Origin of the sequence: Bradyrhizobium sp. AZCC 2262, assembly GCF_036924535.1 — a bacterium.
In the GTDB taxonomy this organism is placed as follows: domain Bacteria; phylum Pseudomonadota; class Alphaproteobacteria; order Rhizobiales; family Xanthobacteraceae; genus Bradyrhizobium.
This window is the reverse complement of the sequence record NZ_JAZHRT010000001.1, coordinates 8,164,757-8,395,442: the sequence shown is the minus strand read 5'-3', so window position 1 is coordinate 8,395,442 and position 230,686 is coordinate 8,164,757. Positions and strand designations below refer to the sequence as shown.

The window sequence follows — 230,686 nt, the reverse complement described above, 5'->3', positions numbered from 1 at the left end:
GCGCCGTTCGGGCCGATCACGGTGGTGATGGAGCCCGCCGGCACCGAAAAACTGGTGCCGTTGAGGATCGTCATCTTGCCGTAGCCGCCGACGAGGCCTTGAACATCCAGAATGGCGTCGTTCATGGATCGATTCCTCAGTGGCCGAGATAGGCTTCGATGACGGCGGGGTTGACGCGGACTTCGGCCGGCGTGCCCATCGCCAGCAGCTTGCCTTCCGCCATCACCATGACGCGCGTGCACAGCGACATCACGAATTCCATGTTGTGCTCGATGACGACGAAGGTGGCGCGCTTCTCGCGGTTGATCGCCGCCAGCCGCTCCTTGAGATCGCCGAGCATGGTGAGGTTGACGCCGCCGGCGGGCTCGTCGAGCAGCACCAGCCGCGGCCCGCCCATGAACGCCATCGCGGCATCGAGCAGTTTTTGCTGGCCGTAGGACAGGCCGCCGGCGGCTTCGGTAGCAAGATGATCGAGCTTGAAGAAGCCGATCATCTGATCGGCCGCCGCCGATAATCCTGCGTCGGAGGGGCCGAACAGCCGCGACACCATGTTGCCCTGATGCTCCTGCCCCGCGAGGATCAGGTTCTCCCGCACCGACAGTTTTGGGAACACTTGCAGAAGCTGGAAGGTGCGGCTGACGCCTAAACGATTGAGCTCCGACGGCCGCAATCCGGTAACGACCTTGCCGTCAACCTTCACCTCGCCACCGGTCGGCGTGAGCTGGCCCAGGATGCAGTTGAAGAGCGTGGACTTGCCGCAACCGTTCGGGCCGATCAGCCCGAGGATTTCGCCTTCCTGCACGTCGAAGCTGACGCCATCGACGGCCTTGATGCCACCAAAACTCTTTTTGATATCGTTGACTTCGAGCACCGCGCTCATGATGCGGCCTCCAGCTTCGATTTCGCGACCGCGCGCAGCGCCGACGCCGCCTTGGTGCGGCGCTCGGCCAGATAGCGATCGAGGATGCCGAGGATACCGGTCGGCGAATAGATCAGGAGCAGCATCACGGCGACCGCGTAGAGCATCAAATAATAGCCCTGCGTGAAGCGCAGCCATTCCGGCAGCAGCACCGCAATCATGGCGCCGAGGAACGGTCCGAAAAAGAATCCGGAACCGCCGACGATGACCATCATCAACAGATCGAGCGAGAGCGAGAGGTTGAAGGGAACCGGATCGATATATTGCGTCAGCGGCGCATAGAGCGTGCCGGCGACGCCGCCGAGCGCCGATCCGATCGCGAACGCCATCAGGGTGTAGCGCCGCGTGTCGATGCCGAGCGACAGCGCCCGCACCGGATTTTCGCGCAACGCCACGAAGGCGCGGCCCCAGGGCGAGCGGATCAGCCACCACATCGCCAGCGAGACGAGCGCAAGCGAGCCGAGGCAGAAATAGTAGAACGGCAGCGGCCGATTGGTGGCGAAGCCCAGGACATTGGGCCGTGGAATGTTGGAGATGCCGTAGATGCCCTTGGTGAGCCAGTCCTCGTTGCGGAACACCAGGAAGGCGAGCGTCGAGAACGCCAGCGTCACGAACGCGAGATAGTGATGCTGCACGCGCAGCGCCGGATAGCCCAGAATCCAGCCGATGGCGAAGCACAGTATGATCGCAACGCCGAGCGCCGCAATCAGCGGCATGCCCTGCGTGGTCATGATCGCCGCCGCATAAGCGCCAATGCCGACGAATGCGCCCTGCGCCAGCGAAACCTGGCCGGCATAGCCGAGTGTCAGATTGAGCCCCATCGCGGCGATCGTCATCACCGCCCACTGGCTCAGGATGAACAGGCCGTAGCGGTTGAAGTTCATGGGCACAATGATCAGGGCCGCGATCACGGCGACGCCGAGTGCGATGCGTAGATATTTGCCCGTGGCGGTCATACCGTGCGTTCCTCGGGCCGGCCGAGCAGGCCTTGCGGACGGAACAGGATGATGACGATCAGGAGGATCAGCGGCACCGCGGCGCGGTACTGCGTCGACACATAGGCCGCGGACAGATTGTCGACGACGCCGATCAACAGCCCGCCGGCGATGGCACCGCGCACCTGATTGAAGCCGCCGACGATCGCCGCGATGAAGGCCGCCTGCCCGAGCACTTCGCCGGAGGAGAATTTCGCCAGATAGATCGGCGTGATCAGCAGCGAGGCCAACGCCACCAGAAACGCGTTGATCAGGAAGGTCAGCAGGATCATGCGCTCGACCGGCACGCCGATGATGCGGGCGACCGTCGGATTCTGCGCCGTCGCCTGCATCTGGTGGCCGATCGAGGTGCGGTTCAACAGCGCGGTCAGGCCGATCACCACCGCGATCGCGAGCGCGAGCACGCCGAGGCTCTGCAGCGAAACCACCCGGCCGAGGATCGAGACGTCACCGGCCGGCACGATGGACGGGAATGGCGACGCCTCCGCGCTGAAGAACTGCTTCACTGCTTCCTTCATGCCGATCGCCAGCGCCATGGTCGCAATCGCCAGCGGCAGCACGCCGTGCCGCAGCATCGGATCGACCAGCAGCAGCTTGAAGCCGAGCCCAAGCAGCAGCAGCGACAACAGGATACCGAGGATGATGGCGAGCCAGAACGGCGCGCCGGCATGCATCACCGCCAGCATCAGGAACGCGGGCAGCATGACGAATTCGCCCTGCGCGAAATTGATGGTTTGCGACGTCTGCCACAGCAGCGTGAAACCGACTGCGACAAGCGCATAGATCGCCCCGGTCGCAAGGCCCGCCACGAGAAGATCGAGCAGATTGGACATGTCCCTCACCGTCACATGCGGCCGATATCAGTGCCGTTTCGCGATGCCTGATCGCGACGGGGGCGCGTTCTTTCGCGCGCCGCCCGCGGCCGTAGCTCAGTTCAGTTTCGGCAGCACCTGCTTGACGACCTGCTTGCCGTCGACGATCTCGACCAGGAACCCCTGGCGGTCGATGTCGCCCTTCTCGTCGAAGGTCACATCCATCAGGATGCCGGGCTCGCTGGCGGCCTTGATGGTGAGGCCGTGCAGATTGTCGGCGAACGCCTTGGCGTCGACCTTGCCCATCTTCTCGGTGGTGGCCTTGATCATGTAGATCGCGAGATAGCCCTTCAGCCCGTTATGATCCGGCACGTAGTTGTACTTCTTGGCGAACTTCTCGCGGAACGCCTTGACCAGATCGATCGGCGCATCGGTGGTCAGGCCGACATGGCCGCGCGCGCCGTTCGCCGCGTCGCCTGCGAGTTCGACGACCTTCTGACCGACCAGCGTGGTCTCGCCCATCAGCGGCACTGATATCGCCTGGCGCTTCAGCTCTTTGAGCATCCGCGCGCTCTCTTCCTCGTTGACATAGACGAACACGGCGTCCGGTGCGGCCGCCTTGATCTTGCTGACGTCGGCAGCGAAATCGGCCTGTCCGGCTTCCGTGGAAATATCGGCGGCGACCTTGATGTTGTACTTGGCGAATTCCCTGGTGATGACGTCGCGACCGCCTTTGCCGAAATCGTTGTTGACCCAGACGATCGCGACCGATTTCGCCTTCAGCTCGTCGTTGATGTATTTGGCGACCTTCGGCATCGAGGATTGCTGGCCGAACGAGGTGCGGAACAGAACCTTGTTGCCGCCCTGCGTCAGTTCGGCGGCTTCGCCACCCATGATCTGCGTAATTCCAGCTTCGGCGGCGAGCGGCGAAGTGACCTTGACCGATCCGGAATAGCCGGGTCCGAGCAGGACATAGGGTTCGTTGTCGAGCGCCTTCTGCAGCTGCGCGCGTGCGACGCCTGGATTCGACTGCGAATCCGCATGCGTGACTTCCAGCTTGCGGCCGAGGATGCCGCCTTTGGCGTTGATTTCCTCGATCGCAAGATCGATGCCGTTTTTCCAGTTGTTGCCGACGGTAGCGCCGCCACCGGACAATTCGGCGACATCGGCGAGCTTGATCGGCGCTCCCTGCGCGAATGCGGCCACGGCCGACACGGTGGCAAGCAGGAGTCCTGCGAAAATCCCAGATCTCATTTCCATCCCCTCTTCTCGTTACAACAAGCGGCCTTGTAACCGGCCGCGTTCTTGATTTGAGCATGATCTTTTCGGAAAACCGGTACCCACTTTTCCGGATCATGCTTCTCAAGCTGCGTTCGCTTTAGCGTAGCGTTTGGCCATTACCGCGTCGAATGCATTTCCCATCTCGACGGCCGACGGCTTCAGTCCCGTAAACAGTTCGAATGCATCCGCTGCCTGATAGATCGCAAGCTCGCGCCCGGTCATGACCTCGGCGCCTTTTGCCTTGGCGGCATTCAGCAGCGGCGTCCATAGCGGCGTGTAGACCGCGTCCGCCACCCACATGCCCTTGTGCAGCAAGGCATCCGGGACAGGCGTGCCGCGGTTCGGCAGCATGCCGACCGGCGAGCCGTTGACGACCCCGGTGGCGCCGCGCATCGCGTCCTCGACGCTACCGGCAGCCCTCACTTCACCATGGCTCTTGAGCTGCGCGGCGAGCTGTTGGGCCTTGGCGCGATCGGTGTCGAAAATCCTGATCTCGCTCACGCCGGTCTCCGCCAGTGCGAAGGCGATTGCCCTGCCGACGCCGCCCGCGCCGATCACGGCGACGCGGCTCTGCGCGGGATCACGGACCAGTTCGGTAACCGCCCGACCAAACCCCGTGGTGTCCGTGTTGTATCCGATCAGCCTGCCACCCCTGACCACGACCGTGTTGACCGCGCCGATCGCGCGCGCCCCCGGCGACAATTCATCGAGCAGGGAAACCACCGCTTCCTTGTACGGAAAGGTGACGTTGACGCCCGCAAAGCCCAGACGGCGTACACCGTCGAGCAGCAACCGCAACTCTTCGCGGCCAGCGCCGGCGACTTCGATCAGCTGGTAGTGGCAATGCGCGCCGAGCGCTTCGGCGGCCCGCTCATGCATCGCCGGCGACGCCGAATGCGCGATCGGCGCGCCGATCAGGCCGGTGAGAAAACGGCGGTCGGCCGGAGCAGGAGGTCGGGCGGCAGGGCTCATGATCTCGTCAGCGAATAGCGGTTCGGGACAAGCCCCGATGCCGCCCGACGATAGCGTTTTGCCGACCTAACACAATTACCCATTTATGCCAGCTAGATAACATCATGTTATTTCCTGCGGCACGTTATTTCAGGCGGGGCTTGGCATCGGGATTTCGCCGCGCCGCCTTGTCCGGTCCCACCGCCCGCATTTCCGAGCGCAGGCATTCGATGAAATGCTCGATGTGCAGCGACAGCGGCGCGCCGCGTTTCACGGCAATGTACGTGTCGAAGCGGGTTGGCTCGACGATCCTGAGCAATTCGATGCCGGGATAACCGCCATGGGCGACGGTAAACTGGTCGATCACGGCAATGCCGAGACCAGCCTTGACCAGCGCGCACACGGTGGTGCCGAAGCGCGCGCGGATGGTGATGTCGTAGTCGAGTTTGTTGCGCGCGAAGATCCCCGACATGATCCGCCCGTAGGGATCGTTGGGATCGATGCCGATCAGGGGATAGCGGATGATCTCGGCGGCCGAGACCTGCTTGCATCCGGCAAGCTCATGCCCCGCCGGCACGATGCAGAACAATTCGCCCGACGCCAGCGGCAGGAAATCGAGGCCGGGATGCTCGAGCCGGTAGCTCATGGCGACGCAATCGCCACGGCCCAGCAGCAGATAATCGACGGCCTCCTCGATCTTGAGGATGTTGATGTCGATCCGCAATTCCGGATAGCGGCGCCGAACCCGCTCGATCGCGCGCGGCACCATCACCTGCGAGATGCTGGGCACCGAACCGATGCGCAGTTCGGACAGATCGCCGCGCCCAATCTTGGAGATGATCTCGGTGAGATCGTCCATCTTCTCGTAGACGCCGTTGATCTGCTCAAAAATGTTGCGGGCTTCCGGGGTCGGGAAATAGCGCCCGTTCTGGCGCTGGAAGAAGCGGACACCCAGGGATTTCTCGGTGTACTTCACCAGCCGGCTGATGCCGGGCGCTGACACATTGAGAAGCCTCGCCGCGCCGCCGATCGTGCCGGTCACCATCACGGCGCGAATCACCTCGACCTGGCGAAGCGTCATCATGTGCGAAGGCTCCGGAGATGAACTTGCGGGATACTATCATCTTCCATCGGCGCGCCGGGCTGCCGGCGCAAAATTCTCTGGCGGCCCGGAGATTGACGATCAGGCACGATCGCGCGATCCGGCAATCACATTCCTGGCGGCAGTGAGCGCGCGCTGCGCCCGCGCCTTCGCATCCATCGTCTTCGCAAGCTCGGTGGTCGGGACTTCGATACTGACCGTGATATCCGCCGGCAAAGCGCGCGTCAGCGAGACGAGATCGATGCCGCCCTCGCCCGGAAACATCCGCTCGTAGCGAGCGGCATGTATCATGACTTCCGTCGTGGTGGGCCGCTCGGCCGGGGCATCGCATATTTGCCAATAATGCAGCCGGTGCGCGGGAACGCGCGCGAGTTCGTCGATCGAACTCCTCGACCGGTCGAAATGCAGCGCATCCACCAGCACGCCGGCATTCGGCTGCCCTGCCTGCGCGACAATGCTGCTCGCGGTCGAAAGATCGGGAACGTAGGTCCATGGCATGAATTCGAGATCGGCGGTCAACCCATAAGCGGCCGCGGCCTCACAGAATGCCGCATAGCGTTCGCTGAACCGGCCGAGGTCGGGATCGTAGGCGGCGACCAGAACGTGCCTGGCGCCGAGCCGCGCGCCGGTCTCGAAAAAAGCGGAGAATGCGGCCATCTCGGTTTCCGGCCGGAGCGCAACCACTTCGAGGTCAGCTACGGTGATGCCCGTCGCATCCAGCCGGGCGAGCGTTTCCTTCAGGCCGGCATCGTCTTCCATCAGCGGATAGGCAATGCCGCCCTGCATGGCGGGCAGCAAGCGGAGCCCGACCTGCTGATAGCCGCAGACCGCGGCGACGTCGATCAACGCAGGGGGTGCGAGTTCGAGGACGGTCAGCGCGGCGAGGGAGAACGATGTCATGATGGTCTCGTCAAGCGCTGGTGGCGGGCGGCGCTGGACACCCTACTTGATCGGCGGGCGCGGCAATACGGCCTCGCCCGCTTCCATCCTGTAGACATGGTCGAGCGAATACCAGGGCGGGCGGACATCTGCCACGGCCGGACGCGGCTCGTCATGACGCATGAAATCGCCGATCAGCGCCTTGGTGACGCCAAATTGCACATCGCTGTCGATGTGCGGATCGGCAGGATCGTAGACCTGCGAGATCAAGACCTTGAATCCCGGCTTGAAGATCAGCGCATGCAGATGTGCCGGCCGGTAGGGATGCCGGTCCTGCACCTTCAACAGCCGTCCGACCACGCCATCGGTCGGGATCGGATAGCCGACCATCATCACGGAGCGAAAGGCGAAGCGACCATCGGCATCGGTCGTGAACTTACCCCGCAGGTTCATCTCCGCCTGTTCGGGGTCCTGGTTCTCGTAAAGGCCGACCGGCGAGGCGTGCCATACATCCACCTCCGCCCCGGCAACCGGATTGCCGGCATGGTCCTCGACACGTGCGGTGACAAAGAGGGTTGCCCCCGGCGTTTCGGACCGAACGATCGAGCCGCCGTTTTCGACACGCGGAGAGTTCAATCGCCAGAACGGCCCGAGCAGCGACTGCGCCGTTTCGGTGTTGCCCTGATCGCCATTGTTCAGAAGGCAGACCAGCGGGGAAACGCCGAGCGAGCCCGCCATCAGTACGACTTCGTTGTGCGTATCGGTCGATTGCCGGCCCATCTCGGCGAGAATCGCGGTGGCTTCGCGGAACTCCGCTTCGGTCAGCCCGACGTCACGGACGAAACCGTGCAGGTGCCTGACCAGCGATACCATGATCTCGCGCAACCGCGGATCGGACGTCCGCTCCATCACGGACGTCGCCGCAACCGTGACGTCCTGCTGACGCCCGATGATCATTCCACACTCCCGGCCGGCCGCGCCTACACGTCGAAGAACACGGTCTCTTTGTCGCCCTGCAGATGGATATCGAAACGATAGACCGCGTTGCCGCCCGGCTGGCGCGTCGCGATCAGCGTCGCGCGGCGATCGGCCGGCACCAGCGCCAGCACAGGATCGGCGGCATTGGCGGCCTCGCCGTCGAAATAGATCCGCGAATAATTGTGCAGCAGCATGCCGCGCGCGAACACGGCGAGCACGATATGCGGGGCCTGCGGCTTGCCATCGGGATCGGCGACCTGCCCCGGCTTGATGGTATCGAAGGCATAACCGCCCTTCGCATCGGTGCCGATGCGGCCGAACCCCTTGAACGTTGAATTCGGCAGCGCCCGCTTGTCCTGCGGGTCGGAGAAGCGCCCCTGCGCGTCCGCCTGCCAGATCTCCAGCATGCAATCCGGCACGACCGCGCCGTCACCGTCGAACACCTGGCCCTCGACGCGAATGCGTTCGCCTGACGTATCCGCTGTCACGAGATTATTGCTGAACGTGTCGTTCCAGTCGTATTTGCCGTTCGGCGTCAGGCCATAAGCGAAATACGGACCGACGGTTTGCGACGGGGTAACACCGTCCGGTTTGGCCTGTTGCACTTATTTGTTCTCCATCGGCGTGGCGTTGCGCCCGCGCAGCACAATGTTGAAGCGGTAGCAAAGCGCCCAATCCGGCTTGGTGTTTTCCAGATCGAACGACGAGATCATCCGGCTGCGCGCCTTATCGGTCACCGAATTGAAGATCGGATCGAACGGAAACAACGGATCGCCGGGGAAATACATCTGCGTCACCAGCCGCGAGACGAAGGAGTGACCAAACACCGAGAAGTGGATGTGGGCCGGCCGCCAGGCGTTGTGGTGATTGCCCCAGGGGTAAGCACCGGGCTTGATGGTGACGAAGCGGTAATAGCCTTGGGCGTCGGATTGGGCGCGGCCGGCGCCGGTGAAATTCGGATCGAGTGGTGCGGGATGCTGATCGACGACATGGACGTAACGGCCGCAGGCATTGGCCTGCCACAACTCAACCAGTGTGTTCGGCACGCCGCGGCCGTCTTCATCGAGCACATGCCCGTGCACGATGATGCGCTCGCCGATCGGCTCGCCCTTGCCTTGAACGGTGAGGTCGTGATCATTCTCGCGCACCGTCTCGTGGCCGTAGACCGGCCCGGTCAGTTCCGAGAGCGTATGCCGCATCGGAATCAGCGGCTTGGAGGGCGAGCGCTTGACCGTGCTCTTGTAGGCGGGGGACAGCCGCGGCGGATGCGCCGCGAGACTTTGCACCGGATAGACCAATGTCATGACGTATCCCTCCCTCGCACCGCGCTATCAGCGCAAAACCGCTTTGCGATTTTGTCGCTAAGCGTCGCCGCCAGATCATTATATGACATAACTAATTTGGGAAAGCGCTGTTTTCGCCCTCCCAATTAGTTGTTTTAATTAATCTTTTCGATCGCGACCGCAACGCCCTGGCCGACGCCGACGCACATGGTTGCCAAGGCAAGCTTCCCGCCCCGCTTCTCCATGCCGTGCACCGCCGTCAACGCCAGCCGCGCGCCGCTCATGCCGAGCGGATGGCCGAGCGCGATCGCGCCGCCATGCGGATTGACGAAGTCGGCGTCGTCCTTGACGCCCAGCTGCCGCAGACAGGCTATGCCCTGCGAGGCGAAGGCTTCATTGAGTTCGATCAAATCGAAGTCAGAGATCTTGATGCCGAGCCGCTCCATCAGCTTCTTGGTCGCCGGCACCGGGCCGATGCCCATGATGCGCGGCGGCACCGCGGCCGAGGCGAGACCAAGGATGCGCGCCCGCGGCGTCAGTCCATGCTTCTTCACGGCGGCTTCGGAGGCGAGGATCATCGCGGCTGCGCCGTCATTGACGCCCGACGCATTGCCTGCGGTCACCGTGCCGGGATTGCGCACGATCGGCTTCAATTTCGTCAGTCCCTCCAGCGTAGTCTCGGGACGCGGATGCTCGTCCTTGTCGACGATGACAGGCCCGGCCTTGCCGCCCGGCACCGACACCGGCGTGATTTCCTCGGCAAAATAACCGGAAGCGATCGCAGCGCCCGCGCGCTGCTGCGAGCGGATCGCCATCGCATCCTGGTCGGCGCGCGACACCTGGAATTCCTCGGCGACGTTCTCGCCGGTTTCGGGCATTGCATCGACGCCATACTGCGCCTTCATCAACGGATTGATGAAGCGCCAGCCTATGGTGGTGTCGTAGATCTCCGCCGAGCGCGCGAACGCCTCCGGCGCCTTGCCCATCACGAACGGCGCGCGCGTCATCGACTCGACGCCGCCGGCAATCGCGAAATCGATTTCGCCTGATCGAATCGCCCGTCCCGCGGCACCCACCGCATCGAGGCCGGAGGCGCAGAGGCGATTGAGCGTCTGGCCGGGAACCGATTCCGGGATGCCCGCGAGCAACAGCGCCATCCGCGCCACGTTGCGGTTGTCCTCGCCGGCCTGGTTGGCGCAGCCGAAAAACACCTCATCCACCTGAGACCAGTCGAGATTGGGATGTTTCGCCATCAGCGCCTTGATTGGGGTGGCGGCCAGATCGTCGGCGCGCACCTTGGCGAGCGAGCCGCCGAAACGGCCGATCGGGGTCCGGACGGCATCGCAAATGAATACATCACGCATAGAATCTCTCCCTGAATGCCGTGCTTTAGGCGTTGAGCCGCTGGAACTGTTGGCGAGTTTTAGGAGCGTGCCCGCGGCAGGTCAATTGAGGCTTGCCACTCCTGTTGTGCTCCGGCGGGATGCCCGTCATGCGGGCGTGATCAATTATGCGGCGTGGGGCGTGGAAAACTCTGACAATGGGGGTAAGGGAATAGGACCGGGCGGCGAAATTTTGTAGTTTGCGCCCCCTGGAGCCGTGGCCGGCTCCAGCTTCTCCCTTTGACGCGTTTTCTTCACGCGAACCGGTACCCACTTCACTTGAAAACGCTCTGATGACGATCCAGCAATCCATCCCCGCCCCCGCGCCCCCTGAGGCCACGCCGGCCGCCGACGCGAGTTCGCGCGTCACGCCGATGATGGAACAGTACCTCGAGATCAAGGCCGCCCATCCCGGCCTCTTGCTGTTCTACCGGATGGGAGACTTCTACGAGCTGTTCTTCGAGGACGCGGAGATCGCCTCCAGAACGCTCGGCATCGTGCTGACCAAGCGCGGCAAGCATCAGGGCATGGATATCCCGATGTGCGGCGTGCCGGTGGAGCGCTCCGAGGACTATCTCCATCGCCTGATCAATGCCGGCCATCGCGTTGCCGTCTGCGAGCAGACCGAAAATCCGGCCGCGGCGCGCGCGCGCGGCAACAAGAGCGTGGTGGCCCGCGGCGTGGTGCGGCTGGTGACGCCGGGCACGTTGACCGAAGACACGTTGCTCGATGCCCGCACCAACAATTACCTGCTGGCGATCGCGCGCGCCCGCGCCTCCGCCGGCGGCGACCGCATTGGCCTCGCCTGGATCGACATCTCGACCTCGGAGTTCATGGTCACGGAATGCTCGACCGCGGAACTCGCGGCGACGCTGGCGCGGATCAATCCGAACGAGGCCATCGTCACCGACGCGCTCTATGGCGATGCCGATCTCGGCCCGCTGCTGCGCGAATTGCCGTCAGTGACGCCTCTGACCCGCGACGTCTTCGATGGCGCCACCGCGGAACGGCGGCTGTGCGATTATTTCGCGGTCGCGACCATGGATGGCCTGTCCGCGATGTCGCGACTGGAGGCGACCGCCGCGGCTGCCGCCGTCACCTATATCGACCGCACGCAGGTCGGCAAACGGCCGCCGCTGTCGCCGCCGTCGCGCGAGGCCGCCGGCACCACGATGGCAATCGACCCCGCCACCCGCGCCAATCTCGAATTGACCCGGACGCTATCAGGCGAACGGCGCGGATCGCTGCTCGATGCGATCGATTGCACGGTCACCGCCGCCGGTTCGCGGCTATTGGCGCAGCGTCTTGCCGCACCGCTAACCGACAGCGCGGGAATCGCGCGGCGGCTGGACGCGATTGCAGCTTTTGTCGCCGACAGCGCCGCGCGTGACGACGTCAGAACCACGCTGCGCGCCGCGCCCGACATGTCACGCGCCTTGGCACGATTGTCGGTCGGGCGCGGCGGGCCGCGCGATCTTGCGGGCTTGCGCGACGGCATCCTTGCCGCCGACCAGGCGCTGGCGCGGCTCGCGCAACTGGAAGTCCCGCCGCCGGAAATCATCGCGGTGATGGAGGCGCTGCGCAGCCCCTCGCGCGACCTCGCCCGCGAATTCGAACGCGCGCTCGCCGAGCAACTGCCGCTGATCAAGCGCGACGGCGGTTTTGTGCGCGAAGGCTATGAGGCGGCACTCGACGAGACCCGCAGCCTCCGCGACGCATCGCGCCTCGTCGTCGCCGCCATGCAGGCGCGCTACGCCGAAGACACCGGCATCAAGGCACTCAAGATCCGCCACAACAACGTGCTCGGCTATTTTGTCGAGGTCACCGCGCAGCACGGCGACAAACTTATGGCGCCGCCCTTGAACGCGACCTTCATTCACCGCCAGACGCTGGCCGGACAGGTTCGCTTCACCACCTCCGAACTCGGCGAGATCGAAGCCAAGATCGCCAATGCCGGCGACCGCGCGCTGAATCTGGAACTGGAAATTTTTGAGCGGCTCTGCGCCATGGCGCTCGCCGCCAGCGACGACCTGCGCGCCGCGGCGCATGCATTTGCATTGCTCGATGTCGCGACCGCGCTGGCGAAGCTCGCCGTCGACGACAATTATGTGCGGCCCGAAGTCGATGGCTCGCTCGGCTTCGCCGTCGAGGGCGGCCGGCATCCCGTGGTCGAACAGGCGCTGAAGCGCGACGGCCAGCCGTTCATTGCCAACGCCTGCGACCTCTCACCGGGGCCCGCGCAGAAGTCCGGCCAGATCTGGTTGATCACCGGCCCCAACATGGCCGGCAAATCGACCTTCCTGCGCCAGAATGCGCTGATCGCGCTGATGGCGCAGATCGGTTCCTACGTGCCGGCGTCACGCGCGCGGATCGGCGTGGTCGACCGGCTGTTCTCACGCGTCGGCGCGGCGGATGATCTCGCGCGGGGACGATCGACCTTCATGGTCGAGATGGTCGAGACCGCCGTCATCCTCAACCAGGCCAGCGAGCGCTCGCTCGTCATCCTCGATGAAATCGGCCGAGGCACCGCGACCTTCGACGGCCTGTCGATCGCATGGGCCGCGATCGAGCATCTACACGAAGCCAACCGCTGCCGCGCGCTGTTCGCCACGCACTATCATGAGCTGACCGCGCTTTCCGCCAAACTGCCGCGGATGTTCAACGCCACCGTACGCGTCAAGGAGTGGCAGGGCGACGTCGTGTTCCTGCACGAGGTGCTACCCGGTTCGGCCGACCGCTCCTACGGCATCCAGGTCGCGAAACTCGCTGGTCTCCCGCCCGCCGTGATCGCGCGCGCCAAATCGGTGCTGGCGAAGCTCGAGGCGCAGGACCGCGGCCAGACCGCGCGTGCGCTCGCCGACGATCTGCCGCTGTTCGCCGTGCCCTCCCGCGCCGCCGCCGAGCCCGTGCCGCCGAGCGAGGCGGAGCAAGTGATGGCAGCCGTGAAGGCGCTGCATCCCGACGAGATGTCGCCGCGCGAGGCGCTGGAGGCGTTGTATGCGCTGAAGGCGAAGTTGCCGAAGGGGTGAGGAGACTGTAGCCCGGATGAGCGCAAGCGATATCCGGGGCCGGTGCCAGCGCCGCCCCGTATGTCGCTGCGCTCATGCGGGCTACGAAGCGGGCTCTCACCCGGCGAAGGGCTGGATCAATTTCAGCGTCGCCGCCAAGCGGATGCTGCGCTTGCCTGCCAGCGCAGTCGCCTCGATCTCTGCACCCTCGGCGCTACAGCGGCCAGAGAAGCCGATGCCTACCTCATGACCGCCGAACAGCGGATGCTCGTCCTTTGCCGGGGTGTGCTCCTGATTGACGAACTCGCCCTTCCAGCGGCCGTTCGAGGAGGTGTAGGCGCCGAGATAATAGAAGAACGCGTCGCCGCCCAGGATGCGTCCGTCTTTCAGCAGCATCACGCCGGTTTGCCCGCCGGCGATGCCGTCCAGCATCCGGATGTCGATCGAGTAAAGCCCGCTGACGATGCCACCTTCGCCGACCAGCCCCGGCGGCGGAACATCGTCATTGCCGAGCGGCGTCATGACCGCGCGGAATACCGAGCCGGCATCTTCGAAGACGGAGCCTGCGAAGTGCCAGATGTCGCCCTGCGGCTTGCCGCGTATGTTGATCGTGACTGCGTCGGCACTGACCAGGTTTCTCCGGTGCGGCGATGGGCTGTGGCGCCGGGTCCTCAGCCTGGCAATGATCTCGCCGTCCACATTGTCGTAGGTGCCGAAATGGGCGAAGGCCGTATTGCCGCCGAGCATTGTTCCGGCATGGGCGTACAGCACGCTGCGGCCGGTGCCGCCGCTGATGTCGTATTCGACCTTGTACAATCCCTCCACCGCGCGCCCCATTCTGTGCACTGCCAGCTTAGCGGGTCTCATCGCGGTCGGTAACCATCAAACTTGCGGCTCGGCGCCTGCGACCTTCCTGCGCCCGAGCCACCACAGGCCCAGGTTCCAGCCGATGCAGGTCGCCAGCGCGAGGCTGAGCCCGATCGCCGAACCGAACTGCAACGCCGCCACATGCAGCACCGCGATCGCGATGCCGAGGCCGATCAGGCCCCAGGCGCTGTTGGCGAGCACGGCGGCGGTCGGCCGGCCACCGATGCGCGGATGCAGGATCAGCATCATGGAGGTGAACACGATCGGGAACAGCGCGATGATGCCGCTGACCTTCGGGCCGACCCAGCTCGACGTCGTGACCACCGTTGCCACCAGCATCGCAACCAGCGATGCCCGCAGCGGGATGTCGTACCAGCGGCGACGGATCGGCGGCATTTTGGCGTGGCGATAGCGGGCGAGCAGCGGGACGCAGATGGCGTAAGCGACGACATTGGCGATCAGCCCGCCGGCCAGCGACCACTGCACCGAGCGGATGACCGTGGCGAGCACCAGCCATACGGCAACCGCCGTGAGGCAACTGAGCAGCGCGCCATGGCGCTGCGCCAGCACGACATAGGTCAGCCCGAGAAAGATCGTCGCGGCGTTGATCGGCAGGCTCGCCAGCGCGCCTTCGGCGATGAAGGCGGCGTCATGATCGAGCGCGAGGAACACATAGGACGGCCCCGCCGAGATCGGCAACGTCGCGATCAGCGCGCCGATCACGGGCCCCGAGCGTTCAGTGACAACGGAAGCCGTCACCACGAACGCCGCGGCGAACGCCATGCGCAGGGCGAGCGTGAGGACGAAGGCGAGTTCGGGGGACATTATTCGTCGTCCCTGCGAACGCAGGGACCCATACGCCGCGGCTTCTCGATTTTGGGGGGTGTGGGCTGATACTTCCCGCACCCATGGACTTCGGTGGCTATGGGCCCCTGCGCCCGTGCGCAATTGCGCACCAGGCAGGGACGACACCGAATTTGGGCGCTCACACCCGCTTCATCGACACCGAAACTTTCGGGCCGTTCTTGATGGTCTGGTAGACCACACAATAGCGTTCGGTGAGTTTCAGCAGCAGGTCCAGCTTGTCCTGTGGCGCGTCGGTTCCGACCTCGAAACGCAGGCGGATTTCCTCAAAACCGACCGGGGCTTCCTTGTCGACGCCGAGCGTGCCGCGAAAATCGAGGTCGCCTTCGGCGATGACATTGCCGGTCTTCAGGGGAATTTCGACGGCGGTGGCCACCGACTTCAACGTCACGCCGGCGCAGGCGACGAGGGCTTCCAGCAGCATGTCGCCGGAGCAGAGCTCGAGACCGGAGCCGCCGGTGGCGGGGTGGAGGCCAGCTATCGCCAGCGCGCGGCCGGTCTCGACCTTGCAGGCAATGCCTTCATTGTCGATCGAGCCTTTGGCTTTGAGGGTAATGACCGCGGCGGAGGGATCGGACTTGTAGCGTTCCTTGATCGGAGCCTGCATCGCGTGAAGTTCGGCGGCGTCCATCTTCGTCTCCCGGTTGTTCTTTTTGCCAAGCCGGATTTAGTGCGAAATCGCGCCGCTGTCACCACCACATCGCCTCGCCGGCCACGGTTTTTGGGTCGGCATCGGGCACATTGCGGTCGAGCGAGCGATCGAGTGAGGTCAGCACATGACGTTTAAAATTTTCGAACAATGGTGAGGCACGGTCGCGCGGCCGTGTCAGGTTGATCCTGATCGCCTCGAACAGCCGGCCCGGCCGCGGCCTCATCACCAGCACGCGGTCCGCCAGCACCACGGCCTCGTCGACGTCGTGCGTCACCAGAACGAGGGTCGGCCGCGTGTCGTTCCAGAGATCGAGCAGATGATCCTGCAGGTCGCGCCGCGTGAAGGCGTCGAGCGCGGAGAACGGCTCGTCGAGCAGCAGCACTTCCGGCTGCGGCACCAGGGCGCGGGCAATCGCCACCCGCTGCGCCTGCCCGCCGGAGAGTTCGCGCGGCCAGGCTTTGGCCTTGTCGGCAAGGCCGACCCGCGCTAACGCGCGCGCCACCTTCGCGCGCTGGGCATCGGCCGGCAGCTCCGTCAGGCCGAAGCCGATATTGTCGGCGACGCTGAGCCAGGGCAGCAATCGCGGCTCCTGGAAGATGATGCCGATCTTGGCGTGCGGCGCCGTGATCGTAACGTCGTCCAGCGTCACCATACCTGACGTGGCGCGGTCGAGGCCGGCGATGGCGCGCAGCAGCGTCGACTTTCCGCAGCCGGACCCGCCGATGATGGCGACGATTTCGCCGGGCTTGATCTCGGCGGAAAAGCGCTCCAGCGCGTGAACGCCGTTGGGATAGGTTTTGCCGACGCGATCGAGCGCGAGCATCAGGCGGCTCCGCTCTGGCGGCCGAACGCATCCTGCCAGCGCAGCAAGGGCGCGGTGGCGATTTCGATCAGCCAGTCGGTGGTCTTGCCGAGGATCGCAAAGATCACGATCGCCGCCACGATCTGCGCTGGCTTGCCGAGCTGCTGGCCGTCGATCAGGAGATAGCCGAGCCCTTCGGAGGCCCCCATGAATTCGGCGGCGACGACGAACATCCAGCCCAGGCCAAGCCCCACACGCAACGCGACGACATAGGCCGGCAGCACCGCGGGCAGCAGGATGCGGCGGATCATCGCCGGACCGGAGAGGCGGAAAATGCGGCCGACCTCGACGATCTTGCGATCGACGGAAAGGATCGCGCCCATCACCCCGAGATAGACCGGGAAGAACACGCCGACCGCGATCAGCGCGATCTTGGACGTTTCGAAAATGCCGAGCCACAGGATGAACAGCGGCACCCAGGCGATCGAGGGAATCGCGCGCAGCGCCTGCACGGTCGGGTCGAGCAACTGCCGCGCCAGGCCCCAATAGCCGGAGATTGCGCCAAAAATGGTTCCGGCGGCGACGCCAAGGCCGAAGCCGGCGGCAACGCGCGTCACCGTCGCGGTGACATGGCGCGTGAGCTCGCCGCTTCGCGCCAGTTCCATCACAGTGGCAAAAATCTTCGTCGGCGGCGGCACCAGCCGGCCGTTGGAATAGCCGAGCCCGACCACGACTTCCCAGAGGATCGTGAGCCCGACCGGCAGCAACAGCCCGAGCGCCGGCCGTGCGTAGCGGCGTAGCCTCGCAGGAGATTGCTGCGAGGCAATCGCATCGGTCCGTTCCAGCGCGGGGAGTTCGACGGTCATGGCCATAGCAAGAACGCTTCTCGCGCGGGATTGCAAGGTGGAGGGTCGATCACGTCTCTATCCATCGTCGTCCCTGCGAACGCAGGGACCCATAGCCACCGGCCTTGGTAACGAAGGAAGGTGATTGTCGTCGAGAACTACAATGACGGCCGCGGCGTATGGGTCCCTGCGAACGCAGGGACGACACCGATACTTGCCTCAATTCGTCGGCAGCGGGACCTGATCGTCGATCAGTGCGTCCAGCGTCGCCTTCACGTCGACCTTGGCGTCGACGACGCCGGCCTGCTGCAAAGCGAGGCCCGCGGCGAGGATGGATTCGCGCTGCGGGGCGCCAAGCCGGCTGTGGGTCAGCTCGGTGCGCTCCTTGAGCTGCTTGTCGACGACCGCTTCCGGCAGCTTCGTCACGCCGATGAAGGTCTTCTTCAGGTCGTCGTAATTGGCCAGCGAATATTTGCGCGCTTCCTCGTACACCGCGAGCACGCGGCGGACGGCGTCCGGATAATCCTTCAGAAACTGCTCGCGCACATTGAGGATGCCCCAGGTGTTGGCGTCGGCCTTGCGGAAGAACAGCTTTGCGCCCTCCTCGACTTCGGCCTGCGCCATCATCGGATCGAGACCGGCCCAGGCATCGACATCGCCGCGGATCAGCGCGGTCTTGCCGTCGGCATGCTGCAGCAGCACCGGGGTGATGTCCTTTTCCGTCAGACCGGCGCCGAGCAGCGCGCGCACCAGGAAGATGTGCGGATCGGTGCCGCGCGTCACTGCAACGCGCTTGCCCTTGAGATCGGCAACGGACGCGATCTTGGAATCCTTGGCTGCCACCAGCGCGGTCCATTCGGGGCGCGAATAGACGTAGACCGACTTGATCGGGTTGCCGTTGATCCTGGCGACCAGCGCCGCCGAGCCCGCGGTCGATCCGAAATCGATCGAGCCGGCGTTGAGGAATTCGAGCGCCTTGTTGGAACCGGCCGACTGCACCCAGACCACGCTGATGCCGTCCTTGGCGAATTCCTTCTCCAGCAATCCCTTCTGCTTGAGGACCATCGACACGGGATTGTAGGTCGCCCAGTCGATGCGAATCTCCTTGAGCGCGTCGGCGGCAAAAGCCGCGCCGGGCAGCAAGGTCGAGACCGCGATGATTGCAGCCAGTGCGCGCCGTGAAATCCTGGGCATGGTCCCTCCCTTGATGCCGTAAGAAACATAATTATTTTCAATAAGTTATTCGGCAACGCAACAAGAAAATACGTGCCGGCAGCGGGCCGTGGTGAGCACGGCTTTACCCAAACGGATCGAAATCCAGCATAGAACTGCTGTTGCCCCACAATCATCAGTGACAGCCCCCGCGCCGTCCGATATCGGGATAGATCATGGATAGCGTCGTGACCGAGGACCGCTCCGGAGCGGATGAACGTTTCGATACCGCGCGGATCACCGCGGCAGTCGATGCGCTGGCCGAAAAACATGCCGGCCGCGAGGACGTGTTTCGCTCGGCGCTGGCCCAACTCCTGAAGGCCGAGATGATCGCGGCGCGCGCGACCGCGCAGGACGTGCTGCTGAAGGATCGCCACGGCCGCCGCTGCGCGGAGCGGCTGTGCTTCATGCAGGACGAAATCATCCGCATTCTCTACTCCGCGGCCACACGCCATCTCTATCGCTCGCACGTACCCTCCGGCGCCGAGCGCATGGCGGTGGTGGCCACCGGCGGTTACGGCCGCGGCCTGATGGCGCCGGAATCCGATATCGATCTGCTGTTTATTCTGCCCTACAAGCAGACCGCCTGGGGCGAGCAGGTCGCGGAAGCCATTCTCTATTGCCTGTGGGACATGGGGTTGAAGGTCGGCCACGCCACGCGCTCGGTCGACGAATGTATCCGCCAGGCGCGCGGCGACATGACGATCCGCACCGCGATCCTGGAGACGCGGTTTCTGACCGGCGACCAGCCGCTCTATGACGAACTGGTCGCGCGCTTCGACAAGGACGTCGTGCAGGGCACCGCTTCCGAATTCGTCACCGCCAAGCTTGCCGAGCGCGAGGAACGCCACCGTCGCGCCGGGCAATCGCGCTATCTGGTCGAGCCCAACGTCAAGGACGGCAAGGGGGGCTTGCGCGACCTGCACACCCTGTTCTGGATCGCCAAATACGTCTACCGCGTGCGCGAGACCGACGAGCTGGTCGAGCGCGGCGTGTTCGACGCGCAGGAATACCGCACCTTTCGCCGCTGCGCCGACTTCCTGTGGTCGGTCCGTTGCAATTTGCATTTCGTCTCCGGGCGCGCCGAAGAGCGGCTGTCGTTCGACATGCAGCGCGAGATCGCGGTGAGGCTCGGCTACACCTCGCATCCCGGCATGCAGGATGTCGAACGCTTCATGAAGCACTACTTCCTGGTCGCCAAGGACGTCGGCGATCTGACCGCGATCCTGTGCGCCAAGCTGGAAGACGAGCAGGCCAAGCCTGCACCGGTGCTGAGCCGCATGGTGGCGCGGCTGCGGCCGGGCATCAAGCGGCGACGGGTGCCCGACAGCGACGACTTCATCATCGACAACAACCGCATCAATCTCGCCGCGCCCGACGTCTTCAAGCACGACCCGGTCAATTTGATCCGGATCTTCCAGCTCGCGCAGAAGCACAACCTCGCCTTCCAGCCCGACGCGATGCGCACGGTGACGCGCTCGCTGAAACTGGTGAACTCCCAGCTTCGTGAAAATCCGGAAGCCAACCGGCTGTTCATGGAGATCCTGACGTCCGATAACGCGGAGACCGTGCTGCGGCGCATGAACGAGACCGGCGTGCTCGGTCACTTCATCCGCGCCTTCGGCAAGATCGTGTCGATGATGCAGTTCAACATGTACCACCATTATACGGTGGACGAGCATCTGATCCGCTGCATCGGCCACCTGCAGGAGATCGAGCGCGGCGGCAATGACGAGTTCACGGTCGCGAGCGACCTGTTCCGCAAGATCCGCCCCGAGCATCGCGCGGTGATCTACATCACCACGCTGCTGCACGACGTCGCCAAGGGCCGGCCGGAGGATCACTCGATCGCGGGCGCCAGGGTGGCGCGGCGGCTGTGCCCGCGGCTCGGCTTCAACGCCGCCGATACCGAGCTGGTGGCGTGGCTGATCGAAGAGCACCTCACAATGTCGACGGTGGCGCAGTCGCGCGACCTCTCCGACCGCAAGACGATCGAGAATTTTGCCGCCGTCGTGCAATCCGTCGAGCAGATGAAGCTGTTGACCATCCTGACCACCGCCGACATCCGGGGCGTCGGGCCCGGCGTGTGGAACGGCTGGAAGGCGCAGTTGCTGCGCACGCTGTATTACGAGACCGAGCCGGTCCTGACCGGCGGCTTCTCGGAAGTGAACCGCGCGCAGCGCATCGCCGTGGCGCAATCCGAATTCCGCGCCGCCTTCACCGAATGGCCGGACGCTGAACTCAACGCCTATATCGGGCGGCACTATCCCGCCTACTGGCTCAAGGTCGACCTGCAACGCAAGATTCGCCAGGCGCGTTTCATCCGCGCCAGCGAACAGGCCGGGCATCAGCTCGCGATCAATGTCGGCTTCGACGAGGCACGCGCCGTCACCGAACTGACGATACTGGCGACCGACCATCCGTGGCTGCTGTCGATCATTGCGGGCGCCTGCGCCTCCGCCGGCGCCAACATCGTCGACGCGCAGATCTACACGACCACCGACGGCCGCGCGCTCGATACCATCGCCATCTCCAGGGAGTACGATCGCGACGAGGACGAGGGACGCCGCGCCACCCGCATCGGCGAGATGATCGAGCAGGTGCTCGAAGGCAAGCTGCGGCTGCCCGAAGTGGTGGCCCGCAAGGCCGCCAACCGCGGCAAGGTGCGCGCTTTCGTGGTCGAGCCGGAGGTCACCATCAACAACCAGTGGTCGGACCGCTACACCGTGATCGAGGTCTCCGGCCTCGACCGTCCGGGCCTTTTGTATCAACTGACGACCGCGATCTCGAAGCTCAACCTCAACATTGCCTCCGCCCATGTCGCGACCTTCGGCGAACGCGCCCGCGACGTGTTCTACGTGACAGATTTGCTCGGCGCCCAGATCAACGCGCCAACCCGGCAGGCTGCGATCAAGAGCGCACTGATTCATCTGCTTGCCAGCGAAGACGACGTCGCGCAGCCGGCGGCGTGATACGCCAATCCTGTGGGATGGGTGGAGCAAAGCGATAGCTGCCTCGTCGCGGGGATGGATGGATTGCTTCGCTGCGCTCGCAGCGACGAAAAAATAGCGACACATATACAACTGTCATCCCCGCGCAGGCGGGGATCCAGTACGCCGCGGCCTATCAGTTCAATCAGTGACGTCTCTGGAATACTGGATCACCCGCCTGCGCGGGTGACGACGACTGAACTTGCGTTGGCGGCGATGGGTTTCGCCTCGCTCTACCCATCCTACATCGACCAGCGCGATCCTCACGACGGCCTTACGAATCCTTGCCCGCGTCCGGCTTGGCGGGGATGGCGATGGTCGGCCGTGCCACCGGATGATGCCTGCGATAGCGCAGCGCATCGATCAGCAGCGAGAGAATGGACGACCGCTGATGGCGCGTCGGGTAAGGCAGGTGGTCGTCCGACAACGGTCCGCGTGTTACGTCGTCGTCGTCGCAGAACTTCGGTGCGAAGGCGAGGAAGGCGCCGCCGAGATCCGAATGATGGAATGGGTTTCGTGGTGGGCGTCGCATCGGTCGTCAACCTTATGCAGGAGACGCGCGAGCTCGTTGCGATAGAGCCTCGCCCAGCTGCCATTCAAGCTGGTGAGGAATTCGAGCTCGCGGCCTGTGAGTATCGACATAGGAAACGCCGGGATGCGGAAGCAGGAGACATCGGGCCAATTTGCGCGAGGCCGTTACATCTTCTGCATTCCGGCGAAGTGCCTGCCGCTGTAGGGGCCGACATAAAGCCCGGTCTGCAGGCATTGCGATTTTGCGTCGCCGCACATTTGCGAGCGGTCCGGCCGTGTGCTGGAATTGTGAATGCAGGAGGCGGCATAGGCGCTGCAGGTATGCGGGATCGCGGCCCGCCGCATCGCCATCCGGTAGCGATAGGAGCGGCCGCCGTCGGATGACTGGCAACATTTGCCGTTCATCTTGCTGGCTGACGCCGTCGTAAATCCAGACGGCAGCACGATGGCGGAAATGGCGAGCGACAGGACGATGGCTAGCGACTTCATGGCAGACTTCCTCTTCACGGCTTTATCTCCTCGATTGACTAACCAAACAGACCCGCAATCGGCGCGACGCCGATGCTGTCGGGAAACACGGTGCTTGCGAGCGCAGGCTCGTCGACTCTCAGATGATCGCGGAGCAGGCCCTTGAGCACGGCGCGCAGATCGGTCGTGGGTTTGAGGTCGCGTTCCTCATAGAGCTGGGCTTGCTTCAGTCCCGGCCAGTCGGCGACCACGCGCCCGCCCCGCAAGGCGCCGCCGGCGAGAAACGCCACCGTGCCGGTGCCGTGGTCGGTTCCGTTGGTGCCGTTGATGCGCGCGGTGCGTCCGAACTCGGTGATGACGGCGACCACTGTCTCGCGCCAGGCGTCACCCATGTTGGTCTCGATGGCCGCCAGCGCGCCGTCGAGCGCCCCCAAGAGATTGGCGAGCTGACCGGACGCCGCACCCTCGTTGATGTGGGTGTCCCAGCCGATGAAGCCGACCGCACCGACCCGCGGGCCGTCGGGCTTGGCGAGAAAGCGGGCCGCGGTACCGGCGGCTTCCGCAAAATAGGCCCGCACCCCGGCGATGCCGGGAGCCGCAAGCGCAGCACCGTCGACCATGGCGGCATCCGATGGTCCGGTGGCGCCAAGCGCCGCCAGACGCACCCTTGCCTCGAGCGCGACGGCCAGTTTCGGGTCGGTATGCTTGTAGAGATCAAGCAGCCGGGCCTGGGTGTCCTCGTTGGCCGGCAACAATTTTTGCGGCACCCATGACAGCACCGGCGCGCGGCCGCGGACCACCAGCGGCGTCACGGAGCCCACGCCAAGGACGCGGCTGCCGCGCGGATCGACCCGGCCATCCGACGCCAACTCGGCCAGCGCGCGGTTGAGCCAGCCGGTGTCGACGGCGCCGGGCCGCGCGATGCCGCTTTCGAGAACGTCCTGGCCGTCGAAATGCGAGCGCTCGCGATAGGGCGTTGCGATCGCATGCACGATGGTCGCTTGCTGCGCCTTGTAGAGCCGGTGCAGGTTCGGCATCGCGGGATTGAGCGCGAAGAAGCCGTCGAGCGGCAGCGCCGGCGGCTTGCCGTCGAGCACGAGCGCGCGGTCGCCGCGCAGGGCGATCCAGTCGGGATCGCCGACGGGGGCGACCGCACCGAGACCATCGAGCGCGCCCCGGAGCACAATGACGAGCATGCGCGGATCACGACCCTCGGCGCGTGCAAGCCTCGGCATCTGGCTCCACGCGAACAGGCTGCCGGCGCCGATCAGCGCCTCGCGGCGAGTTGGCAGATGGTGGCGAAAATTCATGCTCACCTCCTCTGGAATTCGGTCGACATGAACAACAGCACGAGTGCCTGCTGACGGCTCTCGGCGCGGCCGACCGCCTGCTTCACCTCCGGCGACACCTGTGACCCGAGCACGGTCTCGATGACCTCCCGGGGATCGGTCCTGCCTGCGATGCGCTCGGCGAAATTATTGGCGACGTCGAGCCGCCGTCCCATGCCGTCGATCCAGGACGCTTCATCGTCCGGGAAACCCTTGGGCGACGGCGGACGCCACAGCGGTTCGCCGAGCAGGACCTGTCCATCCGTGTACCGCGTGGGGTCGGCCTGCGTGAGCCCGGTCGCGCGCACCATGCCGGCCACCCACTCGCCGGGCCGCTTGAGTTTGGCCGGCGGTTGCGTCCACGCTTCGTCGGACGAGACCATCACCTTGGTGACCTGCTTGAGATCGCCGCCGGTATCGAGAAAGGCCTTCGCCATCCGCTCCACCAGCGCAGGCGGCGGCGTATCGGCCACGAAATGGCGGGCCAGCTTGGTTGCCACATGCGAAGCCGTCGCAGGATTGGCGGCGAGATCGCGCAGCACGGCGCGTCCCTGCTCCACCGTTTCGTCCTCGTAGGACTTTCCCAATACCTTCTGCGCGCCGGGCTCGTGCAGGCGGGGATTGAAGGTGAATTCGCCGCCATGCTCGGGATTGTCGCCGGGCGGCACCAGCGTCCATCCGGTGAGAATGTTGGCGAAGCCGATGACGTCATCCTGGGTATAGCCGGTCCGCACGCCCAGCGTATGCAGCTCCAGAATCTCGCGCGCGAGATTTTCGTTCAGCCCGCGGGTGCGGTTGATTCCGGCTGTCGAGTTCGCGCCCATCGAGACCGTCTGGTCGAGATAGAACAGCATCGCCGGATGGCCCTCGGTGGCCAGCAACAGGTCGGTGAAGCGGCCGAGCACGTGAGGACGGATCGCCTCGCGCTCATAGGCGCCGGACATGCTGCGGATCTTGTCGGCCGAGACGCAGAAATGATTGGACCAGAACCAGACCAGACGCTCGACAAAACCGATCTCGGCGCCGAGCGCGGCCGCGACGCGAATCCGCGCCTCTTCGAGATAGATCGGCCGCCCCGGATCGGGGACGGCTTCGGCGGCCATCTTTGCCGCTATCTCGCCCGTACCCTGACCCTGCGCGGCGCCTTCCGTCATCGCGGACGCCTCCTCCATCTGCTGGCGTTTCGCGTCCTGTTCTTTCTTGGCGACGATCGCCTTGGCTTGCCGCTTCGCAAACGCGTCGGTCACCGCGCGAAAGGCCTTGGCGCTCGAAGGCAGATTGGCGGCAGCGAGTTCGCTGATCGCGGGACGATCGAGTTCGGCGATCAACGCGCCGCGCGGGTCGGCCTCGATCGCCGCGATCGATCCCGGACGCGGCCCCATCCCGAACCGATGGAGGGCCAGCGCCGCTTCAGCCTTTGCAGAACGGCTCATGGCGATACCCGAGGATGCGACATCCTGTAGTGCTACGAGTCGTAACATTTAGGCGACTGCGGTGCAAGCACCGATTGAGAGCCGTAAGGCCGCCGGATTGACCTTCCGCATGGTCAATGTTACGCATTGTAGCATATCGCCACTGATGACGCTTCCGAAGGTCCAACGACCCCTCCTTTGCGTCCGCCGCCTATCGCTCTCGCCAGGCCGGAAAGGGATACCCGAATGAAGCGTCTGCATCGGCTACTCGCGGCATTGTCGATTCTCTATCTCGTGACTCTCGGCCTCGCCACCGCCGCCCTCGCGTACGCCGTCGCGCCGGTGGGCGACCCGGAAGCACTCGGCTTCTCGTCATCGCGGCTGGCGCGGATCGCTGCCTGGCAGCAGTCGCAGGTCGATGCCGGCGCCTTCTCGGGCGCGGTTGCGGCGATCGCGCGCAACGGCAAGGTCGCGTATCTGCGGGCAGTCGGCTTTCGCGACCGCGCAAAGACGATCCCGCTTCAGAGCGATGCGATCTTCTGGATCGCCTCGATGACCAAGCCGGTCACCAGTGTCGCCGCGATGATGCTGGTCGAGGAGGGCAAGCTCGATCTTGCTGCTCCGGTCTCCCAGTATCTTCCCGAGTTCAAGGGCACGACAGTTGCTGTCGAGACCAGGGACGCGGCGACCGGCAAGACCGACATCACATACGAGCCTGAGAAGCGTCCGATGATCGTCGAGGATCTGCTGCGCCATACCGCCGGGATGATCCATGGCGTCGGTAACGCGAAGGTGGACCAACTGTACCACAAGCACCTCTACGACAAGGCCGGCGTCTTTCACCGCGACAGGACTCTTGCCGACGTCGTTTCCGAACTGGCCAAGCTCCCACTTGCTCATCAACCGGGCGAGGTCTGGGACTACGGTCACTCGGTCGATGTGCTCGGGCGTGTCATGGAAGTTGTTTCCGGTCAACCGCTCGATCAATTTCTCGAGGCACGCCTGTTCAAGCCGCTGGGCATGATCGATACCGGCTTTTACGTGCCTGAAGCCAAGCTGTCCCGCCTGGTCGATCCGCCCGCAGATAACTGGATCGGTCCGCCCGACAGCGTGTTGGCGGATGTCACCAAGCCCACCAAACTGTTCTCGGGTGGGGGTGGACTGGTGTCGACGGCCGCCGATTATCTGCGGTTCTGCCAGATGCTGCTCAACGGCGGCGAACTCGACGGCGTCCGCATCCTCTCGCCCGCAACTATCAGGCGAATGACGACGAACGCGCTGCCATCCGGCATCCGCTTCGCCGGCTATGCCAGCGGTGGCGTCGGCCCGCTCGCGGGCTCGACCTGGGGCCTCGGCTTTGCCGTGCGCAGCGATGCCGCGTGGAGTTTGGTGCCCGGATCAGTTGGCAGCTTTAGCTGGATGGGCGCATCCGGTACCTATTTCTGGGTGGACCCGACAGAGCAGCTTGTTGTCGTGCAGATGATCCATGCGTCCGGCGGGAGCGGTCCTTTCCAGCGCCCGCTTCGCAACCTCACCTACGGAGCCTTCCGCGTTCCTGACCATGGCGTCCCGGACGCTGCCGCAGCCCCGGTGAGGATCGACTCGGACACGCTCGCGGCTTACGCGGGAATCTATCGGCTCGGATCGTCCAGCTCACGCGACATGCAGGTACCCCGCGAGTTCGGCGGCCTTGGCGTCGACATCGCCATCGAACGTGGCCTCGTCAAGGTGGTGTCGCCGATCCGGGGCATGCCCGCCGCCAAGGCCGGCATCATGGCAGGTGACATCATCACACATCTCGACGACGTGGCGATCCAAGGCATTTCCCTCAATCAGGCGATCGAGAAGATGCGCGGGCCGGTCAACACCAGGGTTCGCGTGAGGGTCGTACGCAAGGGGCAGGACGCACCGATCGAGGTGTCGCTCGTCCGCGTCCAGATCCGACTACAAGGAGCTGCCGATCTTCAAGTCGTCAACAAGGATGGCAAGCTCCTGATCGAGGCAAGCGGAGACCTGCCGGTCCTCGATTTTGAGAAAGGTGCAGCGACCCCGGTCGTCCCGATGTCGAGCAACGAATTCTTCGTGGATGGCGGCGACCACACCCGCCTTGCCTTTCTGCGCGACGGGGCAGGACCGATGCGGCTGGTGCTCAATCCAGGGCCCTGGCAGATCACGGGTCAGCGGATCAACTGACGGGACACGAAGAGGAGGCGCGAAGGTCCACCAACGACCTCGCCTCATCAGGTCGCATCCATTCGAATTTGGCTGCGCGCGAATGAAGTCCGCGCCCTGCACTAATACTGCGGACCCAGCGCAATTCGTCCGATCGTGCCGTCCTTGACCAGGCCGATCCGCCACTCCGCCGAACCATTGGCGAACTGGACGATATAGATGTCGCTGCCGAGCCCTGAGACGCCCCGGAACGACATCGCGCGCAAGGCACCGAGCCTCGAGATAATGGCCTGGTTGAAGGGAAGCTGCTGGCGCGTCTGCGCCGCGACTTCGGACGTCATGCGATCGTAGTCCGGCTCGCCGCGGCCAACGGCCTCGATATATCCGCGCAGCTTCGCTTCACTGCCGGTCAGCGGAACGGTGCGTGGCAGCACTGCGCCGCCCGGCCGGCCGTTCGCCTCGACCGTGTGAAAGCGCGTTTGCTGTCCCGGCAGCACGATCTCCAGACACCTCCCCGCTGCATCGGCGATCACCCATGGACTGTCGACATAGGTCGTGACCGGAAACGTCATTTCCTCGCCGATCGTACCGGAGGCCGCACGTTTGCCCTCCGCGTCCAGCTTGAAGAGCTGAAGATCGCTCCCGCTGCCATTGTAGATCAGCACCTTGATCGGCGCGGTTTCGGCCGTGGCTCTGAGGCCCGCTTCCTCCGAACAGGCGAGGACGCCACCAGGCTTGTTGTTGCCATCCGGCCGGAAGATGACATCGTCGGCCTTGCCATCCTCCGACAGCAGGATGCGGAATTCAGCGACGCCATTGGCGAACTTCACGCCATAGATGTCGTAGCCACCCGGGCCGACGCCGCGGAAGAAGATCGATTCCACCGCGCCGAACGCCTTGAACATGGCCTGCAGCTCGGACGCCTGGCGACGGATCTTGGTCGTCAACGACGCGCTCATGCGCTCGTAATTGGGCGCTCCGCGCTGCATATCATCGATCCCACGCAGGATTGCCTCCTTGCTGCCCGGCAGCGGGGTTTGATCCCTGAATCGATCCGGCGCTGCGGCGATCCGACGCGAAAAGTCTTCCTCGATCACCTTTGCCCTGGCCGCGGCGACCCGCGGCGCCAATCGGGCACCGTACACCGGCTCGTGCAGCAGAACCTGGGTCACCTTGGCCTGACCATCACGCAGGAAAACAACCAGATCATCGTGGCTGCTGGCAAAGGCATCGATGCCGCGCGCCACGATCTCGAATTTCGGCCGACCGGTCTCCTGCGCAGAGAGCCGTTCACCCTCGCGAGTAATGGTGAGCACGCGGCCAAGCCCCAGATGGTAGGAGCCGCAATATGAATCCAGCGGGCCCGCATCGGCCTCGACGTTCTGCGGCGACAATTCGGCGACCCTGATGGCGCTGATGTCATGGCCATTCTGGCTCAGCACCGGACCAGCCTGTCGACGCTCACCGCCGACCGCCACGAGAATCGGGCCGGCCGGCGCCGGATAGGAATAGGTGCCATCGCCCGCCGCAGCCAGGCGGAGCTTTCGCTGTCCGCTGACCTGGCCGAACAACTCGTCGCCCTCCCGGGAGACGGTAAAGATCGACGCGCGGCCCAATGAATAGAAGGAGACCGACTGTGGCTTGTGCACGGCCGTCGCAGGTGCTGCCGAATGCTCTTGCGACGGCGGAGATATCGGCGCGGTGCGATAGGCGATCGAACCGGCAGAAACGATGACGACCGGCAGGATGACGGCCGCGGTCCCGATGCGTTTTCCCCAGCCCAGCTTCGCGGGGGCCGCGGTTGCAGCGAGAATGCGCTCTACCCGGCTGCGCACCGTGCAGGCCCTCGCCATTTCGATTCCCGCCGGCGCCCGCCGAACGTGCTGCACGAGGTCGAGCAGGATCTCGGCGTAGGACAGCCTGTCCTCGACCACTTCGAGCGCTCTTGCATCACTGATGATTTCGGCCAGTTCGGCCAGCCTGGTGTGGTGCCACCACGCGAACGGGCTGAACCAGAACACCGAACGATTGAGCGCGGCGAGCAGCAGCAGATAGAAATCACGGTTGGCGACGTGAGCCCCCTCATGGGCGAGCACGGCTTGGCGCTTGCGCACATCCCAATCGAAGCATTGCGGCGGAAGCAGAATGGTCGAGCCGAAGGTGACGGGCCCGGCGATCACGCTGCTCACGCGCACGCTCCAGTCGGCGGTCCAGGGCGCGCGCATCGGCTTGGCGGCACGGGTCAGCCGCCAGGTCAGATAAAGGCCGACCGCCAGCCTCGACAACAAAAGGCCGGCAACGAGCGCATAAACGAGGGTGGCCAGCGCCAGCCAATTCAGCGCCTGCACGGGCGCTGGGCGAGCGGCGGCGGTCATGCCCTGCTCGGCCGGAAGCATGTCGCGCAGCGGCTCCGCTGACGGACCACTCGATGGACCAGCAGACCACAGATGTTCGGCTGCCGGCACCGGCAAGGCATCCACAGGGACGGTCACCGTGGTCCAATGCATCAACAGCGGCATCGACAGCGACGCCAGCAGCACCATGGCCCAGGAGGTCATGTGCATGTGCGGATTTCGCACCCGAAAGAGATTCAAGCCGATCCACACGACGCCTCCGAGCAACAGGGAGCGCAGCGCCGACTCCGCCAGAATCGCCAGCATTATCTCCTCCTTCCCTTCGCCTCTGTCTTGGTCTCGGTCTTGATCTCAGTTTTTGTCTTGGCCTTCGCAACCTGATCGGCCAGCGTGCGCAGCTGGCGCTGGTCGAGCATCGCCGTGTCCACCATGCCGACCAGGACCTCTTCGACGGAGCCGTTGCAGAACCAGTCGACGATGCGCTGGACGGCTTTCGCCGCGACCCGCGCGCGCGGCTCGGCGGCCTGATAGACATAGGTTCGCCCATCCACGGTGTGCGTGGTGTAGCCCTTGTCTTCCAGTCGTCGCAGCACGGTGCGGACGGTGGATTCTTTCAACGGGCGTGAAAGCCGCTCGCGGACGGCCTCGGCCGTGACAGGACCATTGGCCCAAACCAGTTGCATGACCTCGCGTTCGAGGTCGCCCAGTTCGGGCAGGCTGTCATCCATGGTGCTACCTTGCGATCTCGGGCCTCAATGCTACAGAACGTCGCACACGTGGGCGGAATCCGCAACTTCTATTCACCGGGGAATGGCCGCGCCTCGCGGGGCCGGCGGGCGGAGACTCACGCCCTCATGCGACAGCAGCCGGCGTTTTCGCGCGACCTCGCCGCCATATTTGACCGGCGAACCGTCGGCGCCGATCCAAACGACCACAGCAAACGCGCTATCGCGAGTCTGATTGCTCTGTTTGAAGATCAGCCCAACCGTGATGCTCGAGAGCCGCCAGACCCGCCACCACGAAGGCAAGATAATTTGCCCGCGAAACCAGAAGGCCGAGATCGAATAGTTCGAGCAGAGCTTGCCATGGGTCCCCTGCCGGCACAGCGATTGCTCGCTTGCCGCCATCGATCACGGAAGGTTGGAAGCTGCGGTCGGATCTCCGGCGCTTGGCTTCGGATCCGATGTCATCAGAGCAAAGGATCAAGTGCAGGCGGTCTTTCGGCATATCAATCCCCAAATTTGCGGGCGACGAGCGCTGGGTTACGGGCTTGACAACTGCAACGAGATGTTTGCGTCCGACGAGACGTCCGGTTGAAGGTTGCGCAAAAACCTTTCCCGCGGGCAATTCCGGAAAGCTTTAGCGCCATCGGGTTACCCAACAGAGTTCATCATTGAAACCAGACGGACTATTGAACGAAGGTTGATCCACGCATTACGTTCGGCTGGCACGATCATACCTAGGTTTGGGATCGCGGCAGGTGATCGGCATGTCGCACTCCCGGACGCATCACCGGAATATCCTCGGGCGTCCAAAAGCTGCTAGTATGCGGCCTGTTGGGAGGGCGACGTTGTCGCCGCTGATGACAGAGATCACCTAGCGACGCAGCGGGGCCTGGAGTGGCCGAGCGATGCTGCCGATGATGCGTAACCAGACCATGAAATCCTGGCGCTCGGCCGAGCAATGGCTGCTGGGCAGCATGGTGCTGGCATTGGCCGCGGCAGCTTTCATCTGGCTTGTTCTCGGTCCCGCGCCGGCGGCCCCCGCTCACTTGACTGCCGTCGTATTGCTCATCGCCTCGCTTCTAGCCTCCCTGATCATGATGCGCCGGGTGGGCACGACCCGCAGGCAGATGGAAGCCGTGCTGCACGGGCGGGCACGAGCCGAACAACACGCGATAGAGGCGCAGCGTCACAGCGAAGCGCAATGGAAGGAGGTATTCGAACACAACCCGGTGATGTATTTCATGGTCGACGCCGCCGGCACCGTGCTGTCCGTCAACACATTCGGTGCCGCGCAACTCGGCTACTCCGTCAGCGAATTGCTCGGGCAATCCGTGCTGAAAGTCTTTCCTGCCGAAGAGCAACATGCGGCCCAGAGCAACGTTGCCATATGCCTGGAAAACATCGGCCAAACCCACAGTTGGGAGATCTGCAAGGTTCGCAAGGACGGTTCGTCGCTTTGGGTTCGCGAAAACGCCAAGGCCGTGCGGCGGGTCGACAATCAATTGATCGTGCTGATCGCATGCGAGGACGTCACCGAGCGCAAGCAGGCTGAAAATGCCCTGCGACAGAGTGAAATGTATCTGGCCGAAGCTCAGCGATTGAGCCGCACCGGCAGCTTCGGCTGGCGCGTCGCCAGCGGCGAACTCATCTGGTCGGAAGAAACATTCAGAATGTTTGGTTACGACAAGGCCCCCTCCATCAGGCACGCCACAGTCTTTCAGCGCGTTCATCCAGACGATCGTGCGCGCGTGGAACAGACCATCGACCGCGCGTCCCGCGACGGAAAGGACTTCGCGCACGGATATCGATTGCTGATGCCCGACGGCTCGGTCAAACACGTCCATGCCACCGCGCATGCGGTAACGGATGCGTCGGGCGAGATCGAATTTGTCGGGGCGGTGACCGACGTCACCTCGCGCAGGCGCGCCGAAGCGGAACTGCATGAGGCGCAGGCGAACCTCGCGCACGTCACCCGCGTGACTGCGCTGGGCGAGCTCGCCGCGTCGATCGCCCATGAAGTGAACCAGCCGCTCGCCGCCGTCGTCACCAACGCCGCCGCATGCCTGCGCTGGCTCGACCGCGAGCCTGCCAACCTGAAAGAAGCGCGCAGCGTCGCGCAATCGATCGTCAAGGACGGCAATCGGGCGGGTGAAGTGATCCAGCGCGTCCGTGCGCTCGCCAACAAGACGGCCGATCAGAAAGCGCCGCTTGACATCAACGAGGTCGTCAACGAGGTCATCGGCCTCGCGCAGCATGAGCTGTCCAGCCACCGGGTGGCGCTGCGGCTGGAGCTGGCCCCCACCCTCCCCCTGGTCCTCGCCGACCGGATCCAGCTGCAGCAGGTCATCCTCAACCTCGTCATCAACGCGATTGAAGCGATGCAGCCGGTCAAGGACCGGCCGCGCGAACTGGTGATCCGGACGCGACAGGACGAGGCAAGCCAGGTTCTGGTCACGGTGAGCGACTGCGGTGTCGGCGTCGCCGCCGAGAATGCCGATCGGCTGTTCGACGCCTTCTTCACCACCAAATCCAGCGGCATGGGCATGGGCCTGTCGATTTGCCGCTCGATCGTCAACGCCCACGGCGGACGGCTGTCGGCCTCCGGCAATGCCGGCCCCGGTGCGACGTTTCAGTTCACCTTGCCATTGCATCGGGAGGACAGCACGTGACCGGCCGCCCAGCATCACGTGACACCCTCACAAGCGCCGAGGAACCGGTCGTCTTCGTTGTCGACGACGACGCATCGATGCGTGAAGCACTGAGCAATCTTTTCCGGTCGGTGGGCTTGCGGGTCGAAGTGTTCGGTTCGGCCCACGAATTTCTGCAGAGCACGCTTCCGAACGTTGCCAGCTGCCTGATCCTCGACATCAGGCTGCCGCGCCTGAGCGGCCTCGACTTTCAGGCCGAACTGGCGAAGGCCGATATTCGCATTCCGATCATCTTCATGACGGGCCACGGCGATATCCCGATGACGGTCAGGGCGATGAAGGCCGGCGCCGTCGACTTCCTGACCAAGCCATTCCGCGACCAGGACATGCTGGATGCCGTCACCACGGCAATCGAACGCGACCGGATCAGCCGCGATGAAGCCAGGGTCCTCTCGGGCCTCCATGCGCGGTTCGCGACCCTGACCCCGCGGGAACGGGAGGTGATGGCTCTGGTCACCGCCGGGCGCATGAACAAGCAGATTGCCGCCGAAATCGGCATTGCCGAGATCACCGTGAAGATACACCGCGGGCACATCATGCGAAAAATGGCCGCGAAATCGCTGCCCGATCTGGTGAGGATGGCCGAGATGCTCGGGATCGGGCCCGCGTCCGGCGGGCCGCAAACCTAAGTATGATTCTCCGACTCTGATTTCGGACGCACTCTGCAGCCGCGGCTGTGCAGCAAGGGACACCCTGTGGTCGTCTCCAGGAAGGACCGCTGTGTCCAACCCACCGGTAATTTCAGTCATCGACGATGATGGTTCCGTTCGCGCCGCGACCCACAACCTCGTGAGATCGTTTGGCTACACCGTCCATACATTCGCGTCGGCCGAGGAGTTTTTGCGATCGTCCCATCTGGGTGACACATCGTGCGTGATCGCGGATGTCAGAATGCCGACCATGAGCGGGCTCGAGTTGCAGGCCCACTTGCTTGCCCGGGGACACCGCCTGCCGTTCATTTTCGTCACCGCCTTCTCGGTCGAGAGCGATCGCGCGCGAGCGCTGAAGGCCGGGGCGACCTGCTACCTGACCAAGCCCTTCGACGGCGAAGCCTTGATCGCGTGCCTCGATGCCGCCCTGAAGGGAAAGGGCGTGGCAACGGGCAAATGACCCCAATGGGTCGGCCCCCATGTGTTGCGGACCGGCCATACGTAAGGATGATCCCGCCAACCATCTAGACAGGTTGATAGCGGCCGGGGACGGGCGCAAGACTCCGGGCATCGTCGCGCCCCTCGAGTTAGCGAGGGCCGAGAAAATGCAGCACACAATTTGATCGGTACCGGCAATCCCTCAGAAGGAGGTCGCCATGCGTACAGAACCACGGTGTTCCCAGTGCGACAGTGAAGATCCCAAAATTATTTCGCTGAATCCTGCGCGTGAATACTACTGCGGACGGCTTTGCCTCTATCGAGGCCAGGAGAACTTCATTCGCTGGATGCGGCGAGCGAACGCGGAGGCTGCGTCGTCATGACGAATTGCTGCGGAAATCCTGAATGCAAGCGGCCCTTCGGGCTGGTCCGGCGCAGTTGGTACTTCGAGCAGTTTTGCTCGGCGAAGTGCCGCGAGATCTACAGGCGGCAGCAGGAGCGCAACCGGGCCTATTGGAGATGGCTCTACAAATGTCCTGAACCGTCGGTCGCGGAAAGAAACTGATCCAGCCAAGGGGGTGGAACGGATACCCAAGGAGCGACCATGACGACAGTACATGCGATGATGGTGGGCGCGATACTGGCCTGGGCACCCACGATTCTTGTGTTCATCTATATCGTGCGGGACATGCGAAACACACGAGGCCTCGACTAGCGCATTACCGATTAAACTTGTGACGGGTCCTCAAGCACACCTCCCCGCTGCTTGATTGACCCGTCCCCTTTTTGAATCGGAGCGCCCTCGTGCTGCAACAGCCAGCGCTTGCGCTCCAGTCCGCCGCCATACTTCACCAGCGAACCGTTGGCGCCGATCAGGCGGTGACAGGGCACGACCACGCTGATCGGGTTGGAGCCGTTGGCGTGGCCGACGGCGCGGACGGCTTTGGGCATCCGAAGCTTCGCGGCGAGCGCGCCGTAGCTCAGCGTCGTGCCGGCCGGGATCTTCGGCAGCGCGTTCCAGACCTTTTGCTGGAATGGCGTACCGGCGACGCGCCATTCGATCGCGGCGAGGCGGTCGAGATCGCCCTTGAAATAGCCGGTCAGTGCGCCGCGCAGCTCGCGCGGCGCCCGCGCATTCTTGAGCTCCACCGCGTCATAATGCAGGCGCAGCAACTGCTTCATGCGCGGCTCGTAATCCTCCCAGTCCAGCGCGCGGAGCAGGCCGTCCGCATCGGTGACCAATAGCGCCGTCCCGATTGGCGTCGGCAGGCGGTCGAGGTTGAAGCTCTCCGGCATCGTCAGTCCCTTAAAAATATCCGCAAGCGTCCCGCACTTTTCACCTGCCGCGTGCTAGCGTCCACCCGAATTCCGCAGCCGGTTGGGCGACCGCAACATGATCTTCATTGCCAATTTTCTGGTCGCGGTGGTGGCTGCGCTGCATATCTATTTTCTCATTCTCGAAATGTTTCTCTGGACCAAGCCGCTGGGTCTGAAGACTTTCCGCAACTCCATCGAGAAAGCGACGGAATCGGCGGTGCTGGCCGCCAACCAGGGCTTGTATAACGGCTTCCTGGCCGCGGGACTCGTCTGGGGCCTGCTCCATCCCAATGCGGCCTTCGCGTTCCAGATCAAGGTTTTCTTTTTGCTGTGCGTGATCGTGGCCGGCGTTTACGGCGCGGCGACTGTGAGCCGACGGATACTTTATGTGCAGGCGGTGCCTGCGACACTCGCACTGATCCTGCTCTGGCTGGCGTAGGAAATTCGTCTACCCGGCGCTGCCTTGCATTGCAGAATCCGTTCCGCCAAACTCCCGGGCAACGATGACGACTGGCCATCCGAACCGATGGTCTGACACGATCGTCGAGCGATATATGGGAGGTCTCTTTATGAGAAGCGGCATGTTCCACTGGCTCGCAGGCGCAGCCGTTGCGATCGCGGTGTCGGCCTTGCCCGCCAACGCGCTGAAGAAATACGATCCCGGTGCGAGCGATACCGAAATCAAGATCGGTCAGACGGTTCCTTTCTCCGGACCGGCCTCGGCCTATGCCGGCATCGGCAAGACGCAGGCCGCCTATTTCAAGATGATCAACGAGCAGGGCGGCATCAACGGCCGCAAACTAAACCTGATTCAGTATGACGACGCCTACTCACCGCCGAAGGCCGTCGAGCAGGTGCGCAAGCTGGTCGAGGGTGACGAGGTTCTGTTCACGTTCCAGATCATCGGCACGCCGTCGAACGCCGCCGTTCAGAAATATCTCAATGCCAAGAAGGTGCCGCAGCTATTGGCCGCGACCGGCGCATCGAAATTCACCGATCCCAAGAACTTTCCCTGGACGATGGGCTTCAATCCCAACTACCAGTCCGAAGGGCGCATCTATGGGCAGTACATTCTGAAGAACCACCCTACCGCCAAGATCGGCATCCTCTATCAGAACGACGATCTCGGCCGCGATTATATCACTGGCCTGAAGGAAGCCCTCGGCGGCAAGGCCGCGACAATGATCGTCGCCGAAGCCTCCTACGAACTAACCGATCCGACCATCGACTCGCAGATCGTCCGGCTGAAGGCCGCAGGCGCCGATCTGCTCTACGACGCCTCGACGCCTAAATTTGCCGCGCAGGCGATCAAGAAGGCTGCCGACCTCGGCTGGAAGCCGGTCCACATCCTGGACATCAATGCGAGCCCGATCTCCGCCACGCTCAAGCCCGCTGGCCTCGAGAATTCCAAGGACATCATTTCTACCGCCTACGGCAAGGATCCGGGCGATCCGCAGTGGAAGGACGATGCCGGCATGAAGGCCTATTTCGCCTTCATGGACAAATATTATCCTGAAGGCGACAAGCAAAACACGGTCAACATTTACGGATATTCCACTGCGGAACTGCTGGTGCATATCCTGCGACAATGCGGCGACGATCTCACCCGCGAAAACATCATGAAGCAGGCGACCAGCCTGAAGAACGCCACCGGCAGCCTGTCGCTGCCCGGCATGGTCACCAACACCTCGCCGACCGACTACCGCATCAACAAGCAGATGCAGATGATGAAGTTCAACGGCGAACGCTGGGAGCTGTTCGGCCCGATCATCGAGGATGCCGGACCGGCCGGTTAAACAGAGCTATCGATCGGCAGAACCGGCGTCGTGCTCCCGGATGACGCCGGTTTTTCGTTTTGATGCCGGCTTGGCTCCTATTTCCCGACCTGCATCATTGCGAGGCGGATTCTCGTGCTGGATTCTTTTTGTGCATAGGGAACCTGCTACCTTCGCAGCGATCTGCCCTGGAAACCATCCGACTTAGCTACGTCTTGCATTGCAATATGGCTTCCGCCACTATTGTGGCAGCAATGACGTCTGTTGGCCCAACGAAGCCGCGGCAAGGTCATCAGCTCAATCATAAACACATGAGGAACGCAGCATAATGAAGACAAGTATTTTCCATCTGGTCACCGGCACGGCGCTCGCGCTTGCGCTGTCGGTCTCGACGGCTTCCGCGCAGAAAAAATACGATACCGGCGCGAGCGACACCGAGATCAAGATCGGCCAGACCAATCCATTCTCCGGACCGGCTTCCGCCTATGCCACCATCGGCAAGACGCAAGCCGCCTATATGAAGATGATCAACGATAAGGGCGGCGTGAACGGCCGCAAGATCAACCTGATCCAGTATGACGATGCCTATTCGCCGCCGAAAGCGGTCGAACAGGTTCGCAAGCTGGTCGAGAGCGACGAAGTGCTGCTCACCTTCCAGCTCCTCGGCACGCCTTCGAACGCCGCGGTACAGAAGTATCTCAATTCCAAGAAGGTGCCGCAGCTGTTCGCCGCGACCGGCGCGTCGAAGTTCACCGATCCGAAGAACTTCCCCTGGACGATGGGCTTCAACCCCAACTACTTCGTCGAGGGCCGCATCTACGGCCAGTACATCATCAAGGAACATCCGAACGCCAAGATCGGCGTGCTCTATCAGAACGACGACCTCGGCAAGGACTATTTGAATGGCATCAAGGCGGGCCTCGGCGACAAGGCCGCGAAGATGATCGTGGCGGAAGCCTCCTACGAAGTATCCGATCCGACCATCGATTCACAGATCCTCAAGATCAAGGACGCCGGCGCGGACCTGTTCTTCTCGGCGACGACGCCCAAGCAGGCGGCGCAGGCGATCAAGAAGATCTACGAACTGAACTGGAAGCCGGTGCACATCCTCGACATCAACGCCACCTCGGTCGGCGCCGTGATGAAGCCGGCGGGGCTTGAAGCCTCCAAGGGCGTGATCAGCGTCAACTACGGCAAGGATCCGCTCGATCCGACCTGGAAGGACGATGCCGGCATGAAGAAGTATTTCGAATTCATGGCGAAGTACTATCCCGACGGCGACAAGGATTCGAGCTTCAACTCCTACGGCTACTCGACGTCTGAGCTGATGGTCTACGTCCTCGAAAAATGCGGCGATAACCTCACCCGCGAGAACGTCATGAAGGTAGCCACCAGCCTGAAGAACGTTCAACTAGACTTGGCGCTGCCGGGCATCCTCGCCAACACCGCGCCGGACGACTATCGCGTCAACAAGCAGTTGCAGATGATGAGGTTCAACGGCGAGCGTTGGGAAATGTTCGGCCCGATCCTCGAGGACGCCGGCCCGGCGGGCTAGTCGCGTCGACCCAATCGAAACGATCGGCGGACGAAGCGATCGGCGGCCCCTCGGGGCCGCCGATTTTTTTCGGGCGTCGTAGATTCCATGGGGCGGTGAGCGTGCCCTTTCCGGTAGGTTTGGGTTTCCACACTCGAACCATCGGAGAGCCAGATGCAAGCATCGACCGTAGACACGCCCACCGCCGGGCATTGTGGCACGATTTTCGTTGCGATTGAACTGAGCCAGAAGAGCTGGCTGGTAACGCTGCACAGTCCGGACAAAGGCAAGATGTCGCGTCACAAGCTGGAGGGCGGCGATCATGCTGCGCTGCTGGCGCTGATCGGTCAGGTTCGGGAGCGGGCGGCCCGGGCGCTGGGAGCCGTTCCGGCGGTGGTGAGCTGCTACGAAGCGGGCTACGACGGGTTCTGGCTGCATCGGCTTCTGCTGGCTGCCGGGATCACGAACTACGTGTTTGACCCTGCGAGCATAGCGGTGGATCAGCGGGCACGGCGGGTGAAGACCGACCGGATCGATGGCGAGAAGATGCTACGGACGCTGATGGCGTATCTGCGCGGTGAGCCGCAGGTGGTGCGGATCGTGCGGGCACCTGCGCCGGAGCAAGAGGACGCCCGCCGCACCAGCCGTGAACGCGGCCGGCTGATCAAGGAGCAAACCGCGCACACCACCCGGATCAAGGCGCTGCTGCGATTGTTGGGCATGGCGGTGGGGAACCCGCGCCGGCGTGACTGGCTGAGCTGGCTTTCGGCGCAGCGGGATTGGCAGGGCCAGGCGGTGCCGCCACGGATGCTGGCGGAGATCAGGCACGAGCACGCACGGCTGATGCTGGTGCGCGAACGGCTCGAGGAACTCGCACAGGCGTCGGCTCAAGCGGATCCGGCACCTGCGGCGGCGCAGATGACCGAGCGCAGCGAACTGTTGCTCCGGCTCAAATGCCTCGGTCCGGCGTTCGCGACGACGCTGACCAGCGAGGTGTTCTACAAGGACTTTCGTAATCGGCGTGAGGTCGCGAGCTATTTCGGGCTGACGCCCAGTCCATGGCAGAGCGGCGGGACCGACCGCGACCAGGGCATCAGCAAGGCGGGCAATCCACGCGCCCGCTGCGCCGCGATCGAACTGGCCTGGCTGTGGCTGCGGCATCAGCCGGAGAGTGCGCTCACCCGATGGTTCCGCAGCCGCACCCACAACAATGCCAGCAAGCGCAACAAGCGCATCGCCATCGTGGCCTTGGCGCGCAAGCTGATGGTGGCGCTCTGGCGCTACCTCACAACCGGCATGGTTCCCGAAGGAGCCGTGCTCAAGGCCGCGAAGGCGTAAACGTTTCAAGCAACGCGTCAGCGTCGCGGCGTCGGCCGCGGTCAGCGCGGAATGGATGATGACCGTGCCACCCTTGGGCCAAATCAACAGGCCGCTTCGTAGATGGGTCTCATCCTCATGGCTTCCTCGCCGCATGCATGCGGAATGTGGGTACCGGGCTGCAAAACGCCCGACCGGATATGAGGTGATGCAGTGAGATGCTGCATAAATCGCCGGAAGCCAGTTCCTGAGCGCACCGACCGCGGCGGCACGCTGCGCTACGCATGGCTCCGCGCGCCGCCGCTCCACCGAATGCAAAAAATCACATCCAAGCCCCGGTCGGGATGCTTGACTCAAAAGCCCTCATATGAGGGTGGGCAAGGTGTGTTTCGCGCCTGCCAGACCTCATCCTGAGGAGCCGCGCAGCGGCGTCTCGAAGGATGAATGGCACCAGCGGGGCCACATGGTTCGAGACGGCGCTAGAGCGCCTCCTCACCATGAGGGTCTAACCACTAGCGCGCGTCTGCTGTCACTTCGGTATCTCGCCAAACGTCTTGCCGACCGGAAGCACCGCGTGCCGGATCAGGCGGGAATCCTCGACGGCGGCCTGGCGGTGCTTGACCGCTTCGCGGTAGACGGGATCGCGGATCATCTCGGCGAACGCGGCCACGCTTGGATATTCGGCGATGAAGCAGTGATCCCAGCGCTCGTCTTGCGGCCCGATCAGCATCAGCTCGAACCTGCCCTGCCAGACGATGCGGCCGCCGAGCCGTTCGAACACCGGGCCGCTTTCGCGCCCATAGGCCGCGTAGGCTTCCGCGCCGGTCGCCTTGCGGCCGTCGGGATAGGCGGCCTGTGCGCGCAGCCGGACCAGATTGAGCATGTGGATGGGACCCGGCCGGTCATTGGCCTTGAATTGCGCGAACACTTCCTTGGTGGGATCGATGTGGCCCATGCAGATTTCCCCTGAGAATGCTGTGGTTTGCATCCATCCTAATATGGGCCCGCCGCACCTCCTAATCCCGCATTAACCTTTCCGTAACCGTCCCTTAAACAGCCCCCGCTAGCCTGCACCGGGACGGGTGTGAACGGCGTTTGTCATGGCGTGGGGACGGAAAAAGAGCGGCGGACGCAAGGAACCGCTGTTTGGGCTTCCTGCAGCGCTCGCCGACCTGCGCCTCTCTCCCGACGATCGCATTCCGGCCGCCATTGACGACGACAAACCGAAGAAACCAGTGCCCAGGCGCAAGGACGAAGACGACGACGTTGACGATCCGCCGCCGCGCGAGCGCAAGCCGCGCGCGGCCAAGGGCGGCGCCAAGCGGCGCGCGAAATCGCGCGGCCGGATCAAGATCGGCCGGCTGGTCTATTGGGGCGCAGTGCTCGGCCTGTGGGCGGCGATCGCCATCATCGGCGTCGTGGTCTGGGTCGGCGCGCATCTGCCAGCGATCCAGTCGCTGGAAATTCCAAAGCGGCCGCCAACCATCCAGATCGTCGGCGTCGACGGCAGCCTGCTGGCCTCGCGCGGCGAAATGGCCGGCACCAATGTCGCGCTGAAGGACCTGCCGCCCTATCTGCCGAAGGCGTTCATCGCCATCGAGGACCGCCGCTTCTATTCGCATTACGGCGTCGATCCCGTCGGCATCGCGCGCGCGGCGGTCACCAACCTCCTGCATCGGGGCGTCTCGCAGGGCGGCTCGACGCTGACGCAGCAGCTCGCCAAAAACCTGTTCCTGACCCAGGAACGCACCATGGCGCGCAAGCTGCAGGAAGTGGAACTTGCGCTGTGGCTGGAACGCAAGCACTCCAAGAACGAAATTCTCGAGCTCTACCTCAACCGCGTCTATTTCGGCTCCGGCGCCTATGGCGTCGAGGCGGCTGCGCAGCGCTATTTCGGCAAATCCGCCAAGCACGTCACGGTCGCGGAGGCCGCGATGCTGGCCGGCCTCGTCAAGTCGCCGTCGCGGCTGGCGCCGAACCGCAACCCGGAAGGCGCGGAAGCGCGCGCCCAGATCGTGCTTGCCGCGATGGCGGACGCCAAATTCATCAGCGCCGCCCAGGCCAAGGCCTCGATCGGACATCCCTCCTACAATGTGAAGCCGGCCGGCGCCGGCACGGTCAATTACGTCGCCGACTGGATCGGCGAGGTGCTCGACGATCTCGTCGGCCAGATCGACCAGAGCATCGTGGTCGAGACCACGATCGATCCGAAACTGCAGAGCACAGCCGAAGCTGCCATTATCGACGAGCTGGCGGCGAAGAGCGTAAAATTCAACGTCACGCAGGGCGCACTGGTGGCGATGACGCCCGAGGGCGCGGTGCGCGCCATGGTGGGCGGGCGTAACTATGCCGACAGCCAGTATAACCGCGCGGTAACGGCCAAGCGCCAGCCCGGCTCGGCGTTCAAACCGTTCATCTTTCTGACCGCGATCGAAGGCGGCCTGACGCCGGAAACGATCCGCCAGGATGCGCCGCTCGATCTCAAGGGCTGGAAACCTGAGAACTACACCCATGAATATTTCGGCGCGGTGACGCTGACACAGGCACTGGCGATGTCGCTCAACACGGTCGCGGTGCGGCTCGGGCTCGAGGTCGGACCGAAGAACGTGGTGCGGACCGCGCACCGGCTCGGGATTTCATCGAAACTCGATGCCAATCCCTCGATCGCGCTCGGCACCTCGGAAGTATCCGTGATCGAACTGGTCGGCGCCTATGCGCCGTTTGCCAATGGCGGGCTCGGCATCTCCCCGCATGTCGTGACCAAGATCCGCACCAATGAAGGCAAGGTGCTGTATGCGCGGCAGCCCGACCAGCTCAGCCCAGTGATCGAGCCGCAGCACGTCGCGATGATGAACAGGATGATGCAGGAGACGCTGCTCTCGGGCACCGCGCGCAAGGCGGAGATTCCGGGCTGGATGGCCGCCGGCAAGACCGGCACCAGCCAGGATTTCCGCGACGCCTGGTTCATCGGCTACACGGCGAACCTCGTCACCGGCGTCTGGCTCGGCAATGACGACAATTCGCCGACCAAGAAGGCAACCGGCGGCGGTCTGCCGGTGGAAGTGTGGACCCGCTTCATGCGCACGGCGCATCAGGGCGTTCCGGTGGCGAGCCTGCCGAACTCGCAACGCGGCGGCTTCATGTCGAACCTGTTCCAGACCGCGTCGCAGGCCAGCGCCGCGCCGAGCCAGCCGGCGCCAGTCCCGCAGGGCGGCGGATATCGGCCGCCGCCGGCACGAACGTCGGCGCCGCCACCGAATCCGTCGGCGCGACCGGAAGCAGCCGCGGGACTGGATGGCTGGCTGGTGGACCGGCTGATCGGGCGATAAAGCGCTGTTGCCCCGTGGCTTTTAGATGGGCAGCGAATGGCTAGCTGGCAAAGACGACCCGCGTTTCCACTGAAACGCGCCGGTACAAATCCTCGACGTCGTCGTTCACGAGCCGGATGCATCCGGACGCGACCAGATGGCCGATGGTCTTGGGCGAATTGGTGCCGTGAATGAGCAGCCCGGGCTTGTCCAGCAACAGCGCGCGTGCGCCGAGGAGACTGCCGGGACGGCCGGCCGCCGCGAGCAACGCGTCAGCGTCCTTTGTGTTCGCACCCGAAGCCCGCCAGTCAGGCCATTCAAGCTTGTTCATGACGCGAGCGAGGCTGCCGCCCTTCAGGCACTCTTGTGCAACTCCGATCCCGTAACGGCGTGCGGAATTGTTGGCATCGATCAGATAGAGAAAGCGGTTTTCCCGATCGACCACGATCGAACCGGGAACGACGGTGGTGCGGTAGAACACCACCTGCCGCTGCAGCGCAAACGGCAGGACCTCGCCCGAAGAGCCGCCATCGACGCCCGGCTTCAGGTCCGCCATCACGGCATCTTCGCGCTCGCGTTGCGCCTTGGGCGACGGCGCCTTCACGCTGGCTGCGACGATGCCGGGCCCTTTGGTTGCGACGAAGCCGTAGACCACGGCCGACAGCGCGACGACGGCAGCGACTGCGCAGGCGCCGATGGCGTAGGGCTTCCAGTTCCTGCCTGTCGACAAGGTTTCGCTGATGGCCGCCGCGGTGCTGGCCTCCTCGGCCGCGATTTCATCCTCGATCCGCTGCACGGCGTCCTCAAGCGCGGCGGTATGCGATGCGGCGGCCTCCCGTGTGATGTGGGATCGGGCGATCAGGCTGAAGGCGTCCTTGTAAATCTGGTCGCGCGCGACCGCGTCCTTGCCTGCAACCGCTTTCATCAGCAGCGAATAATAATCCACGGTCATGATCTGACCCCTGAATATCTACCTCACGGGAGGCGCGTATTGAATTCCGCCCTGGGTCCAGAGCGCATTCAATCCGCGCGGGATGCTGAGCCTGGACTGCGTTCCCACGTTCCTTTCATAGATCTCTCCGTAATTGCCGACCGCGCGGACGGCACGCGCGGCCCAATCCTTTGCAAGGCCCAACTGCTCGCCAAACTCACCTTCGGTCCCAACCAGCCGCCTTATGTTGGGGTTGGGAGATTTCACCGCATCGTCGATCGTCGCCGTCTTGACGCCCAGTTCCTCGGCATTGATCAATGAATAGAGCGTCCACTTGATCAGGTTGAACCACTGGTCGTCGCCTTGCCGCACCGCCGGCCCGAGCGGCTCCTTCGAAATGACTTCCGGCAGGATAAGATGGCTGTCGGGCGCCGTCAGCTTGAGACGCTCGGCGTAGAGCTGCGAAACATCGCTTGTCAGCACGTCGCATTTGCGATCGTCATAGGCCTTCAGGCTTTCCTCCGCAGTGCCGAGGGACAGAACCTTCAGTGCCATGTCGTTGGCCCGGAAATAGTCCGTCAAATTCAGTTCACTGGTGGTGCCGGTCTGGGTGCAAACCGTCTTGCCGGCAAGCTGCAGGGCGGTATCGATCCCGGCCTCCCGGCGCAACAGAAAGCCTTGGCCATCATAATAGGCGACGCCGGCGAATATCAGGCCGAGCGAACTTTCCCGTGACATCGTCCACGTCGAGTTGCGCGACAATAGATCGATCTGGCTCGACTGCAGCGCCGCGAAGCGGGTGACCGCATCGAGCGGCAAGAACGTCACCTTGGCGGGATCGCCGAAAATCGCTGCCGCCACGGCGCGGCAGAAATCGACGTCGAAGCCGGTCCACGCGTTCTTGTCGTCCATGCTGGAAAAGCCCAGTAGCCCCTGGCTGACGCCGCAATTGAGCGTGCCGCGTTCCTTGACCGCCTTCAGCGTCTGCGCGCCGGCTGGAAGGCCCCCAGCGAGAACGAAGGCCAGTAATGCGAAGAGCGGGAGAATCACAGGCCGTTTCTTGAAATCAGGCATTTGGATCTCGCGATCGGCGGCGGCTTCGGCGCCCTTCAGCCGAAGGGACGTCCGCAGGCTAACATAACTGGAAGGGTTACCAATGCCTGGCCGGCTGGTGGGTGGGCTGCGGGTGCCGAACCCCGCAAACCAGCCTGTCGTCCCTGCTCTGTGGTCCCCCTGCGAAATGCCGGACCCATACGGGCGCGGCCCAAGACGACGGGATTGGTTGTCTTCGCGAAACGAGCAGCGTTGGTTATGCGTCCCCGCGTTCGCAGGGACGACAAAATGACCTATTCCTCGACCCCGTAACGATGCAGGTCGTTGCCGTGGGTGTCGAGCCAGCGCTTGGCGCGTTCGACATGGTCGCAGATGCGGCCAACGACGCGCCAGAACCGCGGCGAATGGTTCATCTCGACGAGATGGGCCACTTCATGGGCGGCGAGATAGTCCAGCACATAGGGCGGCGCGAGGATCAATCGCCAGGAATACGACAGCGATCCGGCCGAGGTGCATGATCCCCAGCGGCTCGACTGGTCGCGGATCGACACCCGCCTGACCCGCACGCCGAGATCCGCCGCATAGGCGAGCGATGCCTTGTGCAGATCTTTCCGCGCTTCGCGCTTGAGAAAATCGTGGACGCGCCGGTCCATATGCTCGAAACCGCCGGCCACGCACAGAATCTTCTCGCCGCTGTCGCGGGTTTCGGTCCACACCGTGCCGCGCGCCCCCGCGCGATGCACGATCCGGTGCGGCACACCGCGCAGCGGTATGACAGTGCCGGCCTGAAACGGCGCGGCCTTCGGCAAACGGCCGAGACGCGCCGCGATCCAGCCGCCGTGAAGCTGTGCAAAGTCCTTGGCTTCCATCAGAGTGCCGCGCGGCGGCATCGTCAGGATGGCTTCGCGATCGGTTGGGTGAATGCGCAAGGTGTAGCGCCGCGCGCGGCGGTGCCGGCGCAGCCTGATCGCAAAGACTTGCGAGCCGTGCTTGACCAAAAGAGTCGCGGGTTCGGCGGGCCGCCGATAAAGGAGGGCGCGAGTAGCCATGTCTTGGAGTCCGGGGAGCAGGAGTTCGCCCGGATTCTGCCATATCCGCCGCCAAGGGAATCTCATCTAAATCGCCCGGCGCAAAAACAAATCATTTGCCCAATATACAGGGGCTGAAGGCCATTTGGCCTCTACCGGCAGGGGTTGGAACCCAAAATTTTGGCTGGAACCAGGGGTCAAAAACAGCCCCAAGGAGTGAGTCTGAACTCACCCCTTGATTCGGCCGAAAACTGGAATGTTTGAATCTATTCAGCAACTTATGGCGGCATCAAAATCGATGCCGCCTGGGCACTATTCGGCTGCACGGACCAATGTTGGCTTGGTTTTGGCCGCTGACATCTTGGTATTGGCCGACGTCATCATGAAATCGGAGATGCGCGGCACGATTTCGGAACGGAATCGCGATCCGTTGAACACGCCGTAGTGCCCAACGCCCTTTTGCACGTAATGCACGCGGCGATGATCGGGAATATTCGGGCACAATGCATGCGTTGCTTCGGTTTGACCAAGCCCGGAGATGTCGTCCTTCTCACCTTCCACCGTCATCAGCGCCACGCGCCGGATTTGCGACGGATCGACCGGCTTGCCGCGATGGGTCATCTCACCCTTGGGCAGCGCGTGCTTGACGAAGACGAGGTCGACGGTCTGCAGGTAATACTCGGCCGTCAGATCCATCACCGCGAGATACTCGTCATAGAATTCGCGGTGCTTGTCGACCATGTCGCCGTCGCCCTTCACCAGATTGTTGAACAGGGCCTTGTGCGCGTCGGTATGGCGATCGAGGTTCATGGTGATGAAGCCCGAGAGCTGCAAAAAGCCCGGATAGACGTCGCGCATCACGCCCGGATGCGGGAATGGCACCTTGGTGATGACGTGGTTGCGGAACCACTCGATGCCGCGCTCGGCTGCGAGGTTGTTCACGGAAGTGGGATTGCGGCGGGTATCGATCGGGCCGCCCATCAGGGTCATCGACAGCGGTACGAAGGGATCGCGCGCCGCTTCCATCACGGACACCGCCGCCACCACGGGCACCGAAGGCTGGCACACCGCGATCACATGCATGTTGCCGCCGAGCACGTGCAGCATCTCGATGACGTAATCGACATAGTCATCGAGATCGAATCGGCCCTCGGTGAGAGGGACCATGCGCGCGTCCGACCAGTCGGTGATGTAGACTTCATGCGTCGGCAGGAACGCCTCGACCGTACCGCGCAAAAGCGTCGCGTAGTGGCCGGACATCGGCGCCACGATCAGGACGCGCGGATGGGGGCTGCGCAGCGGCCGGGTCAGCTTGCGATCGAAATGCAGCAGGCGGCAGAACGGCTTTTCCCAGATCGAGCGGACTTCGACCGGTGTGCGGACGCCGTTGACTTCGGTGGTGTCGAGGCCCCATTCGGGCTTGCCGTAACGGCGGGTGGTGCGTTCGAACAATTCGCAAGCTGCGGCGATCGATTTGCCGAATTGCGTGTGCGACCAGGGATTCAGCGGATTTTGAAACAGGATCTTGGTCGCGTCAGTCACGGCGCGCGCCGGGTTGAGCGACGCGTGGCCCAGTTCGTACATCCAGTACATCGGCGTCGTAAGCGCCGGACTGCCTTCTGCCACCAGTGGCGGTGCGCCACCAAACTCACCAATCGGCATTTTACTTCTGACCTCTGTTTGCGCCGCAGCATAGTGCAGAATGCGTAATAATGCGTCAATGCACCAAGGGGTTATGTCCACCTGTCAAAAGGCCAAAAACCCCGGGAAACCACGGGAAACTGTGACTTATTCGCCACCCCCGAGCAAAGAACCGTGGTGTTTGGCGCTGCGCAAAAGGGCAAGGAAGATCGCAAAGGAGGCAGCGAACAGCACCGCGTTGATGCCCAGCGACCAGACCATCAGGTCGGCCCTGAACACGTGATTGATGAGAAGCGCGCGCATGCCCTCGAACACATAGGTCGGCGGCAGCGTCCAGGCGATGGCTTGCAGCCAGGCAGGCAGCACCGCGACCGGATAATAGATGCAGGCCAGCGGCATCAGGCCGAACATAAGCGTCCAGACAATGCTTTCGGCCCCTAACCCGTTGCGCAGCACCAGACCCGAAACAAAGATTCCGACCGACCAGCTGGTGAAGATCAGGTTGCAGAAGAACGCGATCAGCGGCAGCCCGATCGCGAAGAAATTGAAATCGAAGAAGAACAGCGCCAGCAGCGTCATCGGGATCACGCCGATCGCAAGCCGGATCAGGCTCATGATCATCAGCGAGATCAGAAACTCGATCGGCTTCAACGGGCTCATCATCAGGTTGCCGAGGTTGCGCGCCCACATTTCTTCGAGGAACGAGATCGAGAAGCCGAGCTGGCCGCGGAACAGGATGTCCCACAGGATCACCGCGCCGATCAGCGTGCCGCCGGCGCGCGCAAAGAAGCCGTCGTTCTGAGAGATGTAACTCTGCAGAAAGCCCCAGGTGATGATCTGCAACGCCGGCCAATAGATCAGCTCCAATAGGCGCGGCCACGACGACATCAGGAGATACCAGTAGCGCAGCACCATCGCCTGGATACGGTGCCAGGAAATGGCGCGATGGGCTGTGATCTCGCTCACGACGATGTCCCCTCCGCTACCCGTCCGCGCGCGACATCGAGGAACACTTCTTCCAGCGTATTCCGGTTGTAGCGCGCCATGATCTGGTCGGGACTGTCGTCATCCTCGATGCGGCCGCGCTTCATGATGATGACGCGGTCGCACAGCCGCTCCACTTCCAGCATGTTGTGCGACGCCAGCAGGATGGTGGCGTCATGGGTTTTGCGGTAGTCCTGCAAATGCTGCCGCACCCAGTCGGCGGTGTCGGGGTCGAGGGAAGCCGTCGGCTCGTCGAGCAGCAACAATTCAGGCTGGTTGATCAGCGCCTTCGCCAGCGCGACGCGGGTCTTCTGTCCGGCCGAGAGTTTGCCGTTGGCGCGATCGAGGAAATCCCTGAGATCGAGGTCGGAGGCGAGCTGTTCGATGCGCGCGGCGAGATCCTTCACCGCATAGAGCCGGCCGAAGATGGTGAGGTTCTGCCGCACCGTGAGCCGCATCGGCATGTCGACATAGGGGCTCTCGAAATTCATCCGGCCGAGCACCTCGGCGCTTTGCTCCGGCATCGCATGGCCAAGCACCTGGACGCGCCCCGAGGTCGGCAGCACCAGCCCCATGATCATCGCGATCGTCGTGGTCTTGCCGGCGCCATTGCCGCCGAGCAGGCCGGTGATGCTGCCGCGCGCGATCCGGAACGACACGCCATCCACCGCGCGGGTGGTCTTGTAGAGTTTTATGAGATGCGCGACGTCGATCGCGGCGGAGCTTTCCGGCCCGGCCGCGGCAGACTGTGCCGGCGCTGTCTCACTATGGTCCATGACTGCCCGTTCATTGAGCCATCAGAGCGTCGAGTGCAAGGGAAGCCGTCATGTCCGGGCATAGGCGAGCGGCAGCGACGCCGTCCTTCCGGACGGCTATGCCCAGGCATCACGGAGGGAGCGAAATTGACCGCGCGAATTTGTGATCGCAGGCCCGCGCGGCTAAACTCCAGGCATGACCGACGTCGACGCCTCCGATTTCCGCCTTCCGCAACGCTATGTTCGTCTCGATACGATCCTCCGGCTGCGCTGGCTAGCTGCGCTCGGCCAGCTCACCGCGATCTTCATCGTGGCGCATGGGCTGGAATTCGAGTTTCCCGTCATTGCCTGCGTCGCCATCGTCGGCATTTCGGCGCTGCTCAATCTCGCGCTGCAGATTGCCTTCGACCCGATGCAGCGGCTGGAGCCGGTCTATGCGGCGGCGCTGCTCGCGCTCAACATCGTCGAATTGGCCGCGCTGCTGTTCCTGACCGGGGGATTGCAGAACCCGTTCTCGTTCCTGTTCCTGGCCCCGGTCCTGATCTCGGCGACGGTGCTGCCGATCCGGATGACGGTCGGGCTCGGCCTGCTTGCGGTCGCCTGCGCCTCGGCGCTGGTGTTCTTCCACCTGCCGCTCCCGTGGGACAGCGAAGACCCGCTGGTGCTGCCGCCGATCTATCTGTTCGGGGTCTGGCTCTCGATCGTGCTCGCGATCGGCGTCACCAGCCTCTATGCGTTCCAGGCGACCGAGGAGGCGCGAAAACTTTCCGATGCGCTGGCTGCGACCGAGCTGGTGCTGACGCGCGAGCAGCATTTGACCCAGCTCGATGGCCTCGCCGCCGCCGCCGCGCATGAACTCGGCACGCCGCTGTCGACGATCTTCCTGATTTCGCGGGAGCTGGAAAAGACGGTCGACGGCGACGACCCATTGGCGTCCGATCTGAAAACCCTGCGCGAGCAGGCGCAGCGCTGCCGCGACATCCTCGCCAAGATCACCCAGCTTTCCTCCTCCGGCGCGCCGTTCGACCTCATGCCGCTGTCGACGCTGATCGAGGAGGCGGTGGCGCCGCATCGCGATTTCGACGTCGCAATCAAGGTGCGGCTAGCTGTCGCAGCCACGCGGGAACCGGTCGGTGCGCGGAACCCGGCCATCCTGTACGGCGTCGGCAACATCCTGGAAAATGCCGTCGACTTCGCGCGGACGACGGTGGAGGTGAACGCCTGGTGGAACGCCGATACGGTCGAAATCATCATTTCGGACGACGGCCCGGGCATTGCGCCCGACATGCTGAAACGGATCGGGGAACCCTATTTATCAAGGCGTCGCAGCGCCGATGAGGCCCACCGCGAACGCGCCGGCCTCGGCCTTGGCGTGTTCATCGCCCGCACGCTGCTGGAACGGACCGGCGCCAAGGTCTCGTTCTCCAACCGGACCTTTCCCGATCACGGCGCCGTGGTGCAGATCGCCTGGCCGCGCGCTCGTTTCGAGGCTGAGGAAAGCGCTGCCGGCCCAGCGGATTAACCGAAAGCGAGCCGATCGACTTTGTGGGGCCTTGGCAGTGCAAAATTGCCGCGCCATATGCTTTATATGATGCTCTGCACCCGCAACCCGGGGGAACCCGATCTTGAACGCCATCGCCGAACTGAACGATCTCGCCGACCGCTCGCTGCTGATCGTCGAGGACGACAAGCCGTTTCTCGAGCGCCTGTCGCGCGCGATGGAAACCCGCGGCTTCGCGGTGACATCCTGCGACACCGTGACCGACGGGCTGGCCCAGATCAACAAGGCCGCGCCGGCCTTCGCCGTGGTGGACCTGCGGCTTGGCGACGGCAACGGGCTCGACGTGGTGTCGGCGCTGAAGCGCAAGCGCCCCGACGCGCGCACCATCGTGCTGACCGGCTACGGCAACATCGCAACCGCGGTTACGGCGGTGAAGATGGGCGCGGTGGATTATCTCTCGAAGCCTGCCGATGCCGACGACGTGGTCGCGGCGCTGCTCGCCAGCGGCACCGAGAAATCCGAATTACCATCGAATCCGATGTCGGCGGATCGCGTGCGCTGGGAACACATCCAGCGCATCTACGAGATGTGCAACCGCAACGTCTCCGAAACCGCGCGACGGCTGAACATGCACCGCCGCACATTGCAGCGGATTCTCGCCAAGCGCGCGCCGCGGTAATTATTAATTTGTGACGATCTCTGTCCTCGTCATGCCCGGGCATGACGAGGAACTAAAACTCCCCGTGGCCCTGCGGATCGATCAGCCGGTTGATCCGCTGCGCGGCGGCCATCGCAAAACGCACCGTCATGGATTTGCGCGTTGCCGCCGGCAGACGATGCTCGGGGGCCTCGCAATGCAAATGGGCGCCGTAGGCGTCGGCGATGATCAGGCCGGTATCTTGCGGGAATATCTCGCAGGGCAGATCCTGCGTGAAGGCGAAGAACAGCCGGTCGCAATGCATCCGGTAGTCCTGCCACTTCTGGTCGGCGCGCAGATCTTCCACCGATGACTTGATCTCGACGATCCAGATCTCGCCCTTCTCGTTCAGCGCCACCAGATCGGCGCGCCGGCCTGAGGGCAGCGGCAGTTCGCTGATGCAGGAAAACCCCAGCGCGCGAAGCAGCCGCGCGGTGCCGCGCGCGATCGCGAGCGCCGTCTCCGACTGGCGGCGGTCCAATGGAGGCACGAGGCTGATCTGGCGGGCGGGCGATTCCATGATCGTGAACCCTATCCGATTTCACGGCGACCACCCAGCAGCGATGCCAAGTCCGGCATAAAGCCGGCCACAAATTTGTCCGCAACCCGCCCTTTTTGGACCTCAGCGCACCGTGAAGCCGGGGAAACCCTGGCTTGAGGGACAAAATACTGGAGGAGATCCAACGATGCCACGCATCGCTAGCCCCGTTTTTGCCCTTGCCCTCACTGCCCTGTCGCTGTCCGCCGGACTGTCATCGGCCGTTGCAAAGCCCGCCGTCGAAGTCGCGTTCGTGCTCGACACCACGGGCTCGATGGGGGGCCTGCTCGAAGGCGCCAAGCGCAAGATCTGGTCGATCGCGACCGCGATCGTCGATTCCAACCCCGACGCCGACATCCGCATGGGCCTCGTCGCCTATCGCGACATCGGCGACGACTACGTCACCAAGAAGGTCGAACTCACCACCGACATCCAGGATCTCTATGCCAACCTTCTGGAATTGAAGGCGCGCGGCGGCGGCGACTGGCCGGAGAGCGTCAACGAGGCGCTCGACGTTGGCGTCAACAAGCTGCAATGGACCCGCGGCGGCGATACCAGGCGGATCGTGTTCCTGGTCGGCGATGCGCCGCCGCACATGGATTACGCGCAGGACACCAAATATCCGATCACGCTGTCGGTGGCGAGGCAGAAGGACATCATCGTCAACGCCGTGCTGGCCGGCGATGCCCGCGATACCGAGCGGGTGTGGCGCGACATCGCCCAGAACGGCAACGGCCGCTTCATTCCGATCCCGCAGGACGGCGGCCAGGTCGTCATCATCGAAACGCCTTATGACGAGGACATCATCATCCTGCAGCGCGAGATCAACGGCACCGTAATCCCCTACGGGCCGCGCGCGATGCAGAAGCGCACCGAGGGCAAGACCAAGCAATTGTCCGAGGTCGCCGCCGCCGCGCCGGCGCAGGCCTCGGAGATGGCGAGCTATCTCAACAAGCGTTCGAAGGCGACGTCCGAAGCCGTCACCGGCGCTGGCGACCTCGTCGCCGACGTCGCAGCCGGCCGCAGCAGCTTTTCCACCATCAAGGACGAAGACCTGCCGGATAATCTGCGCGCGATGAAGCCCGAGCAGCGCGCCGATGAGGTCAACAAGCAGATGAACCAGCGCAAGGCGCTCAACGAAAAACTGTCAGCGCTGGTGGCGAAGCGCGACAAATACGTCGCCGACCAGCGCGCCAAGGCGCCGCCGAAAGCATCGTCGTTCGACCGTGTGGTCGAGGATACGCTGAAGGCGCAGATCAAGCGGTAGGTAGGCGCGCTTTCTCCGCGAGTCGTCCCCGCGAAAGCGGGGACCCATAACCACTGGTGTTTGTTGTTGCGTCCGGCTGGAGCTACAGCCTTCGCCTAACACACGCCCGGGGTTATGGGTCCCGGCTCGCGCTTCGCTTGGCCGGGACGACGAGAGTTTGTTGCCGGAACGCCCGATCCGCTCAGGCGTGCCGGCCGATGGCGAGCTGGTAGATCGTCATGATCACTTCGAACAGGATCAGGAGCACGATAATCACTTCGAGCCGCAATGAGCGCCGCGTATCGATGATATCGGTCAACACCTGCGCGCTCTCGGCGATCACGGCGAGCTTGCGGTTCAGCGATTCCGCGCGCTCCTTGAGCTCGTATTCGTCCTCCAGCCGGGCGTACAGCCGCTCCAGATGCGGCTTGTCCCAAAGCACGTCGGGTTTTTCTTCCACTTCGACCGGCCCCGACACCCGGTGCCGTACCAGAAGCGCGTTGCCGATATTTTTCAGGATGGATTGGCGGCTGCCGTGCATGCGTCCGTTCCGCGCCAGTTCCCGCGCGAACGGCTCGGTCGTATCGAAGACGCTGGCAACCTCGCGTTCGTGCCGCGCCAGGACGACGCTCTTCGCCAACGCCTCGCCGATCAGGATCAGCCGCTCGGGCGAAAGGCTTTGCAGGCAGATCGGGCCGCCGGGTGGAATCTGGTCCTCCCGTTCCGGGGCAAGCTCGATGATTGCAATTTCCTCGTCGCGCCGCGCGAGCTTCCCCGTCATGCGGTGCTCCAGGCCGCGAAGGAATTCCTCCTCCTCCAGCGCATTCAGCCCGATCAGGATCACCACGCCATAGCGGAACAGTATGGCGATGCCGCTTTCATTGACGCGAAACGCCAGCGGCGTCGTTGCCAGCACATCGCCGCGCTCGAGGCCCGACGTATTGAGGCGATCGCTGACAAAAAACGCCCGCGCCGTCGTTCGGGTCCCGCCGAGCGGCGATTTGGAGGCTTGGTCCATGAACTGCGCATCCCATCGGAAATCGCGATCTGGCCGATGCGATTTCGAGCTTTCGTCGCCAAATATCCACCTGTGCAACCCTATCACGGACGGAAACCGACCACATATCGGTTCCGGCCGTGTTGACCCCATTTCACGGTAGAATATGGTGCCTGCCATGGATGACAAAACCGAGACCCAAGCGAAAGCCGGCGCGATGATCGTGCCGGTGACGCTGTTCGAGCAGAACTGCACCATCATCTGGCACGAGCCTTCCAAGAAGGCCGTGGTGATCGATCCCGGCGGGGACGTTCCCAAGATCATGGAAGCGATCAAGCAGACCGGCGTCACGGTCGAGAAGATCTGGCTGACGCACGGCCATATCGACCATGTCGGCGGCGCCGCCGAACTGCGCGATGCGCTGCAGGTGAAGATCGAAGGTCCGCACATCGCCGACAAATACCTGCTCGACAATGTCGTGAGCAGCGGCGAGCGCTTCGGCATGACTGACGTGCGCAATTTCGGCCCTGACCGCTGGCTCGACGAGGGCGAGCAGGTGTCGATCAGCGATCTCACCTTCGACATCCTGCATTGCCCGGGCCATTCGCCGGGCAGCGTGGTGTTCTTCAACAAGGAATTGCGCTTCGCCCATGTCGGCGACGTGCTGTTCAACGGCTCGGTCGGGCGCACGGATTTGCCCGGCGGCAGCCACGCCACGCTGATCAACTCGATCAAGGAAAAGCTGCTGCCGCTCGGCGACGATGTCGGCTTCATCTGCGGCCATGGCGCGGGCTCCAGCATCGGCCAGGAGCGGATGACCAATCCGTTCCTTACCGGCGAGATGTAACGCGTCGCCTATTCAGCCGCGACCATTTCGTCCGCTTCCGCAAGATGCCGCGTGCCCCAGTCCTTAATGGCGGCAATGACAGGCACGAAACTCCTGCCCTTGCGGGTCAGGCGGTATTCGACCTTGGGCGGGACCACGCCAAAATCCTTGCGGTCGATAAGCCCGCTCTCGGCGAGCGCCTTCAATTCACGGCTCAGGACCCGCGGCGTGATCTCGGCGCTGCCGCTCGCGCCGCGCAGCAGGCCGGTTCGAATTTCGCCGTAGCGCCGCGGACCATCTTTCAGGTCCCAGACGATGCGCAGCTTGTATTTGCCGCTGATCATTTTCTGGAATGCCGCGACCGGGCAGCCGCAGGTCTGCGTCTTTGCCTTGGCCATAACCCCGTCTCCATCACCTAGCGTGGTCACATCAGGATAGGAGCAGGCGCGAGAAAGTCTATACTATCATTTTTGTCCATACTTGCGCGTATGCACCCAAGCGCACCAGATTGTTCGATGCAGCCACAAGGAGGCGTCGATGAAGCATTTCATGATCAAGTATCAGTTCGCCAACGGCACCACCGAAGAGTGGCATCGGGAAATCGGCCGCTTCATTGCGGCGCTCGACAATGATCCGGAACTCAAGGGGCGGATCATCTATCGCTGCCTCAGGAACCGCGACGATGCCAGCTATTGGCACCTCGCCTCGGCCGCCGACGATGACGCAGTCAAGACGCTGCAGCAGCGCGATTTCTTCAAGCATTACACAGAGAAGACCCGGCAGGTTGCCGCCGGCGGCGACGTCGCGGTGACGCCGATCGAATGGATCGCCGAAACCGCCTCAGCCTGAACGCCGCAAGACGCGGCTATTTCATCAGTCCCGCCGCCGTCAGGGCGCGGGTGATGACGGCGCCGACATCGATGCCGCGACGCTTCGGTTCGCGCGGCGCCGGCTTGGGTTGGTGAACCGGCTTGTGGGCTCGCGACCAGAGCGTGGCGGCGTGATCGGACGATTGCAGGGATGCCGTGGCGGCCGACGGAACGGTCTTCGGCGCTGGCGCCGGCTTGGCCGCTTCGACGGTCGGGCTGATGCGCTCGGTCAGGCCGAAGAAATTTGCGATGTGGTAGGACGAGGAAATCCCCGCTTCGATCAGGAACGCGCCCTCCGCGCCATAGCGCTCGTCATTGCCGGAAAGCCCCAGCGGCGTGCCGTGGGCCATATCCGTGATGGTGTAGGATTCGACGACGGTCTCGCCATCGGCATTCCACCAGACTTCACGCGGGTAGCCGTCGACATCCGTTGCCGACATCGGCGCCGCCGGCAGGCCGTGGACATCGAGCCATTGCTTGACGATCTCGTTGGCGTTGGCAGGATTGACGGTGCGATCGGCGCTGCCGTGCCACACCGACACTTTCGGCCACGGGCCCTTATACTTGGAGGCCTTCCGGACGAGATCGCCCAATTTGCCGGCAGGGCGCGACGTCGACTGCATCATGCCGCCGAGCGCTTCCCGGACATTGCTGGCGATGCCGAACGGGAGACCGGCGATGATGGCGCCGCCCGCGAACACTTCCGGATAGGTCGCCAGCATCACCGACGTCATCGCGCCGCCGGCGGAGAGGCCGGTGATATAGATGCGGCGCGGATCGATTTTGTGATCGGCGACCATCCGCGCGACCATCTGCCGGATCGAGGCGGCCTCGCCGCGGCCGCGCGCGATGTCGCCCGGATTGAACCAGTTGAAGCAGGTGTTGGCGTTGTTGGCGCCCTGCTGTTCGGGCATCAGCAACGCAAAGCCGTAGCGCTTGGCGAGCGTCGACCAGCCGGTGCCGAAATCATATCCCGCTGCGGCCTGGCCGCAGCCGTGCAGGACCACGACGAGCGCGGACGCGCGCGGCAACTGCACCGGCACATAGGCGAACATTTTTAGCGCGCCGGGATTGGTGCCAAATCCTGCGATTTCAACGAGCGGACTCCCCGCCCCCGCCGATGCACCTCGGCCATAGATTCCCAAGCCATTGAACCCGTTCAGCTTCGGGAGATGGCGCAAGAATTCGACGTTCTTCGCGAGCGACAAGATGGCTCCTGGGGCGATTGTGTCCGGGCGATTGTTCTTAATGACGTTACCTAGAACAGATAGTTGCTGCACCGCGAAATAAAAAGGCCGTGCACTGTCATTCCCCACAATCAAATTTTGGCAGATGACGTTATTTTGTCATCCCGTGACCTGACGCATCCATGTCAGGAATGCGGCGCAGGCGATAATCGACAGCGCAAACAGCGCCAATGCGGCAAACAGCGCCAGCCGGCTCGGCTGGCTTGATTCGATCGCGAAGTATACCGCGCCAATCGCCGCGACGCCTGCGGCATTCGCGATCTGCGCCGTCGTGCCGTAGACGCCGGAGGCTGCGCCGGCACTCACGGGCTTCACGCTCGAGAGCACGGCGCTCGACAATGGCGCCATGACGAGCCCCTGGCCGTAACCGAAGATCGTCAGCACGAGGGCGAGAAGCATCGCGGACGGCGCATCGATCCATTCAATCGCCATCACCAATGCCGCAAGGCCGGCAATCTGCACCACGCAGCCCTCGATCAGCACCAGCGTGCCGCGATGTTTGGCGCGCATTCCACTATGCCGCGAGGCGACCACGAAGGTCAGTGCCAAGGGCAGGAAGACCAGCCCGGCCTGCAGCGGCGGAATCTGCAGCCCCTTCTGCATGTAGATCGTCATCACCAGGTAGAACGACAAATTGGCGAAGAAGAAAAAGAACACGGCGGCAAGCCCGCGCATGAATGCCACATCCGACAGCAGCGCGAGATCGATCAACGGCATGCCGCCGCGGCGGGCGACCGCGTGTTCGAGCCGCAGGAACGCGGTAACAATGCCGACGCCTGCGGCCATCGCCAGCCACACCAGAGGTGACCAGTGCAGATCGTGACCGAACAGCAGCGGACCGATCAGGCACAGCAGGCCGAGAAACAGCACGATCGCCCCCGGAATATCCAGCCGCGTGCCGGCCCGGCGCTGAAAGCTCGGCATGATTTTCCAGGCCGCGGCGATGATGACGGCGCCGAAGGGCACATTGACGAAGAACACCGCACGCCAGCCGAGCCCCGCCAGATCGAGCGTGACCAGAAGGCCGCCGAGCAGGAAGCCGGCGGCGCCGGCGAGGCCGAGCACGATGCCGTAGATGCCGAAGGCGTGGGCCCGCGAGGCATCCGCAAACAGCAAATGAAGGGTGGCCAGCACCTGCGGCACCATCAGCGCCGCCGTTGCGCCCTGCGCCAGCCGTGCCGCGATCAGTTCCGGACCGGATTGCGCCAGGGCACACCACAGCGAGGTGACGGTGAAGCCGGCCACGCCTGAGATGAACACGTTTCGCGCACCGTAGATATCGCCAAGCCGCCCGCCGGTGACGACCAGCGTGGCATAGGCGATCAGGTAGATCGCGATCACGGCCTCGATCTGCGCGGCGCTCGCGTGCAGCTCGGCCGCGATCGTCGGGATCGCGACGTTGACGATGAAGGCGTCGACCCCGAACATGAATTGCGCCGCGACGACGGTCGCGAGCACCCACCAGCGGCGGGAGGTATCGACGGGATTTGAGACGATCTGATGCATGGGAACGAGCCTCGTTCGGGATCTCTTGCATCGGATGATCTCAGGCTTCGGTCATGTCTGCGATTACCCCGGAGGTAAGCGATCTCCCGTGGCCGTGAATGCAGCGCAGTGGCGTGCGACCAGATCGGCCTCTCGCCGAGGAGATCACGCGGTCGAAGGTTTCAGCGATCCCGTCAGCGAGGCGCGCTGCGACAGCTCGATCCAGTTGCCGTCGGGATCGCGCACCATCGAAATCCGTGCGGTGCTGCCGAGCGTCACCGGCGCACGCGCCTCGCGGCCACCATGCGCCAGCACGTAAGCGTGCTCGCGATCGACCTCAAACACCTGAAACGTGATGTAGCGCCAGCCCTTGCCGTCGAAGGCGGCATCGTCGGGCGCATCCGCGGCTTGCTCGACGATCAGCACCGTGTCGCCCGCAAGGAAGGTCATTGCGCCATCGGCCGGTTCGCCCTGCGGCAATCCCAGCGCCTCGCTGTAGAAGCGGCGATGCGCCTCGACGTCGCGAACGCCAAGACGGATGCCGATGCGTTCGATTCCGAACATGCCCTTCGGCACCAGCACGACGCGGTTGCCATCCGGATCGGTCATCGGCTGCGGTGCCGCGATGCCGTCGCGCGCGATCAACAGCTCGCGATAGCCGGATGGCGGATTGTCGGGCAGCGGCTCATAGAGCTGGTTGATCTTCAGGATCGAGCCGCAGAGATCGTGGCGGTGCTGCTTGTAGCCGCGCCGGATCGGCTGGGTGTAGTCGAACGGCAGGCCGATCTCGTTCTGCCAGAACGCCAGCGCCGCCGGCGCGTTGTTGGTGGCAAAGCCGATGTCGATGCGGGGCTTGGCGAGTTTCATCTCGGCCTTCAACAGCAAGACGGGGCAACTAATTCCGGCCGACGGTAAGACAGCCGCCTCCGCGCGACAACCATGCGCTGGCGGCGGGGTTCTCAGGATTGCCTTGCCCCTGCCCACCCCGTAGGTTTGATGCCGAGCAATTCCCAGAGAATAATAAATCCGGAGAGAAAACCCCATGGCGCGTCTCAAGTTCGGAGCCTTTCTTGCCCCGCATCATCCGATCGGCGAGAATCCGCTGCTGCAGTTCCGCCGCGACCTCGATTTCGTCGAGCAGATCGACACGCTGGGCTTCGACGAGTTCTGGTGCGGCGAGCACCATTCCTCTGGCTGGGAGATGATCGCCTCGCCGGAAATGTTTCTGGCCGCCGCCGGCGAACGGACCAAGCGCATCAAACTCGGCACCGGCGTGGTTTCGCTGCCCTATCACCATCCCTACAACGTCGCCCAGCGCATGGTGCAGCTCGACTGGATGACCGGCGGCCGCGCCATTTTCGGCTCCGGTCCGGGCGCGCTGGCGTCTGATGCACACACGCTCGGCATCGATCCGATGACGCAGCGCGACCGCCAGGACGAGGCGATCGCGATCATCCGCCGCCTGTTCAAGGGCGAGCGCGTCACCGCCAGGAGCGACTGGTTCACGATGAACGACGCCGCGCTGCAATTGCTGCCGCTGCAGGAAGACATGCCGTTCGTGGTGGCTTCCCAGATCTCGCCATCGGGCATGACGCTCGCCGGCAAATACGGGATCGGCATCATCTCGCTCGGCTCGATGTCGACGCAAGGCCTGATGGCGCTGCCGACACAATGGGACTTTGCCGAGGATGCCGCCAAGAAGGCCGGCACCACCGTGAGCCGCTCCGACTGGCGTGTGCTCTTGAGCTGGCACATCGCCGAGACTCGCGAACAGGCCCAGCGCGAGGCCGGCCCCGGCCTGATGCGCTGGCACAATGAATATAATGTCCGCACGCTGCAGCGGCCGGGCCTGGAGCCGTTCACCTCGCCGGAGGATGCGCTCGAGAAGACCGCCGGCGGCGAAAACGCCGCCTCCACCATCGGCACGCCGGATGACCTGGTCAAGACCATCAAGAATTTGATGCAGGTCTCGGGCGGCGTCGGCACCATCATCGGCTTCGTGCACGACTGGGCCAACCCGGAAAATACCCGCCGAAGCTGGGACATGGTCGCGCGCTACGTGATCCCGGAGATCAACGGCTACGTCAAAGGCCTGCGCGAATCGCAAAAATTCCTGATCGAGAACCGCGCGGTGTTCGAGCGGGCGGGTCAAGCCGTGATGGCGAAGATCATGGAGAACGAAAAGGCCGCCGCCGCGCTGGCCCATACCGGCCCAGGCCGGGTGGCGATCCCGACCATCAACGCGCCGGACCTGCAGAAGGAAGCGGCCAAGCGCAAGGCGTGATGGGCTGCGTCAGGGGCGGCGGGATCTCTCACCGTCATTGCGAGCGCAGAAGCGAAGCAATCCATCTCTCCGCGTGCGCGGAGGCATGGATTGCTTCGTCGCTTCGCTCCTCGCAATGACGGGGCTAGTAGTCCTGCCCGACGGCTACGCCCGCAACGCGTCCTACTTCCCGTAATATTCTTGAACGGTTTCCCACGCGACGTTCTGCAAGAATGCCGCCGTTTGCGCATCGATGTTGGCGAGATAGGAGTTACCGACGGGCGAGCGCCCGGTCAGCGCCGCAAACACCACGCAGGTCGCCAGATAGGTTCCGGCGAGCGACGGATGGCGCTTGTCGGGCGCGTAGAGATTTAGTTCGGGCTGCTTGCCGATGGCGCGCGCGAAAGCAAGGCCCGCCGGGATAACCAGCGCGTTGTTGGCATTGCCCGCGACCGTATAGGCCTCGGCCAATGGCGCCGTCATTTCGGGCTTGTCGGCATAGGCCCATGACATGAAGAACACCGGCTTTGCGCCCTTGGCGCGCACGATATCGCTGTTCTTTTTGGCGTAGTCGGTGAATACGGACTTGAGTTTGGGATGGATCGGGCACTGGCTGCAATCCATCATGACGGCAACGTCGAACAATTTGTCGAGCTTGTTGAAGACGACGTTGTTGTTGTCGTCGAAGGAATAATTGCCGATGGCGTTGGGCCGGAAATAGCTTTCGACATCATGCCAATCGAAGCCGGAGCCGCCGATCGTCGCCATTGTGTTGCGGTAATCCTGCTTGTGGTCGGGGTCGGCGGCCTTTTCCATCAGCGACAGATGCCCCGGCAGGCCGTTGTTGTAATAGAAGAAGCTGTTGCCGATGAAGATTCCAGTCTTGGGAAAATCCGGCCCCAGCGTGGTCACAGCGGGCTTGGTCTGTGCCAGCGCCGAGGTTTGCGCTGCTGCGATACCGACCAACGTAACCAGCGCGACCACGATAAGTCGAAACAAGCTTATCATATATGCTCCCCTGACTTTGCCAGACCTGGCTTGATTTTCTGGTACCCTAGCACGCACCGATGGCTTTGTGACGCCAATTGGGTCAGCCGCGCGTAGTTCTGGCAGGTGCGCGCTTTGCTGCGGCAAAACAAAGAGTTATTTACCTAAGCCGGCTAGACCCGAGCTGCTCGCGGCCAACGTTTCAGGGCGCGACAAAGTCACCGATACGGTGGATAATATTTGCGATTCCGAGGCTCAACCGGAGCAAGTGCCATGTCGATGCAGAGCGTCGTTTCCCCCGCCTACAGCTTTACCCCGCCTCGGCGCAATTCGCTGACGCATATCCCGGGTGACGAGGGCTGGCCCCTGATCGGCAAAACTCTGGAAGTGCTCGCCGACCCCAAGGGGCAGGTCGAGCGGCAATCCAGAAAATACGGCCTGGTCTATCGCAGCCATCTGTTCGGCGAGACCAGCCTCGTGCTGCTCGGGCCCGAGGCCAACGAGTTGGTGCTGTTCGACCAGGCCAAGCAGTTCTCCTCGACGCTCGGATGGGGACGGATTCTTGGGCTGTTGTTTCCGCGCGGGCTGATGCTTTTGGACTTCGAGGAGCATCGCCTGCACCGCCGCGCGCTGTCGGTGGCGTTCAAATCCGGGCCGATGAAATCCTACCTTGCAGATCTCGATACCGGGATTGCCGCGCGAGTGGCGCAATGGAAGGCACGGCCCGGACCGATGCTGTTCTATCCCGCGATGAAGCAGCTTACGCTCGACCTCGCGGCGACTTCCTTTCTCGGCGCCGGCATCGGGCCCGAAGTGGATGAGATCACCAATGCCTTTGTCGATATGGTCGCGGCTTCCGTCGCCGTAATCCGCAAGCCCCTGCCCGGCACCGCGATGGCGCGTGGCGTCAGGGGCCGCAAGCGCATCGTCGCCTATTTTTCGGAACAGATCCCCCTCCGCCGCGCCAAAGGCGGCGGCGACGATTTGTTCTCGCAGCTTTGCCATGCGACCCACGAGGACGGCGCGCTGCTCTCGACGCAGGACATCGTCGATCACATGAGCTTCCTGATGATGGCGGCGCACGACACGCTGACCTCTTCGCTGACGTCCTTCGTGGGCGAACTGGCCGCTCATCCGGAGTGGCAACAGAGGCTGCGCGACGAAGTCACAGGCCTCGGCCTCGCCGCGGACGCCCCCATGACATTCGACAATCTAGAAGCCATGCGGCTCTCCGAAATTGCCTTCAAGGAAGCGCTGCGGCTGAAGCCGCCGGTGCCGTCGATGCCGCGCCGCTCCATCAAGGACTTCACCTTCAAGGGTTATGCGATCCCTGCCGGCACCATGATCGGCGTCAATCCGCTGTTCACGCATCACATGCCCGACATCTGGCCCGAGCCTGAAAAATTCGACCCCATGCGCTTCACCGACGAGGCGCAGCGCAACCGCCACCGTTTCGCCTGGGTGCCGTATGGCGGCGGCGCGCATATGTGCCTCGGCCTGCACTTCGCCTACATGCAGGCGAAATGCTTTGCGCGGCACTTCCTGCAGAATCTCGAAGTGTCGCTGGAGCCTGGTTACAAACCGGACTGGCAGATGTGGCCGATCCCGAAACCGCGGGACGGGTTACGGGTGGTGCTGAAGGCGGTCTAGATGTCATTGCCGGGCTTGACCCGGCAATCCGTCACCTTGAAAAATATCGCTAGCGATGGATGCGCGGGTCAAGCCCACGCATGACGAGTTGAGATCGTGGCCGTAGCCTCGCATACAACCTACTTCACGAGTGTCGTGAGTTGCGCGCCCTCGTCAGCCACGAACACCGCGATCAATTCGGCGGGCTCGGTCATGCTGGCATTGGCCGAGACCAGGTGCACGGCGCCCGGAGGCTCGAAGAAGGATTGCCCGACCCCAAACGTCTCGACCGGACCGCCCGCCAGTTGCGAGCGAATTTCGCCCTTTGTGACATAGGCGGTGACCGAACCGGCATGCCGGTGCGCCGGCGTGAACCCGCCGGGGCCATAGAATACGCGCACGATCGTCACGCGCTTGCCCGCCACGTTCGGCAACGCATGCGAGGAGATCGGCTCGACGACGTCCTGCGTCGAACCGGCTGCGCTGTTGGCGCATAGCGGTTCGATCACCGCCGAGATCGCATCCATGGTCGATGGCAGCGCCTTGCCGATCACGAAGGCGCAGGCGAGGCCGGCGATGATGGCGAGGTAGAACGGACGAAAATCGCCCTGCTGCGATGATCTGAATGCCACAGACATTTGCGTCTCCCTTGGTGTCGCCCAAAACAGCCTACGCGCCCTGATCGAACGCCTTCTTCAGCGTAACATAACCCTGTTGCTGCTGGCTCCAGTTGCGGCCACCGGTCATGGCGCCGTCGACCACCAGGTCGTGGCCGTTGATAAAGGAGGATTCGTCGCTCGCCAGAAACACCGCGGCATGCGCGATATCCTCGGGCAGACCGGCGCGCGGTATAGGCTGGGCCGATTTGTAGACCTCACGCATGACGGCCGGCGTCTTTTCGGCAGCCTCCACCGACAAGCCCAGCGCCTTGCCGAAAATACCCGTCGCGATCGCGCCGGGCGAAATCGAATTGACGCGGATGTTGGCTTCGCCGAGTTCCATCGCCACGCATTTGGTGAGATGGATGACGGCGGCCTTCGCCGCGCTATAGACCATCGACGACGAAAAGCCGGCGAGGCGGCCGGCGATGCTGCCATTGTTGATGATGCTGCCGGAACCTTGCTTCCGCATATGCGGGGCCGCATGTTTCATGCCGAGCATTACGCTGCGAATCAATGTCGCCATCGCGGCGTCGAAACGCTCGACCTCGAGGCCTTCGATGCCGCCGGTCTGCGCCGGGCCGCCGGCATTATTGAACAGGCAATCGATGCGGCCGAATTTCTCCACCGAAAGGGCGATCAGCGCCTTCACCTGCTCTTCCACCGTGACGTCGGTCTGGCGAAAGACGCAGGTAGCGCCGAGTTTTTTCGCCAGCGCCTCGCCCTCCGCCGCGCGGCGCCCGGCGATCACGACTTTTGCGCCTTCGGCGACGAATAGTTCCGCGGTGTGCAATCCGATGCCGCTCGTCGCGCCGGTGATGACCGCAACCTTGCCGTCCAGCCGTCCCATATCGTCGCCCCCCGTCGCCATCGGTTCCACCAATATTCCCGCCCCTCGCCGACAAGGCAAGCGCGCTTGTTCCACTGTGATCGCCAGCACTGAGTCGCTTTGCTGCCATCAGCGGCCCCGAAATCCCCTATTTTCGATATGCTCGGCCATATTTTGGATTCGCTGATCACGTGAAGTGACAACTCCGATGAAGAAATTGATCGACGAGTTCCGGCGCGGCTGGCAGGGAATTTCCCAGCCCTCGCTGCTTTTCAGTACGGGCTTCGCGGCCGGCTGTCTCGCTTTGTCGACGATTGCCCGCTGGGGAATAGCCCAGATCCGTCCCGACGTATTCTTCACGCCCTATTTCCCGGCCGTGTTCCTGGCCGCCGCCGTCGGCGGCGCGCGGATCGGGATCGCGACGGCGATCGCGGGCGGCGCGCTCGGCTTCGCCATCAATTTCAGCAACGCGGTTGTCGATTCCGCGCGGTTTGCGCTGCTGCTGATGTTCTGGGCGGTTTGCGGGTTCGCCATCTGGGGCGTCGAGCATTACCGAACGATCGTCGCGCAACAGCGGGAAAATTCGAAACGCCTGATCAAGGAAGAGGAATACCGCAAGCTGCTGGTCGAGGAATTGCAGCACCGGCTCAAGAACAAGACGTCGACGATCCACGCCGTGCTGCATCAGGTCCTGCAGGATCAGCCGCAAATCTGGGGCAGCATCGATCGCCGCCTCCGCGCGCTATCGGCGACCGACGATATGATCGCGCGGCTGGACGGCAGCGGTTGCGACATCAAGGACATGCTGCATTCCGAACTCGGGCCATATGGCCATGTCCGGTTCAACTTGAACGGCGATTCCCTGTTCCTGCCGGCCAAGCTGGCGGTCAGCCTGGCGCTGATCTTTCACGAACTGGCCACCAATGCGGGCAAGTATGGCGCGTTTTCTTCGGCCCGCGGGCTGTTGCAGGTCTCATGGTCGGTGTCGGAGAGTCGCCTCAGCGTCACCTGGGATGAAACGGAAGGCCCCGTGGTCGAAAACGTCGGACCGGCGGGCTTCGGCACCAAACTGTTGCAATCGGCGCTTCGCGCGTTCGACGGCAAGACCGAGATCCGCTTCCTGAAGACCGGCGTGCATTGCACGATGCAATGCCGGATTCCCGCGAATTAGAAGCGTTTTTCCCGCGAAGTCCCAGCGCAAAATCCATCGTGCTGGTCAAACGCGTGAACCGATATTCACCTCGCACGCGGCCTTCTTCATCGGCGTTGACATTCTGTTAATGACGATCAAGTTCGGCACCGCTGGAAACCGCCGACTTCTACGGTTGTCCCGGTTTTTCGCGGTTCCACTTAACCAATACTACAAGGGACTTTGCCAAGCTCCGTGGCATGCATAGTCCCAACAAGCACGACTTTCCGGCGGCCGCGACGCAGGCCAGCGATGAAAGCATATCTGAATCCGAGTTGAGCATCCTGCGGGATGTCTTCAGGTTACTTCCGGCCGGCGTGACAGTTCAGGATGAGCACGGCGAGTTCGTGCTGATGAACGATGCCGCGACCGCCATCCTGGAGGCCGCCGCCGCAGCGCCGTCGGCCTCGCAACTGAACGATCGCCGCGAAACCTGTCTCGAATTGCTGCGTACCGGCCGACCGGCCGTAGTCGAAGAAGCCATTGCCGGCGGTTCGGCCAAACAGGTGTTTCTCACCTCGCATCGGCCGATCCAGGTCGCCGGGCGCAATCTGCTGATCTCGAGCTCGACCGACATCTCCGAACAGAAGGCGTTCGAGGATCACCTGTTCCGCTCCGCCTATTACGACGAGCTGACCGGCCTGCCGACGCGGCGCGTGATCGAGCATCGCGTCAACAGCCTCCTGAAATACGACAACGGACAGGGCCGTTTCGCGCTGGCGTTTCTCGACATCGACAATTTCAAGCACATCAACGACTATTACGGACACGCGGTCGGCGATGCGCTGCTGGTGGAGATGGCCAAGCGGCTGGGGCTGGACCTGCGCGAATCCGACATCCTGTCGCGGATCAGCGGCGACGAGTTCGTGCTGCTGCTCAACCCGATCCAGAGCGACGCCGAGGTCGAAGAATTCATCCACTTCATCCTGCAGCGGCTGAAGGCGCCGTTCTTCATCGACCAGTCCGAGATATTCGCCTCAACCTCGATCGGCGTCAGCCTCTATCCCGAACACGGGCGCAGCTATGAAGTGCTGCGCCAGAACGCCGACATCGCGATGTACCGTGTCAAGAACGGCAGCAAAGGCGACGCGGCGTTCTTCGATGCCAGCATGGAGCGCGAGGCGCTGGCGCGGATGAAGATCGAGCAATCGCTGCGGCTGGCCATCCTGGAAAAGCGCTTTTGCTGCGCCTTCCAGCCCAAAGTCGATATCCGGACCCAGGAGATCATCGGCGTCGAGGCGCTGGTACGCCTGCGCGACGACGACGGGGTGATTCAGGCCCCCAGCACCTTCATCAACCTTGCCACCGAACTGGGCCTGATCGACGAGCTGACCCATCTGGTGCTGGCGGAAATCGTCAAGTCGATCGACCTGATCAACGAGACCTTCGGCCCCGACACCACGATCAGCATGAACGTCGCGGCCAAGCAGGCCGGCAATCCCGAATTCATGCAGCCGTTCGCCGAGGCCCTCGAGGCCACCGGATTTCCAGCGCGCTTCATGATCGAGGTGACGGAAGACGCCTTCGTCACCAAGACGCATTTTCAGGACGAGATCCTGCCGATCTTCCGCAAGCTCGGCGTCAAGATCTCGATCGACGATTTCGGCATCGGCTATTCGTCGCTGTCGGCGCTGGCCGACATTACCGCCGACGAGATCAAGATCGACCGCTCGTTCATCACCGATATCCATAAGCGTCCGCGCAGCCAAGGCATCTTGCGGGCGATCGAGTCCCTGAGCGAAGCGCTCGGCATGACCGTGATCGCCGAAGGGCTCGAAAGCTTCGAGGAACTGGCCTATCTGCAGGCTGCGACCAAGATCCGTTACGCCCAGGGCTATTACTTCTCGCGCCCGACCTTCCTGGAAGACCTCAAGCTGGCGACCCCGCGCGCCAGCGAGGCGCGCGCCAGCCTCGCCAGCCGGCCGGCGCAGGAAAACCGTCCCACCTATTCGCGCGCCGGTGGCTATCGCCGCTGAAGCCGACACGGCTGCGCGAATATTGCGTAGGGTGGGCAAAGGCGCTTTGCGCCGTGCCCACCATCTCCAGGTCGCAATATCGAATGGTGGGCACGCTTATGCTTTGCCGACCCTACGCACTAACGACAGGCGCTACTTCCCCAGCACCGGCAGCGGCTTCACGCTGTCATTAGGCGGTTCGGCCTGCATGGTGATCAGCGTCATCGAAACCAGGTCGTAGTAGCCAATGATGCCGATGATATCCATGATGCCGCGCTCACCGAATTTTTCCAGCGCCGCCTTGTAGACGGGATCGGAGACCTTCCTGTCGCGGTAGAGCGCGGTCGCCAGATCATACAGCGCGGCCTCGTCGTCCTTCATCGCGTCGGGGCGTTTGCCGGCCGCGATCGCGTCTGCCACCTTGGGATCGAGCCCGCCCTTGAGCGCGAGCGGATAATGCGCGAACCACTCATATTGCGCGGTCCACTCCCGCGCCGTGATCAGGATTGCCAGTTCGGAGAGCCGCGGCGGCAGCGAGGTATTCCAGCGCAGATAGTCCGACAGCGCCGACAGCCGCGGCGCAAGATCCGGGTTACGGATATAGGCGCGATAGGGCGGGTTGCCGAACTTCGCATTTCGCGGCGGCACCGCGATCTCATCGGCCCAGGCCTTTTGCGGCGGCGTCAGTTGCTCGGCCTTCAGCGGCGCGAAGCGCGTGATGTCTTCGGCGCGGCTCGCGGCGGGGACTGCGATCAAGGCCATCAGAGCGCCAGCGGCAAGCAGGTTCTTCATTGGTTCTTCTCCCTGTAAATTGCGGACTTCTCGCCGCGTTGTTTTTTTCGGGCACACCCAAGCTTAGCCTTCGAAACGGCAGAAGCAACGGGATACCGCTTCGGCGCTGTGCCCGAAACGGCGGCCGCGATTAAGCCTTAGGTAACCGGATTTCCTAACCGCTTATGACATCCGCCCATCGTATGCATGTTCCCGGGAGAAGGGAGAAATGCGCGGTCTATTCAATCACCTGCACGGCATGAGAGCCCGAACCGCAGCCACCGGGCGGCACCTTGCCGCAAACATACGGGGACCGGTGCTGTGGCTGACGCTTTGCGGCGGCTTGCTGGTCACGGCGATTTTCGTCGGCACCATCATGATGGCCGGTGAATTCCGCGAGCGCGCGCTTGTCAACAGCGAGCGCGAGCTGGAAAACACCATCCTCCTGCTTACCCGTCACTTCGACCAGCAGTTCGAGGATTCCGACACGCTCGCCGATGACGTGATCTCCCGCGCTGCAAATCTCCGGTATCGTCTCGGATCGGGAATTCCGGAAACATGCCGGGAGCTCCGAGGCACATGAGATCCTGAGGTCCAAGGCCGGCGTCCTGTCCTATCTCGGCGACATCTCGATCTTCGATTCCAACGGCGACATGATCAACTGGTCGCGGCCGCTGCCGGCCCCGCCCCTCAACATTTCAGAGCGGGCCTACTTCAAGAGCTTCAAATTCGATTCGCGATCGCCGTCCATTCTGACCGAGTCGGTTCGCAGCTATCTCAACGGCAATCTGAATTCCATCATCGCCCATCGACTGCGCGGCGAGGACGGCGCCTTCCTCGGCGTGATGACGCGGCGCATCAACCCGGTCAACTACGAGAAATTCTTCGCTTCCGTGGCGCTCGGAACCGGCGCCGCGATCTCGATATTTCATGCCGACGGCACCCTGCTCGCGCGCTATCCACGGGTCGACGAACTGATCGGCCAGAATTTTGCGAATGCGCCGCTGCTGCAGCGGGTACGGGAGCGTGGCACCCTGCAGACGCTGCGCGTCCGAAGCCCGATCGACCAGACGGACAGGCTGGGATCTGCGGCCCCGCTCAGTCATTACTCGGGCGTGGTGGTCGCGACCAACACGGTTGCCGCCGCGCTGTCCGACTGGCGCGAGCAAACCCGATTCCTCGTTATTGCGGCAACGCTGGCAGCGGCGGTGATCGCCCTGATCCTGTTCCTGATCATCAGGCAGATCACCCGGCAGAACCGCGAGGCGCAGCAGCGGCTGGAGGCGGAACGGGGCCGGCTCGATACCGCGCTGAACAACATGATCCAGGGCCTGGTGACGTTCGACGCTTCGGCGCGCCTCGTCACCTTCAACCGGCGCTATATCGACATGTACAATCTGTCGACCGACGTGGTGAAGCCGGGCTGTCATTTCCGCGACCTGATGCAGCATCGCAAGGATCGCGGATCGTTCGCCGGCAACGTCGACAAATTCTGTGCCACCGTCGTCCGAAACATCGCGCGCGGCCGCATCGATCACAGCATCATGCAATGCCCGGACGGGCGCTCCTTCATGGCGGTGAGCAAGCCGTTGGCGGATGGCGGCTGGGTCGCCACCATGGAAGACATCACCGAGCGGCAGAATCTCGAGCAGGAGCGCGACCGCAATTACGCCTTCCTGAGCCAGATCATCGATCACATCCCGTCACAGATCACCGTGAAGGACGTGCACGACAAGCGCTATTTGCTGGTCAACCGCGTGGCAGAAGCCCAGTTTGGCATTTCGCGCGACCTGATCATCGGCAAGACGGCCTCTGACCTCTTTCCAGCGGCCGCCGCCGCGCTCATCGCGGCCGACGAAGAGAAAACGCTGCAATCCCCCGACGGCCTGTTCAAGGACGAGCATGTCTGGGAAACCCAGGGGATGGGCCCGCGCTACATCACCTCCAAGCGGCTCGGCATCCGCAATTCGGCGGGTCAGGCGCGGTACATCATCAACGTCGTCGACGACGTTACCGAGCGCCGGCTTGCCAACGAGAAGATCGCGCATCTGGCGCATTACGACGCGCTGACCGATCTTCCCAACCGGGTGCTGTTCCGCGAGCAGATCGAGCGCGAGCTTCGCAAGGCCGCCGGCGGCCAGCAATTCGCGCTGCTCTATATCGACATCGACGAATTCAAGGGCATCAACGACTCGCTTGGACACCATGTCGGCGATGAACTTTTGCAGGCGGTCGCGACCAGCCTCAGGGATTGCATCAAGCCGGGCGATCTTATCGCCCGCCTCGGCGGCGACGAATTTGCCGTGATCCAGACCGCCATCGGCGGCCGCGCCGACGTCGAGGAATTCGTGACCCGCGTCTACGAGGCGATCCGCCGGCCGTATCAATGCCTCGGCCATCATCTTTCGACCGACGCCAGCATCGGCATCGCGCTCGCGCCGCAGGACGGCACCGAACTCGACCAGTTGATCAAGCACGCCGACCTCGCGATGTACGCCGCCAAGGCCGAGGGACGCCGCATCCATCGCTTCTTCGAGCCAGCCATGGATGCCCGCGTCAAGGCGCGGCTCACCATGGAGCAGTATCTGCGACAGGCGCTGGCCGACGGCGCCTTCGAAATCCACTATCAGCCGCTGCTCGATCTCGCCAGCGGCGAGGTGACGGGCTGCGAGGCGCTGTTGCGCTGGCGTCATCCCGAACGCGGCATGGTCTCGCCGGCGGAATTCATCCCAATCGCCGAGGACACCGGCCTGATCAACGAACTCGGCGACTGGGTCATGCAGACCGCCTGCGCAGAGGCGGCCTGCTGGCCGTCGCGGGTCAGGCTCGCGGTCAACGTTTCGCCCATTCAGTTGAAATCAGCGACGCTGGCGCTGCGGATCACGGGCGCGCTTGCCGCCTCCGGCCTGCCGCCCGACCGGCTGGAGATCGAAATCACCGAGGCGGTGCTGATCCATGACGACGAAAGCGCGCTGGCGATCCTGCATCAGCTCCGCGCCATCGGCGTGCGCATCGCGCTCGACGATTTCGGCACCGGCTTCTCCTCGTTGAGCTATCTGAAGCGATTCCCGTTCGACAAGATCAAGATCGACCGCTGCTTCGTCAGCGATATCGAGGTCGACGGCTCGGCCGCGATCGTGCAGGCGGTGGTGAACATCGCCGCAGCCCGCAACATGACGACGACCGCGGAAGGCGTCGAGACCGAGCAGCAGCGCGAGATGCTGCGCCAGCTCGGCTGCACCCAGATGCAGGGCTACCTGTTCAGCGCGCCGAAGCCGGCGGCCGAGGCGAGGCGATTGCTGGGCGCGCGATTGGAAGCTGTGACAGCCGTCGCCTGACGCCGTTCCAGCGCACCGGTGTCGAGCATGGCGGCGATGGCCGAACTGTCACCCGCCTCCAGCGCCGCGATGGCCTCCTTGGCCCAGTGGTAGGAAGCTTCAAAGATTTCGGTGTGACGATCGAAATCCGTCACGTCGATCCCGACCGGAGGCGGCGGCCGCATCACCGTATCGAACGGCCCGACCGGCAACGTATCGTAGCGCTGATGCGCCACGAGGCTTCGCCACAGCACGTTCACCGCGCTCGGCGCGGAGGGTAATAGCTTCTTTCGGAACGGCGTCAGCATGGCGGCGATCAGCTCGAACCGTCCCGGCAGCGCCGCATAGTCGACGTCGAACATCTCCGCCGCCGGCTCGCCGAAATGCACCACCAGATTGGGACCGCTCTTGAGCTGGTGCATCGACGTCAGCGGGACGTTGTCGATCAGACATCCATCGACCAGCATCGCGCCGTCGGCCGTGTAGAACGGCGGCAACAGCCCGGGAATCGCGCTCGATGCGCGGACCGCCTGCCAGAGCGGCCCCGAGCGGATCAGTTCGAGATTATGCGTCGAAAGATTGGTGGCGACGGCCGCGAAAGGCCGCCAGCAATCCTCGATCCGGCAGTCGGGGCCGTATTGATGGGCCAGCGCGCGATCGAACGCCTTGTGATCCAGCAGCGAATAGCGCGGCCAGGTCGGCCGCCGAAAGCTTCGGCTCCTGACGAAGATCTCGTGCGTGCCGCGTTCGAGATGCTCGGCTTCGAGATTTTTGGCAAAGCCGGCCACCATGGCGGAGCCGACGCTGGTGCCGACAAAGATATCGAACATCACGCCGCGTTCGCGAAACGCCTTGTAGATTCCGACATGCGCGGTCCCAAAACTGCCGCCGCCGGCGGCGACGAAGCCGATCGCCCGGCCGCACAGAAAGCGAACCAGGCTGTCGATATCGATCTGGTCTTCGAGAGCGACATGGTGATGCATGAAGGCGGGCAGCCGGGCCAGCCAGGCCGCGGTGCCAGAGACCTCGCCGCTTCGCCGGTCATGAACGCGGACGAGGCGTCTGGCCGAGACGGAATGAACCTCGCAGGCGAAGGCCTCGAGTTCAGTCAATGCTGCCCCAGGCGCCTGTCCGCGACACGCGAACACCACCATGTCGGCCTGACGGATCGCCTTGCGCGCCCATGGCGAGGCGTCGCGGCCACCGAGATAAACCACCAGCGGCGCGGTGTGTTCGAGCTTGTTGAGCCATTCGGTGACTTCGTGTGCATCGAGCGCGCGGCCGGGAAACATCGCCTGGAGGCGGGCGGCGTCGATAATTTCGGCCTGGGTCGCAGCGAGCCCCTCGCGCATCCGGCGATCGAATATGCCCGGCAGCGGCTCCAGGCCGCCGTCGATCAGCGCCACCGTTCGCGCCTTCGGCGAGGTGGGGAACGGCGCGATGCGCGCGGTCTCCTTGGCGAACCGCCGCGCCAGCGCCGCGAGCAGCGCCTCGACGATGGCGGGAGCCTCCTCGACCAGCTTCTGGTAGGCCGGACGCGTTAATGCCAGCACGCTGGTATCGCGGATGGCGATCACGTCAGCGGTGCGCGGGCCATTGGCGAAGAAGCCGATCTCGCCCACCAGTTCGCCGGCGCGAAGCTCCGCGATCGGCTCGAGATAGCCGGTCTTGCGAACCGCGAGCGCACCATGCAGCACCAGGAAAAGCGAGTCCGACGGCCCACCTTGCGTGACCAGCATCTCCCCGCGCACCAGATCCTGGCGGACCAAGGCGTTGAGAACCTTCAGCCGCTGTTCGGCACTGAGCGTTCGAAACAGCGCGAAGTCCTCCAGGGCGGAGCTCCACGCAAGTACCGAGCTCGATCCACTCATTTGGCGGTACCCAGTTGACACGGCCTAACTTAGCGCCGGGCCATCACTGCCGCGAGCGATATAAAGGCCGCGGCCGGGCGTATCGCAGCAATACCGCGTGAAAAGGGCCTTGCGGATGCACTGCAGCATGACCGCCGCCCCGCCGCGACTTACGCCGCCCACCGGCCGCGATTTTTCTCGGCCAGAATGGGCCGCATCAGCCGGCCGAAACGCTCGGCCTCCTCGTCATGCAGATAGCCGGACAGGCAGAACGAATGACAGCCGGCATCGATGAATTGCTGCAGCGTGTCGGCGCACTGGACGGGATTGCCGACGACGGCGATGCCGGCGCCGGGGCGGACCTTGGTGATGCCGGTCCACAGATGCGGCAGCAACAGATCGCCATGCTCGCGCGCAAGCTGCTGCACGCGCAGGTTCGCTTCCGACTTGTTATAAAGCGTCTTCATTTCCTGCTTCTGCCGCTCGGTGGCGTGGCGCACCAGTTGATCGGCGGCCTCCCAGGCGTCCGCTTCGTTTTCGCGGCAGATCACCTGCAGCCGCATGCCGAAGCCGATGTCGTCTTCGCGGCCATGCGCGCGCGCCATCTCCCTGATCTCGGCAATGTTCGAGGCGATCTTTTCCGGCAGGTCGCCCCAGAACAGATGCACGTCGGAATGCTTGGCCGACAATTCCCAGGCCTGGCGCGAGCCGCCGCCGAGATAGAATTTTGGAAACGGCTGCTGGTGCGGGCGCGGCCTGATGTGCGCGCCGGACAGTTTGTGAAATTTTCCTTCAAAGTTTACCGGCCCGCGCGTGGTCCACAGCGCCTTGAGGATCGAGACTTCCTCCTCCATCAGGTCGTAACGCGTTTCCTTGGGGTAGCGCACGCCCTCGCCTTCGACCTCGCTCTCGTTCTGGCCGGCGATCAGATTGATGCAGATGCGCCCGCCCGACATCTGGTCGAAAGTCGAGATCATTTTCGCCAGCAGCACCGGGTTGATGTAGCCGGGCCGCGCCGCAATCAGCGGCTTGATCGATGACGACCGCGCCGCCATGAAGGCGCCTGATATCCAGGCCTCCCAGCATGTCGAGCCGACCGGAATCAGGAGATATTCAAAACCGGCCGCTTCCGCCGCCTGCACCACGCGGTCGCACAGTTCGGGCGAGCCCGGAATCTGCGCATCCATCAGGCCATAGGCCGTGGTGTCGCCATGCGTGGGCAGATACCAGCCGAATTCGAGCGGACGCATCAACGTTTCTCCCTGTCGACACCTGTTGCCGGGTCGTTCAGCCCAGAGTTTAGCGCCTGACGAGCCCGGGGCAATCGGGTTCCCTTGCAGGTCGGTTTTCGATTTCAATCGCGCGCACGGCAAGATAGAATTTTGGCCATGTCACCGGTCTCGCTGCTGCTCAATATCATCTGGATCGTTCTCGGCGGCGCGTGGATGGCGTTCGGCTGGCTGGTTGCCGCCGTCATCATGGCGATCACGATCATAGGGATTCCCTGGGCGCGGGCCGCGTTCAACATCGCGGCCTATACCTTGTTCCCGTTCGGCTTCACGGCGGTCTCTCGCGACCTCTATACCGGGCAGGAAGATATCGGCACCGGGCCGCTCGGGGTAATCGGCAACATCATCTGGCTGGTGCTGGCGGGATGGTGGCTGGCGCTCGGGCACGTCATCACGGCCGTGGTGCTGGCCGTGACCATCATCGGGATTCCCTTTGCCTGGGCGCATCTGAAGCTTGCCGGAATCGCGCTATGGCCGATCGGCAAGATCATCGTTCCCACGGCTTAAGTTCAGGTCAGCCCAGAGCTCAGCCCAGGATTATCCCGAGGTTGCCTCAGCCGCCGGCTTCAGCCGCTCGAACTCGGCATCGCTGATCTCGGTCTGGCCCACCAGCACGCTGCAGCGCAGGCGCTTGACCAGATAGCTGCCGATCGAGCCGAACCACCGCGCCAGCTTCCCCTGCGGGTGGTGGCCGACGACGACGAGATGCGCGCCGATTTCCTCGGCAACCTCGGCAATTTTCTGCCCGGCATCGCCGACCTCGAGCCGCGCGGTCGGCGAAAATCCCAGCGCCTTCAGCCGCTCGGTGCCTTCGTTCAGGATGGCCTTGTAATCCTCGGTCTGCAGTTCGATCGGGATCGTGAGCCCGGCCTCGGGCGTCATGATCGAGGAAACCTCGACGACGGCGAGCAAAAAGACCTCGGAACGGCAGAGTTGTGCGAGCTTTGCGCCCTCCCGCAACGCGCGCCGCCCCTCGACCGAACCGTCATAGGCGAGAAGAACCTTCTTATACATCGGACGTCCCCATCCATGGTTCAACACGTCAAGACTAGCACCAATCGGCGGGAACGGATCGGAATTTTGCACCGGAAACGCTGATATCGCCCGCCACTTCGTCTCACCTACTCCGGCAAGGTCCGGTTGCCCCTGCCCGGCCAATCGGCTAAATGAAGCGGCGAAGCACCCGTAGCTCAGCTGGATAGAGCGTTGCCCTCCGAAGGCAAAGGTCACACGTTCGAATCGTGTCGGGTGCGCCATTTCTGGCCAGATTTGAGAAGCGTGGGCCTGGTTTCCCTCTTCGGGGCCGCCACATCGCCGGAAATGAACTCGTCCCGCCTGAAGCGCGCAGATCGGTCGGCCGCGCAGCCTTCAAGGCTACGCACTCGTTGAGAGAGGATGCCATCAATCGTCCCGGCCTTCCGTGAGCGGCGGAACGCTGTGATCACTCCTTCCGTCCAGCCTCGGGAAATAGATCGGCAAGAATTTCGCCGGCCATATTAAAGGCTGCCACGCCGCGGAACAAAGCTGCGATTCCGGCGCTCGCATGCAGTTCTTCCAGCGTTGCGCCCGCCTTGATCGCAGCCTTGGCGTGATTTGCCGCGGCTTCCGAGGTCTGCACCAGCAGAATGGCGAAAGCCATCAGTTGCACGGATTTCTGATCCAGCGCATCCGGCGTCAGCGCCGCGATCCGCCAATCCTCCAGCGTCGTAACCAGATCCGGATCGACGCGCATGCCAAGTTCGAGTCGCTTCGCGATTTTGGGTGGCGTGAAGCCGATCATGGATTCGTAGCGCGACTTCAGTTCGTCCAGTGAGGCTGCCTTCTTCGTCATGCGCTTCTATTCCTTGTTTCCGCGACGGCGCGAGGGTTTCACTCGACCTTGGCGCCGGAGGTTTTCACCACCTCGCCCCATTTGTCGACCTCGGTGCGCAGGAAAGCGCCGAATGCGTCGCCGGACAACGTGCCGGGCTCGGCGCCGACATCGGCCAGCCGCTTCGCCATATCAGGCTCGCTCATCACCTTGCTGACGGCTTCGATCAGCGCTTTCGCGACGTCGGGCGGCACCTTGGCGGGTGCAACAAGGCCGAACCACGACGACGCCTCGAAATTCGCAACACCTGCTTCGACCATGGTCGGAAGCTCGGGAAAAAGCGGCGAGCGCGCAGCGCCCGCGACGGCCAACGCGCGGATCTTGCCACCCTGCACCTGCGGACGAACGGCCGGCATGTTGTCGAACATCATCGGCATCTCGCCAGAGATCAGGTCGTTCATCGCCGGCGCCGCGCCGCGATACGGCACATGAACGATATCGATGCCGGCCCGCGCTTTCAGCAGTTCGCCGGCAAGATGATTGGTCGAGCCGAGACCCGACGATCCGAAATTGAGCTTGCCCGGCGACGCCTTGGCCAGCGCGATCAGTTCGGACACCGTCGCCGCTTTCACGCCTGGATTCACCGCCAGCACGATCGGGACCGATGCGATCAGGGCGATCGGGGTGAAATCCTCTGCCGGATTGAACGACAGTTTTGAATACAGCGATTGATTGACCACCAGCGGTCCCGGCGCCGTGAGCAGCAGCGTGTAGCCATCGGCCGGCGAACGCGCCACCGCCTCGGCTCCGACATTGCCGCCGCCGCCGCCGCGATTGTCGATGACTACGGTCTGCCCCCAAAGTTGAGACAGTCGGGTCCCCAGCAGGCGCGCCACCACGTCATTCGATCCACCCGCCGGAAACGGGACCACGATCTTGATGCCGCGCTCGGGGAATTCAGCGTGCGCGGCCTGCCCGATCAGCGATCCCATGACGAGGGCCGACAGCACGGAAATGAGATGCCGCATTCGTTACTCCAGATAATCGATTTTTATGGTTTTCTCGATTTTAGGTTGACAGCAATCCATACGCTCGTCAAATCGGCCGTCACCATGTCGTCCATCAAAGTTAGCGACAGGTCACCGAGGAGCCATGAACGCGCATCAATCCGGCACGCCGAAACCCTGCCCTGGCCCCGACCGCCACCCGAAACGTCCGGCCTTTGCGATGCCGCCGGGCGCGTGCGACACGCACGTTCATGTCTTTGGACCTCAGGCCGAGTTTCCCTTCAGCAAGCAGCGCAGCTACACACCCGAGGACTGCACGTACGAAGACCTGCTGCGGCTTCATGCGGCGCTGGGAATCGATCGCGCCGTCATCGTTCACGGCGGCGCACATGGCACCGACAATCGGGCCACACTCGCGGCCCTCGACCGAAATCCCGGGAAGCTTCGCGGCGTCGCCGTGATCCCGTCCGGCTTGCCACGGCCTGAACTGGAGGACATGAACCGGCGCGGCATGCGCGGCAGTCGCATGTCGACCGTAGTCAGCGGCGGCGCTTCGTTCGCGCATCTCCGTGGACTGGCCGAGGAAACCTTCGACCTGGGCTGGCACCTCGTGCTGCACTTCAATGCCGCAACCGAACTGGTGGATGTGGCGCCGCAGCTCCTGCAAATTCGAAGCTCGTTTGTGCTCGATCACCTTGCCCGGATCAGCGCGGCCGAGGGCGTCGAGTCCGAGCCGTTCCGAACGCTGCTGCGACTGATCGATACCGACCGTTGCTGGATCAAGCTTGCCAGCCTTTATCGCTTGTCGTCCGAACCCTATCCTCATCATGACATGCTGCCGATGATCCGAAAGGTCGTCGAATTGCGTCCGGACCGCGTCCTGTGGGGCAGTAACTGGCCGCATCCGATCTGTCCCGTGCCGATGCCGAATGACGGGGATCTGGTCGATCTGATTCCGCTGTGGCTGCCGGACAGCCGCACACAGCAACTTGCATTGGTCGAAAATCCCGCTTTGCTTTACGGTTTCGAGCCGACAGCCGGAGCACACCCATGAGCGACGCACGCATCACCGCCGTTCCGGCATCCGCCACTCTGTCCACGACGCTTGTTGCCCGCCTGCGGAACGCGATCATGCGCGGCGAATTGCTGCCGGGAAGCAAGCTCAATCTGGACCGGCTGCGTACCGCCTTCGGCGTCAGCCTCAGTCCGCTGCGCGAAGCACTCTGCCGTCTCGAAAATGATGGCTTGGTCGCCTTGATCGACCAGCGCGGTTACCGGGTCACCCCGGTCTCTGCAAGTAACCTCACCGAAATTATCCGGCTTCGCGTCGAACTCGAAGGCCTGGCCATCAAGGAGGCAATCGAACACGGCGACATCGCTTGGGAAGGTCGTATCCTTGCGGCACTGCATCAACTGAGCCGCTGCAAGCGTGGCGCGCGATCTGCGGCGGAGCAGGAAGCTTGGGAAACCGCGCATCGCGCGTTCCATGCCGAGCTGATTTCCGCGTGCCAGATGCCGCTACTCCGCCAGTTTTGTGCCACCCTGCACGATCAGAGCGATCGCTATCGCCGCATTTTTCTCAAGAAGCATGAGCCAGACCGCAACGTACCCGCTGAGCATACAGCGCTCGCGCATGCGATGATTGAGCGTCGTACGCGTGACGCCACACGGATCTTGCGTGAGCATATCGAACGCACCGGACGCAACGTCCAAGCTGCACTACTGCTCACCTCGAAATAGCATTGGGCGGAAAGTCGGTCGTCAGGCAGTTCCAAACAACACCTTTCGACCATCGGGATCGACCACGGTGACGACAATGTCGTCCTTGGCGTATGGCGCGAATCCCAGGCTTTCCAGATGCGCAAGGAAGCGGGGCTGATCCTCGATGCTGAAGTAGAGGTGGGTCAGGTTCGAGTTTGGCAACGCGGGATGAGCGTAGTCGGCAAACGCCTTCGCGTCGTGGATTGCCAGTTGCATGCCATCTCGATCCAGTCGCCAATAGACATAACCGCCTTCGGCCCCTACCTTTTCCATCGGTAGCTGGGCGACCTGCTCGTAAAAGCGAGCCGCTGCCTCAGGGTTTTCGGAGGTTAAGAAAACGCTGCGCAGCCTCGTCATGCCGGCCTCTCATATCTTCTTAACCACCGCAATTCTTAACGAACTCGCGGGCGCGTCCCTTTCCGGAGCGGCCCACCGTCGGCTCAAGCTGCGCAGCTCGCTGAGTGCACCGGGGCATTGCCGGAAGCCGTGTAACAGAAAGCCTCATAGTAGGCTTCCAGCTCGGCGACGGCGCGATGCTCCCATTCCCTGGCTTGCGCCAGCAGGGAACAGCTGCGAAGCGGCCGGAAGGCCGCGGTTTGGCGGTACAACGACGCGATGGTGCGGTATCGGCGAACGTTTTCCATGATGGCCAGGCTGTTCATGTTCGGAGCTCCCCATTCCTTTTCCCGAACACGAACTTGCGGCAGAACGATTTTCGATTCGTTAGCGCGAGAGGGAGAGAGAACGTGTGGTTTCCGAACTATTGACGGTGCATCCTCACGGGTGAACACGGCGCAGGCTTGAGACTTCGGAAGCCCGGCCGCTTCAATAGCCCGTACGCGCGGCCTGCGGCGAGGCCGGCGAATTTCCGCTCGAACAGACGACGCTTGGTAGGAACAATCCTCCGTCAAGCGACCATGCGGACAATATCGTGCGGGCGCAGAATGCCAGCCCGATCCCGAGAAGCGATGCGCACACCAGCGTGGCTGCGAACGGCCAGGCCGTCCGCTTTCGTTGCGGTGACGATGGCAGGCTGGCCGCGGTGGTCGCTGACGTTTGGTTCGAGCTTGACACAGGTCAGGATCCTGGCTGGAGAATGATGCGTTCGAGACCAGTCCCGCGCAGGGCCTTGCGAAGCTGCAGCCTAATGGTGCTTGTGCTGTGCACCGGCGACGCCACTGACCGCGGCGCCGGGATTTTCCTCGACGTTGTAGACGATCTCGACAGGTCCGGCCTTCTCGAACACCAGTGTGCCCTTGATCTTCTGGCCAATCTCGAATGGCTCCTTGAGGCCGAGCAGCACGATACGAAGCGCGCCGGGCTTGAGCTCGATGGTCTTGCCGGGCTTGATCTCGATGCCGTTGGCGAGCGGGCGCGTCTTGGTCACGCCGTCCACATCGACCATCTCGTGCACCTCGATCTGGCCGGCCGCGGGCGAGGCGCCTCCGATCAGGCGATCCGCGGTCTTTCCCTTGTTGGTGATGGTGAGATAGCCGCCCGCAACGTTGGCGTCTTTCGGGGTCGGGCGCGACCAGGGGTGACCGATGTCGAGGGCGCCGACCTTGAACTCGTGCGCGCCGGCCGCAGTCGCAATGAGCAAACTCGCTGCGACAAAAATGGCCGCGGTGACAAACACAAAGATATCTCTGACGACGGTCGTCATAATGTCCTACTCCGATACGCGCGCTGGACGGTTAAGGCATGTAGAGAAACAATCAGACGCGATTACGGCCGGTGCTCGCCGCGATTGCGGCTACTGCCGGACGTGATTGCGACCACGGCATCGCGGCGCGAGAAGAATTGAAAACACAACCGGACGTTCCAGTCGCGCCTCTTTCGCCATTCGCTCAACACGCGACAGCCACACCGAAGCCGCGCTCGCGATGACGCCTTCGCTTTTCCGCTTCCCTTCCGTCGAGAGCAGGCCGCGCTTCTCGCATGATCCAGTCAATCTCGCGCCCGATTGCGATGGCTAATCGCCAGACGGTAAGTACAGGGGGCGTATGTGTGTGCGTATCTTAGACGGTCTGCGGCCGGCGTCTTTTCATCCATGATGCTTTTTCTTTCGCTACCTGCAGAAGCGCATCATCCCGGCGGCGGCGGCAATACCGGTAGCGGCGGTCCCATCAACACCATCTCAGCCGACACCCTTTCCGAAGGACTGATCGCTGCATCCGTTCGCTACGAATTCATCCGGCTGGGCCAGCTCAGCGATGCCGACCTGCTCGCCGCGGCAGCCAAGGGCACGCACGCGCATTCGATCCGCTCGATCGAGGCCGTCTCGCTTTCGGTCGCCTACGGCATCACCAATGACTTCACCGTTGGCGTTCGTGCCGCCGGCGTCCGCCGCTCGGATATCCGCGAACCCGGGGAAGACATGCTGAGCGGCGGCCATATGGGCATCATGAATACGAACGACATGAGCAGCCTGATGAGCCCCGACGGCATCAACCGGCGCGGCAATTCCGCGGGCTTCGGCGACGTAACGATGCTCGGGCAATATCGCTTCCACAACAATTCGCAGACCGGAACGTCAGCTGCCGTGCTGTTTGGATTCAAGGCGCCGACCGGCAGCACGAGCCAGCGCGACAACTTCGGCAACCTTTTCGAGGCCGAATTCCAGCCGGGTTCAGGCTCGTGGGACGGCCTGTTCGGCGCTGCCTTCACCAAGCGCACAGGCCGCTGGTCGTTCGACGTGAGCGGCCTCTATTATCTGATCAGCACCGGCACGCAAAACACCAATCTCGGCGATCGCTTCCTGTTCGGCACCGCCGTATCGTATCGCCTGGTCGGCGCCACCGGCTCGTCGAAAGAGGTGGAGCTGCACGAATACTGCATGCAGCCCCGCAACCAGCTGCAGGAGCATTGTCTCTATCACGCCAATCACGACCACAGCGACATGATGAAGACGCCCTACACGCTCGACCTCGTTCTCGAGCTCAATGGCGAGTGGCACAACAAGCAGCGGATCGCAGGCATTCCGGATCCCAATTCGGGCGGCACCACCGTCTATGTCTCGCCCGGCGTGCGCGTGGGCTTCGATCGCTTCTCGGGCTTCGTCTCCGTCGGCGTGCCGATCGTCAACCAGCACAACGGCATCCAGTCCAAGCCCGATTACCGCGTGCTCACGGGGATCGGCGCGCGGCTGAATTGACGCCCGAGATCGGCGATCGCCGTTTGACGTCAGCAGCATTCTGGCTATAATCTGGCCAGAATGCCTTTCGCCATCATACTCGCTCCGGAAGCCGTCGAAGACCTCAGGAGGCTGACGGCGAATGTTCGGACAACGGTACGGACCGCGCTCGAGACGCATCTGCGAGACGAGCCTGAAAAGGTAAGCCGTAGTCGCATCAAACGATTACGAGGATTGCGCCGTCCGCAATATCGGCTGCGCGTGGACGAGGTCCGGGTGTTCTATGATGTTTCCGGCACGACCGTCGAAATTTTGGCGATCGTAGCCAAATCGGAGGCTGAGTCATGGCTCGCACAATTCGGAAATCCGGGATGAAGGAAGTCCCCCTGTCCGAAATCAAGGACGATCTGTCTCGATACCTGCGCGAGGCGGAGACCCAGGAGATCGTCATTACTCGCCATGGTAAACCGGCGGGCGTGCTGATCGGCTTTGAATCTGAAGACGACTGGTTCGAATACCGTCTCGAACATGACCCACGCTTCCTGCGCCGCATTGAACAGGCGCGCAGCAGCTTGAGCGCCGGACTTGGGGTCAGGCTCGAAGACATTGAACAGGAATAGTGCGCCTGCCACATCTCGAAAGTAACCGTTTGGCTCACGTGCCAGCGGTCCGGCGCACCCGATCCTCCCCGCCTCCATCAGAAGCTTTACGCCGGGACGTCACGCGGCGCGGATGTTGTCGAGGAATTTGCCGGTTTCGGTCTCGAGCTGCTCGGATTGCGAGGTGAGCTGGGCTGCTGCATTCAAGACGAGGGTCGCGGCAGCGTTGACCTTGCTCGACGCTTCGCGGACGCCCGTGATGTTTTGCATCACCTCCTGGGCGCCTTGTGCCGCCTGCTGCACGCTGCGGGCAATCTCGTTGGTCGCAGCGCCCTGTTCTTCGACAGCGGCCGCAATGGAGCCGGTGATTTCGTTCATCTGCCCGATCGTGGTGCCGATCTCGCGGATTGCGTTGACCGTCGAGCCGGTCGCATCGCGAATTTCCTGGATCTGGCTGGTGATTTCGTCGGTAGCCTTTGCGGTTTGCGACGACAGCGCCTTGACCTCGTTAGCCACGACGGCAAAACCCCTGCCGGCCTCGCCGGCCCGGGCGGCCTCGATGGTCGCGTTCAAGGCCAGCAGATTCGTCTGACCCGCGATGGTCTGGATCAGCGCCATGACCTCGCCGATTTTTTGGGAGGCCTCGACCAGGCGACCGACCATGGCCTCGGTCCGGTTGGCCTGTCCGACCGCGTTCTGGGCAATTGACGAAGACTGGGTGACCTGCCGCGAGATTTCCTGGATCGAGGACGACAGCTCTTCCGCGGAGGCCGCAACGGTTTGAACGTTCGATGCGGTCTGCTCGGCTGCGGCCGCGACCTTGGCGCTCTGATCCGTCGTCCCCACCGCGATCGTGGACATCGACGAAGCCGATCCCTGCAGCTCGTCGGCGGCGGTGGCGGTGCCGCGGATGACCCCACCGATGCTGCGCTCGAATTCGTCGGCGATACGGGACAGATCCGTCCGCCGGTCCTCGGCGGAGCGCGTCTTCATCGCTTCCTGCTCGGTGCGGAGCCGCGTCGTTTCTACCAGATGATCCTTGAAGACCTGCAGGCTTCGCGCAATCCGGCCGACCTCGTTGGTCCGATCGGCGAACGGAATTTCGACCGCAAGATTGCCCTTAATCAGCTCGTCCATGGCCGAGCAGGTTCTGTTGAGGGGGCCGACCAGGCCACGGCCAAGCCAGAACGCCGCGAATGCCGCGATGGCGAGCCCGGCCAGGCCGGCGATCCCGGCCCAGATCATCCGGCGAAAGACCACGGCGTCGATATCGTCGACATAGGCGCCCGCCTGAAGCGCGAGAGCCTTGTCGCCCGCGCCAAAGGCTCCGACATAGGAGACCTTGCGAAGTTCGTCGCCACCGGCCGACCGGGGTGCCAGATACTCGACAAAACCGCCGCCGGCGCGCGCCGTCCGCACGATGTCCTGGATCAACAGCTTGCCGCTCTTGTCCTTGAAGTCCCAGCGGTTGACGTTGATGTATTTGGGATTGGCATGCACATAGGTGACGCCCGCATCCGAGCTGCCCGTGCCGTAGACGCCGATATAGTCCGAATATTCGCCCCAGCGCATGGAGTTGATCGAGGCAAAGGCCATCTGGCGCGCTCTATCCGGCTCGATCCTGCCGGCCTTGGCCTCCCCCTCATAGTGGGCGAGAACCTTTGTCGCGGCCTCGACGAGATCGCGGACCGTGGTGCGCCGCTCGTCGAGCGTCGCATCGCGCAACACCAGGATCTGCAGGGCGGAGACGGCAAATAGCACGATCGTCAGCGCCGCAATGATCATCGCAAAACGCTGGTAGACGGTGAGGTTACGCATGCCGCTTGCCTTCCTGTTGGTTGCGGATTCGTACCAATACACCGTTAATCGATTGTTATCGGCGGGCGCTTCCGGCCTCAGGCGGCAGCTGCAAAACTGAGCAAGACACCACGCCACAGGGCTGCCAAATCGGCGCTTGAAATCGTCACGCCGGGGCGACACAATGATGTCTGTTCTTTCATCAACCGTAATGCGCCAGCGATATCAGCACCTAACGGGTGGCATGGTGCGGCAAGAGTGACTCATAATGGCTGAAGCCGATCTCGACGTCGTCATCCGGCAAATCGCAAAAGCGCAGAACAAGAGCCTGATGGCCGCCGTGAAGAAACGGCGCGGCCAGATCCTGGCCCGCGCAGCCAAGGCCAAGGACAAGGCGTCCCGGGACCAGTTCCGCCTGATCGCCAAGAGCACGATGGAGCTCGGCACGGCCGCGGCCAAGCGGCTGCAGAATTCTGCGGAAAACACCGCCGATAGTTACGCCCGGGCGATCAGGAACGCGGCCGAGGAAGCAGCGGCCGCGAAGGCGGCAAAAAAGCCTGCCAAGAAGAAAGACGTCTGAAGCGACCGCCGCGCTCAGGCTGCCCTATGGACACGGTAGATGCCGCGCTCGAATAGACGGTAGATGTTAAGCGCGCGCTGGTCGGCGAACGGCAATACCTGCATCATGATCACACCTGCGATATGCGACGCCGGGTCGATCCAATAGTAGGTGTTGTAAAGCCCGGCCCATGTCAGGCTGCCTGCGCTGCGTCCGTCAGGCACAGGATCGATATTGATCATATCGCCAAGCCCCCACCGCAGCCGGACACCCGGGAAAAAATCGACGTTGTCAGACAATGCCGGATTTGTCGTCTTGAGAATTCCCGCATCGAGGTTGCCGATCTGGTTCGTGGACATGAACGCAACCGTCTGCGGCCGCAGGATGCTTTTCCCGGCAAGCCCTCCGCCGTTCAGCAGCGCCTGAAGCAGAGTCAGATAATCCGGCGCTGTGGAATAGATGCCGCCGCCACCCGAAATCACTTTCGGCTCAGTTCGTCTCACCCGGGGCTGCGGCACAAGCGTTCCATCCGCCTTGCGCAAATGCAGACTTGCCTGGCGGGCGCGCTGCCTCTCGGTAAGCGAGAAGGCGGTGTCGTGCATCCCGAGCGGGCCAAGAATGTGATCCCGGAAATAGCGATCCAAACTCTGTCCACTGACGATCTCCACCAACCGGCCGACCCGGTCGAGACTGCCACCATAGGCCCACCTGGTGTCCGGATCGAACATCAGCGGCGTGCGCGGCATCGCTGTATCGTTGCGGGCTGTTTTGTTGTAGCGAACGACATTCGTGTCCCAAAGCTGATAGCTAAAGCCCGATGTGTGCGTCAGCAGATGGCGCAGCGTGATCGGCTTTCGCGCGTCGCGCAGTTGCGGGGCTCCTTGCACATCGAAACCATCGAGAACCTGGGGCGACCCGAGCGTCGGATCAATTCTTGCTGCCGGTTCGTCCAGTTTGAGTTTGTCCCGCTCGACGAGTTGCAGTGCTGCGACGGATGTCAGCAATTTGGTCATTGATGCAATGCTGAACACCGTATCGGCCGACATCCTGGCAGCGGTGCCCAGGCTTCTCGCGCCGAATGCGCCCTGATAGATCACCGAATGCTCGGTTGCGGCCATGGCGACAACGCCTGGCACGTCTGCCGCATCGACCCGAGCCTGCAAAATGGCGTCGATTTCGCCGTTGCGGGACGACGTGCGGAGCGGAGCTGCAAGGCCGGGAATGGCTGCGCCGGAGATCAGGCCTGTCACCGCGGCGGCTGCCGTTCGCAATAACGCATCGCGCCGACTGAACCGTACTGTCATCGCGCTCCCCTCAACGCCTGGGACCTAGGTGCGGCCGGCGGCAAGCATTCCCTTCAATTTGAGCACCGCGCTGTCGGGTGTCGTCAGCACTGGCCGCCCGGTTACCTCGGCGACCTGTTCTGCCGCTGGCGCCATGCTGTACTGCGCGAGCGCGATGAGATCGCATTCCCGCAGGTCCTTTGAGGCTTCCACCACCAGGCGGTCATGGGTCGCGCGGTCCCCGCGGTCGAGCGCGGCCATGGCGCCTTCAGCCAGTTTCGGCACCAGTTCGATCGACGACGGAAATTCCGGCGGCATCGACGCCAGCGTCGGCGGGAACGTCGACAACAAACCGATCTTGCGGCCCTTTGCGACGGCCTGCTCGATCATCGCCTCATTGGGCTTGAGCACTGGCATGGGCGCGTGTGCACGGGCAACCGCTTCGATGCAGGGCCCGAAGGCGGAGCAGGTGAACAGAATCGCGTCCGATCCGGTGCCGGCCGCGTAGCGCCCGAGCCTAAGGAAGCGCTCGGTCATGGCGTCGGTGAGCCCGCCGTCGCGCGCCAGATCGGCCGACAGGCTGTCGTCGAGCAGGTTCATCAGGCGGGCGTCGGGCCAAAGTTTTGCGAACGAGGCCTCGATCGGCACAATCGAATGTTTCAGGGCGTGGACGAGCGTGATGCGCATGTTAGTCAGTGTGGCAACGGCGCAGTCTGTGTCAACCCACTGCGCCGCAGTAGTTTTTTTGTTTGACGCGTTTTCTTGACGCGAACCGGCATCCACTTCGCTCGAAAACGCTATGTACCTTCACTTGAACGGCAGGGCGTACATCAGGCCGCCCTTGCTCCAGGTCGCGTTCAGGCCGCGATCGAGCTTCAGCGGGCTCGACTTGCCGACATTGCGCTCAAAAATCTCGCCGTAATTGCCGCCTGTCTTGATCGCCTTCAGCATCCATTTGTTGTCGAGGCCGAGCCGCGACCCGAGTTCGCCTGACGTGCCGAGCAGCCGCTGGATGGCCGGGACGCTGCTGGACTTCGCCATCTCGTCGACATTGGCGGCGGTGACGCCGAGTTCTTCCGCCTCGATCAGGCCGTAATGCAGCCAGGCGATGATGTCGGTCCACACCTCGTCGCCGTTGCGGGTGAACGGTCCGAGCGGCTCCTTGCTGATGGTCTGCGGCAGGACGACATAGTCGGCGGGGTTCGAGGCCGCCGTGGTGACGGCGCCCGCCAGCGCGGAAGCATCCTGGGTCATGGCATCGCAGCGCCCGCCGAAGAAGGTCTGGTACATGGTGTCGGTGCGGTCGAACACCAGCGGCTTCCATTCGATCCCGTTGGCGCGGCCGTAATCGCCGAGCGTGACCTCGTGGGTCGTACCCTGCGCGACGCAGACGGTGGCGCCGTTCAGGCCCTTTAAATCCTTCACGCCGGCATCGGCACGCACGACAAACCCCTGGCCGTCATAGAAATTGACCGGCCCCTGCCGCAGTCCGAGCGTCGTGCCGCGCAGATAGGTCTGGGTCGAGTTGCGATAGAGCACGTCGATTTCGCCCGATTGCAGGGCGGTGAAGCGATTCTGCGCGGTGAGCGCGACATATCGCACTTTTGTGGCGTCACCGAGTACCCCGGCCGCCAAAGCACGGCAATAGTCGACGTCGAGCCCCTTGTAGTTGCCTTGCGAGTCCGGGGTCGAGAAGCCGGCAAAGCCGGCGCTGACGCCGCACACCAGCGTGCCGCGCTGCTTGACCGTATCCAGTGTAGCGGCCGCCTGCGCCGTCAGGCACGATGCGGCGAGCAAGCCTGTAGCGATGATGATCCTCTTCATACTGCTCCTCCTGCTAATGACCCACACTCTTCAACGCTAAGTCGACCGCGTGCCCTAAGCGGTCGACGATCATGTCGATATCGGCCGCCGTCGCAATATAGGGCGGCGCGAGCAGGACATGATCGCCGCTGCGACCGTCCATGCATCCGCCCGCGGGATAACAACCGAGCCCGCCTTCGAAGGCGATCGCCTTGATGCGCTGGTTCAATTTCAGCGCCGGATCGAACGGCGCTCGGGTGGCGCGATCGGCGACCAGTTCGATGGCCTGGAATAGCCCGCGGCCCCTGATGTCGCCGACATGCCGGTGATTACCAAAACGCTCGGTCAGGCGCCGCTCGAGGTGGCGGCCGAGATCCTTGACCCTGTCGAGCAATTGCTCGTCATCGATCACCCGCTGCACCTCAAGCGCCGCGGCGCAGGCCAGCGGATGGGCCAGATAGGTATGGCCGTGCTGGAATGCGCCCGAACCGTCACGGATGGCATCGACGATGCGCGTGCTCGCAAGCATGGCGCCGATCGGCTGATAGCCGCCGCCCAATCCCTTGGCGATCGCCTGGATGTCGGGGGCGATGCCCTCCTGCTCCCAGGCATGGCGCGTGCCGGTGCGACCCATGCCGCACATCACCTCGTCGAGGATGAGGAGCGCGCCATGCCGGTCGCACATCTCGCGAACGGCGCGGAAATATCCCTCCGGCGCCGGCACGCAGCCCGCGGTCGCGCCCACCACGGGCTCGGCGATGAACGCCGCCACGTTCTCCGGGCCAAGTCGCTGGAATTCCGCCTCCAGCTCGGCCGCCAGCCGGGCGACGAAATCTGCCTCGGATTCGCTGTCGCGTTTTTCGTGATAGGCGAAGGCCGGCGTCACATGGCTGAAGGCCGTTGACAGCAGGGGCGCATAGGGCTCACGACGCCAGGCATTGCCGCCGGCAGCCAGCGCACCCAGCGTATTGCCATGATAGCTCTGGCGACGTGCGATGAAGCGCTGGCGTTGCGGCTGGCCGGCTTCGATAAAATACTGCCGCGCCAGCTTGATGCTGGCCTCGATCGCTTCCGAGCCGCCGCTGACGAGATAGGCGTAACCCAGCCCGCCGGGCTCGTGGCCCACGAGCTTGTCGGCCAGCGCTTCGGCCGGCTCCGACGAGAAGAAACTGGTGTGGGCGTAGGCCAGCTTCGACACCTGCCGCGCCATCGCCGCGAGCACGCGCGGATGCTGGTGGCCGAGACAGGAGACGGCGGCCCCGCCGGACGCATCCAGAATCCGCCTGCCGTCCTCGCCAATCAGCCAGACGCCCTCGCCGCCGATCGCCCTGGGAGGGGTTTCACGCAGACTTCGATGCAGCACGCGGCTCTTGCTGACGCTCATGACGGTCAACCCTCCTCGGCAACATATTGCGACATCGCGGCCAGCCGGCCTTCGGTCTCTTCGAGGCGGCGCTTTGCCTTGGCGCCGCCGAGCACGAAGGTGACCGCGGCCAGCGACTGCGCAATCGCAATGGCGCCGGTCAGGCTCGGAAAGAATCCGGGCGATGCGGCGGCTTCATAGAGCAGCAGATGATCAGCGCCCTCCGCCATCGGCGCGGTGATCGCGTCGGCAATCGCGACCAGCGTGGCGCCGGAATCATGCGCGGCACGCGCGGACAGCACGCTGGCTCTGGAATAGGGAGCAAAGCCGATGACTACGACCGCATCGCCGCTCCGGAAGGCGCCGAGGTCGAGATCTTCCGGGCCGGAGCCGCCGACCAGATGTACCTCGTCGGGGCGGAACAGCCGAAGCTGATAGTTGAGCAACTCGGCCACGCTGCGGCAGCTACGAAAACCGGCGATCCAGATCCGTCGCGCCGCGTTCAAAGCCTTCGCCGCGTCGGCCACAGCGCCGGGCGCGATACGCGCAAGGCCTGCCGCCTCGGCTTCCAGCTTGTCGGCGACCAGCGAGATTTCGGCGTGGGGCCCGTTGCGGCCGGCGCGGGTGCGGGCCGAGAACGGCTGGGCTTGCGTTGGCCGGCGCGCCTCGGTCAGCGCGGCGCGCAACTCGTCCCATCCGGAATAACCCAGCGCTTTTGCAAGACGCGTGAAGGCGGCGGGATCGGCGCCGGCCTCGGCGGCCAGATCGCGCATCGAACGCGTCGTGGCGTCGTAATCATTGGCCGCGACGAAGCGCCCGACCTGCTGCAGCCGCGCTGGAAGCGACGGCAGCGCACTGCACAATTCGCTGAGCGGCGAGGATTTTGGCTGGGGCAGCGCCATGAAACATATGTTGCACAAATCTCGATTTGGTGCAACATTTGAAATGCGCCTCCTCGGGGACGCATGGCCGAAGATCGCTGTTGCCAGAAGGATCCTTGTGCTGTGACGACATCGACACCCGAACTCCGCCGCCGCAGGCAATTGCGCTTCTCGTTGAACCGCCAGCAGATCATCGGCCTGCTCTGGCAGGTCGTGGTGGTCGGGATCGCGGTCGCGATCGTCGCTTTCCTGTGGTCGAACGCCCTGCACAATCTGTCGGTACGCCGGATTTCGACCGGTTTTGCCTTTCTCGGCCGCGAAGCCGGGATGCCGATCGCGGACACCTGGCTCGCCTACAGCCCGAAGGACCCTTACGCCCGCGCCTTCATCGTCGGCATCATCAATACGCTCCGCGTCGCCGTCATCGGCATCGTGCTGGCGACCGTGATCGGCACGCTGATCGGCATCGCGCGGCTGTCGTCGAACTGGCTGCTGTCGCGGCTTGCCGCGGTCTATGTCGAGCTGCTGCGCGACATTCCCCTGCTGCTGCAGCTGCTGTTCTGGTACGTGCTGATGCAGGGATTGCCGGCGGCGCGGGCCGCATGGAAACCGATTGAAGGAGTGTTTCTTTCCAACCGGGGCCTGGTGCTTCCATCCGTCCCGATCGCGGAAGCAAACCTCTGGGTGATCGCAGCCGTCGTCGCCGGGCTGATCGCGCTATACGTTCTGCGGCGGCAATTGATGGCGCGGCAAATGGCCGACGGCAAGGTGCGGCATCTCTGGCCGTACGCTTTGGCCTTGCTCGTGGCATTGCCGGCGCTGGTGTCGTTTGGCTTGGGCGCATCCTGGACCGTCACGCTGCCGGAGCTGCGCGGGTTCAATTTCGTCGGCGGGCTGACGCTGGCGCCGGAATATTTCGCGCTGCTGATCGCGCTCGTCACCTACACGTCGGCCTTCATCGCCGAGATCGTCCGCAGCGGTATCCAGGCCGTTCCCCGAGGCCAGTGGGACGCCGCCAACGCGCTCGGCCTGCGCCGGAGTTTCGTACTCCAGCGCATCGTGCTGCCGCAGGCGCTGCGCGTCATCATTCCGCCGATGACCAGCCAGTACCTCAACCTCACCAAGAATTCCTCGCTGGCCGTCGCGGTCGGCTACCAGGACGTGGTGTCGATCGCCAACACGACGCTGAACCAGACCGGCCAGGCGATCGAAGCCATCGCGCTCATCATGATGGTGTTCCTGACCATCAGCCTCGGCATCAGCCTGTTCATGAACTGGTACAATGCGCGCATCGCGCTGGTGGAGCGCTGATCCCATGACGTCGATATCGGATGTGCCGAAAAATCCACTGCCGTTCAACAGCGCGCGATCGCGCAAGGTCCCGGGCGGGCGCGTCATCCGCTGGCTGCGCGCCAACCTGTTCGCCTCGGTCACCTCAGGCGTCATTTCCGTGCTTCTGATCGCGCTGCTCGGCAAGGCGCTGGTGAGCCTCGTGCAATGGGGCTACTGGAATGCGATCTGGTCGGTGCCCGGCGACCAGACCGCCGCCTGCCGCTCGATCCGCGGGCTCGGCGCCTGCTGGGCCGTCATCCCCGAAAAATACCGCTTCATCCTGTTCGGCACCTATCCGTTCGATGAACAATGGCGGCCGGCGCTGGTGTGCCTGACCTTCATTGCGCTGTTCTACGTGTCGAGCCGGCGGAGCTGGTTGCGCAAGGAGTTGGTGGCGGTGTGGGCGGCCGCACTGATCCTGATCGGCGTGCTGATGTGGGGCGGCATCGCCGGGCTGACCTACGTATCGCAGGACCGCTGGGGCGGGCTGCCGGTGACGCTCATCCTGGCAACCTTCGGGCTCGCCTTCGGCTTTCCGCTCGGCATCGTCGTGGCGCTCGGCCGCCGCTCGAAACTTCCCGCGATCCGCTCGCTCTGCGTGCTCTATGTCGAGCTGATCCGCGGCGTTCCCCTGATCAGCCTCCTGTTCATGGCCAGCGTGATGTTTCCGCTGTTCATGCCCGACGGCGTCAATATCGACAAGCTGCTGCGCGCGCAGATCGCGTTCGTGCTGTACGCGGGCGCGTATCTGGCCGAAGTGATCCGTGGCGGCCTGCAGGCCGTTCCGCGCGGGCAGCACGACGCCGCCGACGCGCTCGGGCTATCCTATTGGAAGAAGAACGGTCTGATCATCCTGCCGCAGGCGATCCGCCACGTGATCCCACCGCTGGTGAACACGTTCATCGCCTTCTTCAAGGATACCAGCCTGGTGCTGATTATCGGTATCTTCGACCTGCTGACGACGGCGAAGACGTCGATCATCGATCCCGCCTGGCAGCCGTTCAGCATCGAAGTCTACGTGTTCGTGGGAGTGATCTACTTCCTGTTCTGCTTCGCCATGTCGCGCTACAGCCGCAGCCTGGAGGCGCAGGCACGGCCGGGGTGACGGCGGATAGGTCCCGGAACGGCACAACCAGCCGAAGCGCCGGGAACGCGCTGCACCGTCGAAGACGGCTTACGCGGCCTTGATGCGCGCCAGGAAGCGGCCGACCTCGTTGCTGAGCGCTTCCGACTCCGCCGCCAGACCGTCGGAGGATTGCAGAACGTCGGATGCGGTTTGGCCGGTCTCATTGGCTGCGCTGGAGACGCCGACGATATTGTTGGAAACGTTCTGCGTTCCGGATGCCGCCTGCTGGATGTTGCGTGCGATCTCCGCCGTCGCGGCGCCCTGCTCCTCGACCGCGGAAGCGACTGTCGTCGCGATCTCCGACATCTTGTCGATGATCTGGCCGATGCCCTTGATGGTATCGACCGCCTCCTGGGTTGAGCCCTGAATGGCCGAGACCTGCGCGGTGATGCCCTCGGTGGCGCGCGCCGTTTGCGTGGCAAGGCTCTTGACCTCGGAGGCGACGACGGCAAAGCCCTTGCCGGCCTCGCCCGCTCGCGCGGCTTCGATGGTCGCGTTCAGCGCCAGCAGGTTGGTCTGCGCCGCGATCGTGTTGATCAGGCCGACCACCTCGCCGATGCGGTTGGCCGCGTTGGCAAGCTCGGTGACCGTGACTTCGCTCTTCGCCACCTGCTCCACCGCCTGGGCGGCGATACGGGCGGATTCGCCGACCTGACGGGAAATCTCGGTGATCGAGCCCGAAAGCTCTTCAGTCGCAGCCGCAACCGTCTGAACGTTCGCGGCAGCCTGTTCGGAAGCCGATGCGACGACACCGGTTTGTTCCTTGGCCTGCGCGGCGACCCTCGACATCTTCTCCGCCGAACCCTTCATGCGCGACGCAGCGGTAGACACCGCGGCCAGCGCATTGGTCGCGCCGTCGTTGAACTCGCGCGTCAATTGGTCGATGACAGCGGCTTGTCGCTGTTTCGCCTCCTGCTCGGCCGCCTTTTGGGCCGCCGCCGCGTTCGCTTGCACAATGCCTTCGCGGAACACCGACAGCGCTTGCGCCATCTGGCCGATTTCGTCACCGCCACGTCGTGTCTCGACCTCGGCAGACAGGTCACCGCCGGCGAGCCGCGTCATGGTCTGCTCCAGACCGACCAGCCGCGCCACCAGATTGCGGCCGATATAGAACCAGACGAACAAGGCGGCGCCTGCGACGCTGATCGCGGCGATCATCAGCATCACGAACGTGCCGAAACCAATGGCCTCGTCGGAACGGTCGGTGGCTTCCTTGGTTTTGTTGGTGACGGCCTTGACCTGGCCTGCGACTTCCTTTGCGAGTTCACCGGTCAAGCCGCGCGTCTCGTCGAGCAGTTTCTGCCCGAGCTGGCTGGCGGCGAGCTCCTTGCGGCGCGTGTCGAAGATCGTCTCGCCCGAGCCGAGCTTCAGCCAGGCTTCCCCCGCCTTGGGCAGACCCTCGGTCGGTTGCAGGGTGTTGACGATATCGAGCTTCTCCTCGACCTTTGCCGACATCGCCTTGAAATTCTTCTCGAGCGCCGTGACACTTTCGACATCCGGCGCGACTGCGGCGCGATCCAGCAGGCTCGACGCCAGATTGACGAAGCCGACGAGATCGGCAAAGCCCTGCGACACAGGCACCTGGGTCGAGACCAGCTTGAGCAGCGTCATCATCGACTGGTTGGCGTCGCCGCCCAGCGTCATGGAAACCATGTTGATGTCGGCCTGGGCCTTTTCGCCCGCCGGGAGCAGCACGTCGTTGAACTTGGTCTGGGTAATCTGGGCCGCCTTCACGATCTCTTCGCCACGGGCGCTGAGCTTGAGACGATCGTCGACCGCGACGTCGAGCGCAACCAGCTTGGTGTTCATCGCGGCAATCAGCTTGTTCAGCCGATCGATCGCTTCCCGATCGGATTGCGTGCGGGCGACCTCGTCGAGCCGCTTCGCGATGCCCTCCTGACGCGCCTTCAGCGCGGTCATTTCCTGCTGCCGCTGTGCCTGCGATTTTACCGCCAGCAAGGTCGGGGCGGAACCGGCCAGCGCCTGGGTGTCCGTCTGCAATCCCAGCGTTTCGACGATCTCTGGAATGTTGCGACCGGCGACGCCGTGGAAGAGGTCGCGAACCTGCGAGAACATCAGCCAGGCGGCGGCGCCGGCGATGACGGTGGTTCCCGATACCGCGGCGAAAGCGAAGAAAAGCTTGGCCCGGATGCCGAGTTTGCGAGCTGATGTCACGGTCTGTTTCCTCAATTCTTGAGCGCAGCTTTGTTATTACTTGGTGGCAACCTTGTATTGCTGAATCAATTCCCTGGCGCGCGTGTAGAGCCGCTCGCCGTCGATGCCGAGCTTCGCCATGTTGGCCTTCCATTCGACCACGGCCGGCGCGGTGACCCGCTGCAGTTCGGCGCGCTGCTCGTCATTGAAGGCCAGCGCGGTAAAGCGCGGATCGCTCTGCAGCTTCTTCTTGGTGATGGCCTCCTGCGCCTCGCGGATGCGCGCGCTGCCCATGGCGAGGTCGGAAGAGTGCTTTTCGATGATCTTCTTCAGATCGGCGGGCATCGATTCCCAAGTGGCGCGGTTCATGACGATCATCAGCGCGGGCGCGGCCAGCCGCGCGTCGATCACGACCTTGAGCTGGTCGGCGAGAAACTTGCCGCCCGCACCCTTGGTTGTCGTTGTCGAGTCCCAGCCATACGCGATCGCATCGACATAACCGCTGGCGATGGTATCGCCGATCATGTTGAGGGGGATGCCGAGTGGCACCGTACCGAGCTTGGCCAGCGCGACGCCGACGGTGGTGCTCGGCGTGCGCATGCGCAGGCCGCGGAAATCCTTCACCGACTGGATCTTCTTGCCGGTCGTGAAGATCGGATAGGGCGGCAGGACATAGAGACCAAGCACCTTCACCGAGGCGTAGTCCTTGTCGAGCAGGCCTTCCTTGTAGAGCGACATCATAGCCGAGGTGCCCGAGATCGAGTTCTCGAACATGAAGGGCAGTTCCATCACCGACGACTGCGGGAAGCGGCCGGGATGGTAGCCCTGCACGGTCGCCGCCATCTCGATGGCGCCCTTCTCGACCATGGTGAACAGTTCGGCCGGCTTGCCGTAACCGCCGAGCGGCTTCAGCGCCACTTCGATCCGCCCTTCGGATTCTTCCTCAACCGCCTTTGCGAACGGCACCAGGACCTGGTCATAGGGCGCCGTATTTTCGGTGTTGATCGAACCGAAGCGCAAAACCACTTCTGCGGCGGACGCGGGCGTGGCGAAAAGAGCGACGAGGCCAAGCAGGGCTGTGGCCGCGGATTGCATCCTGGTGCGGGGGAACATTCTGTTTCCTTCATCACCGCTGGTTGTCGACGCTCTCGCGCGATCCAACCATCGGTCGCATGGCGGGTCCTTGACGACGTCAACCATAACTTTGGCTAATTAATCGCAAGTAAACCCTGCTGTCCGCGCAACGCTGTTGCTGTCTCCGTAGAAAAACGGAGGCGCGGATTCGCGCTCGAGCTGCAGCGATCGCGTGCAGCAGAACACGGCGATTCATGCGACGACAATTCCGCCGCGCGGCATTCTGCGAAACGCAAAACCTGTGGCGAGCTACACCTTCACCAGGCTTTCGAAGCCGCCATAGATCAGCCGCTTGCCGTCGAACGGCGGCGGCCCTTCTGTCATCTCTTTGAGCCGCGGGTCCGCCATCACCTTGGCGTTGATCTTGTCGCGCTGGGCGCGGGACTTGTAGGTGATCCAGGCGAACACGACCGTTTCGCCCGGCTTCAGCTTGACGCTGCGCGGGAACGAGGTGAGCTTGCCGACCTTGACGTCATCGGCGATCCATTCGCGGTAATCCAGCGCGCCGTATTCGCGCCAGACCTTGCCGCACTTCTTTGAAAGGCGGACGTAAGCTTCGAGCTTTTTCTTCGGAACGGCGACGATGAAGCCATCGACATAAGGCATCGTAGTGCTCTCCGTTACTTTCAGTCATTGCGAACGGATTCCGTCATTCCGGGGCGATGCGAAGCATCGAACTATGGTGCGCAATTGCGCACCAGAGAATCTCGAGATTCCGGGTCTGGTCCTTCGGACCATCCCGGAATGACGGCTGAGAATGCAGCGCGCTAATGACAACTAGCCATGACAACAGGACGCCTGAACCGGCGCCGGGCTGGTATTGGTCACGTAGCCGCACCCAGTCCATCGGATAGGGCAGGCCTTCCTCATGACGCCCGAGCGGGGTCAGGTCGAGATAGTGGTAGGCGGCATTCATCATGTCGAGACCGCGCGCGAAACAGGAATAGGTGTGGAAGATGTTCCCGGCCTCATCGCGATAGAACACGCTGATTCCGGGCGCTTCCTCGCTGCCAAAGCGCGTGGTTCCGAAATTGTAGTTATCGCCTCGCTTGATCTGCTCCGGTGTGAACGAAACGCCGTAGTCGTAATTGAACGCGTTGCTGCCGGACGACAGCCAATCAAACGTCCAACCCATCCGCTGCTTGAACGCGGCGAGCTTTTGCAGCGGCGCGCGCGAGATCGCGACCATCGTGGTGTCGCGGGCGGCCAGATGCGAGACCATGCGCTCGAATCCGTCGGCCCAGAACGAGCAGCTCTTGCAGGCCTCGTTCCAGTCGGGCGCAAACATGACGTGCTGAACCACGAGCTGGCTGCGTCCCTTGAAAAGGTCGGCCAGCGACGCCTTTCCATCAGGCCCGTCGAACACGTAATCCTTGTCGACCTTGACCCATGGCAGCGCACGGCGTTCCTCGGCCAGGCGCTCGCGCGCCTTGGTGTATTCCTTCTCATGCGCAAGGTGGGCCTTGCGGGCGGCGATCCATTCCTCGCGGGAGACGATGGCGTGCGGTTGCATGAGCGGCTCCTTGGTTCAGGCCAGGTAGCTTTCGAGTTTGGCGAACAGTTCCATCCATCCGCGCTCATGATTGTCGCGCGCTGTCGCATCGGCGAACTGTTCGTGAAGGAAGGTGAGCAGTGTGCCGCTGCCTTCCGGCTTCATCGAAATCGTCACCAGCGATTCCCGCTCCGGCGTGGAATGCCACGCCCAGCTGAACACCAGTCGCTGGTTCGGAACGACCTCGCGATAGACGCCGCCGACCTCGTTATAGGTGCCCTTGGCGTTAAAACTGATGCGGTAGCGGCCGCCAACGCGCAGATCGATATCGGCCTTGACCGAGCCCTCCTCGATCGATCCGGGCCCGAACCATTGCACTAGCTTTTGCGGGTCGGCCCACGCGGCGTAGACTTTTTCGGGCGCCGCGTTGAATCGGCGCTTGAGCGTGAGACTGGGGCGCTCGGCGGGCTCGGCATCGCGGGCGCTTGACTTGATAGGGCTTGACTGGGCGGCCATGGGTCTTCCTCCACAAAAGCGGCAAGGCGGTCGAGAGCGTCGGACCAGAAGCGCTGGTAGCGATTGAGCCACTCCATCGCCTGCTCCATCGGCTGAGCGGTCAACCGGCACGCGACCGTGCGGCCGGTCTTTTCGCGTGCGATCAGGCCGGCGTCCGACAGCACGTCGAGATGCTTCATGATCGCGGGCAGCGACATCGAGAACGGTTGCGCCAGTTCGCTGACTGACAGGCTTTCGCGGTCGCCGAGCCGCGCCAGCAGCGCGCGGCGCGTCGGATCGGACAGCGCGGCAAAGGTGCGGTCCAGGATCTCTTCTTGAAGCTTAACCATATGGTTTAGTATAGAGGCAAACGAAATGCCGTCAAGCCCGCGCCTGCATCACGTATTTGAGAGTTGTGACGACGGAAGTTCGGATGGCCGGATCATCAAGCGCAAATTCGCGCCTCAGTCCGGCCATCCCGGGAAGGATTCGCGGGCCCCGATCAGTAATCCCGGTAAACCCGCATCCGCCGCTGCTGTCCGAAGGCAACGCGCGGATTGACATTGCAGTAGAGCGCCCGTCCGGACGCCGACGCCATGCACTGGTTGTAGCTGGTGTACGAGCAGTCGCCGGGGATGCCGATGCCCCGGCCCTGGAGGCAGTAGGGATAATCGTACGCTGCCGCCGGCGAACTGCCCGCCATCGTGCCGACTGTCGCCGCCGACAGCGCCAATATCGCTAACATTGCATTGCGCATCTTCGATCTCCTTCACGTGACGCAAAAGCCGCCTTTTCGATAAAACACCGCGACGGGGCCAATGTTCCGTGAGGTAGATCACTGCACCTTTTCGACCTTGGCTTCCTCGATGACCTTCTTCCATTTGTCGGTTTCGGCCACAATCATCGCGCCGAACGCTTCCGGCGTGCCGATCAGCGGTTCGCCGCCGAGATCGACCAGTTTGGCCTTGATCCCGGGCTCGGCGAGTACCTCGTTGATCTCCTTGTTCAGCTTGGCGATGATTTCCTTTGGGGTGTTCTTTGGCGCCCCCATGCCGAACAGCGCGCTCGCCTCGTAGCCCGGGATGGTGTCGGCGAGCACCGGCACGTCAGGCAACAGCGACGATTTCGCCGTGGTGGTGACGGCCAGCGCCCGCAACGAGCCGGCGCGGACGTGCTGGAGGATGGAGGGCATGTTGTCGAAGATCACCTGGACCTGGCCACCGAGCAGATCGGTGATCGCGGGTGCTGCGCCACGATAGGGCACGTGCTGCATCTTGGCGCCCGACATCGCCATGAACATTTCGCCGGAGAGATGCACGGAGGTGCCGTTGCCCGACGACGCCAGGTTCACCTTGCCGGGATTGGCCTTCACATAGGCGATGAACTCGGCGACCGTCTTCGCCGGCACATCCTTGTTGACCGTCATCACGTTCGGCACGCGGTTGAACGCCGCGATCGGCGCGATGTCGCGGACGAGGTTGAACTTCAGATTGGCGTAGAGCGTGGCGTTGATGTAGTTCGCCGGATTGACCAGCAGCACCGTGTAACCATCGGGCTCGGCGTTGATGACGGATTCCGTGGCGATATTGTTGCCGGCGCCGGGCTTGTTCTCTATCACGAATTGCTGGCCGAGCCGCTCGGAGAGCCGCTGGCCGATCAGTCGCGCGATGATGTCGGTCGCGCCGCCCGGCGGATATCCGACGACCCATTTCACCGGTCGGGTCGGATAATCCGCCGCCGAAACGCTGCCGATAGAAGCGGCCGTGGAAAGGCCGATCATGGCCAGACAAATCGCGGTGCGACGTGAAATCATAAAACTTCTCCTTGGAGGCCGGGATTCAGAGCCCAGTCCGTTTCTATTGAGGCGCGGCACTATTGAACCGAACGCGGCCCGCGTTGTAACAAACAAAGTCAGGTGCGGCCAGTGCGACACAGGCGCCAGCGCCCGCGACGAAAGGATAAGGCATGTCCGTCAGGGTTAACGCGCTCGACCATCTCGTGATCAATGTGTCCGACGTGGCGCGTTCCACCGAGTGGTACCGGAAGATTCTCGGCATGGAGGTCAAGGTGTTCGACCCGGGCCCGGGTAAAACGCCACGGACCTCGCTGGTGTTTGGCAACCAGAAGATCAACGTGCGGCCGCGCGGTGCCGACAAGGTCGAGTGGTTCACCGCCGACCACGAAACCGCAGGGAGCGACGATCTGTGCTTTCTGACGTCAAGCACGCCGGACGAGGTGGTGGCGCACCTGAAGGCCAACGGCGTCAGAATCGAGGAAGGCCCCGTGGCCAAGCAAGGCGCCCGCGGCTCGCTGCGATCGGTCTATTGCCGGGATCCCGATGGCAGCTTGATCGAGATTTCGTCGTATGAGGATGGCAGGGGTTAAGCGCTACTCCCTCGTTGCGAGCGAAGCGACGATTTGTCGTTCGTCATTCCGGGATGGTGCGCTAGCACCAGACCCGGAATCTCGAGATTCCGGGTTCGATGCTTCGCATCCCCCCGGAATGACGCACTAGCAACTGTGCATTTGCCCATTGCGCCATCCGATGGCAGAACTACTCCCAAGTAAAACCAAGGCAGCCAATCGAAGCTGCACGGGAGGAATTTCATGCCACTTTCGCAAGCAGCGCCAGGCATTGTCGGGCCATTCGCAGGGCTCGACGTGCCGTGGCTGCTGCGGATGCGCGCCGAGAGCCGCCGCAATCATCCGTTCCTGATCTGGGCGCCGTTCGAGGCTCCTGCGCACAGCTGGTCCTACGGCGAATTTCACGAGCGCGTCGGCGCGCTTTCCGCCGGCCTCATCAAACGCGGCATCAAGCCGGGCGAATATGTGCTGATCCATCTCGATAATTGCATCGAGGCTGTCCTGGCCTGGTTTGCCTGTGTCGAACTCGGCGCGATCGCGGTCACCACCAACACCCGCTCGGCGGCAGCCGAGATGGAATATTTCGCCGGCCATTGCGGCGCGGTCGCCGCCATCACCCAGCCGGCATACGCCGAGCTGATCTCGGCCAATTGCAGCGGTCTGCGCTGGATCGCCGTGATCTCGCATGATGCTGGAGCTAAGCCTGCGCAAGACGCGCCGCGCGGTGACAGTTTTGAGTCACTTTTCGCCGACAGCGCCGACCGGCCGCGCCGCGCCACCGACCCGCTCGCGCCGTGCAGCGTTCAATACACTTCGGGCACCACGTCGCGGCCGAAGGCGGTGCTGTGGACGCATGCCAACGCGCTGTGGGGCGCCAAGATCAACGCCGCGCATGAGGACTTGCACGCTGATGACGTGCACCAGACTTATCTGCCGCTGTTTCATACCAACGCGCTGGCCTATTCGATGCTGGCGACGCTGTGGGTCGGCGGCTCCTGCGTGATCCAGCCGCGATTTTCCGCGAGCCGCTTCTGGAACGTCGCGCTGGAGCACAACTGCACCTGGACCTCGACGATCCCCTTCTGCATGAAGGCGCTGCTGGAACACGAGATTCCGAAGAGTCACAAATTCCGGCTCTGGGGCACCGCGGTATCCGAGCCGCCGCCCTTTGCCGCCTTCGGCGTCAAGACGATCGGCTGGTGGGGCATGACCGAAACCATCACCCACGGCATCGTCGGCGAGGTCGACCAGCCCAACACGCCGATGTCGATCGGGCGCGCCGCGCCGGAATATCAGATCCGCATCGTCGAAGACGACGGCCGGCCTACGCCCGTCGGCGGCACCGGCAATCTCCTGATCAAGGGCATCCCCGGCCTCTCGTTGTTTTCAGAATATCTGCACAACGAAAAGGCCACCCGCGAAAGCTTTGACGAGCACGGCTATTTCATCACCGGCGACCGCGTCACGCTGCTGGAGAACGGCTTCATTAAATTCGGCGACCGCACCAAGGACATGCTCAAGGTCGGCGGCGAGAATGTCGCGGCCTCCGAAATCGAGCAGGTGATCGCGGCCGTGCCCGGCGTGCGAGAGGCCGCCGTGGTGGCAAAGAAGCATCCGATGCTGGATGAAGTGCCCGTCGTGTTCATCATTCCGCAGGCCGGCGTCGCCGGCGCACCGGCCGACCTGCATGACACCGTGATGGCCGCCTGCCGCAAAGGGCTGGCGGACTTCAAGGTACCGCGCGAAATTCACTTGGTCGACGACATGCCGCGCTCGACGTTGGAGAAGGTGGCAAAGGCGGAGTTGAGAAAGATGCTGGGGTGAATTGGTCCGTCATTGCGAGCGAAGCGAAGCAATCCATCGCTCCGCAAGTGGAAGTATGGATTGCTTCGTCGCTTCGCTCCCTTGCGCAAGCGCTTCGCGCTTGTTCGCAGGCAATGACGGGGAGAGCAGAAGAGCAACATAAGAGAATCACAGGGGAGCGCGTCATGCCGGGGCTAAGGTCGAATTCTGCAAGGCTTTCTTGCTATTTTGCCGCTGTTATCATCGCGACATCGCCGATCAGCACCGCGTTTGCCCAAACCGCGGACACAATCCTCTTTAACGGCAAAATCCTCACCGTCGACAAGGATTTCTCCACGCAGCAGGCGGCGGCGATTACCGACGGCAAGATCCTCGCCACCGGCACCTCCGCAGCGATGAAGAAGCTCGCCGGCAAGGCCGCAAAACTGATCGATCTCGGTGGCCGCACCGTGATCCCCGGGCTCACCGACGGGCACATCCACGGCATTCGCGCCGCGCTGACCTTCGGCACCGAGGTGAACTGGATCGGCGTACCCGCGCTGAAAGACGCGCTGGAGAAGATAAGCCAGGCTGCAAAGGCGCAGAAGCCCGGATCCTGGATCGTCATCGCCGGCGGCTGGACCGAGGAACAGTTTGCCGAGAAGCGCCGGCCGACACCGGCGGAGATCGCAGCGGCTGCGCCCGACAATCCCGTCTACATTCAGCATCTCTATGACTGGCTGCTGCTGTCGCCGAAGGCGATGGAGGCGCTCAACATCCGCGACGACAGCGATGTGGCGCCCGGCGGCAAGCTCGCGCGCGATAGCGACAACAAGCCGACCGGCATCATCGACGCCGGCGGCGCCGCGCTCGGCAAAATATTCGACAAGCTGCCAAAACCGACCATGGAGCAGCAGATCGATGGTTCCAAAAAATTCTTCAGCGAGATGAACAGTCTTGGCATTACCGGCATCGTCGACGGCGGTGGCGTCAGCATGTATCCCGCGAGCTACCAGGCAGTATTCCGGCTGTGGCAGGACAAGCAGCTGACCGTGCGCATCGCCTATCACCTCTGCGCGCCAAAGCCCGGCAGCGAGCTCGCCGACCTGCAAAACCTGACGCAACTCTCGCCACCGGGATTCGGCGACGCGATGCTGCACTTCAACGGCCCCGGCGAAATCCTGATCTGGGCCGACTGGACCGACGGTGACATCACGCCCGACGGCAAGGCGAAGCTTGCCGAGCTGCTGCGCTGGGCGGCGTCAAAGCGCTACACCATCCAGCTGCACTGGAACCCGGACCGCACCGTCCACGACCTGCTCGACGTGGTCGAGGACATCAACAAGGATTTTCCGGTGCGCGACCTGCGTTGGGCTGTGCTGCATCTCTACAACGCCTCCGAAGACAGCTTGAAGCGGATGAAGTCGCTCGGCCTGGTCTGGGGCGTGCAGGATGGGCTCTATTTCGGCGGCGAGCGGCTGCAGAAGGAAGTCGGCGTCGAACAGGCCAAGGCGATGCCGCGGATCGCCACCGCGATGAAGCTCGGGCTCGTGGTCGGCGGCGGCACAGACGCGCATCGCGTATCGTCCTACAATCCCTTCGTGTCGCTGCAATGGTATCTCGACGGCACCACGATCGGCGGCACCAAGACCCGCGGCGACGACGAAACGCCGAGCCGCCGCCAGGCGCTGGAGATGTACACCCGCAACACCGCTTTCATGGCAAACGACGACGACAAGCGCGGCACGCTGGAGGCCGGAAAATTCGCCGACCTCGCGGTGCTGTCGGCGGACTACATGACGGCGCCCGTGAAAGAGATCGGCAAGATCAAATCGGTGCTGACGATGGTCGGCGGCAAGGTGGTGTATGCGGCACCACCATTTGCCGGGGCGCGCTAGCGTATGCGGCGCAGGGTGCGGTGGTGACTTGTCGTTCCGGGGCAACGCGCAGCGTTGAACCCGGAACCTCGAGATTCCGGGTTCGATGCTTCGCATCGCCCCGGAATGACGCGAAAGGGTCAATTCACCTCGAACCTTATCGGCAGCTTTTTAGGGCCATTTACAAAATAGGCCTGCGTCATCTTGACCTCGCCGTCGAGGGCGATCGACTTCAGCCGCGGCAGCAGTTCCTCGAACAGGATCCGCATCTCCAGTTTCGCCAGATACTGCCCGAGGCAGAGATGCGCGCCATAGCCGAAAGCGACGTGGCGGTTCGGCTTGCGGTCGCAGCGAAACTTGTATGGCTCCTCGAACACGTCCTCGTCGCGATTGCCGGACGCGTAGCACAGCATCAGCCAGTCGCCTTTTGCAATTTTTCGGCCTCCGAGTTCGGTATCCGACGTGGCCGAACGCATGAAATGCTTGACCGGGGTCATCCAGCGGATCGCCTCGTCGACCAGCCCCGGGATCAACTCGGGATTGGCCTTCACCTTTTCAAATTGTGCGGGATCTTCCGCCAGCGCCCAGATCGCGCCCGCGGTCGAGGAGGACGTGGTGTCGTGGCCGGCGGTGGCGACGATCATGTAGTAGCTGGTCGCGTCGTGATCCGGCATGTAGTCGCCGCCGATTTTGGCATTGGCGATGACGGTGGCGAGATCGTCGCGCGGGTTGCGGCGCCGGTCCTCGGTGATGCCCCGGAAATAGGCACCGAAATCAGCGACCACCGACTGCATCATCCCGGAGAACTGCTCCGCCGTGAGCTGTTCCCTGATCCGCGCCGTATCGGGATCCTGCGGTCCGAACAGTTCCTGCGTCAGCTTGAGCATTCGCGGCTCGTCCTTTTCGGGCACGCCGAGAATTTCCATGATGACGTGCAGGGGATAGCCGAGGGCGACGTCTTCGACGAAATCGCACGCGCCACCCTTGTCAAGCATGCGCTGCACCGTGGCCCGCGCGATCTCGCGCACGCGCGCCTCGAACTTTCCGAGATTGGCCGGCATGAACCAGCCCTGCGTCAGCGCGCGGTATTTTGGATGATCGGGCGCATCCATCTGCACCAGTGAGCGAACCAGATTTGGACCGCCCGTGATCTTGCGGACGCGCTCTTCCACCGCCTGGTTCGTCAGCGTGGTCGGGCGATCGGCGTTGTGGAACAGCTCGTTCTGGCGGCTGACGGCCTGGATATGCGCGTGTTTTGTCACGACCCAGAACGGGTCGAACTTCTCGGGCCGCGCGATCCCGAGCGGGTTGTTGGCGCGCAGCCAGCGGTAACTGTCATGGATACGGTGGTCGGCATAGGCAGCCGGATTGACGAGCGTGGCCGCAATGTCGGCGGGGATGTCTGTACCCGCAGTTGGATCGACGATGGTATCCATGGGTGCTGCCTGCCTATGTCACCTGCGCAAGGTGCGCTGATGATCAACGATAGTTAGGCAGTTGCAAGGCGGGCAGCTTGCGTTGAGAGGCTAACGCCGGCCCTGTCATTCCGGGGCGATGCGAAGCATCGAACCCGGAATCTCGAGATTCCGGGTTCAACGCTGCGCGTTGCCCCGGAATGACAAAACGAAAATCAATAATACCCGAACGCCACCGGGCGGAAGGCGTGCAGCAAATGCTGGTCGAGCTTATCGCCCATTTCTTCCATCATGCCAAAGGCACGGGCGTGGGTGAACTGCAGCCGGTAGGCACGCTTCTCGACCAGGGCCGCGTAGATATCCACGATCGTGGTCAGCCTGACGATGTCGCTGATCTGCTTGCCGTTCAGGCCGTCGGGATAGCCGGTGCCGTCGAGGAACTCGTGGTGGTGAAGCACCACGTCGAGCATTTCGGGCGGGAAACCGCCTTGCGCGGCCAGCGCGTCATAGCCGCGGCGCGGATGCTGGCGCATCTCTTCCATCTCTTCGAGCATCAACGGGCCCGGCTTGTCCAGGATCGCCACCGGAATGAACGCCTTGCCGACGTCGTGCAACAGCGCGGCACGGGCCAGGCGGCGCTGGTCGTCCTCGCGCATGCCGAGATGCTGCGCGTAGGCGACCGCAAAGCCGGTGACGAAGAGACAATGGCGGTAGCTGCCGGCGTGATGGCAACCGACCGTCGTCAGCCATTCGCGCAGGGACGAATGCCTGATCGCCTTGAGAATCTTGTTCTCTGCCTCGACGATGTCGCTGAATTTCAGGGGAACGCCGGCTGGAAGCTTTTCGAAGATCTTGACCATGACGGTATGCGCCGCCTCGACACCCCGGTTCAGGACCTTGCCGCGATCGGTCTCGTCAAATCCATCGGTGTCCGGGAACGCGGCGCGAATCCGCTGCAGGATACCTTGCGCATCGAACGGCCGCGCGATGGTGTCGGTGGCGCCGAGCGCCCAGGCCTGCATCGATCCGTGATGCAACGCGTCCGCCAGCACGAACAGCCGCGGCATTTCGCGATAGGCCTCGGCGCGCAGCTTGTTGCGCACCAGCTGAACGCTCTCGGCGGAGCGCAGGTTGATGTCGACCACGATGCCCGCCAGGTCGCGCTCCGGCGCGTCGGGAATATCAGATGTCGCGATGGTGTCGACCTGACCGACGGATCGCAGAATGCTGGCGAGTTCGCTGCTTTGATCGCTCCGATCCGAAGCCAGCAGCAGCCGGCGCTTGGTCGAAGTCTTGTTGGCTACCGATGTCATGAAACCCCAGACCCCTGGTATTGACCACTTGCAACCGAAACTAGCGGATAATCAGTTCCCCAGGGCTTAAGAGGGATCGTGAACGTTGACTTCCTTGAACGCTAAAATTTTAGCGATCTGGTTCGCCATGACCGTACCCACCATCGTCATCATCCGCGAAGGCGGATGATCCAGTACGCCGTGACGATTGTGAAAATGGCACAGCCGCGGCGTACTGGATGCCCCGCCTGCGCGGGGCATGACGATGTTGGCTCACAAAATAAGTCCGCCGGAAGCGTTGCCTCCGGCGGATCGCTCTTAATCGGTGCTTCCGGCGATTTACGCCTTCATATTTGCCTTCACCGCTTCTGCCGTGATCGGCAACGAGCGGATGCGCGCGCCGCAGGCGTTGAAGATGGCGTTGCCGAGTGCAGGCGCAATCACCGTTACCGCCGGCTCGCCGACGCCGGTCGGCTTGTCGCCGTTGGCGATGACGTTGACGGCCACTTCCGGCGTCTGGCTCATCCGCAGCGGGGTGTAGGTATCGAAATTAGTCTGCTCGATACCGCCATCCTTCAGCGTCGCCTTTTCATACATGGCGAGCGAAAGGCCCCACAGTGCCGCGCCCTCGACCTGGGCGCGGATGTTGTCGGGATGCACCTGCATGCCGACATCGGTGGCCACGGTCAATTTCTTGACCTTGACCTCGCCGGACGGGGACACCGCAACATGGGCCACGCATGCGGTCCAGCTTGCCGTTGCCCGCTCCTGCGACGAAACACAGGCGACGCCCATGCCCTCGCCTTTCGGCAATTTGCCGGTGCCGTAGCCGGCCAGGCCCATCGCCGCGAGCAGCGTGTTGCGCAGGCGTTGGGCGCCGCCGTCGTTCTTGCCTTTGCCGTCCAGCAACGCGATGCGGTACTGCGCTGGATCCTGGCCTGCGGCATGAGCGAGTTCGTCGATCATGCTTTCGACCGCCCAGAAGGTCCAGCCTGGCGCCACCGATCGTAACTGGCCAGACGGGGTGGCGTTGTGCGCCATCTCGTTCTTGATCGCGCGGACATTGTGATTGGGTACGGAATAGAAGAAGTCCGCACCGTTCACGGTGAAGGCGTCCAGCGGACCCTTCTTGTCGACCGAGGGCGACAGGAAATCGGGGATTCCCCATCGCTGGGTCGGCCACGCACTGACCACGTCGTGATTGAGCGCGATCAGCTTGCCGTCGGCGTCCAGACCGGCCTTGACCTTCTGGAACGTCAGCGGGCGCGAATAGTCCATGGTCATGTCGTTTTCGCGGCTGTAGATGACCTTGACCGGCTTGCCTACGGCTTTCGCCGCCTGCACCGCGGGGACCATCATGTCGGCGTCCAGCCGCCGGCCGAAGCCGCCGCCCAGCCACATCTGATGCATCACGACGAATTTGGGATCGACCCCGGCCGCCCCCGCCGCGATCGCGCCGGAGCGCGTGGCGAACTGGTTGCCGGAATAGATGTGCCAGATATCGCCCTGGAGCTGCGCCGTGGCGTTCATCGGCTCGAGCGGCGCATGGATGTTGATGCTGGTGGTGTATTCCGCCTCCAGCACCTTCGCCGCCGTGCCCAATGCCGCCGCGGTGTCACCGTCCTTGACGAAGAACTGCCCGGAATCGTCCAGCGCTTGCAGCCGCCTCGCCTCGTCAATCAACGACTGGCTCGACAGTTTTGCATTCGGACCGCCATCATAGGTGATCTTGAGCGCGTCCGCCGCCTTGCGCGCGTTGGCATAGGTGTTGGCCACCGCCACTACCCAGCCCGTGGTGCTTCCGGTTTTGTCGTCAAGCGTGACGGCCTTGATGAAGCCCGGCACCTTTTTCGCGTCAGCATCGTCGACTGACTTCACCGTGGCGCCATAGCGCACCGGCGGCGTCACGACCTTGCCGTAGACCATGCCCGGCAGCATGACGTCGATGCCGTATTTGGCCGTGCCGTTGGTCTTCGGAGGGATATCGAGCTGCGGAACCGAGACGCCGATCATGGTGTACTGATCGGGCGTCTTCAGCTTGATTGCCTTGAGCTCGTCCGGCGTGAAGGTCTTGGTGATCTTGCCGCTCTTGACGACATCGGCAAAGCTCATCGACTTCTTCGACTTCGGATGCGAAACCGTGGAGTTGCGCACCACCAGTTCGCTGGCCGGCACACCCATCGCGCTAGCAGCTGCTTCCGTCAAGGCGATACGTCCGGCGGCACCCGCACGGCTCATCGCATCGAAGTTCATCATCGTGCTCCAGCTGCCGCCGGTAATCTGCGCACCGAGCACGGGGTCGTTGAACTTCGGATCGTTGGAGGCAAGCTGGACCCGCATGTCTTTCCAACTCGAGCCGAGTTCTTCGGAGACGATCTGCGCCATGGTCGAGGCGATGTGCTGGCCCATGTCGGCCTTGCCGCAAGTCACCGTGACGAGGCCATCAGGCGCAATCGAGAACCAGACGCTGGGCTCGAAAGCGGAGGGCGCGGCCAACGCCTGATCGATGCCGGGGACGGCGGCATAACCGAGCACAAGACCGGTGGCGGCTGAACCCACCAGGAACGAGCGGCGGCTGAGATCGGCGGACGGGCTATCGGTGATTTTCACGTGCGTATTCATGTTGCCCTCCGCTCGGTGCCGGCGTTGGAGGCGGTACGCATTTCGGATGCGGCGCGCATGATCGCCTTCTGAATGCGTGAATAGGTCATGCAGCGGCACAGATTGCCGTCCATATGCGCGACCACTTCCTCCTTGGTCGGATTGGAGTTCTTGGAGAGGAGCGATGCCGCCTGCATGATCTGGCCGGACTGGCAGTAGCCACATTGCGGGACCTGCTCGAGGACCCAGGCCTTCTGCAAGGGATGATCACCCTTGGCGGACAGGCCTTCGATGGTGGTGATTTTCTTGCCGGCGGCCTCGCTGACCAGGGTCTGGCAGGAGCGAACGGCTTCGCCGTTGAGGTGAACCGTGCAGGCGCCGCAGAGACCTGCGCCGCACCCGAATTTCGTACCGGTCATCTGCAATTGCTCGCGGATGACCCAGAGCAGCGGCGTATCGTTGGACGCCTCGACGGACATATTCCGCCCATTGATATTGAGATTAGGCATTGGCGCTCCCCTTCCGGTGTTGGAAGCCGCTTACGGCGGCAACTCACTTTTGGGTATTGGCCGGCACCCACCGGGTCGATGCCAGTTGGCGCGCAGAATGATACCGAACTTTCCCGGAGGCAATCCAATTTGGAATCGTTCGAAGGGATTAAAATTTTGAAGTTGCTTGCTTGTGCGCTGCGGCAAGGCTTCAATCGTGTGCCTGTCGATCACGCGCGCGGGCAGCAGGCGCACCTTCCGTTTCCGCATTTCCTATTCCCGAATGGATCGCGCTAGGATGCGGCAGGCGGTGACGGCCCGGCCGGAATTTCGCATCATTTGCTTTGGGAAATCGAGAATGCCGACAATCGATCGCGACGGGGTCAATATCTACTACGAGGTGCATGGCTCCGGCCCACCACTATTGCTCACCCACGGCTATTCATCGACCAGTGGGATGTGGCAGGGGCAAATCGCCGCCTTGTCGAAACATCACAAACTCGTGTTGTGGGACATGCGGGGTCATGGCCAGTCCGGTTACCCCGAGGATACCGCGGCCTATAGCGAAGCGGTGACGGTCGCCGACATGGCGGCGCTGCTCGACGCCGTCGGCGCCGAGAAAGCGATCGTCGGCGGGCTCTCGCTTGGCGGCTACATGTCGTTGGCGTTCTACCGCGCCCATCCGGACCGCGTCCGCGCGCTTCTGATTATCGACACCGGCCCCGGCTTCAAGAAGGACGAGGCCCGCGAGGTCTGGAACAAGCGCGCGCATGACACCGGCGACCGCTTCGAGCGCGAGGGACTGGAGGTTCTGAAATCGGCCAGCCGGGAGCGCTCCAGCGTCACCCATAGAGACGCGTCGGGACTGGCGCGCGCCGCGCGCGGCATGCTGACCCAGCGCGATGCCCGCGTGATCGAATCGCTGCCCGAGGTCAAGGTGCCGTCGCTGATCGTGGTCGGCGCCGACGACACGCCGTTTCTTGCCGCCTCCGATTACATGGCCGCCAAGATTCCCGGCGCGCAGAAGGTGGTGATCCCGGCCGCCGGCCACGCCGTCAACATCGACCAGCCGCAGGCCTTCATCGACGCCGTGCTGCCGTTCCTTGACGGCCTCGATACCGGAACAGCTCGGAAGGCCGCGTCATGAGAGCATTTGCCACTGTGGCCTTGGCCTTGATCGCAGGCAGCTTGACGCCTGCCGGCGCACAGCAACTGCCGCCGATCGGCGGCCCGTACCCGCCGCCATTCACCGCGACGCTCTCGAACAACACGCCGTTGGCGTTCGGCATGGACGCGGAAGAGGCCGCACGCGCACTCGGCACTCCGCTCAATTACGTCCGCGGCCGGCCGGGCGAGGAAATCTTCCTCGCGTTCCGCAACATCGGCGGCAGCGAATTGTTCTACAAGAAAGACCGGCTCTTTCTGCAATTCCGCAAAGGCAGGCTGGCCGGCTGGAAGGGCGACTGGGGTCACAACTGGATGTGGCAGTAGTCGCGGCTTTCGCACATTCACACAACCGACTTCGCGCAACCCAAAACAAGAAGGGATGACCCGTGGGACAGGATATCAAACTGACGGCTTCGGATGGCTTCAAACTCGGCGGGTATCGCGCCGACCCCGCGGGAAAGCCGAAGGCGGCTATCGTCGTGATCCAGGAGATCTTCGGCGTCAATCACCATATCCGCTCGGTCTGCGACCGGCTGGCGGCCGAAGGCTATGTGGCGATCGCGCCGTCGATCTTCGACCGCATCGAACCTGACTTCACCAGCGGCTATTCGCCTGACGAAGTGGCGAACGCGCGCAAATTCGTCGCCAATCCGGATTGGGCGGCGATGCTGCGGGATACCCAGGCCGCGATCGATGCCGTGAAGGATGTCGGAGCGATCGGCATTATCGGCTTCTGCCTCGGCGGCAGCATCGCCTATGCCGCGGCGACCAAGCTCTCCGGCCTGTCGGCCGCCGTCGGCTATTACGGCGGCGCCGTCGTTCGTTTCGCCGACGACAAGCCGCAAGTGCCGACGCAACTGCATTTCGGCGAAAAGGATGCCGGCATTCCGCTGACCGATGTCGAAACCATCAAGGCCAAGCGGCCTGATGTCGAAGTCCACATCTATCCTGGCGCACAGCACGGCTTTCACTGCGACGAGCGCGCAAGCTACGACAAGGCCAGCGCCGACATCGCCTGGCCGCGAAGCCTGGCGTTTTTCGCGAAGCATTTGAAGTGACGACTTGTCGTCATTCCGGGATGGTCCGAAGGACCAGACCCGGAATCTCGAGATTCCGGGTTCGTGCTATCGCACGCCCCGGAATGACTGAAGCAAATACCCCCCACCTCACTCGCCCTTGACGCCGGTTGCCTTCACGACATCGGCCCACCGTTCGTAATCGCGGCGCAGGACTTTCTCGAATGTTTCCGCCGATCCGCCCACCGGCACGAGGCTGAGCGTCTCGATCCCGGCGACGCCTTCGGGCGAGGCGATGATGCGGGCGAGTTCTTCGGAAAGCTTCGCCACGATCTCCTTGGGCGTCGCGGCGGGCACGAACACGCCGAGCCAGCCTTCGATCTCAAAACCGGGATAGCCGAGTTCGGCCATCGTCGGCACGTCGGGCAACGCCTTCCTGCGCTTCTCGCCGCCCACCGCCAACGGCCTGAGCTTGCCCGCCTTGATTTGCGCGCTGGCCGTGGTCAGATCGACGAAAGAAGCGGTAATCGTATTGGCGAGCAGGTCGTTCGTCAGCGGGGCCGAGCCGCGATAGGGGACATGGGTCATGTCGACATCGGCGACCTTCTTGAGGAGTTCGCCGTAGAGATGCGACGTCGTGGCGTTGCCGAAGGTGCCGTAAGGCTTGCCGGGATTCGCCTTGGCATAATCGACCAGTTCCTTGACCGACTTCATCGGCTGCTGCTCGGGGACCACCAGAACGATCGTCGATAACCCGGCCTGGGTGACCGGCGCGAGATCCTTGAAGACGTCGTAGGGCAGTTTCGCAACGAGGCTCGGCGCCTGAATGATCTGGGTAATAGCGATCAGCACGGTGTAGCCGTCGGGCTGCGCCTTGGCCACGTAGTCGTTGCCGACCACGCCGCCGCCGCCCGACTTATTCTCGACGAGGACGGTCTGCTTCCACGACTCCTGCAATTTGTTGGCAAGCAAACGAGCAAGGACGTCGGTGGCGCCGCCCGCCGGATAGGGCACCACGAAGGTGATGCGCCGGCTCGGATAGGGATCCGCCGCCGATGCCTGATGCGACGAGGCACACAAAGCGGTCGCGGCGATGGAAGCGAGCAACGCCACCGCGGTCGCCGCGCGCACCATGCGGACCGGCAAATGATAGTTCATGGTGATACTCCGGATTGCAGGCACCTAACCGACAAACCGGCGCGCCTAGATCTGACGACGTTCTTCTACCTCGCTGCAGTGCAACTTGGAACAAGGTTTCGGACGTGGTCCGCGCAGCGCGCCAATTTATCGCAACCAAGATGGTTCGATACCGAGCACGGCCGTCAACAAGGACTTCCAGACACGTGCGAAGCCGCATCTCCGCCACTGCAAGTTAGATGCAGCGCGCAGACTCCGCCGGCGCAAAAACGGATGATGAATTTTCTCGGTCAAATGCGAGGCATTTGCCTGACACAACCGCACAGGAAAAAAGCCGGCTCAAATCACGGTTCGATGAAGAGGCGTCACGCTAGAACCAGCGCTCGCTGACGAGCACAGTGTCGCCGGGGCTGATCGGGCTGCCGGGCGGAACCACGAAGCGCGCCGTTCCCGACGCATCGGTGTGGGTGACCGTAACGCTATCGCGGCGGGCCCGCGGCGAAAAGCCGCCGGCGATCGCCACCGCGCTCTCGACCGTCATGTTGGGTACGTACGGATATTGTCCGGGTGCTGCGACCTCGCCGAGAATGAAGAACGGCCGATACGCTTCGATCTCCACCGCGACCGACGGCTCCCTGATGAAGCCGGCGCGCAGCTTCGCTGATATCCCCGCCGCCAGTCCGGCCGTGGTCCGGCCGCGCGCCGGCACCGAACCGATCAGCGGCATCGTGATCGAGCCGCCGGCGTCGATCGCGTAGGTGTTGGTCAGGCCTTCCTGGCCATAGACAACGACACGCAGTCTGTCGCCGGCATCGAGATGATAGGCAGCGTCGTATCGCACCGGCACGGGTTCGACATAGGCCACGGGTGCGGCAACGACGACGGGTTCTGGTACGGCGCTTGGTGCCGCGGCGAAGGCAGCGCGAAGCGCGCCGATGGCGCCGCCGCCGGAATCGGTCGCGACCGCCTGCGGCGGTGGACCACCAGGTTGGCCATAGGCCATTGAATCGAGATCGCCTTGCGGCCCGACCGCAACCGGCCCGGTCGTGCGCATGCAGCCCGACAGAGCGAGCGCCGTGATGATCGCAGTGATCGGTATTCGAAACGCGCGCACAACCCGCACCGAAGCCATCCCTTGAAGCGAGACAGCTCTAGTCTTGCACCGGGTATGGTTAACAAAGGGTTTTTTGCGAGGCGATGTGGGACGGTGGGACGCGGAGCTCCCTCTCCCCGTCCTTTACGGGCGAGGTTGAGAAGGAAGCAATCAGGCGGTTGCGCCGACGCCGATCGGGCATGACACGCCCGTGCCGCCCAATCCGCAATAGCCTGCCGGGTTCTTGGCGAGATATTGCTGATGATAGTCCTCGGCAAAATAGAATTCGTCCGATGGCGCGATCTCGGTGGTGATGGCACCGAGACCCTTTGCCGCCAGCGCCTTCTGATATGTCGCTTTCGATGCGTCGGCGGCTTTGCGCTGCGCATCGCCAAAGGTGTAGATCGCCGAGCGATACTGGGTGCCGACATCGTTGCCCTGGCGCATGCCCTGCGTCGGGTTGTGACTTTCCCAGAACCTCTTCAGGAGCTGCTCGTAAGAGATCTTCTTCGGATCGAACACGACCAGCACCACTTCGGTATGACCGGTGCGGCCCGAACAGACCTCTTCATAGGTCGGATTGGCCGTATGCCCGCCGGCATAGCCGACGGCGGTCGCATAGATGCCGTCACCGAGTTCCCAGAACTTGCGCTCCGCGCCCCAGAAGCAGCCGAGGCCAAACACCGCCTGCTCGAGGCCGGCTGAATAGGGCGGCTGCAGCTTGCGGCCGTTGACGAAATGCGTGGTCGCGGTCGGTATCGGGTTGGCCCGGCCCGGCAGCGCTTCGGCTGCACTCGGCAACACGGTGGTCTTGCGCATGAACAACATGGAGTACCTCCAGGCAGAACATCTGCGGCCGCGGCAACAACGGCGACGGCCGGCTGGACCCGTATATATGTCTTTACGCCGGATACCGCAGCCCTGTTACGCCGCGCGCCCTAAGGGTGGACGGCGGCCGCGTCAGTCCCGCGAATAGCCGATCAATGGCTTGCTGGGCCGGAACAGGATCATGAGCAGAATGCCAACCACGCCGAGCACGGCGAAAACCGGCTGATCCAGCAGGACCTTGATCACGCTGTTCCAGAGCCAGGGCGCGGCACCCTCGGCCCAGGTCCGGAACGCCAGCTGGCTGGACTGATGGACGTCGTTCCAGAACTGGCCAAACCGGGTGAACCGCAGGGTCTGGTCGGCGACGAAACGGGCGCCGTCATAGACCATAAAGATGAATCCGCCGGCCAGGAGCAGCAGGCCGATTAGCCGGAAAAAACCGCGGATCATGCGTCACCTTATTACGTATCGGCCCCAAAGGCCGTCAGCCAATACCGGGGGCTCCCCGGAAATTCAACCTCATCAGCACCTTACGCGCCCATTTCCGCCCCGTTCCCGGCCATTCGGGGTGGGGCGGAAAGCGTTGACGGTGCAGGACTCGCCCTCTATAAGACCCCCAATGGCGGCGGGCGCAATCCCGCCGCCGCTGTTCTTTGAGCAGCGCCGCTTTCGGGAGCATTTTGGCTTCCGTACATGGCATCCTCAAGAACGGCTTAGGTAAAGAACACCCTGGAAAATACCACCAGCGTTGATCACGCAATTTGAACGGCCGGCGCGCTCAAGCCCGACCACCCGAGCGATGACAGCCGAAGGATAGTTGAGAACATGGCCAATACCACTTCCGCCAAGAAGGCGACCCGCAAGATTGCCCGCCGCACCATCGTCAACAAGTCGCGTCGCACCCAGATGCGTGGCGCGGTCCGCACCGTCGAGGAAGCGATCAAGAGCGGCGATCGCAATGCCGCGCTGGAAGCGATGAAGCGCGCGGAACCGGAACTGATGCAAGCCGCGCAGCGCAACATCATTCACAAGAACAATGCGAGCCGGAAGGTGTCGCGCCTGACGCACGCGATCGCCAAGCTCGCGAAGTGAACTGACAGAAATAGATATTCGTCAAAAGCCCGGCTTCGCCGGGCTTTTGTTTTTTCTGTCATGCCTAAACGTGTGGGCACGACCCCAAAAATCCATTTCACCACCACGTGCATCCTGTTGCATTTCAGGCGCACGCTGAAAGCATGTCATGGATCGACTGTGACAATTCAATTGTCCCGTTGCTGAACGCCGACTTACGTGTCACATTTCTAGCGCCCGTAGTTTTACGAAGTGCAATTTTATTGCACCCGCGTTGCTGTGCGCAATTTGCGCGAAGCGCGATCGCAACGGCAGACCAATCCAATGCCGGCTTCTTCCGCGCGCTTCCCTGCCCCGCGGGGTTACCCTGAAAAACAATTCCGAAAAACTTCGCTTCGCTAATCACTTATCCACATAGCGAGCCCAAGCGTTTTGAAAAACGGCCCCGGTAACCACGATTGTAACGGTTTGTTAAAAAATTTTGCGAGTGCGGCGAAAATTGTCACGCTCGTTCGCGCTCCGCGATTCTGCGCGCTGATTCAAAAACTTGGTGTGGAGTGTCACAATTGCAGCGTTGCAACACCGCCGAAGAGTCGGGCCGCGTCGTCGAATCACGGATTGTCAGAAATTGCGCTTGGTGTATTTGTTACTCGTTCGCGACGCTCAAGGCTCTCCTGACCAGCGCGGTATGAGACCCAAGAGCGGACGTGCAAATCGGCGGCGGTGTGCGCGTTAGCGACGCTTTCCAAGCGAAGCTGAGTTGGTAACTCATAGCAATATGAGGTCGGTTGTTCTGTGTCTAAATTTCTCGGCGTGGTGCTCGCGTTCAGCGCGCTCCGGACAAGGGGAATAAGGCAGGGGAAATGAGACGCCGGCCGACGATGCAACGATTGGGAACGCGGAGTTCGTGAACGTGTTGAAGACGACAGACTGAAATACGCGGCGGCGCGGCGGTCGGACAAGCGGATGTTCGGTAGCGGCAGACTGGCTTTGAAAACACTGGTGATGTGATTGCTCGCCGCGCGTTCTCGCGGCGAGAGGGGGAGGTACTATGCTTTACGGAATCAACGCGACATTCGGCACGCTCATTTCAATCGAGACCGCTTCTGAATCCCTTAACGACGTTCTCAGTCGTCCTCCTGCGCGAACTCCGGCTAGACCGTCGAGTACGCGCTGACCTCGCGGTAGCCTCTCACTCCATCCAGCCTTTGATCTGAGCAACGGCGATTCCGCCGAACACCCGATCCTTGTCTGATGGCTGAAGCTCCGCGTCGAGGTCACGTCTGGCAGGAAACCTGCGGGGCAGCCCGCCAGGCGATTTCGTAAAATTCCATTACTCATTCAGAAAAGTTCTCAGGCAATGACAAATACGGAACAGGATCGCTGGTCGCGCGTGAAGGGGCGGTTGCGGACGAGTGTGGGCGAGGACGTCTATACGAGCTGGTTTGCGCGCATGGACCTGGAGGCCGTGCAGGACGAAAGCGTGCATCTGTCGGTGCCGACCCGGTTCCTCAAGAGCTGGATCCAGGCGCATTACGCCGACCGCGTCCTGACCTGCTGGCAGGCCGAGATGCCGGAAGTACACCGGATCGATCTCACCGTGCGCACCGCGATGCGCTGCGCCGCGCCCGCCAAGGAAGCCACGGCACCAGCCGATCAACGCCGCATCGAGCAGGCCAATGGCCGGCCCGCGCCCGAATTGCGCGCGACCGCGACGGCGCCGGTGTCCGCCAGCCATGATGCGCTCGGCGGCTCGCCGCTCGATCCGCGACTGACTTTTGCAAGCTTCGTGATCGGCCGCTCCAACACGCTGGCTCATGCAGCAGCACGTCAGGTCGCCGAAGGACGCCGCGGCGATGCCGTGATGTTCAACCCGCTCTACATTCACGCCGGCGTTGGCCTCGGCAAAACCCATCTGCTGCAGGCGGTGACGTGGGCCGGCAATTCCGGCAGCGAACGCAAGGTGCTGTATCTCACCGCCGAGAAGTTCATGTACGGCTTCGTCGCCGCGCTGAAGACGCAGACGGCGCTGGCGTTCAAGGAGGCGCTGCGCGGAATCGACGTGCTCGTGATCGACGACCTGCAATTCCTGCAGGGTAAATCGACCCAGGCCGAGTTCTGTCACACGCTGAACGCGCTGATCGATGCCGGCCGCCAGGTGGTGATCGCCGCCGACCGACCGCCGTCCGATCTCGAGAGCCTCGACGATCGCGTGCGCTCGCGGCTGGCCGGCGGTCTCGTCGTGGAGATGGGTTCGCTCGGCGAAGAACTGCGGCTCGGAATCCTGAAGTCGCGCGTGGCGGCAGCGCGTGCGCATCACGCAAGCTTCGACGTGCCGGAAGCGGTGCTGGACTATCTGGCGCGCACCATCACCCATAATGGCCGCGACCTCGAAGGCGCCATCAACCGGCTGCTTGCACATTCCAAGCTGAACAACCAGCCGGTGACGCTGGAAATGGCCGAGCGCGAGGTCCGCGACCTGATCCGCCCGCAGGAACCGAAGCGGATCAAGATCGAGGACATCCAGCGGGTGGTCGCCCGGCAGTACAATGTCAGCCGTTCGGACCTGCTCTCGTCGCGGCGGACCGCGAACGTGGTTCGGCCGCGTCAGGTCGCGATGTATCTGGCGAAGACGCTGACGCTGCGCTCGCTGCCCGAGATCGGCCGCCGCTTCGGCGGGCGCGACCACACCACGGTGCTGCACGCCGTGCGCAAGATCGAGGCACTGGTGGCCCGGGATACCGCGCTGTCCGAAGAGGTCGAGTCGCTGAAGCGGCAGTTGCAGGAATAGCGGGAACAGCACCTGCAGGAATAGGACTTGGCTCCTCCCAACCTCTCCCTCCCCTGAACCCAGGGGCGGGAGAATTTTTTTCTGCCGCCATTTTCTGCCGCAAAAGTGGGGAACGGGGCCCGCTCTCCCTTGCACCGGCGGGCCATCCGCGCCACCTTGCGGTCCCCCCGGGGGTTTGATCAACTCCGATCCTGATCCGGCTTTTCGGGTTTCCAATGCCGCGGCGCTGCCTTTAGGGGCCGCCCGGCTTTTCCATCTCTGGCGGATATTGCAATGAAGGTCACCGTCGAACGCGCGCAACTGCTGAAATCGCTGGGCCACGTCCATCGCGTGGTCGAGCGCCGCAACACCATCCCGATCCTCGGCAACGTGCTGGTCCGCGCCGAAAACGCCAGGTTGTCGCTGAAGGCGACCGACCTCGACCTGGAGGTGACCGAAACGCTGGCGGCGGAAACCGCGACCGGCGGCTCCACCACCGTGCCGGCGCACATGTTCTACGACATCGTCCGCAAACTGCCCGACGGCGCGCAGATCGTGCTGGAAGCCGACGGCGACCGTGCGGTGCTGGCGATCCGCGCCGGGCGCTCGCGCTTTACGCTGCAGACGCTGCCCGAAAGCGACTTCCCGGATCTCGCCGCCGGCGACATGACGCATTCGTTTTCGCTTGCCGCTGCCGACGTCAAGCGCCTGATCGACCGCACGCAGTTTGCGATCTCGACCGAAGAGACCCGCTACTACCTCAACGGCATCTATCTGCACACAGCCGGCAGCGCCAAGGCTGCGACGCTGCGCGGGGTGGCGACCGACGGGCATCGGCTGGCGCAGATCGATCTGGCGCTGCCCTCCGGCGCGACCGGCATGCCGGGCGTGATCGTGCCGCGCAAGACGGTCGGCGAGGTGCAGCGGCTGATCGAGGACAATGAGGCCGAAGTCAAAATCGAACTGTCGCAGGGCAAGATCCGCTTTACCCTCGGCAATGTCGTGCTGACCTCGAAACTGATCGACGGCACCTTCCCGGATTATGGCCGCGTCATTCCGCAGAACAACGACAAGGAGCTAATCGTCGACAAGAAGGATTTCGAGGCCGCGGTAGACCGCGTCTCGACCATTTCCAGCGAGCGCGGCCGTGCCGTGAAACTCGCATTGTCTCCGGGCAAGCTGGTGCTGTCGGTGACCAACCCGGATTCCGGCAGCGCCACCGAAGAACTCGAAGTCGAATACGCCTCCGACGCACTCGATATCGGCTTCAACTCGCGCTATCTGCTCGACATTGCCGCCCAGATCGAAGGCGAAGTCGCCGTGCTGCGCCTGGCCGATCCCGGCTCGCCGACGCTGGTTCAGGACAAGGACAACAAGGGCGCGCTCTACGTGCTGATGCCGATGCGGGTGTGAACTCTTCCGGCAGCAAGGACGTCGATCTTCCCTCTCCCCTTGTGGGAGAGGGTGGCGCCGAACGAAGTTCGGCGACGGGTGAGGGGTTCGCGCCGCAAACGCCACACCATCGTCCGACTGCTAAACGCATCCGCAACTTCGCCAAGAAGATGCGCGGTGAACCAACCGATGCGGAACTGGCGATTTGGCGATTGCTTCGCGACCGACGGCTCGGGCAATTCAAGTTTCGCCGCCAAGTTCCTTTTCAAAGCTTTATTCTCGACTTTGTGTGTTTCGAGAAGCGATTGATCATTGAAATCGATGGAAGCCAGCACGCATCATCGACACGTGACGAAGCGAGGGACGCGCTGTTGATCTCCGAGGGATTTCGAATTGTGCGCTACTGGAACAACGACGTGTTGCAACAACCTTCCGCCGTTCTGGAGGACATTTTCGTAAAGCTTGCCGAGCGGTAAGATACCCCTCACCCGTCGCCTCACTTCGTGAGGCGCCACCCTCTCCCACAAGGGGAGAGGGGAAGAAAAGACCGACGCTCCTCATGACCCCCTTGCGCATCCACCGCCTTTCCCTCACGCACTTCCGCAACTACCGCGCGGGAATCGTACAGGCGCGCGGCGACGTCGTGGTGCTGGTGGGGCCGAACGGCGCCGGCAAGACCAATTGCCTGGAGGCGATCTCGTTTCTCTCACCGGGGCGCGGCCTGCGGCGCGCGACGCTGGAGGATGTCGCCGACAACCAGGGCGACGGCTCCTGGGCGGTGTCGGCCGAGGTGGAGGGCGCGCTGGGGCTTGCCACGCTCGGCACCGGTATCGATGCGCCCGCAGCGGAAGCCGCCTCCACCAGCCGTCGCTGCCGGATCGACCGCGAGCCCGTGAGCTCGGCCACAGCGTTCGGCGATCATTTGCGCATGGTGTGGCTGACGCCCACCATGGACGGGCTGTTTCTCGGCGCCGCTTCCGAGCGGCGGCGCTTCTTCGACCGGCTGGTGCTGGCGATCGACAGCGAACATTCCAGCCGCGTCTCGGCGCTGGAGCGCTCGTTGCGCTCGCGCAACCGCCTGCTCGAAGTGCGCAACTATGACGACCATTGGTGCGACGCGATCGAACGCGAAACCGCCGAGCTTGCGGTAGCGGTCGCTGCCACCCGTGGGCAGACGGTGACGCGGCTGGCGGCGATGCTGCGCGAACGTGGGCAAGCTTCGGCCTTTCCGTCGGCACAGATCATGCTCGACGGCTGGATGGAAAACGCGTTGGTCAACGAGTCCGCGACATCAGTCGAAGACCGCTACCGCGAGATCCTGCGCGCCAGCCGCGCCCGCGACGCCGCGGCCGGCCGCACGCTGGACGGCCCCCACCTCACCGATCTGCAGGTGGTCTATGCGCCGAAAAACATGCCGGCGCGCGACGCCTCGACCGGCGAGCAAAAGGCGCTCCTGATCGGGCTGGTGCTGGCCCATGCCACGCTGGTTGCCGAAATGACCGGCATCGTGCCGCTGCTGCTGCTCGACGAGGTGGTCGCGCATCTCGATCCCGTCAGGCGCAAGGCGCTGTTCGATGAGCTCGCAAAGCTCGGCGCGCAGGTCTGGATGACCGGGGCCGATCCGGCCGCCTTTGTCGATATCGGCCCAGGCGGCGAGATTTTCGATGTGGAGTCGGGCCAAGTGAACCGTCGCGGCTGAGTCCTTAGCGCCCCTTGCCCGCGGGCGCTTCGCCGCCGAGCAAGCGGTCGATGATGGATGCGATCAGAAAGACCGATCCCTTTTCAGTGATATGCACCTGATCGCTGACGGTGATATCCGCCGCCGCATCCCCAATGCGCGTCAGGCACCCCTGCGCATTGCAAAAGACGTCCGACGCGGAGATGAATTCCGCGCCCAGCGGCTCGAGCCTGGCGCGCATCACAGCATCATAGGCGGTGGGTGGCGCGGCACTGGGCGAACGTTGCGGGATCAGCGCGCGATGGAGGATGAAATACCGGAGCACCTCGCCCGGAAGCCCGCGCCGCCATACCGGCACCGGACCGAGGACAACGACGCGCGCGTGCGTCTGCTGCTTTAGCGCGGCCACGGTCTCAGCCACGTTGTCGAGATGCTGTTCCCAGGTTCCGTGCAGCAACACGACATCGGGCTTGATCTGCTGGACCAGCGAAAAAACCTTGTCGTTTATCGCGCGGCAGCCGGGCGTGATGTCGGCGTTCAATGCCGGAATGCAGGAGTTGGAGGTGAGCTGCGCAATGCCGAAGTTTCGTGTCTCCTGAGCTTTGCGCAGGCCGGGCAGCAGGGCTCCAGCGGTCGAATCGCCCCAGACCAGGACCAGCGGACGCCGATCACGCTCGACGCACGCGTCGGCGAACGTCGTTTCGTGGCTGAGATCGAGCAGGCATTCATGAAACCGCCACTTGAAGCTCTCGGTCCGCACGCTGGCCATGGCGCGGATTTCCGCCGGCAGCCTGAAGTCGAAGCCGCGCCCCCACATGACGGCAAACCCTGCGACCGCGATCATCGCCATGCCGGCTCCGAGGCTGAACATCTTGCGCCGGGTCGGGAGGCCGAAACGGAACGGGATCTCGACAAACCGGTAGGTAGCCCAGGCCAGCAGCATGCTCGCGAGCAATATCAATTGGCGCTCCAGCAGCGTCAGCGGACCGAATTTGATAATCCCTGCGAATACCAGTAGCGGCCAGTGCCAGAGATAGAGCGGGTAGCTGATCAGCCCGATCCACACCAGCGCTGGGCTTGCCAGCGGGACCCGGTTCACCCACGCAGCCGGCGCGGATAGCAGAAGCGCGCTGCCCGCGACCGGCAGCACCGCCCACCAGCCTGGAAAGGCGCGGTGGCTGTCGAGAATGTAGGCTGACACACCAATCAGCGCCACGCCGATCCAGGCGCGCCAGCTGCTCGCCGCGCTGGACTGATTGACGTTGATCCAGCCGCAGGCCAGCACCGCGCCGGTCAGCAATTCAAACGCGCGCGTGAACGGCAGGTAGAAGGTCGCGATCGGATTTGGGCCGATCAATGCCACGTTGAACAGGAAAGAGGCGATGCCGAGCACCGCAGCCATTGCGATAATGCTCATTCGAAAGCGCGCTGCGAGCATCAGGAGCAGCGGCCAGAACAGATAGAACTGTTCCTCGATGCCGAGCGACCACAGATGCAGCAACGGTTTCTTGGCGGATTCGATGTCGAAATAGCCGGATTGCAGCAACAGCGCGATATTGGCCAAAAACGCCGCGCTGGCGAAACTGTCGCTGCCGAGCTGCGCAAAGGCCTGTGGCAGCATCCAGAACCAACCCAGCGCCAATGTCGCGCAGAGCACCACGATCAGCGCCGGGAAGATGCGCCGTATCCGCCGGTTGTAGAACTCGACCAGGCTGAAGCGGCCGAGTTCCAGCTCGCGCGTAATGAGGCCCGTGATCAGGAAGCCCGAAATCACGAAGAATACATCGACCCCGATGAAGCCGCCCGGCATGGCGTCCGGAAACGCGTGGTAATTCAGGACCAGCATCACGGCGATGGCCCGGAGGCCGTCGACATCTGGCCGATATTTTGGTGAAGGCAGAGACAATGGAGCGCTAACCCGGGATCGCTGTGGACGGCGGACAACGACTACAGGCTGCCGCGCCGCCTTTCTCTAGCAGGTCCGCGGCGGACTGCCATTTCCCGCCGCGACGGATACCAAAAATCCGCACGCCGAGGGCGCGGAATCAGCCGTCGAATCGCGCTTTTCGAGACCGCCGGAATCGCCCCTCGGAGACCTTGAAAAAGGGTAAAAAATTGCCATCTATTCAACGACTTGTAGACAGAGAGATTGCGCTAGGCGCGATGCCTCTTTCATGGCACAAATAGATCAATCAGCGCCTCATATTGCGCAGCTGATTCGGGACACTCTCGAAGGCCTCACATGACAGAACCTGCCCGGCAGACACCTGCCGATACTGAGCATCCCATTCCGGTCGAATATGGCGCGGAATCGATCCGGGTGCTGAAGGGGCTCGATGCCGTGCGCAAGCGGCCGGGCATGTATATCGGCGACACCGATGACGGTTCCGGCCTGCACCACATGGTCTACGAGGTCGTCGACAACGCCATCGACGAAGCGCTCGCGGGTCACGCCACCGCGGTGGAAGTCGTCCTCAACGCCGACGGCTCGGTGACGGTGCGCGACGACGGCCGCGGCATCCCGGTCGACATCCACAAGGGCGAAGGCATCTCCGCAGCCGAGGTCATCATGACCCAGTTGCACGCCGGCGGAAAATTCGACCAGAACTCCTACAAGGTTTCCGGCGGCCTGCACGGCGTCGGCGTTTCCGTCGTCAACGCGCTCTCGAGCAAACTCGAGCTTCGGGTCTGGCGCGACGGCAAGGAACATTACATCGAATTCGCCCACGGCGATGCGGTCGCCCCGCTCAAGGTCGTCGGCGATGCCAACGGCAAGCGCGGCACCGAAGTGACGTTCCTTGCCTCCACCGAGACTTTCACCAACGTCGAATATGATTTCCCGACGCTGGAGCATCGCCTGCGCGAGCTCGCGTTCCTGAATTCCGGCGTCAATATCGTGCTGTCAGACATGCGCCACGCGGTCGAGAAGCGCGAGGCGATGCATTACGACGGCGGCGTCGAGGAATTCGTCAAATATCTCGACCGCAACAAGAAGGCGATGGTGCCCGCCCCGATCATGGTTCGGGCTGAAATGAACGACATCGGCGTCGAGGCCGCCCTGTGGTGGAACGACAGCTACCATGAGAACGTGCTGTGCTTCACCAACAACATCCCGCAGCGCGACGGCGGCACCCATCTGGCCGGCTTCCGCGGCGCGCTGACGCGCCAGGTCAACGGCTATGCCGAGGCCAATGCGAAAAAGGAAAAGATCGCGCTGACCGGCGACGATTGCCGCGAGGGCCTCACCGCCGTGCTGTCGGTGAAAGTGCCGGACCCGAAGTTTTCGTCGCAAACCAAAGACAAGCTGGTGTCCTCGGAAGTGCGTCCGGTGGTCGAGAACGTCCTCAACGAGGCACTTGCAGCGTGGTTCGAGGAGCATCCGACCGAAGCCAGAGTCATCGTCGGCAAGGTGATCCAGGCCGCCGCCGCGCGCGAAGCCGCCCGCAAGGCGCGCGAACTGACTCGCAAGAGCCCGCTCAGCATTTCCTCGCTGCCCGGCAAGCTCGCCGACTGCCAGGAGAAAGATCCCGCCAAGTCCGAACTGTTCATCGTCGAGGGGGACTCGGCAGGTGGCAGCGCCAAGCAGGGCCGTAACCGCGAATTCCAGGCGGTGCTGCCGCTGCGCGGCAAGATCCTCAACGTCGAGCGCGTCCGCACCGACAAGATGCTGTCCTCTGAGCAGATCGGCACCCTGATCACCGCGCTCGGCACCGGCATCAGCGACGATTTCTCGGCCGACAAGCTGCGCTACCACAAGATCATCGTGATGACGGACGCCGACGTCGACGGCGCCCATATCCGCACGCTGCTGTTGACCTTCTTCTACCGGCAGATGCGCGAATTGATCGACCGCGGGCCACCTCTATATCGCGCAGCCGCCGCTCTACAAGGTAACGCGCGGCAAGTCCGAGCAGTATCTGAAGGACGAGCGCGCGCTGGAAGATTATCTGATCGCGACCGGCCTCGACGACTGCGTCTTCACGCCGGCGACGGGGTCGGAGCGCGCCGGCCGTGACCTGCTGTCGCTGGTGGAGGATGCGCGCATCATCCGCGGCATCCTGAACAATCTGCACAGCCGCTATAACCGCAAGGTGGTCGAGCAGGCGGCGATTGCCGGCGTCCTGAGCCCGAAGATCACCAGCGATATCGCCACCGCCAATGCCGCCGCCGACTACATCGCCAGGCGCCTCGATGCGCTGGCCGACGAGGTCGAACGCGGCTGGACCGGCCGTTTCACCGAAGGCGAAGGCTTCTTCTTCGAGCGCACTATCCGCGGCGTCAAGGACGTCGCTGTCATCGATGACGCCCTCCTGGGTTCGGCCGATGCCCGCAAGCTCGACGATTATGCGCTTAGACTGCAGGAGTCCTACCCAAGGATGGGCGGCGTGTTGCGGCGAAAGGATACGGAGACCGCGATTCACGGGCCGGTCAGCCTGTTCGAGGCGGTGACCGACGCCGGCCGCAAGGGCGTGGCGTTGCAGCGCTACAAAGGTCTCGGCGAAATGAACCCGGGCCAGCTCTGGGAAACCACGCTGGACACCAACGAGCGTTCGCTGCTGCAGGTGAAGATCAAGGAGGTCGACGAGGCCGACGACATCTTCACCAAGCTGATGGGTGACGTGGTCGAGCCGCGCCGCGAATTCATCCAGGATAACTCGCTCAGTGCCAATGTCGACGTGTGAGGCAGGACACGCCCGTGCCGCCCATTCAATACATCGTTGAAGGCGGCCACCGGCTCGCGGGAACGATCGAGCCGTCCGGCAACAAGAATTCCGCGCTGCCGATCATCGCCGCCGCGTTACTCACCGAGCACCCGGTCACGCTGGAAAACGTGCCGCGCATCCGCGACACCGAAACGCTGGTCGAACTGATCCGCTCGGTCGGGGCTTCCGCCGAATGGACAGCACGCAACACGCTGGCGATCCACGCCAAGGATATCAGCGCCGCCGATCTCGATCCCGAACTCTGCGCGCGGATCCGCGCCTCGATCCTGCTGGCCGGGCCGCTGCTGGCCCGCTGCGGCGAGGTGGCGCTGCCGCCGCCCGGCGGCGACGTCATCGGCCGTCGTCGCCTCGACACGCATTTCCTCGCCTTTGAACAATTGGGCGCGACCGTCACGGCGACGCATCGGCTGGAGTTCCGCGCGACCAAGTTGAGGGGAGCCGACGTATTCCTCGACGAGCCCAGCGTCACCGCCACCGAAAACGCGCTGGTCGCGGCCGTCGCCGCCCACGGCACCACATATTTGCGCAACGCCGCCTCCGAGCCGCATGTGCAGGACCTTGCGCATTTCCTGGTCGCGCTCGGCGCGAAGATCGAGGGCATCGGCACCAACACCATCATCGTGCACGGCCCGGCGACGCTCGGCGGCACCAGCTATTCGATCCAGCCCGACCATATCGAGGTCGGCTCCCTGATCGGGCTCGCCGCGGTGACGCGCTCGCCGCTGCGCATCGCCAAGGCCGGCGTCGAGCATCTGCGCTCGATCCGGATGGGCTTTGAACGGCTCGGCATCGTCTGCGGCGTCGAGGGCGACGACCTCGTGGTGCCGTCCGGCCAGACCATGAAGATCCACGACGATTTCGGCGGTCATGTGCCGAAGCTGGAGGATCAGCCCTGGCCCGCCTTCCCGGCCGACCTGATGTCGATTGCGATCGTCACCGCCACGCAATGCGACGGCGTCATCCTGATGTTCGAAAAAATGTTCGAGTCGCGGATGTTCTTCGTCGACAAGCTGATCTCGATGGGCGCCCGCATCGTGCTGTGCGATCCGCATCGCGCGATCGTGGCCGGCCCGAGCCGGCTGCGCGGCGCGCCGATGACCTCTCCCGACATCCGCGCCGGCATGGCTATGCTGCTGGCGGCCGTCGCCGCCGAAGGCACCTCGACCATCAACAACGCCGACCAGATCGAGCGCGGCTATGAGCGCATCGAGGAGCGGCTCAATGCGCTGGGCGCCCGGATTACGCGCGTGCCGGCGCGAGAGGGCCGCTAGGCCGCAGCACGCGCCGTCACTTTTTCGACCCTCGGCGGTGCTAAAGCGTTTTCAAGCGAAGTGGACACTGGTTCGCGTAAAGAAAACGCGTCAAAAGGAGAATCTAGAGCTTCGGTTCTGATTCAATCAGAACCGATCATGCTCTAGTCTGTTGCAATGACCTCGCTCGAAAAAATCGAACGCGCGCCGATCGCGCCACAAACCTCTGCGGTCGTTCCCGGCCGTCATCTCGCGATCGAACTCGCCGAAACGCTGAAGCTCGCGGTGCCGATCGCGCTGACGCAGCTCGGGCAGATCGCGATGATGACGACCGACATCGCCATGATCGGCCGCCTCGGCAGCGAGGCCGTGGCGGCGGCCGCGCTGGCGCACACCGTCTTCTTCGTCAGCTTTACCTTCGGCATGGGGCTGGTATCTGCGGTAGCACCGTTGGCGGCGCAGGCATTTGGCGCACGCGATCCACATGTGATCCGGCGCTCTCTCCGCGTCGGCATGTGGGCTGCGCTCCTGATCTCGCTGCCGATGATGGCGCTTTCGTTTCGCGGCGAACAGATCCTCCTGATGCTGGGCCAGGCGCCGGCGGCTGCTCATCTCGCCCAGCAATATCTGTTGGGCCTGACGTGGAGCATCCTGCCTGCGCTGTGGTTTATGGCCATCCGCGGCTTCATGAGCGCGGTCAACCACCCCGAGCCGATCCTGTGGATCACGCTCGCCGCGATCCCGGCCAATGCGCTGCTGGTCTATTTGCTGCTGTATGGCGCGTTTGGCTTTCCGGAACTCGGCCTGTTCGGGGTGGGCCTTGCGACCTCGATCGTCAATCTCGGCTTATTCCTGGCGGGCCTGTGGTTTGCCACGCGCCGCCGACCGTTCCGGAAGTACCACGTGCTCGGTCATTTCTGGCGCGTCGACTGGAAGCTGATGCGGCAGCTCGTCATCATCGGCGCGCCGATCTCGATCTCCTTCCTGCTTGAATACGGCCTGTTCGGCGCCGCCGGTCTCTTGATGGGCCTGATCAGCACGACTGCGCTCGCGGCCCACCAGATCGCGCTGCAGGTCGCGGCCATCCTGTTCATGGTGCCGTTCGGCATCGGCATGGCCGCCACCGTGCGGGTCGGCCACGCCATCGGCCGCGGCGACGCCGGCGCGGTCCGGCGCGCGGGTTATGTTGCGACCTGGCTGGGCATCGTGCTCGCCGCTGTCCTGACGATCGCCGTGATGATCGGCCGCTTCGGCATCGCGGAAGTTTTTCTGGGCGAAAGCACCGATGCGGCGGCGGAACTCTCTGCGACCCTTCTCCTGGTCGGATCAACCTTCTTCATCGCCGATGCCATCCAGACCATTGCCGCCGGCTCGCTGCGCGGCATGAACGACACCCGCGTGCCGCTGTTGTTCGCGGTCCTCAGCTACTGGCTGATCGGTTTCGCCTGCGCCTGCTGGCTCGGCTTCCGGACACCGTCAGGCGCCGTCGGCGTCTGGATCGGGCTGTCGATCGGAACCGCCGTCTATGCCGTGCTTCTGCTCTTGCGCTTCCGCCTGCTGGCGAGCAAGCTTGGCTTCCAATGAAAGTCCGCGAGATCACCCCCTCCGTCGATACCGATGCGCTGCTCGCCGGCGCACACTTCGCCGACGCCTTCCAAATCGAAATCGAGGATCGTGATCTCGACGCGCGGCGCGCCGCTGAACGCATGATGGCGCGTCAGCCGCGATGGGCCGAGGCGCTGGTATCATTGCGCAATCTGCTGGTGGCGCCGCTGGGGCTGAGGACGTCGGGCGCGGGTCTGGTTCCGCCCAGAGACATGATCGGAATATTTCCGGTTGTGAGTGAAACGCCAGGTCGCCTTATCGCCGGCTTCAACGACCGCCACCTGAATTTTCGTGTCGTGATTGACGTAACGGCGCCCGGCGGCGTCAGGCAGGTCACCGCGACGACGCTGGTCAAGACGCACAATTGGTTCGGCCGGACCTATCTCGCGACCATCATGCCGTTTCACCGGCGGATCGTGCCGGCCCTGCTGCGTCAGGTGGCGACCTGAGGCGCTGGCAGGAAGCTCCGTTAGCGCAATCCGGACGCGCAGCGCGATACAGCGATCCTGTGCTTGCTCGCTACCTGGATCGGCTAGCCCTTCGCGCTGGTCGCTGTTGTGGCAGGCTTCTCGCACCACTCCGCATGGCAACGGTCGAGATCGTTCAGGTTCTGCCGCATCTGCTCCAGTGAAAATCCAAGCGCGAAAAATCGCTCCGCGACATCGACCGGCACGCCGCGGATCAGGCCCTCGCTCCGCAACGCGGCGACTTCGGCGGCATAGGCCTGCAGCGCTGCATCGACGGGCTGAATGCCCCCGACGCCGCTGCCGTTCCGCAGGGACACAGCCGCCGCGCGCATATAGTCGACGATCGCATTGCTGACATCGGACAGTGGCCGCGCCAGCCTTGCCTGCGCATTGGCCGGCAGCGGCACCACGCTGGCGCGTCCGATCATCACGACATCATGGCGCAAGCGCTGGATGGTGCGCAGCAATGGGCCGCTATCGGGTCCTGACGACAGGTGCGTCGCGCGCTCGCGCTCGGCTTCGAGGCCGGTGGCATGGAGGCTCGCCATCGCCGTGCCGATACCATCCTGGATGCGGTGCAGGGCATCGTTGTCGAGCCCGCGCGTCAGCCCCGCGAGCAGTTCGGCGAAGGCGGCAGCCAGCAGTTCCAGAAGCTGCGCCGCACTGACGCGGATCTGGCTGACCGCCCGGGACGGCAACACCAGAAATGAGATCACGAGCCCGGTGAGCGCACCGACGGAGACCTCCAAGAGCCGATCGATCGCAGAATCCAGCGGGTTGGCGTGGTTCATGGCCGGGACCAGCAACACGATCACGGCCGTCACCGTGGCGGTGCTCAGGCTGGGATTGATGGCCCCGATGAAAGCCATCGGCGCAACCGCCAGCACCAATAGCGCCAGCAAGCTGCCTTCGCCAGAATGCGGGATCAGCACCGCGATGGCCCCGCCATACACCGCGCCGCCGACCGTACCGAGCATGTAATCGCGGGTTGCCTTCAACGATCGGCCGACGCTCATCTGGGTGACGATGAGCGAGGTCAGCACCGCCCATAGCGGCAGCATCAGATGCAGCGCTCTGGCGATCGCATAGGCCGCGACCGCGGCGGCGGCGAGCCTGACCGCGAGCGCCAGTTGCGTCTTTCGGCCGCTGAGCGATCCAAGCATGCGTTTTGCGAAGGCCATCATGCGCCGCATTCCGGAATCTGTAGACCACGCCTGTGCTAGACGACGCCGAGCATAGCTGATGCCCGCGGCCGGAAGGCGGCTTGAAAGCCAAAATCAGCCCGCCTACCCTGCCCGGCAAATACGAGGAAACACGATGGCCAACGAAACCGCAACGCTCGCAGCCTATGTCGCCGACCTGAAATTTGCAGACATCCCGCCGGAGGTCCTGGAGCGCGCCAAGGTGCTGACGCTGGATTTTCTCGGCAGCACGATCCGAGCAAGGCGCGATGCGGAGTCCACGGCGTCGCTGCTTGGGATGTTGGAGGCGCTGGCGCTGGACGGCAAGGGCGAGTCCACCGTGTTCGGCGACAGCAAAACCTGGACGCCCGCGGTCGCGGCGCTGCTCAACGGCGCGCTCGGCCATTCCCTGGATTTCGACGACACGCACGCCGATTCCTCGCTGCATCCGAGCGCGCCCGTGGTGCCGGCGGCATTTGCGGTCGGCGAAATGGTCGGTGCATCGGGGCGCGACGTGCTGACCGCGATCGTGGCCGGCTATGAAGTGTGCTGCCGGCTCGGCAACGCGCTCGATCCGACCTCGCATTATGCACGCGGCTTTCATCCGACCGCGACGGCGGGAACCTATGGCGCCGCGGCGGCGGCGGGTAAATTGTTCGGGCTGTCGAAGGACCAGATCATATCCGCCTTCGGCGTGTCCGGCAGCCAGGCCGCGGGCTCGCTGCAGTTTCTGGTCAACGGCGCCTGGAACAAGCGCTACCAGGTCGGCGCCGCCGCGATGAATGGCGTCATCGCCGCCACGCTGGCGCGCAACAACTTTGTCGGTTCGAGCGAATCCGTCGAGGGCAAGCATGGCCTCCTCGTCGGCTACAGCGACGACGCGCACCCCGACAAGGCTGTCGCCGGCCTCGGCAGGACCTATGAGACGCTGAAGATCGGCGTGAAGCCGTATCCGAGCTGCCGCTATACCCATGCGGCGCTGGATGCGCTGATCGCGATGCGGCGGGAGCACAATCTGACGCCGGACCAGATCAAGCGCGTCGAGATCGGCCTCCATCGCAACGGCATCACGCTGACCGGCGACGCCGCCACCAAACGTCACCCGACCTCGATCGTCGGCGGGCAGTTCTCGATGTTCTTCACCGGCGCGCTGGCGCTTGATCAGGGCAGTTTTGGCTGGGACGATTACGACCGGCTCGGCGACGCCGCCGTCAATGCGCTGGCCGACAAGTTCGACGTGGTGCAGGACGACCGTCTCGAGATCGGCCGCACCCACCCCTTTGGCGCGCGCGTTTCAATTACGACGGATGACGGCGTGCATGAGCGGCTCTATGCCGATCCCTCCGGCGAGCCGAATTCGTTCCCGGACGCGCAGGCGATGCAGCAGAAATTTCTCACGCTCGCCCGCCCGGTGCTGAACGGCCGCGCCGATCAGCTCGCCGACGCGATCTTGTCACTCGAGAGATTCGATCGTGTCGAGAAGGCCACGCAGTTGGGGCGGCAGTAGGCGGTGCTTGCACTGACCAACCTCGCCCCGCTTGCGGGGAGAGGTCGGCGCGTAGCGCCGGGTGAGGGGATATAGGTCTATCAACTACATCTCGCTCGCGGATGGAGCCCCTCACCCCGCCCTCTCCCCGCAAGAGCGGGGCGAGGGAGAAGCGACACCGCGTCATCACGCGTTCAATTCGCACCCGCCAGCTTCCCCTTGCTCCCCGTGGCCCCAACCACGTCGCGCACGAGGTCGAACACGCCGTCGGCTTCCGGCGGCCAGTTCGGCGAACGGCCGAGCCGGACGATCACCAGCCGTTCGGACGGCACGATAATCACATACTGCCCGATCGTGCCCTTGGCGAAATAGGCATCGCGCGGCCAGCCGCGTTCGGCGCGGTAGCTCGCGCCAAAGCTGTCGCCGAGATTGGTCCAGAATCCCGCGCCCTGCCCGACCCAGGCGTTCGGCGTCGGCGACGCAGAGTATCTTGCCCAGCCTTCGGGGAGGATGCGCTTCCCACCAACAACGCCGTCATCGAGATAGAGCTGGCCGAAACGCGCCCAGTCGCGCGCGCTCGCCAGCATCTGGCTCGACCCTTCCGCATTGCCCGACGCATCGAATTCAAGCGCGACGTTGCGCATGCCGAGCGGGTCGAACAATTCCTGCCGCGCGAAGCGCATCATTTTAGACGCGCTGCCGCCGGAAGCCTGACGGATCACGTGACTGAGGATCACGGTGTTGCCGTCGTGATAATTCCATGCCGCGCCCGGCGCGGACTCCAGCGGCATGCTCTCCGCATAGGCGGCCATATCCGATTCCATGAATTTCATCCGGTTGACCGGCTCCAGCGCGGAGGCCAGCGACGCCTGCAGCGAGCTACCGAGCTTGAGCCCCGCGGTGTGACGGATCAGATGATCGAGCGTGATGGCGCGCCTTGGATCATCGGCGCCTTGCCACGCTGCAATCGGCACCGGCTCGTGCAGCTTCAGCGCGCCCTTGCGCACGAGGATGCCGGCGAGCGCAGAGATCACCGATTTGGTGGCGGAGAATCCGAGTAGCGGCGTATCGATCCCGATGCCGTCGGCATAACGCTCGGCAACAACGCGGGCCTCCTTCATGACCACGATCGCCCGCGTATGGCGCGGCGTCGACTTATCCGGCTCGGCAAAGGCGCGATCGAGCGCGGCCGCCAGTTGCGGCGTTTGCGGCGCGACGATGGATGGCCCGGCGATATCAGGCAGCAGCGCCGCCTTTGCATCTGATACCGGCACCGAAATGTCGGCGACAGCGCCACCGTGATCGAGATAGCAGCCGAGGCCTTCGCCGCGATAAACCGCGTGGCTCCGGCCCAGGCTGAACAGCGTTACCGTGACGTCCTTGCGTACGCGATCGACGCGATAGTCGAGCGCCCAGGAGATCAGCCCGGTGCCCGGCATGGCCGACATGGTCTCGGCGAACACGCGCGCCGGGTCGAGGCCGGAGGCGAAGGTCTCGGTGCAGACGACGTTGGCGACGAAGCCGGTCGCGACCTTTGGCACGTCGCGGGCGCTGGCGGCCAGAGCAAGCGCGCTGAGGGCAGTGGTACTGGCGAGGATGAGGATGATGAGATTTCGTCGTTTCACGGGGAGCCTCCGGCATGACGCATCAGCGCGTGCCGGGCATCATGGCGAGTTCGCATGGAGCGGCTCGCCGGATTTGGAAATCGCCTTGGCCGAAACCTCCGAACGGCTCGTCGATTCTGAAATTCGACAGTGATACCAATATGATGCAGGCTAAGCCGCGCTGGCCTTGAGCCGACGGTATTCGGTCGGCGTGACGCCGGTAGTGGCCTTGAAGGCGCGGTTGAAGGGACCCAGCGACTGGAAGCCGGCATCCATCGCAATCGTAATCACCGGGACTTCGGCCTGGCTTGGATCGGCGAGCGCCGCCTTGGCTTCGGCGATCCGGTGCTCGTTGAGGAACACATTGAAATTGCGATAGCCGAGCCGCTGGTTGATCAGCCGCCGCAGCCGGTATTCGGGAATGCCGAGCTTGGTCGCCAGCGTGCCGATGGTGACGTTGTCGTGGCGATAGATGCGCTCGTCGCCCATCAGCCGCATCAGCGCACCGACCAGCTTCTGATCGGCGGCGCTGGATTCGATAACCGCCGCATCGCTTGTATCGCCCTGGGCTTCAGGCGCTGCCGGGAACAGCTCCGCGCCGTCGACGCGCATCATCGCGTAGCAGATTGCGGCCACCACACCGGCCAGGACAGCCAAATTCACCGTGTTGGCGATTGCAGCGCTGCCGCTGCCGGACATCGCGATCTGGAGAGCCGCATTCAACCCGCCATAGAGTGCCGCGGCGCTGACGATAAAAACGCGAACGCTGCGGCGGCGTTCGACCAGATCGGACGACCAGGAGGCGACGGTCTGCGTAACGGCCAACGCGATGAAGCCGAGCGCAATCAGATTGATCGCGATGATGGATAGCCGAGCGCCGGATGCCGGCGCTATCCACATGCAATTGACGAAACTGAAAGCTGCGACCGCCGCCCAAAGCAACGCATGCCACCAACGCAACCGGAATGTTTCATCGAACAGCGCACGCGTGAACAGCCAGAACACCACGACATTGCCCGTCGACAGCGCGATCACGGGCGCATGCGCGATCGACACTGGCGGTGTCGCGCCGATCGAATAGGTTACGGCATGTGCCGCCGACCCCAAGGCGAAGGTGGCTGCGAGCCGTCCGGCAAGCACCGTTCCGAAACCGCGAAACAGCGCCGCCGCGAGCACCAGCAGCAGCGCGACGGTAGCGCCACGCAATGCGATATCGAGGGTGGGTAGCAGCATCAGGTCGGTCCGTTCGCGCGATCATCCGCTTCATGAAATCTAGTGCCTGTCGCCATGCGATTCAATTTGCGAAGACTAGCCCTTCTATCTATCGCGGCGCGTCACCCATAATTCAACGGTATGGCCGAGTAACATCGTCTCGCCCTCCGGATGCGCGCCAAGCCGCCGCGCTACGGCTTGAGAGGCCGTGTTCTCGCGATCGATGCAGTGGATGATCCTCTCCAATTCGAACGTCGCAAACGACCAGTCGATCGCGGCCCGCGCCGCTTCGACGGCATAGCCCTTGCCCCGGAATTCCGTTGCCACACACCCCAGCCGACCTCAAACCCCGGCCAGACCGGCGGATAGAAAGGGCCGACCCGTCCGACGAACGTGCCGCTTGCCTTCTCTTCGACCACGAACATGCCGAAGCCATGCAGCACCCAATGTCCGGCCATGATCGCAGCGTTGCGCCAGCCGACCATCGGCTCCGTCACAGGCTTGCGGTCCGCGGTAATGAAGCGCGCGCTGAGGGGATCGCCGAGCATCATTGTGTTCGCAGTAACGTCCGAGGCCCGCCATTGCCGGAGGATGAGACGCTCGGTCTCGATCCCCGGCCAGTCCGGCTGCGGCAGCGTGGCACCCTTCTTCAGCGGCGGTATCACTTTTTGTCATACTCCGAGGAGCGTCGCAGGACGCATCTTATAATGCATGCTAAGCTCGCAGCAAAACTTGGAGTGCAGGAAAATGAGCTGGCAACCCTCCAACGATCCCGTGCTTGGCGATCCCAAGACCTGCGACGCGCTCGATCTCGTCATCGTGCCGCGCACCCGCGATCTCGGCGATGGATTTGAGGTGCGGCGCGCACTGCCGCATGGCAAGCGGCAGATGGTCGGGCCGTTCATCTTCTTCGATCATTTCGGACCGATGCAGTTCATCGCCGGCAAGGGCATGGACGTGCGTCCGCATCCGCATATCGGCCTTGCCACCGTCACCTATCTGTTCGACGGCTCGATCATGCACCGCGACAGCGAGGGCAACATCCAGGAGATCCAGCCCGGCGCCATGAACCTGATGACGGCGGGGCGCGGCATCGCGCATTCCGAGCGCACGCCCGACGTGCAGCGGCGCGATGGCCAGAAGATGCTGGGCCTGCAAAGCTGGATCGCGCTGCCAGCGGGGTCGGAAGAGATCACGCCGTCGTTCCAGCACTATGCCGCCGAAGCGCTGCCGACGGTCAAGGAGAGCGGCTTCACCGCGCGCATCATCGCAGGCAGTTCGTTCGGCGTGAAATCGCCGGTCGGCATGGTGTCGCCGTGGTTCTATACCGAAGTGACAGCGCAGGCCGGGACCAGCGTCCCGCTCGATCCTGATCATGAGGAGCGCGCGATCTATCTGGTCGACGGCGAGGTCGAGATCGCGAACGAGCGCTATGAGGGGCCGCGCCTGCTGATCTTCCGGCCGGGCGACCGCATCACCGTGAAGGCCGTGAGGCCTGTGCGGATGATGTTTCTGGGCGGCGACGCGCTGGAGGGCCCGCGCCATATCTGGTGGAATTTCGTCTCCTCCAGCAAGGAGCGGATCGAACAGGCCAAACAGGACTGGAAAACCGGGCGTTTTGCCGCCGTTCCGCAGGAACACGAGTTCATTCCGCTGCCGGAGTGAGCTATTGCTCCGTTTTCCAATTCGCGCCCTCGCGCCAACGCGAGGACGCCGGCCCGAAAGCATGACCTGATGAACGCGATGCTCGCCAGCGATTTGCCCCTGCCGCGGATCGGCCGTGGCAAGGTGCGCGATATCTATGCCGTCGGCGACGACCGCGTGCTGCTACTCACCACCGACCGCATCAGCGCGTTCGACGTCGTGATGGCCGAGACCATTCCGATGAAGGGAGCGGTGCTAACCCAGATCAGCGCGTGGTGGTTCCGCCAGCTCGAAGGCGTGGTCCCGCATCACATGATCAGCGCCGATGCCGGCGAAATCATCCGCGAAGTGCCGGCGCTGAAAGATCACCGCGACGATATCCTCGGCCGCGCGATGCTGTGCCGGCGCACCACTGTCTTCCCGGTCGAATGCGTGATCCGCGGCTATATCTCGGGCTCAGCCTGGAAAGAGTATGCCGCATCGGGCACGCTCGCCGGGGAAGAACTCAAGCCCGACCTGGTCGAAAGCGAGAAGCTCGACGCGCCGATCTTCAGCCCGGCCACCAAGGCCGAGACCGGCCACGATGAAAACATCGCGGTCGCGCGGGTGCGTGAGATTTTGGGCAACGACGTCGCCGAAAAGCTCGAGAGCATGGCGCGCACGGTCTATAATTTCGGCGAACGGATCGCCCGCCATCAAGGCATCATCATCGCCGACACCAAGTTCGAGTTTGGAAGGGCTGCCGACGGCCGCATCATCCTGATCGACGAGGTAATGACCCCTGACAGTTCGCGGTTCTGGGCCGCCGACGTCTACAAGCCCGGCCGGCCGCAGCCCTCCTTCGACAAGCAGCCGCTGCGCGACTATCTCGACGCCGAGCGCCGCGCCGGCCGCTGGAACGGCGACGCCCCGCCCCCGCCGCTGCCCGACAGCGTGGTGGACGCGACGAGCAAGCGGTATCTCGAAGCGTATCGACGGGTGACGGGGGATGAGTTGAAGGTCTGAGCCGTCATTGCGAGCGAAGCGACGCAATCCATTCCGCCGCTCGCGTTGACAATGGATTGCTTCGTCGCTGCCGCTCCTCGCAACGACGAGCGGATACAAGATTGCCCTGCAGGCTTGTCTGGTGCCAAGCTACCTCCCAGAAAAAACAGAGGGAGCGCCTGACATGTCCGAAGAAAATTCCGTGCTCGTCGAACGCGATGGCCCCATCACCATCGTTTCCATCAACCGCCCGCATTGCCGCAACGCTGTTGACGGCGCGACCGCGCGTAAGCTGTATGACGCCTTCCTTGCGTTCGATGCCGATGAGGCTGCATCGGTCGCCGTGTTCACCGGCACCGGCGGCTACTTCTGCGCGGGCGCTGACCTCAAGGCGGTGGCGGCGGGCGATCCGAACAAGAAGCGTGAGCTCGGCGGCCACGACTCGATTGCGCCGATGGGGCCGAGTCGTTTGCGGCTGTCAAAACCCGTGATCGCGGCGGTCGAGGGCTTTGCGGTGGCCGGCGGGATGGAGCTGGCGCTGTGGGCGGATATGCGCGTGGTCGCTGACGATGCGACCTTCGGCATCTTCTGCCGCCGCTTTGGCGTGCCACTGATCGATCTCGGCACCATCCGCCTGCCGCGGCTGATCGGGCACTCGCAGGCAATCGATTTGATTCTCACCGGCCGCCCGGTCGGCGCGCAGGAGGCGCTGCGCATGGGGCTCGCCAACCGCGTCGTCGGCCGCGGCGAGGCGACTGCGCATGCGATCACGCTGGCGCGGGAGATTGCGCGTTTTCCGCAGAAATGCATGCGCGCCGATCGGCTGGCGGCCCTGCGGCAGTGGGACCTTTCCGAGGAGGAAGCGATCAAGAACGAGATGCGCGGCGGGCTGGAAGTGATCGGCTCGGGTGAGACGCTGTCGGGCGCGACACGCTTCGCCTCTGGCATCGGCCGCCACGGCGCGTTTGCGGATGACGTCAGCGATTGATCGCCGCTTCCGTAGCCCGGATGGAGCGCAGCGAAATCCGGGGCTATCGCGCAGTAGATGGAGCTCTCCCGGATTACGCTTCGCTCCATCCGGGCTACAGGACCAATTAAACCCCGGCCATCATCACGTATTTGATCTCGACATATTCTTCCATGCCGTGATGCGAGCCTTCGCGGCCCAAGCCGCTCTCCTTGACGCCGCCGAAGGGCGCGACTTCCGTCGTGATCAGCCCGGTGTTGACGCCAACCATGCCGGATTCCAGCGCTTCGGCGACGCGCCAGACGCGGCCGAGATCGCGGGAATAGAAGTACGAAGCAAGACCGAACGGCGAGTTGTTGCACATCGCGATCACGTCGGCCTCGTCCTTGAAGCGGAACACCGGCGCCAAGGGTCCGAAGGTTTCCTCGTGCGCGACGAGCGCGTCCGGCTTCACGTTCGATAGCACCGTCGGCTCGAAGAAGCTGCCGCCGAGCGCATGGCGTTTGCCGCCGGTGACGATCTTGGCGCCGCCCTTCACCGCATCCGCAATGTGCTTCTCGACCTTGTCGACCGCTTCCATGTTGATCAGCGGACCCTGCACCACGCCCTGTTCGGTGCCGTCACCTATCTTCATTGCGGCGACCTTCTTCGAGAGCTTTTCGACGAACTGGTCGTAGATCTTGTCCTGGGCGTAGAGGCGGTTGGCGCAGACGCAGGTCTGGCCCATGTTGCGATACTTGGAGACGATGGCGCCCTCGACCGCGGCGTCGATATCTGCGTCGTCGAACACCACGAACGGCGCGTTGCCGCCGAGTTCGAGCCCGAGCTTCTTCACGCCGACAGCCGCCTGCTGATAGAGGATTTTTCCAACTTCGGTCGAGCCGGTGAAGCCGACGAAGCGCACGGCCGGGTGCTCGCACAGCACCTTGCCGATCGCGGACGAATTGCCGGTGAGGATGTTGAACACGCCCTTCGGCACGCCGGCCTTTTCGGCGAGCGCGACCAGCGCCAGCGCGGTCAGCGGGGTTTCATTGGCGGGCTTGAGCACGACGGTGCAGCCCGCGGCGAGCGCCGGCGAGACTTTGCGGGTGATCATCGAGCACGGGAAATTCCACGGCGTGATCGCGCCGCAGACGCCGATCGGCTGCTTGATTGCGAGCAGGCGCGCATCAGGCCGCTGGGTCGGAATGGTTTCGCCATAAACGCGGCGGGCTTCTTCGGCGAAGAACTCGACATAGGCGCCGCCGATATCGACCTCGCCGAGCGCTTCCGCCAGCGGCTTGCCCTGCTCTGAGGTGAGGATCAGCGCCAGGTCTTCGCGGTTGGCGATGATCAGGTCGAACCACTTCCGCAAAATGTTGGAACGCTGTTTGGCGGTGAGCTTGGCCCAGGCCGGGAACGCGCGTTCGGCGGCCTCGACGGCCTGCATCGCTTCCGCGGTACTCATGGCCGGCACCTTTGCCAGTTCCACGCCATTGACCGGATTGGTAACCGGGCGCGACGGCGTGCCGACCCAGGCGCCGTCGATGTAGCAACGGTCGCGCAGCAGCGAGGGATCTTTCAGGCGGTCGTGCAGCGAGGGGGTGGAGGCTGAAGCGCGTGCGGCAACGGGCGGGTTCATGGCGTACTCCTCGGATTTTCTTGGGGTATTGATCCGAGTATAGGCCCTAACCAGCCGCAATGCATCGGCCGCAGACGCGACCCTGCTTCAAGGAATTTTGAGGGGGACGCCAGTGAGGATCGCTGTCATTCCGGGATGGTGCGTAAGCACCAGACCCGGAATCTCGAGATTCTCAGGGGCGCGAGGGCGCCCCATAGTTCGCTTCGCGCCCCGGAATGACGGGTCACTTACGCCGCGCCGCTCATATAGGTTTCTCGGCGGCCGATCATGCGCTGCGCGGCGGCCTTGGCGTCGGCTTTCGAGGAAGTCGCGCAGGTGCGGTATTCGAGGTCCGGCAATTTGGCCGTCTCCCGACGCCCGAACCAGGATTTGGAACCGACCGAAAGCTGCGCCAGGGCCTGGGCAACGTTATCGACAGCCTCGAAGGAATGCAGCGCACCGGTGCCGGCATAGCGGACTTCGAAGATTCCGGGGGTAATCGGCGCCTCGATGTTTTCGCCACGTCCAGGGCGGGGATATCGCTTCCATTCACTCCAGGTCGAAATCATCGCGTAAAGCCTCGCAGCGTTGGAAATACGGCTATTTCTGGTTAATTCGTCCAGCCTACGAGCAACGTTTCTGCTGGAATCAGAATGCATTACTGAAAAAATACGGCTTCGGGAATCGTGGCGAAATCACGATATCGTGGATGGTTAAGCCGGTCACCGGCATAGCGCTTCGTCCACCGCGGATTGCGGCGAGGTGTTGCCGTTTGGTGTCGCCCATACCGCGCCACCGCTGCCCACACCGCTTACCCATCACGAGATCGCGACATCGGCGGCGGCCATCCGCGGCCGCTTGCGGGATCGCACGACCGGGAGGAAGATCGCGCCACTCCATAAAAAATCAAAGCGAGAGGTGACCCATGCAAAGTAAAGCCCAGATCGATCAGGTTCTGCGTCAGAAATGCGAGGCCAAGGAGATTCCCGGCGTGGTCGCGATGGCGGCGACCGGCAATGAGGTGATTTATCAAGGCGCGTTCGGCAAACGCGACCTGTCCAAGGACGATCCGATGACCGCCGACAGCGTGTTCTGGATCGCCTCCATGACCAAGGCGATCACGAGCGCGGCGGGCATGCAGCTCGTCGAACAAGGCAGGCTTTCGCTCGACGAGCCGATCGGCAAGCTTTTGCCCGATCTCGCCAACCCGCAGGTGCTGGAAGGCTTTGACGCCAGCGGCGAGCCAAAACTGCGGCCCGCCAGGAAACCGATCACGCTGCGCCATCTCATGACCCACACCGCCGGCTTCTGCTACGACGTGTGGAACGGCGACATGGGGAAATACCAGGAGAAGACCGGAACCCCGAACATCTTCAGCTGCCAGAACGCGGCGCTGAAGGGGCCGATCATGTCCGATCCCGGCACGCGCTGGGAATATGGCATCAACATCGATTTCGTCGGCAAGGCGGTGGAAGCCGCGAGCGGCAAGCAGCTCGACGCTTACCTGCGCGACCATATATTCGCGCCGCTTGGCATGAACGACACCGGCTTCAAGATCACGGACTCCCAGCGCCAGCGGCTGGTCGGTATGCATGCGCGCGGCGAAGACGGATCGCTGGCGCCGATCCCGTTCGAGCTCGAGCAGAATCCGGAATTTCATATGGGCGGCGGCGGCCTCTACGGCACGGCAGCCGACTACATCACGTTTACCCAGATGATCCTCAACAAGGGCCGCGGCAACGGCAACCAGCTCTTGAAGCCCGAGACGGTGGCGCTGATGGGCCAGAACCACATCGGCGATCTCAGCATCGGCAAGATGCCGACGATGGCGCCCATGTACACCAACGATGTCGATCTCTATCCGGATATCGTCAAGAAGTGGGGGCTCTCCTTCCTGATCACCACCGCCAAGACCCCGGAAGGCCGCAGCGCCGGCAGCCTTGCCTGGGCCGGCCTCGCCAACACCTATTTCTGGATCGATCCGGCCCGCAACGTCGCCGGCGTGATCCTGATGCAGCTGTTGCCCTTCGTCGATGCCAAGGCCCTGGAAGCTTTTGCGGGCTTCGAACGCGGGGTTTATGCCGGGCTGGATGCCGGGCAGAAGGCGGCCTGAAAAAGAAGAGAGAGGGCGGGGCGACGTTGCGTGGCACGCCCTCACCCCGCCTACACTCGTCATCCTCCGCGAAGGCGGGGGATCCAGTACGCCGCAGCCTATCGGTTCTATCACTGCTGTCTCTGGAATACTGGATCGTCCGCCTGCGCGGACGATGACAGTTGGGGGTGCGGCGCGCTCGCGCTCATCAAACGCACCTTCACGATCTCGCGACATGAACTGCCCGAGGTTTGCATCTTCTTTCGCCCTCCTCGAGAAAGAGGGCGCAGGGAAGACCGGGTGCGCGCTGCACCCGCGGTCTCGTGTGCAATTGCGCACAAAGAACGCGCACACGAGCATACAGGTCCAGCGGAGAGCATCCGGCCTTCCCTGCGCAATGGTTTTACGGCGTACTTCGTGCTCTCCCCGGTGTGCGAATTCCTTTAGCCACCGTCATCCGCGGATTGATGGATGGGGCCGGCCCGGTCGGGCCGGCACATCCTCCGCGGACTTGACACCAGCCACGGGTGCCAGGACCACACGACTTGGCCGTACACGGCACGCCTTACGCCAAGGGTCTCGACGGGCTTGGTACCCACCCGCCGAAGTCTGGCGCAAAGCGCGTTAGCATCGGTCGTCTGCGTGCCGTCCTTCGCTCACGGGCGAGCCCGCCCTGCGACGACGTTTGCGCGCCCGACGCTGCCGCGTCCACCGCACCCCGCCCCGCGTTTAGTGACGATCGCGAAACGCCCCTCTTGGGGGACGGGATGGCGGAAGTTGTAAGGGTGATTTGGGGCAATCGTGAAGCGAATTATTTTTGCGGACGAGGCTGGACCAGGCAAATCACGTTGAATTCCTTCTCGAATTTCAGATTTGCGCGCAATTGTCCCTCAAGCCACGGCGCTATCGTTAATGGCCCGGATTCTCGTGACCAGCCTTGCGACCTTCTCTTCATCAAACAGCTTTTCCGGACCGGTCGGGGCCAGATCGGTGAAAGGCGGCTCGTAGAGCAAGGCGGGGTCCATCGTGCCTTGATCGGTGAGATGCTCGATCACCATGTTGATGAATTCGATCTGCTGTGCCGTCGCAGATCCCTTGGCAAGAAATTCACTGAAGGCCTCGCTCACGGCGGCACGATCCAGGCCAACAATTGAACGGACAAAACGACCGAAACCGTGGCTGGTCTCGCGGGCACGCTCGATGTCTCCCGCTTCGCCGATACCAGCATCCAGCAGCATCTTTTCGAGTTCGGTCAGATCCGTGGGCGTGAGCGGCTTACCCTGCCGCAGCTTGTGGAGGACGATGTGGTCCTCATGCGCTTTCAGGAAATGCCGGGCCTTGAGCTTGAACCGCGCAAAGTCGGCCTCGCCAAATTGCGGCAGCTCATGCTCGACGCCCTCCCCGATCTCGTCGGCGAAATTGGAGTAGACGATCGCCTTCTTCGACTTATCGATATGCTGCACCAGATCACGCAACCGCAGCCGTACCAATTCGAGCAGGGGAACGGTAACGCCCTCCCACCATTGCTGGGTCTGAATTTCTTCGATCAGCACCGCCTGATGCGCTATCGCCGGAATGCCGGTCTGATCTTCCAGTGCCGATGCAATTTCGAGCAGTTGCTTCTTGAGAGTGTCGAACCGCTTCGAGCCCTTCAACAAGGCCAGCTCCAGCGAGAACATCAGGAGATCGAACCGCCTTGCTTCCTCGATCCCCAGGCTCTTCGCTGACGGCAGCGGCGCAATCTCCTCGACCAATTCCTTGCGAACCTCATCGCTGAGCAGCAACCATGATTCCGGCTTGTTGTACTTCTCCACGGCACGGCGATGCCGTCGCACGATGAAATTGTCGAGGTTCAACCCACCGACCGTATCCTGCAATGTCTGCAGTGCGTCAGATCGGATGGCCTCTTCGCTGGGGGGCGCCTGCGGCGCGGCTTGATACGAAGCGACCCCCATCTCCGCGAAGCCGCCCACCTTCTCCTGCTTCTCATCCAGTGCGCGCACGAGATCAAGGCGGGCTGCGAACAGCCGTTCGGACAGTGATTTTGCCGCACTTGCCTCCTTGAGCGCCGGATTGGCGCCGAAGAATTCGAGATTCTGGCAATAGTCGAAGACGCGAAAGAACTCCTTGTCCTGACCGGGACCGAACAGATCAGGACAAAGCCGCGTGCCGCGGCCCATCATCTGCCAGAACTTCGTCTTCGAGCGCACCTGCTTGAAGAACACGAGATTGACGACTTCGGGCACGTCGATCCCGGTATCGAGCATATCGACCGAGATCGCGATATGCGGGACCGAGTTCTTCCTGGAAAAATCGTCGATCAATGTCTGGGCATACGGCCCGGTCTCATAGGTGATGACGCGCGAGAAATGCCCGGCAAGCGCAGGATAGGCCGCGTTGAACCGTTGCTCGATGAACTTCGCATGACTCTGGTTCTTGGCGAAGATGATGGTTTTGCCGATCCGGTCGCCGCCCTCGACCTTGATCCCGTTCTGCATCAAGTGCTCCAAGACCAGGTCGACCGTATCCTCATTGAAGAGGCGCTTGTTGATCTCCGCAGCATCGACGCTGTCGGGGACTTCGTCCTCGCCCCATTCCAGCATGTCCCAATGGTCTTTTTCTTCCTCGGACAGTTCATCGTAGCGCAAGCCTGAACGCACGATCTTGAGCGGCACCGAGATCGGCCGCGCCGGAACGAGATAGCCATCGGCCACGGCTTCGTCGAGCGAATAGGCATCGGTTGGAACGCCATCCTCCAGGTCGAACAGCGAATAGGTATTCTTGTCGATTTCGTCCTTGGGTGTCGCAGTCAAGCCGACCAGGAAGGAATCGAAATACTCGAAGATCGCCTTAAAGCGCTGGTAGACCGAGCGATGCGCCTCATCGATGATGATGAGATCGAAATGGCCGGGGCCGAACTTCGCCTGCCCCTCCTGCCTTCCATCGATCAGGTTCATCATCGTTGGATAGGTCGACAAGAAGACGCGCCCCTCGCTGGTGCGTTCGGTCACAAGATTGACCGGCGCCGAATCCGGCAAATGCGCCTTGAAGGCACCTGCGGCCTGGTTCACCAGCGCGATACGGTCGGCCAGAAACAAGACGCGCTTGACCCAGCCGGCCCGCATCAGAAGATCGACCAAGGCGATCACGGTGCGGGTCTTGCCGGAGCCCGTCGCCATAACCAGCAGCGCCTTGCGTTCTCCGTCAGCTTCAAAATGCTTGGCGATGGCGCGGATCGCGCGCTGCTGATAGGGGCGTTCGATGATCTTGCGATTCAACGCCTCCGAACCGAGCTTCTTGCGGGCGGTGCGGCGTTGAACCAGCAACTCCAGTTCGTCGCGCTTGTAGAAGCCGCCGATCTGGCGCGGCGGATAGCGCGTGTCGTCCCAAATCCAGTGTTCGTAACCATTCGAGTAGAAGATCACGGGCCGCTGGCCGTACCGCGCTTCGAGCCGATCGGCGTAGAGCTTGGCCTGCTGCTGCCCCACGCGAGCATCCTTGCGGGTGCGCTTGGCTTCCACCAGCCCCAGCGGCTTGCCGTCAGCGCCCCACAACACGTAATCGACAAAGCCGATGCCTTCGTTGTTGGGCATCCCCTCGATGCGGAATTCCAAGTCTTCGGGCTTGTCGAGCGGCCAACCGGCCTCGCGCAGCAACAGATCGATGTAGCGGTCGCGGGTCTCGGCCTCGTTGTAGTCGTGCCGGTCCGGTTGGGCCTCGGCGGCCTTGCGTGCGGCGGCGACCTGGGCACGCAGCTCTTTCAGTTCATCGTCGAGGTTTTGCTTATCGGCGAGCAGCTTCGTCAGTTCGCCGTCCTTGGCATCAAGCTCGGCCTGCTGCGCCTTCACATAAGCAAAGGCCTTCTTCAGTGCTTCGTCGCGGCGGGACAGCACCGAAGCGTCGAAGACTAGCCCGTCGGCTGGCTTGCCCTTTCGCGCATAGGTGCGGGCCAGCCAGAAGCAAACGTGAAACAGCTCCCTGACCGCGCCCGTAGCGTCGCCCGGCTTGATGGTGCGTTCTTCATGCACCGCGCGGTTGCGAAGCGAATTGATGTATTTGGCTTTGGCAAACACCGCCTCGCCCGCCGCCCGCCGAAAGCTCGGCTCGTGCAGCAATGCTGCGATATTGTCCTGATAGGGGAGCTTCAACCCGGGGTCATTGCGGAACGCCCATTTGACCCCGACCTCGACCGCCTTGCCGGCAAAGAATGCCGCGGCCGTCGGCGATACCGCCGCCTGGCGCTCCGCCTCCACCGCCGCCTCGTGCACGGCGGGGAACTCGGCAGCGAGGAAGGCGAAATTGGACATCGGCGCTGCTATTTGCCCGCGTCGATCAGTTCGATGTCCTTCTTGAGCAACGTGTTCACCAGCGAGCTCAGCGAGACCCCCCGCGCCGAGGCTCGCTCGGAAAGATAGTCCAGCACCTCCGGCTCCAGGTGGACCGGCGGCACAAGCCGGGTCCCCTCCCGAAAGAACTTGCCGCGCTTGGCGGTCGAGAAGTCATATTCGTCCTTCATCAGATCACCCTTCTTCGTATTGACGGGTTTCGCGGCGCGTCGGCCGGCGCGCCGAAATGATACGTATGGCTGCCCGCTCCTCCGACAGCTCGATATAAGTATGCACGACCAGCAGTAAATTGCTGGCGGGATTTCGACCTATGGTAACCCATCGCTCCTCCCCTTGGCCAGACTCCTCGTCAAGCCGCGACAGGGCTAGGGGATCGGCAAAAACGCCCATGGCATCCTCGAAGGCAACGCCGTGCTTGCGCCGATTGCTCTCGGCCTTTGCTAGGTCCCAGTCGAACTCGAAACGCATGGCTAGAGCTGCCCGGAGAAGGCGCGGGATTGGAGGGAGGAGAAGATGTTGGATACTTGCGAATTCTGTTCGATAGCGAGAGATTTGGCGGCCTCCAGGCGGCTTATCCGTTCAGAAAATCGCTCCTGGAGCATTATGGGAGGCAACCGTACCTCGAAGGCGCGACAGGCTGGGAGCGGTAGGTGCTTAACTGTCGAACCGGACCCCATGCGGTCGAATTGATCGCGCAGATACTTGTCGGCAAATGACCAAACCAAAAAATCGGAAGTCATGACCCGCTGCTTAGGGCGGTATAACATCAATCTTTGACCAAGAAAGACTTGGTCGTCCGTTACAAGCTTGCCAACAGCTCCCACCGGAGCCTCACGTGTCAATAGAACATCTCCCTTCCGAGGAGTTGCTCTGCGATTCCATATTTTAAATGTATCCTTAGTTACGTATCGAACGTTATCAACGTCTACTCTACCATTCCTAACGTTTGTGGTTCTAAGCATCTTGTAAGATGTTTTATAATCCACAATCGGAGCTGTTCTGTTCACGCAGTCAACGATCAATCCACAGGCGTCGGCGATACTGGCGCTGAGCCATCGATGAGAATTCGAACTAAGCGATCCAAACATTTCAAGAAAGATCGACTGAGCGAGACTGTCGAACAGTTCAAGGGCGCTTTTACGGCTTGCGCCGTAGCGCATCCGCCTTGTCCAGAATCGCTGAAATCCGTCGCTGCTCAGCGAGGGGAGGGAGCGGGATTTCTATCCTTTCAACGACCCCTTTAGAGATTTCCTTAAACGTCGCACCGTTCCCGAGGCTCTGCAAAAAGGTGGTTTTCGATCTGAGCCAGTGGAACAGGAATTTACTATCGACTCTGCGACGATCCGGCACCAGGCTCTTGAACCCTTGGTTTGTTGCCATCGGCACGGCGTTGATAGCAACCAGTCCAATCGGAGCACGCGAGCTTAGGAGAACAGAATTCTCAGGCAGGAGAGATGCAGCACAGCTCTTAAGACCTTCCTCAGTAATCGTCCGAGGCGGCCTCTCAAGATAGGCCCCGTCAAGTTCGCTCAAATCCTTCGGCGTTGTCCAGAGAACATTGCCGCCCCAGAATTTCTCCTCTGACGTTCGAGGCGTTGCACCGGAGACGATGTCGCATACATCGCCAAGCGTGGCGATTGCCCAGGTCACAACATCGACTCCAATTCGTCCAACTCCTTGGCAATATCCTGCTCCAGCGCCTTCAACTCCATAATGATCTCCTTCGGTGACCGATGTTCGGCCGCTTCGTGAATTACTTCCTTGTAGCGATTGATCGACAGATCATAGCCCGCCGCCGCAATCTCAACCTTAGGCACGCAAAAGCTCGGCGCCGTCCGCGGACGTTTACGTTCGGCGGCGCTACGTTGCTGCCAACGGGCAGTGATATCTGGCAGATTATTCCTCTCGCGCTCGTCATCGCCAAGCTTTGCCCTTGGCCCTATCTTCTCTGTCGGTAGCAGTGCGTTACGCTTATCGTCCAGGGAGAACCCGTCGGCCTGACAATCGTAGAACCAGACGTGATCGGTTCCGCCGGAGTTCGTCTTGGTGAACAGCACGATCGCCGTGGACACGCCGGCGTAGGGCCGGAACACGCCCGAGGGCAGCTTCACGATGCCATCCAGCTTGTGATCCTCCACCAGCATTTTGCGGATCGCTTTGTGCGCCGTCGAAGAGCCGAACAGCACGCCATCCGGCACGATCACCGCCGCACGTCCGCCGGGCTTCAAGAGCTTCAGGAACAGCGCCATGAACAGAAGCTCGGTCTTCTTGGTCTTGACGATCGCGCGCAAATCCTTCGCCGTCGTCTCGTAGTCGAGCGAGCCTGCGAACGGCGGATTGGCCAGCACAAGGCTATAGCGATCTGCATCGCTGGCGTGTTCCTGCGCCAGCGAATCCTTATAGCGGATATCCGGATCCTCGACGCCATGCAGCGTCATGTTCATCGAGCCGATGCGCAGCATCGTGCCGTCGAAATCGAAGCCGTGGAACATCTCCTCGTTGAAATGATCGCGGCTTGCCTTTTCGTGGAACAGCTTCGGATGGTTCTCGCGCAGATATTCGCCGGCTGCGACCAGGAAGCCGCAGGTGCCGCAGGCAGGATCGACGATGATGTCCTTCGGCCCTGGCGCCATCATTTCGACCATCAGCGCGATGATGTGGCGCGGCGTGCGGAACTGGCCGTTCTGCCCGGCGGTCGCGATCTTCGACAGCATGTATTCGTAGAGATCGCCCTTGGTGTCGCGATCTTCCATCGGGATTTCGGCGAGAAGGTCGACCACCTTGGCGAGCAGCGCCGGCGTCGGGATGGTGAAGCGCGCACCCTTCATGTGGGTGGCGTGCGCGGTGCCGGCCTCGGCCATGTTGCGCAGGAACGGAAAGACGTGTTCGGAGACGATTTCGAACATCGTCGCCGGGTCCTTGTTCTTCAGCTTGGACCAGCGCATCTCCTCATAGGCAACGCCACCGTTCTTGCCGATCTTGTCCTTGCCGGTCGGGAAAATGCGCCGTTCCATCGGCTTGCCGAGGCGATTGGCCTTGCGCTCCTCGAGCGTATGGGCGTCGTCCAGCCCGCGCATGAAAAGCAGGTAGGTAATCTGTTCGATCACCTCGAGCGGATTGGCGATGCCGCCCGCCCAGAACGCGTTCCATACCCCGTCGATCCTGGAGCGAAGTTCACCTGTCAGCATGCAGCCCCCGCGAGAAACGTCTCACGGGTTGCATAGCAAATGTCCGATGGAAAACGAAGCGGCTGGCTATCGGACGTTAGTTCAGCAACCCAGAAAAAGACGTGGATGGCCGGGTCAAGCCTGGTCAAGCCCGGCCATGACGGTGGGGAGGCTGGGGCTCACACCGGCAGCCCGTTCTGCCCCGCCAGTTCCTTCAGCGACACCTGCGGCCTTGCCCCGATGTGCTGGATCACCTCCGCCGCGGCCAGCGCGCCAAGTCGGCCGGCGTTTTCATGTCCTGCGTTGCGGACGAGGCCGAACAGGAAGCCTGCGGCGAACAGGTCGCCGGCGCCGGTGGTGTCCACGAGCTTTTGAATCGGGAACGCCGGCACCGCGACAACGCCGTCCTTCGCCGCCACCACGCAGCCCTTTTCGCTGCGGGTGACGATGCCGAGTTTGGCATCGGCACGGAACTGCTTCAGCGCGATGTCGAAATCCGAGGTCTGGTACAGCGAGTGCAGCTCGGCCTCGTTGGCGAACACGAGATCGACCGTGTCCTTGCGCATCAGGTCGAGAAACTCGTCGCGATAACGATCCACGCAGAACGAATCCGACAGCGTCAGCGCCACCTGGCGGCCGGCGCCATGTGCGATCGTCGCGGCCTTGACGAAGGCTTCCTTGGCGTTCTTCGGATCCCAGAGATAGCCTTCGAGATAGACGATGCTGGAAGCCGCGATCTGCGCGTCGTCGATGTCGGATGGGTTGAGATCCTGCGCGGCGCCGAGATAGGTGTTCATGGTGCGCTCGCCGTCCGGCGTTACCAGGATGTAGGAGCAGCCGGTGGCGGGGCCGGCGGTGGCGGCTTTCGTCTCGAAGGCGACGCCGGCGGCGCGGATATCGTGGGCGTAGAGGGCGCCGATCTGGTCGGCCTTGACCTTGCCGATGAAAGCCGCGCGGGCGCCGAAACCGGCGACGCCGACGATGGTGTTGGCGCCGGAGCCGCCGCTCATTTCGGTCGCAGGGCCCATGTCCTTGTAGATGGCGGCGGCGCGGGCCTCGTCGATCAGCGCCATGCCGCCCTTGGTCATGCCGTGGCGCGCCAGAAATCCCTCATCGGTCTGCACCAGTACGTCGAAAATCGCATTGCCGATCCCGAGAACGTCGTATTTTGCGTCAGTCATTCATCCGTCCTGTTTACGGCTGTTTGCGCGAAGAAGCCGAGCGCGGCCAAGAAGGCTGCGGCCTACCAGATCGGCCCCGCGCCAGCAAGGCTACCTACCCCGTCATCCTGAGGTGCGAGCGGAGCGAGCCTCGAAGGATGTACGGCCACCGTCCGGGCCGCGCATCCTTCGAGACGCGCTTCGCGCTCCTCAGGATGACGGGACTACTGCCAGCAAGCAGGGCTACTGCTATACAGCCCGGCAATGATCCGCTCCTTTCTCACGGTATCGACGGGAACGCTGGCCTCGCGGCTGCTTGGGTTCGTGCGCGATTCGGCGCTCGCCGCGCTGCTCGGCGCTGGGCCGGTCGCGGATGCGTTCCTGGCCGCGTTTCAGCTGGTCAACGTGGTGCGGCGGCTGTTGACCGAGGGCGGGCTGAATGCGGCGCTGGTGCCGGCATGGCTGCGCGTGCGTGAGGCCGATGGGGTGACGGCAGCGGCGGCGTTTGCCGGCCGCGTGCTCGGCACCATCACCGTGGCGTTGATCACAGCCACGGCGTTGCTCGCGTTGCTGATGCCGTTTGTGATCGCGGCGCTGGCGCCGGGATTTGCCGGGCGCGAGACGCTGCAGCTCGCCACAGACAATGCACGCCTGATGCTGCCGTACCTGGCCTTTGCCGGGCCAGTAACCGTGATGATGGCGCTGTTGAACGCGCAAGGCCGCTTCGCGCTGACGGCGTTTTCGCCGCTGCTGTTCAACATCGCGCTGATCGCGGCGATGGTCGTATTGCTCGCCCTGCGGCCGGATGCGGTGCAAGCCGCGCAGATCGTCGCCGCGACCGTGGGCATTGCCGGCTTGCTTCAGCTATCGGTGCTGGTGCTGCGCCGTGGCGAGAGCATCGCAACGCCCCTTCGGGTTTCGTTCGACAAGGAAATACGCGGTTTTCTCGGTAAGGCGGTGCCCGGCATGATGGCCTCGAGCGCACCGCAATTGCTGATGGTGGCCGGCGCGATCATCGCCTCGTCCTCGCCGTCGGCGGTGTCATGGCTCTATTTCGCCAACCGGCTGGTCGAATTGCCGCTCGGCATTGTCGGCGTCGCCATGGGCACGGTGCTGATCCCGGAACTGACGCGCGCCTTGCGCGGCGATGACCGCACCGGCGTTGCGCATGCGGAATCGCGCGGTCTCGAACTCGCCGTCGGACTGGCGCTGCCGGCCACACTCGGCCTGTTGGTGCTCAGCGAGCCGATCGTGCGGCTGTTGTTCGAGCACGGCGCCTTCACCGCCGCAGATACCGCGGCGACGGCGCGTGCGCTGATGTGGCTGACACTGGCGCTGCCTGCGCATGTGCTGGTGAAGGCGCTGTCGCCGGCGTTCTTCGCGCGCGAGGATACGATGACGCCGCTGGTGTCAGCGCTGAAAGGCGTGGTGCTGGCGATTGCGGCGGCCTTCCTGCTCAGCCACTGGTATGGCGCCGACGGCATCGCAGCCGCCATTGCGCTTGGCGCGTGGAGCATGGCGTTCAGCCTGATCCGCCGCGGCGCAGAGACTTTTGGGTTCTCGATCGATACGGAAGCACGGCGGCGGCTGCCGCGCATCGTGCTATCCGCGCTCGCCATGGGCGCGCTGCTGTGGCTGGCAACGCGGTCGATGGCGGCGCTCAGCGCGGGCGCACACGGTCTCGTGCAGGCCGTCCTGCTGCTGGCGGTGATATCGGCGGGGATCGCGATCTACGGCCTGCTTCTGCGGCTTTTCGGCGTCGCCGGGTGGCGCGACGCGGTTAACGCCATCAGGCAATCCGGGCGATAGAGCATGATGACTTTTAGCTAAATCCGTCATCCTGAGGTGCGCGCTCTTGCGCGCCTCGAAGGATGTACAGCCCGCGGCCCATCCTTCGAGGCTCGCTGCGCTCGCACCTCAGGATGACGGCTGCGCGGATGCATCTAGCGGCTTGCGCGAATAGCCCCTGCGTGGCAAACGACAGCGCGAAACAGGCATCCGATACAGGATCCTTGGGGAAGCTGACTATGGCTTTTGTTGAAAAGGTTTTTTCCGGCGTCCAGCCGACCGGTAATCTGCATCTCGGCAATTACCTCGGCGCGATCGTCAATTTCGTGAAGATGCAGGAAACCCATGACTGCATCTATTGCGTCGTCGACATGCACGCGATCACGCAAGGGGTCGACGTCTGGGGTGGCCCGGCCGAGCTCGCGCGCAATACCCGCGAGGTGACGGCTGCCTTCATCGCCGCCGGCATCGACCCGAAGAAGCATATCGTGTTCAACCAGAGCCAGGTTTCCGGCCACGCCGAGCTTGCCTGGATCTTCAACTGCGTCGCGCGCGTCGGCTGGCTCAGCCGCATGACGCAGTTCAAGGAGAAGGCCGGCAAGGACCGCGAGAACGCGTCGGTGGGTCTCTATGACTATCCGGTGCTGATGGCGGCCGACATCCTGCTCTATCGCGCCACGCATGTGCCTGTTGGCGAGGACCAGAAGCAGCATCTGGAACTGTCGCGCGACATCGCGCAAAAATTCAACAACGACTTTGCCGATTCGATCCGCGGCCACGGCGCCAATGACGGCATGTTCTTCCCACTGCCGGAACCGCTGATCACGGGGCCGGCAACTCGGGTGATGTCCTTACGCGACGGCACCAAGAAGATGTCGAAGTCGGACGCCTCGGACAATTCGCGTATCAACCTGACCGACGACGCCGACACCATCGCGCAGAAAATCCGCAAGGCGAAGACCGATCCGGAACCGTTGCCGTCGGAAGAAAAGGGCTTGGAGAACCGGCCCGAGGCCGACAACCTCGTCGGCATCTATGCGGCGCTTTCCGAGCGCAGCAAGGCCGACGTTTTGAAGGAATTCGGCGGCGGACAGTTCTCCAGCTTCAAGAACGCGCTGGTGGAACTTTGCGTCGCAAAACTCGCGCCGATCGCTTCCGAGATGAAGCGGCTGGTCGCCGATCCCGGTCACGTCGATGGTATCCTGATCGACGGCGCCGAGCGTGCGCAGGCGATCGCCGCAGAAACCATGAACAAGGCCAAGGACATCGTCGGCTTCATCCGAAAGAACTAAGCGAGCGAAGTGGGCCCCGGTTCGCGTAAGGAAAACGCGTCAAAACAAAAACTACCGCTCGCTAGCTGCGTCGCAACAGCGACGCCGCTTGTCGAAGATAGCTGCGCCGTGGCAGCATGCGTCGGTTTGGCGCAGCACCGGGACATGCATGACCACCCAGCGACGAAGCTACGAGACGGGTCATAAGCCAAAATGCCTTGTCATTGTTGACGACACCGCGGAGTGGGACCGCGCGGTGTACTACGCCAGCCGCTGGGCGATTCGCGTCGGCGGCGGGGTGGTGATGCTGCGCATCATCGAAATCGAGGACCAGAACCAGCAATGGCTGGGGGTCGCCGACATCATGCGCGCCGAGGCCGAGGATGCCGCCAACGAGGCGCTCGACCGCGCCTCCGGCCGCGCCAACGGCATTGCCGCGATCACGCCGGAGCGGGTGATTCGCGAGGGCGATCCGACCACCCAGATCCTCGACGTGATCGACAAGGACGTCGATATTTCGATGCTGGTGCTGGCGGCCAATCCCGGCCCCGAAGGCCCCGGCCCGCTGATCAGCATGATGGCCCAGGCCGCGGGTTCCTTCCCGATTCCGATCACCATCGTTTCCGGCGATCTCACCGATTCCGACATCGACGGGCTGTCTTAGGGCTTGATCTGCCTGCGGAATTGCTGCCTTGCGCCCCTTGACCGTGCGTTGGCGGTCGCCATCTGCTAAGGGAAGCCCACGCGCCGGCCTTGAACCGGCGACGCCGGAGAAAAACCATGTTCATTCAGACCGAAGCCACGCCCAATCCCGCCACCCTGAAATTCATTCCGGGCCGCACCGTGCTCGACACCGGCACGATGGAATTCGCCAACCGCGAAGCCGCCGCCCGCTCCCCGCTCGCCGAGCGCCTGTTCGGCGTGCCCGGCATCTCGAGCGTGTTCTACGGCTACGATTTCGTCACCGTGACCAAGGTGGACGGCGACTGGCAGCACCTCAAGCCCGCGATCCTCGGCGCGATCATGGAGCACTACATGTCGGGCGCGCCGCTGCTCGCGGACGGCACCGCCGGCAATGACGAGGCGACCGACGAGGAAGGCGAGTTCTTCAACGAGCAAGATGCCGAGACGGTGGCGACCATCAAGGATCTGATCGAGACGCGGGTGCGGCCTGCTGTCGCCAATGACGGCGGCGACATCACCTTCCGCGGCTTCAAGGACGGTGTCGTCTATCTCAACATGAAAGGTTCCTGCGCCGGCTGCCCGTCATCCACGGCGACGTTGCAGCACGGCATCCAGAATCTGCTGAAGCATTTCGTGCCCGACGTGGTCGAAGTCCGGCCGATGTAATTGTGCGTCCGTCATTCCGGGATGGTCCGAAGGACCAGACCCGGAATCTCGAGATTCCGGGCTCGATGCGTTGCATCGCCCCGGAATGACAGCAGCGAACGCTACGCCGCAAGACATGACGGGATGATTGCGCGTCTGCTATATCTCCCCCCATGTTAATCCTCGCCATCGATACCGCGCTTGATGCCTGCGCCGCGGCCGTGCTCGACACCAGCGCAGGCGGCGTCATCGCGCAGGAATCGCAGGCGATGAAGCGCGGTCATGCCGAAGCCCTGATGCCGCTGATCGCGCGCACGATGAAGGCGTCAGGCGTTGCCTTTGCCGCGCTCGACCGCATCGCTGCGACCACCGGTCCCGGCAGCTTTACCGGATTGCGCGTCGGCCTTTCCGCCGCGCGCGGCATCGCGCTCGCCGCCGGCAAGCCGGTCGTCGGCGTAACGACACTGACCGCGTTTGGCGCCCCCATCGTCAGCGAGAATCGCGAACCTCATCCTGTCCTCGCCGCGATCGATGCGCGGCATGATCATATCTATTTCCAGGTGCTCGGCGGCGACGGCAGTTCATTGATCAAGCCGAAGGTCGCGCCGATCACCGAAGCGCTCGACGCGGCGCGCTTCGGTGCGCCATATCTGGTCGGCAATGCGGCAAGGATTCTGGCCGACCGCTGGCCGGCCGATGCCGCGCCACCCTTCAAGATCGATCAGCAGGCAGCGCCCGATATCGCCTGGGTGGCGTGGCTGGGCGCCGCCGTCAATCCCGAGAGCGCACCGGCGCGGCCCTATTATCTGCGCGCGCCCGATGCCAAGCCGCCGAAGGATCCGCTGTCCGGCGCTTCGCAGCCACCAGCATCATCATGATGAATTGGTTCTCCGAATGGTGGAACGGCGGCACGGCCGTGATCGAATCGGCCAGCCTGCGCGACGCGGCGCGTCTGGCGCAACTGCATGGCGCATCGTTTCACCGCGGCTGGGGCGAAGGCGAATTCGAGGTCATGCTGACCGAGCGCAATACGCTCGTTCACCGACTGAGACAGGCGCGCAGGATCATCGGCTTTGCGGTGTCGCGCATGGCGGCTGACGAGGCGGAGTTATTGTCGATCGCCATCGATGCGACCCAACGGGGCCGTGGCTTGTCGCGCGACCTGTTGCTGACACATCTTGGTCATCTCGCGGGCCGCGGCGTACGCAAGGTGTTCCTCGAGGTCGAAGAAAATAATCAGCCGGCGCGGCGTCTTTATGAATGGGCCGGATTTGAGGTCGTTGGCCGCCGGGAGCGCTATTATCAGCAACCCGGCGGGGAGCAATTGAATGCACTTCTGATGCGGCGTGACTTGTCGTAATATGCGCTGGGTGGCAAAAGACCCCCGACCTGCGTCCGAAGGCCCTGAGACCATGCCCGCACTGAAATCCCCGTCTGCGCACAAGAATACCGGCATCGAGGCACGCTGCGCCGCTACCGGCATGCGCATGACCGAACAGCGCCGCGTGATCGCGCGCGTGCTGGCAGATTCGGTCGATCATCCAGACGTCGAGGAACTCTACCGGCGCTGTGTCGCGGTCGACGACAAGATTTCGATCTCGACGGTGTACCGCACCGTAAAGCTGTTCGAGGATGCCGGAATCATCGAGCGGCACGATTTCCGCGAGGGGCGGGCGCGCTATGAACAGATGCCCGACAGCCACCACGACCACCTGATCAATCTGCGCGACGGCAAGGTGATCGAGTTCACCTCCGAGGAGATCGAGAAACTGCAGGCCGAGATCGCCCGCAAGCTCGGCTACAAGCTGGTCGATCACCGGCTGGAACTGTACTGCGTCCCGCTCGACGAAGACAAAACCTGATCGATCGCGTTTTCGAGCGAAGTGGGGACCGGTTCGCGTGAAGAAAACGCATCAAGGCAAGAATCCAAATTTCGATCTGGTCATCTTCGACTGCGACGGCGTTCTGGTCGACAGCGAAGTCATTTCATGCCGCGCCCATGCGGAGACGTTGACGCGTCACGGCTATCCGATCACGGCCGAACAGGTGCTGGTGCGCTTTCTCGGCGTGTCTGACCGCGAGGCACGCCGATCGATCGAACGCGAGATCGACCGGAAACTGCCTGATGACTTCGAACAACAGGTGAAGGCGGCGACGCTGAAATTTTACGAGGGCGATTTGCAGGCGATCGCGCATGTCAGCGACGCAATTGGCGCAATACGCCTGCCCAAATGCGTGGCTTCCAGCGGAACGCCCGAAAAGATTCGCCACGGCCTCACCTGCGCCGGCCTCTACGACCAGCTCGCGCCGCATATTTTCTCCGCGACCCAGGTCGACCGCGGCAAGCCGGCGCCCGATCTGTTTCTGTTCGCCGCCGAACAGATGAAGGTGCAACCGGCCCAGTGCCTGGTGATCGAGGACAGCGTTCCCGGTGTCACCGGCGGGCGCGCCGCCGGGATGACTGTGCTCGGTTTCCACGGCGGCAGCCATTGTCAGCCGGGCCATGCCGAGTTGCTGCGTGCCGCCGGCGCCGCGGTGACCTTCGGCGATATGCGAACGCTGCCCGAGCTGATTGCGCGGGCTGGTCGAAAGGCCGACTAGATTCGCACCGCATCGTTGAAGTCCGACGTCGCTTCCGGCATCAGATCAAACAATCTTGCCGCGAGTTAACTGGCCGCGAAGCCCGCAGCTGATAGTTTTGCGGTAAACGTGCGCGAGGGAGCGGCGCATTCTGAAATCGCCTGACAGCCAGATGTCGAAAGCAGCCTTGATGTTGAAGGCGGGCTTGCCGCTCACGCTCGTTGCGGCGGTGGCGGTGCTGGCGCGAACCTGGCAGCTTTCGCAGAACGATCTTGGAAGGCAGTACTACGCCGCGGGCGTGCGCAGCATGCTGGAGAGCTGGCACAATTTCCTGTTCAACGCGTTCGATCCCGCCGGCTTTGTTTCCATCGACAAGCCGCCCGTGGCGATCTGGCTGCAGGTCGCCAGCGCAAAGCTGTTGGGTTTTTCAGCGCTTTCGATCCTGCTCGCCCAGGTGATGGCGGGATTGGCCGCAGTGCTGATCGTTTACGCGCTGGTGCGGAAATATTGGGGCGGGACGGCGGCCGCTATCGGCGCGCTGGCGCTCGCGCTCAGCCCGGTCAATGTTGCCGTCGACCGTTCCAACAATACCGATAGCTGTCTCATCCTGGCGCTGCTGACCGCTGCGTGGCTGGGGATGCGGGCAGCCGAAACCGGCCGGCTCGCGATGCTTTGCGCCGCGATGGCCGCGATCGGCGTCGGCTTCAACATCAAGATGGGCGCTGCGCTGGTATTGGCTCCGGTGCTGGCGCTCACGTTCAGCCTCGCCCGGCTGGATGCTCCCGTCGCCTGGCATCTCGGGCGACAAGCCATCGCGGGCATCGTCCTCGTTGCCGTCTCGCTGTCATGGGCGATCTTCTTCGATCTCACGCCGGCCCGGGACCGACCCTATGCGGGCAGCACCAAACACAATTCCATGCTGGAGCTTGCTTTGGTGCATAATGGCGCGGCCCGCTTCGTTGCGATGGCCGCGCCCACAGCCAATCCGGCCATCTCCTCGCCCGTCGCCTCCGGCGAAACCGCGCCGGCACACACGGAGGTCCGGCAGCCCGTTATGACCGACAACTCGCCGACGGGCCCGCTCCGCCTGTTTCGGCCGCGGGCGGCGGCACAGTTCGCCTGGCTGCTTCCGCTCGCACTCGCGGGCCTTGTTCTCGCCTGGTCGGACGCAGGAAGTCCGGGCGCACCCGTGTCGCGCCGCATCGGCGCCGGCGTGTGGACCGGCTGGCTCGTGATGTACTGGATCGTGCTCAGCTTTGCGGGCGGATCGATCCACACCTACTACGTCGCCGTGCTTGGTCCGCCGCTCGCCGTTTTTTCCGGCATCGCAATCGCCGGGCTATGGTCGAGGTGGAAAGCGGGCAAGCCAGGCCGGATATATCTGCCGCTGATGATCGTGGCGACGGCCTGCTGGCAGTTCTATCTCTGCATGGCGCAGTCAACGGCGATCGGATCCGATTGGCTCAGCCTGACATGGCTGACGTCGATCGGGATCGCCACGATTTGCGCCGGCGCCCTCCATGTATTGCCCGAGCAGGACAGCAGATTCGCGAAACTGTTCGCAGTCGCTTCCATCGGCGCGCTGCTCGTTCCGCCGATCCTGACCACCGCGAGCGTCGTTCTGAGGCGCCCGAATGTCGCGGCGCCGGTCGCCAACATGGCCGCTTTGCTCGCGCCATCGGATACAGACCGTCAGGCATTGCGGACATCGCGGCTGGACGCCGCCCGCCAAAAACTCACCGACTACCTGATCGGCAATCGCGAGGCCGCAAGGTTTCTTGTCGCGGTTCCCAACGCCAACGTCGCCGCGCCGCTCATTATCTCGACCGGCCTGCCCGTCATGGCAATCGGCGGCTATCTCGGTGACGATCCGATTCTGACGCCTTCGGACATCGAAAAACTGGCCTCGGACAGGCAACTGCGCTTCGTCATGCTTGGCGGATTTACCCTGGCCCCGGCCAAGCAGGCCGCGGCGCTCGATCCGATCGCGCGATGGGTGCGCGCCAATGGCCGCCCGGTCGATCCGAAACTGTGGCGGCTGTCGGGGGCTTCGAGCAGCACACCCTACCGCATCAACCTCGGCAATGACTGGGTGGAGGTTCCGCCGCCCGAACTGTTCGATTTGTGGGACAAGGCGAACTGAGCCTGTCATTCCAGGGCGATGCGCCAGCATCGAACCCGGAATCTCGAGATTCCGGGTTCGCTTCGCGCCCTGGAATGACGGGCTCAAACGCTGGCTTTTTGGCCATTTAGGCTATATTTGAGCGCGAGCCGCCGTTAGGGCGCCATTTCCACCAGCACTCAAGGTTCCATGAAGCCGCCGCGCAAGCTGCATATCAAGTCCTATGGCTGCCAGATGAACGTCTACGATGCGCAACGCATGGTGGACACGCTGGCTCCGGAGGGCTTTGTCGAAACAGCCAGCGCTGAGGATGCGGACCTGGTGATCCTCAACACCTGCCACATCCGCGAAAAGGCTTCCGAAAAGGTCTACTCCGAACTTGGGCGGCTGCGCGTCGCCAAGGATGAAGCTGCACGCAACGGGCGCGATATGCGCATCGCGGTGGCGGGCTGCGTTGCGCAGGCCGAGGGTGCGGAGATCATCCGTCGCGCGCCTGTTGTCGACGTCGTGGTCGGGCCGCAGAGCTACCATCATCTGCCGCTTCTATTGGCGCGCGCAAAGAACGAAGGCCGTGCGCTGGAGACCGAATTCCCGGTCGAGGACAAGTTCGGCTTCCTGCCACAACCAAAACCGGAGGCGATCCGCGCGCGCGGCATTTCAGCGTTCGTCACCGTGCAGGAAGGCTGCGATAAATTCTGCACCTTCTGCGTGGTGCCCTATACGCGCGGCGCGGAAGTGTCGCGCCCGGTGGCGAAGATCGTCGACGACGTGAAGCGGCTCGCCGACAACGGCGTGCGCGAGATCACGCTCATTGGCCAGAACGTCAACGCCTATCACGGCGAAGGTCCCGACGGACGGACCTGGCCGCTCGGCAGGCTGCTGCACCATCTCGCCGAAATCGAGGGTATCGTTCGGCTGCGCTACTCCACCAGCCATCCCCGCGATGTCGATGATTCGCTAATCACAGCCCATCGCGATCTCGCCGCGCTGATGCCGTTCGTGCATCTTCCGGTGCAGTCCGGCTCCGACCGGATCCTGGCGGCCATGAACCGCAAGCATACCGCCGATGATTATCGCCGCGTCATCGACCGTTTTCGCGTCGCCCGCCAAGATATTGCTTTTTCATCGGATTTTATCGTCGGCTTCCCCGGCGAAACCGAGGGAGAATTTGCCGCGACCCTCGCGCTTGTCATGCAAATCGGATACGCTGGCGCTTATTCGTTCAAATATTCGCCGCGGCCCGGCACGCCGGCGGCGGACATGCAGGAGACGGTGTCAGCGGCTGAAATGGACGAGCGATTGGTGCGGCTTCAGGAATTGATCGACAGCCAGCAATCGGCCTTCAACAAGGCCATGATTGGCAACACCGTCGATGTGCTGTTCGAACGCGCCGCGCGCAATCCCGGCCAGATCGTCGGCCGCACCGCGTACCTTCAGCCCGCGCACGTCTTTGCCTCGCCTGACATCATCGGACAGGTGCTGCCGGTCAAAATCGAGAGCCTCGAGCGTTACAGCCTGCTCGGCGAACTTGCCGCTGCGCCCACGCATGCCGCACCATCCACACTTTCATCCATGACCAATCCTTCTCAAGAAACCCAGGGAGCCTGAACCCTTGCCAAAAAGCGCATCGGATTCGCCTTCGCTCGCTCCCAGCCGCAAATTTGACCGCGACATGCAAATTCCGCCCGAGACCCAGGTCGTCATCGACTTCGACGACAACCGCGCCGCTTCCGCGCTGGTCGGCCCCTACGGACAAAACCTGGCGCTGGTCGAACGGCGGCTCGGCATCGTCGTCGATTCCCGCGGCAACCACATCACCATCGCCGGCTCCCGCGACGGCTGCGACGCCGGCCGGCGCGTGCTTGAGACGCTCTATGCACAGGCCTTGCAGGGACATGACCTCTCGCAGGGCGAAGTCGAAGGCGCGATCCGCGCCGTGCTCGCGCAGGGGTCACTGTTCGAATTCGATCCCAAGGCCGCCAAGACCTCGTTCGAGACCATCAATCTGCGCAAGCGGCCGGTGCGCGCTCGCACGGCGGCGCAGGATTCCTACATCCGCGCGCTGAAGCGCCACGAGATGGTGTTCGGCGTCGGCCCGGCCGGCACCGGCAAGACGTGGCTTGCGGTGGCGCATGCAGCGCAATTGTTCGAACGCAAGGAAGTCGATCGCATCATCCTGTCGCGGCCCGCGGTCGAGGCCGGCGAGCGGCTCGGCTTCCTGCCCGGCGACTTGCGGGAAAAGGTCGATCCTTACTTGAGGCCGATCTACGACGCGCTGTACGATTTGATGGATTCGCGCATTGTCGAGCGCGCGCTGCAGGCGGGCGAGATCGAGATCGCACCGCTGGCGTTCATGCGCGGCCGCACGCTGACCAACGCCGTCATCATCCTGGACGAAGCGCAGAACACCACGTCGATGCAGATGAAGATGTTCCTGACCCGGCTCGGCGAGAACAGCCGCATGATCATCACCGGCGATCCGTCGCAGGTCGACCTGCCACACGGACAGGCCTCCGGGCTTGCCGAAGCGGTCAAGCTGCTGGACGGGGTCGAGGGCATTGCGCAGGTGAAATTCACCGCGGAAGACGTCATCCGCCATGAACTGGTGGCGCGGATCGTCGCCGCCTATGAGGGATTGCCGCAAAAACCGGCAACCAACAAATCTTGACCCAGAAATCGTCGGCGCTGGGCCTGCCGCAGGCAGGCCTAGGCCGTAACCCGAACATTGCAATGCAAAGCGCTGGAACGCTCGTGTCTTCCGCCCTTCCCTTCACCGAGGTTCTCGTCGTCGCCGATTGCTGGCAGACCGAGCCGGACGCCGAGGCAGTGATCCATCGCGCCATCAATGCCGCGGCCGAAATCGCCGATGCCGATGTCGGCGAAGCCGAAATCGCGGTCATGCTGACCGACGATGCCGGCATCCGCACGCTCAACAGCAACTGGCGCGGCGTCGACAAGCCGACCAACGTGCTGTCGTTTCCGGCGCTGCAGCCGACAGCGGGCGCGCCTGCCGACGCGCCGCGCATGCTCGGCGATATCGCCATCGCCTACGAGACCACGCGCAAAGAGGCCGATGACGAAGAGAAGCCGTTCGATCATCACCTTAGCCATCTGGCGATCCACGGATTCCTGCATCTGATCGGATACGACCACGAGAAGGACGACGACGCCGAAGCCATGGAAGGTCTCGAGCGGGAGATTCTCGCCCAGCTCGGCATTCCCGACCCCTATGCGGACCGGGAGCGGGTGGACTGAAATGCCGGACTCCGACCCAATACAGGACAATCCGCGCGACACGCCCAATCTGCCGGCGGTGGTGAAGGAAGGCGAGGTGCTGCGCCCGGCCGCCGAAAACTGGCTGCTGCGGGCGATCCGAACGCTGTTCGGCTGGAAGGCTGGCTCGGTCCGCGCCGATCTTCAGGTCGTGCTCGACACTTCCACGCCGGACGAGGTCGGCTTTTCCGCCATCGAGCGCACCATGCTGCGCAACATCCTCGACCTCAACGAGCGGCGGATCGCCGACGTGATGGTGCACCGGGCCGACATCGTTGCGGTCAAGCGGGATATCCCGCTCGGCGAACTGATGAGCCTGTTCGAAAGCGCGGCGCATTCGCGGCTCGTGGTCTACAACGAAACGCTGGACGACCCCGAAGGCATCGTTCACATCCGCGACCTCCTGGCGTTCATGACCGCCAAGGCGCGGGTCGGCGACACCACCAAGCCGAAGCGCAAGAAGCCGTTCCCGGCGGGCCTCGACCTCCGCGCGGTCGATCTCGCATTGCCACTGGCGGAGGCCAACATCATCCGCAAACTGCTGTTTGTGCCGCCGTCGATGCGGGCGATCGACCTGCTGGCGCAGATGCAGGCCTCGCGCATCCATCTGGCGCTGGTGGTCGACGAATATGGCGGCACCGACGGGCTGGTATCGATCGAGGACATCGTCGAACAGATCGTCGGCGAGATCGACGACGAGCATGACAGCGACGAGCCGCCGTCGATTATCCGGCAGGGCGACAATGCATTCATCGCTGACGCCCGCGCCAGCCTCGAGGATGCCCGCAAGATGATCGGCGAGGAATTCGTCACCGGCGAGGCCGGCGAGGAAGTCGAGACGCTGGGCGGCTACCTGGTGGCGCAGGTCGGCCGGCTGCCGGTGCGCGGCGAGGTCATTGCCGGCCCGGGCAATTTCGAGATCGAGGTGCTCGATGCCGATCCGCGGCGGGTCAAGCGGCTGCGGATCGGGATCCGGAAAGAACGCCCGGTGCCGCGTGCGCCGCGCGAGCGAAGCCGCCGCGAGGCCGCGCCCGATACCAACGTGCCGCCGACCAATGACAATACACCGCCGCCCCCCGGCGATGGAGCCGGCTCGCAGTGATCCCAACCAGCAAATTCCGCATGGCGGGACTTTCGATCATTCTGGCCTGGGGCTGGAAGCGCACGATCATCGCGCTGGTCGCGGGCGCCTTGTCGGCGCTTGCGATGGCGCCGTTCAGTGCCTGGCCGGTGCTGTTTGTGACCTTTCCGGTCGCGATCTGGCTGATTGACGGGGCCGCGGCCGGAAAATGGCGCGGTGTGCCGGCGGCGGCGATGTCGGGCTTCTGGTTCGGACTCGGCTATTTCGTGCCCGGGCTCTACTGGACCGGCAACGCCTTTCTGGTTGATGCGCCGACCTTTGCCTGGCTGATGCCGTTCGCGGTGCTCGGCCTGCCGGCCTACCTTGCCTTGTTCCCGGCACTCGGCTTTGCGCTGGCGCGCCTGATCTGGACGCGGGATGCGTCGCGGGTGCTGGCGCTCGCGGTCGGGCTCACGATCAGCGAATGGCTGCGCGGTTATGTGCTCTCGGGCTTCCCGTGGAACGCCTACGGCTACGCGCTGTCGGAGCCCTTGGCGCTGGCGCAGACGGCATCCCTGATCGGGCTGTGGGGCATGACCTTCCTCAGCGTTGCGATCTTTGCCAGCCTGGCGGCGCTGATCGACGGGTCTTCGCGCGGCCGAAAGCCCTGGATCGCGCCGGTGGCGGCGCTGTCGCTGCTGGTAGCGATGGGTGTCTATGGCGCCGTGCGGCTGTCGCTGCAGCCGACCGAGCTGACCAAGGTCAAGCTGCGCATCATGCAGCCGAACCTGCAGCAGGACGTCAAATTCAACTACGCCGCCAAGGCGGAAGTGATGCAGAAATACCTTGCGCTGTCCGACCGCGCTTCGGGACCGCAATCCACCGGCGTGCGCGACGTGCAGATCCTGATCTGGCCGGAATCGGCTTTCCCGTTCTTCCTGACCCGCGAAGCCGACGCGATGGCGCAGATCGCCGAGTTGCTGCCAAAGGGCACCGTGCTGATGGCCGGCTCGGTGCGCGCTCCGGACGGGCCGCCCGGCGCCCGTGTCACCCGCGCCTACAATTCGATATATCTGATCGACCATGACGGTGGCGTGCTGTCGGTCTACGACAAGCTGCATCTGGTCCCGTTCGGCGAATATTTGCCGTTTCAGGAGTGGATGGAAAAGCTCGGCTTCGTGCAGCTGACAAAGGTGCATGGCGGCTTCATTCCGGGTACCCAGCGCCGCACGATTGAGATCCCGAATGCACCGAGCGCGCTGCCGCTGATTTGTTACGAAGCGATTTTTCCCGGGAATGTTGCAGCGCGTGATGACCGCCCCGGCTGGATCGTCAACCTGACCAATGACGGCTGGTTCGGAAATTCGACAGGTCCCTACCAGCACCTGCAGCAGGCGCGGCTGCGCGCCATCGAAGAGGGACTGCCGATGGTGCGCGCCGCCAATACCGGCATCTCGGCGGTGATCGATCCCTTGGGGCGGATTGTCGCACGTCTCGGCCTCGGCATCGAAGGCGTACTGGACGCCAGCCTGCCATCGGCGCTGCCGCCGACGATTTATGCTCGCCTTGGAGATATCCCGGCCGGCATCATCGTGGCGGCCGCCCTGCTGTTCGTCATCAGACGCCGCGCCGCAAAGCACGCTGCCTGAGATTTGCACATCGTAAGTTGTCACTGGTTTACTAAAAAACGCTGACTGCGCGGTTCCACCAGTTGACAGACAGCCTGCGATTCGCTTTCTGCGGTTGCAAGAGAAAAACAACAACCAGTCACTTCGTTGCTCTGATCGTCCGCAATTCTACCCGATCCTCCGAGCAGGATTTGACGGTACCGGCGCCTGAGGCACAGGTCTTCCGCTGCCTCATTCCCGGCGCCCATCTCAGGAGCGATGCAGATGTCCACCAAAGCGCCCAATCCGGTTGACAAGTATGTCGGCAGCCGCGTCCGGATGCGCCGCATCATGCTGGGGATGAGCCAGGAAAAACTGGGCGAAGCGCTCGGCCTCACTTTCCAGCAGGTTCAGAAATACGAAAAAGGCACTAACCGGGTCGGCGCCAGCCGCCTGCAGCAGATCTCCGAGATATTGCAGGTCCCGGTGTCGTTTCTGTTCGACGGCGGGCCGAGCGGCGCGGTGAATGGCAACGGCTTCGCCGAAGGCGCCTCTCCGGCCTACGTGTCCGATTTCCTCGCTACATCAGAGGGTCTCGCACTGACACGGGCGTTCACGCGCATCAGCGATTCCAAGATGCGGCGCTCGATCGTCGAGCTGGTCGAGCAGATCGCGTCGCGCGACGGCCCCGACCAGCGCTGACATCTATCAACTACCTGTTTGATAATTTCGTATTCTGGAATATGCCATGATTTCCTGTGCTTCGGCGCCCGGCTTGGCGGGCTTACGGCGCACGCCCACAATGCCACAATTGCGCATCCGGGAATGACGGCGTATCGGGTACGGCAGACAGACAGATGACGACAATCAATCCTTTCGATCCCTCGCCGATGCTCGAGGGCATTCGCCGCTGGGTCGAGATCGAGACCCCGACCGAAGCTCCCGAGCAGGTCAACAAGCTCGCCGACCTCGTCGCCGAGGGCTATCGCGGCCTGCCTGCGATTGTCGAACGCATCGCCGGGCATTCCGGCTGCGGCGATCACCTGGTCGCGCGCTCGGCATGGGGGCAGGACGCACCGGGAATCCTGGTGCTGAGCCATCTCGATACGGTCCATCCGCTTGGCTTCATTGAGCGTCTGCCGTTCCGGATCGAAGGCGACAGCGCTTTCGGCCCGGGCATCTACGACATGAAGGGCGGCGCCTATCTCGCCTATCATGCGTTTCGCCGGACTTGCGCCGACGGCGCGCGGCCGCCGCTCGGCGTCACCCAGCTCTATGTCTCCGACGAAGAAATCGGCAGCCCGACGTCGCGTGCGCTGATTGAGAGCGAGGGACGGAAGGCGAAATACGTGCTGGTCACGGAGCCGGCGCGCGACGGTGGCAAGATCGTGACGGGGCGCAAGGGCGTCGGGCGCTTCGACGTTTTCATCAAGGGCGTGCCCTCGCATGCCGGCACCCGGCCCGAGGACGGCCGCAGCGCGATCCGCGAACTCGGCAATGTCATCCAAACGCTGGAGGCGATGAACGATCTGGCGCGCGGCATCACCGTCAATGTCGGCGTCGTCCGCGGCGGCACTCGGCCGAACGTGATCGCAGAGGAGGCCTATGCCGAGGTCGATCTGCGCGTGCCGACGATTGCCGCTTCCGACGAGCTGACGGCGAAAATCCTCAATCTGAAATCGCGCACCGAGGGCGTCACCGTCAAGGTGGTCGGCGAGCTGAACCGCCCGCCTTACGAAAAGAGCAATGCCGGCGCCGCGCTCTACGAGCATGCCAGGACGATTGCGGCGGAGATCGGTTTTGATCTGGTCGATACGGCGACCGGCGGCGGCTCCGACGGCAATTTTACCGCGCCGCATACCGCAACGCTGGACGGGCTCGGCGTTGACGGCCAGGGTGCGCATACCCATTACGAGCAGATGTACATCTCCTCGATCGAGCCGAGGGCGCGGCTGTTGTACCGGCTGTACCAGACGCTGCGATGATCGTCTCACCGCGCGATACCGGCGACCGCGACGCTGCGCCGGATGACGGCGCGTCGGCACATGCGCATGGCTCGTTCTTCGGCCGCCGCAAGGGCCACAAGCTGCGCATCCACCAGGCCGACCTGATCGACAATCTGCTGCCGCATCTGGCGCTCGACATCGCAACGCCCGCGCCGGCGCGGCTTGCCGAGCTTTTCGATGGCGACATCGAGAATGTCAGGCTCGAAATCGGATTCGGCGGCGGTGAGCATCTGATTGCGGAAGCGCAGGCGTTTCCGAATATCGGGTTCATCGGCTGCGAGCCCTATGTCAACGGCATGGCGAAAATCCTGACGCAGATCGAGGCGCACAACATCGGCAATATCAGGCTCTATGCCGGCGACGCCGCGCAATTGCTGGCCTGGGCCCCGCCGCAATCGCTGGCGCGGCTGGACCTGATCCATCCCGATCCCTGGCCGAAGCGGCGGCACTGGAAGCGACGCTTCGTGCAGGACGCAACGGTCAACGCGATGGCGCGCATCCTGAAAGACGGCGGCGAATTTCGCTTCGTCAGTGACATCGACGATTACTGCGCGTGGACACTGGCGCATCTGATGCGCTCGCCGGATTTTCTCTGGACCGCTGAGCGCGCCATTGACTGGCAAAAGCCGTGGGATGCCTACACCATGACGCGCTACGGCCGCAAAGCCGAACGCGAGGGGCGGGTGGCGGCGTATTTGAGGTTTCGGCGGGTTAGCTAGGCACGTCGTTCCGGGGCGATGCGAAGCATCGAACCCGGAATGACGGGGAGGCAGCGTTGGACTAGCTTACCGCGTCTTCCAGAACGCGACGACGCGCTGGGCGGTCGAAGGCATCAGCCGCGCGTAATTCATCCGCGCGTTTTCGATGTCGGCGGGCGCTGCCGTCCGGTTCGGGCCGAGCCGAAGCAGGATCAGCGCGCGCACGGTCGCCCATTCCAGATCGATGGTTTTCCCGGCGATCAGGAGCGGATCGTCGCGGTCGCCGCTGATCAGGCGGTCGAGGGTTACGATCTTGACGCCAGTCATCGCCGACAGCGCGGCGATCGACTCCTCGTATTTGAAGGCCCTCGCGAAGTTGAGCAACGCGCCTTCGCCGAGCATGCCTTCGCGGCGGAGTTTTACCACCGTGCGCTGCGCCGGCATGAAGTCGCGGCGCTCCTCGCGTTCGGACGGGCCGGTGATGGCGGTCATCGCCTGCCTGATGTCGGCCTGCCGTTCCGGCTTGACGACCTTGAACAGGCGGCGGCGGATGACGTCGATGGAGCCGGAGAGCAGATCCTTCAGTTGCGCAGGAGACAGATCGTCGCGCTGGCCGAGCCTGATCGTCAGCACGCCATCCTGACCGGCGCGCTTGATCAGCGTCGAATAGCTGTTCTCCGAGAAGGCGGCGCCCGCATTGCCGGCGGCGCGCCTGATGACGGCGCGGTCGCCGCGGGCAACGATGACGTCGGTAAGATCAGCCGAAAGCGTGGGTCGTTCCGCCATCGCCAGCAGATGACCCTGGCCCTTCATCGACGCAATTTCGACCAGCATCTTTTCGTCGATGACCGGCGAGCGGCGCAGCAGCGGGCCTGCGATGGCAATTTCGTCGTCGTGGGCGAGTTGGCCGACCAGACCACGCGGCGCGTTCGCCAGCACCGACAAGCGCTCGGCCAGTTCGGCGCGCTCGGCAAGCTCGGCATGCGGGACGAGACTGGTCAGGACACCATCGAACAGATCGACATGATCGGAGCGGAAGCTCGCCGCGCCCTGCAGGAAGAGCTCGCTGATGCGGCGCGCGGCATCGGCGCGGCGCTTGGGGTCGCCACGACTGATGATGTCGTCGAGTTCCGGGATCAGCGATGGTGAAATTATCATAAACCCGCCCAACCGGCCTGAATTGGCTGGTTTTTCTGAAAATCTAGGCAGCGTTCGTGAATGAAGGGTTAGACTTCGTCCCCCCTCTCGAAGCTTGGCAAAATCGGACTTAACGGGATCGCGGGCCTTGTCGGATTGCGGAAAAACCGCTATATCCGCGGCAACTTTTGGTTCTCATACGATCGCGTATTGAGAGTGGGCCCTCCGGGACCCGCTCTTTTTTATTACCTGAACGAGCCCGGCCCAGAAGGGGCTTAAAGGCGCGGTTCGGGGAACCGGCCTGACCGCTGGTTGAGGCCCGGCTTAAACCCATGCAAGTAAGACGCTTTTGACCCTGGACATGACCGATCCAACTGCTGGTTCCGTGGATGCCGAATTGCTGGCCGAGCCCCGTCTCGTCGTCGAGCCGGGCGCGGCCGCGCGGGTATCGGCGGTGGCCGGACCGGTTTTGCAGGGAATGGGCTATCGGCTGGTCCGGATCAAGATTTCAGGCGAGGCCGGCTGCACCGTCCAGATCATGGCCGAGCGGCCTGATGGTACGATGCAGATCGAGGATTGCGAGGCGATTTCGCGGGCGCTGTCGCCGGTGCTCGACGTCGCCGATCCGATCGACCGCGCCTACCGGCTGGAGATATCCTCGCCGGGCATCGATCGCCCGCTGGTGCGCCGTTCCGATTTCGAACGCTACGCCGGTCATCTCGTGAAGATTGAAATGGCGGTCGCCCATCAGGGCCGCAAGCGTTTTCGTGGTACGCTGGCCGGCGTTGAAGGCGATGCCGTCCGGCTACATCGGGATGACACGCGCGCGGGCGAAGATGCCGACGTACTCCTGGTGATGGAAGACATTTCCGACGCGCGGCTGGTTCTAACCGACGAATTGATTGCGGAATCGATGCGGCGCGGCAAGCAGGCCGAGCGCGAATTGAAGCAGAATCTCGGACTGGCGCCGCCGCCCCCGCCGCACGCCAAGAAGAGCGATCCGGCCAGGAGCAACAAACCGAAGCCGAAGCTCAACAAGAAGCCCGAGCCCAAGAAGCCCGAGCCGACCAATACCAAGAAGCACCGCCTCGCCGCAGAAAGACTGCGCAGAGGCGACCTCGATCCTACCGAAGGAGACTAGGCCATGGCCGTCAGTGCCAACAAACTCGAACTGCTGCAGATCGCAGACGCGGTCGCCCGCGAAAAGTCGATCGACCGCGGGATCGTGATCGCTGCGATGGAAGACGCCATCGCCAAGGCGGCGCGCGCCCGTTACGGCAGCGAGACCGACGTTCACGCCGAGATCGACGCCAAGAAGGGCGAACTCCGGCTGTCGCGCCACATGCTGGTCGTCGAGCAGGTCGAGAACTCCTCGAACCAGATTTCGCTGGCGGACGCACAGCGCGCCAACCCGGGCGCTCAGGTCGGCGACACCATCGCCGATACCCTGCCGCCGCTGGAATATGGCCGCATCGCCGCGCAATCCGCCAAGCAGGTGATCGTGCAGAAGGTGCGCGAGGCCGAGCGCGACCGGCAATACCAGGAATTCAAGGACCGCATCGGCGATATCGTCAACGGCGTCGTCAAGCGCGTCGAATATGGCAGCGTGATCGTCGATCTCGGCCGCGGTGAAGCCATCATCCGCCGCGACGAAATGCTGCCGCGCGAGGTGTTCCGCAACGGCGACCGCGTCCGCGCCTACATCTTCGATGTCCGCCGCGAAACCCGCGGACCGCAAATCTTCCTCTCCCGCACCCATCCGCAATTCATGGCAAAACTGTTCGCGCAGGAAGTGCCGGAAATCTATGACGGCATCGTCGAGATCAAGGCGGTGGCCCGCGACCCCGGCTCGCGTGCGAAAATCGGCGTGATTTCGCGGGATTCCTCAGTGGATCCGGTCGGCGCCTGCGTCGGCATGCGCGGCTCGCGCGTGCAGGCGGTGGTGAACGAACTGCAGGGCGAGAAGATCGACATCATTCCGTGGTCGCCCGACATCGCGACCTTTGTCGTCAATGCGCTGGCGCCAGCCGAAGTCGCCAAGGTCGTGATCGACGAAGACCGCGAGCGGATCGAGGTGGTCGTTCCCGACACCAACAACCAGCTCTCGCTGGCGATCGGCCGCCGCGGCCAGAACGTGCGGCTTGCCTCGCAATTGACCGGCTGGGACATCGACATTCTCACCGAGCAGGAAGAATCCGAGCGCCGCCAGGCCGATTTCGAGAATTCGACGCGCGTGTTCATGGAAGCGCTGAACGTCGACGAGGTCGTCGGCCAATTGCTGGCGTCGGAAGGCTTTACGTCGGTCGAGGAACTCGCGCTGGTCGACGCCAAGGAACTGGCCGGCATCGAAGGCTTCGACGAAGAAACCGCCAACGAGCTGCAGAGCCGGGCGAGAGAATACCTGGAACAGCTCGAAACGGAGCTGGAAAACAAACGCAAGGAACTCGGTGTGGATGATGCTTTGAAGACGGTGCCCGGCGTGACCTCGAAGATGCTGGTCAAGTTCGGCGAGAACGACATCAAGTCCGTCGAGGATCTGGCGGGCTGTGCGACCGACGATCTGGTCGGCTGGACTGAGCGCAAGGAAGGCGGCGAACCCACCAAGTACCCCGGCATTCTCGACGCCAACGAGATCTCGCGCGACGATGCCGAGCGCATGATCATGCAGGCCCGCGTCATTGCCGGCTGGATCACCGAGGCCGAGCTCGCCAAGCAATCCGAGGCGGCTGAAGCCACCGAAGACCAGACGGCGTAATGCGGGTGTTCCGCAAAACCGAAAATCTTTTCTGCGCGCAGACCGTGCGCAGATGACCGGAGCCACTAGACAGGCATGCTCGCTTTGGCTGATCCCGATCTCGACCATGGGCCGCGGACCGACAAGTCCGCGACCATGCGGATGTGCGCGGTCAGTCGTGAGGTGCGGCCGATCGACGAGCTGATCCGGTTCGTGGTCGCCCCGTCGGGCGACGTCATCCCCGATTTGAAGCGCAAGCTGCCGGGCCGCGGCCTCTGGGTCCAGGCCTCGCGCCGGACCGTTGCGGAAGCGGTGCGGCGTCACCAATTTAGCAGAGGGTTCAAGCGCGACGTTCGCGCCGCGGCGACCCTTCCCGCCGATACCGAGGCCCTGCTGGAACGAAGCTGCACCGAGGCGCTGGCCATGGCTGCCAAGGCCGGTCAGGTCATTTCCGGCTTTGCCAAGGTCGAGGGCCTGCTCGAACAGGGCAGGGCCCAAGCCCTGATTCACGCTTCCGACGGCGCGGCCGACGGAATCCGCAAATTGGACGCTATCGCCGGGCAAAGGACCGGAAATATCGGTGAATCGCACGGTTTACCGATCGTTACCGCTTTGACCTCGGCACAATTGGATTTGGCACTGGGCCGGTCAAATGTGATACATGCTGCGCTGCTCGCGGGCCCGGCGAGCAAAACGTTCCTGTCGCGCTGCCAGATCCTGGTTCGATACCGGCTGGACGACGACGACAAGACCGGGGATGGCGGCCAGAAATTCTGACTGACGAAGATTGGTTCCGAAGCCTTGCTTCAATGACTGTGCGAATGCGCACAACGTAACGAGATTAGGACTGCTGAATGGTTGATACCAAAACGCCTGGCGACAAGACTCTGAGTGTCCCGACCAAGACCTTGACGCTGAAGCCGCGGGTCGAGACGGGCACCGTGCGCCAGAGCTTCAGCCACGGCCGGACCAAGCAGGTCGTGGTCGAAAAACGTGGCAAGCGCCGCGTTGGCGGTGATGCGCCCGCGACCGAAACGCATGCGCCCGAGCCGGTGGTCGCCAAGCCGGCGGCGCCTACAAGGGCTGCCCCCCTCGCCCGCCCTGCGGCAACGCCCGGCGCACCGCGCGGCGGTTCCGGCGTGGTGCTGCGGACACTGACGGAAGACGAGCGTTCGGCGCGCGCCAGCGCCCTGGCCGACGCCAAGGTACGCGAAGTCGAGGAACGACGGCTGGCCGAGGAAGAAGCCAAGCGCCGCGCCAGCCGTGAAGGCATCGAACAGGCCGAACGCGAGGCCGCCGAAGCCCGCCGCAAGGCTGAGGAAGAACGGCACCGGCAGGAAGAGGACGCCAAGCGCAAGGCCGAAGTCGAGGCCAAGAAGCGATTTGGCGAGGCCGAGGCCAAGCCCGCGACGGCGCCGACGACCGCAGCAGCGCGACCCGCCACGGCGGCGGCCCGCCCGGCCGCGGCCCGTCCAGCCGCGCCGCCCGCGCGCGCGCCGGGCGTTGCCGCCGACGGTTCCGATGAAGACGAAGGTCCGCGCCAGGTCCGGCGCGGCCCCGGCGGCGCCATGCGCCCCGTAACGCCCCCCAAGACCACCCACAAGCCGGGCCCGCAGAAGGAGCGCGGCCGCCTGACGCTGGTCACCGCGCTGAACGCCGACGATGTGCGCGAGCGTTCGATCGCCTCGTTCCGCCGCCGCACCCAGCGCCTGAAGGGCCACGCCTCCAACGAGCCGAAGGAAAAGCTGATCCGCGAGGTCACGATCCCGGAAGCGATCACGATCCAGGAACTCGCCAACCGCATGTCGGAGCGCGCGGTCGACGTCATCCGCCTGCTGATGAAGCAGGGCGCGATGCACAAGATCACCGACGTGATCGACGCCGACACCGCGCAGCTGATCGCCGAGGAAATGGGCCATTCCGTCAAGCGCGTCGCCGCGTCCGACGTTGAAGAGGGCCTGTTCGACGTCGTCGACGATTCCACCGATACCGAGCCGCGCTCACCGGTCGTCACCGTGATGGGCCATGTCGACCACGGCAAGACCTCGCTGCTCGACGCGCTGCGCCACGCCAACGTGGTGTCGGGCGAAGCCGGCGGCATCACCCAGCATATCGGTGCCTATCAGGTGACCTCGCCGGAAAGCGGCAAGAAGATCACCTTCATCGATACGCCCGGCCACGCCGCGTTCACCGCGATGCGCGCGCGCGGCGCCAAGGTCACCGATATCGTGATCCTGGTGGTGGCGGCCGATGACGGTGTCATGCCGCAGACGGTCGAAGCGATCAACCACGCCAAGGCGGCGAAGGTTCCGATGATCGTCGCGATCAACAAGATCGACAAGCCGGACGCCAAGCCGGAGCGCGTGCGCACCGAACTGCTGCAGCACGAGGTTCAGGTCGAATCGTTCGGCGGTGAAGTCGTCGACGTCGAGGTTTCCGCCAAGAACAAGACCAATCTCGACAAGCTGCTCGAGATGATCGCGCTGCAGGCCGAACTGCTCGACCTCAAGACCAATTCGGAACGCCCCGCAGAAGGCACCGTGATCGAAGCCAAGCTCGATCGCGGCCGCGGTCCGGTGGCCACCGTGCTGGTTCAGCGCGGCACGCTCAGGGTCGGCGACATCATCGTGGCTGGCGCCGAAATGGGCCGCGTCCGCGCGCTGATTTCGGACCAGGGCGAGAACCTCGACGAGGCCGGACCTTCGGTGCCGGTGGAAGTGCTGGGCTTCAACGGCCCGCCGGAAGCCGGCGATCGTCTTGCCGTCGTCGAGAACGAAGCCCGCGCCCGCCAGGTCACGAGCTACCGCGCCCATCAGAAGCGCGAGAACGCCGCTGCCTCGATTTCCGGCATGCGCGGCTCGCTCGAGCAGATGATGTCGCAGCTCAAGACCGCGGGCCGCAAGGAATTCCCGCTGATCGTGAAAGCCGACGTGCAGGGCTCGCTCGAAGCGATTCTGGGATCGCTGGAGAAGCTCGGCACCGAGGAAGTTGCAGCTCGCATCCTGCATGCGGGCGTCGGCGGCATCTCGGAATCCGACGTCACGCTGGCGGAGGGTTTCAACGCCGCGATCATCGGTTTCTCGGTGCGCGCCAACAAGGAGGCCGCGGCCGCCGCCAAGCGCAACGGCATCGAAATCCGCTACTACAACATCATCTACGATCTGGTCGACGACATCAAAAAGGCGATGTCCGGCCTGCTCGCGCCGACGCTGCGCGAAACCATGCTCGGCAATGCCCAGATCCTGGAAGTGTTCAACATTTCCAAGGTCGGCAAGGTCGCCGGCTGCCGCGTCACCGACGGAACCGTGGAACGCGGCGCCAATGTGCGCCTGATCCGCGACAACGTCGTCGTGCACGAAGGCAAGCTTTCGACGCTGAAGCGCTTCAAGGATGAAGTGAAGGAAGTGCAATCCGGCCAGGAATGCGGCATGGCGTTCGAAAATTACGGCGACATGCGTGTCGGCGACGTCATCGAGTGTTATCGCGTGGAGACAATCCAGCGCTCTCTGTAAGTCCAAATCTTACGAAGAGCCTCGGATTTTATTGACTGAGAATGCGGCGTCATGGCCGGACTTGTTCCGGCCATCCACGTCTTAACCTGATTCAACAAGCAAAAACGTCAAAGCCCGCGACCAGCGCGGGCATGACGGCTTTGAAAGACGAAAATGCCTCGCCATCACACCAAGGGTTCCGCCCCCGGCGGCTCGCAACGGCAATTGCGCGTCGGCGAGACCGTGCGCCATGCGGTCGCCGATATTCTGTCGCAGGGTACCGTGCACGACCCCGACCTCGGGGGCCACATCATCACCGTTCCCGAGGTGAGGATGTCGCCTGACCTGAAGCTTGCGACGATTTACGTGATGCCGCTCGGCGGCCGCGATACCGATGTCGTGCTCGCGGCGCTCGCGCGCAATAAAAAGTTCCTGCGCGGCGAGATTGCTCACCGCGTTAACCTGAAATTTGCCCCTGACCTTCGCTTTCGCGTCGACGAACGATTCGACGAAGCGGAACGGATCGAGAAATTACTGAGAACACCTGCGGTGCAGAGAGACCTCGCACCCGATTCGGACGACAAGTGATGATTATGCCCACCGCCAACGGCGGGATCGCGCAGCAAACTGCCGATTCGCACGACGCCGAAAAAAATATTTTTTCAGGTGAACAGCACGGCGACGACAACGGTCGCGACGGCGAGCGCCGCGCTGGCGACGGCCAGCGCCGCGGCAACAACGATCCGCGCCACAACAAGCAGTCGCGTCAGAACAATCAGCCGCGTCGCGACAAGCGCGACGTCCATGGCTGGGTGATTCTCGACAAGCCGATCGGCATGACCTCGACGCACGCGGTTGCCGTGCTCAAGCGGCTATTCCAGGCCAAGCGCGCCGGCCACGCCGGCACGCTCGATCCTTTGGCGTCAGGCGGCCTGCCGATCGCGCTCGGCGAAGCCACCAAGACGGTTCCCTTTGTGATGGACGGCCGCAAGCGCTACCGCTTCACAGTGGCCTGGGGCGAGGAGCGCGACACCGACGATACCGAGGGCCGGGTCACCCAGACGAGCGAACTGCGGCCGTCCGCGGAGGCGATCCGGGCGCTGCTGCCGCGATTTACCGGCCTGATCGAGCAGATCCCGCCGCAATATTCCGCGATCAAGGTCCAGGGCGAGCGCGCCTATGACCTGGCGCGCGACGGCGAAACCGTGGAATTGAGGCCCCGGCCGGTCGAGATTCACGAATTAACCCTTGTAGAACATGGAGATAACGGTCAGTCCGTGTTCGAGGCGGAGTGCGGCAAGGGCACCTATGTTCGTGCTTTGGCCCGCGATATCGGCCGGATTCTGGGCTGTTTCGGCCATATCTGCGCATTGCGGCGGACGTTGGTGGGCCCATTCCGCGAGACGGACATGATTCCGCTGGAAGAGTTGGAGGCTTTATGCAATAGAGCCGCGTCCGGCGAGGGAAGCCTCGCCGACGCGCTTTTGCCCGTTGAGACCGCGCTGGACGACATCCCGGCACTGGCCGTCACACGGGCTGATGCGGCAAGGCTCCACAGGGGCCAGGCCGTTTTGTTGCGCGGACGGGATGCGCCCAATAGTAGCGGCACAGTCTATGTCACGGTGGCAGGCCGGCTTCTGGCCCTCGCCGAAATTGGCAATGGCGAACTCATCCCCAAGCGCGTGTTCAACCTGACCGGGCTGACTGCCAGTCCCGGTCGCAGCAATGAGAGAGTTTGACGATGTCGATTACCGCCGAACGCAAAGCGGAAGTCATCAAGACGAATGCCAACAAGGCCGGCGACACCGGCTCGCCCGAGGTTCAGGTTGCGATCCTGTCGGAACGCATCAACAACCTCACCGGCCATTTCAAATCCCACGTGAAAGACAACCATTCACGCCGCGGTCTTTTGAAGATGGTCGCAACACGCCGTTCGCTCCTCGACTACATCAAGAGGAAGGACGAGGCACGTTACAAGGCATTGCTCGAAAAGCATAACATTCGTCGTTGATTTGGAGAGTACGCGCGCTGTTTGCGCGCGTTTTCGCATGATCTTCCGAACAACCGGACTCCGAATTTTTCGGAGACGGTCATGCGCAAGAGCATCATCCCGAAAGGATCATGCTCGACAACGTCCAGCAGCAATCCGGCCGCTGGACAGGGCAAGGTGCCCGTGACTGCCGAGAGGATGGACGCCATCCGAAATATGAAGACCATGGCAGGATCGCCGGATGCTGATCTCGTATTGCGATCAGCGTCCCGCAATCTTGCGCATGGTCTTTGTGTTTTTGGGCCCCGCTCTCTCGTGAACCCATGAAAGAAACCACTATGTTCAATAAACATTCCGTCGAGATCGACTGGGGTGGACGTCCCCTCAAGCTGGAAACCGGCAAGATCGCCCGTCAGGCCGACGGCGCCGTGATCGCCACCTATGGCGAGACCGTCGTGCTCGCCACCGTCGTCGCCGCGAAGTCGCCGCGCGAAGGCGTCGATTTCCTGCCGCTGACGGTCGACTATCAGGAAAAGACCTACGCCGCGGGCCGCATTCCCGGCGGCTACTTCAAGCGCGAGGGACGTCCGACCGAAAAGGAGACACTGGTCTCCCGTCTGATCGACCGCCCGATCCGGCCCTTGTTCGTCGACGGTTGGCGCAATGAAACCCAGGTGATCGTGACGACGCTGTCGCACGACATGGAAAACGATCCCGACATCCTGGCGCTGGTCGCCTCCTCGGCGGCGCTGACGATATCCGGCGCTCCGTTCAAGGGCCCGATCGGGGCTGCCCGTGTCGGCTTCATCAACGACGAGTATGTGCTCAACCCGACGCTCGACGAAATGGTCGAGACCCAGCTCGATCTGGTCGTCGCCGGCACCGTGGATGCCGTGCTGATGGTGGAATCGGAAGCCAAAGAGCTCAACGAAGACATCATGCTCGGCGCCGTGATGTTCGGCCACCGCCACTTCCAGCCGGTGATCAAGGCGATCATCGAACTGGCCGAGAAGGCCGCCAAGGAGCCGCGCGAAGTCAAGGTCGCCGACGAAAGCGCGCTTGAGAAGGAAATGCTCGGCCTGATCGAGCAGGAGCTGCGCTCCGCCTACGCGATTCCGGTCAAGCAGGACCGCTACGCCGCGGTCGGCAAGGCCAAGGAAAAGGTGATGGCGCACTACTTCCCGGAAGGGCAGGAGCCGAAATACGACAAGCTGCGCGTCGCCGCCGTATTCAAGGAGCTCGAAGCCAAGATCGTTCGCTGGAACATCCTCGACACCGGCAAGCGCATCGACGGCCGCGATTCCAAGACCGTGCGCAACATCATCGCCGAAGTAGGCGTCTTGCCGCGCGCCCACGGTTCGGCGCTGTTCACCCGCGGTGAAACCCAGGCGATGGTCGTGACCACGCTCGGCACCGGTGAGGACGAGCAGTACATCGACGCGCTGTCGGGAACGTACAAAGAGACGTTCCTGCTGCACTACAACTTCCCTCCCTACTCGGTCGGTGAAACCGGACGCCTCGGCGGCACCAAGCGCCGCGAGATCGGCCACGGCAAGCTCGCCTGGCGCGCGATCCACCCGGTCCTGCCGCCACACCACGAATTCCCCTACACGGTGCGCGTGGTCTCCGAGATCACCGAATCCAACGGCTCGTCGTCGATGGCCTCGGTGTGCGGCGCCTCGCTCGCGCTGATGGATGCGGGCGTTCCGTTGAAGCGGCCGACCGCGGGCATCGCGATGGGCCTCATCCTGGAAGGTTCGCGCTTTGCGGTTCTGTCCGACATTCTCGGCGACGAGGATCATCTCGGCGACATGGACTTCAAGGTGGCTGGCACCGACCAGGGCATCACCTCGCTGCAGATGGACATCAAGATCGAGGGCATCACCGAGGAGATCATGAAGGTCGCGCTCGGCCAGGCCAAGGACGGGCGTATCCACATCCTCGGCGAAATGGCCAAGGCGCTGACCAATGCCCGCGCCGAGCTCGGCGAATACGCACCGCGCATCGAAACCTTCAAGATCGCCACCGACAAGATCCGTGAAGTGATCGGCACCGGCGGCAAGGTGATCCGCGAGATCGTCGAGAAGACCGGCGCCAAGGTCAACATCGAGGACGACGGCACCGTCAAGGTCGCCTCCAACGACGGCGAGGCGATGAAGGCCGCGATCAAGTGGATCAAGTCGATCGCCTCCGATCCGGAGATCGGCCAGATCTACGAAGGCACCGTGGTCAAGGTGATGGAGTTCGGCGCGTTCGTGAACTTCTTCGGTGCCAAGGACGGCCTCGTCCACATCAGCCAGCTCGCTTCGGCGCGCGTGCAGAAGACCTCCGACGTCGTCAAGGAAGGCGACAAGGTCAAGGTCAAGCTGCTCGGCTTCGACGACCGCGGCAAGACCCGGCTGTCGATGAAGGTGGTCGATCAGGCCACCGGCGAGGACCTCGAGGCCAAGCAGAAGGCGGAAGCGCCGCAGCGCGAAGCCGCCGGCGAGTAGGACATCGCTAAAATGTGAACAAGAGGGCGGCCGAACGGCCGCCCTTTTTTATTGCCTGCCTGGGTTACACTGACAGGACCGCAATATCTTTGTGATTACGTCGCTGGCGTAAGAAGGCAAAAATAACGAAACCGGATCCCACCGTCGCCCGTAACTTGCCGCGCAGCGGCCTACGACGTCCGTCCACGCATTCGCTCAGTTCATCTACAGGTAAGGAGAAGTCGATGTCATTCATGTCCCGGCGCCATTTGATGTTTGCTGCAACCGGTATTGCAGCGGTTGCTGCAGCCCCGCGTCTTGTCTTTGCGCAGGCGGCTGCCCCGGCGCCCGCCGCCGCAACCGGCCCCTTCACGCTGCCGCCGCTTACCTATCCGACCAATGCGTTCGAACCGCATATCGACGCCAAGACGATGGAAATCCATCACGACCGGCATCACGCCGCCTATGTCGCCAACCTCAACAATGTCGCCAAGACCAATCCGCAGTTGGGAACGGCGAAGATCGAGGACGTCCTCGGCAACCTGAACGCGCTGGACGACAGCATCAAATTCACCGTCCGCAATAATCTCGGCGGCCACGCCAACCACACCATGTTCTGGGAGATCATGGGCCCGAACGGCGGCAAGCCGGAGGGCGAGGTGCTCGCCGCAATCGACCGCGATCTCGGCGGCATGGAAAAATTCCAGAACGAGTTCAACGCCGCCGGCGGACGCCAGTTCGGCTCAGGCTGGGTGTTCGTGACCGTAACCAAGGACGGCAAGCTCGCGATCGAGACCCGTCCGAACCAGGACAACCCGATCATGGACGGCAAGCGCGCCTTGATGGGCAACGATGTCTGGGAGCACGCCTATTACCTGAACTACCAGAACCGCCGCGCGGATTATCTCAAGGCGTGGTGGAATACGGTGAACTGGACCAAGATCGCCGAGCGCTATGCGGCGGCGAAAGCCGGCACGCTGGGCGTGTGATCAGGATTTAGCAACACGAAAAAGGGCGGCCTTCCGGCCGCCCTTTGTTTTATCATTGCGTTTCCGCAAAGCCCTCAGGCGAGGTCGAAGCGATCGAGGTTCATCACCTTGGTCCAAGCCGCCACAAAATCCCTGGCGAACTTCTCCTTCGAGTCCGTGCACCCATAGACCTCCGCGAAAGCGCGAAGCTGCGCGTGCGAACCGAAGATCAGGTCGGCGCGGGTGCCGGTCCACTTGACCGCATTCGTCTTGCGGTCGCAGCCCTCATACGCACCATCGGAGCCGGCAGGCTGCCATTGCGTGCTCATGTCGAGAAGGTTGACGAAGAAGTCGTTCGTCAGCGTCTCCGGCTTTTTGGTGAGCACGCCATGCTTCGATTTACCGGCATTGGCGCCGAGGACGCGCAGGCCGCCGACGAGAACCGCCATCTCGGGTCCCGTCAGCCGCAGCAATTGCGCCCGGTCCACCAGCGCCTCTTCAGGCGCCATGAACTGATGCTTCTTGCTGCTGACATAGTTGCGGAAGCCGTCGGCACGCGGCTCCAGCGGAGCAAAGGACTCGACGTCGGTTTGATCCTGCGACGCATCCATGCGCCCCGGCGTGAAGGGAACCTTGACGTCGAGCCCGGCATCCTTGGCGGCTTTTTCGACCGCCGCGCAGCCGCCGAGGACGATCAGATCGGCAAGCGAGACCTTCTTGCCAAAATCCTTCTGGATCGCTTCGAGCTTCTGCAGGACCGTCTTGAGCTCGGCCGGCTGGTTGACTTCCCAGTCCTTCTGCGGGCTGAGACGGATACGCGCGCCATTCGCGCCGCCGCGCTTGTCGGAGCCGCGGAACGTCGACGCCGACGCCCATGCGGTCGAGACAAGCTGGGACACCGACAGGCCGGAGCCGAGAATCTTCGCCTTCAGCGCGGCGATATCAGCCTCGCCGATCAGCGGATGATCCACGGCCGGGATCGGGTCTTGCCAGATCAGCGTTTCCTTTGGCACCAGCGGGCCGAGATAACGGGCGATCGGCCCCATGTCGCGGTGCGTGAGCTTGAACCAGGCACGCGCGAACGCGTCGGCGAACTGGTCCGGATGCTCGTAGAAGCGCCGCGAGATCTTCTCATAGGCCGGGTCGAAGCGCAGCGACAGGTCGGTGGTCAGCATGGTCGGCACATGCTTCTTCGACTTGTCGTAGGCATCCGGGATCGAGGCTTCCGCGCCTTTCGCCTTCCACTGCTTCGCGCCGGCCGGGCTCTTGGTCAGCTCCCATTCGTATTCGAACAGGTTCTTGAAGAACAGATTGCTCCACTTCGTCGGCGTCTGGGTCCAGGTGACTTCCGGGCCGCCGGTGATCGCATCAGCTCCGATGCCGGTGCCATACTTGCTCTTCCAGCCGAGGCCCTGGTCCTCCAGCGCGCCGCTTTCCGGGTCCGCTCCCACCAGCGACGGATCGCCGGCGCCGTGGGTCTTGCCGAAGGAGTGGCCGCCGGCAATCAAGGCGACGGTCTCTTCATCGTTCATCGCCATGCGGAAGAACGTCTCGCGGATGTCCTTGGCCGCCGCGAGCGGGTCAGGATTGCCGTTCGGCCCTTCCGGATTGACGTAGATGAGGCCCATCTGCACGGCGCCCAGCGGCTCGGCGAGCTGGCGTTCGCCACTGTAGCGCTCGTCGCCAAGCCAGGTGCCCTCAGGCCCCCAGAACAGCTCTTCGGGCTCCCAGACATCGACGCGGCCGCCGGCGAAGCCGAAGGTCTTGAAGCCCATTGATTCCAGCGCGACGTTGCCAGCGAGGATCATCAGATCGGCCCACGAGAGTTTCCGGCCGTATTTCTGCTTGATCGGCCACAACAGCCGGCGCGCCTTGTCGAGGTTGGCGTTGTCAGGCCAGCTGTTGAGCGGCGCGAAGCGCTGCTGACCCGCGCCGGCGCCACCACGGCCATCCGTGATGCGGTAGGTGCCCGCGCTGTGCCAGGCCATGCGGATCATCAGACCGCCATAGTGACCGAAATCGGCCGGCCACCAGTCCTGCGATTCCGTCATCAACGCGGTCAGGTCCTTGATCACGGCGTTGAGGTCGAGGGTCTTGAACTCCTTGGCGTAGTCGAACGCCTCGCCCATCGGATCGGACAGAGTGGAATTGCGGTGGAGAAGCGAAACGTCCAGCGCGTCCGGCCACCAGTCGCGGTTTGCATGTCCGCGCGAGCCCGTGAACGGGCATTTGGTTTTGTCATCCATGGTCGTCTCCTGGGGTGGTCCCTGTTCAGATTGGAGGCAATCTAAGCACCGCCTCCCATCAGGTAAAGTTGATTTTTGTGATCGAACCGATAAGATGTCCTGATGATCCAGATGACGCTCAGACAACTTCGCTACTTCGATGCGCTGGCACGTCACGGCCATTTCGGGCGCGCGGCGGAGTCATGTTCCATCTCGCAGCCCGCGCTGTCGATGCAGATCAAGGAAATGGAGGAAGTTCTCGGCGGCGTGCTGCTGGAGCGCAGCGCACGACAGGTGACGCTGACGAAATTCGGCGAGGAGATCGTCCAGCGCGTGCGCGAGATCCTGCGTTCGGTCGACGAACTCGGCGACTTCGCGCGCGCCGCGCGCGACCGGCTCGCGGGGCGCTTACGCATCGGCATGATCCCGACGATTGCGCCCTATCTGCTGCCGAAGGTGATCGAGAACCTCGCGCGCATGCATCCGGAACTCGACATTCACGTCCGCGAGACGCTGACGCCGAAGCTGATCAAGGAGGTCGTCGAAGGCCGGCTGGATACGGCGATCGTAGCACTGCCGGTATCCGAACCTTCGCTGACCGAGGTCGTGTGCTTTTCGGAAAACTTCCTGCTGGTGCGGCCGGGTGAGGACGAGGGAACGCCGGTGCCGAGCCATGAGACGCTGCGCGAGATGCGCCTTTTGCTACTCGAAGAAGGACACTGTTTTCGCGACCAGGCGCTGTCGTTCTGCAACATGCAGTCGCCGCCGCGGGAAGTGCTGGACGCAAGCTCGCTGTCGACACTCGTTCAAATGGTTGGCGCCGGCATCGGCGTCACCCTGATCCCGGAAATGGCGGTCGGAGTGGAAACGCGCTCGGCGTCGGTCTCCGTGGCGCGGTTCAAGAACCCGCAACCGTCGCGAACCATCGGCATGGTCTGGCGCAAGACAAGTCCGCTGGCCGCACAGCTTCAGCAGATCTCCGAAGTGGTTTGCCTCGCAGCCGACGCGTTGCGCGAAGCGCGCAAGGCAAAGTCGCCATCGCGGAAATCTCAGGCCTGATAAGGCAAGTGCCTCGGGAGAGACTGACCTTGTCACAAACAATCATCCGCCCCGCCCGACCAGACGAGTATGACCAGGTCGCCCGCGTCTGGATGGACAGTTGGGTTTCGACCGGGCTCGAAGACGCCAGCGATTCCCTGCTGGAAAAATTGCGCGCGCGTGTTCCGATGGAGGTCGAGAAGGGCTGGAGCCTTTACGTCGCCGACGACAATGGAAGATTGGCGGCGATGCTGGCGATGCATGTGTCCGACCGCTACCTCGACCAGCTGTTCGTCGCGCCGGACTATCAGGGCGACGGTCTCGGGCGGCGATTGCTCATCTTCACGCGCCAACATCTGCCGGATGAAATCTGGCTGCGCTGCGTGCGCGAGAATGAAAAGGCCTGGCGTTGGTACGAGCGCGAAAGCTTTGTGTTCGAGAAGGAGCAGGTAGACTCAACGAACGGCCGCGTGATGAAATATTATCGATGGCGGAAATCGGCGTGAAAGCCATCGCTCGGCTTGCGGACGGCGACTGCACGCTCTAGTTTGCGCGTTCAGTGCCATCAACTTGCGTTCATCAAGCCATGTTTCGTAGTTTCGCGACCGCCACCATCCTCGTGTCATGCCTCACGGCGCCCGGATGGACTCAATCTCCTGCGACATCCAGCGCACCGGCGGCAGCGGCGCCCGCCAAACCCGTCCCAAAGAAAGCGGCGCCCAAGGCGAAGGCCGCTGCCAAGCAGGAAACCGGCCCGTGCCGACTTGGCGTCATCTCCGCACTTGGAGATCGATTCTCCGTTCAGAAATTCGGCCTCACGATATTCGAGAACGAGGAAAACGAAGCCCCGATGAACGGATGGGGGCTGGACGATTTGCCGTTCGCACAGGTACGCGCAGCGACCGGCGCGGATCCTTCGGTTCGACGGATAGCTTACCCCAAGGAAGCGTTCGATCCCTACTACAATCCGAAATCGAGGTTCCTGCCTGATCCAAACGAGGGCTTGCCGGCAATCGTCAGGAACATCACTTCCAGCGCAAACTGCGAACGCTATCTGGTCATAACAAAATACAACGGGGTGGTGCCGGGCACCAAAATGGAGATCAAGGGCATCGGCGCGTACAGCCAGGGCATCGGATCTTTAGTCAGGCATTACCATCTGTTCGCCAATGTTGCGGTCAGCATGTACGACGGCTCGACGTATGAAAAAATCAACCGGTCGTTCGCCGCCTTTGGCGCTTCGTTTGCGGCGGGTCTCGGGCTGACGGAAGATCCACTCACCAAGCTCGACGAATCGGTCTTTCCCAATCCTCCTGAATCGGCATCCAGTAGCACTGCTCTAAAGGAAAGAACACGTGCCCTCGTTTCGGCGCGACTTGACCGTATGATTTCCGTCTATCTTCAGCAGTGAAGCAACGGCACGATCTGAATTGGGAGATACGCAATGATCAAACTCTATTGGTCGCCGCGCTCGCGTTCGTTCTCCGCGATCTGGCTCCTGGAAGAAACCGGCCTGCCCTACGAACGCGTGCTGACCGACATTTCGACCGGCGCGCAGAAGGCACCGGAATATCTCGCGATCAACCCGATGGGCAAGGTGCCCGGGCTGCAGGACGGCGGCGCCGCGCTCGGCGAGGCGGCCGCGATCTGCGCCTATATTGCGGACCGTTATCCGGAAACGAAACTGGCGCCCGCGGCCACCGATCCGCGGCGGGCAAAATATCTACAATGGCTGTTCTTCTCGCCGAGCTGCATCGAGCCGGCGCTGATGCAGCTCTACACCAAGTTCGAAGTGCCGGCGAGCACGGCGGCGTGGGGAAGCGCTGACCAGACTTTCGATGCGCTCGACGCCGCCCTGCAGAAGGGGCCATGGATTCTCGGCGAAAAATTCTCGGCCGCCGACATCATGCTCGGCTCCGGACTGAATTTTGCGGTGCGGATGTTCAAGATGGTGCCGCCGCGGCCGTCGTTCGATGCCTATATCGACCGCTGCGTCGCGCGCCCGGCGTTTCAGCGCGCTGAAAAGATCGCGGCGGGGTGATGGAATCGTAGCAAAGGGAGCGTGCCCACCATTCAGGACGCAGGCTGACGGTAGATGGTGGGCACGCTACGCTTTGCCCACCCTACAGATTCTGCAGGTTCACAAAATCGCGAAAACAACCCCATGCAAAGTAGAGCGGTTTCCCGAGTGGCTCACGTGACCACGCGGGGGTCCAAATCCTGTGAGTAGTCGACGCCGTCGATGCCAAACCCGAACAGGCGAAGGAATTGGCTCCTGTATTCTGGAAGGTCTGCCAGTTTGTCGAGTGTTTCCGTGGAGAGCAGGGGCCATCGTCGCAACACCTCCGCCTGAACTTCGGGCGAAAGCTCCCAGTCGTCGACTCGAATGCGCTGCGCCTCATCAACTTCGACACCCGGAGCAAGGCGCGTCCGGAACAGGCGATCGATTTGTTCGATGCAGCCTTCGTCGAGCCCGAGTTGCTTCATTACCTTGAATAGAACCGTCCCATAGAGCGGCACCACCGGAATGGCCGAACTCGCCTGGGTAACCACGGCCTTCAGCGCTACCACGCGGGCCGCGTCCGGGCCGAGCCGGCTCCGGATCGCTTCCGCCTTGCGGTCGAGATCGACCTTGGCGCGACCCAGAGTACCTTGCCAGTAGATCGGCCAGGTCAGTTCGCTGCCGATATAGGTATAGTTGAGCGTCCGGAAGCCCGGCGCCAGGACACCGGCGTCCGCGAGCTGGTCGATCCAGCGCTTCCAGTCATCGCCGCCCATCACCGCCACCGTGGCGGTCGCTTCATCCTCACTCGCCGGCGCAATGGTCGTCTCGAAGACCTCGCCAGTTTCAGTGTTGAGAGTCTTGATGTCGACGGGAGCGCCGAGCGGCTTGATCGCCGAGCGCCAGGTCTTGCCGGTGTCCGGATCCGTCCGGACCGGAGCGGCCATGCTGTAGACCAGCATGTCCAGTTGTCCGAACTTTTCCCGCACACGGTCGATGAAGGTTTTCTTCATCTCGTCGGAGAAGGCGTCGCCCTCCAGCGTGAGGGGCGATCGTCCGATCCTCTCGGCCTCGATCTCGAATGCGCGGTTGTTGTACCAGCCGGCGCTGCCCGTTCTATTTGCTGAAGGCTCGCGCTCCAGTGACACGCCGATGGTCTCTGCTCCTCCGGCGAAGGTCGCAACGATGCGGCTCGCGAGGCCGTACCCCGTTGAACAGCCCAGCACGGCGACGCGCTTGGGGCACTCCGGAATAGACCCCTGGCGGAGAACATAAGCGATTTGTTCGCGGACATTTTTGGCGCAGCCGACAGGATGTGCCGTCGTGCAGATGAAGCCTCGCACGCGCGGTTCGATAATCATGCCTACCCCGTTTCGGATCGTTGTAAAGTCACCATCCGCTGCCTGCCGGTCTCTCACCGCAAGCGAGAAGAGGCAGATGCGAAATCACGCATCCATGCGCTTGAACACCAGCGTGGCGTTGGTGCCGCCGAAGCCGAACGAGTTCGACAGCACGGTGCCGAGCTTGGCGTTGTCGATGCGCTTGCGCACGATCGGCATATCGGCAAAGACAGGATCGAGCTCGGTGATGTTGGCGCTTTCGCAGACGAAGCCGTTGTTCATCATGAGGAGCGAATAGATCGCTTCCTGCACGCCGGTGGCGCCCAGCGAGTGGCCGGTCAGCGCCTTGGTCGCCGAGATCGGCGGGCACTTGTCGCCGGTGCCGAACACTTTTCGAATTGCCTCGATTTCCGGCGGATCGCCCGCGGGGGTCGAGGTAGCATGCGGATTGATGTAGTCGATCGGGGTTTTCACGGTTTCGAGCGCCATGCGCATGCAGCGCTCGGCGCCCTCACCCGAGGGTGCAACCATGTCGTAACCGTCCGAGGTGGCGCCGTATCCGACCACTTCGGCATAGATGCGCGCGCCGCGCGCCTTGGCGTGTTCGAGCTCTTCCAGCACCACGACGCCGGCGCCGCCGGCGATGACAAAACCATCGCGGCTGATGTCGTAGGGGCGCGAGGCGGTGGCGGGGGTGTCGTTGTATTTGGAGGACATCGCGCCCATGGCGTCGAACAAGACCGACAGCGACCAGTCGAGCTCCTCGCAGCCGCCGGCGAAGATCACATCCTGCTTGCCGATCTGGATCGTTTCATAGGCGTTGCCGATGCAGTGGTTCGAGGTCGCGCAAGCCGACGAAATCGAATAGTTGACGCCCTTGATCTTGAACCAGGTCGCAAGCGTGGCAGACGCCGTCGACGACATCGCCTTCGGCACCGCAAACGGTCCGACCCGCTTGGGGCCCTTGCTTCGCGTGATGTCGGCCGCTTCCACAATGGTCCGCGCGGACGGCCCGCCGGAGCCCATGATGATGCCGGTGCGGACATCGGAAACTTCTTCCGGAGAAAGCCCGGAATCCTGGATCGCCTGTTCCATGGCGACGTGATTCCACGCCGCGCCCTCGCCGAGGAAGCGCATCGCGCGCCGGTCGACGATGTCGGCCGGATTGAGCGTCGGCGCGCCCTGCACCTGCGAACGGAAGCCCATCTCGGCGTATTTATCCGCGCGCTTGATCCCGGATTTCGCTTCGTGAAGGCTCGCAAGCACTTCCTGGGTGTTGTTTCCGATGGACGAGACAATTCCCATCCCCGTGATGACAACCCGCTTCATGATCGCCTCGCCCTACCGTTTCCGTTTGTCCGTGAAGATATTTTGCGCGAAGATATTTTCATACCGTGATCGCGCCGTTCAGGCGGGCGCGGTGCCTTGCTTGAACAGCCCGACCTTCAGGTCCTTGGCGCGATAGATAATCTCGCCATCCATGGAAAGCCAGCCGTCGGCAACGCCAAGCACCAGCTTTGAACGCATCACGCGTTTCATGTCGATGTTGTACACAACCTTGCGGGCGTTCGGCAGCACCTGGCCGGAGAACTTGAGTTCGCCCAACCCCAGCGCCCGGCCGTGTCCCTCGCCGCCGATCCAGCCGAGGTAGAATCCGACCATCTGCCACATCGCGTCCAGGCCGAGACAGCCCGGCATGACCGGATCGTTCTTGAAATGGCAGCCGAAGAACCACAGGTCCGGCTTCACATCGAGTTCGGCCCGAATTAAACCCTTGCCGAATACCCCGCCTTTTTCGGTAATTTCGGCGATGCGGTCGAACATCAGCATCGGCGGCAGCGGCAATTGCGCATTGCCCGGGCCGAACATCTCGCCGCGGCCGCAGGCCAGCAAATCCTCGTACTCATAACCGCTGCGCCGTTCCAGCATGGTATCCAGCCTCTCTTAGATGTCCCGATGGAGCGCTTTCTGAGCGAACCGGACCCGTTTCCCTACGGGAGAACACTTGTTTCCCGCAAATTGGCGCTACTGAGGGTGCTATCGGCATTAGCCTCTGCCGAAATCGCATATGTGGTCCGCGCGCTCTGTAACATAGGCACCGAGGCCCGGCAAAGCACTGGAACGGGCTAAAACGCCGTGTTTGTATGCTGGTTCCTCTTAACCTTGGGCCGGTTCTAGTTGCGAAAAACTTGCATCTACCTGATTTCCTTTTATATTGGGCAAGATTATTGCCCAAGTTAGCGCGCGTGGTGCCCGAAGTGGACATGAACGACCAAGCCTCAAACGTGAACGACGACGGTATCGATCCGGCCGCCCGGGCCGCCGGACATCAGCCGGCGTTGACCGGCTGTCCCTGGCACGACGTCAACGAAATGCTGCAGGCCGCCGGTCTCAGGCCAACCCGCCAGCGCATGGCACTGGGCTGGCTGCTGTTCGGCAAGGGCGCCCGCCATCTGACCGCGGAAATGCTGTACGAGGAAGCAACGCTGGCCAAGGTTCCGGTGTCGCTCGCAACCGTCTACAACACGCTCAATCAGCTCACCGATGCAGGTCTCTTGCGCCAGGTCTCGGTCGACGGCACCAAGACCTATTTCGACACCAACGTCACCGCGCACCACCACTTCTATCTCGAGAACAACCACGAGCTGGTCGACATTCCCGATCCGCACCTGGTGCTGTCGAAGATGCCCGACGTGCCGGAGGGCTACGAAATCGCCCGCGTCGACATGGTCGTGCGCCTGCGCAAGAAGCGCTGATCTTCTCCGAATGATGAATTGTCATTCCGGGGCACGCGAAGCGTGAACCCGGAATCTCGAGATTCCGGGTTCGATGCTGACGCATCGCCCCGGAATGACGCTGCGCGTCACTCCACCTTCTCATCCGCATACACGCCCCACAGGCGCTGCTGCTCGATCCAGCCGTCAAAACCGTTGCCGATCACGCGGCACCAGCCATTGGCGCATTTCTTGACCTGAGTGACGACGCCAACCTGCAGGCGAGCCGCAATCGCGCTGGCCGGATCGGGACGATCGTACAGCGACGCAAGCTCGTCCTTGGTCTTCATGGTGACGACCGCAGTGCGGCGGCCGGACAGCAGGGAATGATAGACCCAGCCCTCGGAGCCCTCGGAATCGCGCACGCGGCGCCAATTCTCGAACTCGGCGGTGATTTCGACCGGCAGGCCCGAGCGCGTATAGATCCAGGCGACATCATTATCCTTGGTCGGACCGGCCCGGACATTCACATGGTCGGATTTGAGGCTGACATATCGCGGCACCGGCAGGCCGCTGGTCGTGGTGGCCGAATCCTTGGCCGAAAAACCTGTGCTGACCGATGCCAAAAGCCAGCACCCCGCCAGCACCGCCACCGAACAGAAACGCCCCAACGCCATCAACTCGTCTCCCGCCGAGCTACTCTCAACTCGAATTCTTCGAGTTGAAACCGCTCGCTAACGCCCGAAAACCCCAAACCCCTGTGCCCCGCTTTGGTCGCCCCCGGATTGTGACTTCCGGGGGTTCTTGTCTTGGCCCGGCCTTCTGATAGAGAGGACGGAACGTTGAGAACAAGAACGCTCGAATTTTCTGCTGAAAATCCTCGGCAAGTATTTGGGAACCCAAGGACTTACCTGAGGAAACAGCGGGACACCGGGACCGCGTGGCGTCAGCAGTGTCGAACAACCGGGTTAATGAGGTCTGAACGGCGAACTCTGGCGAGCCATTGCCTCATGAGAGCAGGACATGTCGGTTAAGAAAAAACCTCTCGTCGTCGTCACCCGCAAGCTGCCGGACTCGATCGAGACCCGGATGCGCGAGCTGTTCGACGCGAGATTGAACCTCGACGACACGCCGATGACGCCGGAACAGGTCGCGGACGCGGTCCGCACCGCCGACGTGCTGGTGCCGACCGTCACCGACTTGATCAACGAGGAGATGCTCAAGCATCCCGACTGCAAGCTGCGCATGATCGCCAATTTCGGCAACGGCGTCGACAATATCGACGTCACGGCGGCGCATGCGCGCGGCATCACGGTGACCAACACGCCGAAGGTTTTGACCGAAGACACCGCCGACATGACCATGGCGCTGATTCTCGCGGTGCCGCGGCGGCTGATCGAGGGCGCATCGATCCTCACCGAGGGAAAGAACTGGCCGGGCTGGTCGCCGACCTGGATGCTCGGCCATCGCATCGGCGGCAAACGTCTCGGCATCGTCGGCATGGGCCGCATCGGACAGGCCGTGGCACGCCGGGCGCGCGCCTTCGGCCTGCAGATCCACTATCACAACCGCCGTCCCGTAGCGCCTGTTATCGCCGAGGAACTCGGCGCGACCTATTGGGAGAGCCTCGACCAGATGCTGGCGCGGATGGACATCATCTCGGTGAACTGTCCGCATACGCCGGCAACGTTTCATCTGCTCTCGGCGCGGCGCTTGAAGCTGATCCGGAAAGAGGCCTATATCGTCAACACCGCGCGCGGCGAGGTGATCGACGAGGACACGCTGATCAAGCTGATCGAGGCCGGGGACATTGGCGGCGCGGCACTCGACGTGTACGAGCACGAACCCGCGGTCAATCCAAAACTGGTACGGCTTGCCAGGGCCGGCAAGGTGACGCTGTTGCCGCATATGGGCTCGGCCACGATCGAAGGCCGCGTCGAGATGGGCGAGAAGGTGATCATCAACATCCGAACCTTCCTCGACAACCACAAGCCGCCGGACCGCGTGCTGCCCAGCATGCTGTGAGCGGGAAGGCGTGAGCGCAGCGCACGCATCCTTGCTCGCCCGCCTCGCCGATACTGTAATCGGCTTTTCTCCTGATCGAAGAATTCACGTGGCCATCGACGGCGTCGATGGCGCCGGCAAGACGACATTGGCGGATACGCTGGCGCCGCTGGTTGCCGCACGGGGCCGGCCGGTGATCCGCGCCTCGGTGGACGATTTTCACAATCCGAAAAACCTTCGCTACGCGCGCGGCAGATATTCGCCTGATGGCTTCTATCTCGACTCCTACGATTACGCTTCGTTTCGTCGGCTGTTGCTCGAGCCCTTGAGCCCCGGTGGTTCCGGCCAATACGTCGCGAAGCAGTTTGGCCTCGACAATGACAGGCCGTTCGATCCGTATCCGCAACAGGCCGGGCCGACGGCTGCGCTCATCGTCGACGGCATCTTCCTGCATCGTCCCGAATTGCGATCCTGCTGGGATCTTTCGATATTCTTGAAAGTCGATTTCGACGTATCGCTGCCGCGTGGCGCGGCGCGCGGCCAAAGCTTCGACGCCATCGACCCCAACGCGCCGCCGCATCAGCGCTATGTCGGCGGCCAGACGCGATACCTCGCCGAATGCGCCCCCGAGCGGCAGGCCGATATCGTGATCGACTACAATGATCTGGAAGTGCCAAGAATTTTGAAATCGGTGAAGCCGTAGCCCGGATGAGCGCAGCGATATCCGGGAAAACTGTATCCGCTGGAGAGACCGCCCCGGATGTCGCTGCGCTCATCCGAGCTACAGGATACTACTTGCTCCTTCGCCGCTCCCGCCTGCGCCATTCCGCAACGAAAGCCACGAACGCCGCCAGCGCCGGCGGCGGTTGTCGGCGGCTCGGGTAGTACAAGAACGGCCCCGGAAACGGGGCGCACCAATCGTCAAGCACGCTGACCAGCGCGCCGGACTTGATGCCGTAGCGAACGTAGCCCTCGAACGTCAGCCAGAAGCCTGTGCCGTCATGCACGGCGCGCAACGCGAGGCCGAGATAGGTCGCAATTAATTTGGGCGGCGGCGAGACTTTTACGACGCGGCCCGCCTTTTCGAATTCCCAGTCCAGCATCGCGCCGCTGCTAAAGCGGGTGCGGATACAAGAATGTTGCAGCAGATCCTTCGGATGCTTGGGGCTTCCATGCTGCGCGACGTATTCGCGCGAGGCCACTACCGCGTAGCGCTGTGGCGCCCCGAGCGAGACCGCAATCATGTCTTGCGCCAGATGCTCGCCATAGCGCACGCCGGCGTCAAAACCTTCGGCCACGATATCGACGAACGCACTCTCGCCGACGATCTCCAGATCGATCCTGGGATGCGCTGCAAGAAACGGCGCGACCATCGGCGCCAGCACCAGATCGATCGCCGGCGGCGGCGCATTGATACGTAGACGCCCCGACGGCACGGCCCGCAAGCCGCGCACCTGATCGAGTGCCGCGCCGACATCCGACATGGCGGGCCCGACACGGGCCAGCAACAATTCGCCGGCTTCGGTGAGGGCTACGCTGCGCGTGGTTCGGTTCATCAGCCGGACGCCGAGCCGCTCCTCCATGTCGCGCAGCCGTTGGCTGAGGCTCGAGACGGAGACGCCCTGCTCGACCGCGGCGCGGCGGAAATTCCGCGTGCGCGCCACGGCGACGAACGCATCGAGGTCGCGGAGATCGAAATCCTTCATTGTTCGATATATTGAACAAGCTATTTATAATTGTCCAGCTTATCGCTTTAATCGAGAAGGTCCATACCAGCCTCGTCATCACGGCGCGAATACCAGCCACCGATCACGAGGAGAACCACCATGGAAAAGCGCAAACTCGGCACAACAGGTCCGTCCGTCTCGGCCATCGGCCTCGGCTGCATGGGCATGTCGGACTTCTACGGCCCGGCCGACCGCAGCGAGAGCATCGCCACCATCCACGCCGCGCTCGATGCCGGCATCACCCTGCTCGACACCGGCGACTTCTACGGCATGGGCCACAATGAGATGCTGATCCGCGAAGCGCTCACCGGCCGCAATCGCGACAATCTCCAGATCAGCGTCAAGTTCGGCGGGCTGCGCGATCCCGCGATGGGGTTCGGCGGCATCGATTGCCGACCTGTCGCGGTGAAAAACTTTCTCGTCTACTCGCTGCAACGGCTCGGCGTTGACGTCATCGATATCTATCGTCCCGCGCGGCTCGACCCGTCGGTGCCGATTGAGGAGACAGTCGGCGTCATCGCCGACATGGTGAAAGCCGGATACGTCAAACACATCGGACTGTCGGAGGTCGGGTCGGACACCATTCGGCGGGCACATCGCGTGCACCCGATCGCCGATCTGCAGATCGAGTATTCGCTGATCGCGCGCGGCATCGAAAGCGACATTCTCAAGACCTGCCGCGAGCTCGGCATCGCGATCACCGCCTATGGCGTGCTGTCGCGTGGCCTGATCAGCGGGCATTGGTCAAAGGACCGTTCGGGGACAAGGGATTTCCGCCTCGCGACCCCACGGTTCCAGGGCAGCAATCTCGATGCAAATCTGGCCTTGGTCGAACTCTTGCGCGCCATCGCCGAGCAAATCGGCGCAACCCCGGCACAGGTCGCGATCGCCTGGGTCGCCGCGCAGGGTAACGACATCGTGCCGCTGGTCGGGGCGCGGCGACGCGATCGGCTGACAGAGGCACTCGGCGCACTCGATGTGAAATTAGCGGACGCGCATCTCATCGCGCTCGCCAGCGCGTTTCCGCCAAACGCCGCCGCCGGCACGCGCTACGCCGCCGAGCAGATGGCGCACCTCGACAGCGAGAAGCCGGCCAAGGCATCCTGACCCCGGCGAGGCCCGCTCAGATCGACGACGTCCGGCGGTGTCACGGTTGAGCGGGCGGGCTGCGGCCGATCGTCGTCACCGCGGTCAGCAAATCGCCGTCGCGCGAGCAGGTAACGCGGACCTGTCTCGCCACGGCCCAATCCGGCTGCGTTGGGGAAAGGGTGATGACGGCCGTCCCGGCCTGCTGCTTCGACTCTGCCGATCCCGAGACGATCGTCTCGCCGTCCATCGCGAGGCTGAAGCGCCCCGCTTCATCGAATGCGAGATCGAGTCCGCCCTGAGGCCTCCCGTCCGCGAGACAGCTTATCCGGGTGATCCGCAACCCCTCGCCGACTGCGAAGGCTTCGATTGATTCGCCGGGCGCATCTTTTCCCGCGATGCGCAGCTTTCCATCCGAGCTGCTGTTCTCGATTCGATAGATCATGACCCGGCCATCGCCCTCGAAAATCCATTCCTCTCCAACCGCCATTCGGGCGGGCCTTGTCTTCAGGCGATAGCTGATCGTTCCGGCGCGTATGGCCCCGAAAATGTGCCCTTCCGTAAAATAACCTTCATGCGCGATGAAGGGCCCGGAGCTGATCTTGACGGGAACCTCGAAACGCTTGCCGCCGACGAACACCTCGGTCTGTGGTCCTGCAAGCGCGCTTGCGCGCCGCCGCATCAGCGGCAGGCTGGTGCTGGGCGAGTGGCTGCCGGGATCGGAGATGCCGCCGCGTTTGGGATCCGGCTCGCCGACGGTCGTGATGTCGAGCACGACAGGCTCGCCCGCATGCGAGTCGAACTGCAGCCGCGCGTGCCGCCTGCCCGGCAAGGCTTCGACGGCAAGCGCGATGTCGCGACGGCAGGTCTCGCGGACAACACCATGTCCCTCGGCGGACAGACCGGCGTCATTGACGTGGTCGATCTGGCTCTGGTCGTGACGGGTGAGAATCGCACGGATCGAAGGCGTGCCATCCCCGCGATAGCTGATCATGGCTTCCACGGCCTCGTAGTCGGGATGGCCGCTGAAGAACGCCATGATGTGCATGTCCTCGCGCCGAAACCGCAGCAGGAAGGGCTGCAGCAGGTCGGGAGGCAGAACGATGCCAGGCCCGCTGTCGCTCAGCACCTCGCGCCTCGAAATCCGTCCCTGACCCTGCATGATCGCGCGCATCGTTTTGAGTACCCAAGGGTACTTGCTATACAGTACCCATGGGTACTCAGTCAAGGCGGGCAAGGATGAAGCGTTCGGATCCGGCGGCGAAGCTGTCGCAGGAGGACTCCGCGCGCGAGGAGGAGATCCTGCAGGCCGCCTTCGACGTCTTCACCGAAAAGGGCTTTCATGGCGCGCGGATGCTCGACGTCGCGAGCCGGGCGCGCGCGTCCAAGACAACGTTATATGCGCGTTACCCCAGCAAGGAGGCGCTGTTCGAAGCGCTGATGGCATGGTCGACCCGGCAGGGCACCGACGCGCTGGATGCCATTGCCGCGGACGAGACGCTCGATCCACTGACCGCGTTACAGCGTTTTGCCGCGCAATTGCTCGCGCTGATGTTGCAGCCAAAGAAGCTGGCGCTATTCCGAATCGCGGTCGCGGAAGGTGACCGGCTGTCCGCGGTCGGCCGCACCTACAGCGCCTTCACCAGGGATCACGGCATGGAGTGCGTTCGCGCGATCGTGGCGCGGCTGTTGAAGCAGAAACTGATCGAGATCGACGATCGCGCCGAATTCGGACACAGCTTTATCGGACTGTTGCAGGGCGAACTCTTCACGCGCGCACTGCTGGGCACGATCCCCTCTCCGCATCGCGAGGAGATCGATCGGCACGCCCGGCGCGCCGTGACGCGCCTGATGCGCGCCTATGCGGCGTCAGACCCGCACAGGGCCTGACGATGAGGTTCAGGCCGCGTAGCCGCTCAAATCGGTGATCGTGGGCTTATCGCCGTTGAGCGGATTGGCCGGATCGCGCCCGTAGCGCAACGTCTCGAACCGCATTGCGCGCGCGTCCACCATCACCAGCCGGCCGACCAGGCCTTCGCCGAAACCAACGATCTCGCGGATCGCCTCCAGCGCCATCATCGAGCCCAGCACGCCCGCCAACGCGCCCATGACGCCGGCTTCGGCGCAGGCCGGCACGGTGCCAGGCGGCGGCGGCTCGGGAAACAGGCAGCGATAGGTCGGATTGAACTCGCCGTCGGCGCCATGTTCATGCGCGCGGATCGTGGTCAGCGATCCGTCGAACTGGCCCAGCGCTGCCGTGATCAGCGGCTTGCCGGCGAAGAAACAGGCGTCGGACACCAGATAGCGGGTTTCGAAATTGTCGGAGCCGTCGAGCACGAGATCGTAGCCGCCGATCAGCGACATCGCGTTCCTTGCATCGAGACGCACCGCATGCGCCTCGAAATGAACATGCGGATTGAGCGCGTGAACCACTTCGGCGGCGCTGTCGACCTTGCGCCGTCCGATGTCGGGCGTGGTGTGGATGATCTGGCGCTGCAGGTTAGAGAGCGAGACGATGTCGTCATCGACCGCGCCGAGCGTGCCGACACCGGCGGCCGCCAGATACATCAGGACCGGCGCACCGAGGCCGCCGGCGCCGATCACCAGCACGGACGCCTCTTTCAGTGCGGTTTGCCCCGGGCCACCCACTTCGCGCAGCACGATATGGCGGGCGTAACGTTCGAGTTCGTCGGCCGTCAGCATGGTCGGTCTGTTTCCTGGCTCCTGAACCGAGGTGCGGTTGGTGCCGACTCAGCAGATGTGCTTAATTGGCCGAACGTCAATGCGCACTCCCTTATTCCACCCCGGTATTCTCCTGGATTTGTCATGAGATCGGTGCTTTCGGCAACATTGATGATCGCGGCCTTGGGTTTGGCGACCTCGGAGGCGCGGGCGCAGATGACGCCACCCGCCACGGCCGGCGCCAAGCCAAAACCGGTCACCGCGATACCGATCCGTCCCGCGCTGCAGAAGCCGGAGGAGACGGCCAACGCGATGGGGCTGGCCGAGCGGCTGGCGCTGCAGTCGGACCTCGCCTGGGTCGGCCAATATAACGGTGCCATCACAGGCGATATCAGCGAGCGCATGGTCAACGCCATCAAGGAATTCCAGAAGGGACGCGGCGGCAAGCCGACCGGCGTGCTCAATCCGCAGGAGCGCGGCACACTCGCCGACACCGCCAAGAAAAAGCAGGAAAGCGTCGGCTGGAAGATCGTCACCGATCCCGGCACCGGCGTGCGGCTGGGGATTCCCACCAAACTGGTGCCGCAGCAGGCCAGCGACGCCAACGGCACCAAATGGACCTCGCCGACCGGCACGATCCAGATCCAACTGGCGCGGCGCAAGGAAGCCGGCCCCGTGACGTCAAAGCTCGCCGAGCGCGAGAAAAAGGAACCGGCGCGCAATATCGACTACACCGTGGTCAAGCCGGACTTCTTCGTGCTGTCCGGCCTGCAGGGCCTTAAAAAGTTTTATCTGCGCGGCACCTTCAAGGGCGACGAGGTTCGCATCCTCACCATCCTCTACGATCAGGCGACCGAGAATACCGTGGAACCGGTCGTGATCGCGATGTCGAGCGCATTCAATGCGTTTCCGGCCGCCGTGCAAGCGGCTGGGCCTCCCCCGCGCAAGACGGTGGAATACGGCACCGGCGTCGTCGTCAGTGACGACGGCGCGATCATTGCCGATCGCCAGATCACCGACGGCTGCCTCACGGTCGCGATCGCGGGCTTTGGCAATGCCGATCGCGTCGCCGAGGACAAGGAGCACGATCTCGCGCTGCTGCGCATCTATGGCGCACGCGGGCTCAAAGCACTCAACCTCGCCAACGCCGCCACGAAGACGGCGCTCGACCTCACGGGCATTGCCGATCCGCAGAGCCAGGGCGGCGGTGCCGCGGTGAGCAGCGTCAAGGCTTCGGTGGCGCAGCTTGGCGGCGGCAGCGACATGGCGTTGACGCCCGCGCCTCCGCCGGGTTTTTCCGGCGCGGCCGCACTGGACAGCGACGGCCGATTTGCCGGCGTTGCGCTGTTGAAGCCGGTTCAGGTCGCCGGCCCCGCCAATGGCCTGCCGTCGGCGCAAGCGGTGCTGGTGACGTCAGATACGGTGCGCGACTTCCTCAAGGCCAATGGCGTGCACGCGGCCGGTGCATCGGCGGACGCCAAGGCGTCCGTGGTGCGAGTCATCTGCGTGAGGAAGTAGGCACGACTGTCGTCACCCGCCCTGTGCGCAATTGCGCACTGGGGCGGGTGACCCAGTATTCCAGAGACGTTTGTAATAGAGCCGACAGGCCGCGGCGTACTGGATCCCCGCCTGCGCGGGGATGACGACCTTTGGCTTGGCTGCGTTACGGCCCTTACGCCAGTCCAAACCTCACGCCGGCACGCGCCAGCCCGCCGGCGATGCCGATCGGCGTGCCATCCGCGCGCCAGCAGGCCGCACCTGTCATCGTGCCATCCTCGTGAAACTGGATGGCATTCATGCCGCCGGCAACCGTCGGCATCGCCAGCACCTTGTGGCCCATCGACGTGAGTTTGGCGCGGACGCTGTCAGGCACCGCCAGTTCGACTTCGAGCGCGTTGCCTTCGGTCCACACCCGCGGCGCTTCGACCGCCTCCTGCAGGCTCATGCCATGGTCGATCAGGTTGATCAGCGCCTGCATCGCACTCGGGAAGATTCGCTTTCCCCCGGGCAGGCCGAGCGCGTAGACGAGCTTGCCGTCGCGAAGCGCCATCATCGGCGACATCGAGGTGGTGACGCGCTTGCCCGGCGCCAGCGACAGCGCATGGCCGGGACGGGGATCGTAGAGATTCATGTAGTTGTTCGGGATGGCGCCGAGCCCGGGAATGAGAATCTTCGCCCCGAACAGGTTGTTGATGGTCTGCGTGGTCGCGACCACGTTGCCGAACGCATCCGCCGCCGTCATGTGCGTGGTATCAGCGCTTTCGAGCTGCGCCACGCCGGCGGCCCAGCTTTGCGCGCGGTCTGCATCGATCGCGCGGCGGCGTTCCTCGGCATAGGCCTTCGAGGTCAGGCGCTCGACCGGTACATTGATGAAATCGGGATCGCCGCTCGCGGCGGCGCGGTCGGCGAAGGCGATCTTGAGCACCTCGGCAAGGTAATGGATCGTGGCGGCGGAGCCGAAGCCGAGCTTTGCGATATCATAGCCTTCGAGAATGTTGAGCATTTGCGCGATATGCACGCCGGAGGCCGCGGGCGGCGGCGGCCCCATAATTTGCCAGCCGCGATAATCGGCGCGGATCGGCTGGCGTTCGACGGTCTTGTAATTCGTGAGATCCTTGCGGGCGATGAAGCCGCCATTCTTCTTCATGTAGTCGACGAGGATGTCGCCGAGCGGACCCTGATACAGCGCCGCCTCGCCACGTTGGGAGATGTAGGTCAGCGTTTCCGCGTATTCCGACTGCACCACGCGCTCGCCGGCCTTCAGCGGCACTCCGTTCGGCAAATAAATCGCCGAAATCTCTTTGTCCTTCAACATCTCCTCGGCGCTGTCGGTGATGCATTCGTGCAAATAAGGCGTCGCCGCATAGCCGCGCGCGGCGTGCTTGATCGCGGGCTGCATGACGTCGGCAAGGCTCATTGTGCCGAATTTGCCGAGCGTCTCGCACCAGGCTTTCAGCGAGCCCGGCACGGCCACCGCTTTCGGGCCGGTCAGGTTTTCATCGCCGACGGTATCGAACACGTCATGCGCGGAGCCAGGCTTGGACTGGTAGGTGTCGGGCTTGACTGCCGATGGCACCGTGCTCTGGCCGTCGACGAAGCGGTGGCTGCCGTCGGCCAGCCGGATATGGGCCATGCCGCCGCCGATGATGCCGACCATCATCGGCTCGACCACCGTCAGCGTGAACAATGTCGCAATCGCCGCATCGATGGCGTTGCCGCCCGCCGCCAGCATTTCCGCGCCCGCGCTCGAGGCCAGTGGATGATTGCTAACCACCATGCCGCGGCTTCCGGCCGCCGGCTGCTTCTGACATTGAAAACTGGTGGCTGCGCGATCCCGCCAATGACCCGTCATGTTGTTTTCCCGCTTCTTGTTGTGGTTTCATCGGGCGCAAATGCACCGCCCGGCAGTATTTGCCCGGATGACCACATTTCCATAATCGGGCATCATTGCAAGCTGAGTGATTCGGACTACCGCGATCCCCTGACCTTTGGATCGGGCTGGGCACGTCTGAGCGAGCGCGTAACTTGCCGTCGCAGAATGCGGCGCAGCCCGTTTGCCGTAACCCAAATACCTGAAAGCCATCCAAAGGGACTTGAAATGCAGACGATCGTATTGACCACCCAGAAGGGCGGTTCGGGAAAAAGCACGCTTTCCATCAGCCTTGCACTTGCCGCCATCCGGGCCGGCCACAATGTCCGACTGATCGAAACCGACCCCCAAGGCACCGTTTCGAACTGGAAGCGCCGCCGTCCCTATGCCTCGCCGATCGTCGAACCGATCTACGCCGCCCGGGAGGTCGAACAGCGCCTGCAATCGCTCGCGCACGACGGCGTCACGGTGACGATCGTGGATACCGCCGGCGGCGAAACCGCCGCGACCAATTCGGCCATTCGCTATTCCGACCTCTGCCTGATTCCGACGCGGCCGAGCATCGCCGACATCGAGGCGACCGCCGCGACGCTGCGCGTGATCCGGGCCTGGCACAAGCCGTTCGCCTACGTCCTGAACCAGACGCCGATCCGGGCCGCGGCGCGCCTTGCCGGCGCCGAACACGCGCTGGGCACCGAGGCGGCACTCGATGCCGCCGAGATCGTGGCCCAGCCCTTTGTCGTGATGCGCAACGACTACCAGGACGCGCTGAGCGCCGGCCTTGCGGTCTGCGAACATGCGCCGGGCGGTAAGTCCGCGGAGGAAATACGCGCCCTCTGGCAGTGGGTCGAAACGCGGCTGGGCAATGCGGTGACGGCTACCGACGAACCGGTCCTCGAGGAATTCGTGGAAATACCCGCAATTATTCCTAAATGGGCTGCGCTCCCGTCTTTCGACACTGACAGCGCACTCTTCCTGAGAACCCGGGCTCGCGTCTGATATCACGCTTCGCGCACGGCAAATGCGCGAGGCGAACGCAGAAGCAATCCGGCCACCAGCCCTGCTGGATTGCTTCGCTATGGATTTAGACGCAACCAGTTTTCCCGCGTCACGCGCCATTTTTCCGCGCGCGTCTGACCGCTGTGATGGGCAAGCTCGACATAGCCGAGGAATTCGGCGCCGGTCTTTTGCTTGACGCGGCGTGACGCCTCATTGGTAACCGCGTTACAGGCGTAGAAGACATCGACATCCAGCACGCGGAAAGCAAAATCGTTCACCGCCGAGACGGCTTCGCTCATCAAGCCCTGTTTCCAGTAGCGCTCCGCGAGCCAAAATCCCCGGTCGCCCTTCGCATTGCCGGACCAGGGACGAAAGCGGATATTCCCGATGGCTTCGCCGTCCCCGCCGCGCAGCACCAGCATCCAATTATAGATCACTTCCCCCGCGGCGGCTCTTTCCAGTTCCTGCGCGATGAAAGTCTCCGCGCCGTCGTCCGGATATGGCCAGGGGACAACCGATGCGAGATGCTGGATGATGTTCCAGTTGTTGAAATGGCGCTGGATCGCCGGCGCATCCGACAGCGCGAGCGGCCGCAAAATCAGTCGCGGCGTATGCAGCGTCGGCGTGATGGTCATTTTTGGCATTTCGGGCACCAAAACGTTGAGCGGCCATTCTGAACGAAGCGTCGTACGATGCCGCTGCAGTCTTTAGTTTGGCATTTCTCGCCCTCGCGGTCATAGACCTGGAACGAGTGCTGGAAATAGCCGAGCTCGCCGGACGTCAGGCGATGATCGCTAATCGAGGAACCCCCGGCCTTGATCGCCTGATTGAGCACGGAATGAATTGCACCGACCAGCCGCACGGCATGGTCGGTCGGCTCCGCCTTCTTCGTCGCCAGCGTCGCCGCCAGCCTCCGTGGCGATAGTTGCGAACGGTACAGCGCCTCGCAGACATAGATATTGCCGAGCCCCGCGACCACCCGCTGGTCGAGCAGCGCGGCCTTCAGGCTGGTCTTCTTGTTGAAGCACGAGCGCGCCAGCATCGCGGCGTCGAATTCGTTGCCGAGCGGCTCCGGGCCGAGACCCTTCAACAGCGGTTCGTCCTCCAGCGCGTTGCGGGCGATGATCTTCATGTAACCGAAGCGGCGCGGATCGTTGAACACGATGGAAGCCCCCGATGACATGTGAAACACGACATGGTCATGCGCGCGGTCCTCGCTGCGCGGATGGTGGAATTGGCCCGGTGTGTCGTTATGGCCGCCTTCCAGCACCCGGAACGAGCCGGACATGCCCAGATGCATCAAAAGCACGTCGCCGGAGCCGAGATCCGCCATCAGGTATTTGGCGCGGCGGCCGAGGCCGGTCACCGTCTGGCCCTGCAGCCGGGCGATAAAATCTTTTTGAAAGGGAAACCGCAGATCCTTGCGGCGGGCCTCGGCTTTCACGATTTTCGACCCCTCCATGGCGGGCTGCAGGCCGCGGCGGACGGTCTCAACTTCAGGCAATTCAGGCATGCAGGCATTCACCTTATGGAGGTGACGTGATAGCGCCATTGCGGCGGGCGCGCTATGGTCTGCCGATGGAGTAAAGTTGATGGATCGGCCGGACCAAACCACCCATTTTGGCTTCAGGGACGTGCCCCTGGGGGACAAGCAGACGCTGGTGAACGACGTATTTCATAGCGTGGCGTCCCGTTACGACCTGATGAACGATCTGATGTCGGGAGGCCTGCACCGGGTCTGGAAAGACATCATGATCAATGCGCTCAACCCGCCGAAAGTCGATGCGCCCTTTGCCCTGCTCGACGTCGCGGGCGGCACCGGCGACATCGCCTTCCGCGCGGCCGAGGCGGCAGGCGCCGGCTTCCACGCCACCGTCTGTGACATCAATATTGATATGCTCGAGGTCGGCCGCAACCGGGCGCTGGCGCGTCATCTCGACCAGCAGGTTTCATTCGTCGAGGGCAATGCCGAGGCGCTGGCGCTCCGCGATCGCAGCTTCGACGCCTACACCATCGCGTTCGGCATTCGCAACGTACCGCGGATCGATGCTGCGCTCCGCGAGGCCTATCGCGTGCTGCGGCCCGGCAGCAGATTCTTGTGCCTGGAATTCTCCACCGTCGACGTTCCCGGGCTTGACCGGCTTTACGACTTCTTCTCGTTCAAGGTGATCCCGCCGCTCGGCCGCGCCGTGACGGGCGACGCGGAATCCTATCAGTACCTTGTCGAATCGATCCGGAAATTCCCCCGGCCCAATCAATTTGCCGAGATGATCCGCGACGCCGGCTTTGCGCGGGTGAAGTGGGAAAGCCTGTCCGGCGGCATCGTGGCGTTGCATTCAGGCTGGCGTTTGTGATTTCTGCGGCGACCCACATCGCGCGGCTCGTCCGCGCCGCTTACGTGTTTGCACGCGAAGGCGTGTTCGGCGTCGTCGACCCAAGTCTCGTGCCGCCGCCCGGACAGCTCGCGCTGCGGCTGGCGCGGCTGATCGAACGCCCCGGCGCCAAATCCGGCCCGCGGCTGTCGCGCGCACTGACGCGGCTCGGACCGGCCTATCTCAAGCTCGGGCAATTTCTGGCGACCCGGCCCGACGTGGTCGGCGTCGCGATGGCACGCGACCTGGAAAGCCTGCAGGACCGGCTGCCGCCGTTTTCGCAAGCCGAAGCCGAGGCCGTGATCGCCGCGTCGCTGGAACGCCCTCTGGCTAAAGCGTTTGTCAGCCTCGGCCCGCCGGTCGCCGCCGCCTCGATCGCCCAGGTGCATCGCGGCGAGACCGAACGGGACGGCCTACGCAAATCGGTCGCGGTGAAAGTGCTCCGGCCCAATGTCGCCTCGCGTTTCCGCCGTGACCTCGGCGATTTTTTCTTTGTCGCGCACAATGCGGAAGCGCATTCGGCCGAAGCGCGGCGGCTGCGGCTGATCGAGGTCATCAACACGATGTCGCGCTCGGTCGCGATGGAGATGGACCTGCGGCTCGAGGCGGCCGCCCTGTCGGAGATGGCGGAGAACACGCGCGACGATCCGGATTTCCGCGTGCCGACCGTCGACTGGGATCGCACCACCCACAACGTGCTGACGATGGAGTGGATCGACGGCATCGCGCTGAACGACCATGCGCGGCTCGAACAATCGCATGTCGACCTGCCCGATCTCGGTCGCAAGGTGATCCAGAGCTTTCTGCGCCATGCGCTACGCGACGGCTTCTTCCATGCCGACATGCATCCCGGCAATCTGTTTCTCGACGATGCCGGCCGGCTGGTGGCGGTCGATTTCGGCATCATGGGCCGGCTCGGGCTGAAGGAGCGGCGCTTCCTCGCTGAAATTCTGCTGGGCTTCATCACGCGCGACTACCGCCGCGTTGCGGAAGTGCATTTCGAGGCGGGCTACGTGCCGGGCCATCACTCGGTGGAGAATTTCGCGCAAGCCATCCGCGCCATCGGCGAGCCGATCCACAACCGCACAGCCGAAGAAATCTCGATGGCGAAGCTGCTGACGCTTCTCCTCGAAGTCACCGGCCTGTTCGACATGCAGACCCGGCCCGAACTGATCTTGCTGCAAAAGACCATGGTGGTGGTCGAGGGGGTCGCGCGGGGTTTCGACCCCAAGCTCGACATCTGGAAGGTCGCCGATCCCGTGGTGCGCGAATGGATCGAGCGCAACCTCGGTCCACTCGGGCGAATTCAGGGCGCGATGTCAGGCGCGGGCGAACTCGGCCGGGTGATGGGGAGCCTGCCGGCGATCGCCTCGCGGGCGGTTGCCGTGCTCGAAAACATGGAGAAGATGACCCGGGAGGGCCTGACGCTGTCGCCGGAGACGATCGCAGCCATGGGCCGGGCCGAGGGCCGCAAGAGCCGCTGGCGGACGGTGGCGCTCTGGATCATCGCGGTCACCTTTATCGGAATTCTGGTCGCCATCCGCCAATTGTGATTGCAGTGATAGCACATTGTGCTAGCATTGACTGCACTTGTCGCGGGAGGCGCCCATGGCCAGCCTGACCATCCGAAAACTCGACGAGACCGTCAAAGCCTATCTGCGTGTCCGCTCGGCTGGAAACGGTCGCTCCGTCGAAGAGGAAGTCCGGGTCATCCTCGGAGAGCTCATACAGCGCGCCGAATTTCCTGGCGCAGCGGTGTCGCCGCCGTCCTCGGAGGGCCCCGCACAAGCCCCGCAGCGCATCAGCACCGCCAGCGAACGGAGCGTCACCCTGATCATCGGCGGCGGCATCGCCGCCTTCAAGTCGCTGGAACTGATCCGGCGGCTGAAAGAGCGTCACGTTCACGTCCGCTGCGTGCTGACCAGGGCCGCACAGCAATTCGTGACGCCGCTTTCCGCCAGCGCGCTGTCGCATGAGCGCGTCTATACGGATCTGTTCGACCCCGGCAGCGAATTCGACGCCGGCCATATTCGCCTCGCCCGCGAATGCGATCTGATCGTGGTGGCGCCGGCAACCGCCGACCTGATGGCGAAGATGGCGCAAGGCCATGCCGACGATCTCGCCAGCGCGATCCTGCTGGCCGCCGACCGGCCGATCCTGCTGGCGCCCGCCATGAATCCCTTGATGTGGAACAACGCCGCCACCCGCCGCAATGTGCTGCAGCTTCGGCGCGACGGCGTCCACATGATCGGCCCCAACGCCGGCGAGATGGCTGAGTCAGGCGAAGCCGGCGTCGGGCGGATGTCGGAGGCGATTGAAATCGCAGCCGCCGCCGTCGACATCCTTCGTCCGCCGCGACCGCGTCCGCTCGCAGGCAAGCGCGTGCTGATCACGGCGGGACCGACGCATGAGGCGATCGATCCCGTGCGCTATATCGCCAACCGCTCCTCCGGCAAGCAGGGCTTTGCCATCGCCGCCGCCGCACAAGCCGCAGGCGCCGACGTCACGCTGGTCTCCGGCCCGGTCGAATTGCGCGATCCGGCGGGCGTCACGGTGATCCGGGTGGAATCGGCGCGCGACATGCTGCATCGGGTGGAGGCCGCCTTGCCGGCCGATATCGCGATCTTCGCAGCCGCCGTAGCCGACTGGCGCGTCGCCAACGAAGGCGAGCAGAAACTGAAAAAGACCGCAGCCGGCATGCCGCCGCTGCAACTGGTGGAAAACCCCGACATTCTCGCGAAGATCTCGAAATTGACAGACAGGCGTCCGCCGCTGGTGATCGGATTTGCCGCCGAGACCGAGCATCTGATCGACAACGCCAAGGCCAAGATCGCGCGCAAGGGCTGCGACTGGATCGTCGCCAATGACGTTTCGCCCGCAACCGGCGTGATGGGCGGCGACCGCAACACCGTTCACCTGCTGACGCGCGACGGCAAGGAGACCAACGCCAACAGCATCGAGGTGGAGTCCTGGCCGGTGATGACCAAGGAGCAGGTCGCAGCCGAACTGGTGGCGAAGATTGCGAAAACCGTGGAGAAGAATTCGTGAGCGCGACAGTGAAGGTCGATATCCACCAATTGCCGCACGGCGAAGGTCTCGCGCTGCCAGCCTATCAGAGCGCGGATGCCGCCGGGCTCGACCTGCTGGCCGCAGTTCCCGCGGACACGCCGCTGATCCTGCCACCGGGCAGATACGCGATGGTGCCGACCGCGCTCACAATAGCCCTGCCTTCCGGCTTTGAAGCGCAGGTGCGGCCGCGTTCCGGGCTTGCCGCCAAGCATGGTGTTACCGTCTTGAATTCGCCGGGCACGGTGGACGCGGATTATCGCGGCGAGATCAACGTCCTCCTGATCAATCACGGCGATACGCCGTTCCCGATCCGGCGCGGCGAGCGCATCGCGCAGATGGTGATTGCGCCGGTTGTGCAGGCGCAACTGGTTCCGGTGGTGTCGCTTTCAGCAACCGATCGCGGCAGTGGCGGTTTCGGCTCGACTGGACGCTGAATCGTCTAGTAAAGACGACTCTCAACGGTAACTAGCTGAATTTTTCACAGCCAAATTTGAGTTCACGGTCTGGACTCTTACCGCTCGACTCGTGAAGGGGATACTCTCAGCCCGATTCGTGTTCGGCGGGGGTAGCGCCGGGCCTGCAGTCGTGCGTTTTTGGGGCAAATAATGTCGGGCGTAGTCGCGGGAATGCGTCGAACCCTGCTGTCGTGCACCTCACTGGCGCGCAACGGCGTGATTGCGCTCGCCACCGCCCTCTCCGTCTCGCCGGAACCCGCGCTGGCCGCGGACTTGACCATCCCACAGGCGATTTCCGCCCTGCTCGACCTCAATCACCAGGAATTTGCGGCACTGACGACAGCGCTGTCGCTGCTCGGCTTTACCGTGGTGGCTGCGATCCTGCTGATGCGCACGCGCATTCGGGCCAGCCGGGTGGAACTCAACCTGCGCTCCGACATCGCCGACCTGCAGGTGCAGGCCGACCGGCTGCGCGCGCTCCTGTTCGCCGAACCCCAGATCCTGATCGCCTGGGCGGCGGGCGACAACCGGCCCCAGATCAGCGGCGACACCTCGCTTCTGATCTCGCAGGACGCGCTGTCCAATTCACCGCAACGCATCCTCGCCTTTGGAACCTGGCTGCCACCGGAACCGGCGCTGCAGATGGATCATGCGGTCGACGCGCTGCGCGAGGCTGGCGAAGGCTTTCTGCTCAATCTCTCCACCTCGAACGGCCGCGCCATCGAAGCGATGGGCCGTGCCATCGGGGGGCAAGCCGTTGTGCGGATTCGCGAACTCGGGGGATTGCGCCGGGAACTCGCCGAATCCAATCTCCGTTACAGGACGTTTGTCGAAGAGACCGAGCTGCTGCGCGACTTCGCCGCCGCGGCACCCTGGCCGATCTGGGCCAAGAGCGGCGAGGGCAATCTGCGCTACGCCAACACAGCCTATGTGCGGGCCACCGAGGGCGCCAGCGTCGCGGATGCCATCTACCGCAACCTCGAGCTCCTGGAGAACGACCAGCGCGCCGAAATGGGCCGGATGCTGAACGACAATGCCACTTTCAGTGCGCGGCTGCCGATCGTGGTCGGCGGCGAGCGGCGCATCTATGACGTGCAGGCACTCAGACTTAGCGGCGGCAGCGCCGGCATCGCCATCGACGCCAGCGAGGCGACCGCGTTGCGCGACGCCATGGAGCGGATGGCGGAAGCCCATCGCCGCACCCTCGATCAATTGTCATCGGGCGTCGCCGTGTTCGACAGCCAGCGGCGGCTTGCGTTCTACAATGAATCCTACCGGCGGCTGTGGGGCCTCGACCAGGCCTTCCTCGATTCCAATCCGGACGATTCGAGCGTGCTCGACCGGCTGCGCGCGGCGCGCAAGCTACCCGAACAGCCCGACTTCCGGGCCTGGAAGGCCAAGCTGCACGAAGCCTATCGCGCCTTGGAGCCCGAGAACTACACCTGGTTCCTGCCCGATGGGCGCGCCGTCAGCGTCGTCACTACGCCGAACCTCGAAGGCGGCGTCACCTATCTATTCGACAATGTCACCGAGAGCCTCGATCTTGCACGCCGCTACGACCGGCTGACCCGGGTCCAGCATGAGACGCTCGACAATCTGGCTGAAGCGGTCGCGGTGTTCGGCAGCAATGGTCGGGTCGAATTGTTCAATCCCGCTTTCGAGAAAATGTGGAAGCTGTCGGCGGAATCGCTGAAGGAGCAACCCCACATCGAGACCGTCGAAGCGTGGTGCAAGCCGCTGTTCGACGACGCGCTCACCTGGCGGGCGCTGCGCGAAGCGATCACGGGAATCGAGAACCGGGCGCAGGTGGCGCTGAAACTCGAGCGCAAGGACGGCAGCGTGCTGGACTGCATGACCATGCCGCTGCCGGACGGCGCGACCATGCTGACCTTCCAGGACATCACCGACACCGAGAATGTCGAGCGGGCGCTGCGCGAACGCAACGAGGCGCTGGAAGCCGCCGACCAGATGAAGGTCGATTTCGTCCACCACGTGTCCTACGAACTGCGCGCGCCCCTCACCACCATCATCGGCTTTGCGCATTTCCTCAGCGATCCCTCCACTGGCCCGCTGACGACGAAGCAGGCCGAATATCTCGATTACGTCACCAAATCGACCAACGCGCTGCTCGCGCTCACCAACAACATCCTCGATCTCGCCACCATCGATGCCGGCGCCATGAAGCTCGAGCTCGGCCCGGTCAATATCGAGAAAGCGATCCGGGCTGCCGCCGAAGGCATTCAGGATCGGCTGGCGACCGACCGCATCGAACTCAAGGTCGACATCGATTCCAATATCGGCAACTTCACCGGCGACGAGCGGCGCGTGGTGCAGGTGCTTTATAATTTGCTCGCCAACGCCGTCGGATTCTCGCCGCACGATGCCGCAGTCACGATCAGCGCGCGGCGTACCGAGCATCGCGTGATCTTCACCGTCAGCGATTCCGGCCCTGGCATTCCGGCTGAGGTGAAGGACAAGGTGTTCGACTGGTTCGAGAGCCACTCCCACGGCTCGCGTCATCGCGGCGCCGGCCTCGGCCTGTCGCTGGTGCGCTCCTTTGTCGAACTGCACGGCGGCAAGGTGCGCGTCGATTCGGTGGTCGGCAAGGGCACCACGGTCACCTGCGACTTTCCGATCGATCAGAACGCACATCGCAACGCCGCCGAATGACAGTATCAGCGACATTCACGGTCGCGCTGGCGAACGAGACGGCGACGGCGCATCTGATGACCGACCTCGCGCTGCTGGTCGGTCCGGGTGACGTCATCACGCTTTCCGGCGATCTCGGCGCCGGCAAGACGGCCGCAGCCCGGGCGATGATCCGCTATCTCGCCAACGATGCCGCACTCGAAGTGCCAAGCCCGACATTCACGCTGGCGCAGAGCTACGATTTGCCGTTTCCGCTTCTTCACGCCGATCTCTATCGCATCACTGATTCGAGCGAGCTGGAGGAAATCGGATTGTCGCCGCTGCCGGAGGGCACGCTGGCGCTGATCGAATGGCCGGAACGCGCACCCGATGCGATGCCCGAAGATCGCATCGACATCGCCTTCAGCCATCGCCCGGCGCTCGGGTCCACCGCGCGCGCCGCCGAAATCACCGGCTATGGAAAAGCGGCCGCCCAGGTGACGCGATTGACGAGCTTGCGAAAGTTTCTCAGCGATTCCGGCTTCCTGGATGCGGAGCGCCAGCGCATGCCGGGCGACGCCTCGACGCGCTCCTATGCGCGGCTGGTCCGCGACGACAGCACGTCGATCCTGATGAATTCGCCGCGCCGGCCGGATGGTCCTGCGATCTATGAGGGAAAATCCTACAGCGCGGCCGTTCATCTGGCCGAAGATGTCAAGCCGTTCGTCGCCATCGACAATGGCCTGCGCGCGCACGGTTTTTCTGCGCCCGCGATCCGGCATTCCGATCTGAATTCCGGTTTCCTGATCACCGAGGATTTTGGCAGCGCCGGCGTCATCGAAGGCGACCCGCCGCGACCGATCGTCGAGCGCTACGAGGTGGCGACCGACATGCTGGCGGAGCTGCATCGCAAAGCCCTGCCCGAAACCGCGCCGCTGGAGCCGCAGGGCCCATACAGAATTCCGGTCTACGATATCGACACATGGCTGGTCGAAATCAGCCTGATGCTGGAATGGTATCTGCCGGATCGCGGCGCCGAAGTCAGCCAGCAACAGCGCGACGAATTCGTCACGATGTGGCGAACGTTGCTGGAAAAGCCGGCGGCTGCGCCGCGAACCTGGGTGATGCGGGATTTTCATTCGCCCAACATCATCTGGCTCGGCGACCGTACGGGGATCTTGCGTGTCGGGATCATCGACTTCCAGGATGCCGTGCTTGGCCCCGCCGCCTACGATCTGGTGTCGCTGCTGCAGGACGCGCGGATCGACGTTGCCGAGCAACTCGAATTGACGCTTCTGACCCGCTACATCAAGGCGCGCCGCGCCGCCGATGCTCAGTTCGACCCGGCCAGTTTCGCCGAACTTTACGCCATCATGTCGGCGCAGCGGAATACCCGCCTGCTCGGCACCTTCGCCCGGCTCAACCGGCGCGACGGCAAGCCGCAATATCTGCGCCACCAGCCCCGGATCTGGACCTACCTGAACCGCTCGCTGGCGCACCCGGCGCTGGCGGCGTTTCGCGAATGGTATGCCGCCAACGTACCGCCGCCGCTTCCCTGATTTACCTCCTGTTAGCCACCTCGCACTTATTCTGGAACAGGCCATGCCGCGGAGGCACGGCGCATTCAGTTTGACACGGGAAGACGGCCATGGCGGGGGCGGAACGTCGCAAGGGAGATCGGATCGTATTCGAGCGCGGCTTTGCGGCGCACATGATGGGCATCGACGGCACCTGGCGGCGTGACTGCGTGATGGAAGACGTCTCCGAGACCGGCGCCAAGCTGACGGTCGAAGGGTCGGTCGAGGGCCTGCACTTAAAGGAATTCTTCCTGCTGCTGTCGTCCACCGGGCTTGCCTATCGGCGCTGCGAGCTGGCCTGGGTCAACGGCGATCAGATCGGCGTCAACTTCCTGAAGCAGGGCGACAAGAAGAAGAAGGCAGCCAGGCGCGGGGCCGAGGACGCTGAGGTCTGAGGTTTGGCCCCCCGGCGGCCGTCGTACGGCCGTCATGTGCGGCAACTAAGGCCTCATGGTTGCTGGTTCAAGCTCCTCGCCGTGGTATGATCCGCGGCGCGATTTGATGGTTCGAGAAATTCCAAAAATGTCCGTTACGCCCACCAAAGCCATGGTTCTTGCCGCCGGTCTCGGTTTGCGCATGCGCCCGTTGACCGACCACATGCCGAAGCCACTGGTGAGCGTGGCCGGCCAGCCGCTGCTCGATCACGTGCTGGACAAGCTCGCCAACGCCGGTGTCAGCGAGGCCGTGGTCAACGTGCATTACCTGCCCGACCAGATCATCCGGCACACCGCGAGCCGCGTCCGGCCCCGCATCATCATTTCCGACGAACGCGACGTCGTGCTTGGCACCGGCGGCGCTGTCGTGAGGGCGCTGCCCCTGCTCGGCAAGGAGCCGTTCTTCCACCTCAACGCCGACACGATGTGGATCGACGGCGTGCGGCCCAATCTGGCGCGGCTCGCCGAAACCTTCGATCCCGACCGGATGGACATCCTGCTCCTGATGGCGCCGACCACAAGCAGCATCGGCTATGCCGGACGCGGCGACTACGCCATGCTGCCGGACGGCGCGTTGCGCAAGCGGCGTGAACACCAGGTGGTGCCGTTCGTCTATGCGGGCGCGGCAATCATGTCGCCCTCGCTGTTTGCCGACGCGCCCGCCGGCGAGTTTTCGCTGACAAAAATGTTCGACCGCGCCAACGAGCAAGAACGGCTATTCGGCTTGCGGCTCGACGGCGTCTGGATGCACGTCGGAACCCCCGACGCGGTGCAGGCCGCGGAAGAGGCGTTTCTGGAAAGCGTGGCTTGAGTCGCCCAACTATCGTCGTCCCTGCGAAGGCAGGGACCCATAACCACCGGCCCTCATTTGTTGCGACGAACGTCCGCCATCTCGCCTTGAGCCGAGGGCACAACGCGGTATGGGTCCCGGCTCGCGCTTCGCTTGGCCGGGACGACAGAGAGGTGGGCATCCTCACCCTCACCCATGACCTCCTCCCAATACCTCCCTATATTGGCGCCTGACCTCGAATCAGGAAGCCCATGCGCGTTTTCAGCGTTCCCGTATCCGTCCCTTTCCTGCGCACCGTCATCGCGGCGCTGGTCGACGGTCGGCTGGTCGAGGGATTCGAGGCGCGCAGGGATCCGCTCAATCTCGCAACGGCGACGCTCTATTTGCCGACCCGGCGCGCCGGCCGGCTGGCGCGGGAAATCTTTCTCGATGAGCTGAAGACCGACGCTGCGATCCTGCCGCGCATCGTGGCGCTCGGCGACATCGACGAGGACGAGCTGGCGTTTGCGGAAGGCTCCGAACAATTCGGCGGCGTGGCACCGCTCGACGTTCCGCCGAGACTCGGCGAGCTGGAGCGCCGCCTGACGCTGGCGCATCTGGTCGCGGCATGGGCGAAAAGTCCGGTGTCGGCGCCGCTCGTGGTTGGCGGCCCGGCCTCGACATTGGCGCTGGCCGGCGACCTGGCGCGGCTGATGGACGACATGGTGACGCGCGGCGTCGCCTGGGAAGCGCTCGACAAACTTGTCCCCGACCAGTTCGACAAATACTGGCAGCACTCGCTCGAATTCCTGCGCATCGCGCGCAAGGCGTGGCCGGAGCATCTGAAGGAAATCGGCCGGATCGAACCCGCCGAACGGCGCGACCGCCTGATAGAGGCCGAAGCCGCCCGCCTGACCGCACATCATGAGGGGCCGGTGGTTGCAGCCGGCTCGACCGGTTCGATGCCGGCGACCGCAAAATTCCTGACCGCCGTGGCCGGCTTGAAGTTGGGCGCGGTGGTGCTGCCGGGGCTCGACACCGATCTCGACGAGGAAGCCTGGCAGACGATCGGCGGCGTCAGAGACGCGCAGGGTAAATTCACCACGCAGCCCTCCTCGAACCATCCGCAATTCGCGATGCACGGTCTGCTGGATCGCTTCGGCATCAAGCGAAGCGACGTCGAAATTCTCGGCACGCCAGGTCCGCAGGGACGCGAGATACTGGTCTCCGAGACGATGCGCCCCTCGAGCGCGACCGAACAATGGCACGATCGTCTGGTCCAACCGGAAGTCGCGCGAAGGATCGAAGGCGGCATCGCGAAGCTAGCCGTCGTCGAAGCGCCCAATTCGGAAATGGAGGCGCTGGCAATTGCGGTGGCGATGCGCGAGGCGCGGCACCTGAACAAATCGGCGGCGCTGGTGACGCCCGATCGCGCGCTGGCGCGGCGGGTGATGGCGGCGCTGACCCGCTGGAATCTCGAATTCGACGATTCCGGCGGCGATGCGCTGATGGATACACCAGGCGGCATTTTTGCCCGCCTTGCCGCGGAAGCTACCAGCAAGGGGCTGGAGCCGCCGACTTTGCTCGCACTGCTGAAACATCCGCTGTTTCGGCTAGGCCACGCGTCCGGCACGTTCAAGCACGCCATCGAAATCCTCGAACTGGCGCTGCTGCGCGGCACCCGGCCGCAGGCGGGAACGGCCGGATTGGCGCGCGACTTCGATCGTTTCCGCGTCGAGCTCAGGAAGCTCAGGAGCCACGAGATCTCCTCGCTTCACGCCTCCGAGCCGCGCGCGAAATTGAGGGATGACGAACTCGACCAGGCGCAGACGCTGATCGCGGCGCTGCAAAAAGCGCTGGCGCCGCTGGAAGTCATGGGCTCGTCAAAACCATTCGATTTCGCCGAACTGGCGCAACGCCACCGCGAAACGCTGATCGCGCTATCCTCGGATCAAAACGGCGTTGCAATCGCCTTCGAGGAAGCGCAAGGCGCTGCGCTGTCAGCGGCGTTCGACGACCTGCTCGCCGAACAGAAGCCGAGTGGCCTGATGGTCCAGCTCGGCGATTACCCTGATGTTTTCCAGACCGCCTATGCCGATCGCATGGTGCGGCGGCCGGAATCGGCGAGCGCGCATCTGCACATCTACGGCCAGCTCGAAGCGCGGCTGACCGAATCCGACCGCGCCATCCTCGGCGGGCTGGTCGAAGGCGTGTGGCCGCCGGCGCCGCGGGTCGATCCCTGGCTGAGCCGGCCGATGCGCCATGAACTCGGCCTCGATTTGCCGGAGCGGCGCATCGGCCTTTCCGCGCATGACTTCGCGCAATTGCTGGGAACGGACGATGTGATCCTGACCCATTCTGCCAAGGTCGGCGGCGCGCCGGCTGTCGCCTCGCGCTTTCTGCACCGGTTGGAGGCCGTCGCCGGCGAAGCGCGCTGGGACGAGGCCAAGAGCGCCGGTGAAAATTATGTCCGCTTCGCCGGCGAGTTGGACCAGCCCGACGCGGTTGAACCGATTGCGCAGCCTGCGCCAAAACCGCCGGTCGCGACGCGTCCGCTAAAACTGTCGGTCACGGCGATCGAGGACTGGCTACGCGATCCCTATACGATCTACGCGAAATATATTTTGCGGCTCGATCCGCTCGACCCCGTCGACATGCCGCTGTCGGCGGCCGACCGCGGCTCGGCGATCCATGACGCGCTCGGCGAATTCACGCAAAAGTTCGCGGACGCCCTCCCCGCCCAGCCCGCGCTGGTGCTGCGAGGTATCGGCGAGAAATTTTTCGCGCCGCTGATGGAACGGCCGGAGGCGCGCGCGCTGTGGTGGCCGCGATTCCAGCGCATCGCCGCGTGGTTTGCGGATTGGGAAGAGGCGCGGCGCGACGATATTGAGAAAATTGCCGCCGAGATCAGAGGCGAGATCAAAATTCCGCTCGACAACGAACGCATCTTCACGCTGTCCGCGCGCGCCGACCGGATCGAGCAGCGCCATGACGGCAGCTTTGCGATCCTCGATTACAAGACCGGCCAGCCGCCGACGGGAAAACAGGTTCGCATGGGCCTGTCACCGCAATTGACGCTGGAGGCTGCGATCCTGCGCGAGGGCGGCTTTGAGAATACTCACGCCGGTTCATCCGTCGGCGAACTCGTCTATGTCAGGCTCAGCGGCAACAATCCGCCAGGCGAACAGCGCTCGCTGGAACTGAAGATCAGGAACAACGATACGCCGCAGCGGCCGGACGAGGCGGCCGACTACGCGCTCGAACAGCTAGAAGCGCTGATCCGCAAATTCGAGAACGAGGAGACCGCCTACACGTCGCTTAACCTGTCGATGTGGTCGAACCGCTACGGCGCCTATGACGATCTCGCCCGGATCAAGGAATGGTCAGCGGCCGGCGGACTGGGGATCGAGGAATGGTGAAGACTGCGCGCGTCATTCCCGATGCCGTTCGCGCCACCCAGGCGCGTGCATCCGATCCGGCGGCTTCCGCCTTCGTCTCGGCCAACGCCGGCTCGGGGAAGACCCATGTGCTGGTGCAGCGGGTGATCCGGCTGCTGCTCGACGATGTCGCGCCGGAAAAAATCCTCTGCATCACTTTTACAAAAGCCGCCGCGGCCAACATGGCGGAGCGCGTCTTCACCACCCTCGGCCATTGGGTGACGCTTGACGACGACGCGCTGGATGCGGCGATCCGCGATGCCGGCATTCCCCATCCCAGTGCGCGCCTAAGGAAGTCAGCGCGCAAACTGTTCGCCTGCGCGCTGGAGACGCCGGGCGGGCTGAAGGTGCAGACGATTCACGCACTATGCACGCGGCTGCTGCAGCAATTCCCGTTCGAGGCGAATGTGCCGGCGCGGTTTGCCGTGCTCGACGATCGTGACCAGAACGAGATGATGGAGCGCGCCAATCTCGGCGTTTTCCTCGAAGCGTCGCGCAACCCCGACAGCGCGACGGGCCGCGCGCTGATGACGGCGATGGCGAGCGCGGCCGACGCCACCTTCAAGGACGTGGTGCGCGAGGCCTGTCTCAGCCGCGATCATTTCATGGCCTGGACAGACGCCGCCGGCAGCGCGCAGGCGGCCGCCGCGCAAACTTCCGCCGCGCTCGGCGTCGAGCCCGATGATCGCATTGAAGACGTCGAGCGCGAGATATTGGATGGACCGAACCTGCCGCGGTCGCACTGGCAGGAAATCGCCCAGGTCCTCGATACCGGGAGCAAGACCGATCAGGGCCAGGCCGCGCAGCTTCGCGCCGCGTTGGCGTTTTCCGGTGCAGCCCAGGTGGACGAGTATCTCTGCGTGTTTCTCACCGACGCCGATCGCACGCCGCGTAAATCTGTCGTTACAAAGAACTTTGCGCGGGACAATCCTGCGGTTGGACGCCTGTTCGAATCCGAGATTGATCGCCTCGCGCCCCTGATCGCGAAGCGCCGCGCCGTAATCGCGCGCGACCGCACTGAGGCGCTTCTTCATATCGCGACCGCAGCGGCGGCCAATTACCGGCGTGAGAAGCAGGAACGCGGGCTGCTCGACTATGACGATCTGATCGACAAGACGCTGGAGATGCTTGACCGCGTCTCCTCCGGCTGGGTGCACTACAAGCTCGACCGCGGCGTCGACCATGTGCTGATCGACGAGGCGCAGGACACCAGCCCGCGGCAATGGGACATCGTCGCGCACATCATCTCCGAATTCACTTCGGGCGCGGGCGCGCGTGATGGCGTGGTGCGAACGGTGTTCGCGGTTGGCGACGAGAAGCAGTCGATTTTTTCGTTCCAGGGCGCAGCCCCACGCGAGTTCGACCTGCGCCGCCGCGCCTTGCAGCGGAAGTTCGAGGGCGCCGGACTGAAGTTCGATCCGGTGTCGTTTACCTATTCGTTCCGGTCGGGACCGGAGATCCTGCATGCGGTCGATCAGGTGTTTCGCGAGCAGGATATCTTTCGCAGCATTCATGCGGTCGATATCGGAAATCCGATCCATCATGCGCTGGCCGACGCAGGGCCCGGCCAGATCGACCTTTGGGAATTGGCGGAAGCCGACGACCGGCAGGACATCGAAGGCTGGCGGGCGCCGTTCGACGGCGTTGCCGCGACCAGCCCCGAAGTGAAGCTTGCCCGGCGCATCCAGGCCGAGATCAAGACGTTGGTCGGCAGCGGCGTGATGACCGGCAGCAGGAATGCCCGACGGCCGCTGCGCTTTGGCGACATGCTGGTGCTGGTGCGGCGGCGCGGCAACGCGTTCGACGCCGTGATCCAGGCGCTGAAGCACGCCGGCATCCCGGTGGCTGGCGCCGACCGCCTCAAGCTGACCGAGCATATCGCGATCATCGACCTGATGAACCTCGCCGACGCGCTGCTGCTGCCGCAGGATGATCTGGCGCTGGCGGTAGCGCTGAAGAGCCCGCTGTTCGGGTTATCCGACGACGACCTGTTCAAGATCGCCTGGCAGCGCAAGGGATCGTTGCGCGCGACACTGGCCGAGCGCGCTTCGGCTGATGGCCGGTTGAGGGATGCGCTGTGGCGGCTCGAACAATGCGAACGCCGCTTTGCCCGCGAGACGCCTTTTGCGTTCTATGCCTGGCTGCTGGGCGGTGACGGCGGACGCGCGCGAATCCTGCGGCGGCTCGGACACGAAGCGAACGACGCGCTGGATGAGTTTCTGGAGCTGGCGCTGAATTACGAACGCAAGGCGCCGGCCTCGTTGCAGGGCTTTATGGCGTGGCTGCGCACCGCCGATCTCGAGGTGAAGCGCGACATGGAAATCTCGCGCGACGAGGTTCGCGTCATGACCGTGCACGGCGCCAAGGGACTGGAGGCTTCCGTCGTTTTCCTGGTGGACACCACGACGTCGCCCTCGGATACGCAGCGGCTAAAACTCATCAACCTGCCGCAAGGCAATGCCGATCCGCATGCGCCGGGCGTGGTGGTCTGGGCCGGCCGCAAGGCCGAGGATCCACCGGCCGTCGTCGCGGCCCGCGCGGCGATGATCGACGATACCGAAGATGAGTACCGCCGCCTGCTCTATGTCGCGATGACGCGCGCCGCGGACAGGTTGATCGTCGGCGGCTGCCTGCCCGGCAACATGAAGAGCGTGCGGCCGCTGTCCTGGTACGATCTGATCACCAAGGGTCTCGCCGGTTCCACCTTGCAGCTTCAGGAGCTCGAAACCGCGGTAGGCCGGGTGAAGCGCTATACCCGAGCGGGGGAGACCGCGCCGTCGGCCGCTCCCGCTGCTGCGGCGTCCCCGCCGGCGTCGACGGTGCTGCCCAACTGGCTGCTGACCCCGGCGCAGCCGGAAATTTCAGCAGAAAGTTTTGTGCGGCCATCCGACCCCGCAGATGACGATAGCCACAAGGTACGGACGGCCGAATCGCTCACGCAACGCGCCCGCGCCCTGCAGCGCGGGACGCTGGTGCACCGGCTCCTGCAATCGCTGCCCGATATCGCGGCCCCGCGCCGCCGCGAGGCCGCGCTGGCCTATCTCGTCCGCAATGCCGATGGCTGGATCGAGGAGGAACGGCAGGCGCTGGCCGAAAGCACGCTGGCGTTGATTGCGGATGCGCGCTTCGCGGCCGTGTTTGCCCCCGGCAGCCGCGCCGAAGTCTCGATCGTCGGGCGGCTGGAGCGGCCAGGCGGCCGGCCGGCGCTGGTATCCGGGCAGATCGACCGTTTGGTCGTCACCGACAGCGAGGTCCTGATCGTCGATTTCAAGACCAACCACGCCCCGCCGAGCCGGCCTGACGAGGCGCCGAGGGGCTATGTCCGCCAGCTCGCGCTGTACCGGGCGGTGCTTGGCAAGCTTTATCCCCAGCGGATGGTCCGAGCGGCGCTGCTTTGGACCGAAACCGCTGAATTAATGGAGATTTCAGCCCCCGCGCTGGAGGCCGAGCTGGCATCCATCATCTCGGCGTGACCCGTGCTTGACCCGGCAGGATCGCGTTCATAGGTTTGACGCTATCATCCCGGGCGCGATTCTCATCCTGCGCCGCTTAATTCCTAACTGAACGAGGTAATTCCCATGGCCGTTGGCAAGGTTTCTGACGCCGATTTCGAAGCCGAAGTGCTCAAGGCGACCGGGCCGGTGGTCGTCGATTTCTGGGCCGAGTGGTGCGGCCCCTGCCGCATGATCGCCCCCGCCCTCGACGAGATTTCCGGCGCGATGGGCGACAAGGTCAAGATCGTGAAGCTGAACGTCGACGAGAGCCCGAAGACGGCCTCGAAATACGGCGTGATGTCGATCCCGACCCTGATGATCTTCAAGGGCGGCGAGATGGCCTCCCGCCAGGTCGGCGCCGCGCCGAAGGCGAAGCTGCAGCAGTGGATCACTGCTGCGGTCTGATCGGCTTTCTATTTGCTGATTGTGAAACGGCCGGCGAATAGCCGGCCGTTTTGTTTTTGCGGCGAATGATCTCGTAGCCCGGGTGGAGCGAAGCAAAACCCGGGGCGCTACCTTCGCGGCGCGATCCTCCCGGATTGCGCTTCGCTCCATCCGGGCTACGAATCTTTAGCCCATCCAACCCGTCTCCAGCGCTGACGCCAGTTCGGCCTGGCCGTTCTGTCGCGCGAGCGTCGCCATCGCCTCGTGATCATACGGCACATGCCGGAACGCGATGCGCCAGCTGCCGTCGACGAGTTCGAGGATCGCGTAACGCGCATCCGGCGTGCCGGCCTCGATGACATGCGGAAACGGATGAGTATCGCGATAGCCGGGTGAACCGACGCTGCCGGGATTGACGATCAATCGGCCATCGCGAAGCCTGACCGCACGGGCGAGATGGGTATGCGCGCAGAGGATCAAGGACTGCGTGATGCCTTGTGCGTGTTTCTCGATTGCATCCAGCGCTGACATCCGCACCGTGCCGTCGGGCAAGACCGTCTCCAGCCAGTAGATCTCGTCATGGTCAGGCGTCGCGTGACAGAGAAACACCTGATCGCGAAACACGGCCGTCTTTGGCACCGCGCGCAGCCAATCGAGATGGCGCACTTCGAGCTGCGCATGGGCGGGGCGATCCCATGATCCCATCTTTTCCGGCGGCCGATCGATCAGATAGCGATCATGATTGCCGAGCACGTGAACGGCATCGAGCGCCATCAGCGCGTCCATGGTTCGCCGCGCATCAAGCGGGTCGCTCGCCATGTCGCCGAGATTGACGATCTCGCCAATGCCTTGGGCGCGGATGTCGGCCAGCACGGCTTCCAGCGCGAGATAGTTTCCGTGCACGTCGGCAATCGCGGCAAAGCGCATGGGAATTTCAACTTTCGGCAGCTGTGGTTGTACGACCGTGCAAAAACGTTGTTAGGGCATTTAACTCATTTGGGTGAGACCAGCCTGCAACATCATCCTTTGTTATAAAGGCGGAACCCGCGTTCCGACTCGCAGTTCGCGGACGTTTTGGCTAGTCTTTACAAAGACCGGGGCTGGCTAGTTCATAAATAATCAATATTTCTACCCGGGCGGCCGCTGAAAGCAATTTCAGCGGCCATTTGATTTTTCGGATTAATTTTCTTCGGACGTTACCCCGGCGGCGTGCCGTTGATCGCAAGCACATGACCGGCGAGATAGAGCGAGCCGGTGATCAGGATGCGTGGCGGCACTTCGTAAGCGAGGCGCGACAGCGCATGTAGCGCAGCTTCGACGCTCGCAGCATTTTCCACGCGCATGCCGAGCGCGCGCGCCGCATCGGCCAACCGATCCGGCGGCATCGCATTGTCGCGGCCGGGAATCGGCACGGTGACGATGTGCCGTGTCAGGCCGGCGAAATTGGCGAGGAATGCGCCCGCATCCTTGTTCGCCATCATGCCGGCGATTACCACCAGCGGGCGCGACACGCGCTCCTCGAGATCGCCGAGCGCCGCCGCCGTGACGCGTCCGCCTTCCGCATTGTGCGCGCCATCGAGCCAGATCTCGCACCCCTTCGGCCCCTGATCAACCAGCGCGCCTGCGACCAGCCGCTGCATCCGCGCCGGCCACTCGGCGCCAACGATGCCGGCCTCGAATGCCGGCATCCCGATCTTGAACGCCTCGATCGCTCGCAACGTTGCGATCGCAAGACCGGCATTGTCGAATTGATGCCGCCCGAACAGCTTTGGCGCTGCGAGGTCCATCAGGCCGCGCTCGTCCTGATAGACCAGTCGGCCGCGCTCGACGCCGACATGCCATTGCTGTCCCGCCGCATGCAGCGGCGCGCGCATGCGCTTTGCCTGCGCCTCGATCACCGACATCGCCTCCGGCGCCTGCTCGGCGCAGATCACCGGCGCGCTGCGCTTGATGATGGCGGCCTTCTCACCCGCGATGGCGGTGAGCGTGCTGCCGAGGAATTCGGTGTGGTCCATGCTGACGCGCGTGATGACGGTCGCGATCGGCCTGTCGATCACGTTGGTGGCATCGAGCCGGCCGCCGAGGCCAGTCTCCAGCAGCACGACATCGGCCTCGTGCTCCGCAAACAGGCAGAACGCGGCCGCGGTCTCCATCTCGAAAATCGTGATCGGCTCGCCCGCATTGACCTGTTCGCAGTGCTCCAGCACCCGGCGCAACTCGGCATCGCTTGCCAACTGGCCGCCGCCCTTCTCGCCGATGCGGAAGCATTCGTTGATCCGCACCAGGTAGGGCGAGGTGTAGACGTGCACGCGCAGGCCTGCGGCCTCGAGGATCGCGCGCAGATAGGCGATGGTGGAGCCCTTGCCGTTGGTGCCCGCGATATGGATCACCGGGGGCAGCGTGGCTTCCGGATGATCGAGCCGCGCCAGCAGGCGGTGCATGCGATCGAGGCTGAGATCGATGCGCTTCGGATGCAAGGCAGACAGCCGCGCGATCAATTCACCGAGCGGCTGGGGTTTGGCGGCAGGTAGATTCACGCGTGGGGCGCAGCCGGCACGACTTCCGGCGCCGATACGATCTGCGCCGGATCGGTAACCTGCTGCGCAGGTTTTGAGGCGGCTTCGAGCGCCGGGGATTTCGTCAGCAGCCGGCACAGCCGCGCCAGCGTCGGACGCATCTGGTGGCGATGCACCACCATGTCGACCATGCCGTGGTCGAGCAGATATTCGGCGCGCTGGAATCCTTCCGGCAGTTTTTCGCGGATGGTCTGTTCGATCACGCGCGCACCGGCGAAGCCGATCAGCGCGCCGGGCTCGGCGATCTGCACGTCGCCCAGCATGGCGTAGGAGGCGGTGACGCCGCCGGTGGTCGGATTGGTCAGCACCACGATGTAGGGCAGCTTCGCTTCCCGCAGCATCTGCACGCCGACGGTGGTACGCGGCATCTGCATCAGCGACAGGATGCCTTCCTGCATCCGCGCGCCGCCGGAGGCCGCGAACACGATGAATGGCGACTTCTTCTCCACCGCGAGTTCGAGCCCGCGCACGATCGCCTCGCCCGCGGCCATGCCGAGCGAGCCGCCCATGAAATCAAAATCCTGCACCGCGATGACGACGCCGGCGCCCTCCAGCTTGCCGTAGCCGACCTTGATGGCGTCGTTCAGTCCCGTTTTGGCGCGCGCGTCCTTGATGCGGTCGACATATTTGCGCTCGTCGCGAAATTTCAGCGGATCGGCCGTCACTTCCGGCAACGCGATGTCGTACCAGGTCTCGTTGTCGAAGATCGACTTCAGCCGCGCCACCGCGCCCATGCGCATGTGGTAGTTCGAGCCGGGAATGACGAACTGGTTGGCCTCCACGTCCTTGTAGAACACGAGCTGCCCGGAATCCGGACACTTGATCCACAAATTCTCCGGCGTCTCGCGGCGCAGGATGTTGCGGATTTTTGGCCGGACGACATTGGTGAGCCAATTCATGTTTCGCTCCGAAATGCGGTTAAGCGCATTGACTGGAATATGGCGACCCAGGCTCAGCCCAACAAGCCGCGACTCACGCCTATTCCACGCAATTATGGCTTATTCTGCGGCCTGTTTCGCGCCTCTTACGCCCTGTGCCAGCGCGGACACCAGATCGGCGACGGCACCGACGGTTTTAGGGGTCGCGCGGCCCTCGGAATCCAGGCTGGCGCGGAGCGCATCGACCAGCGCGGTGCCAACCACGGCGCCGTTGGCATTCTCCGCAATCGCGCGCGCCGCGTCCGGCGTGCGGATGCCGAAGCCGACGCAAACCGGCAGTTTGGTATGACGCTTGATGCGGGCGACGGCCTCGCCGACCACCGTGGAATCGGCGCTGGCGCTGCCGGTGATCCCGGTGATGGCGACGTAATAGACAAAGCCCGACGTATTCGCGAGCACCGCCGGCAGGCGCTTGTCGTCGGTGGTCGGCGTCGCCAGACGGATGAAATTGAGCCCCGCCTTCATCGCCGGAATGCAAAGCTCGGTGTCTTCCTCCGGCGGCAGGTCGACGATGATCAGGCCGTCGACGCCGGCGGTCCTGGCATCGGCGAGGAATTTATCGACGCCGTAAATATAGATCGGATTGTAGTAGCCCATCAGCACCAGCGGCGTGGCGTCGTCGTCCTTGCGGAAGCCGCGGACCAACTCCAGCGTCTTCCTCAGGGTCATGCCGGCTTTGAGCGCGCGCAGGCCCGCCGCCTGGATCGACGGCCCATCCGCCATCGGATCGGTAAAGGGCATGCCGATCTCGATGATGTCGGCGCCGGCCTTCGGCAGCGCCTTGATGATGTCGAGCGACGTTTTTGGATCGGGATCGCCGGCCATCAGGAAGGTGACGAACGCCGAGCGACCCTGCCTGGCGAGGTCGGCGAAACGAGCATCGATGCGGGTGGTCACTTCTTCTTGCCCTTCAAGATGTCGCCGACCTGCGGCACGTCCTTGTCGCCGCGGCCGGAGAGGTTGACCACCATCAGATGATCTTTTGGCCGCTTCGGCGCGAGCTCCATCACCTTGGCGATCGCATGTGCCGGCTCGAGTGCGGGGATGATGCCTTCCAGCCGCGACAGCAGCTGAAACGCTTCAAGCGCCTCGTCGTCGGTCGCCGACAGATAGGTGACGCGGCCGGTCTCGTGCAGCCAGGAATGCTCCGGCCCGATGCCAGGATAATCCAGCCCCGCCGAGATCGAATGCGCGTCCTGGATCTGGCCGTCGTCATCCATCAAGAGATAGGTGCGGTTGCCGTGCAGCACGCCGGCACGGCCGCCCGCGATCGAGGCGGCATGCAGTTGCGTCAGTCCATGCCCCGCCGCTTCGACGCCAAAAATTTCGACGGAGGGATCGTCCAGGAACGGATGAAACAGACCCATCGCGTTGGAGCCGCCGCCGATGCAGGCGATAAGCGAATCCGGCAGCCGGCCTTCGGCCTCCTGCATCTGCACGCGCGTCTCGTCGCCGATCACGGACTGGAAGTCGCGCACCATCATCGGATAGGGATGCGGACCCGCCACCGTGCCGATGCAGTAGAATGTGTTGTGCACGTTGGTGACCCAATCACGCAGCGCGTCGTTCATCGCGTCCTTCAGCGTGCGCGATCCCGATTGCACCGGGATCACCTTGGCGCCGAGCATTTCCATCCGGATCACGTTGGGCTGCTGCCGTTCGACGTCGACGGCGCCCATATAGACCACGCAGTCGAGCCCGAACCGCGCGCACAACGTCGCGGTGGCGACGCCGTGCTGGCCGGCGCCGGTCTCGGCGATGATGCGCTTCTTGCCCATGCGGCGCGCGACCATGATCTGGCCGAGCACGTTGTTGACCTTGTGCGAACCGGTGTGGTTGAGCTCCTCGCGCTTGAAATAGATTTTCGCGCCGCCAAGATGATCGGTCAGGCGCTCGGCGAGATAGAGCGGCGACGGACGGCCGACATAGTGCTTGAGGTAGCCGTTCATCTCGGCCTGGAACGCCGGATCGGCCTTGGCGTCAGCGTAAGCCTTTTCCAGGTCGAGGATCAGCGGCATCAGCGTCTCGGCGACGAAACGTCCGCCAAAAATGCCGAAATGCCCGCGCTCGTCGGGACCGCTACGGAATGAATTGAGCAGGTTTGGATTCATCGGGCCATCAGTTCTTCGGTGGCGCGCGCGGCGCGAATGAAATTACGGATCATCTCGGGATCCTTGACACCGGGCGCGCTTTCCACGCCGGAGGATACATCGACGCCGCCGGCGCGGGTGACGCGGACCGCCTCCGCGACGTTGTCGGCGGAAAGCCCGCCCGAGACCATGAAGGGCAGCTGGAGATCGAGCTTTTCCAAAACGTGCCAGTCGAACACGGCCCCCAGCCCGCCGGGGCGGGTGGCGCCCTTGGGCGCGCGGGCGTCGAACAGGATGCGGTCGGCGACGCTGGCATAGCCCGGCAGCGCCGCGAGATCGGTCGACGTCTCGACCGCTATCACCTTCATGACCGGCAGTGCGAACTTCGCCTTGATGTCGCGTACGCGCGCGGTGGTTTCCTTGCCGTGCAGCTGCAGCAGGTCCGGACGCAGCGTCTCGACGATATTTTCGAGCGTCGCGTCGTCCGCATCGACGGTCAGCGCCACCTTGGTCGCGCGGCCCGTGGCCTGCCTGCCGAGTTCCCGCGCGGTCTCGAGACTGAGATGGCGCGGCGACGGTGGAAAAAACACGAAGCCAACCATGTCGGCGCCAGCCGCAAGCGCTGTGTCGAGCGTCTCGCGGGTGGACAGGCCGCAAATTTTGACGAGCAGGGACATGGTTTCTCGGGTACGGATTTCGAGCCCCGTAACCGGCTGGAACAGGGCTGACGGGGCGGGTTCTACAACGTCGCGCCCTGCTTGTCTCGCCCTGTAGCCCCGTAGATGCCGTACTGGGAGGGCGCCGGAAGCCGCTGCTGATCGGCCCGGGAAACCGCCGCTGCGGCCCTTAAATCGGCGGTCTCAGCCCTCGCCCGGCGGGCATCCGCCTCATGCTGGCGTGCCGCGCGGCGCCAGTGGCGCTGGCGGAACCAGGTCGCCATGCCGCCCGCCGCCACCCCCAGAATAGCCACCGCAATGATTACGGCGAATAGCGGCATCGACACCGCAATCGCCGGATCGGTCGAATTGAAGGGATCGAACGATACCGTCACGAAATGGCGGTTGGCGACCGCGAAGACGATAAAGATGAGCCCTAGGGGAATGACGACCAGCGCCGTGAAGAACTTTCGCATGACCATCCGCTCGTAGTGATCGGAGAAAGGCGGGG

The 230,686-nt window shown here is 63.5% G+C and carries 201 protein-coding genes, 1 tRNA gene and 5 pseudogenes (1 of these 207 only partly in view); 99 read left to right on the top strand and 108 right to left on the bottom strand.

Features of this window, described 5'->3' with window-relative positions; all coding sequences use genetic code 11:
* The 12 genes from V1283_RS39385 to pcaF form a co-directional block, all read right to left on the bottom strand.
* Positions 1 to 125, bottom strand: partial view of an ABC transporter ATP-binding protein gene (locus V1283_RS39385; RefSeq protein ID WP_334391948.1) — the start only. It extends 616 nt beyond the left edge of the window; only the first 125 of its 741 coding nucleotides appear in the window; it begins with the start codon at positions 123 to 125; its stop codon lies beyond the left edge, outside the window.
* 11 nt (positions 126 to 136) lie between these two features.
* Entirely contained in the window at positions 137 to 880 is a 744-nt protein-coding gene (locus tag V1283_RS39380) for an ABC transporter ATP-binding protein (protein WP_334391947.1), read from the bottom strand.
* A complete protein-coding gene (locus V1283_RS39375) occupies positions 877 to 1,875 on the bottom strand; it encodes a branched-chain amino acid ABC transporter permease (RefSeq protein ID WP_334391946.1) in 999 nt (332 codons plus the stop codon). The genes V1283_RS39380 and V1283_RS39375 overlap by 4 nt, the downstream gene beginning before the upstream one ends.
* Entirely contained in the window at positions 1,872 to 2,747 is an 876-nt protein-coding gene (locus V1283_RS39370; RefSeq protein ID WP_334391945.1) for a branched-chain amino acid ABC transporter permease, read from the bottom strand. Before V1283_RS39370 ends, V1283_RS39375 begins: the two co-directional genes overlap by 4 nt.
* A gap of 96 nt (positions 2,748 to 2,843) precedes the next feature.
* On the bottom strand, positions 2,844 to 3,980 hold the full coding sequence (locus V1283_RS39365) for an ABC transporter substrate-binding protein (protein WP_334391944.1): 1,137 nt from the start codon (positions 3,978 to 3,980) through the stop codon (positions 2,844 to 2,846).
* A 108-nt stretch (positions 3,981 to 4,088) separates the two neighbouring features.
* Positions 4,089 to 4,979, bottom strand: a complete 891-nt coding sequence (locus V1283_RS39360) for a shikimate dehydrogenase (protein WP_334391943.1) — start codon at positions 4,977 to 4,979, stop codon at positions 4,089 to 4,091.
* 124 nt (positions 4,980 to 5,103) lie between these two features.
* Positions 5,104 to 6,042 carry a LysR family transcriptional regulator gene (locus V1283_RS39355; protein ID WP_334391942.1) on the bottom strand — a complete coding sequence of 313 codons (939 nt, stop codon included), beginning with the start codon at positions 6,040 to 6,042 and terminating at the stop codon, positions 5,104 to 5,106.
* A gap of 99 nt (positions 6,043 to 6,141) precedes the next feature.
* Complete coding sequence (locus V1283_RS39350; protein ID WP_334391941.1) at positions 6,142 to 6,960, bottom strand: sugar phosphate isomerase/epimerase family protein; 819 nt, start codon at positions 6,958 to 6,960, stop codon at positions 6,142 to 6,144.
* Between the two features lie 42 nt (positions 6,961 to 7,002).
* Positions 7,003 to 7,896, bottom strand: coding sequence for a dioxygenase family protein (locus tag V1283_RS39345; RefSeq protein WP_334391940.1), 894 nt, complete (start codon positions 7,894 to 7,896; stop codon positions 7,003 to 7,005).
* A gap of 23 nt (positions 7,897 to 7,919) precedes the next feature.
* Positions 7,920 to 8,522 carry a protocatechuate 3,4-dioxygenase subunit alpha gene (pcaG, locus tag V1283_RS39340; RefSeq protein WP_334391939.1) on the bottom strand — a complete coding sequence of 201 codons (603 nt, stop codon included), beginning with the start codon at positions 8,520 to 8,522 and terminating at the stop codon, positions 7,920 to 7,922.
* Positions 8,523 to 9,221 (bottom strand): protocatechuate 3,4-dioxygenase subunit beta, encoded by a 699-nt coding sequence (gene pcaH / locus V1283_RS39335; protein ID WP_334391938.1) that lies wholly within the window; start codon positions 9,219 to 9,221, stop codon positions 8,523 to 8,525. It abuts the gene before it with no gap.
* 134 nt (positions 9,222 to 9,355) lie between these two features.
* A complete protein-coding gene (gene pcaF, locus V1283_RS39330; RefSeq protein WP_334391937.1) occupies positions 9,356 to 10,564 on the bottom strand; it encodes a 3-oxoadipyl-CoA thiolase in 1,209 nt (402 codons plus the stop codon).
* 311 nt (positions 10,565 to 10,875) lie between these two features.
* Here pcaF and mutS point away from each other — a divergent pair, with 311 nt between their 5' ends.
* On the top strand, positions 10,876 to 13,611 hold the full coding sequence (gene mutS / locus V1283_RS39325; protein ID WP_334391935.1) for a DNA mismatch repair protein MutS: 2,736 nt from the start codon (positions 10,876 to 10,878) through the stop codon (positions 13,609 to 13,611).
* A 96-nt stretch (positions 13,612 to 13,707) separates the two neighbouring features.
* On the opposite strand, the gene V1283_RS39320 is transcribed toward mutS, so the two are convergent.
* The 6 genes from V1283_RS39320 to V1283_RS39295 all read right to left on the bottom strand — a co-directional run bounded on the left by V1283_RS39320 (position 13,708) and on the right by V1283_RS39295 (position 18,814).
* The gene (locus V1283_RS39320) at positions 13,708 to 14,427 is read right to left on the bottom strand and encodes a GrlR family regulatory protein (protein ID WP_334391934.1); all 720 of its coding nucleotides are present in this window, start codon (positions 14,425 to 14,427) and stop codon (positions 13,708 to 13,710) included.
* Positions 14,428 to 14,472: 45 nt separating this feature from the next.
* A complete protein-coding gene (locus V1283_RS39315; protein ID WP_334391933.1) occupies positions 14,473 to 15,282 on the bottom strand; it encodes a hypothetical protein in 810 nt (269 codons plus the stop codon).
* Positions 15,283 to 15,442: 160 nt separating this feature from the next.
* Positions 15,443 to 15,952: an OsmC family protein gene (locus V1283_RS39310; RefSeq protein WP_334391932.1), complete on the bottom strand. Its 510-nt coding sequence runs from the start codon at positions 15,950 to 15,952 to the stop codon at positions 15,443 to 15,445.
* Between the two features lie 58 nt (positions 15,953 to 16,010).
* Positions 16,011 to 16,796, bottom strand: a complete 786-nt coding sequence (locus V1283_RS39305) for an ABC transporter ATP-binding protein (protein ID WP_334391931.1) — start codon at positions 16,794 to 16,796, stop codon at positions 16,011 to 16,013.
* Entirely contained in the window at positions 16,796 to 17,647 is an 852-nt protein-coding gene (locus V1283_RS39300) for an ABC transporter permease (protein WP_334391930.1), read from the bottom strand. The genes V1283_RS39305 and V1283_RS39300 overlap by 1 nt, the downstream gene beginning before the upstream one ends.
* 192 nt (positions 17,648 to 17,839) lie before the next feature.
* Entirely contained in the window at positions 17,840 to 18,814 is a 975-nt protein-coding gene (locus V1283_RS39295) for an aliphatic sulfonate ABC transporter substrate-binding protein (protein WP_334391929.1), read from the bottom strand.
* Positions 18,815 to 19,008: 194 nt separating this feature from the next.
* Between V1283_RS39295 and V1283_RS39290 the strand changes: the two genes are divergently transcribed.
* A complete protein-coding gene (locus V1283_RS39290; RefSeq protein WP_334391928.1) occupies positions 19,009 to 21,804 on the top strand; it encodes a [protein-PII] uridylyltransferase in 2,796 nt (931 codons plus the stop codon).
* A 292-nt stretch (positions 21,805 to 22,096) separates the two neighbouring features.
* On the opposite strand, the gene V1283_RS39285 is transcribed toward V1283_RS39290, so the two are convergent.
* The 4 genes from V1283_RS39285 to V1283_RS39270 form a co-directional block, all read right to left on the bottom strand.
* Positions 22,097 to 22,354 carry a hypothetical protein gene (locus V1283_RS39285; RefSeq protein WP_334391927.1) on the bottom strand — a complete coding sequence of 86 codons (258 nt, stop codon included), beginning with the start codon at positions 22,352 to 22,354 and terminating at the stop codon, positions 22,097 to 22,099.
* A gap of 164 nt (positions 22,355 to 22,518) precedes the next feature.
* Positions 22,519 to 22,842, bottom strand: coding sequence for a hypothetical protein (locus V1283_RS39280; RefSeq protein WP_334391926.1), 324 nt, complete (start codon positions 22,840 to 22,842; stop codon positions 22,519 to 22,521).
* A gap of 38 nt (positions 22,843 to 22,880) precedes the next feature.
* Positions 22,881 to 24,131 carry a DUF1501 domain-containing protein gene (locus V1283_RS39275; protein WP_334391925.1) on the bottom strand — a complete coding sequence of 417 codons (1,251 nt, stop codon included), beginning with the start codon at positions 24,129 to 24,131 and terminating at the stop codon, positions 22,881 to 22,883.
* Between the two features lie 2 nt (positions 24,132 to 24,133).
* Positions 24,134 to 25,582 (bottom strand): DUF1800 domain-containing protein, encoded by a 1,449-nt coding sequence (locus V1283_RS39270; protein ID WP_334391924.1) that lies wholly within the window; start codon positions 25,580 to 25,582, stop codon positions 24,134 to 24,136.
* A gap of 225 nt (positions 25,583 to 25,807) precedes the next feature.
* On the opposite strand from V1283_RS39270, the gene V1283_RS39265 reads away from it, so the two are divergent.
* Complete coding sequence (locus tag V1283_RS39265; protein WP_334391923.1) at positions 25,808 to 27,754, top strand: serine hydrolase; 1,947 nt, start codon at positions 25,808 to 25,810, stop codon at positions 27,752 to 27,754.
* Between the two features lie 101 nt (positions 27,755 to 27,855).
* Here V1283_RS39265 and V1283_RS39260 read toward each other — a convergent pair whose 3' ends face one another.
* The 3 genes from V1283_RS39260 to V1283_RS39245 form a co-directional block, all read right to left on the bottom strand.
* Positions 27,856 to 30,393, bottom strand: a complete 2,538-nt coding sequence (locus V1283_RS39260) for a M56 family metallopeptidase (RefSeq protein WP_334391922.1) — start codon at positions 30,391 to 30,393, stop codon at positions 27,856 to 27,858.
* A complete protein-coding gene (locus V1283_RS39255) occupies positions 30,393 to 30,815 on the bottom strand; it encodes a BlaI/MecI/CopY family transcriptional regulator (RefSeq protein ID WP_334391921.1) in 423 nt (140 codons plus the stop codon). Before V1283_RS39255 ends, V1283_RS39260 begins: the two co-directional genes overlap by 1 nt.
* A gap of 217 nt (positions 30,816 to 31,032) precedes the next feature.
* Positions 31,033 to 31,314 carry a hypothetical protein gene (locus V1283_RS39245; RefSeq protein ID WP_334391920.1) on the bottom strand — a complete coding sequence of 94 codons (282 nt, stop codon included), beginning with the start codon at positions 31,312 to 31,314 and terminating at the stop codon, positions 31,033 to 31,035.
* Positions 31,315 to 31,717: 403 nt separating this feature from the next.
* Between V1283_RS39245 and V1283_RS39240 the strand changes: the two genes are divergently transcribed.
* The 3 genes from V1283_RS39240 to V1283_RS39230 all read left to right on the top strand — a co-directional run bounded on the left by V1283_RS39240 (position 31,718) and on the right by V1283_RS39230 (position 34,630).
* On the top strand, positions 31,718 to 33,481 hold the full coding sequence (locus V1283_RS39240) for a PAS domain-containing sensor histidine kinase (protein ID WP_334391919.1): 1,764 nt from the start codon (positions 31,718 to 31,720) through the stop codon (positions 33,479 to 33,481).
* A complete protein-coding gene (locus V1283_RS39235) occupies positions 33,478 to 34,149 on the top strand; it encodes a response regulator transcription factor (RefSeq protein WP_334391918.1) in 672 nt (223 codons plus the stop codon). The genes V1283_RS39240 and V1283_RS39235 overlap by 4 nt, the downstream gene beginning before the upstream one ends.
* A gap of 91 nt (positions 34,150 to 34,240) precedes the next feature.
* Positions 34,241 to 34,630, top strand: a complete 390-nt coding sequence (locus tag V1283_RS39230) for a response regulator transcription factor (RefSeq protein ID WP_334391916.1) — start codon at positions 34,241 to 34,243, stop codon at positions 34,628 to 34,630.
* A gap of 704 nt (positions 34,631 to 35,334) precedes the next feature.
* Here V1283_RS39230 and V1283_RS39225 read toward each other — a convergent pair.
* Entirely contained in the window at positions 35,335 to 35,904 is a 570-nt protein-coding gene (locus V1283_RS39225) for a methylated-DNA--[protein]-cysteine S-methyltransferase (protein ID WP_334391915.1), read from the bottom strand.
* A 97-nt stretch (positions 35,905 to 36,001) separates the two neighbouring features.
* On the opposite strand from V1283_RS39225, the gene V1283_RS39220 reads away from it, so the two are divergent.
* From V1283_RS39220 to V1283_RS39205, 4 genes are all read left to right on the top strand, one after another.
* Complete coding sequence (locus V1283_RS39220; protein ID WP_334391913.1) at positions 36,002 to 36,364, top strand: DUF1304 domain-containing protein; 363 nt, start codon at positions 36,002 to 36,004, stop codon at positions 36,362 to 36,364.
* Positions 36,365 to 36,506: 142 nt separating this feature from the next.
* Positions 36,507 to 37,721 (top strand): ABC transporter substrate-binding protein, encoded by a 1,215-nt coding sequence (locus tag V1283_RS39215; RefSeq protein WP_442895915.1) that lies wholly within the window; start codon positions 36,507 to 36,509, stop codon positions 37,719 to 37,721.
* Between the two features lie 307 nt (positions 37,722 to 38,028).
* Positions 38,029 to 39,255, top strand: coding sequence for an ABC transporter substrate-binding protein (locus V1283_RS39210; protein WP_334391911.1), 1,227 nt, complete (start codon positions 38,029 to 38,031; stop codon positions 39,253 to 39,255).
* 153 nt (positions 39,256 to 39,408) lie between these two features.
* Positions 39,409 to 40,572 (top strand): IS110 family transposase, encoded by a 1,164-nt coding sequence (locus V1283_RS39205; RefSeq protein ID WP_334385105.1) that lies wholly within the window; start codon positions 39,409 to 39,411, stop codon positions 40,570 to 40,572.
* Positions 40,573 to 41,080: 508 nt separating this feature from the next.
* On the opposite strand, the gene V1283_RS39200 is transcribed toward V1283_RS39205, so the two are convergent.
* The gene (locus V1283_RS39200) at positions 41,081 to 41,506 is read right to left on the bottom strand and encodes a DUF1330 domain-containing protein (protein ID WP_334391910.1); all 426 of its coding nucleotides are present in this window, start codon (positions 41,504 to 41,506) and stop codon (positions 41,081 to 41,083) included.
* A gap of 145 nt (positions 41,507 to 41,651) precedes the next feature.
* On the opposite strand from V1283_RS39200, the gene V1283_RS39195 reads away from it, so the two are divergent.
* Complete coding sequence (locus V1283_RS39195) at positions 41,652 to 43,880, top strand: transglycosylase domain-containing protein (RefSeq protein WP_334391909.1); 2,229 nt, start codon at positions 41,652 to 41,654, stop codon at positions 43,878 to 43,880.
* 40 nt (positions 43,881 to 43,920) lie between these two features.
* On the opposite strand, the gene V1283_RS39190 is transcribed toward V1283_RS39195, so the two are convergent.
* From V1283_RS39190 to V1283_RS39165, 6 genes and pseudogenes are all read right to left on the bottom strand, one after another.
* The gene (locus V1283_RS39190; RefSeq protein ID WP_334391908.1) at positions 43,921 to 44,811 is read right to left on the bottom strand and encodes a L,D-transpeptidase; all 891 of its coding nucleotides are present in this window, start codon (positions 44,809 to 44,811) and stop codon (positions 43,921 to 43,923) included.
* 18 nt (positions 44,812 to 44,829) lie between these two features.
* Entirely contained in the window at positions 44,830 to 45,864 is a 1,035-nt protein-coding gene (locus V1283_RS39185) for an amino acid ABC transporter substrate-binding protein (RefSeq protein WP_334391907.1), read from the bottom strand.
* A 272-nt stretch (positions 45,865 to 46,136) separates the two neighbouring features.
* Positions 46,137 to 46,987: pseudogene (locus V1283_RS39180) on the bottom strand (M48 family metallopeptidase).
* A gap of 196 nt (positions 46,988 to 47,183) precedes the next feature.
* Positions 47,184 to 48,533 carry a polyhydroxyalkanoate depolymerase gene (locus V1283_RS39175; RefSeq protein WP_334391906.1) on the bottom strand — a complete coding sequence of 450 codons (1,350 nt, stop codon included), beginning with the start codon at positions 48,531 to 48,533 and terminating at the stop codon, positions 47,184 to 47,186.
* 126 nt (positions 48,534 to 48,659) lie between these two features.
* A complete protein-coding gene (locus tag V1283_RS39170) occupies positions 48,660 to 49,427 on the bottom strand; it encodes an ABC transporter permease (protein WP_442895914.1) in 768 nt (255 codons plus the stop codon).
* Between the two features lie 47 nt (positions 49,428 to 49,474).
* On the bottom strand, positions 49,475 to 50,272 hold the full coding sequence (locus V1283_RS39165; RefSeq protein ID WP_334391904.1) for an ABC transporter ATP-binding protein: 798 nt from the start codon (positions 50,270 to 50,272) through the stop codon (positions 49,475 to 49,477).
* A 175-nt stretch (positions 50,273 to 50,447) separates the two neighbouring features.
* Here V1283_RS39165 and V1283_RS39160 point away from each other — a divergent pair, with 175 nt between their 5' ends.
* Both V1283_RS39160 and V1283_RS39155 read left to right on the top strand, forming a co-directional pair.
* Complete coding sequence (locus V1283_RS39160) at positions 50,448 to 51,773, top strand: ActS/PrrB/RegB family redox-sensitive histidine kinase (protein WP_334391903.1); 1,326 nt, start codon at positions 50,448 to 50,450, stop codon at positions 51,771 to 51,773.
* 103 nt (positions 51,774 to 51,876) lie between these two features.
* Positions 51,877 to 52,431, top strand: coding sequence for an ActR/PrrA/RegA family redox response regulator transcription factor (locus V1283_RS39155; protein WP_334391902.1), 555 nt, complete (start codon positions 51,877 to 51,879; stop codon positions 52,429 to 52,431).
* 52 nt (positions 52,432 to 52,483) lie between these two features.
* On the opposite strand, the gene V1283_RS39150 is transcribed toward V1283_RS39155, so the two are convergent.
* Positions 52,484 to 52,969 carry an MmcB family DNA repair protein gene (locus V1283_RS39150; RefSeq protein ID WP_334391901.1) on the bottom strand — a complete coding sequence of 162 codons (486 nt, stop codon included), beginning with the start codon at positions 52,967 to 52,969 and terminating at the stop codon, positions 52,484 to 52,486.
* A 166-nt stretch (positions 52,970 to 53,135) separates the two neighbouring features.
* Here V1283_RS39150 and V1283_RS39145 point away from each other — a divergent pair, with 166 nt between their 5' ends.
* Positions 53,136 to 54,254 carry a vWA domain-containing protein gene (locus V1283_RS39145; RefSeq protein WP_334391900.1) on the top strand — a complete coding sequence of 373 codons (1,119 nt, stop codon included), beginning with the start codon at positions 53,136 to 53,138 and terminating at the stop codon, positions 54,252 to 54,254.
* A gap of 181 nt (positions 54,255 to 54,435) precedes the next feature.
* On the opposite strand, the gene V1283_RS39140 is transcribed toward V1283_RS39145, so the two are convergent.
* On the bottom strand, positions 54,436 to 55,251 hold the full coding sequence (locus tag V1283_RS39140) for an RMD1 family protein (RefSeq protein WP_334391899.1): 816 nt from the start codon (positions 55,249 to 55,251) through the stop codon (positions 54,436 to 54,438).
* Positions 55,252 to 55,408: 157 nt separating this feature from the next.
* Here V1283_RS39140 and V1283_RS39135 point away from each other — a divergent pair, with 157 nt between their 5' ends.
* Positions 55,409 to 56,077, top strand: coding sequence for an MBL fold metallo-hydrolase (locus V1283_RS39135; protein WP_334391898.1), 669 nt, complete (start codon positions 55,409 to 55,411; stop codon positions 56,075 to 56,077).
* An 8-nt stretch (positions 56,078 to 56,085) separates the two neighbouring features.
* Here the strand turns inward: V1283_RS39135 and V1283_RS39130 are convergent, their stop codons facing one another.
* Positions 56,086 to 56,454: a winged helix-turn-helix transcriptional regulator gene (locus V1283_RS39130; RefSeq protein ID WP_334391897.1), complete on the bottom strand. Its 369-nt coding sequence runs from the start codon at positions 56,452 to 56,454 to the stop codon at positions 56,086 to 56,088.
* A 139-nt stretch (positions 56,455 to 56,593) separates the two neighbouring features.
* Between V1283_RS39130 and V1283_RS39125 the strand changes: the two genes are divergently transcribed.
* Positions 56,594 to 56,905, top strand: a complete 312-nt coding sequence (locus tag V1283_RS39125; protein ID WP_334391896.1) for a hypothetical protein — start codon at positions 56,594 to 56,596, stop codon at positions 56,903 to 56,905.
* A 16-nt stretch (positions 56,906 to 56,921) separates the two neighbouring features.
* Here V1283_RS39125 and V1283_RS39120 read toward each other — a convergent pair whose 3' ends face one another.
* From V1283_RS39120 to V1283_RS39110, 3 genes are all read right to left on the bottom strand, one after another.
* On the bottom strand, positions 56,922 to 58,133 hold the full coding sequence (locus tag V1283_RS39120) for an extracellular catalytic domain type 1 short-chain-length polyhydroxyalkanoate depolymerase (RefSeq protein WP_334391895.1): 1,212 nt from the start codon (positions 58,131 to 58,133) through the stop codon (positions 56,922 to 56,924).
* A 138-nt stretch (positions 58,134 to 58,271) separates the two neighbouring features.
* On the bottom strand, positions 58,272 to 59,678 hold the full coding sequence (locus V1283_RS39115; RefSeq protein WP_334391894.1) for an MFS transporter: 1,407 nt from the start codon (positions 59,676 to 59,678) through the stop codon (positions 58,272 to 58,274).
* A 144-nt stretch (positions 59,679 to 59,822) separates the two neighbouring features.
* Positions 59,823 to 60,524, bottom strand: coding sequence for a VOC family protein (locus tag V1283_RS39110; protein ID WP_334391893.1), 702 nt, complete (start codon positions 60,522 to 60,524; stop codon positions 59,823 to 59,825).
* 175 nt (positions 60,525 to 60,699) lie between these two features.
* Between V1283_RS39110 and V1283_RS39105 the strand changes: the two genes are divergently transcribed.
* Positions 60,700 to 61,941: an LLM class flavin-dependent oxidoreductase gene (locus tag V1283_RS39105; RefSeq protein WP_334391892.1), complete on the top strand. Its 1,242-nt coding sequence runs from the start codon at positions 60,700 to 60,702 to the stop codon at positions 61,939 to 61,941.
* 162 nt (positions 61,942 to 62,103) lie between these two features.
* Here the strand turns inward: V1283_RS39105 and V1283_RS39100 are convergent, their stop codons facing one another.
* Complete coding sequence (locus tag V1283_RS39100) at positions 62,104 to 62,928, bottom strand: DUF4886 domain-containing protein (protein WP_334391891.1); 825 nt, start codon at positions 62,926 to 62,928, stop codon at positions 62,104 to 62,106.
* A 252-nt stretch (positions 62,929 to 63,180) separates the two neighbouring features.
* Here V1283_RS39100 and V1283_RS39095 point away from each other — a divergent pair, with 252 nt between their 5' ends.
* A complete protein-coding gene (locus V1283_RS39095; protein WP_334391890.1) occupies positions 63,181 to 64,557 on the top strand; it encodes a cytochrome P450 in 1,377 nt (458 codons plus the stop codon).
* Positions 64,558 to 64,676: 119 nt separating this feature from the next.
* Here the strand turns inward: V1283_RS39095 and V1283_RS39090 are convergent, their stop codons facing one another.
* Together V1283_RS39090 and V1283_RS39085 are read right to left on the bottom strand one after the other, a co-directional pair.
* Complete coding sequence (locus V1283_RS39090; RefSeq protein ID WP_334391889.1) at positions 64,677 to 65,174, bottom strand: cupin domain-containing protein; 498 nt, start codon at positions 65,172 to 65,174, stop codon at positions 64,677 to 64,679.
* Between the two features lie 31 nt (positions 65,175 to 65,205).
* Positions 65,206 to 66,045, bottom strand: coding sequence for an SDR family NAD(P)-dependent oxidoreductase (locus tag V1283_RS39085; RefSeq protein ID WP_334393336.1), 840 nt, complete (start codon positions 66,043 to 66,045; stop codon positions 65,206 to 65,208).
* A 187-nt stretch (positions 66,046 to 66,232) separates the two neighbouring features.
* Here V1283_RS39085 and V1283_RS39080 point away from each other — a divergent pair, with 187 nt between their 5' ends.
* Positions 66,233 to 67,195, top strand: coding sequence for a sensor histidine kinase (locus V1283_RS39080; RefSeq protein WP_334391888.1), 963 nt, complete (start codon positions 66,233 to 66,235; stop codon positions 67,193 to 67,195).
* Positions 67,196 to 67,413: 218 nt separating this feature from the next.
* Positions 67,414 to 69,189 carry a putative bifunctional diguanylate cyclase/phosphodiesterase gene (locus V1283_RS39075; RefSeq protein WP_334391887.1) on the top strand — a complete coding sequence of 592 codons (1,776 nt, stop codon included), beginning with the start codon at positions 67,414 to 67,416 and terminating at the stop codon, positions 69,187 to 69,189.
* A gap of 132 nt (positions 69,190 to 69,321) precedes the next feature.
* On the opposite strand, the gene V1283_RS39070 is transcribed toward V1283_RS39075, so the two are convergent.
* Positions 69,322 to 69,960 (bottom strand): carboxymuconolactone decarboxylase family protein, encoded by a 639-nt coding sequence (locus tag V1283_RS39070; RefSeq protein WP_334391886.1) that lies wholly within the window; start codon positions 69,958 to 69,960, stop codon positions 69,322 to 69,324.
* Between the two features lie 238 nt (positions 69,961 to 70,198).
* Here V1283_RS39070 and V1283_RS39065 point away from each other — a divergent pair.
* A pseudogene (locus V1283_RS39065) lies at positions 70,199 to 73,277 on the top strand (bifunctional diguanylate cyclase/phosphodiesterase).
* Here V1283_RS39065 and V1283_RS39060 read toward each other — a convergent pair.
* Both V1283_RS39060 and V1283_RS39055 read right to left on the bottom strand, forming a co-directional pair.
* Positions 73,193 to 75,127, bottom strand: a complete 1,935-nt coding sequence (locus V1283_RS39060; protein ID WP_334391885.1) for a patatin-like phospholipase family protein — start codon at positions 75,125 to 75,127, stop codon at positions 73,193 to 73,195. The pseudogene V1283_RS39065 and the gene V1283_RS39060 sit on opposite strands and share 85 nt — an antisense overlap.
* 149 nt (positions 75,128 to 75,276) lie before the next feature.
* Positions 75,277 to 76,356: an LLM class flavin-dependent oxidoreductase gene (locus tag V1283_RS39055; RefSeq protein ID WP_334391884.1), complete on the bottom strand. Its 1,080-nt coding sequence runs from the start codon at positions 76,354 to 76,356 to the stop codon at positions 75,277 to 75,279.
* Between the two features lie 138 nt (positions 76,357 to 76,494).
* Between V1283_RS39055 and V1283_RS39050 the strand changes: the two genes are divergently transcribed.
* Positions 76,495 to 76,902: a YccF domain-containing protein gene (locus V1283_RS39050; protein ID WP_334391883.1), complete on the top strand. Its 408-nt coding sequence runs from the start codon at positions 76,495 to 76,497 to the stop codon at positions 76,900 to 76,902.
* Positions 76,903 to 76,932: 30 nt separating this feature from the next.
* On the opposite strand, the gene V1283_RS39045 is transcribed toward V1283_RS39050, so the two are convergent.
* Positions 76,933 to 77,409, bottom strand: coding sequence for a universal stress protein (locus tag V1283_RS39045; RefSeq protein ID WP_334391882.1), 477 nt, complete (start codon positions 77,407 to 77,409; stop codon positions 76,933 to 76,935).
* Between the two features lie 165 nt (positions 77,410 to 77,574).
* Between V1283_RS39045 and V1283_RS39040 the strand changes: the two genes are divergently transcribed.
* A tRNA-Arg gene (locus tag V1283_RS39040) sits at positions 77,575 to 77,651 on the top strand.
* A gap of 185 nt (positions 77,652 to 77,836) precedes the next feature.
* Here V1283_RS39040 and V1283_RS39035 read toward each other — a convergent pair.
* Both V1283_RS39035 and V1283_RS39030 read right to left on the bottom strand, forming a co-directional pair.
* A complete protein-coding gene (locus tag V1283_RS39035) occupies positions 77,837 to 78,226 on the bottom strand; it encodes a carboxymuconolactone decarboxylase family protein (RefSeq protein ID WP_334391881.1) in 390 nt (129 codons plus the stop codon).
* Between the two features lie 38 nt (positions 78,227 to 78,264).
* Positions 78,265 to 79,233 (bottom strand): Bug family tripartite tricarboxylate transporter substrate binding protein, encoded by a 969-nt coding sequence (locus V1283_RS39030; protein WP_334391880.1) that lies wholly within the window; start codon positions 79,231 to 79,233, stop codon positions 78,265 to 78,267.
* A 124-nt stretch (positions 79,234 to 79,357) separates the two neighbouring features.
* Here V1283_RS39030 and V1283_RS39025 point away from each other — a divergent pair, with 124 nt between their 5' ends.
* Both V1283_RS39025 and V1283_RS39020 read left to right on the top strand, forming a co-directional pair.
* Positions 79,358 to 80,266, top strand: coding sequence for an amidohydrolase family protein (locus tag V1283_RS39025; protein ID WP_334391879.1), 909 nt, complete (start codon positions 79,358 to 79,360; stop codon positions 80,264 to 80,266).
* Entirely contained in the window at positions 80,263 to 80,952 is a 690-nt protein-coding gene (locus V1283_RS39020; RefSeq protein WP_334391878.1) for a GntR family transcriptional regulator, read from the top strand. The genes V1283_RS39025 and V1283_RS39020 overlap by 4 nt, the downstream gene beginning before the upstream one ends.
* 21 nt (positions 80,953 to 80,973) lie before the next feature.
* Here the strand turns inward: V1283_RS39020 and V1283_RS39015 are convergent, their stop codons facing one another.
* The 3 genes from V1283_RS39015 to V1283_RS39005 all read right to left on the bottom strand — a co-directional run bounded on the left by V1283_RS39015 (position 80,974) and on the right by V1283_RS39005 (position 82,636).
* Positions 80,974 to 81,330 (bottom strand): VOC family protein, encoded by a 357-nt coding sequence (locus V1283_RS39015; RefSeq protein ID WP_334391877.1) that lies wholly within the window; start codon positions 81,328 to 81,330, stop codon positions 80,974 to 80,976.
* Positions 81,331 to 81,413: 83 nt separating this feature from the next.
* Positions 81,414 to 81,635: a hypothetical protein gene (locus tag V1283_RS39010; RefSeq protein WP_334391876.1), complete on the bottom strand. Its 222-nt coding sequence runs from the start codon at positions 81,633 to 81,635 to the stop codon at positions 81,414 to 81,416.
* Between the two features lie 482 nt (positions 81,636 to 82,117).
* Complete coding sequence (locus tag V1283_RS39005) at positions 82,118 to 82,636, bottom strand: copper chaperone PCu(A)C (RefSeq protein WP_334391875.1); 519 nt, start codon at positions 82,634 to 82,636, stop codon at positions 82,118 to 82,120.
* 387 nt (positions 82,637 to 83,023) lie between these two features.
* On the opposite strand from V1283_RS39005, the gene V1283_RS39000 reads away from it, so the two are divergent.
* The 3 genes from V1283_RS39000 to V1283_RS38995 are packed head-to-tail and all read left to right on the top strand — an operon-like array spanning position 83,024 to position 84,726.
* Complete coding sequence (locus tag V1283_RS39000) at positions 83,024 to 84,127, top strand: transporter (protein ID WP_334391874.1); 1,104 nt, start codon at positions 83,024 to 83,026, stop codon at positions 84,125 to 84,127.
* A 60-nt stretch (positions 84,128 to 84,187) separates the two neighbouring features.
* The gene (locus V1283_RS44850) at positions 84,188 to 84,481 is read left to right on the top strand and encodes a type II toxin-antitoxin system RelE family toxin (RefSeq protein WP_442895814.1); all 294 of its coding nucleotides are present in this window, start codon (positions 84,188 to 84,190) and stop codon (positions 84,479 to 84,481) included.
* Complete coding sequence (locus V1283_RS38995; RefSeq protein ID WP_334391873.1) at positions 84,478 to 84,726, top strand: type II toxin-antitoxin system Phd/YefM family antitoxin; 249 nt, start codon at positions 84,478 to 84,480, stop codon at positions 84,724 to 84,726. The genes V1283_RS44850 and V1283_RS38995 overlap by 4 nt, the downstream gene beginning before the upstream one ends.
* Before the next feature lie 99 nt (positions 84,727 to 84,825).
* On the opposite strand, the gene V1283_RS38990 is transcribed toward V1283_RS38995, so the two are convergent.
* Positions 84,826 to 86,523 (bottom strand): methyl-accepting chemotaxis protein, encoded by a 1,698-nt coding sequence (locus tag V1283_RS38990; RefSeq protein WP_334391872.1) that lies wholly within the window; start codon positions 86,521 to 86,523, stop codon positions 84,826 to 84,828.
* A gap of 247 nt (positions 86,524 to 86,770) precedes the next feature.
* Between V1283_RS38990 and V1283_RS38985 the strand changes: the two genes are divergently transcribed.
* Complete coding sequence (locus tag V1283_RS38985) at positions 86,771 to 87,082, top strand: hypothetical protein (protein ID WP_334391871.1); 312 nt, start codon at positions 86,771 to 86,773, stop codon at positions 87,080 to 87,082.
* Between the two features lie 14 nt (positions 87,083 to 87,096).
* Here the strand turns inward: V1283_RS38985 and V1283_RS38980 are convergent, their stop codons facing one another.
* From V1283_RS38980 to V1283_RS38960, 5 genes are all read right to left on the bottom strand, one after another.
* Positions 87,097 to 88,311 (bottom strand): serine hydrolase domain-containing protein, encoded by a 1,215-nt coding sequence (locus V1283_RS38980; RefSeq protein WP_334391870.1) that lies wholly within the window; start codon positions 88,309 to 88,311, stop codon positions 87,097 to 87,099.
* A 78-nt stretch (positions 88,312 to 88,389) separates the two neighbouring features.
* Entirely contained in the window at positions 88,390 to 89,031 is a 642-nt protein-coding gene (locus V1283_RS38975; RefSeq protein WP_334391869.1) for an arylsulfatase, read from the bottom strand.
* A 120-nt stretch (positions 89,032 to 89,151) separates the two neighbouring features.
* The gene (locus V1283_RS38970; protein WP_334391868.1) at positions 89,152 to 90,168 is read right to left on the bottom strand and encodes an amino acid ABC transporter substrate-binding protein; all 1,017 of its coding nucleotides are present in this window, start codon (positions 90,166 to 90,168) and stop codon (positions 89,152 to 89,154) included.
* A 13-nt stretch (positions 90,169 to 90,181) separates the two neighbouring features.
* A complete protein-coding gene (locus V1283_RS38965; protein ID WP_334391867.1) occupies positions 90,182 to 91,531 on the bottom strand; it encodes an aspartate aminotransferase family protein in 1,350 nt (449 codons plus the stop codon).
* Between the two features lie 5 nt (positions 91,532 to 91,536).
* A complete protein-coding gene (locus V1283_RS38960) occupies positions 91,537 to 92,412 on the bottom strand; it encodes a MurR/RpiR family transcriptional regulator (protein ID WP_334391866.1) in 876 nt (291 codons plus the stop codon).
* A gap of 102 nt (positions 92,413 to 92,514) precedes the next feature.
* On the opposite strand from V1283_RS38960, the gene V1283_RS38955 reads away from it, so the two are divergent.
* Positions 92,515 to 93,702 (top strand): amino acid ABC transporter permease, encoded by a 1,188-nt coding sequence (locus V1283_RS38955; protein WP_334391865.1) that lies wholly within the window; start codon positions 92,515 to 92,517, stop codon positions 93,700 to 93,702.
* Between the two features lie 4 nt (positions 93,703 to 93,706).
* The gene (locus V1283_RS38950) at positions 93,707 to 94,828 is read left to right on the top strand and encodes an amino acid ABC transporter permease (RefSeq protein ID WP_334391864.1); all 1,122 of its coding nucleotides are present in this window, start codon (positions 93,707 to 93,709) and stop codon (positions 94,826 to 94,828) included.
* 69 nt (positions 94,829 to 94,897) lie between these two features.
* Here the strand turns inward: V1283_RS38950 and V1283_RS38945 are convergent, their stop codons facing one another.
* From V1283_RS38945 to V1283_RS38910, 8 genes are all read right to left on the bottom strand, one after another.
* Complete coding sequence (locus V1283_RS38945) at positions 94,898 to 97,024, bottom strand: methyl-accepting chemotaxis protein (RefSeq protein WP_334391863.1); 2,127 nt, start codon at positions 97,022 to 97,024, stop codon at positions 94,898 to 94,900.
* Between the two features lie 36 nt (positions 97,025 to 97,060).
* Entirely contained in the window at positions 97,061 to 98,116 is a 1,056-nt protein-coding gene (gene dctP, locus V1283_RS38940) for a TRAP transporter substrate-binding protein DctP (protein ID WP_334391862.1), read from the bottom strand.
* 270 nt (positions 98,117 to 98,386) lie between these two features.
* On the bottom strand, positions 98,387 to 98,743 hold the full coding sequence (locus V1283_RS38935) for a DUF1428 domain-containing protein (protein ID WP_334391861.1): 357 nt from the start codon (positions 98,741 to 98,743) through the stop codon (positions 98,387 to 98,389).
* A gap of 43 nt (positions 98,744 to 98,786) precedes the next feature.
* Complete coding sequence (locus V1283_RS38930; protein ID WP_334391860.1) at positions 98,787 to 99,650, bottom strand: DUF899 domain-containing protein; 864 nt, start codon at positions 99,648 to 99,650, stop codon at positions 98,787 to 98,789.
* 15 nt (positions 99,651 to 99,665) lie between these two features.
* The gene (locus V1283_RS38925; protein WP_334391859.1) at positions 99,666 to 100,007 is read right to left on the bottom strand and encodes an SRPBCC family protein; all 342 of its coding nucleotides are present in this window, start codon (positions 100,005 to 100,007) and stop codon (positions 99,666 to 99,668) included.
* A complete protein-coding gene (locus tag V1283_RS38920) occupies positions 100,007 to 100,474 on the bottom strand; it encodes an ArsR/SmtB family transcription factor (RefSeq protein ID WP_334391858.1) in 468 nt (155 codons plus the stop codon). Before V1283_RS38920 ends, V1283_RS38925 begins: the two co-directional genes overlap by 1 nt.
* Before the next feature lie 152 nt (positions 100,475 to 100,626).
* Positions 100,627 to 100,881, bottom strand: coding sequence for a DUF3551 domain-containing protein (locus tag V1283_RS38915; RefSeq protein WP_442895813.1), 255 nt, complete (start codon positions 100,879 to 100,881; stop codon positions 100,627 to 100,629).
* Positions 100,882 to 100,959: 78 nt separating this feature from the next.
* Entirely contained in the window at positions 100,960 to 101,937 is a 978-nt protein-coding gene (locus tag V1283_RS38910; protein ID WP_334391857.1) for a Bug family tripartite tricarboxylate transporter substrate binding protein, read from the bottom strand.
* Between the two features lie 152 nt (positions 101,938 to 102,089).
* Here V1283_RS38910 and V1283_RS38905 point away from each other — a divergent pair, with 152 nt between their 5' ends.
* The 3 genes from V1283_RS38905 to V1283_RS38895 all read left to right on the top strand — a co-directional run bounded on the left by V1283_RS38905 (position 102,090) and on the right by V1283_RS38895 (position 106,168).
* Positions 102,090 to 102,509 carry a VOC family protein gene (locus tag V1283_RS38905; protein WP_334391856.1) on the top strand — a complete coding sequence of 140 codons (420 nt, stop codon included), beginning with the start codon at positions 102,090 to 102,092 and terminating at the stop codon, positions 102,507 to 102,509.
* Positions 102,510 to 102,731: 222 nt separating this feature from the next.
* Positions 102,732 to 104,312 carry an AMP-binding protein gene (locus V1283_RS38900; protein ID WP_334391855.1) on the top strand — a complete coding sequence of 527 codons (1,581 nt, stop codon included), beginning with the start codon at positions 102,732 to 102,734 and terminating at the stop codon, positions 104,310 to 104,312.
* Between the two features lie 164 nt (positions 104,313 to 104,476).
* Positions 104,477 to 106,168, top strand: a complete 1,692-nt coding sequence (locus V1283_RS38895) for an amidohydrolase (protein ID WP_334391854.1) — start codon at positions 104,477 to 104,479, stop codon at positions 106,166 to 106,168.
* A 119-nt stretch (positions 106,169 to 106,287) separates the two neighbouring features.
* On the opposite strand, the gene V1283_RS38890 is transcribed toward V1283_RS38895, so the two are convergent.
* The 4 genes from V1283_RS38890 to V1283_RS38875 all read right to left on the bottom strand — a co-directional run bounded on the left by V1283_RS38890 (position 106,288) and on the right by V1283_RS38875 (position 111,964).
* Positions 106,288 to 107,583: a cytochrome P450 gene (locus V1283_RS38890; protein WP_334391853.1), complete on the bottom strand. Its 1,296-nt coding sequence runs from the start codon at positions 107,581 to 107,583 to the stop codon at positions 106,288 to 106,290.
* Between the two features lie 194 nt (positions 107,584 to 107,777).
* Positions 107,778 to 108,875, bottom strand: coding sequence for an HD-GYP domain-containing protein (locus V1283_RS38885; RefSeq protein WP_334391852.1), 1,098 nt, complete (start codon positions 108,873 to 108,875; stop codon positions 107,778 to 107,780).
* A gap of 318 nt (positions 108,876 to 109,193) precedes the next feature.
* Complete coding sequence (locus V1283_RS38880) at positions 109,194 to 111,476, bottom strand: xanthine dehydrogenase family protein molybdopterin-binding subunit (RefSeq protein ID WP_334391851.1); 2,283 nt, start codon at positions 111,474 to 111,476, stop codon at positions 109,194 to 109,196.
* Entirely contained in the window at positions 111,473 to 111,964 is a 492-nt protein-coding gene (locus V1283_RS38875) for a (2Fe-2S)-binding protein (protein ID WP_334391850.1), read from the bottom strand. Before V1283_RS38875 ends, V1283_RS38880 begins: the two co-directional genes overlap by 4 nt.
* 337 nt (positions 111,965 to 112,301) lie before the next feature.
* Between V1283_RS38875 and V1283_RS38870 the strand changes: the two genes are divergently transcribed.
* The 3 genes from V1283_RS38870 to V1283_RS38860 all read left to right on the top strand — a co-directional run bounded on the left by V1283_RS38870 (position 112,302) and on the right by V1283_RS38860 (position 114,168).
* Positions 112,302 to 113,090: an alpha/beta fold hydrolase gene (locus tag V1283_RS38870; protein ID WP_334391849.1), complete on the top strand. Its 789-nt coding sequence runs from the start codon at positions 112,302 to 112,304 to the stop codon at positions 113,088 to 113,090.
* On the top strand, positions 113,087 to 113,434 hold the full coding sequence (locus tag V1283_RS38865; protein WP_334391848.1) for a hypothetical protein: 348 nt from the start codon (positions 113,087 to 113,089) through the stop codon (positions 113,432 to 113,434). The genes V1283_RS38870 and V1283_RS38865 overlap by 4 nt, the downstream gene beginning before the upstream one ends.
* Before the next feature lie 62 nt (positions 113,435 to 113,496).
* A complete protein-coding gene (locus V1283_RS38860) occupies positions 113,497 to 114,168 on the top strand; it encodes a dienelactone hydrolase family protein (RefSeq protein ID WP_334391847.1) in 672 nt (223 codons plus the stop codon).
* A gap of 108 nt (positions 114,169 to 114,276) precedes the next feature.
* Here V1283_RS38860 and V1283_RS38855 read toward each other — a convergent pair whose 3' ends face one another.
* The 4 genes from V1283_RS38855 to V1283_RS38840 all read right to left on the bottom strand — a co-directional run bounded on the left by V1283_RS38855 (position 114,277) and on the right by V1283_RS38840 (position 117,634).
* The gene (locus V1283_RS38855; RefSeq protein ID WP_334391846.1) at positions 114,277 to 115,284 is read right to left on the bottom strand and encodes a Bug family tripartite tricarboxylate transporter substrate binding protein; all 1,008 of its coding nucleotides are present in this window, start codon (positions 115,282 to 115,284) and stop codon (positions 114,277 to 114,279) included.
* A 349-nt stretch (positions 115,285 to 115,633) separates the two neighbouring features.
* Complete coding sequence (locus tag V1283_RS38850) at positions 115,634 to 116,377, bottom strand: polysaccharide biosynthesis/export family protein (RefSeq protein WP_334393334.1); 744 nt, start codon at positions 116,375 to 116,377, stop codon at positions 115,634 to 115,636.
* Positions 116,378 to 116,527: 150 nt separating this feature from the next.
* Complete coding sequence (msrA, locus tag V1283_RS38845) at positions 116,528 to 117,184, bottom strand: peptide-methionine (S)-S-oxide reductase MsrA (protein ID WP_334391845.1); 657 nt, start codon at positions 117,182 to 117,184, stop codon at positions 116,528 to 116,530.
* A gap of 132 nt (positions 117,185 to 117,316) precedes the next feature.
* Positions 117,317 to 117,634 (bottom strand): hypothetical protein, encoded by a 318-nt coding sequence (locus V1283_RS38840; RefSeq protein WP_334391844.1) that lies wholly within the window; start codon positions 117,632 to 117,634, stop codon positions 117,317 to 117,319.
* A 375-nt stretch (positions 117,635 to 118,009) separates the two neighbouring features.
* Here V1283_RS38840 and rpsT point away from each other — a divergent pair, with 375 nt between their 5' ends.
* From rpsT to recF, 5 genes are all read left to right on the top strand, one after another.
* A complete protein-coding gene (rpsT, locus tag V1283_RS38835; RefSeq protein ID WP_028347803.1) occupies positions 118,010 to 118,276 on the top strand; it encodes a 30S ribosomal protein S20 in 267 nt (88 codons plus the stop codon).
* A 1,339-nt stretch (positions 118,277 to 119,615) separates the two neighbouring features.
* The gene (gene dnaA / locus V1283_RS38830) at positions 119,616 to 121,046 is read left to right on the top strand and encodes a chromosomal replication initiator protein DnaA (RefSeq protein WP_334391843.1); all 1,431 of its coding nucleotides are present in this window, start codon (positions 119,616 to 119,618) and stop codon (positions 121,044 to 121,046) included.
* Positions 121,047 to 121,319: 273 nt separating this feature from the next.
* Positions 121,320 to 122,438: a DNA polymerase III subunit beta gene (gene dnaN / locus V1283_RS38825; protein WP_334391842.1), complete on the top strand. Its 1,119-nt coding sequence runs from the start codon at positions 121,320 to 121,322 to the stop codon at positions 122,436 to 122,438.
* A 41-nt stretch (positions 122,439 to 122,479) separates the two neighbouring features.
* Complete coding sequence (locus V1283_RS38820; protein WP_442895913.1) at positions 122,480 to 122,893, top strand: endonuclease domain-containing protein; 414 nt, start codon at positions 122,480 to 122,482, stop codon at positions 122,891 to 122,893.
* A gap of 83 nt (positions 122,894 to 122,976) precedes the next feature.
* Positions 122,977 to 124,116 carry a DNA replication/repair protein RecF gene (recF, locus tag V1283_RS38815; RefSeq protein WP_334391841.1) on the top strand — a complete coding sequence of 380 codons (1,140 nt, stop codon included), beginning with the start codon at positions 122,977 to 122,979 and terminating at the stop codon, positions 124,114 to 124,116.
* 4 nt (positions 124,117 to 124,120) lie between these two features.
* Here the strand turns inward: recF and V1283_RS38810 are convergent, their stop codons facing one another.
* Entirely contained in the window at positions 124,121 to 126,001 is a 1,881-nt protein-coding gene (locus tag V1283_RS38810) for an acyltransferase family protein (RefSeq protein ID WP_334391840.1), read from the bottom strand.
* 336 nt (positions 126,002 to 126,337) lie between these two features.
* Between V1283_RS38810 and gyrB the strand changes: the two are divergent.
* The 4 genes and pseudogenes from gyrB to V1283_RS38790 all read left to right on the top strand — a co-directional run bounded on the left by gyrB (position 126,338) and on the right by V1283_RS38790 (position 132,123).
* Positions 126,338 to 128,777, top strand: a pseudogene (gene gyrB, locus V1283_RS38805) (DNA topoisomerase (ATP-hydrolyzing) subunit B).
* 14 nt (positions 128,778 to 128,791) lie between these two features.
* Positions 128,792 to 130,090 carry a UDP-N-acetylglucosamine 1-carboxyvinyltransferase gene (gene murA, locus V1283_RS38800; protein WP_334391839.1) on the top strand — a complete coding sequence of 433 codons (1,299 nt, stop codon included), beginning with the start codon at positions 128,792 to 128,794 and terminating at the stop codon, positions 130,088 to 130,090.
* Between the two features lie 156 nt (positions 130,091 to 130,246).
* The gene (locus V1283_RS38795; protein ID WP_334391838.1) at positions 130,247 to 131,653 is read left to right on the top strand and encodes an MATE family efflux transporter; all 1,407 of its coding nucleotides are present in this window, start codon (positions 130,247 to 130,249) and stop codon (positions 131,651 to 131,653) included.
* Positions 131,650 to 132,123: a DUF2867 domain-containing protein gene (locus tag V1283_RS38790; protein ID WP_334391837.1), complete on the top strand. Its 474-nt coding sequence runs from the start codon at positions 131,650 to 131,652 to the stop codon at positions 132,121 to 132,123. Before V1283_RS38795 ends, V1283_RS38790 begins: the two co-directional genes overlap by 4 nt.
* 83 nt (positions 132,124 to 132,206) lie before the next feature.
* On the opposite strand, the gene V1283_RS38785 is transcribed toward V1283_RS38790, so the two are convergent.
* Positions 132,207 to 133,322 carry an FUSC family protein gene (locus V1283_RS38785; protein WP_334393332.1) on the bottom strand — a complete coding sequence of 372 codons (1,116 nt, stop codon included), beginning with the start codon at positions 133,320 to 133,322 and terminating at the stop codon, positions 132,207 to 132,209.
* A 136-nt stretch (positions 133,323 to 133,458) separates the two neighbouring features.
* Here V1283_RS38785 and V1283_RS38780 point away from each other — a divergent pair, with 136 nt between their 5' ends.
* Complete coding sequence (locus V1283_RS38780) at positions 133,459 to 134,829, top strand: MmgE/PrpD family protein (protein ID WP_334391836.1); 1,371 nt, start codon at positions 133,459 to 133,461, stop codon at positions 134,827 to 134,829.
* Positions 134,830 to 135,002: 173 nt separating this feature from the next.
* On the opposite strand, the gene V1283_RS38775 is transcribed toward V1283_RS38780, so the two are convergent.
* The 4 genes and pseudogenes from V1283_RS38775 to V1283_RS38760 all read right to left on the bottom strand — a co-directional run.
* Positions 135,003 to 136,433 carry a serine hydrolase domain-containing protein gene (locus V1283_RS38775; RefSeq protein ID WP_334391835.1) on the bottom strand — a complete coding sequence of 477 codons (1,431 nt, stop codon included), beginning with the start codon at positions 136,431 to 136,433 and terminating at the stop codon, positions 135,003 to 135,005.
* Between the two features lie 150 nt (positions 136,434 to 136,583).
* Entirely contained in the window at positions 136,584 to 137,645 is a 1,062-nt protein-coding gene (locus tag V1283_RS38770; protein WP_334391834.1) for a helix-turn-helix domain-containing protein, read from the bottom strand.
* Positions 137,646 to 137,729: 84 nt separating this feature from the next.
* Positions 137,730 to 137,951, bottom strand: coding sequence for a GNAT family N-acetyltransferase (locus tag V1283_RS38765; protein ID WP_334391833.1), 222 nt, complete (start codon positions 137,949 to 137,951; stop codon positions 137,730 to 137,732).
* Positions 137,952 to 138,013: 62 nt separating this feature from the next.
* Positions 138,014 to 138,172, bottom strand: a pseudogene (locus V1283_RS38760) (GNAT family N-acetyltransferase); the annotation flags it as partial.
* Positions 138,173 to 138,371: 199 nt separating this feature from the next.
* On the opposite strand from V1283_RS38760, the gene V1283_RS38755 reads away from it, so the two are divergent.
* From V1283_RS38755 to V1283_RS38745, 3 genes are all read left to right on the top strand, one after another.
* Positions 138,372 to 139,289 (top strand): pirin family protein, encoded by a 918-nt coding sequence (locus V1283_RS38755; RefSeq protein WP_334391832.1) that lies wholly within the window; start codon positions 138,372 to 138,374, stop codon positions 139,287 to 139,289.
* A gap of 69 nt (positions 139,290 to 139,358) precedes the next feature.
* Complete coding sequence (locus V1283_RS38750) at positions 139,359 to 140,273, top strand: phosphoribosylaminoimidazolesuccinocarboxamide synthase (RefSeq protein WP_334391831.1); 915 nt, start codon at positions 139,359 to 139,361, stop codon at positions 140,271 to 140,273.
* A 163-nt stretch (positions 140,274 to 140,436) separates the two neighbouring features.
* Entirely contained in the window at positions 140,437 to 141,240 is an 804-nt protein-coding gene (locus tag V1283_RS38745; protein ID WP_334391830.1) for a crotonase/enoyl-CoA hydratase family protein, read from the top strand.
* Positions 141,241 to 141,346: 106 nt separating this feature from the next.
* Here V1283_RS38745 and V1283_RS38740 read toward each other — a convergent pair whose 3' ends face one another.
* Together V1283_RS38740 and V1283_RS38735 are read right to left on the bottom strand one after the other, a co-directional pair.
* A complete protein-coding gene (locus V1283_RS38740) occupies positions 141,347 to 142,840 on the bottom strand; it encodes an NAD-dependent succinate-semialdehyde dehydrogenase (RefSeq protein ID WP_334391829.1) in 1,494 nt (497 codons plus the stop codon).
* A gap of 227 nt (positions 142,841 to 143,067) precedes the next feature.
* Positions 143,068 to 143,388, bottom strand: a complete 321-nt coding sequence (locus V1283_RS38735) for a hypothetical protein (protein ID WP_334391827.1) — start codon at positions 143,386 to 143,388, stop codon at positions 143,068 to 143,070.
* A 356-nt stretch (positions 143,389 to 143,744) separates the two neighbouring features.
* Between V1283_RS38735 and V1283_RS38730 the strand changes: the two genes are divergently transcribed.
* Positions 143,745 to 144,932 carry a serine hydrolase domain-containing protein gene (locus V1283_RS38730; RefSeq protein WP_334391826.1) on the top strand — a complete coding sequence of 396 codons (1,188 nt, stop codon included), beginning with the start codon at positions 143,745 to 143,747 and terminating at the stop codon, positions 144,930 to 144,932.
* Between the two features lie 869 nt (positions 144,933 to 145,801).
* Here V1283_RS38730 and V1283_RS38725 read toward each other — a convergent pair.
* The 7 genes from V1283_RS38725 to V1283_RS38695 form a co-directional block, all read right to left on the bottom strand.
* Positions 145,802 to 149,218, bottom strand: coding sequence for a DEAD/DEAH box helicase family protein (locus V1283_RS38725; RefSeq protein WP_334391825.1), 3,417 nt, complete (start codon positions 149,216 to 149,218; stop codon positions 145,802 to 145,804).
* Between the two features lie 8 nt (positions 149,219 to 149,226).
* Complete coding sequence (locus V1283_RS38720; RefSeq protein ID WP_334391824.1) at positions 149,227 to 149,427, bottom strand: hypothetical protein; 201 nt, start codon at positions 149,425 to 149,427, stop codon at positions 149,227 to 149,229.
* 4 nt (positions 149,428 to 149,431) lie between these two features.
* A complete protein-coding gene (locus V1283_RS38715; RefSeq protein ID WP_334391823.1) occupies positions 149,432 to 149,725 on the bottom strand; it encodes a BrnT family toxin in 294 nt (97 codons plus the stop codon).
* A 2-nt stretch (positions 149,726 to 149,727) separates the two neighbouring features.
* A complete protein-coding gene (locus V1283_RS38710; RefSeq protein ID WP_334391822.1) occupies positions 149,728 to 150,417 on the bottom strand; it encodes a hypothetical protein in 690 nt (229 codons plus the stop codon).
* Positions 150,395 to 150,907 carry a restriction endonuclease subunit S gene (locus V1283_RS38705; RefSeq protein ID WP_334391821.1) on the bottom strand — a complete coding sequence of 171 codons (513 nt, stop codon included), beginning with the start codon at positions 150,905 to 150,907 and terminating at the stop codon, positions 150,395 to 150,397. Before V1283_RS38705 ends, V1283_RS38710 begins: the two co-directional genes overlap by 23 nt.
* Positions 150,904 to 152,445: a type I restriction-modification system subunit M gene (locus V1283_RS38700; RefSeq protein WP_334391820.1), complete on the bottom strand. Its 1,542-nt coding sequence runs from the start codon at positions 152,443 to 152,445 to the stop codon at positions 150,904 to 150,906. The genes V1283_RS38705 and V1283_RS38700 overlap by 4 nt, the downstream gene beginning before the upstream one ends.
* 158 nt (positions 152,446 to 152,603) lie before the next feature.
* On the bottom strand, positions 152,604 to 153,605 hold the full coding sequence (locus tag V1283_RS38695) for an adenosine kinase (RefSeq protein WP_334391819.1): 1,002 nt from the start codon (positions 153,603 to 153,605) through the stop codon (positions 152,604 to 152,606).
* Between the two features lie 243 nt (positions 153,606 to 153,848).
* Here V1283_RS38695 and murJ point away from each other — a divergent pair, with 243 nt between their 5' ends.
* The 17 genes from murJ to trmB all read left to right on the top strand — a co-directional run bounded on the left by murJ (position 153,849) and on the right by trmB (position 171,339).
* A complete protein-coding gene (murJ, locus tag V1283_RS38690) occupies positions 153,849 to 155,393 on the top strand; it encodes a murein biosynthesis integral membrane protein MurJ (protein WP_334391818.1) in 1,545 nt (514 codons plus the stop codon).
* 218 nt (positions 155,394 to 155,611) lie between these two features.
* Positions 155,612 to 156,664, top strand: coding sequence for a tryptophan--tRNA ligase (trpS, locus tag V1283_RS38685; RefSeq protein WP_334391817.1), 1,053 nt, complete (start codon positions 155,612 to 155,614; stop codon positions 156,662 to 156,664).
* A 148-nt stretch (positions 156,665 to 156,812) separates the two neighbouring features.
* Positions 156,813 to 157,307, top strand: a complete 495-nt coding sequence (locus V1283_RS38680; protein ID WP_334391816.1) for a universal stress protein — start codon at positions 156,813 to 156,815, stop codon at positions 157,305 to 157,307.
* A 116-nt stretch (positions 157,308 to 157,423) separates the two neighbouring features.
* Positions 157,424 to 157,993, top strand: a complete 570-nt coding sequence (locus V1283_RS38675) for a NifU family protein (protein WP_334391815.1) — start codon at positions 157,424 to 157,426, stop codon at positions 157,991 to 157,993.
* Positions 157,994 to 158,145: 152 nt separating this feature from the next.
* Entirely contained in the window at positions 158,146 to 158,850 is a 705-nt protein-coding gene (gene tsaB / locus V1283_RS38670; protein WP_334391814.1) for a tRNA (adenosine(37)-N6)-threonylcarbamoyltransferase complex dimerization subunit type 1 TsaB, read from the top strand.
* Positions 158,847 to 159,332, top strand: coding sequence for a ribosomal protein S18-alanine N-acetyltransferase (rimI, locus tag V1283_RS38665; RefSeq protein WP_334391813.1), 486 nt, complete (start codon positions 158,847 to 158,849; stop codon positions 159,330 to 159,332). Before tsaB ends, rimI begins: the two co-directional genes overlap by 4 nt.
* A 52-nt stretch (positions 159,333 to 159,384) precedes the next feature.
* A complete protein-coding gene (locus tag V1283_RS38660; RefSeq protein ID WP_334391812.1) occupies positions 159,385 to 159,834 on the top strand; it encodes a Fur family transcriptional regulator in 450 nt (149 codons plus the stop codon).
* A 37-nt stretch (positions 159,835 to 159,871) separates the two neighbouring features.
* The gene (locus tag V1283_RS38655; protein ID WP_334391811.1) at positions 159,872 to 160,573 is read left to right on the top strand and encodes an HAD family hydrolase; all 702 of its coding nucleotides are present in this window, start codon (positions 159,872 to 159,874) and stop codon (positions 160,571 to 160,573) included.
* Positions 160,574 to 160,724: 151 nt separating this feature from the next.
* On the top strand, positions 160,725 to 162,695 hold the full coding sequence (locus V1283_RS38650) for an ArnT family glycosyltransferase (RefSeq protein ID WP_334391810.1): 1,971 nt from the start codon (positions 160,725 to 160,727) through the stop codon (positions 162,693 to 162,695).
* Between the two features lie 168 nt (positions 162,696 to 162,863).
* Positions 162,864 to 164,282 carry a tRNA (N6-isopentenyl adenosine(37)-C2)-methylthiotransferase MiaB gene (gene miaB, locus V1283_RS38645; protein ID WP_334391809.1) on the top strand — a complete coding sequence of 473 codons (1,419 nt, stop codon included), beginning with the start codon at positions 162,864 to 162,866 and terminating at the stop codon, positions 164,280 to 164,282.
* A gap of 4 nt (positions 164,283 to 164,286) precedes the next feature.
* Positions 164,287 to 165,342, top strand: a complete 1,056-nt coding sequence (locus V1283_RS38640; protein WP_334391808.1) for a PhoH family protein — start codon at positions 164,287 to 164,289, stop codon at positions 165,340 to 165,342.
* 83 nt (positions 165,343 to 165,425) lie between these two features.
* Positions 165,426 to 165,929, top strand: coding sequence for an rRNA maturation RNase YbeY (gene ybeY, locus V1283_RS38635; RefSeq protein ID WP_442895812.1), 504 nt, complete (start codon positions 165,426 to 165,428; stop codon positions 165,927 to 165,929).
* A 1-nt stretch (position 165,930) separates the two neighbouring features.
* Positions 165,931 to 167,049, top strand: a complete 1,119-nt coding sequence (locus V1283_RS38630) for a hemolysin family protein (protein WP_442895811.1) — start codon at positions 165,931 to 165,933, stop codon at positions 167,047 to 167,049.
* 20 nt (positions 167,050 to 167,069) lie between these two features.
* On the top strand, positions 167,070 to 168,656 hold the full coding sequence (gene lnt, locus V1283_RS38625; protein ID WP_334393331.1) for an apolipoprotein N-acyltransferase: 1,587 nt from the start codon (positions 167,070 to 167,072) through the stop codon (positions 168,654 to 168,656).
* 243 nt (positions 168,657 to 168,899) lie between these two features.
* On the top strand, positions 168,900 to 169,316 hold the full coding sequence (locus V1283_RS38620; RefSeq protein ID WP_334391805.1) for a helix-turn-helix domain-containing protein: 417 nt from the start codon (positions 168,900 to 168,902) through the stop codon (positions 169,314 to 169,316).
* 155 nt (positions 169,317 to 169,471) lie between these two features.
* On the top strand, positions 169,472 to 170,599 hold the full coding sequence (locus tag V1283_RS38615; protein ID WP_334391804.1) for a M20 family metallopeptidase: 1,128 nt from the start codon (positions 169,472 to 169,474) through the stop codon (positions 170,597 to 170,599).
* The gene (trmB, locus tag V1283_RS38610) at positions 170,596 to 171,339 is read left to right on the top strand and encodes a tRNA (guanosine(46)-N7)-methyltransferase TrmB (protein WP_334391803.1); all 744 of its coding nucleotides are present in this window, start codon (positions 170,596 to 170,598) and stop codon (positions 171,337 to 171,339) included. The genes V1283_RS38615 and trmB overlap by 4 nt, the downstream gene beginning before the upstream one ends.
* 66 nt (positions 171,340 to 171,405) lie before the next feature.
* Here trmB and V1283_RS38605 read toward each other — a convergent pair whose 3' ends face one another.
* The gene (locus V1283_RS38605) at positions 171,406 to 172,476 is read right to left on the bottom strand and encodes a DUF2336 domain-containing protein (RefSeq protein ID WP_334391802.1); all 1,071 of its coding nucleotides are present in this window, start codon (positions 172,474 to 172,476) and stop codon (positions 171,406 to 171,408) included.
* Between the two features lie 340 nt (positions 172,477 to 172,816).
* Between V1283_RS38605 and rimP the strand changes: the two genes are divergently transcribed.
* The 8 genes from rimP (at position 172,817) to pnp (ending at position 183,162) form a co-directional block, all read left to right on the top strand.
* A complete protein-coding gene (rimP, locus tag V1283_RS38600; RefSeq protein WP_334391801.1) occupies positions 172,817 to 173,596 on the top strand; it encodes a ribosome maturation factor RimP in 780 nt (259 codons plus the stop codon).
* A gap of 3 nt (positions 173,597 to 173,599) precedes the next feature.
* Complete coding sequence (nusA, locus tag V1283_RS38595; protein WP_334391800.1) at positions 173,600 to 175,210, top strand: transcription termination factor NusA; 1,611 nt, start codon at positions 173,600 to 173,602, stop codon at positions 175,208 to 175,210.
* A gap of 75 nt (positions 175,211 to 175,285) precedes the next feature.
* Positions 175,286 to 175,966 carry an RNA-binding protein gene (locus tag V1283_RS38590; RefSeq protein WP_334391799.1) on the top strand — a complete coding sequence of 227 codons (681 nt, stop codon included), beginning with the start codon at positions 175,286 to 175,288 and terminating at the stop codon, positions 175,964 to 175,966.
* Between the two features lie 77 nt (positions 175,967 to 176,043).
* On the top strand, positions 176,044 to 178,701 hold the full coding sequence (gene infB / locus V1283_RS38585) for a translation initiation factor IF-2 (protein ID WP_334391798.1): 2,658 nt from the start codon (positions 176,044 to 176,046) through the stop codon (positions 178,699 to 178,701).
* A gap of 153 nt (positions 178,702 to 178,854) precedes the next feature.
* Complete coding sequence (rbfA, locus tag V1283_RS38580; protein WP_334391797.1) at positions 178,855 to 179,268, top strand: 30S ribosome-binding factor RbfA; 414 nt, start codon at positions 178,855 to 178,857, stop codon at positions 179,266 to 179,268.
* Positions 179,268 to 180,419: a tRNA pseudouridine(55) synthase TruB gene (gene truB, locus V1283_RS38575; RefSeq protein ID WP_334391796.1), complete on the top strand. Its 1,152-nt coding sequence runs from the start codon at positions 179,268 to 179,270 to the stop codon at positions 180,417 to 180,419. The genes rbfA and truB overlap by 1 nt, the downstream gene beginning before the upstream one ends.
* Before the next feature lie 2 nt (positions 180,420 to 180,421).
* A complete protein-coding gene (gene rpsO, locus V1283_RS38570) occupies positions 180,422 to 180,691 on the top strand; it encodes a 30S ribosomal protein S15 (RefSeq protein WP_074272228.1) in 270 nt (89 codons plus the stop codon).
* Between the two features lie 317 nt (positions 180,692 to 181,008).
* Positions 181,009 to 183,162, top strand: coding sequence for a polyribonucleotide nucleotidyltransferase (pnp, locus tag V1283_RS38565; protein ID WP_334391795.1), 2,154 nt, complete (start codon positions 181,009 to 181,011; stop codon positions 183,160 to 183,162).
* Positions 183,163 to 183,226: 64 nt separating this feature from the next.
* Here pnp and V1283_RS38560 read toward each other — a convergent pair whose 3' ends face one another.
* A complete protein-coding gene (locus tag V1283_RS38560; RefSeq protein ID WP_334391794.1) occupies positions 183,227 to 183,397 on the bottom strand; it encodes a hypothetical protein in 171 nt (56 codons plus the stop codon).
* On the opposite strand from V1283_RS38560, the gene V1283_RS38555 reads away from it, so the two are divergent.
* The gene (locus V1283_RS38555; protein WP_334391793.1) at positions 183,387 to 184,130 is read left to right on the top strand and encodes a superoxide dismutase; all 744 of its coding nucleotides are present in this window, start codon (positions 183,387 to 183,389) and stop codon (positions 184,128 to 184,130) included. The genes V1283_RS38560 and V1283_RS38555 overlap by 11 nt on opposite strands.
* 74 nt (positions 184,131 to 184,204) lie before the next feature.
* Here the strand turns inward: V1283_RS38555 and katG are convergent, their stop codons facing one another.
* Positions 184,205 to 186,355 (bottom strand): catalase/peroxidase HPI, encoded by a 2,151-nt coding sequence (gene katG, locus V1283_RS38550; RefSeq protein ID WP_334391792.1) that lies wholly within the window; start codon positions 186,353 to 186,355, stop codon positions 184,205 to 184,207.
* Between the two features lie 102 nt (positions 186,356 to 186,457).
* Between katG and V1283_RS38545 the strand changes: the two genes are divergently transcribed.
* The 4 genes from V1283_RS38545 (at position 186,458) to V1283_RS38530 (ending at position 189,413) form a co-directional block, all read left to right on the top strand.
* Complete coding sequence (locus tag V1283_RS38545) at positions 186,458 to 187,393, top strand: LysR substrate-binding domain-containing protein (protein WP_334391791.1); 936 nt, start codon at positions 186,458 to 186,460, stop codon at positions 187,391 to 187,393.
* A 29-nt stretch (positions 187,394 to 187,422) separates the two neighbouring features.
* Entirely contained in the window at positions 187,423 to 187,878 is a 456-nt protein-coding gene (locus V1283_RS38540; RefSeq protein ID WP_334391790.1) for a GNAT family N-acetyltransferase, read from the top strand.
* Positions 187,879 to 188,222: 344 nt separating this feature from the next.
* Complete coding sequence (locus V1283_RS38535; protein ID WP_334391789.1) at positions 188,223 to 188,783, top strand: hypothetical protein; 561 nt, start codon at positions 188,223 to 188,225, stop codon at positions 188,781 to 188,783.
* Positions 188,784 to 188,816: 33 nt separating this feature from the next.
* Positions 188,817 to 189,413, top strand: coding sequence for a glutathione S-transferase family protein (locus tag V1283_RS38530; RefSeq protein WP_334391788.1), 597 nt, complete (start codon positions 188,817 to 188,819; stop codon positions 189,411 to 189,413).
* A gap of 152 nt (positions 189,414 to 189,565) precedes the next feature.
* On the opposite strand, the gene fabV is transcribed toward V1283_RS38530, so the two are convergent.
* The 3 genes from fabV to fabA form a co-directional block, all read right to left on the bottom strand.
* Positions 189,566 to 190,735, bottom strand: coding sequence for an enoyl-ACP reductase FabV (gene fabV, locus V1283_RS38525; protein ID WP_334391787.1), 1,170 nt, complete (start codon positions 190,733 to 190,735; stop codon positions 189,566 to 189,568).
* Between the two features lie 84 nt (positions 190,736 to 190,819).
* Entirely contained in the window at positions 190,820 to 192,043 is a 1,224-nt protein-coding gene (gene fabB / locus V1283_RS38520; protein ID WP_334391786.1) for a beta-ketoacyl-ACP synthase I, read from the bottom strand.
* A 78-nt stretch (positions 192,044 to 192,121) separates the two neighbouring features.
* The gene (fabA, locus tag V1283_RS38515) at positions 192,122 to 192,643 is read right to left on the bottom strand and encodes a 3-hydroxyacyl-[acyl-carrier-protein] dehydratase FabA (RefSeq protein WP_334391785.1); all 522 of its coding nucleotides are present in this window, start codon (positions 192,641 to 192,643) and stop codon (positions 192,122 to 192,124) included.
* Positions 192,644 to 192,978: 335 nt separating this feature from the next.
* On the opposite strand from fabA, the gene irrA reads away from it, so the two are divergent.
* Positions 192,979 to 193,470 carry an iron response transcriptional regulator IrrA gene (irrA, locus tag V1283_RS38510; protein ID WP_276578736.1) on the top strand — a complete coding sequence of 164 codons (492 nt, stop codon included), beginning with the start codon at positions 192,979 to 192,981 and terminating at the stop codon, positions 193,468 to 193,470.
* Between the two features lie 107 nt (positions 193,471 to 193,577).
* Here irrA and V1283_RS38505 read toward each other — a convergent pair whose 3' ends face one another.
* Positions 193,578 to 194,105 carry an SH3 domain-containing protein gene (locus V1283_RS38505; RefSeq protein WP_334391784.1) on the bottom strand — a complete coding sequence of 176 codons (528 nt, stop codon included), beginning with the start codon at positions 194,103 to 194,105 and terminating at the stop codon, positions 193,578 to 193,580.
* 346 nt (positions 194,106 to 194,451) lie between these two features.
* Here V1283_RS38505 and V1283_RS38500 point away from each other — a divergent pair, with 346 nt between their 5' ends.
* The gene (locus tag V1283_RS38500) at positions 194,452 to 195,453 is read left to right on the top strand and encodes a 2-hydroxyacid dehydrogenase (protein ID WP_334391783.1); all 1,002 of its coding nucleotides are present in this window, start codon (positions 194,452 to 194,454) and stop codon (positions 195,451 to 195,453) included.
* 88 nt (positions 195,454 to 195,541) lie between these two features.
* Entirely contained in the window at positions 195,542 to 196,135 is a 594-nt protein-coding gene (locus V1283_RS38495) for a uridine kinase (RefSeq protein ID WP_334391782.1), read from the top strand.
* A gap of 88 nt (positions 196,136 to 196,223) precedes the next feature.
* Here the strand turns inward: V1283_RS38495 and V1283_RS38490 are convergent, their stop codons facing one another.
* Positions 196,224 to 197,138, bottom strand: a complete 915-nt coding sequence (locus tag V1283_RS38490; RefSeq protein WP_334391781.1) for a LysR family transcriptional regulator — start codon at positions 197,136 to 197,138, stop codon at positions 196,224 to 196,226.
* A 120-nt stretch (positions 197,139 to 197,258) separates the two neighbouring features.
* Here V1283_RS38490 and V1283_RS38485 point away from each other — a divergent pair, with 120 nt between their 5' ends.
* Positions 197,259 to 198,266, top strand: coding sequence for an aldo/keto reductase (locus tag V1283_RS38485; protein ID WP_334391780.1), 1,008 nt, complete (start codon positions 197,259 to 197,261; stop codon positions 198,264 to 198,266).
* 40 nt (positions 198,267 to 198,306) lie between these two features.
* On the opposite strand, the gene V1283_RS38480 is transcribed toward V1283_RS38485, so the two are convergent.
* On the bottom strand, positions 198,307 to 199,419 hold the full coding sequence (locus V1283_RS38480; RefSeq protein WP_334391779.1) for a hypothetical protein: 1,113 nt from the start codon (positions 199,417 to 199,419) through the stop codon (positions 198,307 to 198,309).
* Positions 199,420 to 199,484: 65 nt separating this feature from the next.
* On the opposite strand from V1283_RS38480, the gene V1283_RS38475 reads away from it, so the two are divergent.
* A complete protein-coding gene (locus V1283_RS38475) occupies positions 199,485 to 200,135 on the top strand; it encodes a TetR/AcrR family transcriptional regulator C-terminal domain-containing protein (RefSeq protein WP_334391778.1) in 651 nt (216 codons plus the stop codon).
* 9 nt (positions 200,136 to 200,144) lie between these two features.
* Here V1283_RS38475 and V1283_RS38470 read toward each other — a convergent pair whose 3' ends face one another.
* A complete protein-coding gene (locus V1283_RS38470; RefSeq protein WP_334391777.1) occupies positions 200,145 to 200,948 on the bottom strand; it encodes a HesA/MoeB/ThiF family protein in 804 nt (267 codons plus the stop codon).
* Positions 200,949 to 201,071: 123 nt separating this feature from the next.
* Here V1283_RS38470 and V1283_RS38465 point away from each other — a divergent pair, with 123 nt between their 5' ends.
* Positions 201,072 to 202,445: a serine protease gene (locus tag V1283_RS38465; RefSeq protein WP_334391776.1), complete on the top strand. Its 1,374-nt coding sequence runs from the start codon at positions 201,072 to 201,074 to the stop codon at positions 202,443 to 202,445.
* Between the two features lie 154 nt (positions 202,446 to 202,599).
* Here V1283_RS38465 and ggt read toward each other — a convergent pair whose 3' ends face one another.
* Positions 202,600 to 204,279, bottom strand: a complete 1,680-nt coding sequence (ggt, locus tag V1283_RS38460) for a gamma-glutamyltransferase (protein ID WP_334391775.1) — start codon at positions 204,277 to 204,279, stop codon at positions 202,600 to 202,602.
* Positions 204,280 to 204,525: 246 nt separating this feature from the next.
* Between ggt and V1283_RS38455 the strand changes: the two genes are divergently transcribed.
* Positions 204,526 to 205,296, top strand: a complete 771-nt coding sequence (locus V1283_RS38455) for a ParA family protein (RefSeq protein ID WP_334391774.1) — start codon at positions 204,526 to 204,528, stop codon at positions 205,294 to 205,296.
* Between the two features lie 77 nt (positions 205,297 to 205,373).
* Here V1283_RS38455 and V1283_RS38450 read toward each other — a convergent pair whose 3' ends face one another.
* Entirely contained in the window at positions 205,374 to 205,940 is a 567-nt protein-coding gene (locus V1283_RS38450; RefSeq protein WP_334391773.1) for a GNAT family N-acetyltransferase, read from the bottom strand.
* A complete protein-coding gene (gene mutM, locus V1283_RS38445; protein ID WP_334391772.1) occupies positions 205,928 to 206,809 on the bottom strand; it encodes a bifunctional DNA-formamidopyrimidine glycosylase/DNA-(apurinic or apyrimidinic site) lyase in 882 nt (293 codons plus the stop codon). The genes V1283_RS38450 and mutM overlap by 13 nt, the downstream gene beginning before the upstream one ends.
* Positions 206,810 to 206,888: 79 nt before the next feature.
* Here mutM and ubiE point away from each other — a divergent pair, with 79 nt between their 5' ends.
* The 11 genes and pseudogenes from ubiE (at position 206,889) to trxA (ending at position 223,936) form a co-directional block, all read left to right on the top strand.
* On the top strand, positions 206,889 to 207,650 hold the full coding sequence (ubiE, locus tag V1283_RS38440) for a bifunctional demethylmenaquinone methyltransferase/2-methoxy-6-polyprenyl-1,4-benzoquinol methylase UbiE (RefSeq protein ID WP_334391771.1): 762 nt from the start codon (positions 206,889 to 206,891) through the stop codon (positions 207,648 to 207,650).
* On the top strand, positions 207,647 to 209,221 hold the full coding sequence (gene ubiB / locus V1283_RS38435; protein ID WP_334391770.1) for a 2-polyprenylphenol 6-hydroxylase: 1,575 nt from the start codon (positions 207,647 to 207,649) through the stop codon (positions 209,219 to 209,221). Before ubiE ends, ubiB begins: the two co-directional genes overlap by 4 nt.
* 55 nt (positions 209,222 to 209,276) lie before the next feature.
* Positions 209,277 to 210,716, top strand: a complete 1,440-nt coding sequence (gene coaBC / locus V1283_RS38430; protein ID WP_334391769.1) for a bifunctional phosphopantothenoylcysteine decarboxylase/phosphopantothenate--cysteine ligase CoaBC — start codon at positions 209,277 to 209,279, stop codon at positions 210,714 to 210,716.
* Positions 210,713 to 211,171 (top strand): dUTP diphosphatase, encoded by a 459-nt coding sequence (gene dut / locus V1283_RS38425; protein WP_334391768.1) that lies wholly within the window; start codon positions 210,713 to 210,715, stop codon positions 211,169 to 211,171. Before coaBC ends, dut begins: the two co-directional genes overlap by 4 nt.
* A 171-nt stretch (positions 211,172 to 211,342) precedes the next feature.
* Positions 211,343 to 213,862: a PAS domain-containing sensor histidine kinase gene (locus V1283_RS38420; RefSeq protein ID WP_334391767.1), complete on the top strand. Its 2,520-nt coding sequence runs from the start codon at positions 211,343 to 211,345 to the stop codon at positions 213,860 to 213,862.
* Positions 213,859 to 215,379 (top strand): tRNA (adenosine(37)-N6)-threonylcarbamoyltransferase complex ATPase subunit type 1 TsaE, encoded by a 1,521-nt coding sequence (gene tsaE, locus V1283_RS38415; protein ID WP_334391766.1) that lies wholly within the window; start codon positions 213,859 to 213,861, stop codon positions 215,377 to 215,379. Before V1283_RS38420 ends, tsaE begins: the two co-directional genes overlap by 4 nt.
* Before the next feature lie 89 nt (positions 215,380 to 215,468).
* Positions 215,469 to 215,792: a PilZ domain-containing protein gene (locus V1283_RS38410; RefSeq protein ID WP_334391765.1), complete on the top strand. Its 324-nt coding sequence runs from the start codon at positions 215,469 to 215,471 to the stop codon at positions 215,790 to 215,792.
* A 127-nt stretch (positions 215,793 to 215,919) separates the two neighbouring features.
* Positions 215,920 to 216,642 carry a nucleotidyltransferase family protein gene (locus V1283_RS38405; protein WP_334391764.1) on the top strand — a complete coding sequence of 241 codons (723 nt, stop codon included), beginning with the start codon at positions 215,920 to 215,922 and terminating at the stop codon, positions 216,640 to 216,642.
* Between the two features lie 230 nt (positions 216,643 to 216,872).
* Positions 216,873 to 220,019 (top strand): double-strand break repair protein AddB, encoded by a 3,147-nt coding sequence (gene addB / locus V1283_RS38400; RefSeq protein WP_334391763.1) that lies wholly within the window; start codon positions 216,873 to 216,875, stop codon positions 220,017 to 220,019.
* A pseudogene (addA, locus tag V1283_RS38395) lies at positions 220,013 to 223,543 on the top strand (double-strand break repair helicase AddA). Before addB ends, addA begins: the two are co-directional and overlap by 7 nt.
* Positions 223,544 to 223,615: 72 nt before the next feature.
* The gene (gene trxA / locus V1283_RS38390; protein ID WP_016847387.1) at positions 223,616 to 223,936 is read left to right on the top strand and encodes a thioredoxin; all 321 of its coding nucleotides are present in this window, start codon (positions 223,616 to 223,618) and stop codon (positions 223,934 to 223,936) included.
* 165 nt (positions 223,937 to 224,101) lie between these two features.
* Here trxA and V1283_RS38385 read toward each other — a convergent pair whose 3' ends face one another.
* The 7 genes from V1283_RS38385 to V1283_RS38355 form a co-directional block, all read right to left on the bottom strand.
* Positions 224,102 to 224,842, bottom strand: a complete 741-nt coding sequence (locus tag V1283_RS38385; protein WP_334391761.1) for a metallophosphoesterase family protein — start codon at positions 224,840 to 224,842, stop codon at positions 224,102 to 224,104.
* 269 nt (positions 224,843 to 225,111) lie between these two features.
* Complete coding sequence (locus V1283_RS38380; RefSeq protein WP_334391760.1) at positions 225,112 to 226,452, bottom strand: bifunctional folylpolyglutamate synthase/dihydrofolate synthase; 1,341 nt, start codon at positions 226,450 to 226,452, stop codon at positions 225,112 to 225,114.
* Positions 226,449 to 227,390 carry an acetyl-CoA carboxylase, carboxyltransferase subunit beta gene (accD, locus tag V1283_RS38375; RefSeq protein ID WP_334391759.1) on the bottom strand — a complete coding sequence of 314 codons (942 nt, stop codon included), beginning with the start codon at positions 227,388 to 227,390 and terminating at the stop codon, positions 226,449 to 226,451. Before accD ends, V1283_RS38380 begins: the two co-directional genes overlap by 4 nt.
* A gap of 99 nt (positions 227,391 to 227,489) precedes the next feature.
* Complete coding sequence (gene trpA, locus V1283_RS38370; protein ID WP_334391758.1) at positions 227,490 to 228,326, bottom strand: tryptophan synthase subunit alpha; 837 nt, start codon at positions 228,324 to 228,326, stop codon at positions 227,490 to 227,492.
* Complete coding sequence (gene trpB / locus V1283_RS38365; protein ID WP_334391757.1) at positions 228,323 to 229,540, bottom strand: tryptophan synthase subunit beta; 1,218 nt, start codon at positions 229,538 to 229,540, stop codon at positions 228,323 to 228,325. Before trpB ends, trpA begins: the two co-directional genes overlap by 4 nt.
* A complete protein-coding gene (locus V1283_RS38360) occupies positions 229,537 to 230,196 on the bottom strand; it encodes a phosphoribosylanthranilate isomerase (RefSeq protein ID WP_334391756.1) in 660 nt (219 codons plus the stop codon). The genes trpB and V1283_RS38360 overlap by 4 nt, the downstream gene beginning before the upstream one ends.
* Positions 230,197 to 230,258: 62 nt before the next feature.
* Positions 230,259 to 230,651 (bottom strand): LapA family protein, encoded by a 393-nt coding sequence (locus tag V1283_RS38355; protein WP_334391755.1) that lies wholly within the window; start codon positions 230,649 to 230,651, stop codon positions 230,259 to 230,261.
* Positions 230,652 to 230,686: the final 35 nt, after the last annotated feature.

Coding starts and splice junctions, on each gene's coding strand:
- V1283_RS39380 (WP_334391947.1), bottom strand. CDS start 880: ATGAGCGCGGTGCTCGAAGTCAACGATATCAAAAAGAGTTTTGGTGGC.
- V1283_RS39375 (WP_334391946.1), bottom strand. CDS start 1,875: ATGACCGCCACGGGCAAATATCTACGCATCGCACTCGGCGTCGCCGTG.
- V1283_RS39370 (WP_334391945.1), bottom strand. CDS start 2,747: ATGTCCAATCTGCTCGATCTTCTCGTGGCGGGCCTTGCGACCGGGGCG.
- V1283_RS39365 (WP_334391944.1), bottom strand. CDS start 3,980: ATGAGATCTGGGATTTTCGCAGGACTCCTGCTTGCCACCGTGTCGGCC.
- V1283_RS39360 (WP_334391943.1), bottom strand. CDS start 4,979: ATGAGCCCTGCCGCCCGACCTCCTGCTCCGGCCGACCGCCGTTTTCTC.
- V1283_RS39355 (WP_334391942.1), bottom strand. CDS start 6,042: ATGATGACGCTTCGCCAGGTCGAGGTGATTCGCGCCGTGATGGTGACC.
- V1283_RS39350 (WP_334391941.1), bottom strand. CDS start 6,960: ATGACATCGTTCTCCCTCGCCGCGCTGACCGTCCTCGAACTCGCACCC.
- V1283_RS39345 (WP_334391940.1), bottom strand. CDS start 7,896: ATGATCATCGGGCGTCAGCAGGACGTCACGGTTGCGGCGACGTCCGTG.
- pcaH (WP_334391938.1), bottom strand. CDS start 9,221: ATGACATTGGTCTATCCGGTGCAAAGTCTCGCGGCGCATCCGCCGCGG.
- pcaF (WP_334391937.1), bottom strand. CDS start 10,564: ATGCGTGATGTATTCATTTGCGATGCCGTCCGGACCCCGATCGGCCGT.
- mutS (WP_334391935.1), top strand. CDS start 10,876: ATGACGATCCAGCAATCCATCCCCGCCCCCGCGCCCCCTGAGGCCACG.
- V1283_RS39320 (WP_334391934.1), bottom strand. CDS start 14,427: ATGGGGCGCGCGGTGGAGGGATTGTACAAGGTCGAATACGACATCAGC.
- V1283_RS39315 (WP_334391933.1), bottom strand. CDS start 15,282: ATGTCCCCCGAACTCGCCTTCGTCCTCACGCTCGCCCTGCGCATGGCG.
- V1283_RS39310 (WP_334391932.1), bottom strand. CDS start 15,952: ATGGACGCCGCCGAACTTCACGCGATGCAGGCTCCGATCAAGGAACGC.
- V1283_RS39305 (WP_334391931.1), bottom strand. CDS start 16,796: ATGCTCGCGCTCGATCGCGTCGGCAAAACCTATCCCAACGGCGTTCAC.
- V1283_RS39300 (WP_334391930.1), bottom strand. CDS start 17,647: ATGGCCATGACCGTCGAACTCCCCGCGCTGGAACGGACCGATGCGATT.
- V1283_RS39295 (WP_334391929.1), bottom strand. CDS start 18,814: ATGCCCAGGATTTCACGGCGCGCACTGGCTGCAATCATCGCGGTCTCG.
- V1283_RS39290 (WP_334391928.1), top strand. CDS start 19,009: ATGGATAGCGTCGTGACCGAGGACCGCTCCGGAGCGGATGAACGTTTC.
- V1283_RS39285 (WP_334391927.1), bottom strand. CDS start 22,354: ATGCGACGCCCACCACGAAACCCATTCCATCATTCGGATCTCGGCGGC.
- V1283_RS39280 (WP_334391926.1), bottom strand. CDS start 22,842: ATGAAGTCGCTAGCCATCGTCCTGTCGCTCGCCATTTCCGCCATCGTG.
- V1283_RS39275 (WP_334391925.1), bottom strand. CDS start 24,131: ATGAATTTTCGCCACCATCTGCCAACTCGCCGCGAGGCGCTGATCGGC.
- V1283_RS39270 (WP_334391924.1), bottom strand. CDS start 25,582: ATGAGCCGTTCTGCAAAGGCTGAAGCGGCGCTGGCCCTCCATCGGTTC.
- V1283_RS39265 (WP_334391923.1), top strand. CDS start 25,808: ATGAAGCGTCTGCATCGGCTACTCGCGGCATTGTCGATTCTCTATCTC.
- V1283_RS39260 (WP_334391922.1), bottom strand. CDS start 30,393: ATGCTGGCGATTCTGGCGGAGTCGGCGCTGCGCTCCCTGTTGCTCGGA.
- V1283_RS39255 (WP_334391921.1), bottom strand. CDS start 30,815: ATGGATGACAGCCTGCCCGAACTGGGCGACCTCGAACGCGAGGTCATG.
- V1283_RS39245 (WP_334391920.1), bottom strand. CDS start 31,314: ATGCCGAAAGACCGCCTGCACTTGATCCTTTGCTCTGATGACATCGGA.
- V1283_RS39240 (WP_334391919.1), top strand. CDS start 31,718: ATGCTGCCGATGATGCGTAACCAGACCATGAAATCCTGGCGCTCGGCC.
- V1283_RS39225 (WP_334391915.1), bottom strand. CDS start 35,904: ATGCCGGAGAGCTTCAACCTCGACCGCCTGCCGACGCCAATCGGGACG.
- V1283_RS39220 (WP_334391913.1), top strand. CDS start 36,002: ATGATCTTCATTGCCAATTTTCTGGTCGCGGTGGTGGCTGCGCTGCAT.
- V1283_RS39215 (WP_442895915.1), top strand. CDS start 36,507: ATGTTCCACTGGCTCGCAGGCGCAGCCGTTGCGATCGCGGTGTCGGCC.
- V1283_RS39210 (WP_334391911.1), top strand. CDS start 38,029: ATGAAGACAAGTATTTTCCATCTGGTCACCGGCACGGCGCTCGCGCTT.
- V1283_RS39205 (WP_334385105.1), top strand. CDS start 39,409: ATGCAAGCATCGACCGTAGACACGCCCACCGCCGGGCATTGTGGCACG.
- V1283_RS39200 (WP_334391910.1), bottom strand. CDS start 41,506: ATGGGCCACATCGATCCCACCAAGGAAGTGTTCGCGCAATTCAAGGCC.
- V1283_RS39195 (WP_334391909.1), top strand. CDS start 41,652: ATGGCGTGGGGACGGAAAAAGAGCGGCGGACGCAAGGAACCGCTGTTT.
- V1283_RS39190 (WP_334391908.1), bottom strand. CDS start 44,811: ATGACCGTGGATTATTATTCGCTGCTGATGAAAGCGGTTGCAGGCAAG.
- V1283_RS39185 (WP_334391907.1), bottom strand. CDS start 45,864: ATGCCTGATTTCAAGAAACGGCCTGTGATTCTCCCGCTCTTCGCATTA.
- V1283_RS39175 (WP_334391906.1), bottom strand. CDS start 48,533: ATGCCGATTGGTGAGTTTGGTGGCGCACCGCCACTGGTGGCAGAAGGC.
- V1283_RS39170 (WP_442895914.1), bottom strand. CDS start 49,427: ATGGTGCTGCGCTACTGGTATCTCCTGATGTCGTCGTGGCCGCGCCTA.
- V1283_RS39165 (WP_334391904.1), bottom strand. CDS start 50,272: ATGGACCATAGTGAGACAGCGCCGGCACAGTCTGCCGCGGCCGGGCCG.
- V1283_RS39160 (WP_334391903.1), top strand. CDS start 50,448: ATGACCGACGTCGACGCCTCCGATTTCCGCCTTCCGCAACGCTATGTT.
- V1283_RS39150 (WP_334391901.1), bottom strand. CDS start 52,969: ATGGAATCGCCCGCCCGCCAGATCAGCCTCGTGCCTCCATTGGACCGC.
- V1283_RS39145 (WP_334391900.1), top strand. CDS start 53,136: ATGCCACGCATCGCTAGCCCCGTTTTTGCCCTTGCCCTCACTGCCCTG.
- V1283_RS39140 (WP_334391899.1), bottom strand. CDS start 55,251: ATGGACCAAGCCTCCAAATCGCCGCTCGGCGGGACCCGAACGACGGCG.
- V1283_RS39135 (WP_334391898.1), top strand. CDS start 55,409: ATGGATGACAAAACCGAGACCCAAGCGAAAGCCGGCGCGATGATCGTG.
- V1283_RS39130 (WP_334391897.1), bottom strand. CDS start 56,454: ATGGCCAAGGCAAAGACGCAGACCTGCGGCTGCCCGGTCGCGGCATTC.
- V1283_RS39125 (WP_334391896.1), top strand. CDS start 56,594: ATGAAGCATTTCATGATCAAGTATCAGTTCGCCAACGGCACCACCGAA.
- V1283_RS39115 (WP_334391894.1), bottom strand. CDS start 59,678: ATGCATCAGATCGTCTCAAATCCCGTCGATACCTCCCGCCGCTGGTGG.
- V1283_RS39110 (WP_334391893.1), bottom strand. CDS start 60,524: ATGAAACTCGCCAAGCCCCGCATCGACATCGGCTTTGCCACCAACAAC.
- V1283_RS39105 (WP_334391892.1), top strand. CDS start 60,700: ATGGCGCGTCTCAAGTTCGGAGCCTTTCTTGCCCCGCATCATCCGATC.
- V1283_RS39100 (WP_334391891.1), bottom strand. CDS start 62,928: ATGATAAGCTTGTTTCGACTTATCGTGGTCGCGCTGGTTACGTTGGTC.
- V1283_RS39095 (WP_334391890.1), top strand. CDS start 63,181: ATGTCGATGCAGAGCGTCGTTTCCCCCGCCTACAGCTTTACCCCGCCT.
- V1283_RS39090 (WP_334391889.1), bottom strand. CDS start 65,174: ATGTCTGTGGCATTCAGATCATCGCAGCAGGGCGATTTTCGTCCGTTC.
- V1283_RS39085 (WP_334393336.1), bottom strand. CDS start 66,045: ATGGGACGGCTGGACGGCAAGGTTGCGGTCATCACCGGCGCGACGAGC.
- V1283_RS39080 (WP_334391888.1), top strand. CDS start 66,233: ATGAAGAAATTGATCGACGAGTTCCGGCGCGGCTGGCAGGGAATTTCC.
- V1283_RS39075 (WP_334391887.1), top strand. CDS start 67,414: ATGCATAGTCCCAACAAGCACGACTTTCCGGCGGCCGCGACGCAGGCC.
- V1283_RS39070 (WP_334391886.1), bottom strand. CDS start 69,960: ATGAAGAACCTGCTTGCCGCTGGCGCTCTGATGGCCTTGATCGCAGTC.
- V1283_RS39060 (WP_334391885.1), bottom strand. CDS start 75,127: ATGAGTGGATCGAGCTCGGTACTTGCGTGGAGCTCCGCCCTGGAGGAC.
- V1283_RS39055 (WP_334391884.1), bottom strand. CDS start 76,356: ATGCGTCCGCTCGAATTCGGCTGGTATCTGCCCACGCATGGCGACACC.
- V1283_RS39050 (WP_334391883.1), top strand. CDS start 76,495: ATGTCACCGGTCTCGCTGCTGCTCAATATCATCTGGATCGTTCTCGGC.
- V1283_RS39045 (WP_334391882.1), bottom strand. CDS start 77,409: ATGTATAAGAAGGTTCTTCTCGCCTATGACGGTTCGGTCGAGGGGCGG.
- V1283_RS39035 (WP_334391881.1), bottom strand. CDS start 78,226: ATGACGAAGAAGGCAGCCTCACTGGACGAACTGAAGTCGCGCTACGAA.
- V1283_RS39030 (WP_334391880.1), bottom strand. CDS start 79,233: ATGCGGCATCTCATTTCCGTGCTGTCGGCCCTCGTCATGGGATCGCTG.
- V1283_RS39025 (WP_334391879.1), top strand. CDS start 79,358: ATGAACGCGCATCAATCCGGCACGCCGAAACCCTGCCCTGGCCCCGAC.
- V1283_RS39020 (WP_334391878.1), top strand. CDS start 80,263: ATGAGCGACGCACGCATCACCGCCGTTCCGGCATCCGCCACTCTGTCC.
- V1283_RS39015 (WP_334391877.1), bottom strand. CDS start 81,330: ATGACGAGGCTGCGCAGCGTTTTCTTAACCTCCGAAAACCCTGAGGCA.
- V1283_RS39010 (WP_334391876.1), bottom strand. CDS start 81,635: ATGAACAGCCTGGCCATCATGGAAAACGTTCGCCGATACCGCACCATC.
- V1283_RS39005 (WP_334391875.1), bottom strand. CDS start 82,636: ATGACGACCGTCGTCAGAGATATCTTTGTGTTTGTCACCGCGGCCATT.
- V1283_RS39000 (WP_334391874.1), top strand. CDS start 83,024: ATGATGCTTTTTCTTTCGCTACCTGCAGAAGCGCATCATCCCGGCGGC.
- V1283_RS44850 (WP_442895814.1), top strand. CDS start 84,188: ATGCCTTTCGCCATCATACTCGCTCCGGAAGCCGTCGAAGACCTCAGG.
- V1283_RS38995 (WP_334391873.1), top strand. CDS start 84,478: ATGAAGGAAGTCCCCCTGTCCGAAATCAAGGACGATCTGTCTCGATAC.
- V1283_RS38990 (WP_334391872.1), bottom strand. CDS start 86,523: ATGCGTAACCTCACCGTCTACCAGCGTTTTGCGATGATCATTGCGGCG.
- V1283_RS38985 (WP_334391871.1), top strand. CDS start 86,771: ATGGCTGAAGCCGATCTCGACGTCGTCATCCGGCAAATCGCAAAAGCG.
- V1283_RS38975 (WP_334391869.1), bottom strand. CDS start 89,031: ATGCGCATCACGCTCGTCCACGCCCTGAAACATTCGATTGTGCCGATC.
- V1283_RS38970 (WP_334391868.1), bottom strand. CDS start 90,168: ATGAAGAGGATCATCATCGCTACAGGCTTGCTCGCCGCATCGTGCCTG.
- V1283_RS38965 (WP_334391867.1), bottom strand. CDS start 91,531: ATGAGCGTCAGCAAGAGCCGCGTGCTGCATCGAAGTCTGCGTGAAACC.
- V1283_RS38960 (WP_334391866.1), bottom strand. CDS start 92,412: ATGGCGCTGCCCCAGCCAAAATCCTCGCCGCTCAGCGAATTGTGCAGT.
- V1283_RS38950 (WP_334391864.1), top strand. CDS start 93,707: ATGACGTCGATATCGGATGTGCCGAAAAATCCACTGCCGTTCAACAGC.
- dctP (WP_334391862.1), bottom strand. CDS start 98,116: ATGTTCCCCCGCACCAGGATGCAATCCGCGGCCACAGCCCTGCTTGGC.
- V1283_RS38935 (WP_334391861.1), bottom strand. CDS start 98,743: ATGCCTTATGTCGATGGCTTCATCGTCGCCGTTCCGAAGAAAAAGCTC.
- V1283_RS38930 (WP_334391860.1), bottom strand. CDS start 99,650: ATGCAACCGCACGCCATCGTCTCCCGCGAGGAATGGATCGCCGCCCGC.
- V1283_RS38920 (WP_334391858.1), bottom strand. CDS start 100,474: ATGGTTAAGCTTCAAGAAGAGATCCTGGACCGCACCTTTGCCGCGCTG.
- V1283_RS38915 (WP_442895813.1), bottom strand. CDS start 100,881: ATGCGCAATGCAATGTTAGCGATATTGGCGCTGTCGGCGGCGACAGTC.
- V1283_RS38910 (WP_334391857.1), bottom strand. CDS start 101,937: ATGATTTCACGTCGCACCGCGATTTGTCTGGCCATGATCGGCCTTTCC.
- V1283_RS38905 (WP_334391856.1), top strand. CDS start 102,090: ATGTCCGTCAGGGTTAACGCGCTCGACCATCTCGTGATCAATGTGTCC.
- V1283_RS38900 (WP_334391855.1), top strand. CDS start 102,732: ATGCCACTTTCGCAAGCAGCGCCAGGCATTGTCGGGCCATTCGCAGGG.
- V1283_RS38895 (WP_334391854.1), top strand. CDS start 104,477: ATGCCGGGGCTAAGGTCGAATTCTGCAAGGCTTTCTTGCTATTTTGCC.
- V1283_RS38890 (WP_334391853.1), bottom strand. CDS start 107,583: ATGGATACCATCGTCGATCCAACTGCGGGTACAGACATCCCCGCCGAC.
- V1283_RS38885 (WP_334391852.1), bottom strand. CDS start 108,875: ATGACATCGGTAGCCAACAAGACTTCGACCAAGCGCCGGCTGCTGCTG.
- V1283_RS38880 (WP_334391851.1), bottom strand. CDS start 111,476: ATGAATACGCACGTGAAAATCACCGATAGCCCGTCCGCCGATCTCAGC.
- V1283_RS38875 (WP_334391850.1), bottom strand. CDS start 111,964: ATGCCTAATCTCAATATCAATGGGCGGAATATGTCCGTCGAGGCGTCC.
- V1283_RS38870 (WP_334391849.1), top strand. CDS start 112,302: ATGCCGACAATCGATCGCGACGGGGTCAATATCTACTACGAGGTGCAT.
- V1283_RS38865 (WP_334391848.1), top strand. CDS start 113,087: ATGAGAGCATTTGCCACTGTGGCCTTGGCCTTGATCGCAGGCAGCTTG.
- V1283_RS38855 (WP_334391846.1), bottom strand. CDS start 115,284: ATGAACTATCATTTGCCGGTCCGCATGGTGCGCGCGGCGACCGCGGTG.
- msrA (WP_334391845.1), bottom strand. CDS start 117,184: ATGTTGTTCATGCGCAAGACCACCGTGTTGCCGAGTGCAGCCGAAGCG.
- V1283_RS38840 (WP_334391844.1), bottom strand. CDS start 117,634: ATGATCCGCGGTTTTTTCCGGCTAATCGGCCTGCTGCTCCTGGCCGGC.
- rpsT (WP_028347803.1), top strand. CDS start 118,010: ATGGCCAATACCACTTCCGCCAAGAAGGCGACCCGCAAGATTGCCCGC.
- dnaA (WP_334391843.1), top strand. CDS start 119,616: ATGACAAATACGGAACAGGATCGCTGGTCGCGCGTGAAGGGGCGGTTG.
- dnaN (WP_334391842.1), top strand. CDS start 121,320: ATGAAGGTCACCGTCGAACGCGCGCAACTGCTGAAATCGCTGGGCCAC.
- recF (WP_334391841.1), top strand. CDS start 122,977: ATGACCCCCTTGCGCATCCACCGCCTTTCCCTCACGCACTTCCGCAAC.
- V1283_RS38795 (WP_334391838.1), top strand. CDS start 130,247: ATGACCTCGCTCGAAAAAATCGAACGCGCGCCGATCGCGCCACAAACC.
- V1283_RS38790 (WP_334391837.1), top strand. CDS start 131,650: ATGAAAGTCCGCGAGATCACCCCCTCCGTCGATACCGATGCGCTGCTC.
- V1283_RS38785 (WP_334393332.1), bottom strand. CDS start 133,322: ATGGCCTTCGCAAAACGCATGCTTGGATCGCTCAGCGGCCGAAAGACG.
- V1283_RS38780 (WP_334391836.1), top strand. CDS start 133,459: ATGGCCAACGAAACCGCAACGCTCGCAGCCTATGTCGCCGACCTGAAA.
- V1283_RS38770 (WP_334391834.1), bottom strand. CDS start 137,645: ATGCTGCTACCCACCCTCGATATCGCATTGCGTGGCGCTACCGTCGCG.
- V1283_RS38755 (WP_334391832.1), top strand. CDS start 138,372: ATGAGCTGGCAACCCTCCAACGATCCCGTGCTTGGCGATCCCAAGACC.
- V1283_RS38750 (WP_334391831.1), top strand. CDS start 139,359: ATGAACGCGATGCTCGCCAGCGATTTGCCCCTGCCGCGGATCGGCCGT.
- V1283_RS38745 (WP_334391830.1), top strand. CDS start 140,437: ATGTCCGAAGAAAATTCCGTGCTCGTCGAACGCGATGGCCCCATCACC.
- V1283_RS38740 (WP_334391829.1), bottom strand. CDS start 142,840: ATGAACCCGCCCGTTGCCGCACGCGCTTCAGCCTCCACCCCCTCGCTG.
- V1283_RS38735 (WP_334391827.1), bottom strand. CDS start 143,388: ATGATTTCGACCTGGAGTGAATGGAAGCGATATCCCCGCCCTGGACGT.
- V1283_RS38730 (WP_334391826.1), top strand. CDS start 143,745: ATGCAAAGTAAAGCCCAGATCGATCAGGTTCTGCGTCAGAAATGCGAG.
- V1283_RS38725 (WP_334391825.1), bottom strand. CDS start 149,218: ATGTCCAATTTCGCCTTCCTCGCTGCCGAGTTCCCCGCCGTGCACGAG.
- V1283_RS38720 (WP_334391824.1), bottom strand. CDS start 149,427: ATGAAGGACGAATATGACTTCTCGACCGCCAAGCGCGGCAAGTTCTTT.
- V1283_RS38715 (WP_334391823.1), bottom strand. CDS start 149,725: ATGCGTTTCGAGTTCGACTGGGACCTAGCAAAGGCCGAGAGCAATCGG.
- V1283_RS38710 (WP_334391822.1), bottom strand. CDS start 150,417: ATGCGCTACGGCGCAAGCCGTAAAAGCGCCCTTGAACTGTTCGACAGT.
- V1283_RS38700 (WP_334391820.1), bottom strand. CDS start 152,445: ATGCTGACAGGTGAACTTCGCTCCAGGATCGACGGGGTATGGAACGCG.
- V1283_RS38695 (WP_334391819.1), bottom strand. CDS start 153,605: ATGACTGACGCAAAATACGACGTTCTCGGGATCGGCAATGCGATTTTC.
- murJ (WP_334391818.1), top strand. CDS start 153,849: ATGATCCGCTCCTTTCTCACGGTATCGACGGGAACGCTGGCCTCGCGG.
- trpS (WP_334391817.1), top strand. CDS start 155,612: ATGGCTTTTGTTGAAAAGGTTTTTTCCGGCGTCCAGCCGACCGGTAAT.
- V1283_RS38680 (WP_334391816.1), top strand. CDS start 156,813: ATGACCACCCAGCGACGAAGCTACGAGACGGGTCATAAGCCAAAATGC.
- V1283_RS38675 (WP_334391815.1), top strand. CDS start 157,424: ATGTTCATTCAGACCGAAGCCACGCCCAATCCCGCCACCCTGAAATTC.
- tsaB (WP_334391814.1), top strand. CDS start 158,146: ATGTTAATCCTCGCCATCGATACCGCGCTTGATGCCTGCGCCGCGGCC.
- rimI (WP_334391813.1), top strand. CDS start 158,847: ATGATGAATTGGTTCTCCGAATGGTGGAACGGCGGCACGGCCGTGATC.
- V1283_RS38660 (WP_334391812.1), top strand. CDS start 159,385: ATGCCCGCACTGAAATCCCCGTCTGCGCACAAGAATACCGGCATCGAG.
- V1283_RS38650 (WP_334391810.1), top strand. CDS start 160,725: ATGTCGAAAGCAGCCTTGATGTTGAAGGCGGGCTTGCCGCTCACGCTC.
- miaB (WP_334391809.1), top strand. CDS start 162,864: ATGAAGCCGCCGCGCAAGCTGCATATCAAGTCCTATGGCTGCCAGATG.
- V1283_RS38630 (WP_442895811.1), top strand. CDS start 165,931: ATGCCGGACTCCGACCCAATACAGGACAATCCGCGCGACACGCCCAAT.
- lnt (WP_334393331.1), top strand. CDS start 167,070: ATGGCGGGACTTTCGATCATTCTGGCCTGGGGCTGGAAGCGCACGATC.
- V1283_RS38620 (WP_334391805.1), top strand. CDS start 168,900: ATGTCCACCAAAGCGCCCAATCCGGTTGACAAGTATGTCGGCAGCCGC.
- V1283_RS38615 (WP_334391804.1), top strand. CDS start 169,472: ATGACGACAATCAATCCTTTCGATCCCTCGCCGATGCTCGAGGGCATT.
- trmB (WP_334391803.1), top strand. CDS start 170,596: ATGATCGTCTCACCGCGCGATACCGGCGACCGCGACGCTGCGCCGGAT.
- V1283_RS38605 (WP_334391802.1), bottom strand. CDS start 172,476: ATGATAATTTCACCATCGCTGATCCCGGAACTCGACGACATCATCAGT.
- rimP (WP_334391801.1), top strand. CDS start 172,817: ATGACCGATCCAACTGCTGGTTCCGTGGATGCCGAATTGCTGGCCGAG.
- nusA (WP_334391800.1), top strand. CDS start 173,600: ATGGCCGTCAGTGCCAACAAACTCGAACTGCTGCAGATCGCAGACGCG.
- V1283_RS38590 (WP_334391799.1), top strand. CDS start 175,286: ATGCTCGCTTTGGCTGATCCCGATCTCGACCATGGGCCGCGGACCGAC.
- infB (WP_334391798.1), top strand. CDS start 176,044: ATGGTTGATACCAAAACGCCTGGCGACAAGACTCTGAGTGTCCCGACC.
- rbfA (WP_334391797.1), top strand. CDS start 178,855: ATGCCTCGCCATCACACCAAGGGTTCCGCCCCCGGCGGCTCGCAACGG.
- truB (WP_334391796.1), top strand. CDS start 179,268: ATGATTATGCCCACCGCCAACGGCGGGATCGCGCAGCAAACTGCCGAT.
- rpsO (WP_074272228.1), top strand. CDS start 180,422: ATGTCGATTACCGCCGAACGCAAAGCGGAAGTCATCAAGACGAATGCC.
- pnp (WP_334391795.1), top strand. CDS start 181,009: ATGTTCAATAAACATTCCGTCGAGATCGACTGGGGTGGACGTCCCCTC.
- V1283_RS38555 (WP_334391793.1), top strand. CDS start 183,387: ATGTCATTCATGTCCCGGCGCCATTTGATGTTTGCTGCAACCGGTATT.
- V1283_RS38560 (WP_334391794.1), bottom strand. CDS start 183,397: ATGAATGACATCGACTTCTCCTTACCTGTAGATGAACTGAGCGAATGC.
- katG (WP_334391792.1), bottom strand. CDS start 186,355: ATGGATGACAAAACCAAATGCCCGTTCACGGGCTCGCGCGGACATGCA.
- V1283_RS38545 (WP_334391791.1), top strand. CDS start 186,458: ATGATCCAGATGACGCTCAGACAACTTCGCTACTTCGATGCGCTGGCA.
- V1283_RS38535 (WP_334391789.1), top strand. CDS start 188,223: ATGAACGGATGGGGGCTGGACGATTTGCCGTTCGCACAGGTACGCGCA.
- V1283_RS38530 (WP_334391788.1), top strand. CDS start 188,817: ATGATCAAACTCTATTGGTCGCCGCGCTCGCGTTCGTTCTCCGCGATC.
- fabV (WP_334391787.1), bottom strand. CDS start 190,735: ATGATTATCGAACCGCGCGTGCGAGGCTTCATCTGCACGACGGCACAT.
- fabB (WP_334391786.1), bottom strand. CDS start 192,043: ATGAAGCGGGTTGTCATCACGGGGATGGGAATTGTCTCGTCCATCGGA.
- fabA (WP_334391785.1), bottom strand. CDS start 192,643: ATGCTGGAACGGCGCAGCGGTTATGAGTACGAGGATTTGCTGGCCTGC.
- irrA (WP_276578736.1), top strand. CDS start 192,979: ATGAACGACCAAGCCTCAAACGTGAACGACGACGGTATCGATCCGGCC.
- V1283_RS38505 (WP_334391784.1), bottom strand. CDS start 194,105: ATGGCGTTGGGGCGTTTCTGTTCGGTGGCGGTGCTGGCGGGGTGCTGG.
- V1283_RS38500 (WP_334391783.1), top strand. CDS start 194,452: ATGTCGGTTAAGAAAAAACCTCTCGTCGTCGTCACCCGCAAGCTGCCG.
- V1283_RS38490 (WP_334391781.1), bottom strand. CDS start 197,138: ATGAAGGATTTCGATCTCCGCGACCTCGATGCGTTCGTCGCCGTGGCG.
- V1283_RS38485 (WP_334391780.1), top strand. CDS start 197,259: ATGGAAAAGCGCAAACTCGGCACAACAGGTCCGTCCGTCTCGGCCATC.
- V1283_RS38480 (WP_334391779.1), bottom strand. CDS start 199,419: ATGCGCGCGATCATGCAGGGTCAGGGACGGATTTCGAGGCGCGAGGTG.
- V1283_RS38475 (WP_334391778.1), top strand. CDS start 199,485: ATGAAGCGTTCGGATCCGGCGGCGAAGCTGTCGCAGGAGGACTCCGCG.
- V1283_RS38470 (WP_334391777.1), bottom strand. CDS start 200,948: ATGCTGACGGCCGACGAACTCGAACGTTACGCCCGCCATATCGTGCTG.
- V1283_RS38465 (WP_334391776.1), top strand. CDS start 201,072: ATGAGATCGGTGCTTTCGGCAACATTGATGATCGCGGCCTTGGGTTTG.
- ggt (WP_334391775.1), bottom strand. CDS start 204,279: ATGACGGGTCATTGGCGGGATCGCGCAGCCACCAGTTTTCAATGTCAG.
- V1283_RS38455 (WP_334391774.1), top strand. CDS start 204,526: ATGCAGACGATCGTATTGACCACCCAGAAGGGCGGTTCGGGAAAAAGC.
- V1283_RS38450 (WP_334391773.1), bottom strand. CDS start 205,940: ATGCCAAAAATGACCATCACGCCGACGCTGCATACGCCGCGACTGATT.
- mutM (WP_334391772.1), bottom strand. CDS start 206,809: ATGCCTGAATTGCCTGAAGTTGAGACCGTCCGCCGCGGCCTGCAGCCC.
- ubiE (WP_334391771.1), top strand. CDS start 206,889: ATGGATCGGCCGGACCAAACCACCCATTTTGGCTTCAGGGACGTGCCC.
- coaBC (WP_334391769.1), top strand. CDS start 209,277: ATGGCCAGCCTGACCATCCGAAAACTCGACGAGACCGTCAAAGCCTAT.
- V1283_RS38420 (WP_334391767.1), top strand. CDS start 211,343: ATGTCGGGCGTAGTCGCGGGAATGCGTCGAACCCTGCTGTCGTGCACC.
- tsaE (WP_334391766.1), top strand. CDS start 213,859: ATGACAGTATCAGCGACATTCACGGTCGCGCTGGCGAACGAGACGGCG.
- V1283_RS38410 (WP_334391765.1), top strand. CDS start 215,469: ATGGCGGGGGCGGAACGTCGCAAGGGAGATCGGATCGTATTCGAGCGC.
- V1283_RS38405 (WP_334391764.1), top strand. CDS start 215,920: ATGTCCGTTACGCCCACCAAAGCCATGGTTCTTGCCGCCGGTCTCGGT.
- addB (WP_334391763.1), top strand. CDS start 216,873: ATGCGCGTTTTCAGCGTTCCCGTATCCGTCCCTTTCCTGCGCACCGTC.
- trxA (WP_016847387.1), top strand. CDS start 223,616: ATGGCCGTTGGCAAGGTTTCTGACGCCGATTTCGAAGCCGAAGTGCTC.
- V1283_RS38385 (WP_334391761.1), bottom strand. CDS start 224,842: ATGCGCTTTGCCGCGATTGCCGACGTGCACGGAAACTATCTCGCGCTG.
- accD (WP_334391759.1), bottom strand. CDS start 227,390: ATGAATTGGCTCACCAATGTCGTCCGGCCAAAAATCCGCAACATCCTG.
- trpB (WP_334391757.1), bottom strand. CDS start 229,540: ATGAATCCAAACCTGCTCAATTCATTCCGTAGCGGTCCCGACGAGCGC.
- V1283_RS38360 (WP_334391756.1), bottom strand. CDS start 230,196: ATGTCCCTGCTCGTCAAAATTTGCGGCCTGTCCACCCGCGAGACGCTC.
- V1283_RS38355 (WP_334391755.1), bottom strand. CDS start 230,651: ATGCGAAAGTTCTTCACGGCGCTGGTCGTCATTCCCCTAGGGCTCATC.